Consider the following 224,663-nt stretch of genomic DNA (forward strand, 5'->3'; position numbering starts at 1 on the left):
GCTATGGCGATCAGCACGCCGACCCCGGTCAGCAGGTAGCCGCTGCGCAGGCCGATCGCGTCGGCGATCCGCCCGGCGAGCGTGGTGCCGGCCGCGGAGACGGCCAGCGAGAACAGCGACACCAGGCCGAGGCCGGCCAGCACGGCGACGTCCCAGGCCTTGCGCAGCACCGGGTTGCCGTCCTCCTGGGGCAGCTGCCAGAGGTCCCGGATCGAGGTGCGCATGGTGTCCACCCAGCCGAGGCCGGAGACCAGCAGCAGGGCGCCGCTGACCAGCCCGACGGTGCCCGCGTTGGCCACCAGCGACGGCAGGTTGAGCGCGTCCGACAGCCCCGGCAGCTGGTCCGAGATGTGGTGCTGGAGATCGTCCACCTGTTTGCTGTTCAGCGTCGCGGCGGCGACCGCCAGACCCACCGTGAGCAGCGGGAACAGCGCCAGGAAGCCGAAGAAGGTGACGGCGCCGGCCAGCCGGTTGCCACGGGCGGCGGAGAAGTACTCGTACACCCGGTACGGGCGGCTGCGCAGCACCCGGGCCACGAGTGGGCCGAGGACCGGAAGGCGGGTCAGGAAGTCCACCTGACCGGTTATACCGGCCCTTCCCCCGAACGGCCGTCAGGCGGCGCGTCGGCCGTTGACGAGTCGGCGGGCCTTCGCCAGGGCGCGGACGGTCTGGTACGCGGTGTAGCGGCCCTGGCCGAGCAGTTCGGTGCGCACGCCGTCCACGCCGGGCGGCGGGCGGTAGCCGGCCGGGCGCAGCCGGGCGCAGTGCGCGGCGGCGCGGCGGAAGTACTCGCGGCGGTCGCCGGCCGGGACCCGGCCGGGCTTGGCGACCACGGTGTTGAGGTGGTGGAGCATCCTGCCGTAGACGACCGGGCGCCAGTGGTCGAGGTCGGGGCGGCGGTCGAGGAAGGCGAAGACCAGGTCGTACTGGGCGAACACGTCGAAGTGCTTGCGGCTGGCGGTGGCCAGGATGTTGCCGCCCTCCTGGCGCTGCCGGTAGTGCACGCCGACCCGGTCGAGCAGGGTGATGCTGGCGGCGGCGAGCAGCGCCGGGTACGTCCAGGGGGTGTCCTCGTAGTAGCCGGCCGGGAACTCCAGCCGCTGCTCGGCGATGAACCCGCGGCGGTAGGCCTTGTTCCAGACGACCTGGAGCAGGTCGAGCAGGTCGGGGCGGGCGGCGAGGTCGAACACCTCCGGGGAGGCGGCGCCGAAGACGTGCCCGGCGGCGGCCCGGGTGATCCGGCCGTCGGCGTAGGTGCGGGCGTAGTCGTAGACCAGGACGTCCGGGTCGCCGGTGGCGGCGAGGCGGTCGTCGACGGCCTTCAGCAGGTCGGGGGTGAGGGTGTCGTCGCTGTCGAGGAAGACCACGTAGTCGCCGGTGGCGACCTCCAGGCCGGCGTTGCGGGCCCGGCCGAGGCCGACGTTCTCGGGCAGGTGGATCACCCGGATCCGGGGGTCGGCGGCCGCCGCCTCGTCCAGCAGGGCGCCGCAGCCGTCCGGCGAGCGGTCGTCCACCGCGATCAGTTCGAGCTCTGGTCCGCCCTGGCCGAGGACCGACGCGAGGCACTCGGCGAGGTAGTCCTGGACCTGGTACACGGGGACGATGACGCTGAAGCGGGGCACGGGGCCCAGCGTAGTGGGCCCCGGGGGGCCGGAGCCCCGGAAGGTAGGATCGGGGGCGCACGTACGCACCGATCCAAGTGCGGTCAGACCCCCAGCGGGCTGCCACGCTCCTCCCGAGAAAGGCCTGCGTAGCCGATGGCTCCCCGCCTCTCCATCGTCGTTCCGATCTACAACGTCGAGCGCTATCTCGTCGAATGCCTGGACTCGATCGCCGCCCAGACCTTCACGGACTTCGAGTGCGTCATGGTCGATGACGGTTCGAAGGACGACAGCGCGGCGCTCGCCGAGGCGTACGCGGCCAAGGACTCTCGGTTCCGGCTGGTCCGGCAGGTGAACAAGGGCCTCGGCGCGGCCCGCAACACCGGCATCCGGCACATCGACCCGGACGCCGAGTTCCTGTGCTTCGTGGACAGCGACGACTCGATGCCGCCGAGTGCGTACGAGCTGATGATCAACACGCTGGACGAGACCGGCTCGGACTTCTGCACCGGCAACGTGCTGCGCTTCCGCGCCGTGGGCTACTACCAGTCCGGCGGGCACGTGAAGCCGTTCAAGGAGACCAAGCTCAAGACCCACATCACCGAGATCCCGGCGCTGGTCACCGACCGCACCGCGTGGAACAAGGTGTACCGCCGGTCCTTCTTCGACGCCGCGGGCCTGCTCTACCCCGAGGGCATCCTGTACGAGGACGCGCCGGTCAGCGTGCCGCACCACTACCTCGCCAAGAGCGTGGACGTGCTCTCCGAGCCGATCTACCACTGGCGCGAGCGCGAGGTCGGCGAGATGTCGATCACCCAGATGCGCACCAACCCCAAGGGCCTGGTCGACCGGGTCACCTCGGTCGAGCTGGTCCGCGGCTGGCTGAAGAAGCAGACCGAGCCGCGCTTCGCCGAGTACCTGCGCTCCTACGACGAGAACACCCTCGTCGAGGAGATCCCGATGTTCTTCTGGTCCGTCGTGGACGGTGACCAGGAGTACCGGGCCGCCTACGTCCAGAGCGTCAGCCGGCTGCTCCGGTCGATCGGCCAGGAGCAGGTCCGCAAGCTGCGCGCGCCGCTGCGACTGAAGTACCACCTGACCCTGCAGAACCGGGTCGACGAGCTGGTCGAGCAGATCAAGTACGAGGGCGAGAGCGGCGGCGGCGTGCAGGCCCGCGGCCTGCTGCGGCCGTACGCGGACTACCCGTTCCTGCGCGGCGGGCGCAAGAGCGTGCCCGCCGGCGTGCTCAAGCTGGACAACTCGCTGGTCATCCGCAGTCGGCTGTACGAGAGCGCCTGGGTGGGCGGCAAGCTGGAGCTGACCGGCCACGCGTACCCGGAGCAGCTGGGCTCGGCGAACAAGCACGACATGGTCCGCACCCTGGTGCTGCGCGAGACCAAGGGCCGCCGGGTGATCGCGGTGCCGATGAAGACCCAGTACAGCCCCGAGGCCACCGCGAGCTGCAACCACGACCTGTACAGCTGCGACTGGTCCGGCTTCAACGTCGCCCTGGACCCGAAGAAGCTCAAGCACCGCGGTCAGTGGAAGGACGGCCACTGGCGCCTCCTGGTGGCCGGCGCGGGCAAGGGCGGGGTCTACAAGGGCCGGATCTCCGCGGGCTGGAGCGACACCGCCGAGTACGTCCCGGCGCACTGGGTCGAGCCGGACGTGCGGATAGTGCCGTGGGTCCGGGACAACTTCCTGTACCTGCACGTGGAGGTCGTCAAGGCCCGGGTGACCGGCCTGGCCGCGCACGGCGGCCGGGTGGAGGTCTCCGGTGCGGCCCGCTCCGGGGTGAGCTTCGCCGGGGCCCGGCTGCGGCTCACCCACATCGAGTCGGACCGCGAGCTGTCCTTCCCGGTCGAGCTGGGCACGCCGGTCGGCACCCTGCAGCCGTTCAGCGCGTCCTTCCCGGTGGCCGAGCTGACCGCCGTCCGCGAGTCCTGGGCGGAGCTGGACCCGGTGGCCGCCGAGCGCAGCCGCGACCGCTGGAACAGCGCGCTGGTGCTGGCCGACGGCAGCGTCGTCAAGCTGGTCTGGGACGACCGCAACGCGCCCGAGCAGCTGCACCTGCCGATCGACCGGCCGTCCGCGGACGCACCGCACCGGGCGCTCTACTCCAAGCCCTCCACCGGCGGCCACCTGCAGTTCTGCGACCAGCTGCTGCAGCCGCTGGTGGACGAGGTGTCCGCGCGCGGCGCCGACGGCTTCCAGATCGCCGGCACCTTCCCGCTGCCGGGCACCCACCGCTGGGAGCTGGTGGTCCGGCACAACTGGCGCGAGGAGGAGCACGTCTACCCGGTGGAGATCTCGGACGGCCGGTTCCGCGCCGCCCTGCCCACCGTGCCGACCGCCTCCTTCGCCGGGTCGGTGCCGCTCGTCGCCGGCACCTGGAGCGTCTTCTTCCGCCCGGTCGGGACCCCGGTGGGGGCCCTGCCGGACTCCACCGTGCTGGTCACCCCGGACTGCTTCGGCGCCCTGCCGTTGGAGGTGGAGTCCCGCGGCAAGCGGATCGTGCTGGAGCGCCGCCACCACGACGGGCTGTCGCTGGAGTCGCACTCGGCGCTGCTCCCCGAGGAGCGGTCCGGTTACCGCCAGCGCCTGCTGCGCACCGAGCGCTACCCGGCCGCCCGCCGCGAGCCGCTGCGCGACACGGTGCTCTACAACGCCGGGCAGGGCAGCGTGTACGCCGGCTCCCCGAAGGCGGTGCACGAGGAGCTGGTCCGCCGCGGCCTGCCGCTGGAGCACCTCTGGGGCAGCGACGACCTCCAGGCCGAGCTGCCGCGCACCGCGCGGGCGCTCCGGCTCTGGAGCCCGGAGTGGTTCGAGGCGCTGGCGACCGCCAAGTACGTCGTCACCAGCACCCACCTGCCCGACTTCTTCGTCCGCCGCCCCGGCCAGGTGGTCGTGCAGACCTGGCAGGGCAGCCCGCTGAAGCAGATCGGCTTCGACTTCGAGAAGGTCTGGTTCACCGACTCCAACTACCTCAAGAGCCTGGCCCGCGAGGTCCCGAACTGGAGCCTGCTGGTGGCCGGCAACAGCTGGTCGGCCCCGGTGCTGCGGCGCGCCTTCGACTACCAGGGCGAGATCCTGGAGAGCGGTTCGCCGCGCAACGACCTGCTGTTCGCGGCCGACCGGGAGAAGACCGCCGAGCAGGTCCGCGAGCGGCTCGGCCTGCCCGAGGGCAAGAAGGTCGTGCTCTACGCGCCGACCTGGCGCGAGGACCGGCGCCGTCCCAACGGCGGCTACCAGATGGACCTGCGGCTCGACCTCGCGGCGGCCAAGGAGGCGCTCGGCGACGACCAGGTGCTGCTGGTGCGCCGGCACACCCTGATGTGCGGCCAGATCCCGGGTGCCGGCAACGGCTACATCTGGGACGTCGGCAGCTACCCCGACATGGCGGAGCTGCTGCTGATCGCGGACGTGCTGGTCACCGACTACTCGTCGAGCATCTTCGACTTCGCCGGCACCGGGAAGCCGATGCTGTTCTTCACCCACGACCTGGAGCACTACCGCGACAACCTGCGCGGCTTCAGCCTGAACTTCGAGGCCGAGGCCCCGGGCCCGCTGCTGGCCACCTCCGGTGAACTGGTCGACGCGCTCGGCCGGGTGGACGAGGTGGCGGCCGAGTACGCGGACAAGGCGGCCGCCTTCCGCGAGGCGTACTGCGACCTGGACGACGGCAAGGCCGCCGGCCGGGTGGTCGACGCGATGCTCCGCAAGGAGTAGCCACCGGCCCGCACCGAGGCGCCCGACGCGATCCGCGTCGGGCGCCTCGGCGTTTTTCCGTGGCCCCCGGGTGGATCAGCGGTGCTCGAACCCGCGGTCGACTCACGAATTCCTGATGAATTTCCCACGGACAGCACAGGTGACATCTGGTGTCATTTCGGCACCGGACGCCCGGACGGCCCCGAGCCCGTCGTTATCGGTTCGGCGTCCTCCCCCGTCCACCGCGTCCACCGCCCCGGCCGGGATCCCGTCCCCGAAAGGGCCCCGCCTTGCCCGCGCTGACCCGGTTCGTCCTGCCGCACGCCACCCCCCGTACGGCCCCCGGCCGTCCCGTCGCCGACGAGGACGTGCGGTTCGGACTGCTGCGCGCCCGCTGGCAGCACCGCGGCCTGGAACTCACCGGCTTCGCCCGGCCGCTGGACCTGGACACCGGCCGCCCCGGCTCGGCCTGGACCTGGCTGACCCTGCGCCACCAGGACCCGGCCCGGCCGCCGCTGCACCTGCCCTCCCGCCCCCGCCGGACGCCCGAGGTCACCGACGACAGCGCCCAGTCCGCGTTCAACCACGACTGGTCCGGCTTCACCGCCCTGATCCGGCCCGCCCGGCTGCGCCGCCACGGCCGCTGGCTGCTCGGCGACTGGCGGATCGATGCCACCCTGTTCACCCTCCCCCGCCCCGGCCGCCCGCGCCGCCGGTACGGCGCCCTCGCCCCGCACTGGTGCGGCTCCGGCGAGTACCCGCCGGCCCGCTGGGTGGACCGCGACGTGCGCCTCCAGCCGTACTTCGCGGACGGCCGGCTGCACCTGCGGCTGGAACGCCCCGCCGTCCGGCTCGACCGCGCCGAACCCGCCGCCGACGGCATCCGGCTGGGCGGGATCGCCGACCATTGCCCCGCCGGCACCGTGCTGCGCCTGCGGCACCGGCAGAGCGACGCGGTGATCCGGCGGCCGCTCACCCGGAGCGGCAACACCTTCACCGTCGAGCTGCCGTACCGGCCGTTCACCGCCGAGGGCTGCGGCCGCGGCGAACTGGAGCACTGGGACGCCGAGTTGGTGCGCCCCGACGGCGGCGCCGAACCGCTCTGGCCGGACCGGCGCGGCGGCCCGGTGACCGGCCAGCACCCGCTGCCGGACGCCCCGGGCCGGGTGCTCTACCTCAAGCACCTCGCCGACGGGCGGCTGCAGCTCTGCGTCCAGCCCGCGGCCGGGCTGGTCGACCGGGTCCTCGTCCGGGCCGACGGCTTCGAGCTGTCCGGCCACTGCCCCGCCCCGGCCGTCGACCGGCTGGACCTGGTGCTGCGGCACGGCGGCACCGCCGATGCCGTCCGCACCCCGGTCGAGGCCGGGCCGGACGGCCGCTTCCGGGCCCGGGTGCCCGCCACCCGGACCGGCTCGGACGGCGTCCCGCTGCCGCTGCGCAAGGGCGTCTGGACGGCCGCCCTGGAGCCCGCCGACGGCACCGGCCCGGCCCGGCCGCTGATCGCCGCCCCCGCCGTCCTGCCCGACCTGCCGGCCGCCACCACGGCCGGCACCGCCCCCGGCGGCAAGCGGGTGCTGCTGGAGCGCCGCTGGCACGACACCCTGCTGGTGGACTCCACCCCGGTGCTGGACGCCGCCGAACGCAGCGCCTGGACCCAGGCCCGGCTGCGCGCCGAGCACTACCCGGCCGCCCGCCGCGAACCGCTGCGCGAGGCGGTGCTGTACGACGTGTTCGGCGGCCGCGGCTACGCCGACTCACCGCGCGCGGTGCACGCCGAACTCGCCCGCAGGGGAACGGAGTTGGAGCACCTCTGGGTGGTCGACGACGCCCAGGCCGCACTGCCGGCCGGGGTCCGCCCGGTGCGGGTCTGGAGCCCGGAGTGGTACCGCGCGCTGGCCACCTGTCGGTACCTGGTGGGCAACACCCACTTCCCGGACTTCCTGGAGCGCCGCCCCGGCCAGGTCGTCGTGCAGACCTGGCACGGCGCGCCGCTCAAGCGGATCGCCCACGACGTCGACAACCCCTGGCTGGCCGACCGCGGCTACCTGGCGGCGCTCGACCGGGAGACCCCGCAGTGGAGCCTGCTGCTCTCCCCCAGCCCGTTCGCCACCCCGATCCTGCGGCGCGCCTTCCGCTACCGCGGCGAGGTGCTGGAGTCCGGCTACCCGCGCGGCGACGCGCTGGCCCGACCCGACCCGCGGCTCGCCGCGGCCGTCCGCCGCCGGCTCGGCGTCCCCGCCGACAGACGGGTCGTACTGTACGCGCCGACCTGGCGCGAGGACCAGCAGCGCGGCGACGGCGAGGGCTTCCGGCTCGACCTGCGGCTGGACCTCGACCACGCCCGCCGGCTGCTCGGCCCCGACCACGTGCTGCTGGTCCGCCCGCACGCCCACGTCCGGGAGCCGCTACCGGGCGACGGCGACGGCTTCCTGTTCGACTGCGGGGACTACCCCGACCCGCAGGAACTGCTGCTGATCGCGGACGTCCTGGTGACCGACTACTCCTCGATCATGTTCGACTTCGCGATCACCGGCCGTCCGATGTACTTCTTCACCTACGACCTGGAGCACTACCGCGACACCCTGCGCGGCTTCTCCTTCGACTTCGAGTCGGACGCCCCCGGCCCGCTGCTGCCGGACCCGGCCGAGCTGCTCGACGCGCTGCGCGCACTCGCCGACAGCGGCGCGCAGTCTCCCCCCGGGTACGCTGGGCGCCTTCGCCGCTTCCGGGCCGAGCACTGCGTCCTGGACGACGGCGGCGCGGCCCGCCGGGTGGTCGACCGGATGCTCGAACTCGGCCTGCCCGCAGGCTAGTTCAGGAGCCGTGCCGATTCAGGAGCGGTGCCGGTTCAGGAGCTGTGCCGGTTCAGGAGCTGTGCCGGTTCAGGAGCTGTGTTGATTCAGGAGAAGTGGTAGGCCCGCCAGGGCCGCCAGACCTGGTCCGCGTCGAACCGGGAGAGCGAGAAGCCCGGCACCGGGAACTCCGCCCGGAATCCGCGCGCCTGCTCGTACGCCTGGTCCAGCACGTCCTCCGACAGGCCGTGGGCGACGGTGACGTGCGGGTGGTACGGGAAGGCCAGCTCGCGGGCCAGCGGGCCGGAGCGGACGTCCGCCTCCAGCAGCCGGCACTCCTGGGCGCCCTCCTCGACCCGGACGAACACCACCGGGGAGACCGGGCGGAAGGTGCCGCCGCCGCGCAGCACCATCCGGAACGGCCGGTGCGCGGCCGCCACCGCCGCCAGGTGCTCCTCGATCTTCGGCAGCGCCTCGGCGGGCACCTCGGTCGGCGGCAGCAGGGTCACGTGCGTCGGTATCGACCGGGCCTGCGGGTCGCCGTGGCCGGCCCGGGCGTCCTGGATCCGCGCGCCGTGCGGCTCCGGAACGCTCACGGACACGCCGATGGTGAGGAGGTCCGGGACCTCCTCACCATCGGGCAGGCGCGTGAGCGGATTCACCGCTTGGCGGCCGGGAGGAAGCCGATCCGGTCGTACACCGTCGCCAGCGTCTCGGAGGCGACCGCGCGGGCCTTCTCCGCGCCGATCGCCAGCACCCGGTCCAGCTCGGCCGGGTCGTCCAGGAAGCTGCTGGTGCGCTCCTGGAAGGGGGTCACCCACTCGGTGAACAGCTCGGCCAGCTCGGTCTTCAGGGCGCCGTACATCTTGCCCTCGAAGTGCTCGACCAGCTGCTCGACCGACTGGCCGCTGAGCGCGGAGTGGATCCGCAGCAGGTTGGAGACGCCCGGCTTCTGCTCCTCGTCGTAGGAGACCACGGTGCCGGTGTCGGTGACGGCGCTCTTGAACTTCTTGGCGCTGACCTTCGACTCGTCCAGCAGGCTGACCAGGCCCTTGGGCGAGGAGGCCGACTTGCTCATCTTGATGCCCGGGTCCTGGAGGTCCATGATCTTCGCCGTCTCCTTGAGGATGTACGGCTTGGGGATCGTGAAGACCGGCGCGTAGCGCGAGTTGAAGCGCTCGGCGATGTCCCGGGTGATCTCGACGTGCTGGCGCTGGTCCTCGCCGACCGGGACGGCGTCCGCCTGGTAGAGCAGGATGTCCGCGATCTGCAGGATCGGGTAGGTGAACAGGCCGACGGTGGTGCTGTCGGCGCCGTACCGGGACGACTTGTCCTTGAACTGGGTCATCCGGGAGGCCTCGCCGAAGCCGGTGAGGCAGTTCATCACCCAGGCGAGCTGCGCGTGCTCGGGCACGTGCGACTGGACGAACAGGGTGCAGTGCTCCGGGTCCAGGCCGGCCCCGAGCAGCTGGGCGGCGGAGACCCGGGTGTTCTGGCGCAGGATCACCGGGTCCTGCGGCACGGTGATCGCGTGCAGGTCGACGACCATGTAGAAGGCGTCGTTCTCCTTCTGCAGGTCGACCCACTGGCGCACCGCGCCCAGGTAGTTGCCGAGGTGGAACGAACCGGAGGTGGGCTGGATCCCGGAGAGCACCCGGGGACGGTCCTTGACCGGACCAGTGACCGCTGCGTTGACCATGCGGGTCATTCTTCCAGTTCCCCCGGTCGCTCAGGAAACCTCCGCCCCCGCAGCCCCGTCCGGTGTGACCGCACTCACCCTCACCCGGGCGATCCGCCGGCCCTCCACCTTGGCCACCGTCAGCAGCACCGTCGTGCCGCCCTCGACCGGGACCCGGGCGTGGTCGCCGTCCCGGGGCAGCCGGCCGAGCGCGGCGACCAGGCAGCCGGCCACCGTCTCGTACGGGCCCTCGGGCAGGGCGACGCCGGTCTCCTCCTCGAAGTCGCCGAGGTTGAGCAGGCCGTCCAGCTCGATCCCGCCGCCGGCCAGCCGGCGGGTCGGAGCGGACTCCGGGCGGTCGTACTCGTCCCGGATCTCGCCGATCACCTCCTCGACCAGGTCCTCCAGGGTGACGATGCCGGCGGTGCCGCCGTACTCGTCGATCACGATGGCCAGGTGGTGGCCCTCCCGCCGCATCTCGCCCATCGCCTCCAGCACCCGCTTGGTGCCGGGCAGCAGCTTGACCGGGCGGGCCAGGTCGCGGACCTTGGCGGCCTGCTCGCCGCGGGCGCCGTACAGGTCCCGGACGTGGACGAAGCCGACCACCGCGTCGGCGCTGCCCTCGACCACCGGGTAGCGCGAGTGCGGCGAGGTCTCCGCCTGGTGCCGGACGGCGGCCAGCGGCCGCTCCGCGTCCAGGAAGGTCACCTCGGTCCGCGGGACCATCACCTCGCGCAGCTGGCGCTCCCCGGCGGCGAACACGTCCGCGATCAACGCCCGCTCGTCGCTGCCCAGTTCGGTGTTGGAGGCGACCAGCCCGCGCAGCTCCTCGGAGCTCATCGAGCCGCGCCCGGCGGCCGGATCGCCGCCGAACAGCCGGACCATCAGGTTGGTGGAGTGGCCGAGCAGCCAGATCACCGGGCGCAGCGCCACCGACATCACGTCCACCACCGGGGCGGCCACCACCGCGATGGACTCGGCGCGCTGCAGGCCGATCCGCTTGGGGGTGAGCTCGCCGAGCACCAGCGAGACGTAGCTGATCACCAGGGTCAGGCCGACCAGGGCGCCGGCGTCCGCCACCCCCTGGGAGAGCCCGGCCCGGACGAACAGCGGGGCGACCTTGCCGGCCAGGGTGTCCGCGCCGAAGGCGGCGGACAGGAAGCCCATGCAGGTCACGCCGACCTGGACGGCGGCCAGGAAGCGGTTGGGGTCGGCGGCCAGGTGCGCCGCCCGGGCCGAACGCCGGGTGCCGCGCGCCTCCAGCGTCCGGATCTGGCCCTCGCGCAGCGAGATCAGCGAGATCTCGGCGACGTTGAACAGCCCGCCCAGCAGGATGAAGACGAGGACGAGCGCGGCGTCCCCGAGGGTTTCGTTCACAGCGGGCCAGTGTAGGCGCCGCGGACGAACCGCTCCGGGAACGGCGGCGGCCCGCCGCCTCCCGGAGGTGGGAGGGGCGGGCCGTCGGAAGGCCGTGCGGCGGGGCTCAGATGAGGCCCAGCTCCTGCACCGCGTCGCGCTCCTCGGTCAGCTCCTTGACCGAGGCGTCGATGCGGGCGCGGGAGAAGTCGGAGATCTCCAGGCCCTGGACGATCTCGAACTTGCCGTCCTTGGTGGTGACCGGGAAGGAGGAGATCAGGCCGGCCGGGACGCCGTAGGAGCCGTCGGAGACGACGCCCATGGAGGTCCAGTCGCCCTCGGCGGTGCCGTTGACCCAGGTGAAGACGTGGTCGATGGCGGCGTTGGCGGCCGAGGCGGCCGAGGAGGCGCCACGGGCCTCGATGATGGCCGCGCCGCGCTTGGCGACGGTCGGGATGAAGTCGTTCTCCAGCCAGGCCTGGTCGCTGCCGACGGCCTCGAAGGCCGGCTTGCCGGCGACCTCGGCCTGGAAGATGTCCGGGTACTGGGTCGCGGAGTGGTTGCCCCAGATGGTGACGCGCTTGATGTCGGAGACCAGGGCGCCGGTCTTGGCGGACAGCTGGCCGACGGCGCGGTTGTGGTCCAGGCGGGTCATCGCGGTGAAGCGCTCGGCCGGGACGTCCGGGGCGTTGCGCTGGGCGATCAGGGCGTTGGTGTTGGCCGGGTTGCCGACGACCAGGATCTTGACGTCGTCCGCGGCGTTGTCGTTGATGGCCTTGCCCTGCGGGCCGAAGATGCCGCCGTTGGCCTGCAGCAGGTCACCGCGCTCCATGCCCGCGGTGCGCGGACGGGCGCCGACCAGCAGGCCGACGTTGGTGCCGTCGAAGGCCTTGTTCGGGTCGTCGGTGATGGTGATGTCCCGCAGCAGCGGGAAGGCGCAGTCGACGAGCTCCATGGCGGTGCCCTCGGCGGCCTTGAGGCCCTGCGGGATCTCCAGGAGGCGCAGGTTCACCGGCACGTCGGCACCGAGCAGGTGGCCCGAGGCGATGCGGAAGAGCAGCGCGTAGCCGATCTGGCCGGCCGCTCCGGTGATGGTGACGTTGACGGGGGTGCGGGTCATTTCTACCTTCTCCAGCAAATCGCCAGGTGCCCCAGGCACACCGGCGCACTGGAGCCGAGGATGATCTCTCGACGTCGAGAGACCGGCGTCAGGTTATCGCAAAGGGAAGCGTACGCCGCGTGTGCGGGCGTGGCTGATGCGTCACAGACGCAGCGCGGCCCCGCCCGGGAATCCGGACGGGGCCGCGGTCGGCACGGTGCGGCGGCTCGGTGCTCGGGCCGACTCGGTGCTCGGGCCGGCTCAGTGCTTGGGCCGGCCGATCAGCTGGCCGATGTTGTCCAGCAGCGGGAACTCCAGCCAGGGGTTCGGCTGCGCGACCAGGGTCAGCAGCACGATCGAGGCCCCCAGGAAGGCCAGCACGATCACATCGGTGAACCGGCTGCGCACCGCCAGCATCCCGACCTCGGGCAGCACCAGTCGCAGCACCGCGCCGAGCAGCACCCCGCAGCCGAGGATCAGCAGCCCGTACTTGAAGCCGTCCTTGAAGTCGGCGAACCAGGTGACCGCGAGGCCGGCGCCGACCACCGACAGGACCAGCGTTATCGGCCACTGCCGGACCGGCAGGGCGTGGTCGCGCCCGAGGGCCGGGGAAGCCCCCTCGGGCGGCAGGGTGCCGGTGGTCTTGACCGGCCGTTGCCGGGACCGCGCCGGTCGCGGTTCAGTCATGCTCGCCGTCCCTCGGGGGTCAGACGCCGGCGCGGCGCTCGGCCGCCTCGACGATGTTGTTGAGCAGCATCGCGCGGGTCATCGGGCCCACCCCGCCGGGGTTCGGGGAGATCCAGCCGGCCACCTCGGCCACGCCCGGGTGCACGTCGCCGACGATCTTGCCCTCGCTGCGGCTGACACCGACGTCCAGCACCGCGGCGCCCGGCTTGACGTCCTCCGGCTTGACCAGGTGCGGCACGCCCGCGGCGGCCACGATGATGTCGGCCTTGCGCAGGTGCGCGCCGAGGTCCCGGGTGCCGGTGTGGCACAGGGTGACGGTGGCGTTCTCGCTGCGGCGGGTCAGCAGCAGGCCGATCGAGCGGCCGACGGTGATGCCGCGGCCGACCACGACCACCTCGGCGCCGTCGATCTCGACGTCGTGCCGGCGCAGCAGCTCGACGATGCCCAGCGGGGTGCACGGCAGCGGGCCGTCGATGCCCAGCGCGAGGCGGCCGAGCGAGGTCGGGTGCAGGCCGTCGGCGTCCTTGTCCGGGTCCATCAGCTCCAGGACCGGGTTCTGGTCCAGGCCCTTGGGCAGCGGCAGCTGGACGATGTAACCCGTGCAGGACGGGTCGGCGTTGAGCTCGCGGACGACGTTCTCGACGTCCTCCTGGGTGGCGGTCGCGGGCAGCTCGCGCTGGATCGAGGCGATGCCGACCTCGGCGCAGTCCTTGTGCTTCCCGTTGACGTACCAGCGGCTGCCCGGGTCGTCGCCGACCAGGACGGTGCCGAGGCCGGGCGTGACGCCCTTCGCCTTGAGGACCGCCACGCGGGCGGCGAGTTCGGACTTGATCGCGGCGGCGGTGGCCTTGCCATCGAGAATCTGGGCAGTCATGACCCCATTCTCCCGGATCGCGGCCGCCTCCCGTACCGGGCTCCCGTAGCGGGGTCCTCCCCATCGGCCGCGGCGCTCCTCGGCGCGACCGGACGGGTACGGAAGGTCCGCACCACGTTGCGGTTGCGCCACAGTCTTGACCAGGCGACCGGAACCGGCTGGACAGCGCGCCGCCGTCCGGTGACGATATGCGGGCATCCCCTGCCGCGACCAGGCCCGGTGACGGGCCGACGGATCCCGCGGCGGGGCGTACCCGGGGGAAAGAGCCAGTGATCCGACCACAGCACACCGAGCAGCCCGACCGTCTCGGCGCCGACCTCACCGCGCCGTGTCCGTCCCGGCGTCCGATCACCCGCTCGTCATCACAGTTCTGAGCCGGCCGCGGCCGTCACCGCCGCCGGGTTGTCACTGTGCTCCGATACCGTCCCGTTCCGTCGACGAACCGATGCGTCGACCGCAACCGGGTCCTCCGCCGTCCCGTCCCCGCGTCCCCGTAACTGCCCGGAGGCATCCATGAGTTACCCGCCCGACCCGAACAACCCGTACGGCCAGCAGCCGCCCGCCCCGGGCTACGGCTACCCGCAGCAGGCCCCGCCGCAGCCCGCCCCGGGCTACGGTTACCCGCCGCCGGCCGCGCCGGGCTACGGCTACGCGCCGGCCGTGCCGCAGACCATGCCGGGCCTGGTGACCACCGCCCGGGTGCTGCTGTTCATCGTGGGCGGCACCCAGGTGCTGCTCGCGCTCGGGTGCCTGATCGGGGCGGCGGCCACCAAGGACGCCGTCAACAAGAGCGGGGCGAGCGACAGCGACTTCATCTCCTCGATCGGCGACGCCGCCGCCGGCATCCTGGTCGTGGTCGGCATCGTGTTCGCGCTGGCCGCCGCGCTCTCCATCACGCTGGGCGCGAAGTACGGCAAGGGCGGCAACGCCACCCGGATCACCACCATCGTCTACGGCTCGATCGCCTCGCTGTTCGGCCTGCTCGACCTGGCCAGCGGGGCCTCCCAGGGCATCGCGGTGAGCATCATCCTCGGCGTGCTCTGGGTCGCGATCTGCGTCATCTGGATCACCGCGATGTGCACCCAGGGCGGTGTCAACTGGTTCAACCGGCCGCGCTACTGACCGCACGGCACGGACCACGACGAAGCGGCCCGGCTCCCTCCTCGGAGGGGCCGGGCCGCTTCGTGTCACCAGGGGTCAGTGGAAGAAGTGCCGCGCACCGGTGAAGTACATCGTGACGCCGGCCGCCAGGGCCGCCTCGACGACCTGCTCGTCGCGGATCGAACCGCCGGGCTGGACGATCGCCCGGACCCCGGCGGCGATCAGGATCTCCGGGCCGTCCGGGAACGGGAAGAAGGCGTCCGAGGCCGCGTACGAGCCCTTGGCCCGCTCGCCGGCCCGCTCGACCGCGAGCTTGCAGGAGTCGACCCGGTTGACCTGGCCCATGCCGACGCCGACCGAGGCACCGTCCTTGGCCAGCAGGATCGCGTTGGACTTGACGGCCCGGCAGGCCCGCCAGGCGAAGGCCAGCTCGGCCAGCTCGGCCGCGGGGAGCGCCTCACCGGTGGCCAGCGTCCAGTTCGCCGGGTCGTCGCCCTCGGCCTGCACCCGGTCGGCGTCCTGGAGCAGCACGCCGCCGGAGATCGGGCGGACCTCCTGGCGGTTGGCCGGGGCGCCGGGGGCGACCAGCACCCGCAGGTTCTTCTTGCGGGCCAGCACCTCGACCGCGCCGTCCTCGTAGCCGGGGGCCACCACGACCTCGGTGAAGATCGGGGCGATCTGCTCGGCCAGCTCGACGGTGACCGGGCGGTTGACCGCGATCACGCCGCCGTACGCGGAGACCGGGTCGCACTCGTGGGCCTTGCGGTGCGCCTCGACGACATCGGCGCCGGTCGCGATGCCGCACGGGTTGGCGTGCTTGATGATCGCGACGGCCGGCTCGGCGTGGTCGTACGCGGCGCGGCGGGCGGCGTCGGTGTCGACGTAGTTGTTGTACGACATCTCCTTGCCGTGCAGCTGCTCGGCGCCGGCCAGGCCGCCCGTGCCGTCGCTGTACAGCGCGGCGCCCTGGTGCGGGTTCTCGCCGTAGCGCAGCACGTTCTGCCGCTCCCAGGTGCCGCCGAGGAACTCGGGGAACCGCTCGTCGCTGGGGGCGTAGCCGGCCTCGAACCAGGAGGCGACGGCCACGTCGTAGGCGGCGGTGTGGGCGAACGCGGCACCGGCCAGGCGCTTGCGGGTGGCCAGGTCGAAGCCGCCCTCGCGGGCCGCCGTCAGCACGTCGGCGTAGCGGGCCGGGTCGACCACCACGGCCACCGAGGGGTGGTTCTTGGCGGCGGCGCGGACCATGCTCGGGCCGCCGATGTCGATCTGCTCGACGCACTCGTCCGGGGTGGCACCCGAGGCGACGGTGGCCTTGAACGGGTAGAGGTTCACCACGACCAGGTCGAAGGGCTCGACGCCGAGCTCGGCCAGCTGGGCGCGGTGCGACTCCAGCCGCAGGTCGGCGAGCACGCCGGCGTGCACCCGGGGGTGCAGCGTCTTCACGCGCCCGTCCAGGCACTCCGGGAAGCCGGTCAGCTCGGAGACCTCGGTCACCGGGACGCCGGCGGCGGCGATCCGGCCGGCGGTGGAGCCGGTGGAGACGATGGCGACCCCGGCGGCGTGCAGGCCCTGGGCCAGCTCCTCCAGACCGGTCTTGTCGTACACGCTGATCAGCGCGCGACGGATCGGACGGACGTTCTCCGAAACGGGCGTGGTGGTGGAGCTGGCACTCATGCCGGGATCCATACCTTTCGGTCCTCGATGCGGTGACCTTCGCGGGCCAGCCGGCCCACGACGTCGACGAGCAGCTTGCGCTCGACAGTCTTGATGCGCTCGTGCAGAGCTTCGCCGCCATCGGCGTGGTCGGCGTCGACGACCTCGACGACGCCCTGCGCGATGATCGGCCCGGTGTCCACGCCGGCGTCGACCAGGTGGACGGTGCAGCCGGTGACCCTCACCCCGTACGCGAGCGCGTCGGTGACGCCGTGGGCGCCGGGGAAGGACGGCAGCAGTGCGGGGTGGGTGTTGACGATCCGCCCCGCGAAGGCCGCGATGAACTCGGGGCCGAGGATCTTCATGAAGCCGGCCGTGACCACCAGGTCCGGCCGGTGGGCGGCGACGGAGGCGGTCAGCGCGCGGTCCCAGTCGGCCCGGTCCGGGAAGTCCTTCACCCGGTGGACGAAGCCCGGCAGGCCCGCCTTCTCCGCGCGCTCCAGGCCGGCGATCCCGTCCCGGTCCGCACCCACGGCGACGATCTCGGCGCCGAAGGCCGGGTCGGCGACGGCGTCGATCAGGGCCTGGAGGTTGGTGCCGGAGCCGGAGACCAGCACCACCAGGCGGGCCGGTCCGGGCGTACGGGGCGGGAAGAGCTGGGCGGGGGCGGCGGCCACTGCGCGATTCTCCGTAGGTCGGGCGCCGCCCGCTGGTACGTCCACCGGGCGGTGGGGCCACTACGAACGGCAGGTCGAGCGAAGGGGAACACCAGGGGAACCCACCACGACGCGGGCCCCGGGGAACCTATCTGAGCTGCTGACCGTCACCACGATAACGGCTGGTCGGAAGGCCTCCGCACCCTCCCCGCGGCGCTACGCGCGTAGTTGAGACGGGGATCTCCTCGGGCCCCCCGCACCGGAGTCGCCCGCGCGCCGCACGGCCGCGGGCAGGCCCCCGCCGGACCCTCGAACGCTTGCGGGATCATTGGGGGCGGAGGAGACCGCTCCCAGGCGCGACCTCCGGCACGAGCCCCGACCGAGAAGGAACGGCTGAACCCATGAGCAGCGGCGACGACACCGACGAGCGCAACCCCTTCGCGCCGCCGCCCACGGACGCCCCGGACCAGCCGTGGCGGCCGCGCAGCCCCTGGCCCGGCCAGGGCGCGGAGGGCGACGGCGGCCAGGGCGGTGGCGGCCAGAACGGCGACCGTCCGCCGTACCCGCCGCCGTGGGGACCGGGCCTCGGCGACGGCGGCCCCGGCCGACGTCCGCAGGCCCCGCCGCCGCCCCGGCTCGACCCGACCGACCCGACCCACCGCAAGGCCCGCAACGCCGCGCTGGCCGGACCGTTCGCGCTGGTCTGCCTGTTCCTGGGCTTCCAGTGGATCGCGCTGCTGGTCGGGGTGCTCGGCATCGCCTGGGGCATCGGCGCGCTGCGTGCCAAGCGGCCCGCCGCCGCGGCTCCCGCCCCCCTGGGCGGTCCGGCCGGGATCCCGGCGCCCAACCCGCTCACCCCGGCCGCGCTCGCCGGGATCCTCACCGGTGCGATGACCGTCGTGGTCGCCACCTCGGTGATCGGGCTCAGCGTCTACTACCAGGACTACATGACCTGCGTCCGGGACTCGCTGACCAACGTCGGCGCCGAGAACTGCGACCGGTACGCGCCGCAGTGGTACGTGGACTTCACCGGCAACTCGGAGTAGTCGCCGGGACGGCCGGGTCGGACGGGACGCCCGGGTCGGACCGCCGGGTCGGACGTGGCCGTCCGGCTCAGTCGAGGTCCGGGTCGGCCGGGCGCTGACCGGACAGCCGCAGCACCAGGGCGTACGTACCGGCGCGCAGCTCCAGTGCGCTCCGGCGCGCCCGGACCGCGAGCCGGGCGCGGGCGCCGGACCCGGCCGCCGGGGCCACCGGCACGGCGTCCGGCCCCTCCACCTCGTCCGCACTCCCGACCGGCGTCGGGCCGAGCACCCGGTGGCGGACCAGCAGGGCACCCGGCACCGCCACCACGGCCAGCCAGCCCGCCGCCGCCAGGCCCGTCCACCACGGCACCGGCCCCAGCCACGCCATCCGCCCGGCCGCCAGCGCCCCGCCCGCCGACCAGCCCAGCAGCGCCGCGCCGGCCCCCAGCAGCAGCGCCGCCGCCAGCGCCGCCACCACCGTCGCCGCGGGCGGCCAGGGCGCCGAGCCGCCCGGCTCCCCCCGACGGCCCGCCGCCGCCCGACCGAGCAGCACCGCCGGCACCAGCCCGGCCAGCAGCGGCAGCAGCAGCACGGCCAGCCGCCAGCCCCCCGGCCCGTCCTGCGGCAGCAGGGCGAACAGCGGGAACTCCGGCACCGGGCCGAGCCCCGTACCGCCCGGCGACACCAGCGCCCCGGCACCGACCTCGAACCCCGGGCCCAACGCGTACGCCGCACCCCACAGCACCGCGTTCGGCAGCAGCGCCACGGTGAGCAGCAGCAGCCCGACCAGCGCGGCCGGCCCGCCGCCGAGCAGCGCCATCCCGCGGCCGCCGCCGACCAGCGCGTCCAGCACCGCCGACCCCGCCACCAGCAGCGCGCCCACCGCGACCAGCCCCGCCCCCGCCGCCACGACCGCCCGGCCCACCGCGGGGCCGCCGCCGGTCGGCCGCCAGCCCGCCGGCAGCCGCTCCCACAGCCGCTCGGCACCGGCCCCGGCCGGCTCGACCGACCGGACGCCCGCGGCCGTCGACAGCCCCGCGAGCAGACCCACCACCAGCAGGTCCGGCAGCACCCGGCTGCGGAACAGCCCGGCCCCCGCGCTGTGCAGCGCCACCCCGGCCGCCACCGCGCAGTACCCCGCCCAGAGCGCCACCGGGCCGCCCCAGCGCGAGCGCAGCCCGCGCCGCGAGGCCACCCCGGCCCCCGCCCGGTAGAGCCGCACCACCACCAGCAGGCCGAGCAGCAGCGGACTGACCGTCACCGGGGCGTCCGCGGCACCGCGCAGCACCGGCGCGCCGTGCCCGAGCAACCAGAGCGAACCCGCCAACCGGGTGGCACCGGCCGCGTCGGAATCCGCGTACGGCGTCGCCACCCAGAGCCCCAGCACCGGCACTCCGACCGCCGCCAGACCGACCAGCGCCGTCCGCACGCCCGCCAACAGGTCGGCCAGTACGGGCCGTCCACCCAGTTCGTCCGGCACTTCCAGGATCGGACGACCCATCAGCTGCGTCATGCGCCTCATGGTGCCAAGGCGACTCGCCATGCTCCGTGAACCGGCAAACCGCCGCCGTGTCCCAGATTATTGGCTTATGCGCCTTTTCAGACCGTGCCCCCAAGCCGCCGCCGCCCCGGCCCGGAGCGTCTGATGACCACGCCGCCCACCCGTGCCACCGACCCGCTGCGGAAACTGACCCCCCGTGAGGCCGAGGCCCTCGCCCACCTCGCCGCCGGCCACGGCGTCGACCACACCGCCGCCGCACTCGGCGTCACCCCCACGACCGCCCGCAGTTATCTCCACCGGGCCATGCGGAAGCTCGGCTGCCCCACCGAGGCCGCCGCCATCGCCCTCCTCCGCACCGCACCCCCCACCGGCCCGGGCCGGCGCCGCCCGGCCGCCCCCACCGACGCCGACCGCACGCGCACGGCCCCCACCGCCCCGGGAGAACGCAGCGGCATGACACAGACCACCCCGACCCCCGGCGACCACCACCGCTCCCCCACCCCCGGCCGGCCCACGACCGGCGCCCCGGCCACCGACGGCGAGCAGCGGCCGACGGCACGGCACGACGGCCCCCCGGCCGCCCCCGACGGACGGCCGGCCCGGGCCCGGGGCCGGAACAAGGGCGGTCGCCCCGCGCCCCCCGTCGCCGCAGCCGGCACCGCGGCGGACCGGGCCAGGAACAGACCCGACGGACGGACGGCCCGGGGGCGGAACAAGGGCGGGCCCCTCGCACCGCCCGCCACCGACTCCGGTGCCGCGTCCGCCACCGACTCCGCCACCGGTGCAGCGTCCGGTCGGGCGAAGAGCGGCCCGGACGGACGACGGGCGGCCCGGGGCCGGGACGACGGCCACCGGCCCGCAGCGTCGTCCGCCGGTCCCGCCGCGGCCTCCGGCCGGACCGGGGGCGAGCGGGCCGTCCCGGAGTCCGCCGCCGGGCGGCCGGAACCGGGCGGAGCCGGCGCGCGGGAGCGGATCAGCCTGGCGCTCTCCGAGGCGGGCAGCGGGCGCGACCTGACGGAGAGCTTCGAGGAGCTGTACGAGGACGCCCACACCCGGCTGGTGCAGCAGGTGTTCCTGTTGACGGCCTGTCGGCACCGGGCGGTGCACTGCGTGCGGCGCGCGTTCGGAGAGGCCCGGCAGGACTGGGGCGGGGTGGTCGGGTCGGGTGACCCGGAGGGCTGGGTGCGGGTGCGGGCGTCCGAGCTGGCGCTGTCGCCATGGCGCCGGGGCGGGCCCCGGCAGGCGCACGCGTGGGCGCTGCCGCACCGGCGGATCCGGGTGCGGCCGGCCGACGAGGCGCAGTCCGTGCTGCCGGACCACGACCGGCTGACCGACCGGGACAAGGCCCTGCTGAAGGCACTGCGACGGCTGTCGCGGTCGCAGCGGCGGGCCCTGGTGCTGCACGACGGGCTGGGGCTGCCGGCGGCGGCGATCGCGGTGGAGGTGGAGTCGACCCGGCGGGCGGCCGAGGGGCGGGTGTGGGCGGCGCGGGAGGCGCTGGCGCAGTGGGTGCCGGAGCTGGTGGGGCCGGATCCGGCGGCCCCGGGGTTCGCCGACGGGCTGAGCGCACTGCTGCACCGGGCGGCGGTACGGGGTTGTCCGGAGCCGCACCGGGCGCCGGTGCCGGTGCTGCGGGCCCGGCACCGGCTGTGGACGGCGAGCCGGACCGGCGCGGCCGCGCTGCTGACGGCGGCGGTGGCCGGGGCGGCGGTGGCGACGCTGGCGGGGCTGCGTCCGGCGGTGCTGTTCCACGAGCCCGATCCGCCGGTCCCCGCGCTCTGCGTGCCGGCCCCGACCGCTGAGGTGGCGGAGCCGGGGGTGCCGCTGCGGCCGGACGGTGCGCCGAACGGCATCACCAGTCTGTGGTGCAGTCCGACTCCGGGACTGGAGGCGGTGGTGGCGGATCCGCAGGCGCGGGCGGTGGCGCGCTGGGAGCTACCGGTGGCGGCCCGGGGCGCGGCCCCGCCGCCGCCGCAGGATCCGGCGGCCTGTCCGGCCTGGTCCCCGCTGCCCTGCGGCACGGGGCCGGGCACCGAGAAGGCGCCGGCCCCGGACGCCGGGACCGGGCACTGAACCGGCGAAACACCGAGTCGGCGGGCCCTGGGAGCCCGGTGCCGGAAACGGCGAGCGCCCCCGCCCGGGAAGGGCGGGGGCGCTCACCACGCGGGTGACCGGGGTCAGCCGGCGATGATCTCGCGGGCCAGGCGGGCGGTCTCGGACGGCGTCTTGCCGACCTTGACACCGGCGGCCTCAAGGGCCTCCTTCTTCGCCTGGGCGGTGCCCGAGGAGCCGGAGACGATGGCGCCGGCGTGGCCCATGGTCTTGCCCTCGGGGGCGGTGAAGCCCGCGACGTAGCCGACGACCGGCTTGGTGACGTGCTCGGCGATGTAGGCCGCGGCACGCTCCTCGGCGTCGCCACCGATCTCACCGATCATGACGATGATCTCGGTCTCCGGGTCCTCCTGGAAGGCCTTGAGGGCGTCGATGTGGGTGGTCCCGATGATCGGGTCACCGCCGATGCCCACGGCCGAGGAGAAGCCGATGTCGCGCAGCTCGTACATGAGCTGGTAGGTCAGGGTGCCGGACTTCGACACCAGACCGATCTTGCCCGAGGTGGTGATGTCGGCCGGGATGATGCCCGCGTTCGACTGGCCGGGGCTGATCAGGCCGGGGCAGTTCGGGCCGATGATCCGGGTCTTGTTGCCCTTGGAACCGGCGTACGCCCAGAAGGCGGCGGTGTCGTGCACCGGGACGCCCTCGGTGATGACGATGGCCAGCGGGATCTCGGCGTCGATGGCCTCGATGACGGCGGCCTTGGTGAAGGCCGGCGGCACGAAGAGGACGGAGACGTCCGCGCCGGTCTTCTCCATGGCCTCGGCGACGGAGCCGAAGACCGGGATCTCGGTGCCGTCGACGTCGACCGTGGTACCGGCCTTGCGCGGGTTGACACCGCCGACGATCTCGGTGCCGGAGGCGAGCATGCGGCGGGTGTGCTTCATGCCCTCGGCGCCGGTCATGCCCTGGACGATGACCTTGCTGTCCTTGGTAAGGAAGATAGCCATGGTGTTAAGTCCCCTTCCTTACTTGTTGGCCAGCTCGGCGGCGCGGTCGGCCGCACCGTCCATGGTGTCCACGCGCTGGACCAGCGGGTGGTTGGCGTCGTCCAGGATCTTGCGACCCAGCTCCGCGTTGTTGCCGTCCAGGCGGACGACCAGCGGCTTGGAGACGTTCTCGCCCTTGCTCTCGAGGAGCGCCAGGGCCTGCACGATGCCGTTGGCGACCGCGTCACAGGCGGTGATGCCGCCGAAGACGTTGACGAACACCGACTTGACGTCGGGGTCGCCGAGGATGATCTCCAGGCCGTTCGCCATGACCTCGGCGGACGCGCCGCCGCCGATGTCCAGGAAGTTGGCGGGCTTGACGCCGCCATGGTTCTCACCGGCGTAGGCGACCACGTCGAGGGTGCTCATGACGAGGCCCGCGCCGTTGCCGATGATGCCGACCTGGCCGTCGAGCTTGACGTAGTTCAGGCCCTTGGCCTTGGCGGCGGCCTCCAGCGGGTTGGCCGCGGCCTTGTCCTCCAGGGCCTCGTGCTCCGGCTGACGGAACTCGGCGTTCTCGTCCAGGGAGACCTTGCCGTCGAGCGCGATGATCTTGCCGTCACCGGACTTGATCAGCGGGTTGACCTCGACGAGGAGGGCGTCCTCCTTGATGAAGACGGTCCACAGCTTCTGCAGGACCTCGGCGACCTGGTCGGCGACCTCGGCCGGGAACTTCGCCGCGGCGACGATCTCGGCGGCCTTCTCCGGGGTGCAGCCCTCGTTGGCGTCGACCGGGATCTTGGCGAGCGCGTCGGGGTTCTCCTCGGCGACGACCTCGATCTCCACGCCGCCCTCGACGCTGGCCATGGCCAGGAAGGTGCGGTTGGTGCGGTCCAGCAGGAACGAGACGTAGTACTCGTCCTTGATGTCCGCGGTCTGGGCCAGCATCACCTTGTGAACGGTGTGGCCCTTGATGTCCATACCGAGGATCGCCTCGGCCTTGGCGACGGCGTCGGCCGGGTCGGCGGCGAGCTTGACGCCACCGGCCTTGCCACGGCCGCCGACCTTCACCTGAGCCTTGACGACGGCGCGTCCGCCGAAGCGCTCGGCGATGGCGCGAGCGGCTTCGGGGGTCTCGATGACATCACCGTCAAGCACGGGCACACCGTGCTTGGCGAAGAGGTCCCTCGCCTGGTACTCGAACAGGTCCACGTGTGTTCGTCCTTGTTCGTGGTCGCGGATTGTGTCTCTACGAGCGTGCCACGGCAGGATCTTCGCTGCGGGTCGTCGGGGCGGTGCGGGTACGCAGAGGTACGGCCTTGCGGCCCACACAGCCACGGGCGCACACGTCAATCAACACGCGCGTCACGTCCGTCTGGCAGGTTATCCCCGTGGGACGGGCCTGTTCCGCCCGGGGCCCTGTCCGGCTTGGGTGAGAACCGTCACAGATCGGCCCGGACGCGCCGCCCGCGGATCGGGCGGGTTCACCCGCCCGGGTGATGTCGTCACTCCCCCCGGTCGGCCCCCTCCCCGGTGCCGCCCGCCGTCAGGTGCCGGGGGATCGGACGCTTCTCGATCGCCGCCGCCATGATCTCCGGGAAGGCGTCCGGGGTGCAGGCGAAGGCCGGGACGCCGAGTGCGGCCAGGGCGGCGGCGTGGGCGTGGTCGTACGCCGGGGCGCCCTCGTCGGAGAGCGCGAGCAGCGCGATGAACTGGACGCCGGCCGCCTTCATCGCGGCGACCCGCCGCAGCATGCCGTCCCGGATGCCGCCCTCGTACAGGTCGCTGATCAGCACCACGACGGTCTCGGAGGGCCGGGTGATCCTCGACTGGCAGTAGGCGAGCGCCCGGTTGATGTCGGTGCCGCCGCCGAGCTGGGTGGCGAACAGGACGTCCACCGGGTCGGTGAGCTGTTCGGTGAGGTCGACCACCGAGGTGTCGAAGACGACCAGCCGGGTGTCCAGGCTGCGCATCGAGGAGAGCACCGCGCCGAACACCGCCGAGTGGACGACCGAGGGCGCCATCGAACCGGACTGGTCGACGCAGAGGATGACGTCCTTGCGCACCGCGCGCTGGGCGCGGGCGTGGCCGACCAGCCGCTCGGGCACCACGGTGCCGTGCTCGGGCAGGTAGTTCCTCAGGTTGGCCCGGATCGTCCGGTCCCAGTCGATGTCCCGGTGGCGCGGCCGGTTCACCCGGGCACTGCGGTCCAGGGCGCCGCCCACGGTGGCCCTGGTCCGGTCGGCCAGCCGGCGCTCCAGGTCGGCGACCACCTTGCCGACCACGGCCCGGGCGGACTCCCGGGTGGTCTCGGGCAGCGCGTGCTTGAGCGACAGCAGGGTGCCGACCAGGTGCACGTCCGGCTCGACGGCCTCCAGCATCTCCGGCTCCAGCAGCAGCCGCTCCAGGCCGAGCCGGGTGATCGCGTCCTGCTGCATCAGCTGGACGACGGTGGACGGGAAGTACCTGCGGATGTCGCCCAGCCAGCGGGCCACCTGCGGGGCCGAGCCGCCCAGCCCGGCGCTGCGGCGGCCGCCGCGGGCCGGGCGGGCGCCCTCCTCGGGGGCGCCCCGGTAGAGCGCGGCGAGCGCGCCGTCCATCGCGGCGTCGCGGCCGCGCAGGGTGCAGCCGGTGCCGTCGGCCTCGCCGCCGAGCACCAGTCGCCAGCGGCGCAGCCGTTCGTCGGCCGGGGTCGCCGCCATCGGGTTCGCCGCCATCGGGGTCGCTGCCATCGGGATCCTCCTCGTACGACGGGTCAGGTGTTGCGGCCGGTGGGCTGGCGGGGGATCGTCGGGCGGACGCCGAGCAGCAGCGCCAGCACCGGGGTCGCGGCGTCGGCGCGCGCCCGGTCGAGCTCGCCGACCGCCTCGGGGGCCGCCGGGCCGGCACCGAGCGGGCCGGCCGCGACCCGGCCGCCGATGGTGCTGCGCACGCCCGCCTCCAGTCCGGCGAAGGTGCGCCGCAGCAGCGGCAGGACATCGGTGAACACCTCGGCGCCCACCCCGCAGAGCCACTCGTCCAGCAGGGCCAGCAGCCGGGGGTCGTGCAGCAGCAGGGCGCCGCCGCCGGTGAGGAAGCCCTCGACCCAACCGGCCGCGTCCGCCGGGGCGTTGGCCACGGACAGCACCAGGCGCAGCCGTCGGCCGGCCTCCTCGGAGTCCAGCCGGCCGTCGTCCAGCAGCAGCCGGACGGCGCGGCCGCGGAGCAGCCCTGGGACGCCGGTGGCCGGTCCGCCGGCGGGTTCGCGGCGGGAGAGCGAGTGGAGGGCGGCGGCCCAGCGGGCGGGCAGGCCGTCCGGATCCGCCGCCTCCCCGGGGCCGAGCAGGGCGATCGCGCCGTGCACCTCGTCGATCCGGGCCCGCATCGCGGCCGCGCCCGCGTCGTCCAACCCGACGCAGGCGGGCGGCAGTCCGACGCAGACCCGCTCGGCCAGGCCGGCCGCGGCCCCGGCGAGCGCGCCGTGGTCGGTACCGCGCACGTCGCCGTAGCGCAGCGCGCGGACCAGCGCGGGCAGCGCGCCCGCCAGGTGTGCGACGTCGGTGTCCAGGGCCGCGCAGTCGGCGAGCACCCGCATCACCGCGGGCAGCGCACCGGACAGCCCGGCCAGCAGGCAGGTCTCCACCAGGCCGGTCAGCTCGGCGAGTTCGACGGCGGCCCGGGCGGTGCCGACCGCCTTGTTGACGGCGGCCTCCTCGACCGTGGTGCCCCACTGGGCGGCCTCGGCGATCCGGACCGCGAACTCGGGTTGCCAGCACACCCGCCAGCTCTCCCGGAAGGTACCGGTGGAGTTGACCGTCGACCGGGCCGGCACGCCCCAGTCGACGCCCAGCAGCCGCAGCCGGTGCAGCAGTCGGGAGCGGGCCGCGTCGGTGGACTTGCGCAGGTCGAGGTCGACCTCCCGGGGCGCGGCCTCGGGCTTGAGCCGCAGCGAGCGCTGCAGCCGGGCGAGGTCGCGCTGCAGCGGTACGGCCGGGGCGGCGTCCGGCACCTCGCCGAGCGCGTCGCCGACCACCAGGCGGTCCCGGACGAGTTCCAGGGCGACGTCCGAGCCCTCGCAGAGCACCGCGCGGACGGCGTCCAGGGTCTCGGTCAGCCCGGCCAGCGGGCGCCCGCGCAGCACGGCCAGGGTCTCGGCCAACCGGACCGCCTCGATGACGTGGGCGGAGGAGACCGGGTGGTCCTCGGCGCGCAGCAGCTCGGCGGCCCGGGTGAGCCAGCGCGGCACCGGGTCGCCCTCGGCGGTGAACAGGTGGTGGTACCAGCCGGGCGACTGGACGCCCGCGCCGTAGCCGGCCGCCTGGGAGAGCCGGCGGTGCGTCCACGGGATCCAGGTGATGTCCGTGCGCACCTTCTTCGGCAGTCCGGCGAGCAGCGCCCGGTCGTGGGCGACGGTCGGCATCACGGCCAGCGCGGGCACGTGGAAGGCACCGCAGACCACGGCGATCCGGTCGTGACCGGCGCGCCGGGCGGCCCGGATCCGCTGGCGCATGTGAGCCTCGCGCAGCTGGTCCCGGCGGGACTCGCCGAGGCCCTCGGCGCGCAGCGCGGCCATCGCCTCGGCGACGGCGGCGAACGGCGCCAGCGCGTCCGCGCCGGGGGCGCGGTGCTCGACCACGTCCTCCCACCAGCGTTCCGGGTCGTCGTGGCCGGCGGCCTCGGCGAGCAGCGCCAGCGGGTCGGCGGGCAGGTCATCGCCGGCCCCCTCGGCGTCCGGCGCCTCCTCCTGCTCCCCTTCCCCGGGCGCGGGCGCGAAGCCGTGTGCGGCGGGCAGGTCGATGAAGCGGACCGGCAGGTCGTGGTCCACGGCGTACCGGATGGCCACCCACTCCGGGGAGAACTCGGCGTACGGCCAGAACGCGGCCCGCGCCGGGTCGTCCACCGCGTGGGCGAGCAGGGCGACCGGCGGCACCAGGTTCTTCTCGGCGGCCAGGTGGACGATGTCGTCGGCCTCCGGCGGGCCCTCGATCAGCACCGCGTCCGGCTGCCACTGCGCCAGCGCGGCGGCCACCGCCCGGGCCGAGCCGGGCCCGTGGTGCCGGATGCCCAGCAGGGCGACCTCCGAGGTCACGCCGTCACCTCGCGGGCCGCGCGGTAGAAGTCCTTCCAGCCGTCGCGCTCGCGCACCACCCCTTCGACGTACTCGCGCCACACCGCCCGGTCCGCCACCGGGTCGCGGACGACCGCGCCGAGGATGCCGGCCGTGACGTCCCCGGCGCGCAGCACGCCGTCGCCGAAGTGGACGGCCAGGGCGAGGCCGTTGGTCACCACCGAGATCGCCTCGGCGGTGGAGAGGGTGCCGCTCGGGGTCTTGACCTTCGTCCGGCCGTCCACGGTGAGGCCGGCCCGCAGCTCGCGGAAGACCGTCACCACCCGCCGGATCTCCTCGGCACCGCCGGGCAGTTCGGGCAGGTCGAGGGAGCGGCCGAGTTGGTTGACCCGACGGGTGACGATGTCGACCTCCTCGTCCAGCGAGCCGGGCAGCGGCAGCACCACGGTGTTGAAGCGGCGGCGCAGCGCACTGGACAGCTCGTTGACGCCGCGGTCGCGGTCGTTGGCGGTGGCGATCACGTTGAAGCCGCGCACGGCCTGGGTATCGCCGCCCAACTCCGGGATCGGCAGGGTCTTCTCGGACAGGATGGTGATCAGACTGTCCTGCACGTCGGCCGGGATACGGGTGAGCTCCTCGATCCGGGCGAGCTTGCCGTCCGCCATCGCCCGCATCAGCGGCGAGGGCACCAGGGCGTCCCGGCTGGGCCCGTGGGTGAGCAGTTGGGCGTAGTTCCAGCCGTACCGGACGGCCTCCTCGGGGGTGCCGGCGGTGCCCTGCACCAGCAGCGTGGAGTCGCCGCTGATCGCGGCGGCCAGGTGCTCGGACACCCAGGTCTTCGCGGTGCCGGGCACACCGAGCAGCAGCAGCGCCCGGTCCGTCGCCAGGGTGGTGACGGCGACCTCGACGATCCGGCGCGGGCCGATGTACTTGGGGGTGATCCGGGTGCCGTCGGGCAGCTCGCCGCCGAGCAGGTACGTCGCCACGGCCCACGGCGAGAGCTTCCAGCGCTCGGGGCGCGGACGGTCGTCCTGCGCGGCCAGCGCGGCCAGTTCACCGGCGAAGGCGTCCTCGGCGTGCTGCCGCAGAACGTCGGTCATCGGGGCTCCTTCGGGTCGGCCGCCCGGACACACGGGTGCCCCGGGCGGAAGGGTGAGCGGGGAGTCAGGACCTGTGGAACCCACCCTGCACTGCGGCACTGACAACCCCCGGACGGACGGTCAGCCGCTGTCAGTGCCGCCGCCTACGGTCGGTCGCATGGAGGAACGCTGGAGCACCGAACACGTCCTGTCCCTGGCGCCTGACGCCGCGTCGCGGAAGTCCGCGGGCAAGCTGTCCTCGCCCGCGCCGTGGTCCGGGACGGGCACCGACGGCGCCGCGCTCTGGGGCGAGTGCCAGGGCAGCGGCCGCACCCCGTACCGCACCGTGATCGAACTCGCCACGCCCGCCTACCAGTGCAGCTGCCCCAGCCGGAAGTTCCCGTGCAAGCACGCGCTCGGGCTGCTCCTGCTGTGGAGCGGCGCCCCGGAGGCGGTGCCGGCCGCCGAGCCCGCCGACTGGGCCGCCGACTGGCTCAAGGCCCGGCAGGAGCGGGCCGAGAAGCGCGCGGCGCCCCCGGCCGACCCGGAGGCCGCCCGCCGCCGGGCCGAGAAGCGCGGCGCCCGGGTCGCGGCCGGCGCGGCCGAACTGCGGCTGCGGCTGGCCGACCGGATCCGGCACGGCCTCGCCGACCAGTCCACGGCCGGCCCCTGGGAGGAGGTCGCGGCCCGGATGGTCGACGCCCAGGCCGGCGGACTGGCCACCCGGGTAAGGGAGTTGGACACCCTGCCGGAGGAACGGCTGCTGGCGGAGTACGCGATGCTGCACCTGCTCGCCACCGCCGCCACCCGGCTCGACGAGCTGCCGCCCGACCTGGCCGCCACCGTCCGCGCCCGGGTCGGCTACACCGTGGACGCCGCCGAGGTGCTCGCCGGGCCGACGGTCCGGGACCGCTGGCTGGTCCTCGGCAGCAAGGACACTTCGGACGACCGGCTCACCACCCGGCGGGTCTGGCTGCGCGGCGCCAAGACCGGCCGCCCGGCCCTGCTGCTCGCCTTCGGCCGGCCCGGCCAGGCCCCCGACCTCGCCCTGCCCACCGGCCACCTGCTGGAGGCCGACCTCGGCTACCACCCCGGCGCCCGGCCGCTGCGCGCCGCGCTCGGCACCCGCTACGGCGCCCCCGAGCCCGGCCCGGCCGCCCCGCCCGCCGGGCTCACCGTCGCCGAGGCGGTCGCCGGGTACGGCACCGCGGTGGCCGACGACCCGTGGCTGGACAGCTGGCCGACCGTGCTCACCGGGGTCGTCCCGGTCCGCACCCCGGACGGCTGGTATCTGACGGACGGCCACCACACCGTCCCAGTCCGCCCCTCGGCCGTCCCGGAGGCGGCCCTGTGGCGGCTGACCGCGGTGTCCACCGGCCGCCCGCTGACGGTCTTCGGCGAGTACGGCCACCAGGGCTTCGCCCCGGTCACCGCCTGGACCGCCGAACACCGCCCGGTCGGCCTCACTTCCGCTTAGGAGAACCGACGATGACGATCACCCAGGACCCGTGGGAGACCCTGCGGACCAGCGCCCTGCTCGGCACCGACCGGCGCCCGCTGCCCGCCACCGTGCTGCCGCTCGCCGACACCGTGGACCGGTCCGACCCGGCCACCGCCCTGCTGGAGCTGGCCGCGCTGGCCACCGTCCGCCGCCGGGCCGGCGCCCTGCCCGTCCCGGCCACCGAACCACCCGGGCCGCCCGCACCCGAGGACCGGCGCCCGGAGCTGCCCGAGGCCGCCGCCCGCCGACTGGCCGTCCTGCTCGCCGGGCGCACCGGCGGCAGCGGGGCCGGCGGCACCCTGGCCAACCTGGCCGAGCTGCTGCCGCAGTGGCTCGCCACCGCCCGGGCCGAGGGCCTGCGGCCGCCCGCCGCACTGATCCCCGGGCTGCTCGACGCGGCCCGGGCCCGCAGCGAACTGCGCTCGGACGCCGTCGCGTTGGCCGGTCCGCCGGGCCGCTGGCTGGCCGCGCAGAACCCCGACTGGCGGTTCGTACTGCGCACCACCGACACCGAACCGGCCCGGCAGCCGGACACCCCGGACGACCACCGGCTGTGGCACGAGGGCCTGTTCGCCGAACGGGTCACCCATCTCACCCTGCTGCGCCGCCGCGACCCGGCCGCCGGGCTGGAGTTGCTGCGCGGCACCTGGTCCACCGAGCGCGCCGAGGACCGGCTGCTCTTCCTGGACGCCCTCCAGGACGGCCTCTCCCCCGCCGACGAACCCTTCCTGGAGGCCGCCCTCGGCGACCGCAGCAAGAACGTCCGGGCCACCGCCGCCGAACTGCTCTCCACCCTGCCCGGCTCGGCGCTGGCCGGGCGGATGGCCGAGCGGGCCCGGGCCGCCGTGACGCTCGCCGGCAGCGGCACCCATCTGCTGGTCACCCCGCCCGCCGAGTGCGACGAGCGGATGCAGCGCGACGGCATCGCCCCCAAGTCCCCCACCGGGCGCGGCGAACGGGCCTGGTGGTTCGGCGAGGTGGTGGCGGCCGCGCCGCTGGCGGTCTGGTCGGAGAGCACCGGGCTCACGCCCGAGCGGCTGCTCGCCCTGCGGGTCGGCGACAGCGTGGACGAGACCAGCAGCAGCTGGGCCGACGACCTGCGCGAGGCCTGGGCGCGCGCCGCCGTGCGCCAGCACGACGCCGACTGGGCCAGGGCGCTGCTCGGTCCGGCCCCCGCCCCGCCGGGACGCGGCGCCGGACGGGCCCGCGGCGCGCGCGCCACCGGCGCCCCGGCCAAACTGCTGGCCGTCCTCCCGCCGGAGGAGCGGGCCGCCTGGACGGCCGCCTTCATCGAGGTGCACGGCCTGGGCGAGGCCTTCCAGCTGCTCGGCGCCTGCGCCACCCCGTGGACCCCGCCGCTGTCCACCGCCGTGGTGGCGGCGCTGGCCCGGGCGGCCGCCTCCGGCGCGTACCCGTGGAGCCACAGCGGGGTGCTCGGGATGACGGAACGGGCGCTCGCCCCCGGTGCGGCCGCCGCGGTGGAGGAGCTGGCCGCCGGGGCCGCCCCGGACTCGGCCTGGTCGGAGACCTTCGCCCGGCTGGCCGGGACGCTGCGGTTCCGGGCCGCGATGCTGAACGAGCTGACGGTGCCGCCGCGTTGAGCGCACCGGCGCCCTGAGGACGCCCCGGTGTCGAGCCCGCCGGGGCGGCTCGGTCCGTGCGGCGGACCGAGCCGCCCCGCGGGCCCGGGCTCAGCCCGCCGTGCGCAGGTTGGCCTCGACCCAGGCCACCACGTCCCGGGTGGGCGTGCCCGGGGTGAAGATGTCCGCGACGCCCATCGCCTTGAGCTCGGCGATGTCCTCGTCCGGGATGATCCCGCCGCAGAAGACCTTGATGTCCTCCGCGTCACGCTCCTTCAGCAGCTCCAGCACCCGCGCGCACAGCGTCATGTGGGCACCGGAGAGGATCGACAGCCCGATGCCGTCCGCGTCCTCCTGGATCGCGGTGTCGACCACCTGCTCGGGGGTCTGGTGCAGCCCGGTGTAGATGACCTCCATGCCGGCGTCGCGCAGGGCCCGCGCGATCACCTTGGCGCCCCGGTCGTGACCGTCGAGCCCCGGCTTGGCGACCACCACACGGATCGGCCCCGACACACTCATCACTGCCTCCTGGACCTCGTCGTCCATCATCCGCCCGGACCTTGTGGGTCCACGGGTGCGGTCAACACGGTTAACGCTCGATAACCAACCAACCTGAGGGGAGATTAGCGCCACCCGCCCCGGTTGGCCGAGCCGCCTCCCAAGAGGAGGGCAAAGTCACAGCCCCGGGGCCCGCTACCAGTGAGTACGCCGGTGGCGGGCCCTCCGTACCGGCACGGCGCGGCCCCCCGTGCGCCCCCTTGACAACCGGCGGTTTTTCCGGGGCGTCGACCGTGGGACTACAGTCTCGGCTGTTTACCCTCGCCCGACGACGCGCCCGAGGCCCACCGAGGAGGCAGCCCCCGATGGCTCCCGAAGCAGCCGCCCGCCCGACCCGTGCGGAGCTGCGCCTCGCCGCCCGCGAGCAGTCCCGTGAGCAGTCCCGCGCCCAGCGGCGCGGCGCCGCCAGGGCGACCCGGGCGGCGCTGTTCCGGGTCGCGGTGCCGTCGGTGGCCGCGCTCGGAGTGGCCGGTGCGGCGGGTGCGGTGGTGGCCCAGGAGCAGCCCGACCGGGTGCCGGCGCAGGCCTCGGCGGCCGACGCCCCGGCCACCGCGGCCGCGCACCAGGCCGTCACACCGGCGGCCGCGCACACCGACCAGGCCCAGGCCTCGCGCGGCGACGCCCGCCAGCCGCTGTCCGGCGCCCTGCCCGGTGACGGCCAGCCCACCGCGACCGCCACGCCGACCGCCGAGCCGGCCCCGGAGCCGGTCAAGCCCAAGGTGGTCATGCCGGTCGCCAGGCACGGCCTGGGCGAACTGTTCGGCGAGGCCGGCACCCACTGGGCCAACCGGCACACCGGCATCGACTTCCCGGTGGACGGCGGCTCGGAGGTGTACGCCGTCCAGGACGGCACGATCCGGACCCAGTGGAACCCGTTCTACGGCTACATGTCGATACTGAAGATGTCCGACGGCACCGAGGCCTGGATGTGCCACCTGCGGGCGTACAAGATCCGCAAGGGCCCGGTGAAGCAGGGCGACGTGATCGCCTTCGTCGGCAGCAGCGGCAACAGCACCGGGCCGCACCTGCACTTCGAGATCAGGCCGGCGGGCAGCGGGCCGGTCGACCCGCTGCCCTGGTTCCTCGCGAACGGGCTGGACCCGCGCTAGGACCCGTCGGCTACAGCTTCTCCACCGGCGCGTACCGCAGCACCAGCCGCTTGCGGCCGCTGGCGCCGAAGTCCACCTCGGCCTGGGCGTTGTCGCCCAGGCCCGTCACGCCCACCACCGTGCCCAGCCCGAAGGTGTCGTGGGTGACCCGGTCGCCGACCGCGAGCGAGACCACCTCGCGCTCCACGACCTTGCCGCCGCGCCGCACCGACTGCCCCCAGCCCGCCTTCGGCGAGGCCGCCCCGGCGGACGACGAGGAGCGTGAACTCCCGCCCCCGGACGAGGACTTGCCCCAGGACGAGCCCGACGAGCCCGAGGAGAAGCCGCGCTGGACCGGCGCCTGCGCCGCCCCCTTCCGCTTCCAGTCGACCAGGGTGTCCGGGATCTCCTCCAGGAACCGCGAGGCCGGGTTGTAGGACGGCTGCCCCCAGGCGCTGCGCAGCACCGAGCGGGTCAGGTAGAGCCGCTCGCGGGCCCGGGTCAGCCCCACGTACGCGAGCCGGCGCTCCTCCTCCAGCTCCTTGACCTGGTTGAGCGCCCGCATGTGCGGGAAGATCCCGTCCTCCATGCCGGTCAGGAAGACCACCGGGAACTCCAGGCCCTTGGCGGTGTGCAGGGTCATCATCGTGATGACGCCCTGGCCCTCCTCGTCGTCGTCCGGGATCTGGTCGGAGTCGGCGACCAGCGCGACCCGCTCCAGGAAGTCGGCCAGCGAGCCGACCGGCGGCGCGCCGTCCTCCCCGGCGTCCGGCCGCTCGCCCGGGTCCTGCTCGTACTCCAGCGCCACCGAGGCGAGTTCCTGGAGGTTCTCCACCCGGGTCTCGTCCTGCGGGTCGGTGGAGGCCTGGAGTTCGGCCAGGTAGCCGGTCTCCTCCAGGACGGCCTCCAGCACCGCCGCCGGGCCCGCGCCCGACTCGACGACCTGGCGCAGCCCGGCCATCAGGGTGTTGAACTTCCTGACCGCGTTGGCCGAGCGCGCGGCCATCCCGTACGCCTCGTCCACCCGAACCAGCGCCTGGGCGAAGGAGATCCGCTCCCGCGCGGCCAGCGCGTCGACCATCGCCTCGGCCCGGTCGCCGATGCCGCGCTTGGGCACGTTGAGGATCCGGCGCAGCGGCACGGTGTCCTCCGGGTTGGAGAGCACCCGCAGGTACGCCAGGACGTCCCGGACCTCCTTGCGCTCGTAGAAGCGCACCCCGCCGACCACCTTGTACGGCAGGCCGACCCGGATGAACACCTCCTCGAAGACCCGGGACTGGGCGTTGGTGCGGTAGAAGATCGCGACGTCGCCGGGCTTGGCCTCGCTCCGGTCGGTGAGCCGGTCGATCTCGTCGGCGATGAACTGGGCCTCGCCGTGCTCGTCGTCCGCGACGTAGCCGACGACCTTCTCGCCGTGCTCGCCGGCCGTCCAGAGCTTCTTCTCGCGCCGGTTGGCGTTGCGCTCGATGACGGCGTTGGCGGCGCTCAGGATCGTCTGGGTGGAGCGGTAGTTCTGCTCCAGCAGGATCGTGGTCGCGTTCGGGTAGTCCTCCTCGAACTGGAGGATGTTGCGGATGGTCGCGCCGCGGAAGGCGTAGATCGACTGGTCCGCGTCACCGACCACGCACAGCTCGGCGGGCGGCACCTCGGCCAGCCGCCCGGCCGCCGGATTCACCAACTCGCCGTCCACGGTGCGCTTCGGGGCGTCGGCCGCGGAGCCGCCGGACAGCTCGCGGACCAGGGTGTACTGGGCGTGGTTGGTGTCCTGGTACTCGTCGACCAGGATGTGCCGGAACCGGCGGCGGTAGTGCTCGGCGACGTCCGGGAAGGCCTGCAGCAGGTTCACCGTCGTCATGATGATGTCGTCGAAGTCGAGGGCGTTGGCCTCGCGCAGCCGCCGCTGGTAGAGCGCGTACGCCTCGGCGAGCTTCTTCTCCATCGGGTTGGCGGCCTGGTCGGCGAAGGTCTCCTCGTCGATCAGCTCGTTCTTGAGGTTGCTGACCTTCGCGGTGAAGGACTTCGGCGGGAACTGCTTCGGGTCCAGGTCGAGGTCGCGGCAGACCAGCGACATCAGCCGCTGGGAGTCCGCCGAGTCGTAGATCGAGAAGCTGGAGGTGAAGCCCAGCTGCTTGGACTCCCGGCGCAGGATCCGCACGCAGGCGCTGTGGAAGGTGGACACCCACATCGCCCGGGCGCGCGGGCCGACCAGCGCCTCGACGCGCTCGCGCATCTCGCCGGCCGCCTTGTTGGTGAAGGTGATCGCCAGGATCTCGCCCGGCTGCACCCCGCGGGCGCCCAGCAGGTAGGCGATCCGGTGGGTCAGCACCCGGGTCTTGCCGGAGCCGGCGCCGGCCACGATCAGCAGCGGCGAGCCGGCGTGCAGCACCGCCTCGCGCTGCGGGTCGTTCATCCCCTCCAGCAGCTGCGCCGGGTCGACCACCGTCCGGGCGGCGCCGTTGCGGTGCCAGGCGTCCCGCGCGCTCTCGGCGGCGTGGTCGGTCTGGAACAGCCCGTCCGGGATCGCCTCCTCGTACGCGTCGTACGGCTGGTCGTCCTCGTACGGCGGGGGCTCCTCGTCGATCGCGTCGACGGGCGCGGCGGGCTGCTTCGACCCGGCGGCGGGTGCCTCGAAACCGGGGAGCGGGAGGTCGTCAAAGAGGCTACTCATGGCACATCGAGTCTATGGCCACCCACCGACAAGCCCGCCCGGTCCGCAGGATCCGGACCGGGCGGGCTCGATCGACCCGCGGCCTCAGACCAGCCGGCGGGCGGTGGCCCAGCGGGTGAGCTCGTGCCGGTTGCTGAGCTGGAGCTTGCGCAGCACGGCGGAGACGTGGCTCTCCACGGTCTTCACCGAGATGAACAGCTGCTTGGCGATCTCCTTGTAGGCGTAGCCGCGGGCGATCAGCCGCAGCACCTCGCGCTCGCGCTGGGTGAGCCGGTCCAGGTCCTCGTCCACCGGCGGGGTGTCGGTGGCGGCGAAGGCGTCCAGCACGAAGCCGGCCAGCCGCGGCGAGAAGACCGCGTCACCGTCGCCGATCCGGAAGATCGCGTCGACCAGGTCGGTGCCGGTGATGGTCTTGGTGACGTAGCCGCGGGCACCGCCGCGGATCACGCCGATGACGTCCTCGGCGGCGTCCGAGACGGACAGCGCCAGGAACTTCACTCCCCCCTGCTCACCCATCACGCCGGCCGAGCGGCGCAGCACCTCGACGCCGCCGCCGCCGGGCAGGTGGACGTCGAGCAGCACCACGTCGGGCCGGGTCTCGGCGACCACGCGGACCGCCGAGTCCACGTCGTCGGCCTCCCCCACCACGTCGATGCCGGTCACGTCGGTGCGGCCGATCTCGGCCCGGACCCCGGTCCGGAACATCCGGTGGTCGTCCACCAGGACGACCCTGGCCGTGCGCTGCGGCGCTGCCTCAGTCATTCGTTCTCTCCATCTCCAGCTCGACCTCGGTCCCGCCGCCCGCCGCCGGCCGCACCCGAGCGGTGCCGCCGTTGCGCTTCATCCGGCCGATGATCGACTCCCGTACGCCCATCCGGTCCTCGGGCACCGTGTCGGGGTCGAAGCCGGGTCCGTGGTCGCGGACGAACACCGACACCGTCCTCCCCTCCACCTCGGCGTAGACCTGGACCGGTCCCCCGCCACCGTACTTGGCCGCGTTGACGGTCGCCTCCCTCGCGGCCTGCATCTGTGCCGCGATCTTGTCGTCCATCGGGCAGTCGCCGACGATCACCAGCTCGACCGGGACCCCGTGCCGGTCCTCGACCTCGGCGACGGCGGCCCGCAGGGTCTCCGCCATGGTGTCCGGCGCGGCCTCGGCGGCGGCCTCCGGGCGGTACAGCCACAGCCGCAGCTCGCGCTCCTGGGAGCGGGCCAGCCGCAGCACCTCCTTGGGGTCCTCGGCCCGGCGCTGGATCAGGGTCAGGGTGTGCAGCACCGAGTCGTGGATGTGCGCGGCGATCTCGGCCCGCTCCTGGGCCCGGATGCGGGCGGTGCGCTCGGCGCCGAGGTCCTGCCACAGCCGCAGGCCGTACGGACCGAGCAGCACCAGCACCCCGGCCAGCACCGCGAGCGAGGCCTCGACCACCGAGCCGAGGGTGGAACCGCTGCCCTGCATGGCGAGCAGCGCGATGGTGCCGGCCACCGCGAGCAGCACGCCCGCGCCGACCCGGGTGTAGGCGCCGCGCCGCTTCTCGCCCTCCTCGATGCCGAACCAGCGCTGCCAGCGCGAGTCGTCCGCCTGCCGCCAGACCAGCGCCACGCCGACGCCGATCGCCAGCAGCGGCCAGGTGTACGGCTTGGCGGTCTGCCAGCCGAGCACGTTCAGCAGGGCGATCAGCCCGATCACGACCATGACCAGGGCGGCGAGCTGGCCGATACCGCCCTGCCCGACCTTGCCGCCGGACCGGGTGCCGGCCTCGCCCTCGCCCTCGGCGGCGGCGGGCGCGGTGACCGGCTCGCCCTGCAGCGTGTGCTGGAGCAGTTCGCGCAGCCGGCCGACCCAGCCACCGCCGCCGGACTTGGTCACCGGCGTGCCCGGCCGCAGCCAGGGCGAGGTCGGCACGTAGACGCCGTTGACGTTCACCCAGTGCGCGCCGCCGCGCTGCGAGGGCTCGCCGATCCCGATCGGCACCACGAACCAGAACGCCGCGTACAGCAGCGCGCCGATCCCCTGCGCGAAGAACAGCAGCACGAAGGCCAGCCGCACCCAGCGGACCGGCAGCCCGAGGTGCACCGCCAGACCGTGCGCGACGCCGCCCAGCATCCGCCCCTGCGGGCTGCGGTACAGCCGCCGGTAGGGCGGCCGCCCGTCGGCGGGCGCGGTCGGGTCGGCGCCGGCCGACGCCGCGGCGTCGGGGGCGAGGGGTCGGGGATCGGTACCGGGTGCTGCCACGCCACCGATGGTTCCACGCGGGCGTGTCCGCGCGCATCAGGGTGGGGCCCCCACGCTTATCAGGGACAAGTCAGGGTACGGGCAGGGCCGTACCCGGTTGGGCCGGCCCGCCCCCTGCCGGAAGGATGGTGCCCATGACCGAGGACCACCGCATCCAGGAGGCCGGGCCCACCGCCCCGCCGGAACCGGAACGCCCCCCGCTGACCAGGGCCGAGCACCACCGCGTGGTGGCCGGCGTCTGCGGCGGCCTGGGGCGGCACCTGGACATCGACCCGGTGGTCTTCCGGGTGGTCACCGTGGTGCTCTGCCTCTCCGGCGGCCTCGGGCTCTTCCTGTACGGCCTGGCCTGGCTGATCGTCCCGACCGAGGACTCCGCCGACGGCCGCCGCGGCGGGCGCACCGAACTCCAGCGGGTGCTGACCGGCCGGGTCGACGGCCAGTCGATCGGCGCGGTCCTGCTGACCGTGATCGGCACCGGGGTGTTCTTCTCCTCGATGGGCGACGGCGACCAGCTGTTCCCGCTGCTGCTGCTCGGCGGCCTGGTCTTCCTCGCGGTGCGCTACGACCCGGAGCGACGCCGCGGCGGCCGGGTCCGCGGCCGTCGGCGCGGCGGCCCGTACGACCGCCACTTCCCCGAGCCGGACGGCTACGGCTGGCCGCAGGACGAGGAGGCCGCCCGGGCCCGGCACGCCGCCGGCCAGGCCGCCGGGACCGTGCCCGCCGACGCCCCCGCACCCGGCCCGAGCGGCTACCTGTGGGACCCCCGCCACCCCGAGCGCAACCCGTACGACGCCACCGACCCGGGCACCACCACGCCCGCCTACGGCACCAAGCTGCCGCCGCCCGGCGGCCCGACCCAGGCCTGGTGGCAGCGCACCGACCTCCCGGAGGGCGACCCGCTGCGCAAGGAGCGCCCGGAGCGCCCGGAGCGCCTGGAGCTCCGCCGCGAGCCGGCCGCCGTCCGGCACCCCAGGGAGCGCTCGCCGCTCGGCTTCTTCGGCTTCCTGCTGGCGATCGGTGCGGCCACCGCGGTCTGGTCCGCCTCGGTCGGCCACACCGACGTCACCCGGCTGAGCACCGTCGTGCTGGCCACCGGACTGCTGGTGATCGGTCTCACCCTGCTGCTGGCCGCGAAGTTCGGCAAGGCCCGCAAGCTCGCCGTGCTGGGCCTGCTGACCACCCTGGCGCTGGCCTTCGCCGGCCACTCGCCGCACACCGTGCAGGACGCCATCGGCGACCGCACCTGGACGGTCGCCACGCCCGCCGAACTGAAGGACCGCTACAACCTCGGCGCCGGCGACGCCCGGCTGGACCTCTCCCGGCTCGACCCGGCCGGGGCCACCCTCACCACCAAGGCCGACCTCGGCGCCGGCGAGCTGGTCGTCATGCTGCCGCCGGACGTCGACGTGAACCTGGTGGCCCGGGTCGGCCTGGGCAGCGTCAACGTCCCCGGCGACCGCAACGACGGCACCGGCCGGCACGTCTACCAGCTCGGCCCGGTGGGCGGTCAGCCGTCCAAGGGCACCATCGATCTCCAACTCGGCCTCGGCATCGGCGACATCAAGGTGGTCCAGTAGTGAGGAAGCACCGGCTCGACCTGTTCTCGCTGATCGCGGGCGCGCTGTTCACCGTGCTCGCGGTGCTCTACCTGGTCGCGGCGCTCAACGACCGGTCGGTGAACGGACGGATCGTCGTCCCGGTCACCTTCATCGTGCTCGGCGTCGGCGGCCTGGCCGGCGCGGTCGCCGCGGTGGCCCGCCGGGGCCGGGCCGACCGCGACGAATGACCACGGCGCATAACCGCGGTGAATGACCGCGACGCATGACCGCGGCGTCCGCTGCGGAGAACCTCGACGGACGGGAACGACGGACGAGCGCGGACGTCAGCTCTGCAGCGGGCCCAGGGTCAGCTGGTCGCCGTCCTTGGTGACGCCGTACCTGGGCAGCGGCTTCACCGCCGGCCCGTTGACCACCGCGCCGGTCGCGGCGTCGAACCGGGAGCCGTGGCAGGGGCAGTACAGCTGGCCGTTCCTGGGCGCGTCCACCGCGCAGCCGGAGTGGGTGCACACCGAGGAGAAGGCGCAGTACTGGCCGGCCTTGGGCTGCACGATGTAGACGGCGTCCCCGGTGGCCGGGTCCTTGACCTGGGCCGAGCCGCCGACCGGCACGCTCGCCGCGGCCACCGCGGGGGCGGGCGCGGCGACGGGGTCCGGGGCCGCGGACTGCTTGGGCGCCGCCGTCCGGTTCCGGCCGAAGGTGCGGGTGAGTGAGCCGCTCAGCAGCCCGGCGCCGCCGATCGCGACCGCCGCGATCCCGCCGTCCATCAGCGTCCGGCGCCGGACGTGGTCCTCGGTCAGCCCGCGCTCGCGGTCCCGCCCGGCCCGGCGGGCCAGGTAGCCGTCCACCGACAGGTACGGCGTGCCGGCCAGCAGCAGCGGGGTCCAGGCCATCAGGTAGCCGAGGTCGTTGCCGAGGTAGTACGGCGAGACGTTCCAGCTGACGGTCAGCCACAGGCTCAGGTTGATCAGCGCGCCGCCGAGCGCCGCGACCCGGCCCCACAGGCCGAGCAGGGTGCCGAGGCCGACGGCCAGCTCACCGAAGGCGATGGCCAGCGCGAACAGCGTGGGCGCGTCCAGGGCGGGACCGAGCAGGAAGGCGATCGGGCTGCCGCCGGCCTTGGCGGCCTGGGTCTGCGAGACGAAGGAGGCCGGATCGCCCGCACCGGCCAGGTAGTGGGCGTCGGAGAGCTTGTCCAGGGCGGCGTAGACGAAGGTGACGCCGAGGAACAGCCGCAGCGGCAGCAGGGCGTACCGGGATGCCAGGGCCCGGCGCTGCGCCGCCCGCTCGGCCCGGCCGGCCGCTCCCCCGTCGCCCGCCTCGGAGTTGCTGACCTCCGGCATCCGTCTCACCTTCCCTCACGGCCCGCCACTCCCTGACAGGTCCGGTCCGCATTCTGCCCGCTCCTGCCCGCTTTCGGTGGGACGTGCCGGTGCGGGGGCCGGGAACGGCCGCGCCGCCGTTCCCTGCACTACGGGAACGACGGCGCGGCTGTTCAGGCTTCGCGGGGAGTGCTCACTCCCACTCGATGGTGCCCGGCGGCTTGCTGGTGACGTCGACGACGACGCGGTTGACGTCGCGGACCTCGTTGGTGATCCGGGTGGAGATCTTCGCCAGCACGTCGTACGGCAGGCGCGACCAGTCGGCGGTCATGGCGTCCTCGGAGGAGACCGGACGCAGCACGATCGGGTGACCGTAGGTGCGGCCGTCGCCCTGCACGCCCACGCTGCGCACGTCGGCGAGCAGCACGACCGGGCACTGCCAGATCTCGCGGTCCAGACCGGCCGCGGTGAGCTCCTCGCGGGCGATCGCGTCGGCGTCGCGGAGCAGGTTCAGGCGCTCCTCGGTGACCTCGCCGACGATCCGGATGCCCAGGCCCGGGCCCGGGAACGGCTGGCGCTGGACGATCTCCTCCGGGAGGCCCAGCTCCTGGCCGACCATCCGGACCTCGTCCTTGAACAGCTTGCGCAGCGGCTCGACCAGCTGGAACTGGAGGTCCTCGGGCAGGCCGCCGACGTTGTGGTGGGACTTGATGTTGGCGGTACCGGTACCGCCGCCGGACTCCACCACGTCCGGGTACAGGGTGCCCTGGACCAGGAAGTCGACCGACTCGCCGTGCGCGCCGGCCTCGGCCACGATCTCGGCCTGGGCCTGCTCGAAGACCCGGATGAACTCCCGGCCGATGATCTTGCGCTTCTCCTCGGGGTCGGTGACCCCCTTCAGCGCGTTCAGGAAGCGCTCGGAGGCGTCGACGACCTTCAGCTGGACGCCGGTGGCGGCCACGAAGTCCTTCTCGACCTGCTCGGTCTCGCCCTTGCGCATCAGACCGTGGTCGACGTACACGCAGGTCAGCCGGTCGCCGATGGCCTTGTTGACCAGGGCGGCGGCGACTGCGGAGTCCACGCCGCCGGACAGGCCGCAGATGGCGCGCTTGGTGCCGACCTGCTCGCGGATCAGGGCGATCTGCTCCTCGACCACGCTGCCGGTGGTCCAGGTGGGGGCGATGCCGGCGCCGCGGTAGAGGAAGTGCTCCAGGATCTGCTGGCCGTGGTCGGAGTGCAGCACCTCGGGGTGGTACTGGACGCCGTACAGCCGGGCCTCGTCGTTCTCGAAGGCCGCGACCGGGACCAGGTCGGTGGAGGCGGTGACGGTGAAGCCCGCCGGGGCGGCGGAGCAGGCGTCGCCGTGCGACATCCACACCGAGTGCTCCGCCGGGACGCCCTCGAACAGGGTGGAGCCGGTGCGGGAGACGACCAGCGGGGTGCGGCCGTACTCGCGGGCGCCGTTGTTGTCGACGGTGCCGCCCAGCGTCTTGGCCATCAGCTGGAAGCCGTAGCACATGCCGAAAACCGGGACACCGGCCTCGAAGATCGCACGGTCGAGCTGCGGTGCGCCCTCTTCGTAGACCGACGACGGACCGCCGGAGAGGATGATCGCCTTGGGGTTCTTGGCGAGCATCTCGGCGACCGGCATGCTGCTCGGCACGATCTCGCTGTAGACCCGCGCCTCACGCACCCGACGGGCGATGAGCTGGGCGTACTGGGCACCGAAGTCGACCACCAGGACGGTGTCGTTGTCCGGCGCGGACTGGACGGGAATTGCAGAGGACACAGACGGCCTTCCGGCAGCGGTATCGAGGTGTCGCGCTGAACCGCCTCCCCGGCGGGGGCAGCGGCGGCGGACGGGTGTGGGGTGTCTGGACACCGATTCTACCGGGCTGTCCGGTTTCACTCGTCTGCACGTCCAAAGGACCGTGACCGGGCGGGGCCGCGGTTCGTTGCTTCTGACGACCGGACGGCCGGCCGCGTCCGCCAGACGCGCCGCCGCCGCCCCCGACCGGGGGCACCGCCGTACCGGCTGCAGGACCACGCGTGGAGCTTCACCCCAGTCCACCGGCGCATGTGGCGCCGCCGCCCCGGCCCGCCGGGGCACGCGGCTCCGTGGGACCGTGCGCGGGTGCCGCGGCCGGCCAGCAGGGGACAGCGACCCCGGCCGCGACTGGGCCGAGAGGTGGGACGGCCGGCTTCCCGGGGACGCCCGGAGCCGGCCGTCGCACCGCCCTGCGATCCGGGGCACGCCCCGGGCGCACACACCCCGCCGTCCCGCGCCGCTACGCGCGTCCCCGTGCGCCGCAACCGGCCGAACCACTACGCACCGTGATCATTCGACGCAGTACTCTCGGCAAACGGACTGTACTGAACTGCGCCGAACCGGTTGCAGAGAAACCCCTCCGTCCACCACCATGCTCGGTGTGAACGGTTCTCCCGGCCGCCGCAAGGCGCACCGCGGGGGTCCGGACCGCTGTCTCCACGGCCGCCGCGCGACCGGGCGACAGCGGTTGTCACCTCACGCTCCGTGAGCGCGGGACCGGCGCAGACCTGCCCGCCGACCCGCCGCCGCACGGAGCCGCGCGCCCGCTCCGCCGGCCACCCACGCCGGCCCGGACAGGCGCGTCCACGAGCCGACCGACCCGACGGCGCTCCTCCCCCGGCGCCGTCACCCCCAGCACCGGCGCAGCCCTGACGCCGCGTGCTGAGCGACAAAGGGCCCCGTTCCCCCGCGGGGCCCTTTGCCCTTTCCGCCCCTTTCCGCCCCTTCCCGACCTTCCCGAACGGTCTTGGAGGTTCCTACGGGTGGTCCCGCCAGACCGTCGGGTCGACCGGCTCCTCCGGCGGCCGCGGCGGGACCGGCGGCCGCGGCGTCCCGGCGGCGGGGGTCGGCGGAGCCCCGTGCGACTCGATCACCTCGCTCAGCCCGACTCCGGGCGCCCCGGGCGTCACGTCCTGCGGCGGGACGTACGGCCCGGCCTGCGGCGGAACACCGTACGGGGGCACACCGTACGGGGGCACGCCCTGGCCCGGAACGCCGTACGGGGGCACACCCTGCGGCGGCCCGGCCTGCGGCGGCACCGCGCCGTACCCGCCGTACGGGGCGGTGCCGTACCCGGCCCCGGCCCCCCGGCCGCCGAGCGCGGCCAGCAGCGCGGGCACCAGCACCGCGCCGACCACCGCCCAGACCGCGCTCGCCACCAGCACGCCGGGGAACACCAGGCCCGCCGAGACCTCCTGGGTGGTGGCCGAGGGTCCCACGCCGCCCCAGCTCCCCGAGCCCGGCACCCGGAAGGTCATCGCGGTGCTGCTCAGCAGGCCGGAGGCGGCCGTCAGCCCGGTGAGCAGCGCGGTGTACACCACGGCCAGCCGCAGCCGGTCGGCCCCGTCCAGCCGCCGCCGGTAGGCGCTCCAGCCGAGCAGGCCCGCTGCGGCGAGCGCCAGCAGCCCGGCCCAGCGCCAGTCGGCCGTCTGGTCGCGCAGGTCGAAGAAGGAGAACTCCGTGTGCGTGTCGCGGTACTCGCTCCAGCCCCCGACCCCGCCCATCTCCCGCCCGGTGCGGAAGGTCGCGCCCGACCCCAGGCCGAGCAGCATCAGGCCGAGGTTGGGCAGGAAGGCCACCGAGAGCGCGGTCCGCCAGCCCTGGTCGCTGGTGGCCGCGACCAGCACGAAGGCCGTCAGCGAGGCCAGGCCCAGGGTCAGCGCCAGCGCCTGGCCCGCGGTCAGCGCGGCCACCGCCCAGCCGCGCACCGCACGGCTGCGCCAGGCGGCCCAGCGCAGTGCGTCGGTGCCGTGGACGGTGAAGGCCAGCAGCCCGGCCAGCAGCACGGTCCAGCCGACCGCCCACAGCCAGCCGGAGTCCGTACTGAAGGAGGGCGCCCCGAGGGCCGGGCGGGAGCCGTAGTCGTAGTCGCCGTCGCCCACGGCGCCGCTCGGCCGCCAGTCGCTGCCGGCCACCAGCCCGAGCAGCACCGTCACCAGTCCGAGCACCACCGCCGTGCGCAGCGCCTCGCCGGCCGCCTGGCCCCGGGTCAGCTGGGAACCGTCGGCCTTGCGCCGCCGCCGGCCGGCCCGCAGGCCGAGCCAGAGGGCCACGCCCCACAGGACGGTGACCGTCATCGGCACCAGCCAGAAGGTGTTGTCCAGGCCCTCGGAGCGGGTCCCGGTGATCGTGCTGCGGAAGCCGAGCCGGAACGGCGCGCCGAGCGCGTTCAGCGCCATCGCCAGGGTGGAGAGGAAGCGGTCGCCGAACTCGGGGGTCCGGAAGGCCCGGTCGTAGGTGTAGTCGCTCGGGATCGCCGCGATCAGCGCCGCCAGCAGCAGCACCGCGGTCGGCGCGACGGCCGCCCGCAGCGCCGGACGCCAGTCGGCCCCGGCCAGCAGGCGCCGGGCGGGCGAGGAGGGCTGGTACGGCCGGCCGGCGCCCCAGTGGCCCAGCGCGGGCGGGCCGCCCACCGGCGGGTACCCGGGCAGCGGGTAGCCGGGGCCTGGCGGCGGAGGGTAGCCGGGGCCCGGCGGCGGGTAGCCAGGGCCAGGCGGCGGGTAGCCGGGACCGGGCGGCAGCGGGTGGTACCCGGCCGGCCCGGCGGGCGGCGGCGGGTACCCGGGGCCCGGCGGCGGAACGGCGGGCAGGCCGACGGCCGTCGGGGGCGGGGGTGCCGTCGGCCGCCCGCACGAACCGCAGGCGGGCACCCCCTCCACCCGCGTCGCGCCGCACGATGCGCAGTTGGCCATGACCCGCATTCCCCCCGCTCGACGAGTTCCTGGTCCCCCAGGGAGCCCGTTTATCCCATCGGACCCGAACGGATGTCAACCGGGAAGCGGACCGGGCGAGTTGGCCCTCGGGGTCGGGCTCAGCCGCGCTTCTTCGGGACCTCCGGGACGGGCAGCAGCGGCAGTCGCAGTGCGCCGAACGCGTCCTCCGGCACGGCCGGCCGCACCGGCGCGACCGGGTCGACCCGCCGGTAGTCGTCGCCCTGGGCCGGACGCCGGTCCGCCTCGCCCTTGTTGGGCCACAGCGACATCGCCCGCTCGGCCTGCGCGGTGATGGTGAGCGAGGGGTTCACGCCGAGGTTGGCGGAGACCGCCGAGCCGTCCACCACACTGATCCCGGGGTACCCGTACAGCCGGTGGTACGGGTCGACCACACCGGTCTCGGGGGTGTCCCCGATCGGGCAGCCGCCGAGGAAGTGCGCGGTCATCGGGATGTCGAAGATCTCGCCGACGGAGCTGCCCGCGAAGCCGTTGATCTCGTCGGCCAGCGCCTGGGCGCCCTTCTCGGCGGCCGGGATCCAGGTCGGGTTGGGCTCGCCGTGGCCCTGGCGTGAGGTGAGCCGGGGCTTGCCGAGCGGGCCCTTCCTGAGCGAGACGGTGATCGAGTTGTCCAGCGACTGCATCACCAGGCCGATGATCGTCTTCTCGGACCAGCCACGCTGGTTCATCGAGCGGCCGAAGGTCACCGGGTGGAGCACCGAGTTGCCCAGGTAGCGCAGCCAGCGCGGGGCCTTCCCGCCCCCCTTGACCTGCGCTATCGACAGCGCGCCCATCGCGTTGGAGCCCTTGCCGTAGCGGACCGGCTCGATGTGGGTGTTCGCGTCCGGGTGGATCGAGGAGGTGATCGCCACGCCCTTGGTGAAGTCCGCCTTGCTGCCGTAGCGCCGGTCGGTGGTCTGGGCGCCCACCAGTGCCTCGGAGTTGGTGCGGGTCAGCTCGCCCAGCCGCTCGGAGATCCGGGGCAGGTGGCCGGCGTCGCGCATCCGGTGCAGCAGCGACTGGGTGCCGTAGGTGCCGGCCGCGACCACCACCCGGGCGGCGGTGACGGTCCGGGCACCCGCCTTGACCCGGTCGGTCCTGGAGCGGGAGTCGGTGCGCCGCACGTCCACCGCGTAGCCGCTGGTCCCGTCGGCACCGGTGTGCTCCCGGATCCGGGCCACCGTGGTGAGCGGGTGGATCTCCGCGCCGCCCCGCTCGGCCAGGTACAGGTAGTTCTCGGTGAGCATGTTCTTGGCGCCGTGCCGGCAGCCGGTCATGCACTCGCCGCACTCCACGCAGGCCTTGCGGGCCGGGCCGGCGCCACCGAAGTACGGGTCGGCGACCTCATCGCCGGGCGCCGCCTTGGTGGTGCCGTCGGTGTCCTTGCCGTCCCCGAAGAAGACCCCGACCGGCGCCATGTGGAAGGTGTCCGCGACGCCCATCCGCTCGGCCGCCGCCTTGAGGTGGACGTCGGACGGCGTGACGGTCGGGTTCAGCCGGACCCCGAGCATCCGCTGCGCCTGGTCGTAGAACGGCGCCAACTCCTGCTGCCAGTCGGTGATGTGGCCCCACTGGCGGTCCTCGAAGAAGGCCTTCGGCGGCACGTAGAGGGTGTTGGCGTAGTTCAGCGAGCCGCCGCCGACCCCGGCGCCGGCCAGGATCAGCACATTGGCCAGCAGATGGATCCGCTGGATGCCGTACAGCCCGAGCTGCGGCGCCCACAGGTAGTTCGGCAGGTCCCAGGAGGTGCGGGGCAGCTCGTCCCGCTCGAACCGCCGCCCGGCCTCCAGGACGGCGACCCGGTAGCCCTTCTCGGTCAGCCGCAGCGCCGCGACCGAACCGCCGAAGCCGGAGCCGACCACGACCACGTCGTAGTCGAACTCCGCCGCACCACCGGACTCCACCATCTGCCTCTGCTCCTCGGGGGTCGAACCTGACGGGGGGAAAACGGGGGAAAAGCGGGTTACTTGAAGCGGAGCGCCTTGAGCATCCGCAGCCCGCCGGTCATCACCGCGGCGAACTGCTTGTCGTCCAGCCCGAACGAGGGCGCGATCGGCATCATCCGCTGGGTCGCGACGGTCTGCGCCTCGGTGAACCGCAGGATGCCCTCGGCGCCGTGCCGCCGGCCCAGCCCGGAGTCGCCCATGCCGCCCATCGGCGCGGCGACCGAGCCGTACGCGGCCGCGTAGGCCTCGTTGACGTTGACCGTGCCGGTGCGCAGCCGGGCCGCGACCGCCCGGCCGCGCCGCAGGTCCCTGGTCCAGACGCTGGAGTTCAGGCCGTACGGCGTGGAGTTGGCGGCGGCCACCGCCTCCTCCTCGGTGTCGAAGCGGTAGACCGAGACGACCGGGCCGAAGGTCTCCTCGCCGCAGACCGCCATCTCCGGGGTGACCCCGTCCAGCACGGTCGGCTCGTAGAAGTACGGGCCAAGGTCGGGCCGGGCCCGCCCGCCGGTCAGCACGGTGGCGCCGGCCTTGACCGCCTCGTCCACATGCCGGGTGGTGGTGTCCAGCTGCCGGACGGAGACCAGCGAGCCCATGTCGGCGCCGTACGCCAGGCCGCCGCCCAGGCGCAGCGCCCGGGTGCGGGCGACGAAGAGCTCCAGGAAGCGGTCGGCCACCGAGCGGTGCACCAGCAGTCGCTCGATCGAGATGCACAGCTGCCCGGCGGAGGAGAAGCAGGCCCGGACGGCGCCCGCGGCGGCGGCCTCCAGGTCGGCGTCGGAGAGCACCAACATGGCGTTCTTGCCGCCGAGTTCGAGCGAGGCGCCGACCAGCCGGGCGGCGGCGCGCTGGGCGACCTCGCGGCCGGTGCGGGTGGAGCCGGTGAAGGAGACGTAGTCGGCGTGCTCGACCACGGCGGGGCCGATCACCGGTCCGTCGCCGATCACCACCTGCCACAGGTCGGCCGGCAGCCCGGCCTCGATCAGCAGCTCGCGGGCCCACAGCCCGGTCAGCGCGGTCTGGGTGTCGGGCTTGTTGACCACCGCGTTGCCGGCCACGAAGGCGGGCAGCAGGTCGCCGACGCACAGCTCCAGCGGGTAGTTCCACGGCGAGATGTGGCCGATCACGCCCTTGGGGCGGCGGGCCTCCACGGCGTGGGTGAGCACCGGCAGCGCACCGCCGCGGCGGCGGTCCTTCAGGTAGCCCTGGGCGGCGCGCCCGTAGTGCCGGGCGGCCATCGCGACGGCCAGCACCTCCTCGAAGGCGTGCAGCCGGGCCTTGCCGGTCTCGGCCTGGACCAGGTCCAGCACCTCGTCCTGCCGCTTGAGCAGCAGGTCGTGGAAGCGCAGCAGCACCCCCGCCCGGCGGCGCACCGGCAGCGCGGCCCAGGCCGCCTGGGCGCGGCGGGCCAGCTGGAAGGCGACCTCGACGTCGGCCGGGGTGGACTGCGGCAGGGCGGCCAGCCGCTCGCCGGTCAGCGGGGCGACGGTCTCCACCACGCTGGGCACGCCGGTGGCGGTGATCCCGGCGGCCAGCCGGTCGACCAGGGAGCGGGGGACGGCGGTCCCGACGGTCCGCCCGCCGCCGGGGGCGGCCGGGTTGCCGTCCGCGGGGGCGGCGCCGGGGTGTTCGGTGGCCGCTGCGTCTGCTGAGAGGTCCGACATACGGCGCAGCCTAGGCCTTCGGTGCCCGGCGCGGTACCCGTCGGTAACAAGAATCTGCCGGAGTCGGGCGATAGCGGGGCGCTCCGCCCGCACCGGCCGCCGAACCCGCCGAACCCGCGAGATGAGCGGGATCAGCGGGATCAGCGGGATCAGCGGGATCAGCGGGTCGGCGTGAAGTGGTTGAGCACCGTGGTGAACCGCTGCTCGGTCTGCTGCCAGTCGTCGCCCTTGTCCGGGCTGGACGCGTAGATCGCGTAGGAGGTGCCGTCCTCGTCGAGGAACTCGGTCTCGATCGCCCGCCGGCGACCGCCCTCCTTGGCCGCGTAGCTGAACTCCCAGGTGGCCGCCTCGTGGCCGTTCACCACGGCGCCGGCCATCCGGAGCTGCTTGTAGTCCTTGAGCGACTTGGAGACGTTGGTCTCCATCTGCCGCATGTGCTCCAACGGCTTGACCGACTGTCCGACGGTGACCGCGAACTGCAGGTAGTGCACCCGGTTGTCGGGGCTGTAGAAGATCTGGTTGGCGTCCGTCCCGGTGCTGCGCTGCCAGGCCGGGGTCGCGACCGGCATCGGGAAGCGGAAGCCGGCCGGGTCGTCGGCCCAGCGGTAGCCGGCGGGCGCGGGCGCCCCCGGGGCGGGGGTGCCGGTCTGGTCCGTTCCGGTGGACTCGGCCGTGTCCGGCTGCCCGGTCGGGCCGGGGCCGGCGTCCGAGCCGCCGGTCACGTGCCGGGTGGCGAAGAAGGTCGCCGCGGCCGCCAGCACGCCGACGGCCACCACGACGGCGACCAGCTTGACCCGGTTGCGGCGCTTGGCCGGACCGCGTGCGGGCGCACTGGAGTGCGCGACCGGCGCGCCGGCGGAGGTACGCGCCTGCCCGGCCGCGGCCCCGCCCCCGGCGGTGTCGGCGACGACCGCGCCGACCGGGACCACCGGCACGACCGGAACCGGCTGGGAGGAGCGCACGGCCGTCACCGCCGTCGAGGCCGTCCCGGCCGGACGCGGATCCGTCGGGTCCTCCGATCCCTCGGCACTCTCCGGTGCGGAGGCCACGGTCCCGTCCTGCCCCACGCTGCGGTCCACCACCGGCACCGACTGGGTGGGCGTGCGCACCGGCGCGGCCGACGGCCCGACCGACTTCAGCCCCATGGTGTGCCCGGAGTGCACCTCGGCCAGCATCCGGGCCGCCTCGTCCGCGCTCGGCCGGTCGGCCGGGTCCTTGGCCATCAGCGCGGCCAGCACCGGCCCGAGCGGCCCGGCCCGGCGCGACTCCGGCAGCGGCTCGTCGACCACCGCGGCCAGCGTGCTGATCGGCGAGTCCCGGCGGAACGGCGACTGCCCCTCGACCGCCGCGTACAGCGTCGCCCCGAGGCCCCACAGGTCGGAGGCCGGTCCGGGCCGCTCGCCCTGGGCCCGCTCGGGGGCCAGGTAGTCCGGCGAGCCGACCAGGTCGCCGGGCCGGGTCAGCTCGGTCGAGCCCTCGTACTTCGCGATGCCGAAGTCCAGCAGCACCACCCGCCCGGTGCCGCGCTCCAGCAGCACGTTGGCCGGCTTGACGTCCCGGTGCAGCACCCCGAGCTGGTGGCCGCGGTGCAGCGCGGCGAGCACCTGGCTGCCGACCTCTGCGGCGGCGCGCGGCGGCAGGGTGCCGTCCTGGCTGATCACGTCGGCCAGCGAACGGCCGTCGACCAGCTCCATCACGATCCAGGGCCGGCCGTCCTGCTCCAGCACGTCGTGCACGGTGATCACACCGGGGTGCTTGATCCGGGCGGCGGCGCTGGCCTCGCGCTTCATCCGGGTGTGCAGGATCTGCAGATCCTCCTCCGGCAGGTGGTTGACGGTCAGCTCCTTGACCGCGACCTCGCGGTCCAGCATCCGGTCCCAGGCACGCCAGACCGTCCCCATCCCGCCCCGGCCGAGCCGCTCACCGAGCTCGTACCGCCCGGCCAGCAACCGCTCCGCCTCGGCCGCCTCCGGCCGGTCCTGCACGCCCATCGGCGACCGCTCCCCCTCTCGATTCCACCTGCCGTCACCGCGACCGAAAGCCCGCTGCGGACCGCTGTTCGAACTAATCCCACGGACACCCTAGGCGCACCGTGCCACGCTCGGTAATCTCGCCCACCCACCGGACCCGCGGGACGGCGGACTTCGGGGCCGTCAGCCTGCGAACAGCACCACGGCGACCATTCCCACCACCAGCAGCGCGAACACCCCGCCCACCAGCAACGGGCCCAGCAGGGCCGGGGGTATCCGCGAGGTCCTCCCCCCGTCCGCGCCACCCTCCGGCACCACCCGCGCCGCGCCACCCTCCGGCACCACCCGCGCCGCGCCACCGCCCCGCCCACGCCGTCGCGGCCGCAACGGCACCAGCGGCGCCTCCGGCTTCAGCTCCAGCTCCCGCGCCGCCCGCTCCCCGTCCGCCGGTTCCGGGGCGCCCGCCAGCAGCGCCGCCAGCTCAGCCCACACCGCCTGCGCGGTGGGCCGCAGGCCCGGGTCGGGCTGCAGCAGGCGCTCGGCCAGCGGCGCCAAGGGCCCGCAGAGCGCCGCCGGTTCGCGCCGCCCGTCCCGTACGGCCGTCACCAGCTCCGGCACCCCGCCCTCCGGGAACGGCGCGCGGCCGGTGACCATCCGCTGCAGCAGCACCCCGAGCGCCCAGCAGTCCCCCGCCGGGCCGCCGTCCAGCGGCCAGCGCTCGGCCACCGCGCCGACCAGGGTGGCCCGCACCTCGTACCGGCGCCGTCCGCCCGGCCCGCCGAGGTCCTCGGCCAGCGCCTCCTGCGCCACCCCGTCGAGCAGCCCGCCGAGCATCGCCGCACCGTCCTCGCAGACCAGCACCGACTCGGCGGTCAGATTGCCGTGCGAGAGCCCGGCCTCGTGCAGCGCCCGCAGCGCACCGGCCAGGTCCGCCGCCAACTCGGCCGCCCGGTACGGCGGGAGCGGCCCGCCGGCGAGCTGGTCGGCCAGCGTCCAGCCGGCCGGCCGCTCCTCCACCGTCCACAGCAGCTCGCCCTCGACGAAGGCGCCGACCCCGCGCAGCAGCCGGGGGTGCCAGGCGGGCGCGGCCGAGCCGACCGTCGCCACCCGCCGCACCAGCCGGTCCCCGTGCCCGGGGTTGGGCTCGTCCGGATCCTGACCCGCGGTCAGCAGCGCGGGCAGTTCGACGGCGCGCAGCTGCACGGCCTCGCCGGTCCGCTCGTCCACCGCGAGGGCACGCAGCAGCTCGGGACGGTCCGTCAGCCGGTACCGACCCGCCAACACCTGGCCGGGGCCGCCTCGCATGGCAGTTCCTCTCGCTCGCCGAGCAGCCTACTGAGCGGCTCCTTTACGCTCGGTCCCATGGAATGGACCGACCTGATCGACACCGCCTTCAAGGTGGCGGGCAACAGTAACCAAGCCAATCGGGCCGAGGCCGTCCGCACGGTCGAAGCGGCCGTCATCGACGGCGAGGAGCCCGTCGCCTCCACGGCCGGACGCCATCCCGACCACTTCCGCAAGGGCGTGCTCGTGCTCACCACCCACCGGCTGCTCTTCCTGAAGGACGGAAAGCCTCCGGTACCGGTTCCGCTCACCGCCGTCACCGACGCCACCGTGGCCCGTACCAAGTTCAACGGCGAGGTGCTGACGGTCGTCGCACTGACCGGCTCGCACCGCTTCGAGGAGGTGGTCAAGGCCGAGGTCTTCGCCGAACGGATCCGCGAGGCGGCCCGAACCGCACGCAGCGCCACCCCGCCGCCGGTCCCGGCCCCCGTCGACGCCACCCCCACCGAGCCCTCGGCCGGCGAGCAACTCCTCGGCCAGCTGGAGCGGTTGGCCGCCCTGCGGACCGCCGGCGCCCTCACCGACGAGGAGTTCACCCGGGCCAAGCAGCTCCTGCTCGGCTGACCTCCCACCGAGCCGGCGCCCCGGGGCGTGCCGGACACGCCCTACGGGGCCGGCTGGAAGCTGTTGAACACGACGTCCCGGGCCTGGGCCTGCGCGCCCCACTGCGCGTCCGGGACGATCCAGTAGATCGAGTAGCCGTACTTGGCCGGACTGCCGGTCACGAAGCCCCGGTTGAGCGAGTGGGTCTTGGGCGTGCCGTTGGTCCACTCCCAGTCCGCCGCGTTCGTCCACTGCCGGTAGGTGATCGCCGCCAGGTTGACCCGCTGGTAATTGGTCACCTGGCCACGGACGTTGGGCTCCGAGTCCTGCCAGTCGGCGACGGCGCTGGCCCCCGGCGAGGTGGTCCACTCGATCCGCAGCTGGCTGCCGTCGGCGGAGTTCTTGAAGATCCGCCGGTTGCCGTCGGACCCGGCCGGCTGCAGCCAGTCCGGCAGGACGACGGAGAAGCCGCTCGGGTCCTGGTACGCGTGGAACCCGGCCGGCACCGGAGCGCCGGACGGAGTCGGCGAGGGGGTCTGGGCCGGCGCCTGGGCCGGCGGTGGGGCGGCCGCCGAGGACGCGGGCGTGGCCGGCGGCTCGTCGGGCGTCCCGGCGGGCGCCCCGGCCGCGGCCGGCGACTCGTCGGGCGTCGCGGTCGGGGCCGACTCACCGGCCGGCGCCGACGCGTCCCGACCGGGCGCGGTCGCCGCGACCGGCGCACTGGCACCGGGGCTGTGGGCGCCCGCCCCGTTGGTGGAGCCGTCCCCGCTGCCCACGGCCTGGAGCAGCGCGACGATCCCGGCGATCAGCAGCAGCACGACCACCACGGTCGCGATGGCCAGCCTCCGCCGCCCCTTGCGCGGGTCGGCCCCGGCCGCCTGGGTCGCGCCCATCGTCCACTCGCTGGTGACCGGCCGGATCGACTCGGTGGCCGGCGCCGGCTCGGCGGGCTTCCCGCCCTCGGCCTCGACGGCGGGTTCCCCGTCCCGGGCCCGGCTCCCCACCCGGACCGTCCCCAGCAGCCCGCCGACGGTCCGCTTCGGCTTCTCCTCGGCCTTCGGCTTCGGGTCCGCGTCCGCCTCGGCCTTCGTCCCGGCCTTCTCCGAAGCCTTCTCCGAGGCCTTCTCCCCGGCCTCCCCGGCCTGCTCGCCCGCCGCCGCGGCCACCGACTCCACCGGCATCGCGTGCTCGGTGGTCGACTCAGCCTTCACGGTCGCCTCCGCGACCACCCGCTTGAGCATCGACCGGGTCTGCGCCGCGTCCAGCCGCTTCGCCGGGTCCTTCTCCAGCAGCCCCTCGATCACCGTCAGCAGCGGCCCGGCGTTCGTCGGCGCGGTCAGCTCCTCGGTCATCACCGCGGTCAGGGTGGCCAGCGCCGAACCGCGGTCGTACGGCGGCCGCCCCTCGACCATCGCGTACAGCGTGCCGCCCAGCGACCACAGGTCGGCCGGCGGTCCGGGCTTCTGCCCGCGGGCCCGCTCCGGGGATATGTACGAGGGCGCGCCGACCAGCATGCCGGTGGAGGTGACCGAGGCGTCGCCCTCGACGCTCGCGATTCCGAAGTCGGTGAGCACGACCCGGCCGTCATCGCCGATCAGCACGTTGGACGGCTTGACGTCCCGGTGCAGGATGCCCAGCGCGTGCGCCGCGCTCAGCACGCCCAGCACGTCAAGCGCGATCTCCGCCGCCCGACCGGGGGCCAGCGGCCCGTCCTCCCGGACGACGTCGGCCAGCGAGCGGGACTCCACCAGCTCCATCACGATCCACGGCCGGTCGTCCTCGTCGACCACGTCGAAGACGGTCACCGCCGAGCTGTGCCGGATCCGCGCGGTCGCCTTGGCCTCGCGCAGCGTCCGGACGATCAGCCGGTGCTTCTCCTCCTCGTCGACGCTGGCGTTCATCCGCAGTTCCTTGACCGCGACGGTCCGGCCCAGCATCTCGTCCTCGGCGCGCCAGACGGTACCCATGCCACCGCGTCCGAGCACGCCGTTCAGCCGGTAGCGGCCGGCCAGGAGGCGGCCGGTGGAACCCTGCGCCTGGGTCATTCGGAACGTTCCCCCATGTGCTGCTGGCGGTCGTGGTGACGGCGCGTCGGCCCGGCCGGGCCCGAACGGCCAAGCCTCCATCATCTCCTGTCCGCGGGGGCGACGACCACCCGCCCCCCGGCCCAAGACGGGACGAACCGGAACGGGTGCGACGCTCTGTGCCCGATCTGTGATCGAAAACTCGCCAAGATCTGCCCGAGGCGCTGCTACCGTTCGGCAGCTCATCGTCTTTTCCCGAGGGGACTCGACGCCCATGACCGCACCCGCACCGGGCGCTGACGGCCCATCGCTCCGCTCCCGCACCGCCCAGCACTACTCGGTCGCCCCCGTGCTGGACACCCCCGAGGGCTACGTCGCCCCCGGCATGCCCGGCGTCCCCGTCACCGGCTACGCACCCCACGCCCCCGCCGCCCACCGGCGCCCGCGCCGCCGCCGCACCGCCCTGGCCGTCGCCCTCGCCCTGCTCGCCGCCCTGCTCGGCGGCCTCGCCTACGGCTGCGCCCCGCTGCGCGCCGCCGACAGCCTCGGCTGGCTCACCATCGCCCAGGCCGGCCTGGTCGCCCTCCCGCTCGGCCGCCTCGGCGGCCGGAGCCGCTTACTCCCCGCACTGGCCGCCCTGCTCGCCGCCGGTGCCCTGTTCCTGGGCCAGCTCACCCAGCACCTGCGCCGGCTGCACGCCGCCGGCCCCGCCCCGCACGGCCTGCTGCACGACACCCTCACCACCTGGCGCGCCGAGCTGCGCCCCCTGGACCTGGCCTTCTACGCCATCGCCCTGGTCGGCGGCTTCCTCCTCACCCGCCGCACCGCGAACCGCGGCTGACCGCCCCGCCGGCGCGGCCCCGCCCGAAAGCCCCCACCGGCGCGACCCCGCCCGGAAAACCCGGAGGCCTCCGTCCGGTGGAACCGGACGGAGGCCTCCGTCAGCGCGTCAGCGAACCCCTCAGCGGTGGTCGAGCGCCGGGTTCACCGTCACCTCGACCCGCTGGAACTCCTTCAGCTCCGTGTAGCCCGTGGTGGCCATCGCCCGGCGCAGCGCCCCGAAGAGGTTCATGGTCCCGTCCGGCGTGTGCGAGGGCCCGGTCAGGATCTCCTCGGTGGTGCCGACGGTCCCGAGGTCCACCCGCTTGCCGCGCGGCAGCTCCTCGTGGACGGCCTCCATGCCCCAGTGGAAGCCCTTGCCCGGGGCGTCCGTGGCCCGCGCCAGCGCCGCACCGATCATCACCGCGTCGGCGCCGCAGGCGACCGCCTTCGGGATGTCGCCGCTGTAGCCGACGCCGCCGTCCGCGATCACGTGGACGTACCGGCCGCCCGACTCGTCCATGTAGTCACGGCGGGCCGCCGCCACGTCCGCGACCGCGGTCGCCATCGGCACCTGGATGCCCAGCACGTTGCGGGTGGTGTGGGCCGCGCCCCCACCGAACCCGACCAGCACGCCGGCCGCGCCGGTCCGCATCAGGTGCAGCGCCGCGGTGTAGGTGGCGCAGCCGCCGACGATCACCGGGACGTCGAGCTCGTAGATGAACTGCTTGAGGTTGAGCGGCTCGGCGGCGCTGGAGACGTGCTCGGCCGAGACGGTGGTGCCGCGGATGACGAAGACGTCGACCCCGGCGTCCACCACGGCCTTGGAGAACTCGGCGGTGCGCTGCGGCGAGAGCGCGGCGGCGGTGACCACACCGGAGTCGCGGACCTCCTGGATCCGCTGCTTGATCAGCTCGGCCCGGATCGGCGCGGCGTAGATCTCCTGCAGACGGCGGGTCGCGGCGGACTCGTCGGTGATCGTGGCGATCTCGTCCAGCAGCGGCTGCGGGTCCTCGTAGCGGGTCCACAGGCCTTCGAGGTTCAGGACGCCCAGACCGCCCAGGCGGCCGATCGCGATGGCCTGCGCCGGCGAGACCACGCTGTCCATCGGGGCGGCCAGGAACGGCAGCTCGAAGCGGTAGGCGTCGATCTGCCAGGCGATCGAGACCTCCTTCGGGTCACGCGTACGCCGGCTGGGGACGACGGCGATGTCGTCGAAGGCGTACGCCCGGCGGCCGCGCTTGCCTCGCCCGATCTCGATCTCAGTCACTTCGAGCCCTTCTGGTTTGTTGCTCCATGCCCGCCGGGTCACCCCGGCCGCCCCCAGTATCCCGTACTACCGCTGGTCCCGCCCCGACGGCCCGGCTCCCCGCGCACCCCGAGGGGCCCGCGGCCGCAGTGCGGCCACGAGCCCCTCGGTGGTCGGATCCGGTCCCGTGCGTCAGCGCGACGAGTAGTTCGGCGCCTCGACGGTCATCTGGATGTCGTGCGGGTGGCTCTCCTTGAGGCCCGCCGAGGTGATCCGGACGAACCGGCCCTTGCTCTCCATCTCGGCGACGGTGGCGGCGCCCACGTAGCCCATGGTCTGCCGCAGGCCGCCGATCAGCTGGTACAGCACCGCGGACAGCGGGCCGCGGTACGGCACCTGGCCCTCGATGCCCTCGGCGATCAGCTTCTCGTCGGAGGTGACCTCGCCCTGGAAGTAGCGGTCCTTGGAGAAGGACTTCGCCTGGCCGCGGGACTGCATGGCGCCCAGCGAGCCCATGCCGCGGTAGGACTTGAACTGCTTGCCGTTGATGAACATCAGCTCGCCCGGCGACTCCTCGCAGCCGGCCAGCAGCGAGCCCAGCATCACGGTGTCGGCACCGGCGGCGAGCGCCTTGCCGATGTCGCCCGAGTACTGCAGGCCGCCGTCGCCGATGACCGGCACGCCGGCCGCCTGGCAGGCCGTGGCGGCCTCGTAGATGGCGGTGATCTGCGGCACGCCGATGCCGGCGACGACGCGGGTGGTGCAGATGGAACCGGGGCCGACGCCGACCTTGACGCCGTCCACGCCGGCGTCGATCAGCGCCTGGGCGCCGTCCCGGGTGGCGACGTTGCCGCCGACCACGTCGATCCCGACGGCCGACTTGATCTTCGCGATCCAGGCCAGCGCGTTGTGGCTGTGGCCGTGCGAGGTGTCGACGACCAGGAAGTCCGCGCCCGCCTCGACCAGGGCCTGGGCCCGGTCGAAGGCCTCGGCGCTGGCGCCGACCGCGGCACCGACCAGCAGCCGGCCCTCGGCGTCCTTGGCGGCGTTCGGGTACTGCTCGGCCTTGACGAAGTCCTTGACGGTGATCAGGCCCTTGATCCGGCCCTCGTCGTCGACCAGCGGGAGCTTCTCGATCTTGTGGCGGCGCAGCAGCGCCATCGCGTCCACGCCGGAGATGCCGACCTTGCCGGTGATCAGCGGCATCGGGGTCATGATCTCGCGGACCTGGCGGCTGCGGTCCGACTCGAAGGCCATGTCACGGTTGGTGACGATGCCGAGCAGCTTGCCGGACTCGTCGGCGATCGGCACGCCGGAGATCCGGAACTTGGCGCACAGCGCGTCGGCCTCGGCCAGCGTGGTGTCCGGGCCGACCGTGATCGGGTCGGTGACCATGCCGGACTCGGAGCGCTTCACCAGGTCGACCTGGTTGGCCTGGTCCTCGACCGACAGGTTGCGGTGCAGCACGCCGACGCCGCCCTGGCGGGCCATCGCGATGGCCATCCGCGCCTCGGTGACCTTGTCCATCGCCGCGGACAGCAGCGGGATGTTGACGCGGACGTTCCGGGAGACCCGCGAGGAGGTGTCGACCTGGTTCGGCAGCACCGCGGAGGCCCCGGGCAGCAGCAGGACGTCGTCGAACGTGAGCCCGAGCATGGCGAACTTCTCGGGTACGCCTGCGGCGTTGTAAGACATTTGGGGGTACCTTCCGTGGCCGGCCTTATCCGCTCGCGCCCAGAGGGAAGGGGCGCGTTGATCGCTCACTCGCGCAGACCGCCGAAAGCCGGGTGGGCCGGACTTGGACGAACCTCCAAGGAAACCCCGTGCGCACCCGCGAAACTTTGGCAACCTGCCCAGGCGCCGATACCCCATGGTACTGGCACCGCGAATGTGCCCTCGTGTGCCCTTGACAACAAGCACCCCGGGCGGCTCATTCCGCCCCGCGGAACGCCCCGCCCCCGCCCCTCCGGATCAGGAGGACTCCTCCGCGAGCGCCCGCAGCCGGCTGAGCGCCCGGTGCTGGGCCACCCGGACGGCCCCCGGCGACATCCCGAGCACCTCGCCGGTCTCCTCCGCCGACAATCCGGCGGCCACCCGCAGCAGCACCAGTTCGCGCTGACGGGCCGGCAGGTTGGAGAGCAGCTCCTTGGCCCAGGCCGCGTCGCTGCTCAGCAGTGCCTGCTCCTCCGGGCCGAGCGCCTCGTCCGGCACCTCCGGCAGGTCGTCCTGCGGCACCACGGTCGAACCGGGCCCGCGCATCGCGGCCCGCTGCAGATCGGCGATCTTGTGGGCGGCGATGCCGTAGACGAAGGCCTCGAACGGCCGCCCCTGGTCCTTGTACCGGGGCAGCGCGCACAGCACCGCGACGCAGACCTCCTGGGCCACGTCGTCCACGTGGTGCCGGGCCCCGCCGGGCAGCCGGACCAGCTTGGCGCGGCAGTACCGCAGCGCCAGCGGGTGGACGTAGGCGAGCAGCGCGTCGATGGCCGGGCCCTCACCGCGCACGGCGGCCGCGACCAGTTCGCCCACCAGGGGCGAGCCGCCCGAACCGAGCACCGGCGGGCGCCCCGGACCGGACTCCGTCCCGGAGGAACCGGACGGGCCGGCATCGCCGGGCTCGCCGGGGTCCGCGTACGACGGATCGTGACCCGGGCCGGAGGGCTGGGCCTCACCCGGGTCCGCCTGGCCGGCCGCACCGGCGACATCGTCGCGCATCGGTCCATGGTGCCTGGTCGACCGGGAAAACGCGGCACCGCGTCCGGAGTTGTGCACCGGAACGTTATGCGCTGCGGCACCGTGCGGCGTACCGCGCACCACCGGCCCCTCCTGCACCGTGCCGCCTTCCGCCCCGCCGCCGTGGGTGGTCCCGTCCGTCGCGCCGTCCGCCGAGTGTCCCGCGGCCGTGTGGTTCGCCGCAGTGCCTGTCCGCTGGTCCCCGAGGTGCTCCACTCCTCCATGGTGCAACCTCGGGACCGTAACGTCACACGCCCGTGCGGCACCCGCTCCGGAATTCGACGGCGCCGCACCGCAGCCGGCGGCGCCGCCGACGGTCAGCGGACCAGGCCCCAGCGGAAACCCAGCGCCACCGCGTGTGCGCGGTCGGAGGCCCCGAGCTTCTTGAACAGCCGCCGGGCGTGGGTCTTGACGGTGTCCTCGGAGAGGAACAGCTCGCGCCCGATCTCGGCGTTGCTGCGCCCGTGGCTCATGCCCTCCAGGACCTGGATCTCACGCGCCGTCAAGGTCGGTGCCGCGCCCATGTCGGGGCTGCGCAGCCGACGCGGGGCGAGCCGCCAGGTCGGGTCGGCGAGGGCCTGGGTCACGGTGGCCCGCAGCTCGGCGCGCGAGGCGTCCTTGTGCAGGTACCCGCGGGCGCCCGCGGCCACCGCGAGCGCGACCCCGTCGAGGTCCTCGGCGACGGTGAGCATGATGATCCGGGCGCCCGGGTCGGCGGACAGCAGCCGCCGAACCGTCTCGACCCCGCCGAGGCCGGGCATCCGGACGTCCATCAGGACGAGATCGGAGCGGTCGGCCACCCAGCGGCGGAGGACCTCCTCCCCGTTCGTCGCGGTGGTGACCCGGTCCACACCGGGTACGGTCGCGACGGCGCGGCGAAGCGCCTCGCGGGCGAGCGGGGAATCGTCGCAAACGAGAACGGAAGTCATGACCGTCGTCCTCCGCAGCTGATCCGCGTCACGTTGAGCCTCCTGGCTGGTACGAACCTCTCCGACACGGCCGATCGGCGACGGACTTCGTCCTGATCGCCCCGACTTGCCCGCGATCGTTCCCGACGTCCGGCGCCCGCTAACCGCCTCCGCACTTCCAACGACCGTCACTCGAATGAGTTACGGCCTTCAGGCCATCTCCACCACTGTACGTGGCCAACCCATTACCGATCAGCCGCATCGCGGTGCACACGCCGCTCTTTTGCGCAGCTCGCGCGCGGTGGGCGCACCACCCGCACACCGGTGCGGTGTGTCGCGCGCCCCTCGGCCACCCGATTGCCACGTCCACGCCCGGCAAACCCCTTGCCCACTTTGCCCGTTTTTATAGCTTTCGTATGGTCATTGACTGTTGTGCCAGTGTGTGGGTGACTTGTCCATGGAGTTGCCTTAAGTCATATTTCCAGGTGTCCACACCAGCGCGGGACGCCCCGCCGGGCACCGTTCGGCAGCAGCCCGCCGAAACGCCCGGCCGCCGCCGACCGCCTCTGAAGGGAATGAGCCATGGCAGATTTCTCCCGCCTCCCCGGTCCCAACGCGGACCTCTGGGACTGGCAGCTCTCGGCGGCCTGCCGCGGCGTGGACAGCTCGCTCTTCTTCCACCCGGAGGGGGAGCGCGGAGCCGCCCGCAGTTCGCGCGAGACCAGCGCCAAGGAGGTCTGCATGCGCTGCCCGGTGATCGCCGAGTGCGCGGCGCACGCCCTGGCGGTCCGGGAGCCGTACGGGGTCTGGGGCGGAATGACCGAGGACGAGCGCGAGGAGATGCTGGGCCGCTCGCGGCACCGCCTGGTGGAGGTCCCGCTGACCCCGCCGGCGGTCGCGCAGCGTTAGACCCGCCTCCCCGACGCGCCGTGGAGAAACGTTTCTTCGCGGCGCCCAGGGCCCAGGCGCACCCCATGCAGGGGAGACGTCGGTCAGCGACCGGCCGCCGCGCCCACCAATCGCTCCTGCATCAGCGCCACGGCCGGCACCTCGGCCAGGTCCGGCAGGGTCAGCGCCACCACCTGGCGCACCGCCGGCGCCCCGGAGGCGGTCCGCACCGGCACCGTCGACACACCGTCAGGACGCACCGACTGCAGGGCCAGCCGGGGCAGCACCGCCACCCCGAGTCCGGCCGCCACCAGGCCGACCACCGCCGGGTAGTCGTCGGTGGCGAAGTCGATCCGCGGCTCGAAGCCCGCCCCCGCGCACAGCTCCACCAGGTGCCCCCGGCACTGCGGACAGCCGGCGATCCACTGCTCCCCCGCCAGCTCGGCCAGCTCCACCGGGCCGCCCCGACCGGCCAGCGGGTGGGCGGCGGGCAACAGGCCCACCAGCGGGTCGTCCAGCAGCGGGGTGACCACCAGGTCGGACCAGTCGGTGCCGGCCGACAGCTGCTGGGCCTCCAGGTTCGCCTCGGCCCGCGCCTCGCGCGGCGAGCCGTGCGCCGGCGCCGACACCACGGCCGCGCCGTCGGACTGCGGGTAGCGGAAGGCCAGCGCGAGCTCGCACTCGCCGCCGCGCAGCATCGCCAGCGACTCCGGCGGCTCGGCCTCGACCAGCGACACGCGCACCCCCGGATGGCTGTCCCGCAGCCGGGCGACCGCGGGCGGCACCAGGGTGGAACTCGCGGTCGGGAAGGACACCAGCCGCACCCGCCCGGCCCGCAGCCCGGCGATCGCGGCCACCTCCTCCTCGGCGGCGGAGAGCCCGGCCAGGATTCCGGTGGCATGCTTGAGCAGGACCCGCCCGGCCTCGCTGAGCTGCATCCCGCGGCCCGAGCGGACCACCAGCGGGGTGTCCACCGACTTCTCCAGCGCCTTCATCTGCTGGCTGATGGCAGGCTGCGTACACCCCAGCTCACGGGCGGCGGCGGAGAAGGAGCCGGTGCGGGCGACGGCACGCAGGACGCGCAGATGGCGGGCCTCGATCATGCCTCAGTTATAAGGCAATCTTTGCATTCTGCAAAATTCTACTGATAGTTGAAGCCTGGAACACCGCAGCACCAAGCCCCCGCCCCGCCCCGAGCCGAAGGGGCGCGCCGGTGCCGAAAGGGAGAAGCGAGGGAGCGACGGAGGAGCGAGGGAGCGCCGACCGTGGGCACCGGATCAGAGCGCCCCGGAGGCGAGCGGGCGACAACACAGAGGCCCGGTCCGCACCCCCTCGCGGGGGCGTGGACCGGGCCTCCGGTCAACCGCTGTGGCTATCGGCCTCAGTGCGAGTGGCCGTGACCGCCGTGCGAGTGGCCGGCGTCGGCCTCCTCTTCCTTCTTCTCCACCACGAGGGTCTCGGTGGTGAGCAGCAGGGAGGCGATCGAGGCGGCGTTCTCCAGGGCGGAGCGGGTGACCTTGACCGGGTCGATGACGCCGGCCTTCACCAGGTCGCCGTACTCGCCGGTGGCGGCGTTGTAGCCCTGGCCGGCCTCCAGCTCGGAGACCTTGGAGGTGATGACGTAGCCCTCCAGGCCGGCGTTCTGGGCGATCCAGCGCAGCGGCTCGTGCAGCGCCTTGCGGACCACGGCGACACCGGTGGCCTCGTCACCCGACAGGCCCAGGCCGCCGTCCAGCACCTTGGCGGCGTGGACCAGGGAGGCGCCACCGCCGGCGACGATGCCCTCCTCGACCGCGGCGCGGGTCGCCGAGATGGCGTCCTCCAGGCGGTGCTTGCGCTCCTTCAGCTCCACCTCGGTGGCGGCGCCGACCTTGATGACGCAGACGCCGCCGGCCAGCTTGGCCAGGCGCTCCTGCAGCTTCTCGCGGTCCCAGTCGGAGTCGGTCGCGGCGATCTCGCCCTTGATCTGGGCGACGCGGCCGGCCACGGCCTCGCTGTCACCGGCACCGTCGACGATGGTGGTCTCGTCCTTGGTGATGGTCACGCGGCGGGCGGTGCCCAGCACGTCCAGACCGGCCTGGTCGAGCTTGAGGCCGACCTCCTCGGAGATGACCGTGCCGCCGGTCAGGACGGCCAGGTCGCCGAGGATCGCCTTGCGGCGGTCGCCGAAGCCCGGGGCCTTGACGGCGACGGCGTTGAAGGTGCCACGGATCTTGTTGACGACCAGGGTCGACAGCGCCTCGCCGTCGACGTCCTCGGCGATGATCAGCAGCGGCTTGGAGGCGCCGGACTGCAGGATCTTCTCCAGCAGCGGCAGCAGCTCCTGGATGGAGGAGATCTTGCCCTGGTTGATCAGGATGTACGGGTCCTCGAGGACCGCCTCCTGACGCTCCGCGTCGGTGACGAAGTACGGCGACAGGTAGCCCTTGTCGAACTGCATGCCCTCGGTGAAGTCCAGCTCCACGCCGAAGGTGTTCGACTCCTCGACGGTGATGACACCGTCCTTGCCGACCTTGTCGATCGCCTCGGCGATCAGCTCGCCGACCTGGGTGTCCTGCGCGGAGAGGGACGCGACGGCGGCGACGTCGTCCTTGCCCTCGATCTCGCGGGCGATGGACAGCAGGTGCTCGGAGACGGCGGCGACGGCCTTGTCGATGCCCTTCTTCAGGGCGGCCGGGCCGGCACCGGCGGCGACGTTGCGCAGACCCTCGTTGACCAGGGCCTGGGCCAGCACGGTGGCGGTGGTGGTGCCGTCACCCGCGACGTCGTTGGTCTTGGTGGCGACCTCCTTGACGAGCTGCGCGCCAAGGTTCTCGTACGGGTCGTCCAGCTCGACCTCACGGGCGATGGTGACACCGTCGTTGGTGATGGTCGGGGCGCCGAACTTCTTGTCGATGACGACGTTGCGGCCCTTGGGGCCGATGGTCACCTTGACGGTGTCGGCCAGCTTGTTGACACCGCGCTCCAGCGAGCGGCGCGCGTCCTCGTCGAACTGCAGGATCTTCGCCATGTTCCCTATTCCCTCGGGGCTGCGGCCGGCCGACCGGCCGCCGAACTACGTGAACCAACAACCACGCCCCGGGCCCCTGTCACTAGGGACACGGATCCGGGGCGGGTCGGAACGACTTGCTTCTCGGTACTGCGATTACTTCTCGATGATGGCGAGAACGTCGCGGGCCGAGAGGACGAGGTACTCCTCGCCCCGGTACTTCACCTCGGTGCCGCCGTACTTCGAGTACAGGACGATGTCACCGACGGCGACGTCGAGCGGCAGACGCTGGCCGTCCTCGAAGCGACCCGGGCCGACGGCCAGGACGACGCCCTCCTGGGGCTTCTCCTTGGCGGTGTCCGGGATAACCAGGCCGGAGGCCGTGGTGGTCTCGGCGTCGAGCGGCTGGACCACGATGCGGTCCTCGAGCGGCTTGATGGCAACCTTGCTGCTGGTGGTCACGTCCGAGCTCCCCTTCGGAGATTACGGGGTTTTCTAACGGGTAGGTGGCGAACCTGCGGGCCTGCCGTCGCGGGGGTCAGACACGCGTCTTCGCGTTAGCACTCCCCAGTGGGGAGTGCCAAGGACGACCATAGGCCGCCGCTAGCACTCAGTCAACCAGAGTGCCAACGGCGCGCCAATGGAGCCCGCTCCGCGGTTGAGTAGCCGTACTCATGTGCGACCGCTGCGCCCACGGCCAGACTCGTGCCATGACCGACACCCCGGCCCGCATCGGCCCGTCCCGGTTGAAGGACGCTTCCCTCTCCCTGCTGTCGCTGCCCCTGCTGGGGGCCGTACTCCCGTTGGCCGTCTTCTCCCTCGTCTGCGCCCTCGGCTCCGGCCCCGGCCACGGGGACGACGGCGACGGCCTCATGTGGGCCTTCCTGGGGTACGGGATGATCGCCGGCCCGCTCGTCGCCCTGGTGGTGGACGTCGTGGTCGCCGTGCGCAGCCACCGGACGGGCTACCGGTACCTCCCCGTCGCCGCCGCGCTCTCCCCGTTCGTCGCCCCGGCCCTGCTCTCCACGGGCGCCCTCTGGTGAGCACGCCGCCGCCCCGGTACCCGCGACCCGCGAGAATGGGCCCGTGGACACCGAGAACCTCCAGCCCCTGCTGACCCCCGAGGGTCAGGCCCTGCTCGCCGAACTGCGCGAGTTCGCCCCCGAGGAGGAGCTGGCGCTGGCCACCCGGCTGCGGCGGGAGCACCCGGCGGAGCTGGTGTCGGCGGCGTTCGGGCAGGCGCGGCTGCGGCAGCGGGCGCGGGCGAAGTTCGGGGCGGACGCCGACCTGATGTACTTCACGCCCAACGGGGTCGAGCAGTCCACCCGGCGCAGCGTGGCCGAGTGGCGGGCCCGGCGCTTCGCCGAGTTGGGCGTACGGCGGCTCGCCGACCTGTGCTGCGGCATCGGCGGGGACGTGCTGGCGCTGGCCCGGGCCGGGATCCGGGTGCTGGCCGTCGACAAGGACCCGGCGGCCTGCGCCGCCACCGCCGCCAACGCCGCCGCGCTGGGCCTCGCCGAGCTGGTCGAGGTGCGCTGCGCGGACGTCGCCGAGGTGGACGTCACCGGCTACGACGCGGTGTTCACCGACCCGGCCCGGCGCACCTCGCGCGGCCGGGTGTTCGACCCGGAGGCGTACGCCCCGCCGCTCTCCTGGGCGATCGAGGCCGGGCGGCGGACCCCGATCGGCGCCCTGAAGGTGGCCCCGGGCATCCCGCACGAGGCCGTCCCGGCGGACGCCGAGGCCGAGTGGGTCTCCGACCACGGGGACGTCAAGGAGGCGGTGCTCTGGTTCGGCACCGGGGCGGCCCGTCCGCACCGCGCCACCCTGCTGCCGCACGGCGCGAGCCTGACCGGCGGCGACCTGCCCGACCCGCCGGCCGGCCCGGTCGGGCGCTACCTGTACGAGCCGGACGGCGCGGTGATCCGGGCCCATCTGGTGGCCGAGGTGGCCGAGCAGGTCGGCGGCCGGCTGATCGACCCGAAGATCGCCTACGTGACCTCGGACCGGCTGGTCGCCACCCCGTACGCCCACGCCTTCGAGCTGACCGACGTGCTGCCGTACCACGTCAAGAAGCTGAAGGCGCTGCTGCGCGAGCGCGGCGTCGGCACGGTGGTGATCAAGAAGCGCGGGATGGCGATCACCCCGGAGGAGCTGCGCCGGCAGCTCAAGCCCTCCGGGCCGAACAGCGTCACGGTGATCCTCAGCCGCACCGACAACGGGCCGCTGATGATGCTGGGGCAGCCGGTGACGGGCCTCCAGGGCGCGCCCTAGGAGGCCGGCGCCTGGATGTAGTCCTCCAGCCGGGCCACCGAGAAGCCCTGCTCCTGGATCCGGGCCAGCAGGTCCCCGAACATCTGGGTCATGGTGGCGCCCTTGAGCTCCTTGGGGCCGCGGAAGTGCGCCAGGATGATGTCGCCGGGCTTCAGCTTCTTGTCCGCCGCCTGGTACTGCATGTCGTGGATCTGCATCGACTCGCGCCAGAGCACGATCGCCCGCGGCCCGCACTGCTGCACCGAGGTGTTGAGCATCGGGGTGTTGGCGCCGTCGCCGAACGGCGGGCGGAACAGCAGCGGGGCGGTGCCGTACTGCTGGGTGAGCGCGGCCTGGTCCTCGCAGATCTCGGACTTCTGCTTGTCCGCCGACAGCTTGCTCATCACCGGGTGGGTGACGGTGTGGTTCTGGATGTGGTTGCCCAGCGCCTGGAGCGGCTTGAAGTAGCCGTAGTCGTTCTTGACGATGTCCTTGGTCAGGAACATCGAGATCGGCACCTTGAGGTCGGTCAGCATCTCGACGAACTTCGGGTCCTTCTCGGCGCCGTCGTCGATGGTGACGAAGACGACCTTGTCGCTCGTCTTCACATCGCTGAACACCGGTACGGTGCCGGTGCGTTCGAGCTTGATGGGCTTGTCGGCGGGCGGCGCGGGGGCCGGGGCGAGCGGCTTGAGGTTCCACTTCGCCCAGGCCGCGGCGTCGCCCTGGGCCGGGGCCGCGCCGGGCGTGGTGGCGGCGGCGGTCGGCGTCCCGCCGGCGGCGGACGCCGGCCCGGACGCCGCCGTGGTCGCCGTGTTCCCGGCCGGGGCGGCGCTGCCGCCGCCCCCGTTGTCGCCGCACGCGGTGGCGAAGGCCAGCAGCGCCAGCGCCCCCGCCGCGTACGTCCTGGTCCTGCTCAGCCCGTCCCTGTTCACCGCAGCGCGCTCCCGGTCCCGTCCAGCCATCTCTCAGCTAGCACGGTAGCGGCCGCGGCGGCGGTTCCCCGCCGCGGCCTACTCGACGTGCTCGCTGGTGAAGGACCAGCGGTGCACCGGCCGGCCGAGCAGCTCGGCCGGCGGGTCGGCCACCGGCACCGGCTCGCCGCTCCACCAGGTGATCAGCAGCACCCGTTCGCCCGCCGCGGCGAGCAGCTCGGCCCGCTCCAGCCCGGCCGCACCGCGCACTGCGGGCAGCGCCGACTCCCGTACCCAGGCGGCGAGTTCGGCCCCGCGGCCGTCCGCCGCCCGGGCCTCCCACATGGCGGCGACGGTCACGCCGCACCGCCGCCGAGGGCGTCGTAGGCCTGGCCGTGGAGGTCGCCGTGGCCGATCGCCGTGGCCGGGACGTGGGTGTCGGTCACCGGCAGCGAGGAGTCGGCGGACAGGTCGAAGGCGGAGGGGGTGCGGCCGCGCCACACCATCTCGGAGCCCAGCGCCGCCACCATCGCGCCGTTGTCGGTGCACAGGCCCGGCCGGGGCACCCGCAGCCGGATCCCGGCCCGGTCGCAGCGCTGCTGGGCCATCTCACGCAGCCGGGAGTTGGCCGCGACGCCGCCGCCGATCATCAGGTGGTCGACGCCGTTGTCCTTGCACGCCTTGACGGCCTTGCGGGTGAGCACGTCGGTGACCGCCTCCTGGAAGGAGGCCGCGACGTCGGCGATCGGCACCTCCTCGCCGGCCCGGCGCTTGGCCTCCACCCAGCGGGCGACGGCGGTCTTCAGGCCGGAGAAGGAGAAGTCGTACGCGGGGTCGTTCCGGCCCGACAGGCCGCGCGGGAAGTTGATCGCCTTGGGGTCGCCCTCGCGGGCCGCCCGGTCGACGATCGGGCCGCCCGGGAAGCCCAGGCCGAGCACCCGGGCGACCTTGTCGAAGGCCTCGCCGGCCGCGTCGTCGATGGTCGCGCCGAGCGGGCGGACGTCGGTGGTGATGTCCTCGCTGAGCAGCAGCGAGGAGTGCCCGCCGGAGACCAGCAGGGCCATCGTCGGCGAGGGCAGCCGGCCGTGCTCCAGCTGGTCGACGCAGATGTGCGAGGCGAGGTGGTTGACGCCGTACAGCGGCTTGTCCAGCGCCCAGGCGTACGCCTTCGCCGCGCTGACGCCGACCAGCAGCGCGCCGGCCAGGCCGGGGCCGGCGGTGACGGCGATGCCGTCCAGGTCGCTGGCCTTGATCCCGGCGGTGTCCAGGGCGCGCTGGATGGTCGGGACCATCGCCTCCAGGTGGGCGCGGCTGGCGATCTCCGGGACGACGCCGCCGAAGCGGGCGTGGTCGTTGACGCTGGAGGCGACCGCGTCGGCCAGCAGGGTGGTGCCGCGCACGATGCCGACGCCGGTCTCGTCGCAGGAGGTCTCGATGCCGAGGACGAGCGGTTCGTCAGCCATGGGGGGTGTCCTTAGGGTCCTTCGGGTCAGTGCTCGGGTGTTCGAGGCGCATCACCAGCGCGTCGATGTCGGCGGGCTGGTAGTAGCCGCGCCGGATGCCCACCGGTTCGAAGCCGTGCCGCTCGTACAGCCGCTGGGCGCGCCGGTTGTCCACCCGCACCTCCAGCAGCAGATCGGCGCAGCCGCGCCGGGCGGCCTCGTGGATCAGGTCGGTGAGCAGGGCGGTGCCGAGGCCGGCGCCCTGGTGGCGCTCGTCGACGGCGATGGTCTGGACGTCGCCCTCGTCGGCCACGGTCATCAGACCGGCGTAGCCGACGATCGTGCCGTCCGCGGCGGTGGCGACCGAGTAGTGGCGGGTGCCGCCGGGGTGGGCCTCGGCGAGCTCGGACCAGAACATCCCGTGGGACCAGGCGTCCTCGGGGAACAGCCGGAGCTCCAGGTCCATCACCGGATCGATGTCCCACCAGCGCATCGGGCGCAGGGTGGTGCCGTCCTTCACGCCGGGAGCACCGCCTTGTAGCCCGCCGGGACCTGGGCGTCCGGGCGGCGCAGGTACAGCGGGACGTTCGGCAGCAGCTCGCGCCCGGCGGCCAGCTCGGCGGCGGCGAAGCCGGCCAGGGCGCCGGCCGAGACGTGCTCGGGACCGTGCCCGCCCGGGAAGGCGTCCGGGTAGAGCAGCGCCCCGGCGCCCACCGAGCGGGGCGCGGGGGTCAGCTCGGCCGGGCGGTCCACGCCGGGGCCCTCGGTGCGGTTGCCCTCGGCGTCGTACGAGGCCCAGTAGACCTCCTTGCGGCGCGCGTCGGTGGCGACCGTGAACGGCTGCCCGGCCAGGCCCTCGGCGCGGGCCTGGAAGGCGATCGCGTCCAGGGTGCACACGCCGTGCACCGGCAGGCCGAGCGCGTGGCCGAGCGCGGCGGCGGTCACCAGGCCGACCCGCAGGCCGGTGTACGGGCCCGGGCCGACGCCGACCGCGATGCCGGTGAGCCGGTGCTTGTCCACCCCGGCGGCCCGCAGGACCTGGTCGATCGCGGGAAGCAGCAGTTCGCCGTGGCGCCTGGCGTCGACCTGGTGGGTCTCGGCGAGGACGGCCGTGCCGTCGTGGACGGCGGCGGTGACGGCGGGGGTAGCGGTGTCGAACGCGAGCAGCAGCACGGGTCAAGGTTAGACCGCCGTTGGGCCGACCGGTCGATCGAGCTGGTGTCCCCATTCGGAACACACGTACTGGGCGCTGCCGACCCGCCCGGGGGACCTGGCACGATAAGGGCGGTACGAACAGCGGACGGCGGCGGGAGCGGGCACGTGGCGAAGATGGGTCCTGGAGTGGTGGTCACGGGGTTGACCCTGGGGGCCCTGGCGGTGGTGAGCCTGCTGGCCTTCCAGGCCAACGGTGCGCAGGACCGCGCCGGCGGAACCCGCCCGACCGTCGCATCGACGACCACCGGCCCGGCCGCCTCGGCCACGCCGAGCGCCTCCGCCACCCCGACCGTGCCGCCGCTGCCGGCCACCTCGGGCAGCGGCACCAGGGTGGTGTACTCGGCCGGCAGCCACTTCGTCTGGCTGGTCGACCCGAAGAAGAACCCGCAGGTCGCGGCCGCCTTCCCGGTCACCCCGGGCTCGATCGAGCCCACCCCGGGCAGCTACTCGGTGTACAGCCGCACCCAGACCGCCACCGGGACGGACGGCAAGCAGATCGAACACGTGGTGCGGTTCGCCCAGCAGAACGGCGTGGTGTTCGGCTTCAGCGCGGCACTGGACGGCGCCACCCCGACCGCCGACCCGAAGACCAAGACCGGCGGCATCCGCAGCGGTCGCGCCGACGGGCAGCTGCTCTGGGACTTCGCGCCGAACGGCACCAAGGTGGTCGTGGTCGCCTGAGCCGGGCGCTACGCGGCCCGGGGCGTCCCCGCCTCGGGCTCCTCGGCCTGCCGGGGTGCCGGTTCGGGCGGGGTGGACACCGCCTCGGCGGCCGCGCAGGCGGCCAGCAGCGCCCGCATCGGCTCCCCCGGAGCGCGGCGGACGGACTCTCCGGCCCCGGCGGTGCGCGTGGCACGCTCCGGGGCGGGGGTGGGGCTCGACATGGCGCCTCCCTAGTTAGGCAGACCTAACCGCAGCACCCATCCCACCACGCCCGGCACCCCGCCCGCAACACCTTGCCGACAGCCTGTCGGCAAAACGGTGGAACCCGATCGACTACTCGCCCGCTCGCTTCCGGGGCGCTCGGACCCGATGCCGACGGTCGGCGCTCCGGCGCTCGTGCCTCGCCAGTCGTTTCTCCCTTTCGGCAGCGGCGCGCCCCTTCGGCTCGGGGCGATTGGTGCGGGGGTGCGGCTCAGGCCAGCTCCGCCAGTTCCACGCCCGACCAGCGCTCGCCGATGCCGACCAGCACCACCCGGCGCGGGTCGTGGTCCTCCCCGGCGGTGTCGCCGATCGCCCGCTCGATCCGCACCTCCAGCCGGTCCTCGGACAGCCGCTCGACCTTGCCCTCGCCCCACTCGACCACGACCACCGACTCCGGCAGCGAGACGTCCAGGTCGAGGTCCTCCATCTCGTCCAGGTCCCCGCCCAGCCGGTACGCGTCCACGTGCACCAGGGCCGGCCCGCCGACCAGCGAGGGGTGCACCCGGGCGATCACGAAGGTCGGCGAGGTCACCGCGCCGCGGACCTGCAGCCCCTCCCCCAGGCCGCGGGTCAGCGTGGTCTTCCCCGCCCCCAGCTCGCCGGAGAGCAGCACCAGGTCACCCGGCCGCAGCAGCGCGGCCAGCTCCCGGCCGAGCCGGCCCATCCGGTCCGGAGTGGGGACGGTCAGAGTGGCGTGCGAGCCCATGCGCGTGTCTTGCCCTTCGGTCCGGAGCGGCGCGCCGACCACCGGCCGCCACCGCTACGGTGCCACATCGCCGCACCCCGCCGCCGCGCCCGGGGGCTCGGGCGGGCCGCGGGCCGGGTCTCAGGACCGGGCCGCGGACGCGGCCTCAGGCCGGATCGACGGCCGTGGCACCGGACGGCTGCCCGGACGGCTCCCCGGACGGGTCCGCAGCCGGCGGTTCGTCGGCGAGTTCCAGGACGGCGGGCGGCAGCGGCGCGGCGCCCGCGAAGTCGGCGGCCCGGCGCAGCAGCAGCGCCAGCTCGTGGTCGACCAGCTCCGGGCGCTCCAGCAGCACCAGGTGCCCGGCGCCCTCGACCAGGACCAGTTCGGCGCCCGGCAGCCGCTCCGCCATCGCCTCGCTGTGCGCGGAGGGCGTCAGCAGGTCCTTCGTCCCCGCCAGCACCAGGGCCGGCAGGCCGCGCAGGGCGGCCAGCGCCCCGTACTTCTCGTGCGCGCCGAACACCGGGTAGAACTCGGCGACCACGTCGATCGGGGTGGCGTCCAGCAGCTGTTCGGCGAAGCGCACCACGCCGGGGTCGACGTCCCGGCTCCCGAAGGAGAACCTCCGGTAGAAGACCGCGGCCACCTCCGAGCCGAGCCGCCGGCTCGCCTCCACCAGCTCGACCTGACGGCCGAGCAGCTTCACCACCCCGGGCGCGACCTTCTTGAACAGCTTGGCCCCGGCCTTCGGCAGACCGAGGCTCACCTCGTTCCAGTCCCCCGCCAGAGTGCCGATCAGCGCGACCCCGGCGACCCTCCCCCGGAACAGCTCCGGATACTGGTCCGCCAGCGCCATCACCGTCATGCCGCCCATCGAATGGCCCACCAGCACCAGCGGCCCGGTCGGCGCGACCGCGTCGATCACCGCCTTGAGGTCGCCGCCCAGCTGGTCGATGCCGGCCGGCTCGCCCGCCAGGTACGAGCGGGAGCGCTCGGAGCGGCCGTGGCTGCGCTGGTCCCAGAAGACCAGTCGCAGGCCCTCGCGCAGCGCCGCCCGCTGGAAGTGCCAACTGTCCTGGTTGAGGCAGTAGCCGTGGCTGAACACGACGGTCAGCGGCTCCGCGGAGCCGGTGGCCCGCTCGGTGTCCTCCCAGCCGGTGCCGTCCAGCTCGACGTACAGCTCGGTGCCGTCCGGCGCGGCCACCGTCCGCGGGCGCCCGCGCAGCGAGCCGTACGGCGCGGCCGCGTCCAGCTCGGCCCGGGCCCGGCGGCGCATCGCCCGGCCGACGGTCAGCCGTTCGATCGCGACGCCCGCGGCCGCACCGGCCGCCAGTACGCCGACCGAGATCCCGATCACGCCGGCCCGGCTCACCCCGGAGGCCGCGTCGGCCGCCTTGGCCACCGCCGCGACCGGGTTGCCGCCGCCCGGCGTGTCGGTCATGCCGTGCGACCCCCGTCGTGGCCGCCGCCCAGGTAGCGGCGGGGCACCCGGGCGCCGATCCGGGTGATGATCTCGTACGAGATGGTGCCGCAGGCCCGGGCCCAGTCCTCGGCGGTCGGCTCGCCCTGCTCGCCGTTGCCGAACAGCAGCACCTCGTCGCCGACCTCGGGGGTGTCACCGCCCAGGTCCACCACGAACTGGTCCATCGCCACCCGGCCGGCCACCGTGCGCCACTTGCCGCCGATCTGCACCGGGCCGGTGCCGCTGGCGTGCCGCGGGACGCCGTCGCCGTAGCCGAGCGGGACCAGGCCCAGCGTGGTCGGGCCGGGCGTCACGTAGTGGTGGCCGTAGCTGACCCCGTGCCCGCCGGGGACGTGCTTGACCAGCGCCAGCCGGGCGGACAGCGACATCACCGGGCGCAGCCCGAAGTCGGCCGGGGAACCCACCTCGGGCACCGGCGACAGCCCGTACGCGGCCAGGCCGGTGCGGACCAGGTCGAAGTGCGACTCGGGCAGCAGCAGGGTCGCCGGGGAGTTCGCGAGGTGCCGCACCTCCGGGCGCACCCCGGCGGCCTCGGCCTGCGCCAACGCAACGCGGTAGGAGTCCAGCTGGGCCCGGATCGACGGGTGGCCGGGCTCGTCGGCGGCGGCGAAGTGCGACCAGATCCCGACGACCTCCAGCAGCCCCCCGACCTCGGCGCGCCGCGCCTCGGCCAGCAGCTCCGGCCAGTCGTGCGGCTGGCAGCCGTTGCGGCCGAGGCCGGTGTCGGCCTTCAGGTGCACCCGGGCCGGCACGCCGGTCTCCCGAACGGCCGTCAGCAGCTCCTCCAGCGCCCACCGGCCGCTGATCGAGATGTCCAGGTCCGCTCGCAGCGCCTCGCGCCACGGCCCGCCGGGCGTCCACAGCCAGCACAGGATCCGGGCCTGCTCCGGGCGGATGCCCCCGGCGCGCAGCGCCAGCGCCTCCTCGGGCGTCGCGCAACCGAGCCAGCCGACCCCGTTCGCGACCGCCTCGCGGGCGCACGCGACCGCGCCGTGGCCATAGGCGTCCGCCTTGACCGCGAGCATCACCGCCGAGCTCCCGACGCGCTCGCGCAGGGCAGCGAGGTTGCCGCGCAGGGCGGCGAGATCGATGGTCGCCTCGGCCCGTACGCCGTCGGTGAGGGTGGCCGTGCCGGTCGTGTTCGCAGTTGTCATCAGGGTCAGTCTCCCAGACGTCCCGGAGTCCTCGCCGAACGGCCCGGCTGCGCGGCGGTCCGCGCCACGGCCTCCCGCACCCCGCCGACCTGCGGTGGACGGCCCGTTCGCCCTGGGGAGGACGCGGCGAACGGACGTTCCGGTTCCGCCCGCCCGGCGCGCCCTACAACCGTCGGACCGCCCTGGGGCCGTCGGACACGCCCTACGACCGTCGGACCGCCCGCCAGACCCCCGGCAGCGCCTCCGCCACCGCGAGCGCCGTCACCGGCGCGCCCGGGTCGCCGGCCGCCTCCCGGCCCGCCAGCCCGTGCAGGTAGGCGGCCACCGAGGCGGCGTCCAGCGAGGACAGGCCGGCCGCCAGCAGGGAGCCGGCCAGACCGGCCAGCACGTCCCCGCTGCCCGCGGTGGCGAGCCAGGAGGTGCCGGTGGGGTTCACCCGGACGGCCCCGCCCGGGTCGGCGACCACGGTGGTGGAGCCCTTCAGCAGCACGGTGGCCCGGTACCCGGCGGCCAGTCGGCGGGCGGTGGCCAGCCGGGCCGCGGCCAGGTCGTCGGCGGCCGGCGGCGGGGTGCCCTCGGCGCCGGCCAGCAGCCGGGCCGCCTCCCCGGTGTGCGGGGTGAGCAGGGTGGGCGCGGTCCGGCCGGCCAGTGCGGACGGGCCGAGCCGGCCCAGTTCGGTCAGCCCGTCCGCGTCCACCAGCACCGGGACGTCGCTCGCCAGCGCCTCGGTCAGCGCCTGCCGCGCCCCCTCGCCGCCGCCCGGCCCGACCACCCAGGCCTGCACCCGGCCGGCCCCGGCCGGGCCGCCCTCGGTGACCAGCGTCTCCGGGAAGCGCCGCACCACCTCCTCGGCCGCCGTGCCGACGTACCGGACGGCGCCCGCACCCCCGCGCAGCGCCCCGGCGACCGCCAGCACCGCCGCACCCGGGTACCGCGCCGAACCGGCCGCCACCCCGACCACGCCGCGCCGGTACTTGTCGCTCTCCGCGCCCGGCAGCGGCAGCAGCCCCGCCACGTCCGCGTGCTGCAGGGCCGTCACCTCCGGCTCCGGCGGCTCCAGCCCGATGCCCACCAGCTGCACGGCGCCCGCGTACTCGGCGCCCGGATCGATCAGCAGCCCGGGCTTGTGGGTGCCGAAGCAGACCGTGACGTCCGCGCGCAGCGCCTCGCCGGGCACCTCGCCGCTGTCCGCCTCGACCCCGCTGGGCAGGTCCACCGCGACCACCACCCCGCGCCGCCCGGCCCGGGCGTACGGCACCGCCTCCGGACGCAGCCCGCCCCGGCCGCCGATCCCGACGATCCCGTCCAGCACCAGGTCCGCGCGCGAGAAGTCGGCCAGGCCGACCTCCTGTTCCGCCGTCACCCGTCCGCCCGCCGCCCGCAACGCCGCCAGCCCACCCGGATGCGCCTTCCCGGGCGCCAGCAGCACCGCCGTCACCCGCGCCCCGCGCCGCGCCAGCGCCGCACCCGCGTACAGGGCGTCACCCCCGTTGTCCCCGCTGCCCGCCAGCACCGTCACCCGGCTGCCGTACACCCGCCCCCGACGCCGGATCAGCAACCGCGCACAGGTCGCCGCCAACCCGGCGGCCGCCCGCTGCATCAGCGTGCCCTCCGGCAACCGCGCCATCAGCTCGGCCTCGGCGGCCCGGACGACGTCCACAGGGTGTGCATGACGCATGGGGAGAACTCCTTCAGCAGTCGGCGCTACCGCCGACGCTAGCCCGCGCCACCGCCCCACGGGGGCCGGGCCTGCGGCACACTTTCGAGTGACACCCACGTCGATTCCCCGCCGGTGTCGGTCCGTACGCCTACCTTGTGGCTCGGCACGGACCCACAGGAGGGAGAAGGGCCATGGTCGCCATGCCGGCAGTCGAGTACCCGCTGGGCGAGGACAGCCTCCTCCAGGCGTTCCTGGAGCTGCACACCCCGCTGGGAAGCAAGGCCGAATTCATCGAAGGGGAGATCGTCGTGACGCCGCCACCGGACGGAGAGCACGAAACCGTCTACTCCCTGCTGAACCGGCAGTTCATGCGCAAGGTCGACACCGAGCTGGACCTCTCCGGCAACAAGGGGCTGATCACACCCAAGGGACGGTTCATCCCCGACGGCACCCTGAGCCCGGTCGGCCATTTCGCGCATGCCGATTCGTGGGCCTCTGCGGAAGGGGTGCTGCTGGTGTTCGAAGTGACGTCGACCAATCCGTACAAGGACCGCGAGCCGAAGCGAAAGGGCTATGCCGCCGCGGGTATCCCCTGCTACCTGCTGATCGACCGCAGCGAAGGCGTGGTCTCCCTGTTCACCGACCCCGTGGGCGAGGACTACATGACCCGGACCAAGGTCCCCTTCGGCGAGCCCGTCAAGCTCCCCGCCCCGTTCTCCTTCACGCTCGACACGGCGCCCCTGCGGTAGGGCACAGCCACCGCAGGGGCGCCACGAAGGGCGGTCGACTACTCGACGGTGACCGACTTCGCCAGGTTGCGCGGCTGGTCGACCTCGTGGCCCTTGGCCGTGGCCAGCTCGCAGGCGAAGACCTGGAGCGGGACGGTGGAGACCAGCGGCTGGAGCAGGGTCGGGGTGGCCGGGATGCGGATCAGGTGGTCCGCGTACGGCACGACCGCCTCGTCGCCCTCCTCGGCGATCACGATGGTGCGGGCGCCGCGGGCCCGGATCTCCTGGATGTTGGAGACGATCTTGTCGTGCAGGATCGACCGCCCGCGCGGCGAGGGCACGACCACCACGACCGGCAGCCCCTCCTCGATCAGCGCGATCGGGCCGTGCTTGAGCTCGCCCGCCGCGAAGCCCTCGGCGTGCATGTAGGCGAGCTCCTTGAGCTTGAGCGCGCCCTCCAGGGCCACCGGGAAGCCGACGTGGCGGCCGAGGAACAGCACCGAGCGGGCGTCGGCCAGCGAACGGGCCAGCTCGCGCACCGGCTCCATGGTCTCCAGCACCTGCTCGACCTGCTTCGGCGCGTCGCCGAGCTCGCGGATGATGGTGAAGATCTCGTCGCCCCACTTGGTGCCGCGCACCTGGCCCAGGTAGAGGGCGACCAGGTAGCAGGCGACCAGCTGGGTCAGGAACGCCTTGGTGGACGCGACCGCGACCTCCGGCCCGGCGTGGGTGTACAGCACCGCGTCCGACTCGCGCGGGATGGTGGAGCCGTTGGTGTTGCAGATCGCCAGCACCTTGGCGCCCTGCTCCCGGGCGTGCCGCAGGGCCATCAGGGTGTCCATGGTCTCGCCGGACTGCGAGATGGCGATGACCAGCGTGCCGGGGCCCATGATCGGGTCGCGGTAGCGGAACTCCGAGGCGACCTCGACCTCGCAGGGGATGCGGGTCCAGTGCTCGATCGCGTACTTGGCGATCATGCCCGCGTGGAACGCGGTGCCGCAGGCGACGATGACGACCTTGTCGACCGACCGCAGGTCGGCGTCGGAGATGCGCAGCTCGTCGAGGGTGAGCCGACCGTCGGTGCCGATCCGGCCGAGCAGGGTGTCGGCGACGGCCTTCGGCTGCTCGGCGATCTCCTTGAGCATGAAGTAGTCGTAGCCGCCCTTCTCGGCGGCGGAGGCGTCCCAGTCGACGTGGTACTCGCGCACCTCGGCCGGGGTGCCGTCGAAGTTCGTGACGGTCACGCCCTCCCGGCGCAGCTCGACGACCTGGTCCTGGCCCAGCTCGATCGCCTCGCGGGTGTGCGCGATGAAGGCGGCGACGTCCGAGGCGAGGAAGTTCTCGCCCTCACCGCGGCCCACCACCAGCGGCGAGTTGCGGCGGGCGCCGATCACCACGTCGGGCGCGTCCGCGTGCACGGCGACCAGGGTGAAGGCGCCGTCCAGCCGGCGGCAGACCACCCGCATGGCCTCGGCCAGGTCGCCCTGGTACGCCTCGCCCAGCAGGTGGGCGACGACCTCGGTGTCGGTCTCGGACCGGAGGGTGTGGCCGCGCTCGGCGATCTCGGCCCGCAGCTGGGCGAAGTTCTCGATGATGCCGTTGTGGACGACGGCCACCCGGCGGTCGTCGTCCAGATGGGGGTGGGCGTTGGCGTCCGTCGGGCCGCCGTGGGTGGCCCAGCGGGTGTGGCCGATGCCGGTGGTGCCGCCGGGCAGAGGGGACTCGGCGAGCGACTTCTCCAGGTTGGCGAGCTTGCCCGCCCGCTTGTCCGTGACGAGACTCCACTGCCCTTGGGAGTCCTCCACCTGCACCGCGACACCGGCCGAGTCGTAGCCCCGGTACTCCAGTCGCTGCAGGCCAGCGATAACTACGTCGAGGGCGGACTGCGCGCCCACGTATCCAACAATTCCGCACATGCGTGCCAGCATAAGGGCGGTTCTGTGGCCGTATTCCCGGCTTTCCCGTCCCGCGCGAACGCTGCGTGACCGACACCACAGCCACCGTGAACACCACGACGGCTCACAATGGAGCATGTGCTGACCGAACTCTGTACACGGGGCGCTGCCACGCCCGGCCCGTCCCCGTCCCCCTACGTGGACCTCAGCCGGGCCGAGTGGAGCGCGCTGCGCGAGCGTACGCCGCTACCGCTGACCGCCGAGGAGGTGGAGCAGCTGCGCGGCCTCGGCACGGCCCTCGACCTGGACGAGGTCCGCGACGTCTACCTGCCGCTCTCCCGGCTGCTGAACCTGTACATCCACGCCACGCACGAACTGCGCGGCGCGCTGGGCACCTTCCTGGACACCCCGGACACCGAGCGCACCCGCACCCCGTTCATCATCGGCGTGGCCGGCTCGGTCGCCGTCGGCAAGTCCACCACCGCCCGCCTGCTCCAGGCCCTGCTGGCCCGCTGGCCCGAGCACCCCCGGGTCGAACTGGTCACCACCGACGGCTTCCTGCTCCCCAACGCCGAGCTGCGCCGCCGGGGCCTGATGGCCCGCAAGGGCTTCCCCGAGTCGTACGACCGCCGGGCGCTGATGCGCTTCGTCGCGGACGTGAAGGCGGGCAAGGAGCTGGTCACCGCGCCGGTGTACTCGCACCTGGTGTACGACATCGTGCCGGACCAGCGGCTGACCGTGGAGCGCCCGGACATCCTGATCGTCGAGGGGCTGAACGTGCTCCAGCCGGCCCTGCCCGGCACCGACGGCCGCACCCGGCTCGCGGTGGCCGACTACTTCGACTTCTCGATCTACGTCGACGCCCGCACCGACGACATCGAGCACTGGTACCTGGACCGCTTCCGCAAGCTGCGGCAGACCGCCTTCCAGGACCCGAACTCCTACTTCCGCCGCTTCACCGAGGTGCCGGAGGAGGAGGCGATGGAGTACGGCCGCCAGGTCTGGCGCACCATCAACAAGCCCAACCTGCTGGAGAACGTGCTGCCCACCCGCGGCCGGGCCACCCTCGTCCTGCAGAAGGGCGCGGACCACAAGGTCCGCCGGGCGCTGCTGCGCAAGCTCTGACCGCCGGGCACGCGCGAGAGGCCCCCGCCGTGGCGGGGGCCTCTCGCGCGTGCCGGGGGCTCAGCCCAGGTGGGTGCGCACCGCCTCGGCCAGGCGCTGCCCGACCGTCTCGGCCTGCGCCGGGTCGGCGGCCTCGACCATGACCCGGACCAGCGGCTCGGTGCCGGAGGGGCGCAGCAGCACCCGGCCGGTGGAGCCCAGCTCGGTCTCGGCGGCGGCGACCGCGGCGGCCAGCTCGGTGCTGGTCCGCACCCGGCTCTTGTCGACGCCCTTGACGTTGATCAGCACCTGCGGCAGCCGGGTCATCACGGCGGCCAGGTCGGCCAGCGGCTGCTTGGTGGCGGCCAGTCGGGCGCCCAGCATCAGGCCGGTGAGGGTGCCGTCGCCGGTGGTGGCGTGGTCCAGCAGGATGACGTGGCCGGACTGCTCGCCGCCCAGCGCGAAGCCGTGCTCCTTCATGGCCTCCAGCACGTAGCGGTCGCCGACGGCGGTCTCCACCAGGTCGATGCCCTCGCGCTCCATCGCCAGCTTGAAGCCGAGGTTGGACATCACGGTGGCGACCGCGGTGTTGCGGCGCAGGGTGCCGGACTCCTTCATGGCGACCGCGAGGATGGCGATGATCTGGTCGCCGTCCACCTCGTCGCCCTCGGCGTCGGCGGCCAGGCAGCGGTCGGCGTCCCCGTCCAGGGCGATGCCGAGGTCGGCCCGGTACTCCTTCATCGCGTCGCGCAGCCGGTCGAGGTGGGTGGAGCCGACGCCGTCGTTGATGTTGAGGCCGGTGGGCTCGGCACCCAGGGTGTGGACGACCTCGGCGCCGGCCCGGGCGAAGGCCTCGGGGGCGACGTACGCGGCCGCGCCGTGGGCGCCGTCGATGACGACCCGGATGCCGTCCAGGCGGTTGGGCAGCACGCCGATCAGGTGGGCGACGTACTTGTCGAAGCCCTCGGTGTACTCGCGGACCCGGCCGACGGCGGCGCCGGTCGGGCGGTTCCAGTCCTCACCGCCCACCGTGTGCTTGCGGTAGTGGGCCTCGATCGCGTCCTCGATCCGGTCGTCCAGCTTGTGGCCGCCGCGGGCGAGGAACTTGATGCCGTTGTCCGGCATGGCGTTGTGGCTGGCGGACAGCATCACGCCGAAGTCGGCGCCGAGCGCGCCGGTGAGGTAGGCCACGGCGGGGGTGGGCAGCACGCCGACCCGGAGCACGTCGACGCCGGAGCTCGCCAGGCCGGCGATGACCGCGGCCTCCAGGAACTCGCCCGAGGCACGGGGGTCACGGCCGACCACCGCGACCGGCCGGTGCCCGTCGAAGGCGCCGGCCTCGCCGAGCACGTGGGAGGCCGCGACCGACAGGCCGAGCGCCAGCTCCGCCGTCAGGCCCTCGTTGGCCACACCGCGTACGCCGTCCGTACCGAAGAGTCGTCCCACTGTCCCGTCCTCCATCACCATGCTCGGAACCCACCGTTGATCCCGGCCGCCGCACGTTAGCCGGGGAACACGTCGCCCCGGAGTACACGAGGTACTCCGGGGCGACGGTTGGCGCAACCAGGGGGTGCACCGCCAGGGCGGACCGCACCCCCCGGGGTGCGACTAGCGCTTGCTGTACTGCGGCGCCTTGCGGGCCTTCTTGAGACCGGCCTTCTTGCGCTCGACGGCGCGGGCGTCACGCATCAGGAAGCCGGCCTTCTTGAGGGCGGCGCGGTTGTTGTCCACGTCGGCCTCGTTCAGGGCGCGGGCCACGCCGAGGCGCAGCGCGTAGGCCTGACCGGAGACGCCGCCACCGCTGATGCGGGCGACGACGTCGTAACGGCCGTCCAGCTCCAGGAGCTTGAAGGGCTCGTTGACGGTCTGCTGGTGCACCTTGTTCGGGAAGTAACCCTCAAGGGTGCGACCGTTGATCTTCCACTGGCCCGTGCCGGGGACGATGCGCACGCGGGCGATCGCCTCCTTGCGACGGCCGAGGCCGGCGCCCGGGGTGGCCTCGCCGAAGCGGCCGGCCAGCGACTCGGAGGTGTAGCTCTCCTCGGAGGTGTACTCGCCCTCGACGGCCTCAACGGCCTCGTCGAAGTCGACCTCAAGGGTTTCAGTGGTCTCGGCCACGATGTTCCTCAGCTCTTTTCAGTGTTGGGGGGCTTGGTGGCCGAATTACTGCGCGACCTGGGTGATCTCGAACGGCACCGGCTGCTGGGCAGCGTGGGGGTGCTGGTCGCCCGAGTAGACCTTCAGCTTGGAGAGCATCTGGCGGCCCAGGCTGTTCTTGGGGATCATGCCCTTGATGGCCTTCTCGACGGCCTTCTCCGGGTTGTTCGCCAGCAGGTCGTCGTAGCGCACCGAGCGCAGACCGCCCGGGAAGCCCGAGTGGCGGTAGGCCAGCTTCTGGGTCTTCTTGTTACCGGACAGGTGCACCTTGTCGGCGTTGATGATGATGACGAAGTCACCAGTGTCAACGTGCGGCGCGTAGATCGCCTTGTGCTTACCCCGGAGGAGGTTGGCGGCCTGGGAGGCCAGGCGGCCGAGCACGACGTCGTTCGCGTCGATGACGTGCCACTGACGCTGGACGTCGCCGGGCTTGGGGCTGTACGTACGCACGGTCGTAGCCTTCGCTTTTCAGTGAGTGAGTCCTGACAGGAGCACCCGGACGGAAGAGCAGCCTGATCACCCTTGGACGCAATTCAAGGGTGACCGCTGGTCGTCGACCTGATGTCTCCGGCGTACCGACCTCTCACGTGAGATAGAGCGAGCCAATACGCACATCAAGCGTCCAGGTTACCGGGCGGGCGGGAAGCGGTCAAAAATCGCTCGGCTCCCACCCGCCCGTCACTCAGCGTTCGCGTTCCACCCGGGTGACGTCCCAGACCGGCTCGGCCGACTCGAAGACCCGGCCGTCCGCGCCGAACACCAGGAAGCGGTCGAAGGTCTTGGCGAACCAGCGGTCGTGGGTGACGCACAGCACCGTGCCGTCGAAGGCCTCCAGCCCGGACTGCAGCGCCTCGGCGCTCTCCAGGTCCAGGTTGTCGGTCGGCTCGTCGAGCAACAGGGCCGTCACGCCGGAGAGTTCGAGCTTGAGGATCATCAGTCGGGCCTGCTGCCCACCGGACAGCGACTCGAACTTCTGCTCCTCCTGGCGGTCCAGCTCGTACCGGCGCAGCGCGCCCATCGCGGCACCGCGGCTGAGCGCGTGCTCCTCCTCGATGATCGAGCGGACCGTCCGGCCGAACAGCTCCGGGTGGGCGTGGGTCTGCCGGAAGTGGCCGGGCACGACCCGGGCGCCGAGCTTCCAGTCGCCGGAGTGCGCGACCGTGGTGTCCCCCGCGAGCAGCCGCAGCAGGTGCGACTTGCCGGCCCCGTTGGCACCCAGCACCGCGACCCGCTCACCGTAGAAGACCTCCAGGTCGAAGGGCTGCATCAGGCCGGTGAGCTCCAGCCGCTCCATGGTGAAGGCGCGCACACCGGTGCGGCCGCCCTTGAGCCGCATGGTGATGCTCTGCTCGCGCGGCGGCGCCTCCGGCGGGCCGGCGTCCTCGAACTTCTTCAGCCTGGTCTGGGCGGCCGCGTAGCGGGAGGCCATCTCGTGGCTGACCGCCGCGGCCTGGCGCAGGGTGACGACCAGCTTCTTGAGCTTGGCGTGCTCCTCGTCCCAGCGGCGGCGCAGCTCCTCGAAGCGCTCGAAGCGGGCCTTGCGGGCCTCGTGGAAGGTGTCGAAGCCGCCGCCGTGCACCCAGACGCTGCTGCCGGTGCCGCCGGACTCGACACTGATGATCTTGTCGGCGGTGCGGGAGAGCAGCTCGCGGTCGTGCGAGATGAACAGGACGGTCTTCGAGGTGGCCTTGATGGCCTCCTCCAGCCAGCGCTTGGCCGGGACGTCCAGGTAGTTGTCCGGCTCGTCGAGCAGCAGCACCTCGTCCGGGCCGCGCAGCAGCGCCTCCAGCACCAGCCGCTTCTGCTCACCGCCGGAGAGGGTGTTCAGGCCGCGCCACTGGGCCTTGTCGAAGGGCATCCCGAGGGCCGCCGCGGTGCAGACGTCCCAGTCGGTCTCGTAGTCGTAGCCGCCGACGTCCGCCCAGTCGGAGAGCGCCTGGGCGTAGGCCATCTGCGTCTTCTCGTCGTCCTGGGCGATCATCGCCAGCTCGGCGGCGTCCACCGCCCGGGCCGCCTTGGCGATCCGCTCGGGCGCGACCGAGACCAGCAGGTCGCGCACCGAGGCGTCGGCCGGCAGGGCGCCCGGGGTGGCGCTCTGGTCCTCGCGGCCGGTGGTGCCGACGAACTGGCGCATCACGCCGAGCCCGCCGCTGATCGTGACCGTGCCGCCGTGCGGCTGGATGTCCCCCGCGATCATGCGCAGCAGCGTGGTCTTGCCGGCGCCGTTCGCGCCGACCAGGGCGACCGCGGCGCCCTCGCCGACCCGGAAGGACGCGTCGTCGAACAGCACCCGCCCGTCCGGCAGGTAGTACTCCAGGTGCGAAATCTCGACGTGTCCCATGGAAGGGATTGTCCCAAGCGGACGCCCCCGGCCAAAACGGATTACCCGGCGGCGGGCTGCCCGGGCAGCGTGCGCAGGCGCCGGGCCTGCCGGTTCCGCTCGGCGAGCTGGTCGTCCGGCGGGTAGCCAACCTCCTCCAGGGTGAGCCCGTACGGCCGGATCACGTTGACGGCCGAGTTGCGGACCCCGCCGGCCAGCACCTCGCCGGGGAACTCCACCGGCCGGTGCCCGTCGCCGACCAGCAGCATCGCGCCGACCAGCGCCCGGACCATGTTGTGGCAGAAGGCGTCGGCCCGGACGGTGGCGACCGCCAGGGTGCCCTCCTGGCTCGCGTAGCCGTCCACCGGGACGCGGTCCCAGTGCAGCTCCAGCAGGGTGCGGATGGTGGTGGCACCCTCGCGCTTCTTGCAGTACGCGGCGAAGTCGTGCTCGCCGAGCAGCAGCTTCGCGGCCTCGTTCATCCGGTCCACGTCCAGCGGCCGGTCGTGCCAGAGCACGTGCCCGCGCAGCAGCGGGTCGACCCCGCCGGGGTGGTCGGCGACCCGGTAGGCGTACCGGCGCCAGATCGCCGAGAAGCGGGCGTCGAACCCGGCCGGCGCCTCGCCGACCCGGTAGATCCGGACGTCCCCGGGCAGCCGCCCGGCGAGCCGGCGCAGCAGCTTCTCCCGGTGCTCCTCCCACAGCTCGGCCGGCAGGTCGGCGTGGGCGACCTGGCCGCGGGCGTGGACGCCGGCGTCGGTGCGGCCGGCCACGGTCAGCGGGAAGAGCTGCTGGCTGCGGGTGACGACCTGCAGCGCGGTCTCGATCTCCTCCTGGACCGTCCGGCGGCCGCCCTTCTGCCGGGCCCAGCCGGAGAACTCGGCGCCCTGGTAGGCGAGGTCCAACCGGACCCGGACACAGCCGTCCGCCGGTCCGTCCTTCACCGGCGGCTGCTCCGCGCAATCGTTGACCACTTGCTCCCGCTCCTACGAATAAGGAACGGGCCCGCTCCCCCATCGCTGGGAGAGCGGGCCCGCATCACACCTGGAGGTGTCAGGCCTGCTCGGCGGCCTCGACCTCGGTGGCCTCGACCTTGGCGTCGGCCTCCTTGACGGCACGCTTGGTGGCGGCCTCGGCCTCACCCACGGCGGTCTGCGCGACGGTCAGCGCCTCGACCAGCTCGATCACGGCCATCGGGGCGTTGTCGCCACGACGGGGACCGATCTTGGTGATACGGGTGTAACCACCCGGGCGGTTCTCGTAGCGCGGCGCGATCTCGGTGAAGAGGGTGTGCAGCACCGAGATGTCGGTGATGGTCTTGCGCACCAGGCGACGGTTGTGGATGTCGCCCTTCTTCGCCTTGGTGATCAGCTTCTCCGCCAGCGGGCGCATCCGACGGGCCTTGGCCTCGGTCGTGGTGATGCGGCCGTACTGGAACAGCTCCCGGCACAGACCGGCGAGCAGCAGCGGCTCGTGGTGCGGGCCGCCGCCGAGGCGGGCACCCTTGGTGGGACGCGGCATGGTGACTCCTTGAATCTCCGACTACGGCCGTATCAGGTACCGCAGCGGGCGTACCGGCACTGTTGCCGGTACGACTTTCCATGACGACGGGGGCGGCTCCGTGGAACCGCCCCCGCGGCCAAATCTCTTAGTACTGCTCGGTCTCGGCGTAACCCGCGTCGTCCAGGTCGTCGGCGCCGAAGGCGTCGGCGGCGGCGGTCGGGTCGAACCCGGGCGGGCTGTCCTTGAGGGCCAGGCCCATGCCGGCCAGCTTCGCCTTGACCTCGTCGATCGACTTCGCACCGAAGTTGCGGATGTCGAGCAGGTCGGCCTCGGAGCGGGCGACGAGCTCACCCACGGTGTGGATGCCCTCGCGCTTGAGGCAGTTGTAGGAGCGGACCGTGAGCTCCAGCTCCTCGATCGGCAGCGCCAGGTCGGCGGCCAGGGCGGCGTCCGTCGGGGACGGGCCCATGTCGATGCCCTCGGCGTCGATGTTCAGCTCGCGGGCGAGACCGAACAGCTCCACCAGGGTCTTGCCGGCCGAGGCCATGGCGTCGCGCGGACGCATGGCGGGCTTGGTCTCGACGTCGACGATCAGCTTGTCGAAGTCGGTCCGCTGCTCGACACGGGTGGCCTCGACCTTGTAGGTGACCTTCAGCACGGGGCTGTAGATCGAGTCGACCGGGATGCGGCCGATCTCCTGGCCGGAGGCCTTGTTCTGGACGGCGGAGACGTAGCCGCGACCGCGCTCGACGGTCAGCTCCATCTCCAGCTTGCCCTTGCCGTTCAGCGTGGCGAGGACCAGCTCGGGGTTGTGCACCTCGACACCCGCCGGCGGGGCGATGTCGGCGGCGGTGACGACACCCGGGCCCTGCTTGCGCAGGTACATCACGACCGGCTCGTCGTGCTCCGAGGAGACGACCAGCTGCTTGATGTTGAGGATGAGGTCGGTCACGTCCTCCTTGACGCCCGGCACGGTGGTGAACTCGTGCAGGACGCCGTCGATGCGGATGCTGGTGACAGCGGCACCCGGGATCGACGACAGGAGCGTGCGGCGCAGGGAGTTGCCGAGGGTGTAGCCGAAGCCCGGCTCCAGCGGCTCGATCACGAACCGCGAGCGGAACTCGTCGACGACCTCTTCGGTCAGCGAGGGGCGCTGAGCGATAAGCATGGGGGGTGTTCCTCCAGTTGTCTTCGGCACCCACTATTTGATGCCGACAGGACCAAGCGTACGGGCTCCCGCAGGAAGCGACGAATCACTACGTGGGAGCCCGTACGAGGTTTCAAGCAGTACTACCGAGTGCCCGAAGGCGCTGCGTCAGACGCGGCGGCGCTTCGGCGGACGGCAGCCGTTGTGCGGGGTGGGGGTGACGTCCTGGATCGAGCCGACCTCCAGGCCGGTGGCCTGGAGCGAACGGATCGCGGTCTCGCGGCCGGAGCCCGGACCCTTCACGAAGACGTCAACCTTGCGCATGCCGTGCTCCTGCGCGCGACGGGCAGCGGCCTCGGCGGCCATCTGCGCGGCGAACGGGGTGGACTTGCGCGAGCCCTTGAAGCCGACGTGGCCGGCAGAGGCCCAGGAGATCACGTTGCCCGCGGGGTCGGTGATCGAAACGATGGTGTTGTTGAACGTGCTCTTGATGTGCGCGTGGCCGTGAGCGACGTTCTTCTTTTCCTTGCGGCGGATCTTCTTCGCGCCGGCAGCCTGACGACCCTTGGGGGGCATAAGTCTGTTCTCCTACTGAGGTGGTCGGTCCGCTGACCCGCGGGCCGGAGGGATGTCCGGTTACGGGACGGACTACTTCTTGCCCGGCTTCTTCTTACCGGCGATCGCGCGACGCGGGCCCTTGCGGGTACGCGCGTTGGTGTGGGTGCGCTGGCCGCGGACCGGCAGGCCACGGCGGTGACGCAGACCCTCGTAGCAGCCGATCTCGACCTTGCGGCGGATGTCGGCGGCCACCTCACGGCGGAGGTCACCCTCGACCGTGTAGTTGGCGTCGATGTACTGGCCGAGCTTGACCAGGTCGTCCTCGGTGATGTCGCGAACGCGGACATCCGGGTTGACGCCGGTCTCGGCGAGGGTCTGCTGGGCGCGGGTACGGCCGATGCCGTACACGTACGTAAGGGCGATCTCGATCCGCTTCTCACGGGGGAGATCAACGCCGGCGAGGCGTGCCATTCAAGGCTCCTGTGGTTCTTCAGAGGTCTTGCGTGCTACCTACTCCGACACCTCACGGTGAGGGAGCCCCGGCCTCTGACCGGGGGAGGCATTCCGTCCGCGAACGGGACGGATCGGGTAGCCCGCGTATGACGTTTTTCGCGTCGCGCGAAGTACTACGAGAAATGCTGGGGAGAGATCAGCCCTGGCGCTGCTTGTGGCGCAGGTTGTCGCAGATCACCATGACCCGGCCGTGACGGCGGATCACCTTGCACTTGTCGCAGATCTTCTTGACGCTCGGCTTGACCTTCATGTTTCAGGTTCTCCGGGTCTAGATCTGACGTTCTTACTTGTAGCGGTAGACGATCCGGCCGCGCGTGAGGTCGTAGGGGCTGAGCTCCACGACGACCCGGTCGTCCGGCAGGATGCGGATGTAGTGCATGCGCATCTTGCCACTGATGTGCGCGAGGACCTTGTGACCGTTCTGCAGCTCGACCTTGAACATCGCGTTCGGAAGAGACTCGATCACGGTGCCCTCGATCTCAATGGCGCCTTGCTTCTTAGCCATGAACTGCGAGATCCACCTTCCGGGACCGGCTACCGTATGCGGAACGCTCGTGCGAACCTGGGTTCACCCCTTCCACAGGGGAAAGAGGGCGCGCTGAAGCACGCTACGAGTGAGCCGACGGTCCATCCTACGCCAGCGCGTCCCACGGGCCAAAACGGGGCCCCGGAAGGAGGCCGTCGTCACACCCGGCGGCTCAGACCCCGGCGGGGACGGTCAGCGGATCGACGTGCGCGGTGCAGGCCGAGCAGCGGCGGGCCGCCTCCGGGATCTCGGTCAGGCACTCGGGGCAGGGGCGCATCGGGGTCTTCGGCTTCTTCGGCAGGTACTTCGCGGTCGCCTTGGTGATCGGCAGCACCACGCAGAAGTACAGCACCGCGGCCGTCATGAAGAACGCGATCAGCACGTTCAGGAACTGCCCGTACGGGAACTTCACCCCGAGGACCGTCGCGGTGTACGAGCTGAAGTCGCCGGCCGCGCCGACCACCACGCCCACCAGCGGGGTGAGGAAGGCGGAGACGAAGCCGGTCACCACCGCGGTGAACGCGGCGCCGATGACCACACCGACCGCCATGTCGATGACGTTGCCGCGCATCATGAAGTCGCGGAATCCCTTGAGCACGTGCTCTCTCCTGCTCGCTCGTAAGCCAACTGCCACTGCCAGCCGTTAAAAATAGGACAAAAGCCCTGGAGGTCCAAACCTCCAGGGCTCTGATCCCTTGTCAGCGGCGGCAGTTGGCCACCCCGGCGACTAGCCGAGCGGGTCCGGAGCCGCGGTGATGCCCAGCTTGGCGAGCTCGGCCTTGCCGCCGTCGAAGGCGGTCAGCACCAGCGGGCCCTGCTCGGTGACGGCCACCGAGTGCTCCCAGTGCGAGGCCCAGGTGCCGTCGTTGGTGACGACCGTCCAGTCGTCCTCCAGCACGGTGGTGTGCGGGGTGCCCAGCGAGACCATCGGCTCGATCGCCAGCACGGTGCCGGGGACCAGCTTGGGGCCCTTGCCGCGGCCGCGCTCGACGTAGTTCAGCACGTGCGGCTCCATGTGCATCGCGGTGCCGATGCCGTGGCCGCCGTAGCCCTCGGTGATGCCCCACTTGCCCTTGGGGGGCAGCGGCTGGCGGCGGATGAAGCCCTCGATCGCCTTGGAGACGTCCACCAGGCGGTTGTTCTTCTTCATCTGGGCGATGCCGGCCCACATCGAGCCCTCGGTCACCCGGCTGAGCATCTCGACCTCGGGGCGGACCTCGCCGACCGCGACGGTGATCGCCGAGTCGCCGTGCCAGCCGTCCAGGATGGCGCCGCAGTCGATGGAGATGATGTCGCCCTCCTGCAGCACCCGCTCCCCCGGGATGCCGTGCACGACCTCGTTGTTCACCGAGGCGCAGATCACCCCCGGGAACCACAGGCCGCCGTGGTGGGCGCGGAAGTTCGAGGTGGCGCCGTGGTCGGTGATGACCTTGTCGGCGATGTCGTTGAGCTCCTGGGTGGTCACCCCGGGAGCGACCGCCTCGCGGCAGGCCTTGAGGGCCTCCGCGACGATCAGCCCGGCCGCCCGCATCTTCGCGATCTGCTCGGGGGTCTTGATCTCCACCATCAGGGTCACGCCTTCCAAGTCCGGATTACCACTGCCTACCACCGTACGACGACGGAAACGGCCGGGCCGCCCGCTCCACGGGCGACCCGGCCGTTCCACGCGTACCTCGCCGAGCGAACTCAGCCGTTCTTCTTCAGCGCCTCGATCGCGCGCTGGGTGACCTCGTCCACCTTGCCGAGGGCCGAGATCGTGGCCACCAGGCCCTGCTGGGCGTAGTAGTCGATGATCGGCTCGGTCTCCGTGTGGTAGACCTCCAGGCGCGTGCGCACCTTCTCCTCGGTGTCGTCCGAGCGCTGGTACAGCTCGCCGCCGCACTCGTCGCAGACGCCCTCGACCTTCGGCGGGTTGTAGTCCACGTGGAACACGTGGCCCCCGTCGTTGCGGCACAGGCGGCGGCCGGCGATCCGGCGCACGACCTCGTCCTCGGGGACCTCCAGGTCCAGGACGCCGTCCAGCTCGATGCCCTGCTCGGCGAGGAACTCGTCGAGCGCCTTGGCCTGGCCGAGGTTGCGGGGGAAGCCGTCGAGCAGGAAGCCGTTGCCGGCGTCCTCCTGGAGCATCCGGTCCTTGGCCATCCCGATGGTGACCTCATCCGGCACCAGGCGACCCGCGTCCATGTAGCTCTTGGCCTCGAGCCCCAGCGGGGTGCCCTGGCCGATGTTCGCGCGGAACAGGTCGCCGGTGGAGATGTGGGGGATGGACAGGGTCTTGGCGAGCAGGTGCGCCTGAGTACCCTTCCCGGCCCCGGGAGGACCAACGAGGACGATACGCATCAGCGGAGGAACCCTTCGTAATTGCGCTGCTGGAGCTGGCTCTCGATCTGCTTCACAGTTTCGAGTCCGACGCCGACGACGATGAGCACGCTGGTGCCGCCGAACGGGAAGTTGGTCTGCTGTCCGAAGGCGACGAGGGCGATCATCGGGATCAACGCGATCATGCCCAGGTAGAGCGAACCCGGCCACGTGATGCGGGTGAGCACGTAGTTCAGGTACTCGGCCGTGGGCCGGCCGGCCCGGATGCCCGGGATGAAGCCACCATACTTCTTCATATTGTCGGCAACTTCTTCGGGGTTGAAGGAGATGGCGACGTAGAAGAAGGCGAAGAACACGATCAGCAGGAAGTAGGTGGCCATGTAGATCGGGTGGTCACCCTTGATGAAGTTCCGACTGATCCAGAGCGCCCAGCCCGCCTGGCTGTTGGTCAGCTGGACCACCAGGGCGGGGATGTACAGCAGCGACGAGGCGAAGATGACCGGGATGACACCGGCCTGGTTCACCTTGAGCGGGATGTAGGTCGAGGTACCGCCGAACGCCCGGCGGCCGATCATGCGCTTCGCGTACTGGACCGGGATCCGGCGTTGGGCCTGCTCGACGAAGATGACCAGCATCACAACGATGACGCCGACCGCGACCACGGAGAGGAACTCGACCCAGCCGCCGCCGATGGTGCCCGACTGCTTGATGGCCCACATCGAGGACGGGAACTGGGCGGCGATCGAGGTGAAGATCAGCAGCGACATGCCGTTGCCGATACCGCGGTCGGTGATCAGCTCACCCAGCCACATGATGACCGTGGTGCCGGCCGTCATCGTGATGACCATGACGGCGATCCGGAACACCCCGGTGTCCGGGACGACCTGATTCGCCACCGGGCAGCCGGAGAACAGCGCGCCGCTGGAGGCCGTGGCCACGATGCCGGTGCCCTGGAGCACCGCGAGCGCGATGGTCAGGTACCGGGTGTACTGGGTGATCTTCGTCTGGCCGGCCTGCCCCTCCTTCTTCAGCGACTCCAGTCGCGGGATCACGACCGTGAGGAGCTGGAGGATGATGCTCGCCGTGATGTACGGCATGATGCCGAGCGCGAAGATCGTCAGCTGAAGGAGCGCGCCACCACTGAACAGGTTGACGAGCCCGAACAGGCCGTTCTTCTTGTTGGCACTCACACAGGCGTTGACCGCCTCGAAGTTCACGCCCGGAATCGGGATGTGCGAGCCCAGCCGGAACAGCACCATGATGCCCAGCGTGAACAGCAGCTTCTTGCGCAGGTCGGGCGTCTGGAACGCCCGCGCGAACGCACTGAGCACGGTGCCTCCTGCGCCTCCCGCGCGTCGTCGGCGGGAGGGTCGGTCCTGAATGGGGAGTTTGGCGGTACGGGCTCCCGTACAGACGGCACAGGCGAGCCTACGCGCAGCCTACAAGGGAACTCCACGGACTCTAACAGTGCGCGGCCACTCGAAAGAAGCGCGTACCGTCCCTCCCCCACTCACGGGGGTACGGGATGCCCGGGTTTGCCACACAAAAGAACGACGGCCCGGGCGCCTGATTCCGGCCGTCGGACAAAAGGCGCGGTAAAAGCACGAGCCCCGCACCTCCCGAAGGAGGTGCGGGGCTCGAAGCCGGTTTTCGGCGGGTTCAGCGGGCTCAGACGAGCTCGGTGACCGTACCGCCGGCGGCCTTGATCTTCTCGGCGGCGGAGCCGGAGACGGCGTCGACCGTCACCTGCAGCGCAACCGAGACCTCGCCGGTGCCGAGCACCTTGACGAGGGAGTTCTTGCGAACCGCGCCCTTGGCGACCAGGTCCTCGACCGTGACCGCGCCACCCTGCGGGTAGAGCTCGGCCAGCTTGTCGAGGTTGACGACCTGGAACGTGATCTTGAACGGGTTCTTGAAGCCCTTCAGCTTCGGCAGACGCATGTGGAGCGGCATCTGGCCACCCTCGAAGCGCTGCGGAACCTGGTAGCGGGCCTTGGTGCCCTTGGTACCACGACCGGCAGTCTTACCCTTGGAGGCCTCACCACGACCCACACGGATCTTGTCGGTCTTGGCACCCGGGGCGGGACGCAGGTTGTGGATCTTGATCGGGTTCTCGCCCATGATCAGTCCACCTCCTCAACCGTCACCAGGTGACGGACCGTCTGGGCCATCCCGCGGATCTCGGGACGGTCCTCCTTCACCACGACGTCGTGCATGCGCTTGAGACCAAGCGAACGCAGGGTGTCACGGTGGTTCTGCTTGCTGCCGATGTACGACTTGGTCTGCGTGATCTTGAGGCGAGCCATCAGGCGCTCACCCCAGCAGCACGCGCCCGCAGCAGAGCGGCGGGGGCCACGTCCTCCAGCGGCAGACCACGACGGGCGGCGATCTCCTCGGGGCGCACGAGGCCCTTCAGAGCGGCCACCGTGGCGTGCACGATGTTGATCGCGTTGTCCGAGCCGAGCGACTTCGACAGGATGTCGTGAATGCCGGCGCACTCCAGGACGGCGCGCACCGGACCACCGGCGATAACACCGGTACCGGGGGCGGCGGGCTTCAGCAGCACGACGCCGGCGGCCTTCTCACCCTGGATCGGGTGCGGGATGGTGCCCTGGATACGGGGGACCTTGAAGAAGTTCTTCTTGGCCTCCTCAACACCCTTGGCGATGGCGGCCGGAACCTCCTTCGCCTTCCCGTAACCGACACCCACGGTGCCGTCACCATCGCCCACCACGACCAGCGCGGTGAAGGAGAAGCGACGACCACCCTTGACAACCTTGGCGACACGGTTGATCGCGACAACGCGCTCGACGTAAGCGGTCTTCTCGACGGCGGGGGCGTTGCCCCGGTCGTCACGCTTACGGTCGCGCCGCTCGCCACCGGTGCCGCCGCCGGCGCCGCTACCGCGGCGCTGGGGTCCAGCCATTGGAATTACCTCTCTCGATTACGTCCGCCGACAGAGTCGACGAGCGGCTTAGAAGTCGAGCCCGGCCTCGCGGGCCGCGTCCGCCAGGGCGGCGATGCGGCCGGCGTACCGGTTGCCCGCGCGGTCGAAGACGACCGACTCGATGCCGGCGGCCTTGGCGCGCTCGGCGACCAGGCTCCCGACCTTCTTGGCCAGCTCGGTCTTGTCGCCCTCGGCGCCCTTGATGGACACGTCGAGGGTGGACGCCGACGCCAGGGTGTGACCCTTGGCGTCGTCGATGACCTGGGCGACCATGTGGCGGTTCGAGCGCGTCACAACGAGGCGCGGACGCACCTCGGTGCCGACGACGCGCTTGCGAACGCGAATCGCGCGACGCTTGCGAGCGGCGGCCTTGTAGGCGTTGCCCTTGCCGATCTTGACAGAGACACTCATCGCTTACTTACCACTCTTTCCGACCTTGCGGCGGATGACCTCGCCCGCGTACTTGACACCCTTGGCCTTGTACGGGTCGGGCTTGCGCAGCTTGCGGATCTTCGCGGCGACCTCGCCGACCTTCTGCTTGTCGATGCCGTCCACGTGGAACTTGGTGGGCGACTCGACGACGAAGGAGATGCCCTCCGGCGCAGTGATCAGGATCGGGTGGCTGTAACCGAGCGCGAACTCCATGTCGGAGCCCTTCGCGGTCACACGGTAACCAACACCGCTGATCTCCAGCGACTTGCGGTAGCCCGCGGTCACGCCGGTGATCATGTTCGCCACCAGCGTGCGGGTCAGGCCGTGCAGGGCCTTCGACTGACGCTCGTCGTTGGGGCGGGTGACAGCCAGAGTGCCGTCCTCGCCCTTGCCGATCTCGATCGGCGCGGCGACAACGTGGGTGAGGGAGCCCTTCGGGCCCTTCACCGAGACCGCCTGGCCATCGATGGTGACGTCCACGCCGGCGGGAACCGAGATGGGCAGCCGTCCAATGCGAGACATTGCTGTACCTCCGTTTCCCGAATTACCAGACGTAGGCGAGAACTTCTCCGCCTACGCCCTTCTTGGCAGCCTGCTTGTCGGTGAGGAGACCGGAGGACGTGGAGATGATCGCCACGCCCAGGCCGCCGAGCACCTTCGGCAGGTTGGTGGACTTTGCGTAGACCCGCAGGCCCGGCTTGCTGATCCGCTTGATGCCAGCGATCGAGCGCTCACGGTTGGGGCCGAACTTGAGCTCGATGGTCAGCTTCTTGCCGACCTCGCCCTCAACCGGCTCCTCAACCTTGTAGGAGGAGATGTACCCCTCCTGCTGCAGGATCTGGGCGACGTGCGCCTTGATCTTGCTGGCCGGCATCGCCACGGTGTCGTGGTACGCCGAGTTCGCGTTACGCAGACGCGTGAGCATGTCTGCGATGGGGTCGGTCATGGTCATGATGGCCTCAGGCCTCTCTCGCCGTGGTTTCTCCGCGCCAGGTCCCCCCGGGGCACTCCGAGGAGTGCGTCGGGGGCACAGACGCAGGGGACCTGCGGCGTCGTAAGACTGGGTGCGAGCCCTCCGAAGAGGGTCGACGACGGCTATGGAGCCGTCGCGACAGGGGGCCCGACCCCACTACCCTACGGGATTCCGTACGCAGCCCCAAAAAAGGGGCACCGTGGGATCGGGCACACCTGCTTCGCTATGGCGTTACCGCGAGGTCCTGGACTACCAGGAGCTCTTGGTCACGCCCGGCAGCTCGCCGCGGTGCGCCATCTCACGGAGGCACACACGGCACAGGCCGAACTTGCGGTACACCGAGTGCGGACGGCCGCAGCGCTGGCACCGGGTGTAGGCCCGGACGCCGAACTTCGGCTTCCGCTCGGCCTTCGCGATGAGGGACTTCTTCGCCATTGGCTCACGCCTCCTTGAACGGGAAGCCCAGAGCGCGCAGGAGCGCCCGGCCCTCGTCGTCGGTCTGAGCGGTGGTCACGACGGTGATGTCCATACCGCGCTGACGGTCGACCTTGTCCTGGTCGATCTCGTGGAACATAACCTGCTCGGTCAGACCGAAGGTGTAGTTGCCACGGCCGTCGAACTGCTTCGGGGAGAGACCACGGAAGTCACGGATACGCGGCAGGGCCAGCGACACCAGACGGTCCAGGAACTCCCACATGCGGTCACCACGGAGGGTGACGTGGGTGCCGATCGGCTGGCCCTCGCGCAGCTTGAACTGCGCGATGGACTTGCGGGCCTTGGTCACGGCCGGCTTCTGACCGGTGATCGCGGTCAGGTCGCGGATCGCGCCCTCGATCAGCTTGCTGTCACGGGCGGCCTCGCCGACACCCATGTTGACGACGACCTTGACCAGGCCGGGCGTCAGCATGACGTTCTCGTACGAGAACTGCTCCTGCAGCTGACCCTTGATCTCGGAGTTGTAACGCTCCTTGAGGCGGGGGGTCACCTTCTCAACAGACGTCTCAGACATCAGATGTCCTCACCGGTTCGCTTGGCAACGCGGATCTTGTTGCCCTCGTCGTCGAAGCGGTAACCAACGCGGGTGACGACCTTCTTGCCGTCCTTCTCCACGACCAGCTGGACGTTGGAGACGTGGACGGGAGCCTCGACGGTGACAATGCCACCCTGGGTGCCCGGACCCGGCTTGGTGTGCTTCTTGACCCGGTTCACACCCTCGACCAGGACCTTGTTCTCAGCCGGCATGGCCTGAATGACCTTGCCCTGCTTGCCCTTGTCCTTGCCGGTGATGACCTGAACCAGGTCACCCTTCTTGATCTTCATGCTGTTCGCCATGAGTTAGAGCACCTCCGGCGCAAGCGAGATGATCTTCATGAACTTCTTGTCACGCAGCTCGCGGCCCACCGGGCCGAAGATGCGGGTGCCACGGGGGTCACCATCGGTGTTCTTCAGAACGACCGCGGCGTTCTCGTCGAAGCGGATGTACGAGCCATCCGGACGACGACGCGACTTCACGGTACGGACGACGACGCACTTGACGACGTCACCCTTCTTCACCGAACCGCCGGGGATCGCGTCCTTGACGGTCGCGACGATGACGTCCCCGATACCGGCGTAGCGGCGACCGGAACCACCGAGAACGCGGATGCAAAGGATTTCCTTCGCGCCCGTGTTGTCGGCGACACGCAGTCGCGACTCCTGCTGGATCACAGCTTTCTCCTGATCGTCAACGAGAGCTGACGGGCCGGCCGCTGCTCACACCGGCGCCCGCAAGGGACCCGGTGCACATACGGCCGTACCGCATCAACTTCGTTACTTGGCCTTCTCGAGGATCTCGACGACGCGCCAGCGCTTCGTCGCGGACAGCGGGCGGGTCTCCGCGAGGAGGACCCGGTCGCCGATGCCGCAGGCGTTCGCCTCGTCGTGCGCCTTCAGCTTGTTCGTACGGCGGATGACCTTGCCGTACAGAGCGTGCTTGACGCGGTCCTCGACGGCGACGACGACGGTCTTGTCCATCTTGTCGCTGACGACGAGACCCTCACGGGTCTTGCGGAAACCGCGCGTCTCGTTGGTGTTCTCAGTCATCAGGCGTTCTCCACCGTCTCGATGCCCAGCTCGCGCTCGCGCATCAGGGTGTAGATCCGCGCGATGTCCTTACGGACGAGCTTGAGCCGTCCGTGGTTGTCGAGCTGCCCGGTCGCCGCCTGGAAGCGGAGGTTGAACAGCTCCTCCTTGGCCTCACGGAGCTTGGCAACGAGACCCTCGTTGTCCAGCTCGCGGAGGTCAGCAGCCTTGGTGCCGGCCGACATCAGCTCTCACCTGCCTCGCGCCGGATGATCCGGCACTTCATCGGGAGCTTGTGAGCTGCGCGGGTCAGCGCCTCACGAGCCACCTTCTCGTTGGGGTACGACAGCTCGAACATGACCCGACCCGGGTGCACGTTCGCGATCCACCACTCGGGCGAACCCTTACCGGAACCCATGCGGGTCTCGGCCGGCTTCTTGGTGAGCGGACGGTCCGGGTAGATGTTGATCCAGACCTTGCCGCCACGCTTGATGTGACGGGTGACGGCGATACGAGCGGACTCGATCTGCCGGTTCGTCACGTAGGCCGGGGTGACGGCCTGGATGCCGTACTCGCCGAACGCGAGCTCGGTGCCACCCTTGGCAGCGCCACGGCGCTTCGGGTGGTGCTGCTTGCGGTGCTTGACCCTACGGGGGATCAGCATTGGGTCAGGCCTCCGTTCCGGTGTTCTCGGCAGCCGGAGCCTCGACGGCCGCGGCCGCGGGGGCCTCGGCAGCGGCGGGACGACGGCCGCGGCCACCGCGCTCGCCACCACGGCGCTCGCCACCGCGGGCGGGACGACCACCCTCGGGACGGGCCGGGCGGTTGCCCGAGCGGGCAGCGGCGTTCTCAGCGCGGACCTCGGCGATGTTCTTGACGTCGCCCTTGTAGATCCAGACCTTCACGCCGATGCGGCCGAAGGTGGTCTTGGCCTCGAAGAAGCCGTAGTCGACGTTCGCGCGCAGGGTGTGCAGCGGCACACGGCCCTCGCGGTAGAACTCCGAACGGCTCATCTCGGCGCCGCCGAGACGACCGGAGCACTGGACCTTGATGCCCTTGGCGCCGGACTTCATGGTGCCCTGCATCGACTTGCGCATGGCACGACGGAAGGAGACGCGGGAGGACAGCTGCTCCGCGACGCCCTGAGCCACGAGCTGGGCGTCCAGCTCGGGGTTCTTGACCTCGAGGATGTTCAGCTGGACCTGCTTGCCGGTCAGCTTCTCGAGGTCGCCGCGGATGCGGTCGGCCTCGGTGCCACGACGCCCGATGACGATGCCGGGACGGGCGGTGTGGATGTCGACGCGGACGCGGTCGCGGGTGCGCTCGATCTCGACCTTGGAGATGCCGGCGCGCTCCATGCCCTTCGTCATCATGCGACGAATGGCAACGTCTTCCTTGACGTAGTCCTTGTACAGCTTGTCGGCGTACCAGCGGGACTTGAAGTCCGTGCTGATGCCGAGGCGGAACCCGTGCGGGTTAACCTTCTGGCCCATTACCGGGTCCCTTCCTTGCTGCTGACGACCACGGTGATGTGGCTGGTCCGCTTGCGGATCCGGTAGGCACGACCCTGCGCACGCGGACGGAACCGCTTCAGGGTCGGACCCTCGTCAACGTACGCCTCGCTGATGACGAGGTCGTCCACGTTGGAGTGGTTGTAGTTGTGCGCGGCGTTGGCAATGGCGCTGTCGAGCACCTTGCCGACCGGCACGGTGGCGGCCTGCGGAGCGAAACGCAGGACGGCCTGGGCCTCCGTGGCCGGAAGGCCACGGATGAGGTCCACCACGCGGCGGGCCTTCATGGGCGTGACGCGGATGTACCGCGCCTGGGCCCTGGCTTCCATGGTTGTCCCCTTGCTGGTGTAAGTCATTGAGTCGGTAATCTCGCTGGCGACTAGCGACGCTTCGACTTGCGGTCGTCCTTGACGTGACCGCGGAAGGTACGCGTCGGCGCGAACTCGCCGAGCTTGTGGCCGACCATCGACTCGGTGACGAACACCGGGACGTGCTTACGGCCATCGTGCACCGCGATCGTGTGGCCGAGCATGGCCGGGAAGATCACGGAGCGACGGGACCAGGTCTTGATGACGTTCTGGGTACCCGCCTCGTTCTGCGCGTCCACCTTCTTGAGAAGGTGGCCGTCGATGAAGGGGCCCTTCTTGAGACTGCGCGGCATCTGACCTGCTCCTAGCGCTTCTTGTTGGTCTTGCGGCGGCGCACGATGAGAGCGTCCGACGCCTTCTTCGGGCGACGGGTACGACCCTCCTTCTGGCCCCACGGCGAGACCGGGTGGCGGCCACCAGAGGTCTTACCCTCACCACCACCGTGCGGGTGGTCGATCGGGTTCATGGCGACACCACGCACGGTCGGGCGAACGCCCTTCCAGCGCATACGGCCGGCCTTGCCCCAGTTGATGTTCGACTGCTCGGCGTTGCCGACCTCGCCGACGGTGGCGCGGCAACGCGCGTCCACCAGGCGGATCTCGCCGGAGGGCATGCGCAGGTGCGCCATCTTGCCCTCACGCGCCAGCAGCTGGATGCCGGAACCGGCGGAGCGGGCCATCTTGGCACCGCCACCGGGACGCAGCTCCACCGCGTGGATGGTGGTACCGACCGGGATGTTGCGGAGCGGCAGGTTGTTGCCCGGCTTGATGTCGGCGCCAGGGCCGTTCTCAATCCGGTCACCCTGCGTGATGCCACGCGGGGCGATGATGTAGCGCTTCTCGCCGTCCGCGTAGTGCAGGAGCGCGATGCGCGCGGTGCGGTTCGGGTCGTACTCGATGTGCGCGACCTTGGCCGGCACGCCGTCCTTGTCGTGACGACGGAAGTCGATCACGCGGTAGGCGCGCTTGTGACCGCCACCCTGGTGGCGAACGGTGATCCGACCGGCGTTGTTACGGCCGCCCTTGCTGTGCAGGGGGCGAACCAGCGACTTCTCCGGGGTGGACCGCGTGATCTCTACGAAGTCGGCCACGCTGGAGCCGCGACGGCCCGGCGTAGTCGGCTTGTACTTGCGGATGCCCATTTGGCTCTCTCGTCCTCGTCCTTATCGACGATCACGATCTCCGTTAGGAGACCGGACCACCGAAGATGTCGATGCGGTTGCCCTCGGCCAGCGTCACGATGGCGCGCTTGGTGTCCTTGCGCTTGCCAAAGCCCGTCTTGGAGCGCTTGCGCTTGCCCTGACGGTTGATCGTGTTGACAGCCTCGACCTTGACCGAGAAGACCGCCTCGACGGCCTGCTTGATCTGGGTCTTGTTGGCGCCCGGCGACACGATGAACGTGTACTTGTTCTCGTCGAGAAGGCTGTAGCTCTTCTCGGAGATGACCGGCTTCACCAGGACGTCACGGGGGTCCGTGAACGTCTTGCTCGTGATCTCTGCAGCCATCAGGCGGCGCTCCCTTCGAGCTCGCCCTCAGCAGCCACGGCCTTGGCGGACGCGGCCGGACCGGCCACGAAACGCTCGAAGGCGGCCTGGGTGAAGACCACATCGTCGGAGACGAGCACGTCGTAGGTGTTCAGCTGACCGGCGTCCAGGATGTGCACGTTCGGCAGGTTGCGAGCGGACTTGAGGCCCAGCTCGTCCGAGCGCTCGACGACCAGGAGGACGTTCTTGCGGTCGGTGATCTTGCCGAACAGCCCCTTGGCGGCCTTGGTCGACGGCGCCTCGGTCGCGGTCACGTCGGTGATGACGTGAATGCGGTTGTGGCGGGCCCGGTCGGTGAGCGCACCGCGCAGGGCGGCGGCGATCATCTTCTTCGGGGTCCGCTGCGAGTAGTCGCGCGGCACGGGACCGTGCACGACGCCACCGCCGGCGAACTGCGGCGCACGGGTCGAGCCCTGACGGGCGCGGCCGGTGCCCTTCTGGCGGTACGGCTTCTTGCCGCCACCGCGGACCTCGGCGCGAGTCTTGGTCTTGTGGGTGCCCTGACGGGCCGCAGCGAGCTGCGCCACGACGACCTGGTGCATCAGCGGAACGCTGACCTTCGCGTCGAAGATCTCGGCCGGCAGCTCGAGGCTGCCGGTCTTGTCACCCGAGGGCGACAGGATGTCAATGGTGCTCATATCCTCACAGCCCCTTCGCCGCGGTGCGGACGAGGATGAGGCCGCCGTTCGGGCCCGGGATTGCGCCCTTGATCAGGAGCAGCCCCTTCTCCGCGTCAACGGCATGGATGGTCAGGTTCTGGGTGGTCACACGCTCGTGGCCCATCCGGCCGGCCATCTTCATGCCCTTGAACACGCGACCCGGGGTGGCGCAGCCACCGATCGAGCCGGGCGAGCGGTGCTTGCGCTGCACACCGTGACCGGCGCCGAGGCCCCGGAAGTTGTGGCGCTTCATGACACCGGCGAAGCCCTTGCCCTTGGAGGTGCCGGTCACGTCGACCTTGACACCCGCCTCGAACAGCTCGGCGGTGATCTCCTGGCCCAGGGTGTACTCGGACGCGTCCGAGGTCCGGAGCTCGACCAGGTGGCGACGCGGGGTGACACCGGCCTTGGCGAAGTGACCCGCGAGGGGCCTGTTCACCTTGCGGGGGTCGATCTCGCCGAAGCCGATCTGGACGGCGTCGTAGCCGGCCGGGCTGTCAGCGGTGTGGACCTGGGTCACGACATTGGGCCCAGCCTTGACGACGGTCACCGGGACGACCCGGTTGTTCTCGTCCCAGACCTGGGTCATGCCGAGCTTCTCGCCCAGGATGCCCTTAATCTGCTTTGCCATCTTCGGTGCGCCTCTCAGAGCTTGATCTCGATGTCGACGCCCGCCGGCAGGTCGAGACGCATGAGCGAGTCAACCGTCTTCGGCGTGGGGTCGAGGATGTCGATCAGACGCTTGTGAGTACGCATCTCGAAGTGCTCGCGCGAGTCCTTGTACTTGTGCGGCGAGCGGATGACGCAGTACACGTTCTTCTCAGTGGGCAGCGGCACCGGGCCCGCGACCTGCGCACCAGTACGGATCACCGTCTCGACGATCTTCTTCGCCGAGGAGTCGATGACCTCGTGGTCGTAGGCCTTGAGCCGGATGCGGATCTTCTGTCCCGCCATGGCTACTCAGTAGTCCTTCTGTCAAGTTGCCGCGCGACCCCCCTCCGACCCCCGCGCTCGGGCGTGTCGCACTCGCGCTTGCAAAAAACCGGCGAAATACTTCGTCGGTTTCAAACTTTCGGGGTGGGGGTGGCCGGATCGAGGCCCCGCTCACGCTTCCCGGAAGATTCCCGTACTTTCGCCCCGCAGCTGCCGTGGCGTAGAACTCACGCTTGACGGCCATCACGGGAACGACGAGTACATGGGACTCGCTTCCGGTCCTCCCGGCGGGAGGCGCGCAGCATCGGCACTCAACCGAGCAACTTGGACATACTGCCACATGGAGCAGCCGAAATGCCAATCGGGGCCGGTGAGGCGTACCTCACCGACCCCGATCGGGTGACCGTGCTCAGCCCTTGCGCCAGAGCACCCAGCCGCGGTCCATGTTGTACTTCGCGACGTGCCAGCCCGGCAGCGGCTTCTGCCAACTGGACTCCGGCGTGGCGCCCTTGTCCTTGGAGACCGTCAGCAGCATCGCGTTGGCCTGCTCCGGCGGGGTGTTGCCGTACTTCACGTTGTCGGTCCAGACCCGGCCCCAGTAGACCTCGAAGGCCAGCGACATCCGGGTGCCCCAGTCGAGGTCCCAGTCCAGGATCACGTTGTCGCCCTTGCCCAGGCCGGCCTCCTTGGCCAGGCCGACGGACTCGTACTGGCGGAACTTGGAGTGCGACTCGGCGATGTTGTTGGTGACGGTGACCGTCGCGTAGGCGGCGAAGACCGCCAGGCAGCCCACCACGGCCGCGACGATCCGGCGACCGCCGGCCACCCGCAGCAGCAGACAGGCCGCGAGCACCGCCAGCGCACCGAAGGTCGTACGGCCCATGTGCAGGCCGTCGTAGGTCGACGAGAGGAACTGCGCGTCCGGCACGGTCCACGGTATGACCCAGGCGTTGAGCTTGGAGCCCGCGTACTCGGTGACCGACAGTCCGGTGATCCCGACGACCACCACGCCGGCCAGGGCCAGCCGCAGCAGCGAGCGCCGGCCGGCCCGGAACAGCGGGGCCAGGCCGACCACCATGAACACCGGCACCAGCACGGCGCAGTACCGGGCGTACACCCAGTTGTCGATGCGCTCGTTGTCCGCGAGGCCCGCGGCGGAGGCCAGCGCGGTGCCGCACAGCATGGCGACCATGCAGAAGGCCACCACCCGCTCGGCCACCGAGAACCGGCGGTGGAACACGGCCACCGTGCACAGCACGAAGGCGACCGCCCCCAGGCCGTAGGAGGAGGTGAAGAAGTACCACAGCTCGCCGAGGCTGCGGACGATGATCGTGCCGGTGTACTTGCCGTCCTCCAGGTTCTCGAAGACCTTGTTGCCGACACCGGCCCCGGGCACGTCCTTGAACTGGCTGGTGACGAAGCCGTCCAGCAGCTTGGCACCCAGGTAGGACACCCCGAGCGCGCCGATCCCGGCCAGCGAGGTGAGCCGCGGCGCCCAGCCGAAGACCAGCACCACGACCAGGACCAGCGCCGTCAGCGCCACGACCACGCCACCGCGGTCATGGGTGGCCATCGAGTAGCCGGCGGCCAGGCTCATCGCCACCGCCTGGAGCGCGCGGCGGCGCGGCGAGCCGGGCGAGAGCCAGCCGTGCATCCCGATCACCCAGATCAGCAGGAGCACCGGGAGGACGGTGTCCGTCATGACGAACTGGGAGTAGAAGATCACCGGCGGCACCAGCGCGACCGCGGTGCCCGCCACGAACGCGTGCGGCCGGGACAGGCCCAGCCGGCGCGCCGCCACGAAGGCCAGCGGGAAGACCAGCGCGTTGAGCACCGCGTTGATCACCATGATCAGGTGGTACGCGGTGGCCGGGTTGTCGGCTATCCGCAGGGCCGGCGAGATCAGCAGCGAGTAGCCGCCGGGGATGATCACGCCGGTCGGCATCTCGGTGGTCGGCCGGCCCGCCAGCACCCGCGCGATCGCGAGGTAGCCGTCCTCGTCCGCGTGCACCGAGGGGTAGTAGTTGTGGATCGACAGCACCAGCCGGAACGCCGTCTGCCCGAGGTAGCCGAGCAGCAGGGCGACCGGCCAGAACCAGCGGTGGGTGGCGAGGGCCCCCAGCCGGACCGCGAGGGCCGAGGGCGTCGTCCCCTCGGCGGCCCCGGTCGCGTTCCCCTCGCCACCCTCCCGTGGCGCCCGCTCGTCGGCCTCGTGGGCGGAATCGATCAACGGCTGCACCGGGGCACTTCCCTTGTTGTTGGAACCAGCACTTGTCATGTCCTGCTTGCGGATGCGCCGTGCGTCACCCGCACGCACCCCCACTCCTTGGATCGCTCACGAAGTCTGCCACGCGGTCGGATTGTGGAGCCAGTGTGATCGTTCGGTGCACGACGCGCGGCCGCGGCCCCGTTCCGGGCCGGGTCAGCTGCTGCGGACGGCGCGGCCCACCATGGCGCCGGCATGGGTGAAGTCGCCCGCGCCGAGGCGTCCGGCGGCGACCATCAGGGCGTGCAGCCGGGACGAGAGGTGCAGGTCCGCCGAGCGGGCCGCGGCGTTCCAGCCCTTGGCCCGCAGCTCCTTGGCGATCAGCCCGTAGTACTTCAGCTCCTCGTCGAAGCGCTTGCCGTCCTTGACCCGGTTCGAGGAGTCGCTGGCCTGGTGACGGCGGTAGCGGAACACCTCGCGCTCGTCGACCAGCAGGTTGCCGCCCTCCATCAGCATGTCGACCATGAACGCCAGGTCGTGGACGGCGTCGATGTCCGGACGGTACGGGATCTTCGAGAGCGCGGACTGGCGGTAGAGCAGCGACGGGGTGTACAGCCAGTTACCGGACAGCAGGCTCTTCACCGCGTCCTCGCCGCTGATCAGGCCGGCCTTGCGGGCCGGGGCGGCGATCCGGCGCTTGACCTTGTCGCCGATGCCGAGCCCCGGCACCAGGACGCCGTCGCTGTCCATCACCTTCACACCCGGCTGGACCGCGATCGCGTTCGGGTCGGCCTTCATCCGCTCCAGGACGACGTCCAGGTAGTCCGGCTCCAGCAGGTCGTCGGCACCCATCATCGAGACGAACTCGCGCTCGGCCAGGGTGGACGCCTTGTAGGTGTTGCCGTTGGGGCCGAGCCGCTCCTCGTTGCGGACGTAGCGGATCCGGTCGTCGCCCAGGCCCTCGATGTACTCCAGCGCCCGGTTGCCCGGGTACTGGTCGTCCACCACGGTCAGCCGCCAGTCCTGCTGGTGCTGGGCCCGGATGCTGTCGATGGTGGCGAACAGGTACTCCGGGTCGCCGTAGTACGGAATGACGAAATCGACGCTCATGACGGCGCCGCACCTCCTGGTCCTGGGTCACGCTTCGGTGCCGCCCGGCCGCGGCCGCCGGGCGAGCCAAGTCAACCAGCTTTTCCGGACGACCGTGTCGGCCGGGGTCGGCTGTGGTCGAGGGCCGGCACCCGCCCGGGGTGCCGGCCCTCGACCGGTGGTACCGCGCCGTCGTGGCCGCTCTCGATCAGTGCTCGGAGCCGACCGGGGCGTTGAGGCGGTCGCTGTTGTGCCGGACACCCTCGGTGATGGCCACGGTGCGGGCCAGGTCGGTGATCTTCTTCTCCAGCGAGCGGAAGCGCAGGTAGGTGTTGAGGGTCAGGAAGCCCATGGCGATGACCATCAGGTAGAGCACCAGGTCGGTGCCGCGGCCGACGCCCAGCGCGGTGGCCAGCTTGGTCACGCCGCTCGGCCACAGGATCGCGACCACGTTGACGATCACGAAGAGCGTGAAGGCGATGCGCTTCCACGCCCGGGTGTTCGCCTTGTCCCAGCGCCAGACGAAGACGAGCGCCATGGCCACCGCGGCCACGACCAGGATGAGCTGGATCCAGAGGTGGTTCATCGGCCGTTACGCTCCCGCAGCGAGATGTCAAAGAGGATGTTCACGCCGTTGATCAGGGACTGGCCCTTGGCGCGCGAGTAGTCGGTGTAGAGGATGTCCACCGGCAGCTCGGCGACCCGCAGGTCCGAGCCGGCGAGGAAGGAGACGATCTCCGACGCGTGCGCCATGCCGTTCATGGTGATCTTGATCCGGCTGGCGGCCTCGCGGTTCATCACCCGCAGACCGTTGTGCGCGTCCGTGAGCTTGAGCTTGCGGGCGGTCGGGCTGACCGCGGCGGCGGTGCGGAGCACCACCCGCTTGATCCACGGCACCTGGCCGGTCTGCTCGATGAAGCGGGAGCCGAGCACGATGTCGGCCTCGCCCCCGCGCAGCAGCGCCACCATCTTCTCGACGTCCGCGGTCTGGTGCTGGCCGTCCGCGTCGAAGGTCGCGAAGTACTCGGCGCCCTCCTGGGCGAGCGCGTACTTGAGACCGGTCTGGAGCGCGGCGCCCTGCCCCAGGTTGACCGGGTGCCGCACCAGGTGGGCGCCGGTCGTCATGACGTGCTCGGCCGTGTCGTCGGTGCAGCCGTCGTCGATCACCACGATGTTCGGGAAGGTCTTGCGTGCCCCCTCCACGACGTCGGCGATCACCTGGCCTTCGTTGTAGGCCGGGATCACCAGCCAGACGTTGTCATACTCGGACACAGGTGCTCCATGCTTGGCGAACGGCACGGCGGCCCGTGCCTCGGGTCTGTCTATGGGTGATGGTCATGGCGTCGGCCCCGCACCTCAGGACGTCCGCAGCGGCTCTGCTGCGGGCCGGTCGGTCGGGACGGCGGGGCGGGACGGGAACGCGCGGTAGAGCGACCACAGCATCAGGACCGCGCTGACCAGCGAGCCGGCCAGGTAGGCGAGCTCCGCGCGGAGGCCGATGTCACCCGGAGCGAGCGCGACAGCCACCAATGCTACGGAACCCGCGGTCCAACCGACCAGCTGGCGGCGGTGCTGGGCACTGGACATCAGCGCCTGACCGAAGACCGTCGCGAGGACGTAGCAGAGCGTTCCGAACACCAGCCAGAGGAAGTCCAGCGGCCCGAGCACGTCCTTGGCGTTGAAGAGCAGCGGGTTGAGCTTGGCACCGAGCACGATGACCGGCAGGCCACCGCCGATGCACATCGCGGCGACGATCGCCGTGGTGCGGGTCAGCACCTTGCGGAACTCGGCGTGGTTCCCGGCCGCGGCGGCGCCGGAGAGCGCGGAGACCATCGAGGCCTGCAGGGCGCTGTAGGCGAACAGCGGCGCCCGGGCCATCACGACGGCCTGGCCGATCGCGAAGACCAGCGCGTCGGAGGCCTCGGAGTGCTTCGGCGCGAGCAGGCGCACGCAGACCACGGTCGCGTTGACCACCAGCTGGCTGAGCATCACCGAGGCGATCAGCAGGCCGAGGCCGCTGGTCAGCTGCTTCCAGGACACCTCCGGCCCCGGGGTGCGGTCGGCCAGGGTGTCACGCAGGCCGATCAGCGAGGCGGCCAGCGGGGAGACGAAGAGGATCAGACCGAAGACCACCGCCGAGTGCAGGCCGCACGCCGCCGCCAGCGCGGCCAGCCCGATCCGCAGCCCGCCGTCGACGGCCAGCTGGGTACCGTACGGGCCGAACAGCCCGAGGCCGGCCAGCGCGCCGCGGGCCACCGAGCTCACCGCGAGGCCCGCCAGACCGCCGGCCAGTGCGATCACCAGGTTGCGGTCACCGCTGAACAGCTGGTCGGCGATCGGCCGGGAGGCGACCGCCAGCAGCGCGCAGACCGCGACCAGGAGCCCCATGGCGAGCAGCAGCATCCGCCGCACCGCGGGCAACGCGCCGTGTCCGGCCACCTTGCGGGCGGCCACCAGCCGGGTCAGCTCCAGCTCGACCGGCTGGAAGAGTCCCCACCCCACGGACATCACGATGGTCCAGAGCATCGTCACCCTGGCCGCGCCGACGGTGCTCAGGCTGTAGCCCACGAGCGCCATGTAGACGTACGCCGAGGCCCCGAGCACGACCGTGCCACCGACCACGAGCCGCGCCCCCGGGGGAAGCACCCCAAGCAGCTTGGCGATCGGGTTCTTCATCACATGACCACCGAATTCACCGGCCGGCCGTGCCAGGCACCTCCGCACGAGGCCGGCCATGCCGTGCGATTGCTGTGAATAGTAGCGGGTAGGGGTGAATGCTCCGTGCGCACTCCCGTTCCCCCGGACGTCATCTCAGACGGTCCCGGGGAAGGTACGGCCCCACGGCTGGGTCCACAGGATCCCCGGATCGCTCAGCACGTTGACCGTCAGGCCGTGCTCGGCCAGATCCCGCTTGATCCGGTCCCCCACGGAACGGTCCGCGGTCAGGATGGTCGGCGTCGGGTGCGGCGCGGGGAGCTTCTCGATGGCCCCCTTCAGCCGGCCGAAGGAGCGCTGGTAGTCCTCCTCCTTCACCTGCGGACCGCCGATGTCCACCCAGTGGATGTCGTAGAGCGCCTTCATGTCGCCGCCGCGCCGGTTCATCAGCGAGGCGAGCCAGGTGGCCTTGAGGTTCTTGACGTCGTCGTTGGAGACCAGCGCGATCACCGGTCCGTCGCTGCGCAGGACCTTCAGCCCGTCCATGCCCTTGGGGCCCATGTCGGTCTCGAACCCGCCGCGGCCCCAGGCCACCAGCGGGTTGGCGGACCAGGCGGACGGGCTGTCCTTGGTGGCCAGGAAGCCCCACTGCACGTTGGCGAAGAGGCTCAGCGCGGTGGCGACGGTCAGCCCGGAGAGCACCAGCTCGCCCACGCGCCGGGTCCACGCGTTGCCGGAGCCCCGGTGGGACGTCTGCAGGACCGACCCGACCGCGCCGATCGATATCAGTGCGACCACGACGCCCACGGCCGTCATCTTGTGGAAGTAGTACGAGTACTTGCCGATGGTGTGCAGCTGGTAGACCGCGAAGGCGCTGAGCAGACCGCCGGTGCCGAGCAGCACCGCCAGGTGCGCCTGGCCGGTGGCGGTGCGGCGGTTGCGCGGCATGGCCGCCGCCAGCAGCCCGAGCAGCCCGCCGCCGATCAGGATCGCGCGGTCCGCGCTGACGCTCGGGCCGCTCATGTTCGAGGCGCTGGCCACGTCCAGGTCGCCCATCACCGAGAGGACGCTCGGCAGTGCGGCCACAGCCAGCGCGCACGCCAGCGCACCGAGGGTCCACCACCAGCGCCCGGCGAACCTGCGCCGGTGCACGACCAGCGCTCCCAGCAGCGCCACGCCGATGAACGCGCCGTAGATGTTGTACGTGTAGGTGACGGCGATCAGCCCGGCGGAGGCGGCCAGCAGGAACTCGACGCGGCCCATCGCCGGCCGGATCAGCACCGCGAGCGCGAGCGCGATCAACAGCAGACCGATGAAGGTCGAGTCGAAGCCGTGGGCCAGCAGGTCCAGGTAGTTGCTGGCGAACATGATCGAGCCGACGGTCGCGCAGACCGCCGCCGCCCGCCAGCCGCGCAGCCGCGGCCCGCCGATCCAGCGGGCCGCCCAGACCAGCGCGGTGCAGAACAGCGCGTACGCCACCAGCAGGTACAGGAAGTACCGGTTCATGGTCTGGACCATGTCGCCGGGGTCGGCGCCGGTGTGGAAGAACCTGTCGACCCAGGCCAGCAGGAAGTGCGAGCCCTGCGGGTAGGTCACCTCGGAGGGCGGTATCAGATAGGCCCTGGCGGCGTCCTGGTGGAGGAAGTTGTAGCCTCCGACGCTCTGGATGCCGGAGAAGAACGAGAAGTGCGAGAGCCGGTCCTCCGCGGTGGCGAAGTAGGCGACCCGCTCGGCCGCCGACGATCCGGCGACGGGGTGGAAGAGGTAGTGCCAGAACCCGGCGAAGGTGCCCAGCACCAGCAGGTCGGACCAGCGGAAGCGCAGCGGCAGCCGCGGCGCCCGCCGGGCGGCCCAGGCGGCCACCGTCAGCACGCTGGACAGCACCCCGGTGGTGGCCACCGGCGAGAGGCCCCAGGGCCAGAGCGAGAAGGCCAGGCCGAAGGTGAGCACCGCGCCGAAGAGGATCAGCGCGGCGACGAAGAGCCGGTCCAGCAGCACGCCGCCGACCCGGATCACGGCGGCCGTCGCGATCAGCAGCAGCGGCAGCAGCACGACGCCCAGGTGGAGCGCGACCAGGACGGCCGGCACCAGCCAGGACAGCGCGAGTCCGCCGGCCAGCACGAGCGGGTTGCGGCCCGTCCACCGGCCGCCGCCCGGGGCCCGACGCTCTTCCGGCGGCGCGGTCGCTTGCTGGATCCCGATGTCGGGCGAGCTGTGTACGGTCGACACGGTGCCGTGCCCCTCCGGTTCAGTCCCTGCCGCCCGTCTCCCCCTACCGGGTCCGGACCTCATCCACCATCTGCGGGCAGGCTACGGGGGCCAAGCATACCGAGGCCCCGATTACCCCCAGTGACCCAGGGGCGGGGAAGGGCGGTCCACGAACGACCGACCCCGGGGGCCGTCCCGATCCGTTCGGGGGCAAGAAGGGACAAGAGGGGGCAGGAGGGGTCAGGAGCCGGCGGGCCCGGCGGCACCCCCGCGGAAGACCCAGACCTTCAGCAGCACGAACCGCGCCACCGTGGCCAGCCCGTTGGCGACCACCAGCCCGGCCACCTCCACCGGCCGGGCGGCGTGCGGCACCAGCCGGTCCAGCAGGGCGAGCACCCCCGAACTGAGGCCGAGGCCGATCAGGAAGGCCACCGCGCCCTGCAGCTGGTGGCGGACCATCCCCTGCGAGCCGACCACCCCGAAGGTGAAGCGGCGGTTGGCCGCCGTGTTGGCGACCGCGCTGACGGCCAGCGCTATCAGGTTGGCCACCTGCGGGTCGGTGAACAACCGGGCGAGGACGAACAGCCCCAGGTAGAAGACCGTGCTCAGGACGCCGATGACCAGGAAGGACGGCAGCTGGCGACGGGCCCCGGGGGCGGGCTCGACGGGCTCGCCCGGGGTGGGCCCGACGGGCTCCTCGATCAGCGTCACCGGCCCCGGCCCCGTTCGTCGTCCTCGGCCGAGTCGTAGCCGACGAAGTAGGTCGGACGGTTCTGCACCGCCGAGTAGATCCGGCCCACGTACTCCCCCAGCAGGCCGACGCAGATCAGCTGCACGCCGCCGAGGAACAGCATCCCGATGAACAGCGAGGACCAGCCGGGCACCGTCGAGCCGAGCGCGTAGGAGACGGTGGCGTGGACCGCGAGCGCGATGCAGACCACGAAGCTGATCAGGCCGAGGTAGGTGGCCAGTCGCAGCGGGGCGGCGGAGAAGTTGGTGATGCTGTCCAGCGCGAGCCGGAGCATCTTGGACAGCGGGTAGTGGGTGGCGCCGGCCACCCGCTCCTCGCGGACGTACACCACCTCGCCGCTGGGGAAGCCCAGCCAGGGCACCAGCAGCCGGTAGACCGGCTGGTGCTCGGGCAGCCGCTTCAGGGCGTCCACGGCGGCCCGGCTGAGCAGCCGGAAGTCGCCGGCCTGGTTGGGCATCCGCTTGCCGACCAGCCGGCGCATCAGCCAGTAGTAGGCGCCGGCCGTGCGCCGCTTGAAGGCGGTGTCGGTGCCGCGGTCCCCACGCACGCCGTAGACCACGTCGAGGCTCTGCTCGCGGGCCAGCGAGAGCATCTCCGGGATCTTCTCCGGCGGGTCCTGGAGGTCGGCGTCGATGCTGACCACGTAGTCGCCGAGGGCCCGGTGGATGCCCGCGGTGAGCGCGGCCTGGTGCCCGGAGTTGCGGGCGAAACGGACGATGCGGAACTCGGGCCAGTCCTGCCGGATCTTCTGCATGAGCACGGGCGTGGCGTCCCGGCTCCCGTCGTCGACGCCGACGACCTCGTAGGCGACCCCCAGCGCGTCCAGGATCGGACGCAGCCGCTCGACCGTCAGCGGGAGCGCCTCCTGCTCGTTGTAGATCGGCATCACGACCGACAACAGCGGTGCCGTAGACATGCGTTGGATCCCACTTTCCGCGACGGCGGGGCTGGATGGTGAGCCGACCATAACAGTCCGCGATGAGCACCCCGTGAGAGGAAGTGCGCGCAGGTGAGCGCCGGGTTAGACGCCGAAGGGCCCCACGCACCGAGGTGCGTGGGGCCCTTCGGACGAGCCTGACGGGGCAGGCAGGTCAGAGCATCAATTACTTGATGATCTTGGTGACCTGGCCGGCGCCGACGGTGCGGCCACCCTCACGGATGGCGAACTTCAGGCCCTCCTCCATGGCGATCGGCTGGATCAGCGCGACGGTCATGGCGGTGTTGTCGCCCGGCATGACCATCTCGGTGCCCTCGGGGAGGGTCACGACGCCGGTCACGTCCGTGGTACGGAAGTAGAACTGCGGGCGGTAGTTGTTGAAGAACGGGGTGTGACGGCCACCCTCGTCCTTCGACAGGATGTAGGACTGGGCCTCGAAGTCGGTGTGCGGCGTGACCGAACCCGGCTTGATGATGACCTGGCCGCGCTCGACGTCCTCGCGCTTGATGCCACGGAGGAGCAGACCGACGTTCTCACCGGCCTGGCCCTCGTCGAGCAGCTTGCGGAACATCTCGATGCCGGTGACCGTGGTGGTGGTCTTGGTCTCCTTGATGCCGATGATGTCGACAGTCTCGTTGACCTTGAGGATGCCACGCTCGATGCGGCCGGTGACGACGGTGCCACGACCGGTGATCGTGAAGACGTCCTCGATCGGCATCAGGAACGGCTGGTCCACGGCGCGGGCCGGGGTCGGGATGCTCTCGTCGACCGCGTGCATGAGGCCGAGGAGCTTCTCGCCCCACTCCTTGTCGCCCTCCAGCGCCTTCAGCGCGGAGACGCGGACGACCGGCAGGTCGTCGCCCGGGAACTCGTACTCGGAGAGGAGCTCGCGGACCTCGAGCTCGACGAGCTCCAGGATCTCCTCGTCGTCCACCATGTCGGCCTTGTTCAGGGCGACGACGATGTAGGGGACGCCGACCTGGCGGGCCAGGAGGACGTGCTCCTTGGTCTGCGGCATCGGGCCGTCGGTGGCGGCGACGACGAGGATCGCACCGTCCATCTGGGCCGCACCGGTGATCATGTTCTTGATGTAGTCAGCGTGACCGGGGCAGTCGACGTGGGCGTAGTGACGCGCCTCGGTCTGGTACTCGACGTGCGCGATCGAGATGGTGATACCGCGCTGACGCTCCTCCGGCGCCTTGTCGATCTGGTCGAACGGCGTGAAGGGGTTGATCTCCGGGTACGCGTCGTGCAGCACCTTGGTGATGGCCGCGGTCAGCGTGGTCTTGCCGTGGTCGATGTGACCGATGGTGCCGATGTTGACGTGGGGCTTCGTCCGCTCGAACTTCGCCTTGGCCACTGAGTCCTCCTGAGGACAGTTCCTGTACGCCGTGCTGACGTCAGTTGGTCTTTGATACGGGCCCGACCCGGGTGCCCGAAGCACCTCGCGCCGCCCCGTGGGTGGGGGGCCGGAGGGCCCGGGAGGATCCGGACGGATCCTCCCGGGTCGCCTCTCGACAGCCTAAGGGGTGTGAATCATCCCGAATGTCGGGATGTCACTCGCCCTTGGACTTGGCGATGATCTCCTCGGCCACGGCCTTGGGGACCTCGGCGTACGAGTCGAACTGCATCGAGTAGTTGGCGCGACCAGAGGTCTTGCTGCGCAGGTCACCGACGTAGCCGAACATCTCGGAGAGGGGCACCAGCGCCGTGACGACGCGGGCGCCGAAACGCTCGTCCATGGACCGGATCTGGCCACGGCGAGAGTTGATGTCACCGATCACGTCGCCCATGTAGTCCTCGGGCGTGGTGACCTCGACGGCCATCATCGGCTCAAGGAGGACCGGCTTGGCCTTCCGCGCGCCTTCCTTGAAGGCCATCGAACCGGCGATCTTGAACGCGAGCTCGGAGGAGTCGACGTCGTGCGAGGCACCGTCGAGCAGCGTGACGCGGACACCCTGGAGCGGGTAGCCGGCGAGCACACCGAACTCCATGGCCTCCTGGCAACCGGCGTCGACCGAAGGGATGTACTCCTTCGGCACGCGGCCACCGGTGACCTTGTTCACGAACTCGTAGCCCTCGGCCTGCTCAAGCGGCTCGATCGCGATCTGGATCTTCGCGAACTGACCGGAACCACCGGTCTGCTTCTTGTGCGTGTAGTCGATGCGCTCGACGGCCTGACGGATCGTCTCGCGGTACGCGACCTGCGGCTTGCCGACGTTGGCCTCGACCTTGAACTCACGGCGCATACGGTCGACGAGCACCTCGAGGTGCAGCTCGCCCATACCCGCGATGATGGTCTGGCCGGTCTCCTCGTCCGTGTTGACCTGGAAGGACGGGTCCTCCTCGGCGAGACGCTGGATGGCGACACCCAGCTTCTCCTGGTCACCCTTGGACTTGGGCTCGATGGCGACGCGGATGACCGGGGCCGGGAAGTCCATGGACTCCAGGATGACCGGGTGCTTCTCGTCGGCCAGCGTCTCACCGGTGGTGGTCTGCTTGAGGCCCATGACGGCGACGATGTCGCCGGCGCCCACCGACTCGATCTCCTCACGCTTGTTCGCGTGCATGCGGTAGATCTTGCCGATGCGCTCCTTCTTGCCCTTGACGGCGTTCAGCACCGAGGTGCCGGACTCCAGGCGACCGGAGTAGATCCGGACGAAGGTGAGCTTGCCCAGGTGCGGGTCGGACATGATCTTGAACGCGAGGGCGGCGAGGGGCTCCTCGTCCGACGCCTTGCGCGAGATCTTGGTGTCCGGGTCGTTCGGCTTGGTGCCCTCGACGGACTCGATGTCCAGCGGCGACGGCAGGTACTTGACGACCGCGTCGAGCAGGGGCTGAACGCCCTTGTTCTTGAAGGCGGTACCACAGAAGATCGGGGTGAAGTCCGAGTTCAGGGTGCCCTTGCGGATCGCGTCCTGCAGCAGCTCGACCGGGATCTCGGCCTCTTCGAGGGCGAGCTCCATGATCTCGTCGCTGACGTTCGAGACCGTGTCGATCAGCTGGGTGCGGTACTCCTCGGCCTGCTCCTGCAGGTCGGCCGGGATGTCGACGATGTCGTACATCTCGCCCTTGGCGGCCTCGGCGGACCAGACCAGCGCCTTCATGCGGACCAGGTCGACAACGCCCTGGAAGTCCGCCTCGGCACCGATCGGCAGCTGCATCACCAGCGGGGTGGCGCCGAGGCGCTCCACGATGGTGTCGACGCAGAAGAAGAAGTTCGCGCCCGTGCGGTCCAGCTTGTTGATGAAGCAGATGCGCGGGACGCCGTAGCGGTCAGCCTGCCGCCACACGGTCTCGGACTGGGGCTCGACACCGGCGACACCGTCGAACACCGTCACGGCACCGTCGAGGACGCGCAGCGAACGCTCCACCTCGACGGTGAAGTCGACGTGACCCGGGGTGTCGATGATGTTGATGGTGTTGTCGACGCCGTCGACCGTCCAGTGGCAGGTCGTCGCGGCCGACGTGATCGTGATGCCGCGCTCCTGCTCCTGCTCCATCCAGTCCATGGTGGCAGCGCCATCGTGGACCTCACCGATCTTGTACGAGACACCGGTGTAGAACAGGATCCGCTCGGTGGTGGTGGTCTTGCCCGCGTCGATGTGCGCCATGATCCCGATGTTGCGGACCCTGGCGAGGTCAAGGGAGGTTGCAGCCATGGTGGCTCGTTCTCTCTCTGTCTAGTGACGGGGTACGGACTACCAGCGGTAGTGCGCGAAGGCCTTGTTGGACTCGGCCATCTTGTGGGTGTCCTCGCGACGCTTCACGGAAGCGCCCAGACCGTTGCTGGCGTCGAGGATCTCGTTCATCAGGCGCTCGGTCATGGTCTTCTCGCGACGGGCGCGGGAGTAACCGACCATCCAGCGCAGCGCCAGGGTGCTGGCGCGGCCCGGACGGACCTCGACCGGAACCTGGTAGGTCGCGCCACCGACACGGCGGGACTTGACCTCGAGGGCCGGCTTGACGTTCTCCAGCGCACGCTTCAGCGTGACGACCGGGTCCGAGCCGGTCTTCTCACGGACGCCCTCGAGGGCGCCGTAAACGATCCGCTCGGCGGTGGAGCGCTTGCCGTGCAGCAGGATCTTGTTGACCAGCTGGGTGACGACCGGGGAGCCGTAGACCGGGTCGATGATGACCGGGCGCTTCGGGGCGGGGCCCTTACGAGGCATTCTTACTTCTCCTTCTTGGCGCCGTAGCGGCTGCGAGCCTGCTTGCGGTTCTTGACACCCTGGGTGTCGAGCGAACCGCGGATGATCTTGTAGCGGACACCAGGAAGGTCCTTCACACGACCACCGCGCACCAGCACGATGGAGTGCTCCTGCAGGTTGTGGCCCTCGCCCGGGATGTAAGCGGTGACCTCGATCCCGCTGGTGAGGCGCACACGGGCGACCTTACGAAGCGCCGAGTTCGGCTTCTTCGGGGTGGTCGTGTACACACGCGTGCAGACCCCACGGCGCTGCGGGGAGCCCTTCAGCGCGGGAGTCTTGTTCTTCTCGACCTTGTCCTGCCGGCCCTTTCGGACCAGCTGCTGGATCGTAGGCACCGTTTCTCCGTTTTCTGTGTGCCAAGGCTTGGTGGAACTAACCTGTGGTGTCTCCCTCGCACCAGACCCCGTGGTCGACCCACGCGGTCGGGTGTGTTGGGCGTTTTCCGACACGGAATCCCATGGCTGATGTACAGCGACGGCGCTCTACGCGCGGCGCGCTGGGAAGCGCTCCGGCTCGGCGCGGCGACCGGTGTGCATGCACGCACAAGGACCCGGGGACACCCCAGGCACAAGGTCAGAGCGTACCTAGCGCATGGGGCGCGGTCAAAACAAATGCAACGCCGCAGGTCGCGGCCTTCGGCCGGGTGTCGCCCCGGTGTCCCGTGCGCGACCGGCCGGTGTCGGGCCGCCCTCCACCCGCTCTACCACAGTCCGCGGGGCCCCGCCAGCGGAGCGGAACCGCCCCGGGCCACGCCTAGGCGACGCCCAGCAGGAAGATCAGCAGCCAGAAGGCGCTGCCCAGGTAGCCGAGCACCAGGCCCAGGACGGCCGCCCAGTCGCCGTCCAGGTTGCGCTCGCGGATCTGCGCGCGGGCGAGGTGGCCGGTGATCACCGCGGGCAGGGCCGGCAGCGCCAGGAAGCCGGTCAGGCCGCACACCAGGGAGACCACCGCCAGCACGCTGGTGGGCCGGGCCTGCGGCACCGGCGGCGGCACCAGGAAGGTCGCCGGGACCGGCTGCGCGGCCTGCAGCGGCGTCATCGGCCCGGTCGGCAGGTCGGCCACCAGCACGGCCAGCTCGCCGTAGGTGAGCGCCCGGGCCGCGGCCTCGTGGCGCTGCTCGTACTCCTCGGCGGACAGCCGGCCCTCGGCGAACCCGGCCTTCAGCACGTCCACCGTCCGGTCCCGGTCCGCGTGGCTCGCCCGCATCGCGGCCTGCGGGGACGACTGGGACGACGACGGAGCCGGCCAGCCGCCGGGCGCCGGCCGTCGGCCGGGCCGATCGGCGGGGCCGGGCTCGCCCCACGGTTGAACGGACATCCGCCACCTCCCGGCAACACGGCACCCCCGTGTGCTCACTGGTCCTCATAGTGCAGGACGAACAAGGGAACTGAGTAGTTGCCGGATCGGATCGCCGACCGATCCACGCCAACCGGAACCCGGCCGTCGGGAACGGCCGCCGCACGGCGCGCCTCACCCGTTCGGCGGACAGGCTCAGGGGATCCTCAAAGCGGGCGACAGCCTGTTCGGGCGGTGACAGGCTGGGCCCGCAGCAGCCCCGCCCGACCAGCCGCCCGACCGCCCATGACCACCCGCCCGACCACCCACGACCACAGACAGAAGGCCGCCATGCAGGCGTCAGCACCGTCGCCCGACGAACCGACCCCCGCCGGTCCCGCCGGACCTGCCGGACCCTCCGGACCGGGCACCCCCTCCGCCGTCAGCATCCAAGGACTGTGGAAGCACTTCGGCACCCAGGCCGCGGTGGCCGGGCTCAGCCTGGAGCTGCCCGCCGGTGCGTTCATCGGCCTGGTCGGGCCGAACGGCGCGGGCAAGACCACCACCCTGTCCATGGTCACCGGCCTGCTCCGGCCCGACCAGGGCACCGTGCTGGTGCACGGCACCGACGTGTGGGCCGACCCGGTCACCGTCAAGGCCCGGATCGGCATCCTGCCCGAGGGCCTGCGGATGTTCGAACGGCTCAGCGGGCGCGAGCTGCTCCAGTACACCGGCCGGCTGCGCGGCCTGCCCGCCGCCGAGGTGGACCGCCGCGCCGAGGAGCTGCTGGCCGTCCTGGACCTCGGCCGGGACGCCGACAAGCTGGTCGCCGACTACTCCACCGGCATGCGCAAGAAGATCGGCCTGGCCGCCGCCCTGCTGCACAACCCCGACGTGCTGTTCCTGGACGAGCCCTTCGAGGGCGTCGACCCGGTCTCCGCCCAGACGATCCGCGGCGTGCTCAAGCGGTACGCGGCGGCCGGCTCCACGGTGGTCTTCTCCAGCCATGTGATGGAACTGGTCGAGCAACTCTGCGACTGGGTCGCCGTGGTCAACGCCGGCCGGGTGATCGCCCAGGGGTCGCTGGACACCGTCCGGGGCGGGCGCAGCCTGCACGAGGCCTTCCTGGAGCTGATCGGCGTCCGCGAGGACGACGGCCAGGCCCTCGGCTGGCTCGGCGGGAGCGCCCAGTGACCTCCCCGACCGTGCCCGACGGGCGAACGGTGGTCCGCGGCATGGTCGCGCTCAAGCTGCGGCTGCTGCGCAACGGGCTGCGCCGCAGCCCCGGCCGGACCGCCGTGTACGTCATCGGCGGTGTGCTCGGCCTGCTCCTCGCGGGCCTGACGGCCCTCGGCATGGCGATGCTGAACGGGCGCTACGCCGGCTCCGGGGACACCGGGGTGATGCTGCTCGGCGTGCTCACCCTGGGCTGGGCCGCGCTGCCGCTGTTCCTCTTCTCCAGCGACGAGAGCGCCGACCCGACCAGGCTCACCATGCTGCCGCTGCGACCCGGCCCGCTGCTGCGCGGCTCGCTGCTGGCCGCGCTGATCGGGCCCGGTCCGCTGATCAGCCTGGTGCTGGTGACCGGTGCGGTGCTGTCCGGCGCGGACGGGGGCGCCTCGGCCGCGGTCGCGGTGGTCGCGGTGCCACTGGCGCTGCTCTGCCTGATCACGCTGTCCCGGGCGGTCGCGGCCGGGAACGCCCGGATGCTCTCCAGCCGGCGTGGCAAGGACTTCGCGATCTTCGGCGGGCTGGCCTTCGCCCTTCTCGTCCAGGCCGCCAACGTCGGCTCGCAGAGCATCTTCGGCCGCCAGCACGGCCAGGACCTCGACCTCAGCCCGCTCAAGCCGATCGCCGGGGTGCTGCGCTGGATCCCGCCGATCAGCGCGGTCGACGCCCCGCGCAGCGTCGGCGCGGGCGAGTACCCCCAGGCGGTGCTGCAGCTGGCCGCGGCCGCCGCACTGCTCGTCCTGCTGCTGCGCTGGTGGCGGGGCAGCCTCCAGGAGCTGATGGTCACCGCCGACTCGTCCACCCTGGAGGTGGCCCGCGGGGTGGAGAACAGCCGCGGCTGGCGGTTCCTGCCCGAGGGCCGCACCGGCGCGGTGATGCAGCGCCACCTGCGGTACGCCTGGCGCGAACCGCGGGCCAAGGCCGCGCTGTTCACCAGCATCGGGATGACGCTGGTGATCTGCGTGCTGTCGGTGGTCCAGGGCTGGTCGAGCGTCTACCTGCTGGCCATGACCGGGACCTTCCTCGGGCTGCAGATGCTCAACCTGTTCGGCATGGACGGCTCGGCGTTCTGGATGGTCGCCGCCACCCTGCGCACCCCCGCCGACGCCCGGGACGAGCTGCGCGGCCGGGCGTACGCGGTGCTGTCGTACGCCGTCCCGGTCACGCTGGTGCTCGGGCTGGTGCTGGCCGCCGCCACCGGCGACTGGGCCGGGCTGCCGTCCGCGATCGGCCTGGCCCTGGCGGTGCTCGGCTGCGGCATCGCGCTCGGCTCGGTGTTCAGCGTGATCGCGCCGTACACCATGCCCGCCGACAGCAACCCGATGCGCAACGCCGCCCCCGGGCAGGGCGGGCTGATCCTGCTCAACCAGTTCGGCTCGATGCTCGGCGTCGCGGTGCTCGCCCTGCCGGTCGGCGGCTACCTGCTCTGGGCGCTGACCTCGGACGGTCCGACCTGGCCGCTGCTGCTGCTCGGCCCGCTCTACGGCGCCCTGGTCGCCACCCTGGGCATCCGGCTGGCCGCCGCCAAGCTGCTGGACCGGGTGCCGGAGATCATGGCCAAGGCCATCGAGCGGTAGCCCCGGGGCGCATCCCGTCCCCTCGGCCCCTCCGGCATCATGGCCGGAGGGGCCGAAACCGTCGAGGAGAGCAGGGACACACCGTGGGCAAGCGCGCGCAGCAGGGCGACGGGAACGCCGGGCCGCTGCTGGAGCAGGCGGTGCGCGCGGTGCTCACCGCGCCGGAGGAGGGGCTGGACCTCGCGCTGGACACCGGGGCCTCGCTGCTGGCCGCCTCGGCCGGGCAGTGGTCGGCGGTCAGCCGGGCGCTGCTGGGGTACGCGGACACCGCGGTGGGCCGCTGCTGGTCGGCCGGGTGGCGCCCGGCGGACCTGGTGCGGGTGGTGCGGCGCGGACTGAAGCCCGTCCACCTGGCGCTCGCGGTGGACCTGATCGCCGCCGAGGGCCGCCGGCACCCCGCCGCCGCACTGGACCGGCGCTGGCAGGAGCAGCTGCGCGAGCTGGAGACCGAGGTCTGGTGGCCGGCCGACGAGCAGTACCTCGGGGCCTTCGCCCACCGGCACCGGCTGGACCGCTTCGCGCTCGCCACCGCCGTCCTGGAGCTGCTGCGCAGCTGGGGCCGGCTGCCCCCGATCGCGCCGGTCGGCCCGGCCCCCGGCCAGGCCGTACGGGCGGAGCGCCCCGCCGTCCCGGTGACCGGCGAGCCGCGGATGCTGGCCCGGATCCGGGCGCTGCTGGCCAAGGCCGAGTCCACCGAGTACCCGGAGGAGGCCGAGGCGCTGACCGCCAAGGCCCAGCAGCTGATGGCCCAGCACAGCATCGACGAGGCGCTGCTGGCCGCCGCCACCGCCGGCCGGGACACCCCGGCGGCGCTGCGGATCGGCGTGGACAACCCGTACGAGGGCCCCAAGACGATGCTGCTGGACGCGGTGGCGGCGGCCAACCGGTGCCGGGTGGTGTGGGCCAAGGAGTTCGGCTTCTGCACCGTGATCGGCTTCGACGGGGACCTGGACGGCGTCGAGCTGCTCTACACCTCGCTGCTGGTGCAGGCCACCCACGCGCTCAACAAGGCGGGCTCCGGCAAGGACTCCCGCAGCAAGGCGTTCCGGCAGTCCTTCCTGGTCGCCTACGCGGCGCGGATCCGCGAGCGGCTGACCGCCGCCACCGAGCGGGCCACCAGCGACGCCGCGGTCGGCCGCCACCTGCGCGAGGACGGCACCGAGGAGCAGCTGCTGCCGGACGAGCGGCTGCTGCCCGCGCTGGCCGCCCGCTCGGCGGCGGTGGACGACGAGGTGGGCCGGCTGTTCCCGAAGCTGGTCTCGCAGCGGGTGCGGGTCAGCGACGGCGAGGGCTGGGCGGCCGGGCGGGCCGCGGCCGACCGGGCGGCGCTGCACGGGCGGGGCGAGATCCACAACCGACGTCCCGCCTGATAGAAACGACCCCGCCACGAACGAAGGGGGATTCGACGTGACCGAGTCGGCGGCGGAGTCGGGATACCGGGACCGGGTGCGCGGTGCGCTGCTCGGCGGCGCGATCGGTGACGCGCTGGGCTGGCCGGTGGAGTTCCAGCAGCTCCACCAGATCCAGGACCGGTTCGGACCGCAGGGCGTGACCACACTGCCGTCCGGGGGTACCGGATCGGTGGAGGTCACCGACGACACCCAGATGACGCTGTTCACCGCCGAGGGCCTGATCCGCGGCTTCGTCCGGGGTTGGACGGGCGGCGGCGGCTCGGTGCCGGAGGCCGTGCACGGCGCGTACCGGCGCTGGCTGCGCACCCAGTTCCAGCCCGCGCCGGACACCGAGCCGCAGCCCCGCCCGTACGACGGCTGGCTGCTGGGCCGGCCGTTCCTGTACGCCCGGCGGGCGCCGGGCAACGCCTGCCTGAGCGGGGCCTCCGAGCACCCGGTGTTCGAGGCGCCGGCCCCGATCGGGCTGCCGGGGCCGATCAACCCCGGCTCCAAGGGCTGCGGCACGGTGATGCGCTCGGCGCCGTTCGGGCTGGCCCGGCTGGGCGTCGAGCAGTCCTTCGGGCTGGCCGTGCAGTGCGCCCAGCTCACCCACGGGCACCCGACCGGCTACCTGGCGGCGGGCGCCTTCGCGGCACTGGTCGAGCGGCTGGCGGCCGGGACGGAGCCGTGGGCGGCGGTCGGCGAGACGGTGGAGCAGATCCGCGAGCTGCCGCGCTCCAAGGAGACCGTGCAGGCGCTGGCCCGGGCGGTACGGCTGGCCCAGGAGGCCGAGCCCTCGGCGGACACCGTGGAACGGGTCGGACTGGGCTGGATCGCCGAGGAGTGCCTGGCCATCGCGGTGTACTCGCTGCTGGCGGCCACCCTCGACCCCGACCCGGTGCGCACCGCGCTGCTGCTGTCGGTCAACCACTCCGGGGACAGCGACTCGACCGGCGCGGTCTGCGGCAACCTGGTCGGGGCCGCGTACGGCGCCTCGGCGCTGCCCGACGGCTGGACCCGGGCGATCGAGGGGCGGACCGAGCTGCTGACGGTCGCGGACGACCTGCTGGTGCTGTTCGGCAGCCGCGACCCGGGCCACCCGGCGCTCGGCGGGCGCTACCCGGCCTGGTGAACCCCCGCTCCCCTGTTTGAGGCCGGTGGCCTGGCCTGCGGGTCGGTTACCCGGCCTGCGGGTCGGTGACCTGGCCGAGGAACAGCGGCCGCCCGGTGGCGGTGTCCCTGATCAGGAACAGGAACGGCCGGTCGATGTGGAGTTCGGCGGGCTGCCGCGCGGCCGGCACCGCCCCGGCGACCACCGCGCCGCTGCCGGCCGCCGCGACCGTACCGCCCTCGTCGACCTGGACGGTGGCCTTCTGCAGCACCGCGGTGAGGCCGAGCGGTTCCGCGGCGATGCCGCCGAAGTCGGGCTGCGCGAAGGCCGCGTGGACGCCGAGCGAGCGCAGCGCGGAGCTCAGCTCGTTCGAGGTGTCGAAGTGGAAGCGCGGCAGCTGGAGGTCGACGGGCTGTTCGGCGAGGGCGCCGAGGATCCGGTCCAGCTGGGGCTGGTCCAGGCCCTTGCGGAAGGCCGCGAAGCCGCCCTGCGCCGGGACGATCAGGTCCATCGCCAAGGTGCCGTCCGCGTAAGGGAGTTCGACGGCCTGCCAGGGTTCCCCGGCGATCCCGCCGGAGCCGTCGGCGTACTTGAGGTCGCCGTCCCGGCTCATGCTGGGGACGTTCGGGGCGGAGCCGTCGAGCCGGCGGAAGGGGCGGTCGGCGGTGTTCGCGGGCTTGAACTCGGTGGCCCACCGGGCCTTCAGGTAGAGCGCGTCGGTGAGGACCAGCCGGGTGTCGGTGGTGACCGCGCCCGGCGGGAGGAGGTCCTTGATCCGGTCGTCGGTGGTCCTGGCCACGGCCGCGTTGATCGCCGTGCGGGCGTCCTCCGGGTTCTTCGCGAAGTCGGCGGTGTGCACCCCGGCGTCGAAGGCGGTGGCGAGGGTGGCCAGGTAGCCGGGTGAGACCGCCAGCCCCTGCTTCGTCCAGACCTCGTCGGCCTCGCGCAGGGTGAGCTTGTCGGTGGCCGCGGCCGGCCGGTTCAGCGCGCCGACGGCGAGGGCGTACTGCTCGGGGGCGAGGTCGGTGTGTAGGGCCTTGGCGAGTTCGTCGGCGGTCGCGCCGCGCGCGCCGGGGAGCAGCATGGCGAGCACGGTGGCCAGGCCCGACGGCGAGACCACGGTGTTGCGCCCGGCGGCGTCCGGCTGCGCGGTGAGCGCGTGCAGGAGGTCCAGCCCGAAGGCGTCGGTGGCCTGGGCGGTGGCCGCGACCCGGGCCTGGTCCACGGCGGGGCGGGAGGCCGGGGCGGCGGCCCGCAGTTCCCCGGTGGCGGCGGTTCCGGTGCCGCCGCAGCCGCTGAGCAGCGGTGCGGCGAGGGCGGCGGCGAGGAGCAGCGCCGCCGGGCGACGGCGGTGGTTTCCGAGCGTGCTGCGGTTCGTCATGGCCCTTCGACGCGCCGCCCCGGGAACGGGTTCCGGGCGTGTCCGGCGGGTTTCAGTCCCAGAGCGCGCCGAGCTCCAGCAGCTCGTCCCGGTACTCGATCCGCTCGACCCACTCCTGCGGCCAGACCGCCTCGCCGTGGTGGGCGCCGGCGAAGGCGCCGGCCAGGCAGGCGAGCGAGTCGGAGTCGCCGCTGGAGTAGGCGGCCCGGCGGACGGCGGCCACCGGGTCGTCGGGCAGCAGCAGGAAGCAGAGCAGGCCGGTGCCGAAGGCCTCCTCGGCGATCCAGCCCTCGCCGGTGGCCAGGCAGGGGTCGGCGTCGAGGTCGGGCGCGGCGAGCGCGGCGTCCAACCGGTCGAGCACGGTGAGGCAGTCGTCCCAGCCACGGGCGATGACGGCCTGCGGGGAGGCGCCGTACCAGCGGTCGGCGAGGTCGCCGAGCCAGAACTCGTCGTACCGCTCGCGGCTCGCCGACGCGTACGCCCGCAGCACCGCGGGCAGGTCGGCGGGTGGAAGGCCGTCGGCGAGCTGGCGCACGGCGTACGCGGTGAGGTCGCTGGCGGCGAGCGCGGTCGGGTGGCCGTGGGTGAGCGCGGACTGCAGCTGGGCGGCGCCGGCGAGCTGCCGGGCGTCCAGGTCGCGGACCAGCCCGATCGGGGCGACCCGCATGTTGGCGCCGCAGCCCTTGGAGCCGACGTCACTGGCCTGCTGCCAGCGGTACTCGTCGCGGCTGAGCCGCTCGCAGGCGCGCAGGCAGGTCATGCCGGGGGCGCGGTTGTTCTCCGGGGAGCGCCACCAGTCGACGAACTCCTCGCGGACCGGCCGGGTCAGCCGCAGCGGGGTGAGCGGCCCGCGCGCCAGGGCGGTGCGCAGGCCGCGGCCGAGGGCGAGCGTCATCTGGGTGTCGTCGGTCACCAACGCCCTCGCAGGCAGCGGGAGTTGCCGCCAGTCCGGGTGCTCGGCGGCGATCCGCTCGACGTCCTGGAACTCGGTCGGCCGGCCCATCGCGTCGCCGATCGCCAGCCCCAGCAGTGCCCCCGTCGCCTTGCCCACGGCCCTCTCCCCCTCGGTTCTCGGACGTCCCGCTTCTCAGACGTCCCGGTTCTCAGACCTCGACCAGCAGTTCCTTGAGCCCGCGGATCACATAACCCGGGTTCCACTCGGGCTCGCGAACCAGCCGCAGGCCCGGGGCCCGGCGCAGCAGCGTGCCGTAGGACTCGGTGAGCTCCAGTCTGGCGAGCGGAGCGCCCAGACAGAAGTGAATTCCGGCGCCGAAGGTGATGTGCGGGTTGTCGGTGCGGCCGAGGTCCAGGCGGTCGGGGTCGGCGAAGCGCTCCGGGTCGCGGTTGGCGGAGCCGAAGAGCAGGGCGATCTCGGCGCCGCGCGGGACGGTGACGCCGCGGACCTCGATGTCCTCCAGCACCCAGCGCTCGAACATCTGCAGCGGGGTGTCCCAGCGCATCAGTTCCTCGACGGCGGTGGGCAGCAGTTCGTCCACCGCGCCGCGCAGCCGGGCGAGTTCGCCGGGGTTGCGGAACAGCGCCCACCAGCCGTTGCCGGTGGTGTTGACGGTCGCCTCGTGGCCGGCGTTGAGCAGCAGCACGCAGGTGGAGACCATCTCCTGCTCGCTGAGCGCGTCGGAGCCCTCCTGGGCCTGGATCAGCGCGCTGATCAGGTCCTCGCCCGGGGCGGCCCGGCGCTCGCGGATGAGTGCGCGCAGGTAGTCGGAGAACTCGGTGCTCGCGGTGACGGCCCGGCGGGCGGTCTCCTCGCTCGGGTTGAGCTCGAACATGCCGGTGATGTCGGCGGACCAGGGGCGCAGCAGGTGGCGGTCGGACTCCGGCACGCCCAGCATCTCGGCGATCACGGCGACCGGCAGCGGCTCGGCGACGGAGGCGATCAGGTCGCCGCCGCCGGCCGCGAGCAGCCCGTCGACCAGGTCCCCGGCCAGTCGCCGGACGGTCGGCCGCAGCCCCTCGACCATGCGCGGGGTGAAGGCCTTGGAGACCAGCCGGCGGATCCGGGTGTGGTCGGGCGCCTCCAGGTCGAGCAGCCCGTGGTCGTTGAGGGTGTGGAAGGGCTCGTGCGCCGGGTCGGGTTCGGGGCGGCCGAACTCCTGGTGGCTGAACCGGTGGGTGTAGGTGCGGCCGAGCCGCCGGTCCCGCAGCAGGGCGCTGACGTCCTCGTGGCGGGAGACCAGCCACTGGTTCGTCGGTTCGTGGTACGCCACCGGCGCGTGCTCGCGCAGTTCGGCGTACGCGTCGTACGGGTGGGCCACGAACGCCGCCGACCAGGGGTCGAACTTCGCCGTCGTCGTCATTGCTCGATCACTCCAGGCCGTGAGGGGAAGCCGGGAAGATCATCGTACGCACGCGGTGCGTCCGTAGACAGACCCTCCCGTCCTCCCGTCCTCAGGCCCGCTCCCGCACCAGCCGTCGCACCAGCTCCGGCAGCGCCTCCGAGATCGGCTCCCGGATCACCTCGGTCGCGGCCGCGTCGTACGGCGTCCCCTCGGCGTTCACGATGATCAGCTTCGCCCCCGACTTCACCGCGTTGTACGGCAGTCCGGCCACCGGGAACACCTGGAGACTGGTGCCGATCGCGATGAACAGGTCGCAGGCGCGGGCGATCGTGTCGGCCTGGCCGAGCACCTCCTGGTCCAGGTTCTCGCCGAACATCACGATCCGCGGCTTCAGGATCCCGCCGCACTCCCGGCAGTCCGGGTCCGGCTCCCCCGCCTCGACCCGGGCCAGCGCCTCCGCCATCGACCCGACCACCCGACAGCGCAGGCACTGGGTCTCCCGGACGTTGCCGTGCAGTTCGAGCACCTTGCGGTCGGTCAGGCCGGCCCGCTGGTGCAGCCCGTCGATGTTCTGGGTGAGCACCCGCAGCGGCAGCCCGGACCGCTCCAGCTCGACCAGCGCGCGGTGCCCGGCGTTGGGCTCGGCAGCCAGCTCGGACGTCTCCAGCCGCATCCGCCAGGCCCGCTCGCGCACCTGCCGGTCCCGCCGGTACGGGCCGATGGTGACCAGCTCCTCGGCCGACGGGTCCTTGCGCCAGAGCCCCTGCGGGCCGCGGTAGTCGGGGATGCCGGAGTCGGTCGAGATGCCCGCGCCGGTGAGCACGGCGATCAAGGGGCGCTTCGCGTTCATACCCGGGACGGTACGGGCCCCGGGCTGCCGCGGCCACCGAGAATCCGAGCGCCGGACGGGCGCTACACCGGCTCCGGACGGGAGGCAGGACGGGCCCCGGGAGGGGCGGCGGACGGGCCCGGGCCGGGCAGCGGAAATCCGGATGCGCCCGGCCAACTCCCGCCGCACACTGGGCCGGTCACGCACCGTCGCCACGAAGGAGCCCCGTGCAGGGAGCAGTCAGCGTCTCGCCCGCCCAGATCCCCGAGCTGCTGCTCGGCCTGGCCACCGTCCGCCCGGTGTTCCTCTGGGGCGCCCCCGGGATCGGGAAGTCCTCCCTGGTCAGGGCGTTCGCCGAGTCGCTCGGACTGGAGTGCGTGAGCCTGGTCGGCACCCAGCTCGCCCCGGAGGACCTGATCGGCGTCCCCCAGCTCACCCCGGAGGGCCGCTCCCGGTTCTGCCCGCCCGAGCAGATCGCCCGCGACGAGCCGTACTGCCTGTTCCTGGACGAGCTCAACGCGGCCTCGCCGGACGTCCAGAAGGCCTTCTACTCGCTGATCCTGGACCGCCGGATCGGCTCCTACGAGCTGCCGCCCGGTTCGATCGTGATCGGCGCCGGGAACCGCGCCACCGACGGCGCGCTCGCCCGCCCGATGGCGTCCGCGCTGGTCAACCGCATGGTCCACGTCCATCTGCGGGCCAGCTCCGGGGACTGGCTGCAGTGGGCGGCCGGCGCCGGGATCCACCCGTGGATCCTCGACCACCTCACCGACCGGCCCGACCACCTGTGGTCCGCCCCGCCCAAGACCGAGGAGCCGTTCTCCACCCCGCGCGCCTGGCACATGCTCTCCGACGCGCTGCACTCCTTCGGCCCCACCCTGGACGAGGAGACCCTCAAGGTGATCGCCCACGGGCTGCTCACCCCCCAGCACGCGATCGCCTTCTGCGGCTACGCGAAGATCGTCCGCAACTCCTACGGCCTGGAGGCGATCCTCAAGGGCGACGCCCGCTGGCCGCACCGGCTGGAGGACCGCGACCTGCTCTACTACCTGGCCGACGCCTTCCGCGGCCGGCTGGTCAAGGAACTGCCCGCCAGCAAGGAACACGCCTCCGGGGCGCAGCGGCAGACCGCCTTCCGGGCCAAGTCGCTGCTGGTGCAGCTGGCCGAGATCTCGGTGGAGGTCGCCCAGACGGTGATCGCCGACGGCGCGGACGGCAACCCGGTGCTGCCCTCCTGGTTCCTGATCGAGGCCGCCCGGGACATGCCCCGGCTGGTCGAGGCCCGCCGGTGAAGCGCGCCGCCGCCGACCGGACGAAGCCCGACCCCGCCGGTGAGGCCTTCGCCGAGGGCGTCCGGCTGCTGCGCCTCAACCCGGCCCTCGCCGCCCTGCGCGCCGACATCTGCCGCACCGAGGACTGCACCACCGCCCCGCCCGACGGCTGGGCGGTGGTCGACTCCAACGGCACCCTGCACGTCGACCCGCACCGCCGGGCCGAACCCGCCGAGTGGGCCTGGGTGTTGGCGCACGGCCTGCTGCACCTGGGCTTCGGCCACCTGCCGGCCGCCCGCGGCACCCGGACCCAGCCCGACCCCTACCAGGCCGCCGCCCGCTGCGCCGTGGTCAACCGCTTCCTCGCCACCTTCCCGATCGGCCGCGCCCCGGTCACCCTCCCCCAGGAGTACCCGGGCGGCGACGAGGAGGAGCTGGCCGACCGCTGGCGCCGGGACGGCCTGCCCGCGGCCGGCGCCGCCGGGACGGCCGGCACCGCCGACCCCGACCAGCTGCTGGTCGAGTGGCGCGGCCACCACCAGGGCCCCGAGGACTGGCAGGCCGCCTTCGCGGCCGCGCTCACCCGCGCCATGTCCGCCGCGATGGACCGGGCCGGCGGCCGGATCGACGCCGAGACCGGCCGCCGCCTGCCCGAACGCCCGTGGACCAGGGCGCTCAACTGGTTCGTCTCCTCGTACCCGCTGCTCGGCGGCATCGCGGCCGGCCTCACCGTGGTGGCGGACGCCGAACTCGCCCGGGCGCACGACATCGCCGTCGCCGCCGTCAACGCCGAGGCCGCCGAGATCTACGTCAACCCGCTGCGCCAGTACTCCGACGAGGAGTGGCGGTTCATCCTCGGCCACGAGATCCTGCACGCCGCCCTGCGGCACGGCGAGCGCCGCGGCGGCCGCGACCCGTTCCTGTTCAACGTCGCCGCCGACTACGTCATCAACGGCTGGCTGCTGGAGATGGGCATCGGCGAGATGCCCGAAGGGCTGCTGCACGACCCGCAGTTGGCCGGCCTGTCGGCCGAGGAGGTGTACGACCGGATCGCCCGCGACCAGCGCCGGATCCGCCGCCTCGCCACACTGGCCGGGAAGAACCGCCCGGACGTCCTCGGCGCACCGCTGGGCCCGCCCCGGGACTACGTGGACCTGGACGACTTCTACCGGCGCGGCCTCCAGCAGGGCTTCGAACTGCACCGGCGCGAACGCGGGCTGCTCCCGGCCGGGTTGGTCGAGGAGATCCGCGCACTCGCCCATCCGCCGCTGCCCTGGGACGCCCGACTGGCGCGCTGGTTCGACGAGTTCGTGCCCCGGCCGGAGCCGCTGCGCAGCTACTCCCGCCCCGCCCGTCGGCAGTCCGCCACCCCGGACATCCCACGGGCCGGCCGGTACCGCCCCGAGGAGGAGGTGCCGCGCTGCACCTTCGGCGTCGTCCTGGACACCTCCGGCTCGATGGACCGGGCCCTGCTCGGCAAGGCGCTCGGCGCGATCGCCTCGTACGCCGCCGCCCGGGACGTCCCGGCCGCCCGGGTGGTGCACTGCGACGCCGCCCCGCACGACGCCGGGTACCTGCCGGTCGAGGAGATCGCCGGACGGCTGCGGGTGCACGGGCGCGGCGGCACCGTCCTCCAGCCGGGCATCGACCTGCTGGAACGGGCCGAGGACTTCCCGCCGGGGGCGCCGGTGCTGGTGATCACCGACGGCGAGTGCGACGTGCTGCGGCTGCGCCGCGAGCACGCCTTCCTCGTCCCGCGCGGCGCCGCGCTGCCGTTCACCCCGCGCGGGCCGGTGTTCCGGATGACCTGAGCCGGCTTCCTCAGACCAGCGCCGCACGGGGCGCCGCGTCGAGCCGGACCAGCGGGGAGAGCGCCACCAGGTAGCAGGCGGCGGCAAGCGGGATGAACGCCAGGTCCGCCCCGGACGCGACGGTGCCGACCAGCATCAGCACCGGGCTCCACCAGCGCAGCGCCCGGCCGGCCCCCACCGAGGCCGCGACCAGCATCGCCAGCAGGCCGACGTAGAACAGCAGCGGGCCGATCTGGTAGACGGCCGGCAGCACCCCCGGCACGTCCTGCACCCGCTGGAACAGCCGCACCTGCTCGGCCTTGTCCGCCGCGGCCAGGCCGACGCACAGGTCGATCCCGATCTGCACCAGCGAGGCCGCCAGGCCCGCGAACGCCGTCCCCAGCGCGGCGTTCGCGGCCAGCCGTCCGGCGGTGGTGCCGCGCGGGGCGAGCAGCCGGCGCACTGCCAGCAGCACCGGGGCGAACAGCAGCAGGCCGACGAACATCGCGGTGTGCCCGGTGGTCCAGCCGGGGCCGGGCTCACGGGAGCCGGGCACCAGGCGGATGCCGCCGTAGAGGGCCATCAGGGCGGGGGCGCCGACGACGGCGTAGGCGGTGCGGCTGGCGCGGCCGCCGTGGTTGGCGTTCATCTGACGATCTCCCGTGGTGTCCGGGGCCCCGACTCGGTGGCCCGTCCGTTCCGACACCCCAGAGCCTTCCGGCCGGACCCCTCGTCGCGGATCGCCCGCACCGGCGAACCCGGCCCCTCCCCCGCACGGGGGAGTCCCTCAGGAGTCCCCCGCCACCACCGCTCCGGCCTCGTACGCGAACACCACCGCGTGCACCCGGTCGCGCAGCCCGAGCTTGCTCAGCACATTGCTGACGTGGGTCTTCACCGTGTGCTCGCTGACCACCAGTTCGGCCGCGATCTCCGCGTTGGACAGCCCGCGCGCGATCAGCCGCAGCGTCTCCTGCTCCCGCACGGTCAGCTGCTCCAGCAGCCTGGACGGCGGCCGCACCGCCCGCTCCCGGCCGCCCGGGCGGCGGGCCGCGAACTCGCCGATCAGCCGCCTGGTCACCGAGGGGGCGAGCAGCGCCTCCCCGGAGGCCACCATCCGCACCCCGTGCGCCAGGTCGTCCCGTCGGACGTCCTTCAGCAGGAAGCCGCTGGCGCCCGCGTACAGCGCGTCGAAGACGTAGTCGTCGATGTCGAAGGTGGTCAGCATGATCACCTTGGTGGCCGGGAACTCCGCGCACACCCGGCGGGCCGCCTCCAGGCCGTCCATCACCGGCATCCGGACGTCCAGCAGCAGCACGTCCGGGGTGTGCGCCCGCACCGCCTCGACGGCCTCGGCACCGTCGCGGGCCTCGGCCACCACCTCGATGTCCGGCTGGGCGTCCAGGATCATCCCGAACCCGGCCCGCACCAGCTCCTGGTCGTCCGCGACCACCACCCGTATCGGCGTCATCCGCCCACCCTCTCCACCACGCCCGTCGGCCCCAGCGGCAGCCGGACACTCACCAGGAAACCCCTGCCCTCCGGGCCCGGACCGGCCTCCGCCCGGCCACCGCAGGCCGCCGCGCGCTCACGGATGCCGACCAGCCCGCGCCCGCCGGACCAGCCGGCCACCGTACGGTCGGCGGTCAGCGGCACCCCGCGGCCGTTGTCGGAGACCAGCACCTCCAGCACCTCGCCGGCCCGCCGCACCCGGATCGCGACCCGGTCGGCCCCGGAGTGCTTGACGGTGTTGGTCAGCGCCTCCTGCACGATCCGGTACCCGGTCGCCTCCACGTCGGCCGGCAACCCGGCCAGCCCGTCGGCGAGTTCGAGATCCACCCGGAGGCCCGCCGTACGCACCCGCTCGGCCACCTCGACGAGTTCCGCCAGCCGGGGCTGCGGCGCCAGCTCCCGCCCCGCCTCCGGGTCCTTCAACACCCCGAGCACCCGCCGCAGTTGGACCATCGCGTCGCGGCCCGAGTCGGCGATGGTGTCGAAGGCGCGGATCGCCCGGTCCGGGTTGTCGCGCACCACCAGCGGCCCGGCCTCGGCCTGGATCACCATCAGCGAGACGGCGTGCGCCAGGATGTCGTGCATCTCCCGGGCGATCCGGGCCCGCTCCTCGGCGACCGCCCGGGCCGCGTCACTGGCCGCCCGCACCCCGGCCTCCCGGGCCCGCTCCGCCTGCATCCGGGCCAGCTCCCGCTGGGTGCGCACCAGGGCCCCGAAGACGAAGGAGCCGCCCGAGGTCAGCACGCTGAACAGCGCGCCGTTCGGCGAGTGGGTGCCGAGCACGTTGGCGACCACCACCACCGCCAGCACCGACCAGCGCTGCCGGTCCGGGAAGCGCTCCGCCACCGTGTACATCCCGATCACCGCGTACAGCGGGACCTGCGGGTTCGCCGAGTGCGCCACCACCGACAGCACCAGCGAGGGCACGCTGCCGACCAGCAGCCAGCGCATCGTGGCACGACGGCGCCACGGCAGGAACGACGCGGTGGACACCGCCAGCAGGTACACCCACCACGGCCAGTGGGTGTCGTCGTTGTAGACCGCCCAGACCGACACCCCCGCCGAGCAGGCCGCCAGGAAGGTGTCCAGCACGTACGGGCTCAGCCCGGCCGTCCGGCTCCGCCACCACGCAGCGCGCTCCACCCGCGTACCTCCCCCGTACCCGGGGGCCCCGCCCCCGCGGAGAAGATCATGCCCTACCGGCAGAACCTCCGGCAGCGCCCGGTCAGACACCGCTGACCGTCACGCCGCCGGTCTCCGCCCGCGCGGTGATGGTGTGCGCCGCGCCCGGCCGCGACGGGACGCCCACGTCCGCCCTGCCCGACCCCGCCTGCGCGTCCACCGCGTACGCCTCCCCGGAGGGCACCCGCAGCCGCACCCCGCCGTTGCCCACCCGGGCGTCCAGCGTCGCCGGCGCCGCCGCGAAGTCGGCCCGCACCCCGCCGTTGGTCGCGCTCAGGTGCACCGTCGGGGAGGTCAGCCCGATGGCCTCCACCCCGCCGTTCTCCACCGCGGCGTCCACCTGGGCGGCCAGCCCGGTCAGGTGCACCCCGCCGTTCTCCGCCTTGATCCGCACCTTGGTGCCGGCCGGCACCCGCACCCGGTACCCGACCCCGCAGGAACCGCAGCTGTACGCCAGCCGCAGCACGCCGTCCTTCACCTCGTGGGTGGTCCTCGGCTCCGCACCCCGGTAGGTCTGGTGCTCGACCACCTGGACCGAGTCGCCCCCGCCGGTCACCTCCACCCCGCCGTCCTCCCCGTCGACCACCAGCTCCCGGACCGGCTCGGCCACCCCGTAACCCACGGTCCGGTGCTCGTCCGACCCGAACGACGGCAGGCACCCCTGCATCCCCAGCACCACCACCGCCGTGATCGCCACCGCGCCCAGCACCCGCTTCATGTCCGGCCCCCTTCACGAGCCCCGTCATCCCGACACCGGCAACCCTCCCCCGGCCGTCCCCGCCGCCGCCTCCCCCGCCGGAGCGGTTCAGCCGGCTCCCCCACCAGGGGGAGGACGGGCAATTCCCGGAATCCCCGGCGGCGGCGCCGCTCCGCCGGTAGCTTGTTTGCCCGCGCTCAACCTCCCAACCTCCCGGCGGAAGACCACAAGGGCTGATCAGGCATGGCCAACACGCCGTCCGGCGGACCAGGTCCCGCAACCGGTCACGGCCTCGACGACCGCGTCCCCTTCCTGGCCCGGCTCGACCACGCCGACCGCACCGCCCTGCTCGCCCTCGGCCGCCGGCTCGACTACCCCGCACGCTCCACCGCACTGCGCGAGGGCGAGCCCTCCGACCACGTCCTGCTCGTGCTGCACGGCTGGCTGAAGGTCACCGCCGCCGCCGAGAACGGCTACGAGGCGCTGCTCGCCCTGCGCGGGCCGGGCGACATCGTCGGCGAGTCCGCCGCCCTCAGCGGCCGCCCCCGGGCCGCCACCGTCACCGCCCTGGAAGACGTCCAGGCCGCCGCCGTCGACCGCGCCGCCTTCACCGGATACCTCCGGAGCACCCCCGCCGCCTCGATGCAGCTGCTGGCCCTCGCCACCGACCGGCTGCGCGCGGCCGACCACCACCGGCTGAAGTTCGCCTCGCTCACCGTCAGCGAACGGCTCGCCGACCTGCTGCTGGAACTCGCCCGCACCCACGGCCGCCGCACCCCCGAAGGCATCCTCGTCTCCGTCCCGCTCAGCCAGCAGGAACTGGCCGGCTCGGTCGGCGCCTCCCGGGAAGCCGTCGCCCGACTGCTCAAGTCCCTGCGCGACCGCGGCATCGTCGTCACCAGCCGCCGCTCGCTGGTCGTCGCACGCCCCGACCTGCTCCGGAGGCCCGGTCAACTCCGTTGATCCGCACCGAGGTTCTGTGCACACCGTCACAGAGCGAGTACCTCAACGACGCTCACACCCGGACGCCCGCACCGGGCAGGCTGAGCCGCGACGACCGACCGAGAGGCGACCATGACCGACCCGGTGAACCACACCATCCTGCTGCTGGACATCGAACAGTTCGGCCGGCGGGACGACGTCGAGCAGGCCTTCATGCGCCGGATGCTCTACTCCGTCCTGCACGAGACGCTGCGCAGCGCCGGAGTCGAACCCGCCGACCAGCGCCTGGAGGACCGCGGGGACGGCGTGATGGTCCTGATCAGCCCCACCGTGCCCAAACCCCGGCTGCTGAACGCCCTGATCAGCGAGACCCCCGTGCTGCTGCGCGCCAACAACCGCCTCGCGGCCGACAGCGCCCGGGTACGGCTGCGGATGGTGCTCGCCACCGGCGAGGTGGCCGTCCAGGAACTCGGCGGCGCCCTCGGCGGCGCGGTCGGCTGGGACCTCAACCAGGCCTACCGACTGCTCGACTCCCCCGGCCTGCGCGCCCTGCTGCAGCACCTCGACGAGCCCTGCGCCCTCGCCGTCTCCGACGCGCTCTACCAGGGCACCGTCCGCCACGGCCACGGCGGCCTGGCCCCGGAGGCGTTCCACCGGGTCACCGTCCCGGGCAAGGAGGGCGACTTCCCGGCCTGGCTGCACGGCGCCCCCGCACCGGCCACCACCCCGCCCCCGGCCCCCGTCGCCGCCCCGGCCGCCCAGGCCCCGCAGACCGCCGCCCCCGCCACCTTCCAGTTCCTCGGCGGCTCCCCGTCCTTCGGCGGCAACCTGATCGGCGGCGACCAGCACACCGTCTCCGGCGGCGTGGTCAACGGCGACGTCAACACCGGCAACACGATCGGCGGCGACCGATGACCACCGCGGCCGGACAGGAGTCCCCTCAACCACCTGCCGCGCCGCCGGGAGCCCAACAGCCCGGCGCCGACCAGAAGCCCAACGAGCCCACGGAGGAGGCCGCCGAACCCCAAGAGGCCCCACCCGAGCAACCCCAGAACGCTTGGGAAGCCGCTCAGGAGCTGCTGGAGCACGTCCCGGAGGCTTTCGCTAGCCAGGGCTACCTCTTCGCCGGCGGCAGCCCTCGTTTCGGCCGTGACCTAGTCGGCGGTGACCAGCACACGGTTTCGGGCGGCCAGGTCCACGGCGACGTGGTCACCGGCCACAAGACCACGATCCACGTCGACTACCAGATCGGCTCTGCCTTCGGCACCCCACTGCACAGCTCCGGCGAGATCCCCGACATCGAACTTGCCACCCTGGCGGAGGTCTTCCAGGACGGGCCCGTCTTCCAAGAGGCCCTCAACGTACTGCGCGAACACCGGGTGCTGATCCTCACCGGTCATGCCGACACCGGACGCCGGTCGGCCGGGCTGATGCTGCTGTACCGGCTGGGTGCCCGCCGGATTCGCAATCTCGACCCCGACATCTCGCCCGCCGCAATGCTCACCGGTGTCGAGCGGGCCGAAGGCTACCTGCTCGCCGACTACATGACGTCCCGCGCCCGGCCTCTCCGTCGGCCCGATCTCGACCGCCTCCGCGAAACCCTCACCAAGCAGGACGGTTACCTGGTCATCACCGCCGTCCGCTCCGGTACCTTTCGTGATCTGCCAGTCGTCGACTGGCAGCCTCCAGGCCCCCGCGACGTACTCACCGGCCACCTGACCATCCTGCTGTCAGGACAACCAGCCGCCCGAGTCCACGATTTGCTCGCGCTGGAGCCGGTCGAGGGCTTCCTCGACAGGACTCGACCGATCCGGGAGCTAGCCGAGTTCGCGGTCCCGCTGTCCGGCTGCTCGCCCTTGGCAACCGAACACCCGGCGCTCTCCGACTTCGGCCAGGGCGTCGTCCAGGAGCAGGTCGGACGTTGGTTCGGCGATCCGGAGCTCCCGCTCCGGGAAAAGGCGTTCCTGCTCTCGCTCGCCGTCTTCGACCATGCTCCGTACGCCCTCACCGCCGAACTCTCCGACCAGCTCTTCCGCCGCCTGGAGACGATCGCCACGCCCTACCTGAAAGAGGGGATTCCCCCGTTCGGGAATTCGATCGAAGGACGACTGGCCCTGGCCCGGGCGGAGCTCACCGAGGAGAACGAGCAGACCCCGTGGGGGCCGGTGCCACAGCGCATGGCCTCCTTCAGCGATCCCCGAACCTCGCACACGCTGCTCCGAGAAACCTGGACCAGCCATCCCTCTGCCCGACCTGCGATCCTCGCCTGGCTCAACGCCCTGGCGACCGATCCTCGCGCGCTGGTCCGCACCCGGGTGGCATCCACCGTGGCACTGCTCGCGTCCGTCGACCTCACATCGGCGATGAGCCGACTGCTCAGCCCGTGGTCCGAGTCCAAGGACTTTCGTCTCTGTCTTCAGGCGGCCAACAGCCTCGTCCTCGCCTACTACGCCGGCACCGCGGCCGTCCCCCGCATCCTGCGTGACTGGTGCGAGGACGACAACGATCGCCGCCGCTGGACCGCCATCCGGGGATACGCCCTGCTCGGCCATCTACTTCCGGTCCAAGCTCTGGAAGCCATCACCATGGCTGCCGACCGACTCGCCGGAGACGGGTTCGAGGACCTCCTCGCTGATGTCCACCCTGATGACCAGGCTGATGACGACGAGCATTCCGACCGCTACCAAGTGCTCGGCCTGGTTGAGGCCACCGAGCTGCTGCTGCTCTCCACCGAGGGACCACAGGTGCTGGCCGCCATGGTCAGCTGGCTCTCCGAGTCCACGCAACTGCGGCACCTCGCTCTGACCACCTTCCTCACCGCCGCACAACGGACCGAGGACACCGCCGTCACGACCGGCCGCCCTCTGCTTCTGGGCTGGTACACCGAGAGCCCGCACCCAGCCCCCGGCGGCCCCGTAACGATCACCGTGCTGCCGACACCGGAGAGGCCCCCGTATGTCCGAGGCCTGCTGATCACCATGTGGCGCAACGCGCTGGCGGACCCCGACCATCGCAGTTCGGCTCTGCGTGTCATGCGTGACTGGCTGCTCAGTTCCGTAGAACAACCTGAGACCGAGGCCGAACTCACCGAGCTGTTCGACGACCTGGCCGTCACCACCCGCGACCGCGAGCGGCTCGACCACCTCATCCGTACCGTCCACGACGGCAGGCACCCACAAACCTCGCCCGGCAGCTGACAACCCGTCCCGATCCTGGAGCACCCGCGCATGTCGGCACGACACCGCCCCGACCTCCCCGCCGGCGACCTCGTCGACCCGGTCCTGACGGTCCACCCGCTCGGCCGCACGCTCGGCCTGCCCAAGCGGCCGGCCGCCCGCGCCGACACCGCCCTGGTCCTCACCACCCCGTCCGGCGACCACCAGGTCTACCTCCCGCCGCACCGCCCGGGCTTCAGCGACCTGGTCGGCCGCGCCTACCAGGCCGCGTTCGAGGTCGATCTCGGCCTGCACCACCTGCGGATGGAGGAGCGGCTGCCCGGCCGGGACGACGTCGGCGCCTTCGAGGCCGTGGTGGAGGTCGACTGGCAGGTCTCGGCCGCGGAGCTGGTCGTCGCCGCCCAGGTCCGCAACGTCCCGGCCGTGCTGGTCCCGCGGCTCCGGCAGCGGATGCGGGCGGTCGCCCGCCACCTCTCCACCGACCAGAGCGGCGAGGCCGAGAGCGCCGTCCAGCAGGCGCTGGACGATTTCCCGGTGGCCGAGGCCGAGGGCCTGCGGGTGCGCTGCGCCGTCCAGTTGGACCTCGACCAGGCCGCCCGGGAGCAGAAGGAGCGGTTGCGCGGCTACCACTTCGACACCCAGGCCCACCCGCACGCCCTGCGGCAGGTGCAGGAGGCGAACGAGGTCCTCGCCGCGAAGGCGAAGTTCTACCAGTACCACCTGGAGCAGGGCGGGGTGACCGCCTGGGCCCTCCAGGTGGCCGCGCACCCCGAGGACCTGCCGCGGGCGCTCGGCTACCTGGACGACGAGCAGCAGCAGCTGGTCCAGGGCCAGCTCCAGGTGATCCAACGGCTGCTCGACCAGAACGCCCTGGAGGACTTCGAGCTGGAGGGCCCGCGCCAGGACGCGAGGGCCGCGCTGGAAGCGATCCTGCGCCACCGGCCCGCCGGCCCCGGTGCGCCCCGGCTCGACAAGGGCCCGAATCCGCCGCTCGCGCCGTGACCCCGAGGAGTTCCGCCGTGTCCGACCCTCCCACCCCGATACCGTCCCCGCCCGGCGCCGCCCTGCTCGCCGAATTGCGCGCCGAGATCGCCCGCGCGGACAGCAAGGCCGCCGTCCTGGTGGCCGCCCTCGGCGTGATCGTCGGGGTGCTCGGCGGCCTGCTCACCAGCACCGGCTGGGCTCCGCAGCGGCTCTCCGGCGCCGCCAAGGCGTTGCTGGCCCTCGGCGGCCTGGGCATCGCCGTCTCGCTGGTCTCGCTGCTGTTCGCGGTGCTGCCCCGGTTCCGGCACAGCACCTGGCGGCCGGGCCGCCCGCTCGGCTACTTCGGGGACATCCGGCTGGCCGCCGAGCAGGGGCTGCTCGCCGACGCCCTGGCCGACACCGAACGGCTGGCCGCCGAGGCGGTCCGCACCGCGCTCGCGGAGAACAGCCTGATCGTCTCGCGGAAGCACTCCTGGGTCCGGATCGGCATCCTCACCTTCGGCGCCGGCCTGTTCCCGCTGGTCACCGCCCTGTTCCTGGGCTGACCCGTCCCGCACACCCGTCCACCGCCGTACGGACGCCGCTGTCGCGCGCGTCCCGTCCCAAGGACTCGTCATGACCGAACCGACCTACCCGGACGCCCCGCCGCCGCAGTACCCCGGCACCGCACCCGGGTACCCGACCGTCCCGCCCCAGCACCCGCAGGCCGCTCCCCAATACCCGGGCACCGCCCCGCAGTACCCCACCACCGCCCCACCCCAGTACCCGACCGCCACTCCGCCCGAGTACCCGACCGTCCCGCCCCAGCACACCCCGCCTCAGCACCCCCAACACCCGCCCCGCGTCCCCGCCCAGGGCCCCACCCCGCCGCCCGCACCGCCGCTCACCCCTCCCCCGACCCCACCGCTCGCCCCACCCCCGACCCCACCGCAGCCCCCCACCCTCGACCCCACCGTCCACATCACCCCGCACACCGGCCGGGTCCACCTGGCCGCCCGCCAACGCGGCGCCGACGTCACCACGATCGGCCAACTGGCCTTCCAGATTCCGCACTTCGTCTGCAGCCTGGTGGTCGTCACGATGGTCTCGCTGCTCCTCCCCGAGCCGCTCGGCTACGTGCTGATCGGCCTCTGGATCGCCTCCGGCGCCCTGGTCTTCCACCGCCCGACCGAGAAGGTCCTCGCCCGCTACCTGTTCCGGATGCGCCCGGCCCTGCACTCCGAGCTGACCCGCCTGGAGCCGATCTGGTACCAGGTGACGGCCAAGGCCGGGGTGAGCCCGCAGGCGTACGACCTGTGGATCGAGGACCACCAGGCCATCAACGCGACCGCCGCCGCCGGGCACATCGTCGGCGTCACCCGGTACGCGCTGGAGACCCTCCCCGACGCCCAGCTGGCCGCCGTGCTCGCCCATGAGCTCGGCCACCACCGCGGCGGCCACGCCTGGGCGACCCTGCTCGGCTACTGGTACTCGCTGCCGGCCCGGACCGCCTGGGCGCTGTTCCGCCTCGCGGCGGTCCTGGCGTTCCGGATCGCCTCGGTGTTCTCGCTGCTCGGTGCGCTCGTGGTCGGGCTGGTCGCCCTGGTCGTGGTGGTGGCCGTGGCCCTGTCGTTCCCGCCGCTGCTGCTGGTCCTGGTGACGCCCTACCTGCTGGCCGCGGTCGGCCGCCGCTCCGAGCTGCGGGCGGACGTCCACGCGGCCGAGCTCGGTTTCGCCGACGCCATGATCGAGGTCTTCCACGGCTTCCTGCGGGACGAGGAGCAGGCCCAGGCGATCGCCGCGCGGGAGAACGGCGGCCGGGCGGTCGCCCCCGGCCTGGCCGCCCGGCTGCTCTCCAGCCACCCGGACACCCACACCCGGATCCGCCGCCTGGAGGACTGGCGCGCCGCGGCCGCCACCGCGGCCCAGCGCTGAGAAACGCCGCAGGGCGGCCACCCCGTGAGGGGTGACCGCCCTGCGATCAGCGGCCGTCGCCGGCCGAGGAGCTGACTCAGCCGGTGTACGGGCCGTAGTCGTAGTCGTCCAGCGGAACCGCCTGGCCGGAGCCGGCGCCGAAGGGCGACAGGTCGTAGTCGTCGTAGCCGACGGCCGAGTACATGGCGGCCTTGGCCTCCTCGGTCGGCTCGACCCGGATGTTGCGGTAGCGGGGCAGACCCGTACCGGCCGGGATGAGCTTACCGAGGATGACGTTCTCCTTGAGGCCCAGCAGCGGGTCCGACTTGGCGTGGATCGCCGCGTCGGTGAGGACCCGGGTCGTCTCCTGGAAGGAGGCGGCCGACAGCCAGGACTCGGTGGCCAGCGAGGCCTTGGTGATACCCATCAGCTGCGGACGGCCGGAGGCGGGGTGACCGCCCTCGGCGACCACGCGACGGTTCTCGGTCTCGAAGCGGCCGCGCTCGACGAGCTCGCCCGGGAGCAGCTCGGCGTCGCCCGACTCGATGATCGTCACGCGGCGGAGCATCTGCCGGATGATGATCTCGATGTGCTTGTCGTGGATCGACACGCCCTGCGAGTTGTAGACCTTCTGGACCTCGGCGACCAGGTGGATCTGGACGGCACGCTGGCCCATGATCCGCAGGACGTCGTGCGGGTTGGTGGCACCCATGGTCAGCTTCTGGCCGACCTCGACCGCCTCGCCCTCGCTGACCAGCAGCTTCACACGCTTGGAGACCGGGTAGGCGATCTCCTCGCTGCCGTCGTCCGGGGTGATGACGATCTTGCGGGTCTTCTCGGTGTCCTCGATCCGCGCGCGGCCGGTGGCCTCGGAGATCGGGGCCACACCCTTGGGGGTACGGGCCTCGAAGAGCTCGACGACACGCGGCAGACCCTGGGTGATGTCGTCACCGGCCACACCACCGGTGTGGAAGGTACGCATGGTCAGCTGGGTACCGGGCTCACCGATGGACTGGGCGGCGATGATGCCGACCGCCTCACCGATGTCGACCAGCTTGCCGGTGGCCAGCGAGCGCCCGTAGCAGAAGGCACAGGTGCCGACGGCCGACTCACAGGTCAGGATCGAGCGGGTCTTGACCTCGCCGATGCCGTGGCGGATCAGCTCGTCGATCAGCACGTCACCGAGGTCGGTGTTGGCGGTGGCCAGCAGCTTGCCGTCGACGGTGATGTCCTCGGCGAGCATGCGGGCGTACACGCTGGTCTCGACGTCGTCGGCCTTGCGCAGCACGCCGTCGGCGCCCACGGAGCCGATCGCCAGCTTCAGGCCGCGCTCGGTGCCGCAGTCCTCCTCGCGAATGATGACGTCCTGGGAGACGTCGACCAGACGACGGGTGAGGTAGCCGGAGTCGGCGGTACGGAGGGCGGTGTCGGCCAGACCCTTACGGGCACCGTGGGTGGAGATGAAGTACTCCAGCACGGTGAGACCCTCACGGAACGACGCCTTGATGGGTCGCGGGATGGTCTCGTTCTTGGCGTTCGACACCAGACCACGCATACCGGCGATCTGGCGCATCTGCATCATGTTTCCACGAGCACCCGAGTCGACCATCATGAAGATGGGGTTCGTCTTCGGGAAGTTCTCGTTCATGGCCTCGGCGACCTCGTTGGTCGCCTGGGTCCAGATGCCGATGAGCTCCTGCTTGCGCTCGTCGTTGGTGATCAGGCCGCGCTCGTACTGACGCTGGACCTTCTCCGCCTTCGCCTCGTAGCCCTCAAGGATCTGGGGCTTGTTCGGCGGGACGACGACGTCGGAGATCGAGACGGTGACACCCGAGCGGGTCGACCAGTGGAAGCCGGACGCCTTCAGGTTGTCCAGGGTCGCCGCGACGACGACCTTGGGGTAGCGCTCCGCCAGGTCGTTGACGATCGCGGAGAGCTGCTTCTTGCCCACCTCGTAGTCGACGAACGGGTAGTCCTCGGGCAGCAGCTCGTTGAAGAGCGCGCGACCCAGGGTGGTCTTCAGGCGGAACGGCTCGCCGTCGAACCAGTTCGACTGGCCCTCCTCGTCCACCGGCGGGGTCCAGCCGCGGGGCGGGACGGTGCCGGCGCCGAGGCGCAGCTCGATCGGGGCCTGGACGTCCAGCTCGCGGGCGTCGAAGGCCATGATCGCCTCGGCGGTCGACGAGAAGGTGCGGCCGGCGCCCTTCACGTTCTCGCGGTCCGAGGTCAGGAAGAACAGACCGAGCACCATGTCCTGGGTCGGCATGGTGACGGGGCGACCGTCGGCCGGCTTCAGGATGTTGTTCGAGGACAGCATCAGGATGCGGGCCTCGGCCTGCGCCTCCGCGGAGAGCGGCAGGTGGACGGCCATCTGGTCACCGTCGAAGTCCGCGTTGAACGCGGTGCAGACGAGCGGGTGGATCTGGATGGCCTTGCCCTCGACCAGCTGCGGCTCGAAGGCCTGGATGCCGAGGCGGTGCAGGGTGGGCGCACGGTTCAGCAGGACCGGGTGCTCGGCGATGACCTCTTCGAGCACGTCCCACACGACCGGGCGGGCGCGCTCGACCATGCGCTTGGCCGACTTGATGTTCTGCGCGTGGTTCAGGTCGACCAGGCGCTTCATCACGAACGGCTTGAAGAGCTCCAGCGCCATGGCCTTGGGCAGACCGCACTGGTGCAGCTTGAGCTGCGGGCCGACGACGATGACCGAACGGGCCGAGTAGTCGACTCGCTTGCCGAGCAGGTTCTGACGGAAACGACCCTGCTTGCCCTTCAGCATGTCGCTGAGGGACTTCAGGGGCCGGTTGCCCGGGCCGGTGACCGGACGACCGCGGCGGCCGTTGTCGAACAGCGCGTCGACGGCCTCCTGGAGCATGCGCTTCTCGTTGTTCACGATGATCTCGGGGGCACCGAGGTCGAGCAGGCGCTTCAGGCGGTTGTTGCGGTTGATCACGCGGCGGTACAGGTCGTTCAGGTCGGAGGTCGCGAAGCGGCCACCGTCCAGCTGCACCATCGGACGCAGGTCCGGCGGGATGACCGGGACGCAGTCCAGGACCATGCCGTTCGGCTTGTTGCTGGTCTGCAGGAACGCGGAGACGACCTTGAGGCGCTTGAGCGCACGGGTCTTCTTCTGGCCCTTGCCGGTGCGGATGATCTCGCGGAGGCGCTCGGCCTCCTCCGCCAGGTCGAAGGTCTCCAGGCGGTCCTTGAGGGCCGCGGCGCCCATCGAGCCGGAGAAGTAGGTGCCGAAGCGGTCGCGCAGCTCGCGGTAGAGCAGCTCGTCGCCCTCCAGGTCCTGGACCTTGAGGTTCTTGAAGCGGGCCCACACCTCGTCGAGGCGGTCGAGCTCGCGCTGCGCGCGGTCGCGCAGCTGCTTCATCTCGCGCTCGGCGCCCTCGCGCACCTTGCGGCGCACGTCGGCCTTGGCGCCCTCGGCCTCCAGCTCGGCCAGGTCGGTCTCGGCCTTCTTGGCGCGGCCTTCGAGGTCGGAGTCGCGGCGGTTCTCGATCTGCTGGCGCTCGACCGAGACGTGCGCCTCCAGGGACGGCAGGTCGCGCTGGCGGCGCTCGTCGTCGACCCAGGTGATCATGTAGGCGGCGAAGTAGATGACCTTCTCGAGGTCCTTCGGCGCCAGGTCGAGCAGGTAGCCGAGGCGGGACGGCACACCCTTGAAGTACCAGATGTGGGTGACCGGGGCGGCCAGCTCGATGTGGCCCATCCGCTCACGACGCACCTTGGCGCGGGTCACCTCGACGCCGCAGCGCTCACAGATGATGCCCTTGAAGCGGACGCGCTTGTACTTACCGCAGTAGCACTCCCAGTCCCGGGTCGGACCGAAGATCTTCTCGCAGAAGAGTCCGTCCTTTTCGGGCTTCAGGGTGCGGTAGTTGATGGTCTCCGGCTTCTTGACCTCGCCGTGCGACCACTGGCGGATGTCGTCGGCGGTGGCCAGGCCGATGCGGAGCTCGTCGAAGAAGTTGACGTCAAGCACTGGTCGTCAAGCCCTCTTTCGTGATTCGAGAGTTTGTCTGTGGTCTGAGGGGGGCCTGGGGGCGGGCCGGCTGCACGCTGCTTGATTCAGAAGCGCGAGCCGGCCCGACCTCCGTCAGACCTCTTCGACGCTGCTCGGCTCGCGCCGGGACAGGTCGATGCCGAGCTCTTCGGCGGCGCGGAAGACGTCCTCGTCGGAGTCCCGCATCTCGATGGACTGGCCGTCCGAGGACAGCACCTCCACGTTGAGGCAGAGCGACTGCATTTCCTTGATGAGCACCTTGAAGGACTCGGGAATGCCGGGCTCGGGGATGTTCTCGCCCTTGACGATGGCCTCGTAGACCTTCACGCGGCCGAGGACGTCGTCGGACTTGATGGTGAGCAGCTCCTGCAGGGCGTACGCGGCGCCGTACGCCTCGAGGGCCCACACCTCCATCTCACCGAAGCGCTGACCACCGAACTGCGCCTTACCACCGAGCGGCTGCTGGGTGATCATCGAGTACGGACCGGTCGAACGGGCGTGCAGCTTGTCGTCGACCAGGTGGTGCAGCTTGAGGATGTACATGTAGCCGACCGAGACCGGCATCGGGAACGGCTCGCCGGAGCGGCCGTCGAACAGCCGGGCCTTGCCGGTGGAGTTCACCAGGCGCTCACCGTCACGGGTGAGGATGGTGTTGTCCAGCAGGCCGGTGATCTCGTCCTCGCGGGCGCCGTCGAAGACCGGGGTGGCGAGGTTGGTGCCACCCTCGACCTGGTCCGCGCCGATCGCCTGGAGGCGCTGGGCCCACTCGTCGGCGAGGCCGGAGACGTCCCAGCCCTGCTTGGCGAGCCACCCGAGGTGGATCTCCAGGACCTGTCCCGGGTTCATTCGGGACGGGACACCCAGCGGGTTGAGGATGATGTCGACCGGGGTGCCGTCCTCGAGGAAGGGCATGTCCTCGACCGGAAGGATCTTGGAGATGACACCCTTGTTGCCGTGACGGCCGGCGAGCTTGTCACCGTTGGTGATCTTGCGCTTCTGGGCCACGTAGACGCGGACCAGCTGGTTCACGCCCGGCGGGAGCTCGTCGCCCTCTTCGCGGTCGAAGACGCGGACGCCGATGACCTTGCCGGACTCACCGTGCGGGACCTTCAGCGAGGTGTCGCGGACCTCACGGGCCTTCTCACCGAAGATCGCGCGGAGCAGGCGCTCCTCGGGGGTCAGCTCGGTCTCACCCTTCGGGGTGACCTTGCCGACGAGGATGTCACCGGTGACGACGTCGGCGCCGATCCGGATGATGCCGCGCTCGTCGAGGTCGGCGAGGACCTCCTCTGAGACGTTCGGGATGTCCCGGGTGATCTCCTCGGGGCCGAGCTTGGTGTCACGGGCGTCGACCTCGTGCTCCTCGATGTGGATCGAGGAGAGGACGTCGTCCTGCACGAGGCGCTGCGACAGGATGATCGCGTCCTCGTAGTTGTGACCCTCCCACGACATGAACGCCACGAGCAGGTTCTTGCCGAGGGCCATCTCGCCCTCGTCGGTGCACGGGCCGTCGGCCAGCACCTGGTTGACCTCGACCCGGGCGCCCTCGTCCACGAGCACCTTCTGGTTGAAGGCGGTGCCCTGGTTGGAGCGGGTGAACTTGGCGGCGCGGTACGTGGTGTACGTGCCGTCGTCGTTGGCCACGGTGACGTAGTCGGCCGAGACCTCCTGCACCACACCGGACTTCTCGGCGGTGATGACGTCCGCGGCGTCGACGGCGCAGCGGTACTCCATGCCGGTGCCGACCAGCGGGGCCTCGCTCTTCAGCAGCGGCACCGCCTGGCGCATCATGTTGGAGCCCATGAGCGCGCGGTTGGCGTCGTCGTGCTCGAGGAACGGGATCATGGCGGTCGCGACCGACACCATCTGGCGCGGCGAGACGTCCATGTAGTCGATCTCGGAGCCCGGGATGTAGTCGATCTCGCCACCACGGCGGCGGACCAGGACACGCGGCTCGGCGAAGTGCAGGTCCGCGGTCAGCGGGGCGTTCGCCTGGGCGATGACGTAGCGGTCCTCCTCGTCGGCGGTGAGGTAGTCCACCTTCTCGGTGACCACACCGTCGACGACCTTGCGGTACGGGGTCTCGATGAAGCCGAAGGCGTTGACCCGGCCGTACGAGGCCAGCGACCCGATCAGACCGATGTTCGGGCCTTCCGGGGTCTCGATCGGACACATGCGGCCGTAGTGCGAGGGGTGCACGTCACGGACCTCGAAGCCGGCGCGCTCACGGGAGAGACCACCGGGACCGAGGGCGGACAGACGACGCTTGTGGGTCAGGCCCGACAGCGGGTTCGTCTGGTCCATGAACTGCGACAGCTGGCTGGTGCCGAAGAACTCCTTGATGGAGGCGACGACCGGCCGGATGTTGATCAGGGTCTGCGGCGTGATCGCCTCGACGTCCTGGGTGGTCATGCGCTCGCGCACGACGCGCTCCATACGGGCGAGACCCGTACGGACCTGGTTCTGGATGAGCTCGCCGACGTTGCGCAGGCGGCGGTTGCCGAAGTGGTCGATGTCGTCGACCTCGACCACGATGTCGCGGCCGGTCTCGTCACGCCACTCGGTCTCGCCCGCGTGCAGCTTCACCAGGTACTTGATCGCACCGATGATGTCGGGCTCGGTGAGCACGCCGGAGTCCAGCGACTCGGCGTTGCCCAGCTTGCGGTTGAGCTTGTACCGGCCGACCTTGGCCAGGTCGTAGCGCTTCGGGTTGAAGTACAGGTTCTCCAGAAGCGTCTGCGCGGCCTCGCGCGTCGGCGGCTCGCCGGGACGCAGCTTGCGGTAGATGTCCAGCAGCGCGTCGTCCTGGCCCTGGGTGTGGTCCTTCTCCAGGGTGTTGCGCATCGACTCGTACTCGCCGAACTCCTCGAGAATCATCTCGTTGGTCCAGCCGAGAGCCTTCAGCAGCACGGTGACGGACTGCTTGCGCTTGCGGTCGATGCGGACACCGACCATGTCGCGCTTGTCGATCTCCATCTCCAGCCAGGCACCACGCGAGGGGATGACCTTGCAGGAGTAGATGTCCTTGTCGGACACCTTGTCCAGGGTGGAGTCGAAGTACACACCCGGGGAGCGGACCAGCTGCGAGACGACGACACGCTCGGTGCCGTTGATCACGAACGTGCCCTTGTGGGTCATGAGCGGGAAATCGCCCATGAAGACCGTCTGAGACTTGATCTCACCGGTCTCGTTGTTGGTGAACTCGGCCGTGACGAAGAGCGGGGCCGCGTACGTGAAGTCGCGGTCCTTGCACTCGTCAATCGAGTTCTTCGGCGGCTCGAAACGGTGGTCGCGGAAGGTCAGCGACATCGACCCGCTGAAGTCCTCGATCGGGGAGATCTCCTCGAAGATCTCCTCCAGACCGGACTTGGTGGGGACGTCCTGACCGGACTCCAGCGCCTGCTCGACCCGGGACTTCCAGGCCGCGTTGCCGAGCAGCCAGTCAAAGCTCTCGGTCTGCAGGGCCAGGAGGTTCGGGACCTCGAGGGGCTCCTTGATCTTCGCGAACGAGACGCGGAGCGGGGCGGTGGATGCGGCGGAATTGTTCGAGGCGTTGCGCGGCGCGGCCAAGAGGGGGGTCCTTCCGAGGGCTCGGAGCTCACTACGCGCGTACCAGCCGGGCCTGCTTGGGCCTGGGTTCCGCCTCCCTCGCCACTGGCCTCCGCCGGGGTCGAAACCCCAGGTCAGAGCCGCTTTGCGGAGGCGGTGCCAGACCCCATCAGGGCAACGCAAACTCCGGGCGACGAGTCACGGAGAAGCTAACAGGCAGCGCAAAGGGACAGTGTAGCCAAAGGCGACACTGCTGTCCAGCTCTGATTCGGAAACCGAATCGGAGACTCCTCCCGGTAGCCGGCGGACGCGGACGCCCACCGGGTACTGCTCTAACTCACGTGGAGTCATTTCCCGCCGGAGCCGCTGGTTATGCATCCAGCCGCACACCAACCCGGGCGGACTCGCGCCTTGAGAATCGCGCGCCTCGCCGGGTTCGTCAAGGGCCCGCCGGCGGCGCGGACCTCGACCCGTCTATCGGCCCAGACCCCTCCGGCGTTACAGAAGCCGTGGTCGGGGCCACTCTCGATGACGGTGATCACCATACTCCTCGCCGCCGACAGTGCCGAGTGGGCGATCGGCCACACCGGTGGTTCCCCCGCCGCCCCGGCCGGGCCCCGGGAACGCAAAAGGCCGGGCCGATCACCCGCAAGGGTGATCGGCCCGGCCTCAGGCCCCCTCAGAGGGGGCGAGAAGTCACTTGACGGTGACCTTGGCGCCGGCACCCTCGAGGGCGGCCTTGGCCTTCTCGGCAACGTCCTTGGCAACCTTCTCCAGGACCTTGGCACCAGCGGTGTCAACGAGGTCCTTGGCCTCCTTCAGGCCGAGGGAGGTCAGGGTGCGCACCTCCTTGATGACCTGGATCTTCTTGTCGCCGGCACCGTCGAGGATGACGTCGAACTCGTCCTGCTCCTCGACGGCCTCAGCGGCGCCACCGGCGGCGCCACCAACGGCGGCAACGGCGACCGGGGCGGCAGCGGTGACGTCGAACTTCTCCTCGAAGGCCTTCACGAAGGCAGCGAGCTCGATGAGGGTGAGCTCCTCGAACTGCGCGAGCAGCTCGTCCTGGGACAGCTTCGCCATGATTGGCGTCCTTCCACTAAATCGGCAGGTGGTGCCGGATGTACGGGATGGCGGGCGTACGGGCCCGCAGCGAGGCGTGAGCCTGCCGAATTACTCGGCGGCCGCGTCCTCGGCGGCGGGAGCCGGCGTACCGGCACCGCCCTGCTCGACCTTGTCGCGCAGCGCGTCCACAGTGCGGACGAGCTTCGACGGCAGGGCCTGGAAGAGCGCGGCAGCCTGGGACTGCTTGGCCTTCAGGGCACCCGCCAGCTTGGCGAGCAGCACCTCGCGGGACTCGAGGTCCGCGAGCTTCTTGATCTCATCGGCGGACAGCGCCTTACCGTCAAGGACACCGCCCTTGATGATGAGAGCGGGGTTCTCCTTGGCGAAGTCACGCAGAGCCTTCGCCGACTCCACCGGGTCACCGGTGACGAAGGCAACAGCCGTCGGACCGTTGAACAGGTCGTCCAGCTCGGAGATCCCGGCCTCGTTGGCCGCGATCTTGGTCAGCGTGTTCTTCACCACGGCGTACTCGGCGTTGTCGCCGAGCGAGCGACGCAGGGTCTTGACCTGCTTCACCGAGAGACCGCGGTACTCGGTCAGCAGCGCCGCGGAGGAGCCACGGAACTTGTCCGTGATCTCGGCGACGGCGGCAGCCTTGTCGGGCCTGGCCATAGGCTTACGCCTCCTTCCGTGATGTCGAAGTCCGGCCGACCGCGAAGTCGACCATTCACACCTCGAACCGACCGGAACGGAAGGAAAGCCCCTGCAAAATGCAATGAGCCCCGATGCGCAGGCGCACGGGGCTCGAAACGACCTCTACGGGCAGTCGCGCGGACGCGGCACCCGGAAATCGAAGCTCCAGACACACCTGCGCGGGCTGCCTGCGACGAATCGCAGATCCTTCGGCCACCGGCTCCCTGACGGGGGCGCGGCGACAACCAGCGGTCTTTGGCTTCGGCAACAGTAACCGGACTCGTCCGGACGACGCAAATCGCCCTCGGACGGGTGAACCCGGCAGGGCGCGGTGGGGCTCAGCGGGCCAGTGGGGAGACCGTCCGGACGCCGGTGTCCACGGTGTCGGTCTCGGCCGGGGCCTGGGCCGAGAGCAGCGCGCCGGCCGGGTCGGAGTAGACCACCGAGTCGTCGGCCCGGCCGCTGTCCCCGGTGCCGGTGCGCTGGAGCCGGACCAGCTGGTCCTTGTCGTTCAGCCAGAGGTCCAGGGTGAGCGAGACCGAACCGCCGGGGGCCAGCGCGGCCCGCAGGCCGTCCCGGCGGGCCTGGGTCAGCTGGGACTGGGCGGCCGCGTACTTCTCCGCGGTGGTGGTCACCCGGTAGTGCTCGACGGTCGAGTCCTCGTACTTCTCCTCGCCGACGAAGCTCGGCTCCATCCCGTCGGCGTTGGCCGCGGCCAACGCCTCGACCGGGTTGAGCAGATCGATCAGCCCCGCGTACGGGACCTCCTTGTGCCCGTCCGGGTCGGGCTGGACGGTGAACCGCTCCCAGTGCTTGCCGCCGTTCTTCGCCGCGGTGGCCGCGTCGCCGCCCTGGTAGCCGACGGTGTCCACGACGATCAGCTGCTCGGCGTCGCCCGGGGTGGAACGCTTGATCTGCAGCGCCGTCTTGGGGGCCCAGAACAGCGGACCGGAGCCGGCGTCCGCACCCAGCCGGTAGCTGACCTTGGCCCGGCGGGCGGTCTGCATGGCCAGCTGGGCGGAGAGCAGCACCCCGTGCGGCGAGCGGTCGGTCGGCTTGGCCGGTCCGGTCGGGGTGGCGGTGGTGGCGGGGGCACTGCTGGTGCTGGCGCCGGCCGACGGCGTCGCGGGCGCCTCGCCGCCGCCGCAGCCGGTCAGCCCGCTCGCGAGCACGGCGACCACGGCCAGGGCCGCCAGCCGCCGCCGTACCGCCATCGTCCGTTCCTCTCTCACCGGGCCACCTTGCCATCCGGACCCGGCCCGGCCGGTGGCGGCCCCCTGGTCGGGCCGCCCCGGCGCCGGTCCGTCCACCGGGACGGACCAGTCGGGTGCCGGGATCAGCTGCCGGAGCCGGCCTTCTTGCCGAGCTTCGCCAGGTCGGCCATCTCGATCGTGTCGGCCTTGTCCGGCGCGGTCGTGGCGATCGGGGTGCCGTAGTCGGAGTAGGTGACGCCGAAGGTCATCCGGCCGGCCTTGGTGTCCGCCTGCCCGGTCTGCTTCAGCACCAGCTGGTCGGAGTCCACCCAGACGTCGATCGCCTCGGTGGTGATCCCCGCGGTAGCCAGCTTCTGCTTCATCTGGTCGACCTGCTCCGGGGTCATCTTGCTGCCGTTGGCCGCCACCAGGTCGGCGACCTTCAGCGTGCCGGCGTAGTGGGTGGCCTGCTTGCCGTCCACCGTCTCCTTCCCGATCTCGGTCACGCTGCCGGAGGCGATCAGGGTCTGCACCGCCTCGACCGGGTCGGCCTTCCGCATCTGGTCGGCGCTATTGGCGCCACCCTGCATCTTGGACATGTCGTCGAAGCCGATGTGCACCCAGTGCCGCCCGTCGGTCGACTGCAGGAGCTGGCCACCGAGCTTCATGTACATGCCGTCCTTGACGAACCGGTACGTGAACGCCGAACTGCCCATGCTGCTGGTCAGCTGCTCGGCACCGGGCAGGCTGGACATGTCCACGGTCAGGTCGCCCTGGAGGCCGTCGGCCCAGCCGATGGCCCCGTCGATCTTCATCGGGATGCCACCGACGGTGACCTCTTCGGTGATCTTGGCCGACTTCGCCTCGCTCGTCTTCTTGCTGACCTGCTCCAGGAAGACCGCCGGGCTCACCTTGGCCGGCGGGGTGGTCGGGGCGGCGGCGGTGGTCGCGGCCGCCGCGGCGGTGCCCGTCGCGGCCGGGGCGGCGTTCTTGCCGTCCGAGTCGTTGTTGTTGTTGCAGGCGGTCGCGGTCAGCGCCAGGGCGGCGAGGACGACGGCGACAGCGGTCTTGCGGGTTCCAGCCATGGTGTTCCCCCCTTGAGAACCCCCGGGCGCGCTACGCGCCCGGGGTGGTAGCCGGTGGTCGGTGCGGTCGGTTCCGGGCCTGCTCAGCCGAACAGCTTGAGCAGGTCGGCCTGGGAGCCGAGGTCGCCGGCGGCGGGCGCCTCGACCTTGCCGCCCTTGCCGAGGTCGGAGTACTTCACGGTGACGGCCTTGGAGGCGCCGTTGGAGTCGCCGTACTCCTGGTACTTGACGAGCTCCTGCTTGTCGTTCAGCCAGAAGTCGACGGTGAGGGTCTTGCCGTCCTCCTCCAGCGTCTTCTGGACGGACTGGCGCTGCTCCTGGGTGAGCGAGGTCATCCCGGCGACCAGGGTGGCGGTGTCCTCGACGGCCCGCAGGTGGGTGGTCTGGACGCCGTCCACGCTCTCCTGGCCGACCTTGCTCGGCTTGCCGCTGGCGGCCGCGATGGTGAGCTGGGTGACCGGGTTCATCATCTGGCCCATCACCGCGAAGGCACCGCCCATCTCCTCCGAGTTGGGCACCTGGATCCAGTGCTTCCCCTGGAGGGCCGCGGCGTCGTCGCTGCCGATGTAGGCGTCCGCCCCGATCACCCGGATCTTGAGCTTCTTGCCCTCCATGTCGCCGGTCACGTCCAGGGCGACCTTGGCCGGGTCCTTCCAGTCGGCGGTGCCGCTGCCGCCCGGGTTGGAGGCGTCCGGGGAGGTCATGGCGACCTTGCCGTTGCCCGCCTTCTGCATCGCCAGGGCGGCGGCCGCGAGGGCGGCCTTCGGGTCCGCGGGCGCTCCGGCCGCGGCGGCGGCCGCACCGGCGTCCTTGCCGTCGCCGGCCGAGGCCTTGTTGTCGCTCTTGCCGCTGCCGCAGGCGGTGAGCGCGGCCAGCAGGACGGCGGCGGTCGCGACGGTCGAGGCGAGACGGACAACGCGCATGGAGGTACCCCCGGTAAGTTCATCGGAAGAGCCGGTCATCGGCTTCTTCTCAGCGGACTCTAACGGATCGCCGGAACCGGACCGCACCGGATTTCCCGCTCCGGTCACCCGGTCGCGGCGGGCGTCGTCTCCCCCGACCCGGAGGGTGAGACATCGGTCGTGGTCACCGTGGTTCCGGCACTCCCCCGGGCCGTCTCACGCAGCCTCAACAGCCGCTGGCCGGGCCCGACCCAGACGTCGTAGCCGATCTCCGCGACCCCTCGCCGGCGGTACCAGTCGACCACCGAGGTGAGCTGACCCGGGCTCAACTCCCGGTCCGCGCCGAAGTAGTCGGCCACCGGGGCGGCCCCCTGGTAGTGCGCGACGGTGGTCCCGGCCAGCTGCTCGCCGCCGAGCGAGCGCAGCCGGTCGGTCTGGGCCATCCCGTACGCCCGGCTGCCCGGATTGGTGACCAGCGCGGTCATCCAGCCGCCCGCGTAGCCAGTCGGGTCGGGGGCGCCCGGGTCGGCGGCGGCCGCCGGGTCGAGCGACTCCGCGGTGGCGCGCTCCGCGTGCCTGGTCGCGCCGCCCTGGTACGCCAGGTCGAACGCGCCGTCCCGGAGGGTCAGCCGCCCGCTGCCCAGTTCGTCGGTGACGGTCAGCTCGGCCTCGTCCCGGTCACCCCAGACCAGCGTGCCGCTCGCGGTGCGCCGGCTGCCGTCCGGGCCCTCCCGGACCAGGTCGATCCGGGCCCCGCCGGTGTCGTCCAGCGCCTGGGCGGCGGTGAGCACCACCTGCTTGGGCGGGATCGGCGCCGGCTCACCGGGGACGCGGGTGCCCGGGACGGCCAGCACGCTGCATCCGGTGGTGGCGCCGAGCAGCAACAGGGCCGCCGCGAGCACGGCGGGGCGAAGGGTGGGCACGGCACGCTCCGACGGTCACGGGTTCTCCACATGATCTGACCGGCAGAGCGTACGACGACTCGGTCAGCCGTTCCCATCCGCCCTGGGAAAAGCCCCGGAGGAACGACGACGGCGGGCCCGCACCCCCGGTGAAGGGGGTACGGGCCCGCCGTGCGGACTGCTCTAGAGCGCTGAGGCTCAGACCGCGGCCGGGTCCTCCTCGACGAGGAGGTTGCGGGTGCGGTTCGAGTCCACCTGGATGCCGGGGCCCATGGTGGTCGAGAACGCGGTCTTCTTGATGTAGCGGCCCTTGGCGGCGGACGGCTTGGCGCGGAGCACCTCGTCCAGCGCGGCGGCGTAGTTCTCGACCAGCTGCTCGTCGGTGAAGGAGACCTTACCGATGATGAAGTGCAGGTTCGAGTGCTTGTCGACGCGGAACTCGATCTTGCCGCCCTTGATCTCGTTGACGGCCTTCGCGACGTCCGGGGTCACGGTGCCGGTCTTCGGGTTCGGCATCAGACCACGGGGACCGAGCACGCGGCCCAGGCGGCCGACCTTGCCCATGAGGTCCGGAGTGGCGACGACGGCGTCGAAGTCGAGGCGGCCCTTGGCGACCTCGTCGATGAGCTCGTCGGAACCGACGATGTCGGCGCCCGCAGCACGCGCGGCCTCGGCACGCTCGCCGGTCGCGAAGACCAGGACCCGAGCGGTCTTACCGGTGCCGTGCGGGAGGATCACGGTGCTGCGGACCATCTGGTCGGCCTTGCGCGGGTCGACGCCCAGACGCATGGCGACCTCGACGGTGCCGTCGAACTTGGTGGTGCTGGTCGCCTTGGCGAGGCGGACGGCCTCGAGGGGGGCGTAAAGGCGCTCGCGGTCGACCTGGGCGTCCGCGGCCTTCAGGGCCTTGCTGCGCTTCATGGCTGCTCCTGAATGGTGAATGGAGTTGTGGTGTCTCGGGCCTGCGCGGGCCCTACCACAGGGGACAAGGGGGCTTTTCAGCCCTCGACGGTGATGCCCATCGACCGGGCGGTGCCGGCGATGATCTTCTCCGCCGCGTCCAGGTCGTTGGCGTTCAGGTCGGGCATCTTGGTCGTGGCGATCTCACGGACCTGGGCGCTGGTGAGCTTGGCGACCTTGGTCTTGTGCGGCTCGCTGGAGCCCTTGTCGATACCGGCGGCCTTCAGGATGAGGCGCGCGGCCGGCGGCGTCTTCGTGATGAAGGTGAAGGAACGGTCGTCGTAGACCGTGATCTCCACCGGCACGATCATGCCGCGCTGCGACTCGGTCGCAGCGTTGTAGGCCTTGCAGAACTCCATGATGTTGACGCCGTGCTGACCCAGCGCGGGGCCGACCGGCGGCGCGGGGTTGGCCGCACCGGCGTTGATCTGGAGCTTGATAAGCCCCGTGACCTTCTTCTTCTTGGGAGGCATGTCTCTCCGGGTCCTTCCGAGAGGTGATTGCTGGTGCGTGCGAGACCGGGGCGACACCCGGTCGCCAGCACACACATCGAACCAGGCTAACGCGTCCGCGCCGCTGGACCAAAACGGATTCGGGGCGAGGCCCTCGGCCCCGCCCCGAATCCGAAGACCGTATGACTAGTTCTTCTGGATCTGGTCGAAGGAGAGCTCGACCGGGGTCTCCCGGCCGAAGATCTCGACCAGGCCCTTGACCTTCTTCGAGTCGGGGTTGATCTCGTTGATGGTCGCCTGGAGGGTCGCGAACGGGCCGTCGGTGACGGTGACCGAGTCGCCGACCTCGAAGTCCAGCACCTGGATCTCGCTCGGCTTGATCGGCGAGGGCTTGCCGGCCTCCTTGGCCGCCTGGCGCTCGACGTCGGGGGCGAGCATCTTGACGACCTCGTCCAGGGTCAGCGGGTACGGGTCGTAGGCGTTGCCGACGAAGCCGGTGACACCGGGGGTGTTGCGCACGACGCCCCAGGACTCCGGGGTGAGGTCCATGCGCACCAGGACGTAGCCGGGGAGCTTGTTCTGGCGGATGGTCTTGCGGTCGCCGTTCTTGATCTGGACGACCTCCTCCTGCGGCACCTCGGCCTGGAAGATGTACTCCTCGACGTTCAGCGAGACGGCGCGCTGCTCCAGGTTCTGCTTCACCCGGTTCTCGTAGCCGGCGTAGGTGTGGATCACGTACCACTCGCCCGCCGCGAAGCGCAGGTCCTCGCGGAACTTGGCGACCGGGTCGACCTCGACCTCGTCCTCGACGGTCTCCTCGGCGTCCTCGGCCTCCTCGACCGACTCCTCGGCGGCGAGCTCCTCGGTGTCCTCCACCGACAGCGCGGCCTCCTCGGCGGGCTCACCGGCCTCGACCTCGTCGTACGCCTCGACCTCGTCCTCGTCGCTGTCCGCGGCGTCCACGATCTGCTCGGCGGACTCGACGTCGTCAGCCAGCTCGGCCGCGTCCAGCTCGGCGGCGACATCCGCCTCGCGGACGGTCTCGTCGGCGTCGTACAGGGGGGACTCAGACACGGTGGCTGCTTCTTTCCTGGAGATGGTGAAGGTGGCGCGCTCCGGAACCGGCCCGGCGCGCGGCCGCTCGCGCGGGCGCCAGGAGAGGTCTCGGAGACTTCAACAGTACCGAGTCCACGGTACGCGCGCGTACGTCCGCCGCCGACAGCTCGACCCGGGCCGATGATTTCGGCCCGGGTCGGGGGTGGTTCTCGGGGTGGGGTTCGATCAGCCGAAGACGAAGAGGCTCAGCTTCGAGAAGCCGTAGTCCAGGCCGGAGACGATGCCCATCATGACCACGACGAAGGTGACCACGACGGCGGTGTAGCTGGTGAGCTCGCCCTTGGTGGGCCAGACGACCTTGCGCAGCTCGGCGATGATCTGGCGGTAGAACAGGCCCATCCGCGAGAACAGGCCCTTCTTGGCCCGCTTGCCGGACTTCTTCTGCTTGCCGGACTTCTTGTCGCCCTCGACAGCAGCGGTCTCGGCAGCGCCGTCGGTCCCCTCGGGGTTGCCGCTCTCAGGCGTTGCGGTGGAGCCCGTGGTCTCCGTCACTCGTCCTCACCTGAATCCGGGTCCGGCCGAACATCACCTGCGTACCCGTTTCAGGCACGAGCGGTCGGCTTAAGCGGTGCTGATCGGTGCCCTCTCCGCATCAAGCCCGCTCGCTCTGTCGAGCGAACGGGCTGAAAACGGTTCAAGCAGCAGGGCAAGAGGGACTCGAACCCCCAACCGCCGGTTTTGGAGACCGGTGCTCTACCAATTGAGCTATTGCCCTACGGAGCCTTGCGACTCCTGTGTGGCGACCAACCTACCGCATCTCCCCCCGCTGTCTGCACAGGCGGTGAAAGCTCCGGTCTTTTTCGGCGGGCCGTCGAGCAGCGAGTGTACGTGGTCGAGGGGTGTTTGGTCGAACCTCTTCTTCCGGGACGACCGGCCGCCCGGCAGATGTCCGGCCGGGGGCGGCGGCCACCGCCGGATCGACGGGGCCGCGATGTGGCCGGAGCCGTACGGATGTTGAAACCGCGATGCCCGGTCCGTCCCGGTTCTGGGACGATGCAGGCATGAGCGCTTCCACCCCGCAGCCCGACCAGTCCATCCGCCCCGCCGACCGCCGGGTCTCCGCCCGGATCGGCGCGATCGCCGAGTCCGCGACCCTCGCCGTGGACGCCAAGGCCAAGGCCCTCAAGGCCGCCGGTCGCCCGGTGATCGGCTTCGGTGCCGGCGAGCCCGACTTCCCGACGCCGGACTACATCGTCGAGGCGGCCGTCGAGGCCTGCCGCGACCCGAAGAACCACCGCTACACCCCGGCGGGTGGCCTGCCGGAGCTGAAGGCCGCGATCGCCGCCAAGACGCTGCGCGACTCCGGCTACGAGGTGGACGCCTCCCAGGTGCTGGTCACCAACGGCGGCAAGCAGGCGATCTACGAGGCCTTCGCCGCGATCCTGGACCCGGGCGACGAGGTCATCATCCCGGCACCGTACTGGACCACCTACCCGGAGTCGGTCCAGCTGGCCGGCGGCGTCCCGGTGGAGGTCGTCGCCGACGAGACCACCGGCTACAAGGTCTCGGTCGAGCAGCTGGAGGCCGCCCGCACCGAGAACACCAAGGTGGTGCTGTTCGTCTCGCCGTCCAACCCGACCGGCGCGGTGTACACCGAGGCCGAGGCCGAGGCGATCGGCCGCTGGGCGCTGGAGCACGGCCTGTGGGTGCTCACCGACGAGATCTACGAGCACCTGGTCTACGGCGACGCGACCTTCACCTCGCTGCCCGCCCTGCTGCCCGAGCTGGCCGAGAAGTGCATCGTGGTCAACGGCGTCGCCAAGACCTACGCGATGACCGGCTGGCGGGTGGGCTGGGTGATCGGCCCCAAGGACGTCATCAAGGCCGCGACCAACCTCCAGTCGCACGCCACCTCCAACGTCTCCAACGTCGCCCAGCGCGCCGCGCTGGCCGCCGTCGCGGGCGACCTGGACGCGGTGGCCGCGATGCGCGAGGCCTTCGACCGCCGCCGCAGGACCATCGTGCGGATGCTCAACGAGATCGAGGGCGTCCTGTGCCCCGAGCCCGAGGGCGCGTTCTACGCGTACCCGTCGGTCAAGGGCCTGCTGGGCAAGGAGATCCGCGGCAAGCGCCCGCAGACCTCCGCCGAGCTGGCCACCCTGATCCTGGACGAGGCCGAGGTCGCGGTCGTCCCGGGCGAGGCCTTCGGCACCCCCGGCTACCTGCGGCTCTCCTACGCGCTCGGTGACGCCGACCTGGTCGAGGGCGTCGGCCGGGTGCAGAAGCTGCTCGGCGAGGCCCGCGACTGACGGTTCGGGCCCGTTGCGGCACCGCCCTCTTTCACCCCTTCGGGGGACGGAAAGAGGGCGGTTCCCGTTTGGGGGCCGGATACGGCAGTATCGGTGAATGGAACGCCTGTTGAACCCGCGAGACGTCAGGGGCCTCCCGAAGGCCCACCTGCACCTGCACTTCACCGGCTCGATGCGGCCCGCCACCCTGCTGGAGCTGGCCGACAAGCACGGCGTCCGGCTGCCGGAGGCGCTCAGCTCCGGCGAGCCGCCCAAACTGCGGGCCACCGACGAGCGCGGCTGGTTCCGATTCCAGCGGCTGTACGACACCGCCCGCTCGGTGCTCCGGGACGAGTCGGACATCCGCCGGCTGGTGCTGGAGACCGCCGAGGACGAGCGGCGGGACGGCTCCCGCTGGCTGGAGATCCAGGTCGACCCGACCTCCTACGCCCCCCGGCTGGGCGGGCTGATCCCCGCGCTGGAACTGATCCTGGACGCGGTCGAGCAGGCCGCCGCGGCCACCGGGGTGGGCATCCGGGTGCTGGTCGCGGCGAACCGGATGAAGTCCCCGATGGATGCCCGGACGCTGGCCCGGCTCGCGGTCCGCTACACCGACCGCGGCGTGGTCGGCTTCGGCCTCTCCAACGACGAACGCCGGGGCCTGGCACGGGACTTCGACCGGGCCTTCGAGATCGCCCGGAAGGGCGGGCTGCTGGCCGCCCCGCACGGCGGCGAGTTGGCCGGGCCGGAGTCCGTCCGGGACTGCCTGGACGACCTGGGCGCCGGCCGGATCGGCCACGGCGTGCGGGCCGCCGAGGACCCGCGACTGATGGCCAGGCTGGCGGACCGTCAGATCACCTGCGAGGTCTGCCCGTCCTCCAACGTCTCGCTCGGCGTCTACGAGCACCCCGAGGAGGTGCCGCTGCGCAGGCTGTTCGACGCCGGGGTGCCGCTGGCGCTCGGCGCGGACGACCCGCTGCTGTTCGGCAGCCGACTGGCCGCCCAGTACGACCTGACCCGGGACGTCCTGGGCTTCAGCGACGCCGAACTGGCCGAGCTGGCACGGCAGTCGGTGCGCGGCTCGTGCGCGCCGGAGGCCGTCCGCAAGGAGCTGCTGGCGGACATCGACGGCTGGCTGGTGGACGCCCCCGTACCGGTCCCCGCGGCCGGTTAGGCCGGACAGGGCCTAGAGCTTGACGCCCACCATCACCGGCTCGTTCACCAGCTCCACCCCGAAGGCCTCGCGGACCCCGTCCCGGATCTCCCGGGCCAGGGCCAGCAGGTCCTCGGCGGTGGCCGCACCGCGGTTGGTGAGCGCCAGGGTGTGCTTGGTGGAGAGCGTCGCCGGGCCGTCGCCGTAGCCCTTGCCGAAGCCCGCCCGGTCGATCAGCCAGGCCGCCGAGGTCTTGGTGCAGCCCTCCGGGGCCGGGTAGGCGGGGGCGTCCTCGGCGCCCGGGCGGGTGCGGAAGGACTCGTACTGCGCCGCCGTGAGCACCGGGTTGGTGAAGAAGGAGCCGGCCGACCAGGTGTCGTGGTCCGCCGGGTCCAGCACCATGCCCTTGCCGGAGCGCAGCCCCAGCACCGCTTCGTACGCCTCGGCCAGCGGCACCCGCGCGCCCTGCTCGACGCCGAAGTGCCGGGCCACCTCGGCGTACTTGACCGGGGTGGAGAGGCCGTCGGCGTCCTGGAGCGCGAAGCGCACCCGGAGCACCACGTAGCGGTCCGGCTCGGCCTTGAAGCGGCTGTGGCGGTAGGAGAACGCGCACTCGGCGTTCGTCAGGGTGACCACCCGGTCGTCGGCGCGGTCGTACGCGACCACCTCGGTGACCGTCTGGGCCACCTCCTGGCCGTACGCGCCGACGTTCTGCACCGGGGTCGCCCCGGCCGAGCCGGGGATGCCGGCCAGGAACTCGATCCCGGCCAGGCCGTGCTCGCGCACCGTGCGGGCGACCGCCTCCGACCACACCTCGCCGGCCGCCAGCTCCAGCACGCTGCCGTCCAGCGCGAAGCCGGTGGTGGCGATCCGCAGCACCGTGCCGGGGAAGCCGCCGTCGCCGATCACCAGGTTGGAGCCGCCGCCGACCACCAGCAGCGGCTCACCGGCCGCGTCGGCCTCACGGACGGCCGCGATCACCTCGTCGTCGGTGTGGGCGGTCACCAGCCGGCGGGCCGGGCCGCCGAGCCGGAGCGTGGTGAGCGGGGCGAGGGGGGCGTCGTTTTCTACCAGCACGCCCACCAGCGTACGGGGGCGGGGGCGACCGGTCGGCCGCCCCCGTGACCCGGACGGGTCGCTCAGGCCTTCGAGGCCTCGGCCGGGACGGGCTGCCCGTCCTCGGGCGCGGTGGCCGCCTCGTCCCGCTCGGCCCCCTCCGCCCGCTCGGCGGGCTCGATCACCGCGGCCCGCTCCGCCGACTCGGCCGCCGCCGCGGCCCGCTTCGCCCGGCCCGGCAGCAGCAGCGCGCAGGCCCCGGCCGCCAGCAGCACCGCTGCCCCGACGTACAGCGCGGGCGCCATCGCGTGGACGAAGGTCCCCGCCATGCCGTCGCCGCCCTGCTCCGAGAAGACCGCCGCCAGCACGGCCACCCCGAGCGCGCCGCCGACCTCGCGCAGCGCGTTGTTGGCACCGGAGGCGATGCCCTGCTCCTCCGGCCGGACGCTGTCCATCACCATGGCGGCGGTCGGCGCGAAGTACATCGACATGCCCATCCCGCACATCACCACGGCGGGCACCACCGGACCGTACGCGTAGTGCCCGAGCCCGACGTTGACCGCCGCGTACAGCGCCAGTCCGACGCCCTGCAGCACCAGCCCGCCGATCACGATCGAGCGGCCGCCGAAGCGGTCGGCCAGCAGGCCCGCCACCGGCGCGACGACCAGTCCCACCCCGGTCCACGGGAGCATCCGGACGCCGGCCTCCTGCGGGGTGTAGCCGCCCACGGTCTGCAGGTGCTGGCTGATCAGGAAGATCGAGCCGAAGATCCCCAGCGACATCAGCAGCCCGGAGGCGTTGACGGCGGTGAAGGTCCGGTTGCGGAACAGCCGCATCGGCAGCATCGGGTGCTCGGCGCCGCGCTGCTCGTACCGGACGAAGGCGATCAGCAGCAGCACGCCGCCGCCCAGCGCGCCCAGCACCAGCGGGCTGGTCCAGCCGTCCGGGTTGCCGCGGATCAGGCCGAGCACGACGCCGAACAGGCCGAGGCTGACCAGCACCGTGCCGACCACGTCCAGCGCCGGGCTTGCACCCCTGCTCTCGCGCAGCTTCAGGGCGGCCAGCGGCACCAGGAGGACGCCGACCGGGACGTTCACCCAGAAGATCCACTGCCAGGAGAACTGCTCGGTCAGGGTGCCGCCGATCAGCGGCCCGGTGGCGACGGCGAGGCCGTTGACGCCCGCCCAGATGCCGAAGGCCACCCCGCGCCTGGCCGCCGGGATGGCGGCGGTCAGCAGGGTGAGGGTGAGCGGCATCGACACCGCGGCGCCGACGCCCTGGACGGCGCGGGCGGCGATCAGCTCGCCGATGCCGGGCGAGAGCGCGGCCGCGGCCGAGCCCGCGGTGAAGAGCGTGAGGCCGATCACGAACATCCGGCGGCGGCCGAAGCGGTCGCCGAGCGCCGCGCCGAACATCAGCAGCACGGCGAAGGACAGGGTGTAGGCGCTGACCGTCCACTCCAGGTCGGAGAGCCCGCCGCCGAGCTCCTCCCGGATGGACGGCAGGGCGGTGGTGACGACCAGGTTGTCCAGGGCGGCCATGAAGCCCGCGAGGGCGGTGATCACCAGGGTCCAGACGCCGGTGCGGCCCAGGGCCGGTTTCTCGACCGTGCTCCCCGGGGCGCTCCCGGCCGTGTTGTCCGTCATGACTTCCCCCACAGTTTCCTGGATAGTTATTGATCACTAACTTTCGAGGGTCGGAAAAGGGCCGCACGGACCCCGCCGTGCGACCCGCTATTCGGCCGCCTCGCCGCTCGCAGCCGCCTCGTCGCTCGCAGCCGCCCCATTGCTCGCAGCCGCCTCGTCGCCCTCGGCCCCGTTGTCACCGAAGCCGTCCCAGATCCGGTGCCCCTGGGGAAAGCCCAGCGCCACCAGGGTGTTGATCAGCATCCCGTAGGCGAAGAACTCCGTCGTCCCCTGCACGTCCCCGCCGACCCGCTCCCGGACCCGCTCGAACAGCTCCCCCCACAGCCGCCGGGCGGTCTCGCCGATCTCGTCCTCGCCGGCCATCCGGGAGGCGAACACCGAGACGTAGAGCTGCATCTGCATCATCAGCTGCTCGCTGTCCTCGACCAGGCCCATGTACGCCTCGGACATCGCCGCGGCGGCCTCCTCGCCGGTCAGCCCGGTCGACGCCTCGTCGAAGACCCTCCAGGTCTCCTCGATGCAGCGCTCGGCGGCGGCCGTGAAGATCGCCTGCTTGCCCGGGAACAGCCGGAACAGGTACGGCTGCGAGACGCCCACCCGGCGGGCGATCGCCTCGGTGGAAGTGCCGCGGTAGCCGTTCCTGGCGAACTCGATCACCGCGGCACGGACGACGCTCTCGCGCCGCTCCTCCGCACTCATCCGCATGCTCGTCTTCGCCATGAGAGCTAAGTTAGTGACCAATCACTATCTTCGCAAGACCCTGGACCGCCCGGAGAATCCGGCCCCCGGGAACGCGGACCGCCCGGGAACGCGGACCGCCCGGGAACGCGGACCGCCCCGGCGACCCGTGGAACGGGCGGCCGGGGCGGCGCTCAGCGGAGGGCGGGCGCCTCAGGCCAGTCGGACGACCGCCCGGGACATCCCCAGCACCTTCTGCCCGCCCGAGGTGGCCAGCAGGTCGATCTGCACCTTGCGGTCGTCCAGCTTCTTGGCGACCTTGGCCGAGACCTCGATCACCGCGCCGACCCCGTCGTTCGGCACCGGCACCGGCCGGGTGAAGCGGACGCCGTACTCGACCACCGCGGCCGGGTCGCCGACCCAGTCGGTGACCACCCGGATCGCCTCGGCCATGGTGAACATGCCGTGCGCGATGACGTCCGGCAGGCCGACCTCCAGCGCGAACTTCTCGTTCCAGTGGATCGGGTTGAAGTCACCCGAGGCGCCCGCGTACTGCACCAGGGTGGCGCGGGTCACCGAGAAGGACTGCGCCGGCAGCTGGGTGCCGACCTCGACCTCGTCGTAGCTGATCGCCATCGCGCTCACTCCCCCGCCTCGTCGGCGGCCCGGGCCACCAGCGTTATGACCGCCGTCACCACGTGCTCGCCGGTCTCGTCCGCCACGTCACCACGGACGGTGAGCACGTCGTTGCCCGCCAGCGACTTGATGTTGTCGATGGTGACCGCGACCGTCAGCCGGTCGCCGGCCCGCACCGGGCGGCTGTACTGGAACTTCTGGTCGCCGTGCACCACCCGGGTGTAGTCCAGGCCCAGCTCGGGATCCTCGACGACCTGGCCGGCCGCCCGGAAGGCGATCGCGAACGGGAAGGTCGGCGGAGCGATCACGTCCTGGTGGCCCAGCGCCTTCGCGGCCTCCGCGTCGGTGTACGCCGGATTGGCGTCACCGATCGCGAGCGCGAACTCGCGGATCTTCTCCCGGCCGACCTCGTACGGCTCGGTGGGCGGGTAACTACGCCCGATGAAGGACGGGTCGAGCGCCATGGCAGCTCCTCGGAACGCGGACGGAAACGCGGACGGATACGGAAAAGACTCCGGGCCGCACCCCCTGTTGAGGGATACGGCCCGGAGTCGAAGACCTGAATTCACACAGGCCCGGCGCCCTGCGACAGGGTCAGCGGGTCTCGCGGTGCGCGGTGTGCGAGTTGCAGCGGGGGCAGTGCTTCTTCATCTCAAGACGGTCCGGGTCGTTACGCCGGTTCTTCTTGGTGATGTAGTTCCGCTCCTTGCACTCCACGCAGGCCAGCGTGATCTTCGGGCGGACGTCGGTGGCAGCCACGGGAGTGCCTTCCTTGGACAACGAATAAGAACACAACAAGAGTAGCCGACCGGGAGTGCGATCTCCCGACCGACTACGCGGGGTAGCGGTGACCGGACTTGAACCGGTGACACAGCGATTATGAGCCGCTTGCTCTACCAACTGAGCTACACCGCCACAGTGATCAGCGGACCAGCCGAAGCTGACCGCCTTTCACCAGAGCCCCCATGCGGAATCGAACCGCAGACCTTCTCCTTACCATGGAGACGCTCTACCGACTGAGCTATAGGGGCGAACGAGGAAGAGATTACACGTTCCGCGCCCAGAGGTGAAATCCGTATCCCGAGGCGAAGACCGCAGGTCGGCGAGGTGCACGCGCGGACGATCCAAGGCCGGGCGTTCGATCGACCCGGAAGCCGTGCGCCCCGAGCCGATACGACTATTGCCCGCCTCCCGGAACCCCGCCCCCGTGCGCCATAGGCTCGGCCCTCATTGACCGGGGCACCGGCCGATCCCCCTCGGGGCCCCCTCCCCACGGGCCCCACGGGCCCCACTGGCCAGCGCGAGAAGGAGCCGGCGATGGACAGCGCAGCCGCCGACGGGCCGCACTCCGGGCCCAGCCCGGCGGCCAACCCGCTCGGACACGGCCCGGTCCTGCTGCTCGCCGGAGCCCGACTGGCCGACGGACGGGTGGTGGACGTCAGGATCAGCGGCGACCGGATCCAGGCGGTCGGCACCGCCGGCAGCCTCGGCCCGCTGCCCGCCCTGCCCGGCACCCCCACCGTCACCACCGGCGCCCGGATCGACCTCCGGGGCTACCTGCTCCTCCCGGCCCCCGCCGAGGCGCACGCCCACTACGACTCCGCCTTCTCCGCCGCCCTGCCCGCCCCGCCGCCGGACACCCCCGCCGACCTCACCCGCCGGGTCACCGAGGCCGCGCTCACCTCGCTCGGCTACGGCGCCACCGCCCAGCGCACCCACGTACGGATCGGCGACGTGCACGGGCTGCGCCGGCTGGAGGCGGTGCTCACCGCCCGCCAGGCGCTGCGCGGCCTGGCCGAGCTCCAGGCGGTGGCGATGCCCCGGCTGCTCACCGGCCGGGCCGGCGCAGACGGGCGGGCCCAGCTGCGCGAGGCCCTCAAGCTGGGCGCCACCGCGGCCGGCGGCTGCCCGGAGCTGGACCCGGACCCGAGCGGGTACGTGCAGCTGCTGCTGGAGGCCGCCCGGGAGGCGGACTGCCCGGTGGACCTGCACACCACCGCCGCCGACGCGGCCCAACTCGCCCGGCTGGCAGGTGCCTTGGCGCCGCTGCGGCCCCGGGTGGTGCTCGGCCCGTGCGGGGCGCTGGCGCGCGGCGCGTCCACCGTGCTGGCTTCCAGCGGGGTGCGGGTGGTCTGGCTGCCGCAGAACGGCGGCTGCACCGGGCTGGAGGGCCGGCCGAGTGGCCAGCGGCCGGGTCTGGTACGGGAGTTGGTCGCGTCCAGGGTGCCGGTGGCGGTGGGCAGCGGGGCGCTGCGGGACCAGTCCAACCCGGTCGGCCGGGCCGACCCGCTGGAGTCCGCCTATCTGCTCGCGGCCGCCGGGGAGTTGGCCCCGGAGGCGGCGTACGACGCGGTGGCGAACCAGGCCCGGGCGGCGCTCGGACTGCCGCCGGTCCGGGTGGACGCCGGGTTCCCGGCGGAGCTGCTGGCGGTGCGCGGGGACAGCCTGGCCGGGGCGCTCGCGGGCGGGCACAGCCGGCTGGTGGTGCACAGCGGCCGGGTGGTCAGCCGGACCAGCGCGGTGCGGGAGTTCGCGGACACCGTGGCGCTGGCGCTGCCCCGGCAGTCCGGCGGCGCGGACTGCTGAGGCGGTGCGGACTGCCGAGGCGGCGCGGACGACCGCGCCGGAAAGCCAAGGGGCGCGCGACCTGAGTCGCACGCCCCTCCCCCACTACTGGCCGTCCATGGACGGCGGACGAAACGGGCCCCAGGCTTCCCCCACGGAGCGGGGCCCGCTCGCTTCACCACCGACACTACGACCACGGAACACCGCCCCCGACCGGCCTTGACGCTCCCCTGTCGCCCACCGACCGGCTCTTGACGGACCGTTGACGGCCCGCCCGCGACGCCGGGTCCCGCCCCGGCGCTACGGCACGTACCGGTAGCCGATCCCCGGCTCGGTGATCAGGTGCCGCGGCCGGGCCGGGTCGCGCTCCAGCTTGCGGCGCAGCCCGGCGAGGTAGACCCGCAGGTAGTTGCCGCGCGCCTCCTGCGCGGGCCCCCACACCTCGCGCAGGATCTGCCGCCCGGGCACCAGCCGGCCCGGGTTGGCGAGCAGCAGGCTGAGGATCCGCCACTCGGTCGGGGTGAGCCGCACCGGGCCGCCCGGGCCGAGCACCGTGGTGGCCGCGAGGTCCACGGTGTGGTCGCCGATCACCGGCCGGCCCGACGGGACGGCGCCCACCGGCCGGCGCAGCACCGCCCGCAGCCGGGCCAGCAGTTCGTCCATCAGGAAGGGCTTGGTGAGGTAGTCGTCGGCGCCCGCGTCCAGGGCGCCGATCTTGTCGGAGGCGTCGGAGCGGCCGGAGAGCACGATGATCGGCACCGCGCTGTGGGTGCGCAGTCCGCGCAGCACGTCCATGCCGTCGAGGTCGGGCAGGCCGAGGTCAAGCAGGACGGCGTCCGGGGCGGAGTGCGCGGCCCGGTCGAGCGCCTCGCCGCCGCTGGCGGCGGTGCGCACCGCGTAGTGCCGGGCGCTGAGGTTGATCCGCAGGGTACGCAGCAGCGCCGGTTCGTCGTCGACGACGAGGATCTCGGAGTTCTCGCCGGTTCGCCCACCTCGTTCGCTTCGGTCACTCATGGCGCGGTGGTTCCTCCCCGGTGGCGACGTTCTCGGTGGCGACGTTCTCGGTCTCGAAGGTGTCGGGCTCGAAGGGCTCGTTCCCGAAAGGCTCGTTCCCGAAAGGCTCGTTCCCGAAAGGCTCGTCCTCGAAGGGATCGGCCTCGGAGCCCCCGGGGGCCGCGGGCAGGGTGAGCAGCATGGTGGTGCCGCCCCCCGGGGTGTCCTCCACCTCCAGGCTGCCGCCCATGGCCTCGGCGAGGCCGCGGGAGAGGGCCAGGCCGAGGCCGACCCCGGTGGTGTTGTCGGTGTCCCCGAGCCGCTGGAAGGGCAGGAAGACCCGGTCCCGGTCCTCGGGGGCGATGCCGGGGCCGCGGTCGATCACGCGGATCTCGACCAGGTCGGCGTGGTGGCTGGCGGTGACCAGCACCGGCGCGCCGGGGGCGTTGTACCGCAGCGCGTTGGTGATCACGTTGGCGAGCACCCGCTCCAGCAGCGGCGGGTCGGCGAGCACCGGCGGAGCGGTGTCCAGGTCGAGCGGCTGGATCGGCGCGTACGGGTCGGGGAGGCTGTCGAGCGCCCTGGGCAGGATCTCGTCCAGGTGGGTCTCGGTGAGGTGCAGGGTGAGCGCGCCGGCCTGGAGGCGGCTCATGTCGAGCAGGTTGTCCACCAGCCGGGTGAGCTTGACCAGCGATTCGTCGGCGGTGGAGAGGAGTTCGGTCTGGTCCTCGGGCGAGAACTCGACGTCGGGGCTGAGCAGCGAGCCGACCGAGGCGCGGGCGGCGGCGAGCGGGGTGCGCAGGTCGTGGCTGACGGCGGCGAGCAGTGCGGTGCGCATCCGGTCGGCGGCCTTTATCGGCTCGACCTCGGCGGCCACCACGGCCAGCCGGTCGCGCTCCAGGGCGGCGCCGACGTGGGCCGCGAAGGCGGTGAGCACCCGCTGGTCGGCGGCGGGCAGCCGGCGGCCGGTGAGGACCAGGACGGCGTCGGCGCCGACCGGGACCTCGGTGGTCTCGTGCTGCGACTCGTCCTCCTCCGGGTGCTCGGCCTGGCAGTGGGCGAGCACCTCGCCGCCGGAGCGGGAGAGCAGCGCGACGGTCTGCATCCCGAAGGCCGTCCGGGACTTCTCCAGCAGGGCGGGCAGCGCGTCGGCGCCGCGCAGCACGCTGCCGGCCAGGGTGGAGAGGGTCTCCGCCTCGGCGGTGGCGCGGGCGGCCCGGCTGGTGAGCCGGCTGGCGTGGTCGACGACGGTGGAGACGGCGAGCGCGATGGCGGCGAAGACCACCAGGGCGACGATGTTGTTGGTCTCGCCGATGGTCAGGCTGTGGACCGGTGGGATGAAGTAGTAGTTCAGCAGCACCGAGGCGATGAACGCGGCCACCAGGGCGGACATCGCGCCGCCGAGCAGGGCCACGATGACCACGCCGAGCTGGAAGATCAGCGCGTCGGTGGTGAGGTTGATGGTGGCGTGGGCCTGCGAGAGCACCGCGGTGAGCAGCCAGGGGATCACCAGGCCCGCGACGTAGCCGGCGATGGTGCGGCGCCGGGAGTGGCGGCGGCCCAGCGAGGGCAGCCGGCCGCGGCCGGTGAACTCGTGGGTGACCATGTGGACGTCGATGTCCTCGGAGGCGTCCACGGTGGTCTCGCCGATACCGGGTCCGGTGAGGAAACGATTGATCCGGCCGCGGCGGCTTGTGCCGAGCACCAGCTGGGTGGCGTCGTGGGCGCGGGCGAAGGCGAGCAGGGCGGTCGGGATGTCGTCACCGACCACCACGTGGTAGCTGCCGCCGAGGGTCTCGACCAGCTGTCGCTGCTGGGCGAGCGCGCCGGCGGAGGCGCCGGCCAGGCCGTCGCTGCGGGTGATGTGCACGGCCAGCAGGTCGCCGCCGGCGGTGCGGTCGGCGATCCGGGCGGCACGTCTGATCAGGGTCTCGCCCTCCGGGCCGCCGGTGAGGGCGACCACCACGCGCTCGCGGGTCTCCCAGACCCGGTCGATGTTGTGGCTGGCCCGGTAGTCGCGCAGCCCCTCGTCAACCCGCCCGGCCACCCAGAGCAGGGCGAGCTCGCGCAGGGCGGTGAGGTTGCCGACCCGGAAGTAGTTGGAGAGCGCGGCGTCCACCTTCTCCGCCTTGTAGACGTTGCCATGGGCCATGCGCCGGCGCAGCGCCTGGGGCGCCATGTCGACGAGTTCGAGCTGGTCGGCCCGGCGGACCACCTCGTCCGGGACGGTCTCGCGCTGCGGGATGCCGGTGATCTTCTGGACGACGTCGTTCAGCGATTCCAGGTGCTGGATGTTGACGGTGGTGATGACGTCGATCCCGGCGGCGAGCACTTCCTCGACGTCCTGCCAGCGCTTGGCGTGGCGGCCGCCGGGGATGTTGGTGTGCGCCAGTTCGTCGACCAGGACGACGGACGGGCGGCGGGCGAGCACCCCGTCGAGGTCCATCTCCTCGAACTCGGCGTCGCGGTAGGAGCGGTGGACGCGCGGCAGGACCTCCAGGCCCTCGGTCATGGCCTCGGTGTGACGGCGGCCGTGGCACTCGATGTACCCGACCACGACGTCGGCCCCGCGCTCCTGTCTGCGCCGGGCCTCGTCCAGCATCCGGTAGGTCTTGCCGACCCCCGGGGCGGAGCCGAGGTACACCCTCAGCCGGCCGGTGCGGATGCCGGAGCCGGGGGTGAGGTCGCGGGCCATGGGCACTGCTTCTTTCCATCGGGAGCTGACGGCTGGGCGGTACGCGTCTGCGGATACGGGCCGGCCGACCCGGGCGCGGGAGGCATCCTCCCGCGCCCGGGCCGGCCCGGTCACCCTGGTATCGGGTGTGGTGTCACTGGTGCGTCACTTCGCTTCGCTGACGGCCTTGTTGAGCAGCACGACGTTGACGCCCTCGTTGCCGAGGAAGCCGAGCGAGCGGCTCTCGGTGTACTTGTCGACCAGCTTGGCGACGACGTCCGTCGACAGGTTGCGCTCCTTGGCGACCCGGTTGACCTGCTCCTTGGCGTAGGCCACCGAGATGTGCGGGTCGAGGCCGGAGCCGGAGGCCTCCAGCGCGTCGGCCGGGACGCTCGCCGGGTCGACGCCGTCGAAGGCGGAGACGGCGGCACGGCGGTCGTTGACGGCCTTCAGCAGGTCGTCGCTGTTCGGGCCGAGGTTGCTGGCACCGGAGTTGTCGCCGGCGTAGTTGTTGGCGGAGGGCCGCGGCTGGAAGAACTTCGGGTCCGGGACCGGGTCCTCCTTCGGGTCGTCCGGGTTCTTCTTGGGCAGGTTGTAGTTCTGGCCGAGGAGGCTGGAACCGATCTGCTTGCCGTCCGCGGACACGAACGAACCGTTCGCCTTGTCGCTGAACGCGACCTGGCTGATGCCGGTGATCAGCAGGGGGTAGGCGATCCCCAGGATCACCGTGAGCACCAGCAGTGCGCGCAGCGCGGTGAAGTGGGTGCGGATGGTCGTCGGCAGGGGCTTGGACATGGTGTTTTCTCCTTCCCTGCGTCAGCTGAGGCCGGGGATGAACTGGATGATCAGGTCGATCAGCTTGATGCCGACGAACGGCACCACCAGGCCGCCGAACCCGTAGATCCCGATGTTGCGGCGCAGCAGCGAACTGGCGTCGGACGGGCGGTACTTCACGCCGCGCAGGGCGAGCGGGATCAGGCCGATGATGACCAGGGCGTTGAAGATGATCGCCGAGGTGATCGCGGACTGCGGGCTGTGCAGGCCCATGATGTTGAGGTGGTGCAGCCCCGGGTAGACCCCGGCGAACATCGCGGGGATGATCGCGAAGTACTTGGCCACGTCGTTGGCGATCGAGAAGGTGGTCAGCGCACCGCGGGTGATCAGCAGCTGCTTGCCGATCTCCACGATCTCGATCAGCTTGGTCGGGTTGGAGTCCAGGTCGACCATGTTGCCGGCCTCCTTGGCCGCCATGGTCCCGGTGTTCATCGCGACGCCGACGTCGGCCTGAGCGAGCGCGGGGGCGTCGTTGGTGCCGTCGCCGGTCATCGCGACCAGCTTGCCGCCCTCCTGCTCCTTCTTGATCAGGGCCATCTTGTCCTCGGGCGTGGCCTCGGCGAGGAAGTCGTCGACGCCGGCCTCCTCCGCGATCGCCTTGGCGGTCAGCGGGTTGTCGCCCGTGATCATGATGGTCTTGATGCCCATCCGGCGCAGCTCGTCGAAGCGCTCCCGCATGCCCTCCTTGACCACGTCCTTGAGGTGGATCACCCCGAGGACACGGGCGGGCTTGCTGCCGACCTTGGTGGCCACCACCAGCGGGGTGCCACCGGCGGCGGAGATGCCGTCGACCAGGGTCGCGACCTCGTCCCCGACCGAACCGCCGTTCTCCGTGACCCAGTTGGAGACGGAGCCGGCGGCGCCCTTGCGGACCTGGTGGACGCCCTCGGCCTCGTCCAGGTCCACACCCGACATCCGGGTCTGGGCGGTGAACGGCACCCAGGTGGCGTGCGTCAGCTCGCCCTGGACACGGGCCCGCAGGCCGTACTCGGTCTTGGCCAGGACCACGATCGAGCGGCCCTCGGGGGTCTCGTCCGCGAGGGAGGAGAGCTGGGCGGCGCTGGCCAGTTCGTCGGTCCCGACGCCCGGGGCGGGCAGGAACTCGGCGGCCTGGCGGTTGCCCAGGGTGATGGTGCCGGTCTTGTCGAGCAGCAGGGTGTTGACGTCGCCGGCGGCCTCGACGGCGCGGCCGGACATCGCCAGCACGTTGCGCTGGACCAGGCGGTCCATGCCCGCGATGCCGATCGCGGAGAGCAGCGCGCCGATGGTGGTCGGGATGAGCGCCACGATCAGGGCGACCAGGACGATCATCGACTGCGGGGCACCCGCGAAGGTGGCCATCGGCTGGAGCGTGACGACCGCGACCAGGAAGACGATGGTCAGCGAGGCCAGCAGGATGTTGAGCGCGATCTCGTTCGGCGTCTTCTGCCGGGCGGCGCCCTCCACCAGGGCGATCATCCGGTCGATGAAGGACTTGCCGGGCTCCGAGGCGATCTTCACCACGATCCGGTCGGACAGCACCTTGGTGCCACCGGTCACCGCGGAGCGGTCACCGCCGGACTCGCGGATGACCGGCGCGGACTCACCGGTGATCGCCGACTCGTCGACGCTCGCGACACCCGCGACGACGTCACCGTCGCCGGGGATGACCTGCCCGGCCTCGACCACCACGTGGTCGCCGAGCTGGAGCGCGGTGCCGGGCACCTCCTCCTCGGCCTGGGTGGCCGGCCAGTCGGTGAGCCGGCGGGCGACGCTCTCGGTCTTGGTCTTGCGCAGGGTGTCGGCCTGGGCCTTGCCGCGGCCCTCGGCGACGGCCTCGGCCAGGTTGGCGAAGACGGTGGTGAGCCAGAGCCAGACGGTGATCGACCAGGCGAACACCGACGGGTTGGCGATCGCGGAGACGGTGGTGACCACCGAGCCCACCTCGACCACGAACATCACCGGGTTCTTGATCATCACCCGGGGGTCGAGCTTCTTCACCGCGTCCGGCAGGGACGAGAGGATCAGCTTCGGGTCGAGCAGGCCGCTCTGGACTCTGTGCGGCGCGGCGGCCTCGGCCTTGTCGTCGGCCGGTGCGGGGTTGAGCGTAGGGGTGGACATCAGGAGAGACCTTCCGCAAGCGGCCCGAGGGCCAGGGCCGGGAAGTAGGTGAGGCCGACGACGATCAGGATCACGCCCGACAGCAGGCCCACGAACAGCGGCTTGTGGGTGGGCAGGGTGCCCGGAGTGGCCGGAACCGGCTGCTGCTGGGCGAGCGAGCCCGCCAGCGCCATGACGAAGACGATCGGCAGCAGTCGCCCGAAGATCATCGCCAGGCCGAGCGCGGTGTCGTACCAGTCGGTGTTGACGGTCAGACCGCCGAAGGCCGATCCGTTGTTGTTGGCGGCCGAGGTGAAGGCGTACAGCACCTCGGAGAAGCCGTGGGCACCCGAGTTGAGCATCCCGGCCCGCTCACCCGGCAGGGCCATCGCCACACCGGTGCCGACCAGCACGATGGTCGGGGTGGTGAGGATGTACAGCGAGGCGAACTTCATCTCGCGGCCGCCGAGCTTCTTGCCCAGGTACTCGGGGGTGCGGCCGACCATCAGGCCCGCCACGAACACCGCGACGATGGCCAGCACCAACATGCCGTAGAGGCCGGAACCGGTACCACCGGGCGCGATCTCACCGAGCATCATGTTGAAGACCGTCAGCCCGCCGCCGAACGGCGTGAACGAGTCGTGGAAGGAGTTCACCGCGCCGGTCGAGGTCAGCGTGGTCGAGGCGGCGAACAGGGTCGACCCGGCGATGCCGAAGCGCTGTTCCTTGCCCTCCATCGCGGCGCCCGCGGCCTGCAGGGCGGTGCCGTGGTGAGCGGCCTCGGACCAGGTCAGCAGGGCGGTCGAGGCGATCCAGAACAGACCCATCACGGCGACGATCGCGTAGCCCTGGCGGTTGTCGCCGACCATCTTGCCGAAGGTCCGGGGCAGGGCGAACGGGATCACCAGCAGCAGGAAGATCTCGACCAGGTTGGAGAAGCCGGTCGGGTTCTCGAACGGGTGCGCCGAGTTGGCGTTGTAGAAGCCGCCGCCGTTGGTGCCGAGCAGCTTGATGACCTCCTGGGAGGCCACCGGGCCGCCGGGGATCTTCTGCACCTCGCCGCTGAGGGTGGTCACGTCGGTGAAGCCGTGGAAGTTCTGGACCACACCGCTGGCGGCCAGGATCAGGGCGAACACGATCGAGATCGGCAGCAGCAGGCGCAGGTTGATCCGGGTGAGGTCCACCCAGAAGTTGCCGACGCGGTCCGTCCGGTTCCGGGTGAAGCCCCGGATCAGCGCGGCGACGACGGCGATGCCGACGGCCGCGGAGACGAAGTTCTGCACCGCCAGGCCGGCCATCTGCGCCACGTGGCCCATCGCGGACTCGCCGCTGTAGGACTGCCAGTTGGTGTTGGCGACGAAGGAGATCGCGGTGTTCCAGGCCTGGTGGCCCTCCATCTGCGGAACCCCGAGGCTCAGCATCAGGTAGCCCTGGAGGCGGATCAGGCCGTAGAGGAAGAGCACCGAGACGGCCGAGAAGGCCAGCACCGAGCGCAGGTACACCGGCCACCGCTGGTCGGCGTCACCGTCGACGCCGATCAGCTTGTAGATGCCGCGTTCGACTCTGAGGTGCTTGGAGGTGGTGAGGAGCTTGGCGATGTAGTCGCCGAGGGGGCGGTAGCACAGGGCCAGCGCGCCGACGAGGGCGAGGGCCTGCATCCAGCCCGCGAGAGTGGATCCCATGTCAGAACTTCTCCGGGAAGATCAGCGCCACGACGAGGTAGCCGACGAGAGCGACGGCCACGACCAGACCAGCGATGTTCTCGGCACTCACAGCTTCTCCACCCCCCGCGCGATCAGGGCGATGACGGCGAACACGGCGACCGTGACACCGACGTAGATGAGATCGGACATGGGCTCCACCAGCGTGGTTCGGGAGATGCCGCGTACGGCCCGGGGGCTTCCAGCGGCACCGGCGGACAACCGGCAGATGCAGCAAACCAGCCGTCTAAGGGGCGTTAGGGCTCCCTGACGCCCTCCATACGGGTGAATGCGGTGCGTTGACGCGACCTTGACGCCCGCTTCACCGGGCCGAGACCGCCGTGACCTGGCCGAGACCGGGGGTGTACCGGAGTGAGACCGGGCCGCAGCGGGCTGCGTGGGGCTGCACCGGGCCTCAGCGGGCTGCACCGGGCTCGGGTGCGGACGTGAACGGGCCCCGGCGCGGCCGAGGCCGCACCGGGGCCCGTGGGTTCACCCGTCAGTGTCCTGGGGCCTCTCCGGCCCCTCCGTTCACATCGTTCTGTTCATCCGCCCGTTCATCCGTCCGTTCATCCGTCCGTTCATCCGCCCGTCCGTCCGTTCACATCCGCATCCGCAGCCGGCAGACCACCGCGTCGGTGTGCCGGCGCAAGGCGCGGTCGATCACGGCGCCGCGGCGGTTCTGCAGCGCGCGCTGGTACCAGTGGGCGGGCTCGACCTCGGGGATCAGCACGGTGAGCCGGTCGTAGGCGTGCTCCTCGCCGAGCCGGTTGACGAAGTCGGCGATCGGCAGGCCGAGCCGCCGGCGGTCCTCCGGGACCTCCAGCAGGGGCACCCCGGGCTGCCACAGCTCCCAGTCCCGGCGCAGCGCCTCGGCGTCGGCCGGATCGTGCACCACGGTCACCGCGAACACCTCGTCGCCGAGCGACAGGGCCGCCGACAGGCCGTCCCGGGTGAGCCTGGTGATCGCCGTCACCGGGACGATCACCAGGCTGCGCTGGCGGGTCACCGCGCCCGGCACCCGGCCGAGCTCCAGCCGCTCGCCGATCCGCCCGTAGCTGCGGTGGATCGCCTCGAACAGCAGCACCAGCAGCGGCAGGGCCACCACGATGCCCCAGGCGCCCTCGGTGAACTTGGTGCCGGTCACCACCAGGGTCGCGACGCCGGTCAGCACCGCGCCGAAGCCGTTCAGCGCGGCCTTGCGCCCCCAGCCGGCCGGGCGGTGCAGGTACCAGTGCCGGACCATGCCGACCTGGCAGATCGTGAAGCCGACGAACACGCCGATCGAGAACAGCGGCACCAGGCTGTTGACGTCACCGCCGGAGCCGACCAGCAGCACGGCCGACACCGCGGCCAGGAACAGCACGCCGTAGCGGTACACCTGGCGGTCGGCGCGCAGCGCGAAGACGTGCGGGAGGTGGTTGTCCCGGGCCAGCAGGTCCATCAGCACCGGCAGGCCGCCGAAGGAGGTGTTGGCGGCGAGGCCGAGCAGCACCACGGTGGCGAACTGGACGACGAAGAAGCCGACACCGTGGCCGAGCGAGGCGTCGGCGAGCTGGGCGAGCACGGTGACGCCGTCGACCGGCTGGAGGTGGAAGCGGCCGATCAGCACGGCCAGGCCGATCAGCATCACGCCGAGCAGGACGCCGAGCATCACCTCGGTGTGCTGGGCCCGCTTCACCCGCGGGGCACGGTAAGAGGGGACGGCGTTGGCCACCGCCTCGACGCCGGTCAGCGCCGAACAGCCGGCCGCGAAGGCCTTGAGCAGCAGCAGCGCGCCGACCGCGGTGGCGTTCTCGGCGAGCACCGAGGCGTGCCCGGCGGCGGCCTCGGTGCTGGCCGGGGCGTCCCGGAACAGGCCGACCACGATGATCGCCAGGATGGAGAGGACGAAGACGGCCGTCGGCGCCATGAACCAGCGCGCCGACTCGGCGATGCCGCGCAGGTTGACGGCGGTCACCAGGGCCAGCACGCCCAGGCAGAGCCAGACCCGGTCGTCGTACAGGCTCGGGATGGCGGAGGTGAGCGCGGCCACGCCGGCGGTCACCGAGACCGCGACGTTCAGGATGTAGTCGATCACCAGCGAGGCGGCCGCGGTCAGCGCCGTCCGGCGGCCCAGGTGGGCCTTGGCCACCGCGTAGGAGCCGCCGCCGTCCGGGAACGCCGCGATCACCTGCCGGTAGGAGGCCACCAGCACCGCCAGCAGGACGGCGATCGCCACCGTGACCGGCAGGGTGAAGCCCAGCCCGTACGAGCCGGCCGCGGCCAGCACCAGCACGATCGACTCCGGGCCGTACGCCACCGAGGCCATCGCGTCCAGTGACAGCGCGGCCAGCCCGCCGAGCGCGCTGAGCCGGTGCCGGTCGTCGGCCGCCCCGGTATCCGGCGGTTCGTCGGCCGTCACGGCCGGGGTGGAGATGGCGCTGGACATCGGACGGGACCTCCGCAGTCGGTAGTTGCTCCGATCCTGCGGTCCGCGCCCCCGAGCGGCTCCTGCCCCCTACGCGTTCCTGACGCCGCCACCGGCGCCCTTGACGCGGCCTTGACGCGGCCGCCGGGCAGCACGGGAGGGAAGTTGGCGGGGGTGGGGTGAGCCGTGGTCCCGGCGGGCGCCGGTTGGGAAGACGATCAGCTCGGTCGAAGGACTCCCACCCCCGGCCACCACTCTGCTGCTTGGGGGAGGTAATTGCAAGCAATGCGCAATAAGTGCCACCCCTTCGAACAACCCCACCACCCCGACCCACCCGACCCGGCCGGCCCCGTCCAACCCCATCCGCACGCGTCCGGGCACACGAAACAGCCCCCGATCCGCGTTTCCGCAGATCGGGGGCTGAATCTCTATCCTGTGGCTGGTGCAGGGTTCGAACCTGCGTAGCTTGCGCGACAGATTTACAGGCCGCTGACCAGGGCCGCTCTGACCAGGCAACTCTTGATCGCGGACCCCGCCTGGTCCGCCCCTGGTCCGGATCATGCTCCCGACGGCCCCCTGACACCCCACCTTCGCGCGCACCCAGAGGGCCGCGTCGGGCAGCGATCTCCGCTGCCCGACGCGGCCCTTCTGTGTTTCAGCTGACGCCCCGCCGTCCGGATCGCCGACGCCAAGGTCGAGCCTGGCCTGCGCGTGGTACGCGTTGAGCAACTCGACCAGGCTGGGACCGTTCGGCACCGCAGTGTGCTCGCGGACGGCGATCTCGCTCTCCCACAGCACGGCGTTGACCGCCTTCGCCGCAGCCGGACTCGCGAGCAGAACGAGCGTCTCGAAGAGCGCCGACCGCTGGATCTCCGCGCGCTCCATCGTCGCCAGGAACTCCGCCCGCGCCGTCGACCCCGCCTCCGCCTGCCTGGCCCGCTTGGCGAGCGCGTCGATCTCCTTCACGCAGGTCGCGTACTGCACGTAGGTGTCGAGCTTCCACCCATCCCACCGCGCGGCCATCAACCGGCGGTGCTTGGTCCGCTCCGCTCACCCGGTGGCCACGAACGAGGTGAGCGCCCCCAGTAGGACGCCCACCAGCGTGACGATCTGAGTAATCACCGCCCAGAACCTACCGGCGCGACCCGCTCCACAGAAGCCCCTGGCGCATCGGTCGGCTCACTGCACTTCAAGGCGACTTGCATTCTGAAAGTCGTTTATAGGAGTCGCTAATTCCATGGTAACTGGCACCAAGGAACCTTGAAACCGACGCAAGAATCCATACCACATCAAACTTACAAAGGATTTTTGGCAAATTTTCCTTCGATCCTGCCGCCCTGAGAATCGAGATCGTTTGTCACCTCGGGGTGGAAGGTTGATACAGCCATCGAAATGGCGGATCGGGCGAGACAGCACCCCCAGGCGGATTCGTCCAGCACCCGGTCCTACATCTACTCTGAGGAGAGCACAAGACCCTTCTCCTGACGTATGCATGAGCATGCGTCAGCACCTCGACCACAAGGTGCGGCCGGAGTCACGGCGTCCGCCCAGGCGGACACCGCGACCCCGATCGCAAGGCGCGGTCGGGGAGCAGCAGGAAGGGGTGGAGCATGACCGCGCTCAATCAGCAGCAGCCGGCCGATGAGGACCCGGATGTAGAGCCGAAGAACGCGGGAAGGCTCCGCAGGGATGGGATGCGTCAACTGCTCGCCACCTGGCGGGCATTGAAGACGGCGTACGACATCTGGCAGCTGCTCCAGGATCTCCTGGGCTAGCTGCTTAGCACGATGGCCCAGCCGCGCCAGCGGCCGGGCCATCGCTAGTGCGACTGCAGAGCCACACGCTGTGCTTATAGGGTCCGTCTCGGAACCCCTGGTGTTGCCGCACCAGGCGAGGCGGGCCCTCTTTCGTGCAATCGATAGCGCTTTCGCGCCTCTATGCACTAAGTCCCCACCGACGATACCAGGGTTGGATGCACTAATTGTGGTACCCATCTGTCTGTCAGTGCGGGTGGCTTCCGGAAGGCATTGCTCGCCCCACCAAGCCCGATGACCAGCCAGAATGCCACGAGCGAACCGATGACCGGTCGTTGCTCGCCCGGCTCTCGAAGCTTCGCAGAGCGCGTCGCCGACTCCCAAATGTGGTGCCCGAGTCAGGCGAGGGCAGTGGCGATGAGCCCCATCGAGTCCACGATCACCACGGCGCCAGCAGCGGTCAGCTTGGCAGCCTTACCCGGCTTGTTGGCGTAGCCGATCGTCGGGACTCCAGCGGCCTCTCCAGCCTCGACGTCGCGGGCTGCGTCGCCGATGAAGATGCAGTGGTCCGGCCTGGTGCCCACGGCATCCATCGCTTCGAGCAGAAGGCGCGGGTTCGGCTTCATCGAGGAAGGGTCACCCGGAACGCGTCCGAATACGCCAGCCACGTAGTCGCTGAGGCCGTGCTCGGCGAGGTAAGCCGTGATGGCCGCGCCCGAGTTGTTGCTGACTACGGAGACCAGGCGGCCGGAACGGGCACAGGCGCGGAGAACCGATTCGCCGCCTGGGGTCGGTGGGGCAACCCGGACGGCTTCGATCTCCAGCGCGGCCAGTGCGGCGTCCGTGCTCTCGGTGAGATCGGGCCGGGCGTCCGAGACCAGCCGGAGCAAGGCGAGCGGGTCACTCTTCTCCGCTGCCCCGGCCGGGGCCTGCTCGCCCGCGACGAGCAGGCCCTCACGGAGTCGGCGCGCGACCTCCGGGGCGGGAAGGCCGGCGAAGACCGAGCACACAGGCCCGTCAAAGTCGAGGAACACGTGCTTCACCGGCCGCAACACGCCGGCGAGTTGCTGAGGCGTGGCGCTCATGGCTGCCACTCAGGGATGAGCCGACTGGTGAATCCCTCGCGGACAAGCCGCTCGTACGCCTCAGCCACCTCGGGTGGGACCACCTGGGTCTCCATGAACCCCTGCTTCGGATAGACAAGCAGCCGTTGCAGTGCCCCCACCAGCATGTCGATCACGAGGTTCGCGTCCCCGATCGACTCCACGTACTCCTCGAAGGTCAGCGGCGTGGAAGCGCTCACGATCTCGACCTCAGACCACAGCTTCCGCGCAGTGGCGTAGGCCCGCCGCTCCTCGTACGGCTTGCTGACCAGAAGCACAGACGAGATGGCCGCACCAGCCTGTTCGAGCACTTCCCGTGAGAACCGGATGTTCTCCCCGGTGTTTCGCGCCCGAGGCTCCACCAGCACCGCCGACTCCGGCACGCCCAGCTCTAGGGCTCGCTCACGGTAGTGCACAGCCTCACCGCGCGGCATCCGTTCCTCAGTGGTGCGGCTCGTTGCACCGGTAAACACGATCAGGGGAGCCAAGCCACGCCGGTAGAGGTCGACCGTCGTATCGGCGACTCCCATGTCATGACTGCCGAGCCCGATCGCGACCGAGCAGGGACGGAGATCGTGGTGCATCTGGTGGTACTGCCACACGACCCGAGCGTCCGTCCAGGACTGCTCTGAGACCATCAGTTGACCGCCTTCTCGCGAGTCGAGTCCGGGACCTCGAAGTCGTACTGCCAGGCGAAGCGCGAAGCGGCGTGCACGCCCACCGCGAACTCCACGACCGTGCCGTCTGCCGTGTAGACCGTTCGGTGGAGCTCGACCACAGGTTCACCGGCTGGCAACTGCAGGAGCCGTGCCTCCTCAGGCGTCGGCACTCGGGCGAACAACTCCTCGCGCATGTGATCGATCTCGTATCCGGCGTCGTAGAGCACTCGGAACCCGCCGCCGCGACCGGCAGGGCCAGGAGTTGGGTCGACCAATCTCGTCCCCTCGACATGTTCGGGCCGGTAGTAGCTGGTGAGGGTATGGGTCGGCTGCTCCCCCTCCTTCACTAGGCGAGCGCGCGCGTACACCGCAGCGCCTATGGGCAAGCCGTGAGCTTCCGCCACTGCTGCCGGCGCCTCGACCCGGCTGACCGTCTGGGTCTGCTCGTCCCGCCGGTAGGTCCGGCCAGAAGCGACGCGGTCGGCGATGAAAGCGACTTCGTCTCCGTCCCGCCACTTGGCCTTGTCGTAGCGGTCGGTGCCGAGCCGCTTGAGCGGGGTCTGGGGCCGCACGACGGTCCCATGGCCTCGCGAAGCCGTGACCAGCCCTTCGGCTTCAAGTGCCTTGTAGGCAGCGTGAACCGTGGCCTTTGAGCCTTCACCCGCTTCGACCAGCTCTCGAATATGCGGAAGCCGCTCGCCGGGTGCGTACTCCCCGGACCGGATTCGCTCGGCGAGTTTGTCCGCCAGCTCTCGCCACTTGGCCGCCATGACCACTCTCCTCTCGACGAGACAAGTCAAACACAGTCCTAGGACTGTTGACAGCTTCAGATCGATCGGGCATCGTCTTGCTCAGCACACCGCAGTCCTAGGACTGCGGAGAGGCGGGTCTCATTCTGTCCGCCCTGAGCTACACAAACGCGCCCGTGAATGGCCGGCTTTCGCCGCGCCCAGGGTGAAGGGGCCCGGGATAGATCGGGCCGAGGTAACCGGCGCCTTGGCAGTCCGGATGGCTAGAGACCGAAAGGTCAACGCCGCCCATGCCTGGGAGCACATCCCGAAAGGGCGGCACGACAGGCCCTGCTCTGCCAGGGCCTGATCTGCGAACGAGTGACTTTGGTCCGGCCCTCCCGCTCGCGGTTGGGCCGTGGCCATGGCTGCTCGTGCGCCACGAGTAGCCAGGCCCGCATGAACTGGGCTGGCGCGCGAACCTTGGCCGGGAGCGCGCCAGCCCCTCACGGGCCTACTCACCTACTGGAAGAGGTAGACCCGTGAGTTCGATTGTTGCAGGCCAGAGGGCCCTGAATGAAGACGAGTTCGCCGAGCTGGCGCTCGGTGTGGACTCGGAGTGGACCCGGCTGTTCGCCGGGATGCCTGGCGAGCACGAGGTCGAGCGCGAGGCCCGGATGGACGCTGCGGCCGACATCCTGGCGGACCTGCGCCGGGAGGACCGGATGCTGGCCGCCTATGCCGAGCGCCTGCTGAGCACCGCCCCGGTGCCGCTGCGGCGGCAGACGCGCAGCCGCCGCACCGCAAGCGTCACGCGAGTTGCCGCGTGACCACCGCAGCCGCCCTGAAGGGCGGTTCAACCACGGCTGGCGCCGCTTCAACGGCGCGCCCGACCGGTTCAACCACGCAGGTGGCAGCCCCGGAGAAGCTCCTGCTCGGGTTGACCGTCCTGGCTGCGGTCGGCGGTTCAGTGCTCGCCTTGATCGGCTTCAGCGGCTCCTACAACGCGCTGAAGGAGCTCGGCTTCAGACACAGCTTCGGGGACTTCAGCTACGCGTTCCCGGTCGGCGTCGACGCCGGGATCGTGGCCCTGCTGGCCATGGACCTGCACCTGATCCGCAAGGGCACCCCGTGGCCGATGCTCCGCCTGCTGGCCCACGGTTTCACCGCCGCGACGATCTACTTCAACGCCGCCTCCGCCGGCCCGCTGATGAAGAACCCGACCGGCACCGCGATGCACGCCGTCATTCCGATCATGTTCGTCGCGGTGGTCGAGGCCGGGCGGCGCCTGGTCATCCGGATCACCCGCATCGAGGCCGGCCACCAGCACGACGGCGTGCCACTGCACCGCTGGATCCTCGCTCCCTGGCCGTCCTTTCGGATGTACCGGCGGATGCGCCTGAACGGCATCGCCTCCTACGACCGGGCGGTCGAGCTGGAGCGCGAACGCCTTGTCTACCGGGTGATGTTGGAGCGCGAGCATGACGGTGACTGGCGCAAGGCTCCCGCTGACCAGCGCCTTCCCCTGACGATGGAGCGCTTCGGACTGAGCGTGGACGAGGCCCTGGCCCTGCCGATCGAGGCCGAGGAGCGCGCCCGGCTGCGGGACGAGCGCACGGCCGCTTTCGAGGCCGAGGTCACCGCCCGCTCCGAGGCCCGGACCGCCAACGCCCAGATCTCCAGCCTGCGCACGGCTGGCCGCATCGAGGCGGCCGGGTACGAGGTCGGTGCCGAGACCGCCGCCGCCCGGGCCCAGGCCCAAGCCCGCACGCTCGCCGCCGGCCGGGAGGCGGAGGCCGCCGAACGGCTTGATCAGGCGACGGAAGAACTGGCCGCCGCGGCTGCCGAGCAGGACGCCGCCGAGGCCCGCCGACGTGCCGCTGAAACCGACCGCACCGCCGCCGAAACGGAGCAGGCCGCCGCTGAAACGCGGCGCCGTGCCGCTGAAACGGACCGTGAGGCGGCGGCCGTCGAGCGGGCCCGAGCCGAGGACGAGGAGGCCACGCAGGCCGCTCGCCTGAGTGCGGCTGAAACGGCCAAGGCTGCCGCTGAAACGGAGGAGGCCGCTGCTGAAGCGGGCCGCCGCGCAGCCGAAGCCGAGCGCGACTCGGCCGCCGCCAAGCTCGTCCAGGCGGACGCCGAGGAGGCCACCGACGCAGCCCGGCTGCGTGCTGCTGAAGCCCGCCAGCGCGCCGCTGAAACCGAGCTGCGCACGGTTGAAGCCGAGGATGCGGCGAAGCTGACCCCCGCTGCCCGCGCCACCCGCCGCGTCGCCCGCATGATCCTCGCGGCCGGCGGCAACCCCGAGGCCGTCGAGCTCAAGACCATCGTCGAAGCCCTCGATGTCTCTCCGGCCACCGCCTCGACGCGCCGCACCGAGGCTGGCGAGCTGCTCGCCTCCGGCTACACCCCCACCGCGCTGACCGCCTGACCGGCACAGGAGCTGACCGCTCTACCGGTTCTCAGCAAGGAGATTCCTGTCATGGCCCTGACCATGATCGCGCCGCCCATTCCCCCGATCACCCCCGAGGACAAGGCCCGCGCCGCCGCCGGCGCCGACCGTGTGCTGACCGTCCAGGTCGGCAAGCCGGGCGGTGCCCGGTGAACACCACCCGCACCGTGCCCGGCCTGGGCATCGCCCGCCTCGACCACGGCGGTATCGCCTACCGCCTCGCCGAGCCGGTGACGATCGATGAGGTCGCCGGCCTGCCCCGCGAGGACTGGTGCCACCGCCTGACGGTCACCGACGCTTCCGTCGACGGCCGATACGCCGCCGAGTTCCACGCGATCTGCGAGCTGGACGGTGAGCCGTTCGTGCTGGTCGGACGGATCGGGGAGGGCGCCTGATGCTCGGCTTCGGCAAGAAGCAGCCCGCCCAGCCCGTCGGCCAGCCCCCGCAGTCCGGCCAGCAGCGCCGGGCAAAGGCCGTGCGCGCCGCCGACCGCGCGGGCCACGCCGCCATGGACTCCAAGAACCGCCGCACCACGGCGCTGGAGGCCAACCCCGTCCGCGCCTGGTGGCGCTCCTCCTGACACTCCCCCGGGCCCGGCCTCCCCGGCCGGGCCCCTACCTGGAGAACTGACCATGGACTGGCTCCTGAGCCTGCTCTACCCGATCCTCGCGGTCGGTGCCGGCATCGCCGTGTGGCTCCTCCGTCGGGAGGAGAACCGATGACGATCCCCCCGCCCCCGACCGCCCCGCCCACCGTCGGCATGCCCGACGCCGCGCCCGAGCCTGAGCCGGCTGTCGAGTGGTGGCGCAAGAGCGGGCCGTGGAACCCCCGGCGCCCTGCGGCCGAGCCCACGTCCGTCGACCTCCGCAAGACCGAACCTGCCGAACCCGCCAACGACTTCGAGGACCAGGCCGTCGAGGACGGCGGCCAGGACCATCCCGAGGCCGAGGCCGACCCGGAGCGGTACGACCTGCGGACCGTCGCCGAGAGCCTGCGCCTGCTGATCAGCCAGACGCCCGAGGAACAGGCCGAACGCGCCCGCAGGGACCGCGAGGAGGCCTACCGGCAGCGGGGGGAGACCCCCGACGAGCGCGAGGACCGCCACCGCGCCGAGCAGCTCGTCCAGGAGCGCCGGGCCTCCGTGCTGTGGCGTCAGCCCCAGTCCGAGCGTGCCCGCCGGTTCCGCCGCTGGTGCATCCTCACCACCACCTCCGCCGTGCTCGGCTACCAGATGGGCGCCGTCCAGCTGGCCGCTCACGTGCCCCTGTCGGTCGCCGCGCTCGCGGCGGGCGGCGCCTGGCTCATCGACCTGCGCATGCGCGGCTGGGGCCACGTCCGGGTCTCCGAGGTCCGCGGCTTCCCCGGCCTCACCATCTTGATCCTCCTGCGGGTGCCGTTCGCCTCCGCCCTGGTCGGCGCCCTCGGCCTGGCCCCGTTGATCACCCTCCTCTCCTCCTCCCACCACTGACCGCAGGAGATCGACACCATGGACACCCAGTTGCTCGGCTCGTTCGGCTCCGGCGGTCTCTGCCTGGCCATTGCCGTGTGGATCATCCTCGGCAGCCGCAAGGCCGAGAAGCAGGGGAAGCTGGCGAAGAAGCACAAGGACGAGCACACCGCCTGGCTGATGATCTGCTTCGGCATCTTCGCCGCCGGGGCCGGACAGGCGTTCAGCGCGCCGGGCCAGGTCGGCGAGGCCCTCACCCACGCCTTCACCTCCCAGAGCGCCGCGTTCGGCAACGTCGGCGCCGGCGCGGTGGCCGCGATCCTGACCCTGTTCCTGTTCGGCACCAAGCCCGCCCCCATCAAGGACTCGGTGCTCGGTGCGACCGTGCCGTCCGTCTATGCCGCCGCTGGCGGGATCTGGGCGCTCCCGCTCACCGTGATCGGCTCCGTCATCAAGGGCCTGGTGGGCGCCTGATGAAGCCCAGCCAGTACCTCGCAGGCGTGTCGGTCACCGCTCTCGGCCTGGGCAACCGCCTGATCATCCGTGCCCTCCGACCCCACGCCGCGAAGGTGAAGGTGACCAAGCAGCAGCTCGGGGGAGCAGTCGGACTTCTCGCGTTCCTCTCCCCCGTGCTGGCCCGGCCCGTCGCCCGGTACGCGCCGACCACGATCACAATCCTGCTCGTCCTCTGGGTGGTCGTGGCGGTCGTGGTCGGCAACACCGAGGCCGCCGCCGAGCTTGCGACGACCGACGCCGACAAGTCGAAGAAGGCGAAGGCCGGCGCCCAGCCCACGTCCGGCGAGCAGACCGATGCCGACCAGGACGACGAGCTCCAGGACGCCCCCGCCGCCGACGACCTGTACGCGCTGATCCGGTACGTCGCCCAGATGTCCGACCAGGGCACCGCCGCCCACCTCTCCCAGGTCCTGGAGGAGGGCCAGACAAGGGGCCTCTTCGACGGCTGGCAGGTGCCCGACCTGAGGGCCCACCTGGAGGGCCTGGGGGTGGCCCTCGTCGAGGGCAAGAAGCTCACCTTCAACGGCCGCCAGCGCAACCGCCTCGCGGTGGCCGTAGACGCCCTCCCCGAGACCGCCCCGGGCACCGTCCCCGCGGTCGTCCAGGACGCCGCCTGACCCCTCTCCCCCGCCCGCTTCCGCTGCCCCTCTCGGGCGGCGGTAGGGCGGTAGGAACCGCAGGTCAGCGCATGCCTACCGCCCTCCCTACCGGCCCCTACCTACCGCCCTACCCCCTCCGATCGACACCTCCTCAGCCCGACGATGCGGCCCCCCGAAACGGCCGTCCGACCGCGCTTCCCGATGAAAGGCATCACTGTGTACGACGACTACGACGAGCTCGACGCCGCTGACTGGGCGCCGGGCGAGTGCGACCACTGCACCGGCGGCGAGCCCGTCGAAACCCCGCTCGGACTCATCTACTGCGCCTGCCAGATCGGCCAGGGCGCCACCCCCGAGTACTGCCTCTGCGGCCCCGAAGACGACTGACCACCACAGCACGAAACCCCGCAGCAACCACCTGACCTTGCCGGGTGACATGCGGTTGCTGCGGGGCCGGTCCGATCCCCTCTCAGAGACCAGAGGACTCCAGCATGCCCGGAAACACCACCTCGCCGCAGCCCCGTTGCGAGGCCGCCCACCTCGAAGACGCCAGCCCCTGCGAGGGCCCGCGTGACGCCGTGACCGTCGTCGACCGCTATGGCGACGCGGCCAAGGCCTGTGTGCACCACGGCATTCGCCTGTACGCCAGCCTCGTCGGCCCCCGGGTCTACCCCGGCAGCGTCCCCGAGGCCGCCATCGAGGTCTACAACCGCGCCCAGACCACCTCCGCGTTCGCCTGGCTCGACCACCACCAGCTCCCCACGGAGGACGAGCGGTGACCGAGTACGCCCCGAATGTGATCCCGTTCCGGCCCGAGCCCGCCGAGGTCAAGGCGGCCGAGCAGGCCGTCATCGGCGCCGCCCTGCTCGACCCGGCCCAGATCCCGGCGCTCGCCGCCCAGCTGGGCGACCCGAGCGCGTTCTACCACCCGGCGCACGAGACGATCTGGCGCGCCGTCATCCGCATGGCCGACGGCGAGCGACCGGTCGACCCGGTGCTGCTGGCCGGCGTCCTGCGCGCCCAGGGCGACCTGGGCCGCGTCGGCGGGCCTGGCTACCTGCACACCTGCGTCGAGGCCACGCCCACCGCCGCGAACGGCGACTACTACGCCGAGATCGTGCGCATCGCCGCCGAGCGTCGCCGCATCGGCACCGCGACCAGCCGCCTAGCCCACATGGCCATGGCGGGCGAGGACCAGGAAGCCCTGGACGCCGTCCGCACCGCCGCCCTGTCCGTGCTCGCGGACCTCGCCTCCGGCGAGATCTGGCTCGACCCCGTCCCGCTCGGCTCGCACGGCGCTCTGCCGACCTTCCCCGTCCGCGCCCTGCCCGGGTGGGTCGGCGCGTACGTGGAGGCGGTGGCGGAGTTCACCCAGACCCCGGCCGACATGGCCGCCACCATGTCCCTGGCCGCCCTGGCCACCGCCGCTGGCGGGCGGGTGAACGTGGAGATCCGGCCCGGCTGGCGCGAGCAGTCGAACCTCTACCTGGTCTGCGCGATGCCGCCGGCCAGCCGGAAGTCCGACGTGTTCGCGCTGCTGACCGGCCCCGTCTACCGGGTCGAGGACGAGCTGCGGGCCGAGGCCCGGGCTCGGATCATCGAGGCCGAGACCGCCAAGGACGCCGCGCTGGCCGAGGTCGAGGCGCTCATGGCCAAGGCCCGCAAGAACCCCGACCTCGACCGCGCGCACCTGGTGGCCGAGATCTCCGCCGCCCGGATGCTCGCCGACGAGATCGTCGTCCCGCCGAGCCCGCGGCTGACCCTGTCCGGGGACATCACCCCCGAGACCGTCACCCACCAACTCGGCGTCCACCGCTGCCTCGCCGCGCTCTCGCCCGAGGGCGACCTGTTCGACAGCATCGTGGGCCGCTACAGCAGCAAGCCCAACCTCGGGGTCTTCCTCCAGGCCCACAAGGGCGAGCGGCTCCAGGCCGACCGGATCACCCGCGAGCAGCCCACCGTCGACAAGCCCGCGCTCACCATCGGTGTCACCCCGCAACCCGCCGTCCTCCAGGAGCTCGGCGCCGCCCCCGGTGCCCGGGACCGCGGCCTGCTCGCCCGCTTCCTGTACTCGCTCCCGCCGTCCAACCTCGGCTACCGCAAGATCCGCACCACGCCCATCCCGGAGCCGGTCGCCACCACCTACGACGTCCGCCTGTCAGCGCTGCTTCGCGCCCTCACCGCGCTGGACGAGCCGGTCACCGTGAAGCTGACCGAGGCCGCCGACCTCGCCGTCGAGAAGCTCCAGGAGAAGTTCGAGGTCCAGCTCCGCCCGGACGAGCCGCTCGCCCACATCAAGGACTGGGCTGGCAAGCTCGTCGGCCACATCGCCCGGATCGCGGTCCTCCTCCACCTCGCCGACCACGTCGCCGGGGACTGGCGGGCGCCCGTCGAGGCCAGCACCGTCGACCGCGCTGCCGAGATCGCCGAGTACTACACCGCCCACACCCTCGCGGTCTTCGACCTCATCGCCGCCGACCCCGCCACCGAGGACGCCCACGCCCTCCTCCAGTGGCTCCAGCGGCCGAAGAAGGACGGCACCCACCGCACCCACATCAAGGCCCACGACGCCGTCGCCAGCAGCCGCCGCTTCAAGAAGGTCGCCGACGTCGAGCCCGCCCTGAACCTGCTCGAACAGCATGGCTTCCTCCGCTCCGACCAGGTCGGCCCTACCGGCCAGCGAGGGCGACCGCAGGCCGTCACCTACCGTGTCCACCCCTCCATCGGAACCCCCGTGGACGGAGAGGAAGCCCGGTAACCGTCAGGGATGTCAGGACAAAGCCCTGACCAGCCCAAACGACCCCGGACACGGCGTCAGGGATTGTCAGGGATGCCAGGGAAATAGCGGCCTGCCCTGGCTTTCCCTGACATCCCTGACAATCCCTGACGCCTTGCCAGGAGCCAAATCCGCAGGTCAACGGTTTGCCCTGACTTCCCTGACACTTTCCGGCCCCAATCCCCGTCCATACACAGGGGCCATCACTCACCGCAACCACGATCCGTACCCGCAAACGGAGATGACTGCATGCCCAAGCCGGAGTACCTGAGGCTCCCTGCTGTACTCGAAGAGATCGACATGTCCCGTGCCGCGTTCTACCGGATGCGCGCCCGCGGCGAGGCCCCGAAGCTCATCAAGCTGCCGAACGGGCAGCTCCGGGTGAGCCGCGCCGACCTGGACGCCTGGTGGGCGGCGCGCGAGGTGGCCGCCTGATGGCCACCTCCTACAAGGTCAAGTTCTGGGAGCACCGCCACCGGCCCGACCGGCGAACGCCCTGGCAGGTGCGGTGGACCGTGAACGGCCTGGAGTTCTCCGAGTCCTACCTCACGAAGACCCAGGCCGACGGCCGGAAGGCCGTACTGCTCGTGGCGGCGGCCTCGCACGAGCCCTTCGACACGGAGACGGGCCTCCCCCTCTCGGAGCTGCGCAAGCTCCGGGAGGAGGAGAACGCCGTCACCTGGTACCAGCACGGCCGGAACTACGTCGAGGCCCGTTGGGACGGCGCCCCGGCGAAGACCCGGACGACGTGGGCCGACGCGCTGGCGAGCGTCACGTTCGAGCTGGTCGCGAGCAAGGCCGGGATGCCGGACAAGCGGGTCGTGAGGCGCGCGCTGTACGGCTGGGCCTTCAACGTGAACCAGTGGGACGAGGAGCCGCCGGCCGAGGTCGCCAAGGCGCTCTCGTGGATCGCGCGGAACTCCGTGAACGTCTCGGCCCTGGAGGAGCCGAAGATGGTCCGGCGCCTGCTCGCCGCCATCTCGGTGAAGCTGGACGGCACCCGGGCCGCCGCCTCGACGACGCTCCGGAAGCGCCGGATCCTGGGCCACGTCGTGGACCGGGCCGTCGAGGACGGCCTGCTGACCACCAACCCGCTGCCGTCCGTGCAGTGGCAGCCGCCCCGGGCCGAGGAGGAGCTCGACCCGGAGTACGTCATGAGCCCAGAGCAGGCCGCGGCGATGCTGGAGGCGGTTGGCCGGCAGGGGCGGCGCGGACCGCGGCTCGTGGCGTTCTTCGGGTGCATGTACTACGCGGGGATGCGCCCGGGCGAGGTGGTGCACCTCCGCAAGGACCGGTGCGTGCTACCGGCGGAGGGCTGGGGGAAGCTCAACCTCAACGGGAACAGCCCCCGCGTCGGGTCCTCCTGGACGGACAGCGGGGAGTCCCACGACCCGCGGGGCCTCAAGCACCGGGCCGAGACGGCCACCCGGCCGGTGCCGATCCCGCCCGAGCTGGTGAAGCTGCTGCGGGAGCACATCGAGCAGCACGGCACCGCACCGGACGGCCGGCTGTTCCGGACCTTCCGGGACGGCATGGTGCAGGAGAGCGGGTACGGCGTTGTCTGGGCCGCCGCGCGGGCCGAGGTGTTCAGCGAGGACGAGCGGGCCACCCCGCTCGCCAAGCGCCCGTACGACGCCCGGCACGCGGGCATCTCGCTCTGGCTGGCGTCCGGGGTGGCGCCGGCGGAGTGTGCCCGGCGTGCGGGGCACAGCATCGCCGTCCTGCTGCGGGTCTACGCGAAGTGCATCCACGGCGACGAGGACCACGCCAACCGGCTGATCGCCGAGCGCCTCCAGCGGCGGACCGAACGGCCGCCGGCGACCGAGGGTTCGTGATTCTGGTCCGCCCCTGGTCCGGAACCGCTGGTCAGGACTGGGATTCGGGCGAAACGAGGTGAGACAAACCACGCAAAACGACCATCCGGCGTGACCGGCGTTCGAATACAACGAAACAGCCCCTGATCTGCGTTTCCGCAGATCAGGGGCTGTTCTCTATCCTGTGGCTGGTGCAGGGTTCGAACCTGCGTAGCTTGCGCGACAGATTTACAGTCTGCTCCCTTTGGCCGCTCGGGCAACCAGCCAGGATTCGTGTTTCCCGAGGCTCGCGCCCCGTTCGACTTGGTAAACCATACCCGATCCCACGGGGTGCTCCGCCACTCGATAGATCACGTGACGACGGGGAAGCGCCGCGCGGCGGTCACGGGCGGGGCCGGGGTGACGCTGGATAGGCTTGGGCCGCGGGCGCTCCGGTGGGGCGGGCCGTGTCAGTGAAGCCAGAGCATCAAGGAGACCAACACCCATGGCCGACTCCAGTTTCGACATCGTCTCGAAGGTCGAGTGGCAGGAGGTCGACAACGCGATCAACCAGACCTCCCGCGAGATCGCCACCCGCTTCGACTTCAAGGGCGTGGGCGGCGAGATCAGCCGCTCCGGCGAGAAGATCGAGATGAAGGCCAACGGCGAAGAGCGCGTGCGGGCGATCCTGGACGTGCTGCAGACGAAGTTCGTCAAGCGCGGCCTCTCGCTGAAGGCGCTGACCCCCGGCGAGCCGCAGCTGTCCGGCAAGGAGTACAAGATCTTCGCGGACATCAAGGAGGGCATCACCACGGAGGATGCCAAGAAGGTCGCGAAGATCATCCGGGACGAGGGCCCGAAGGGCGTCAAGGCCCAGGTCCAGGGTGACGAGCTGCGGGTCAGCTCCAAGAGCCGCGACGACCTCCAGACCGTCCAGGCGCTGCTCAAGGGCAAGGACCTGGACTTCGCGATCCAGTACGTGAACTACCGCTAGTCGACCGCCGCCCCCGTTCCGCGGGGACAGGACGGCACGGCCCCGCTCCCGGGTTCGGGGGCGGGGCCGTTCGCGTCGGTGCGACCGGTGGACGTCCGGTCAGCCGGCGGCCGGGTGGGAGTGGGGGACGGAGGCCAGGGCCCGCGCCTGGTCGCGCAGGGTGTCGAGCTGCTCCTGGAGGTCCGCGGGTGCGGAGCCGGGGAGCTCGGGCGAGGCCGGGACGGCAGCCGCGCCCGGGACGGCGGGCAGCGGCGGCACGGTCGTCGGGAGCTGGCCGAGCAGGTTCTGCACGATGCCCTGCAGGGAGGAGACCAGCTGCTGGACGGCGCCGAGGTCGGGGACGGCGGAGGTCACCGACGAGACCAGGCCGGTGATCAGGTTGACGACGTCGCCGAGCGCCCCGAGGGCCGCGCTCGGGTCCGGCGTGGCCGGGACGGTGGGCAGGGTCGGCAGGGTGGGGAGCGTCGGGGCGCCGGGGACCGTGGGCAGCGCGGGCACGGCGGGGGCGCCGGGGACCGTGGGCAGCGCCGGGTCGTCGGCCGGGAGGACCGGGACGGCGGCGGCGACTGAGGCCGGGACGGTGGTACGGGGGGCCGCGCTTCCGTTGCCGGCGGCGGTGGCGGACGCCGTGGCGACCATGGTCAGCGCGAGGGCTGCGGTCAGCGCGGCGGCCATCCGGGTGGCACGCATGGGTACTGCTTCCTCTCGGTACGAGTCAGGCGAGATCGCCTGACTCACACCGTGCGGTCGCCACCCGGAGGCAGCCACCGCAGGTACGCCGAACGGCGGCGCGTCGTCACGCGGTGCTTCGTGGCACGGGAGTTCGTCACGCTGTGCACGGTCGGACCGCGGGCCGTACGCCGGCGGGCCGTACGCCGGCCTGCGGCAGCGGTTCAGCCCGCCGCCCAGTCGGCGGTGCTGCGGTGCGCACCCAGCCCGACCGAGGCGAACTCGTCCGTCCGCCCCGGTTCGACCAGTCCGCCGAGCCACCGCAGGGCCCGGGAGATCGGGGTGCCCTCGGCCGGTACCGGCTCGGACTCCGCGCTGCCCAGCGGGCCCAGGACGACCCGGCCGTCCGACCAGACGGCGGCGCGCTGGGTGCCGGTGCCGCCGAAGTACTCGGCCTCGACGCAGGCGATCGGACCGGCCTTGGACCAGGCGGCGAGCCGGAGTTCGAAGCCGTCCGGATGCCAGCCGAATCCCGCCCCGCCGCCGGGCTTGGGCACGGCGGCGTCGCCCTGGAGCGCGGACAGCACGGCGGAGGTGGCCGGGATCAGTGCCAGCCCCTGCGTCAGCGGCACCACCCGGGCCGCCGGCACTTCCGCCGCCGCCACCGTCAGCAGCTCCACCATGCCTATCAGCGCTCGGAGTTCATACGACATGCCCGACATGCTGTCCCACCGCACCGACAGTCGGCCCGGAATTTATCGTTCCGTGCCCGGTTCCGTGCCCGCGCGGAGACCGTAGAGCAGGGTGAAGAGGGTCACGTCCACGGCGTCGTCGGCCGTGCTCGGGCCTTCCGCGGTCAACTCGTCCAGCAGTTCCTTCAGTTGGGACTGCAGTCGGGCCAGTCGCGCCGGGGCGAGCCGCAGCGCGAAGTCCGCGAACAGGCCGGACGGGGCGCCCGCGCCCTCCGGGGAGCGGCCGAAGTCCAGCCGCCCGCCGACCGCGTGGCCGCGGAAGTCGCCGCGGACCCGGTCCATCGCGGCCAGCATGGCGCCGTACGCCTCGGAGCGGACCGGGGAGTCGGTGGTGAACATCTCCGGGGCGAGCCGGATCGAGTCCTGGGCGACCTGGTAGCGGCTCTCCACGATGCCGGAGACCAGCCGGGTGCCGGCGACCAGGATCAGCCCGGCCTTCTCCAGTTGCTTGATGTGCCGGTAGAGCTTGGTCTGCGGTTCGCCGAGCTCGACGGCGAGCTCCTTGGCGGTCCGCGGGCGGTCCTCGGAGGTCTTCAGAGCGCCGAGGATGGCGAGGCGCAGCGGGTCGGCCAGCGCCTTGAGCACCGCGACGTCGCCCACCTGGCGTTCCTTCACCCAGGTGGCGGGCTGCTCGTCCCCGTCGGCGGGTTCCCGTTCGTGCTCGGCCACGGGCCCACCCTGACAGATCGGTCACCGCGGACGCAATCATGCCCGGGTGAGCGCTCACTCTTGCGCCACCACTCACCCTTGCGCAAGCACTCACTTGTACGCCACCATTCACGACAGCGTGAACGATGACGGAGAGCGCGAACGATGGGGGCGGGATCATGACGGAGCACACCACCACGACGGTCGAGCAGGTACGGCCGGCCCCTGGGCCGACCCCCGAGCCGCCCCCCGGGCCGACCGACACCCCGCCACCGCCCGTACCGCTGCGGCGCAACCTGCGGTTCCAGGCCCTGTGGATCGGCCAGTCCTGCGCGACCCTCGGCATGCGGATCGGTGACACCGCCTTCCCGCTGCTGGTCCTCGCGCTCACCGGCTCCGCCACCGCCGCCGGCGCCTTCGGCGCGGTGGAGATGGCCACCACCCTGCTGCTCGGTGTCCACGGCGGCTCGCTCGCCGACCGGCGGGACCGCCGCCGGGTGCTGCTCGTCGCCGACACGGCCAGGCTGCTGGCCCTCGCCAGCGTCCCCGCCGCCCTCGCCTTCGGCCCGCCGTCCCTGGTCCACCTGCTGCTGGTCGCCGCCGTGATCGGCGCGACCGCCGCCTACACCGGCCCGATCCGGCTGCTGGCGCTGCGTTCGGTGGTCACGCCGGAGCAGCTGCCGCAGGCGCTCGCCCAGGACGAGGCACGGATGAGCGGCGCCTCGCTGGCCGGTCCGCCGCTGGCCGGGTTCCTGTTCGGGCTCGGCCGCTCGGTGCCCTTCCTCGGCGCCGCGGTCGCCTCGCTGGTCTCGCTGGTGTCCGCCCTGGTGGTGCGCTTCCCCAGCCCGGCCGCGCCGCAGAGGGGCGAGCGGGGCGGCGCGCTGGCCGGCTTCCGCGTCCTCGCCGCCTCCCCGCTGCTGCGCCCCGCGCTGGCCGTGCTGCTGGTGATCAACCTGACCGGGGCGGCCCTGCTGCTGCCCGTGATGGTGCTGCTGCGCGAACACGGCACCGGCAGCGGCGCGATCGGTCTGGCGCTGACCGGCGAGGCGGTCGGGGCGCTGGCCGGGGCGGCCCTGGTCTCCCGGCTGCACCGGCTGGCCGGCCCCGGCGTGCTGCTGCTGGTCGTCGCCTGGACCGCCGTGCCGGTGCCGCTGGCGCCGCTGCTGCCCGGTGGGGCGGTCACCGTCTTCGTCGCCCTGTTCGTGGTCGGCGCGGGCATCCCGGCCCTGCGGGTGATGCTCGACCTGCTGGTCTTCCGTCAGGTGCCGGACGCGCTGCGCGGCCGGGTGATCGCGGCGACCGTCACGCTGCTGACCGCCGGGATGCCGGCCGGGACCTTCGCCGCCGGTCTGCTGCTGGACCACCTCTCCCCCGCCGCCGCCCTGGCCTCGATCGCCGGTGTGCTCGCCGCCGCCCTGCTGCCCGCCACCGCGAGCCGCACCCTGCGCCGCGCGGTCTGGCCCGCCGCCACGCCGGCCTCCGCCGCCACGCCGACCTCCGCCTCCGCCCAGAGCTGAGCGCTCCTCACCCGCCCGGCCCGCCGCCACGCCGACGTCCGCCCAGGGCCGAGCACCGCTCACCCGCACGGCCGCACGCCGCATGCGGCCGACGCGGCAACCGGGTGAACTGACCGGGTACGGCCCGCCCCGGGGCCCTCCCGGCGACCCCCGCGCAGCCGACCGAGGCCGCACCGGGGTCGCACCGGAGCCGTACCGGAGGAGGACCGATGAGTTCCACCGGCGCGCCCCCACCCGGCCCCGGCGGCGAGGCCGCCCCCACCGCCCCCGCCACCCCCACCGCCCCGACCACCCCCGCCACCCGGGAGCGCACCGGCTCGGTCGCCAGCCGGCTGGCCGCCGCCCCGCGGATGTCCTGGATCACGCTCGCCCTGATGACCACCAGCTCGGTGGCCAGCCTGCGCTCCGCCCCGACCATGGCGGTCTACGGCCTGGCCTGCGTCTTCCTCTACCTCGTCCCGGCGGTGGTGTTCCTGCTGCCGACCGCGCTGGTCTCCGCCGAGCTGGCCTCCGGCTGGGACGGCGGCGTCTACCGCTGGGTCTCGGAGGGCCTGTCGAAGCCGCTCGGCTTCCTGGCCGTCTGGTGCCAGTTCGCGATGACGATCTTCTACTACCCGTCGCTGCTGGCGTACGTGGCCTCGACCATCGCGTACGTGGTGAACCCCCGGCTGGCCAGCAACGGTCCGTACACCGCGGTCGTGATCATGGTGCTGTACTGGACCGGCGTCTGGGTCTCCTCACGCGGGACGAAGGCGGTGGCCGGGCTGTCCTCGATGGGCCTGGTGATCGGCACCCTCGTCCCCGGCACCCTGCTGGTGGTGCTCGGCTTCGTCTTCCTCGGCGAGGGCAACTCCTCGGCCGCCCCGATGGACGCCGGCCACCTCTTCCCGCAGTGGACCGGCCTGGCCAGCCTGGTGCTGATCGTCAACAACTTCCTGGCGTACTCCGGGATGGAGATGAACGCGGTGCACGTCTCCTCGCTGCGCGACCCGGCCCGGGAGTTCCCGCGCTCGATGTTCACCGCGGCCGGCCTGGTGCTGGCGATCTTCATCCTGCCCGCGCTGGCGATCAGCTGGGTGGTGCCCTCCGCCGAACTGAGCCTGACCGCCGGGGTGATGCAGGCCTTCGACGCCTTCTTCCAGTACTTCGACATCGGCTGGCTCACCCCGGTCATCGCGGTGGCGCTGATCGCCGCCTCGCTCGGCGGCATGCTGACCTGGCTGGCCGGGCCGTCCAAGGGCCTGCTGATGATCTCCCGCCAGGAGGGCTACCTGCCGCCGTTCCTGCAGCGGCTCAACCGGGAGGGCGTCCAGCAGAACCTGCTGGTCTCCCAGGGCGTGGTGACCACCGCGATCGCCCTGCTGTACGCGCTGATCCCGAACGTCTCCAGCGCCTACTGGATCTTCTCGGTGATCACCACCCAGGTGTACCTGATCGTCTACCTGCTGATGTTCACCGCCGCGATCCGGCTGCGCCGCACCCAGCCGGACCACCCGCGCGGCTACCGGGCCCCGGCCCTGGTGCCGATCTGCGTGATCGGCCTGCTCGCCTCGGCCGCCGCGATGGGGATCGGCTTCGTGCCGTCCTCGCAGTTCGGCAGCGGCAGCGTCTGGTCGTACATCGGGATCGTCGGCGGCGGCCTGCTGGTCCTCGGACTGCTCGTCCCGTTCCTCTTCCTGCGGCTGCGCAAGCCGAGTTGGCGCTCCCCCGACGCGGCCGCCGAAGTGGCCGCCCAGGAGGCGGCCGAGCTGGGCGGTGCGGCATGAGCAGGAGCCTGATGGCCTCCCGGCACCGCTGGATCTACCTCGGCTCGATCGCCCTGCTGGTCGCGATGCTGATCACCGGCCTGCTGTCGTTCTCCCAGCTGCACGCCACCGACCTGGCCGCGCAGAAGGCCCGGCAGCTCTCCGACCGGCTGAGCGCGGCCGGCTACCCGGTACCCACCCAGGACCAGATCACCCACACCCTCGGCGAGGACGGCGGCGCGGTCTGCGCCGACCCGGCGGGCGCGCTCAACCAGGCGCAGTGGAAGGAGGGGATGTCCAACGGCGCCGGCGGGCCCGGCCAGCGCCCGGTGCTGTCCGACCGCGAGACGGTGCAGGCCGAGGCGATCGTGCTCTCGGTGTACTGCCCGGACCGGCTCGCCGCGATCCAGGACCGGATCGACGACCTCGACCTGCGCGACACCGTCCGCAAGTAGGCGACCGGAACCAGGAGTTGAAGATGACCGACGAACTCGCCCGCCGGATCGATGAGTTGATGCCCCGCGCGCAGGCCGACCTGGCCGAGCTGGTGGCCATCCCGTCCGTCGCCGACCCCCGTCAGTACCCGCCGGAGAAGTGCAGGGAGGCCGCCGAGTGGGTCGCCGCCGCCTTCGCCGAGGTCGGCCTGCGCGACGTCCACCTGGAGGAGACCCCGGACGGCAGCCACGCCGTGGTCGGCCACCGCCCGCCGCCGCCCGGCGCCCCGACCGTGCTGCTCTACAGCCACTACGACGTCCAACCCCTGCTCGACGAGGCGGCCTGGACCTCCCCGCCGTTCGAACTCACCGAGCGGGACGGCCGCTGGTACGGGCGCGGCGCCGCCGACTGCAAGGGCAACATCGTCATGCACCTCACCGCGCTGCGGGCGCTCGGCGAGTCCGTCCCGGTCGGCCTCAAGCTGGTGGTCGAGGGTTCCGAGGAACAGGGCACCGGCGGCCTGGAGCAGTACGTGCCGCAGCACGCCGGGGAGTTGCACGCCGACGCCCTGCTGATCTGCGACACCGGCAACGCCGCCGTCGGCGTCCCCACCGCCACCACCTCGCTGCGCGGGGTGGTCTACCTGGTGGTCGGGGTCGAGGCGCTCAAGGGCGAGGTGCACTCCGGCATGTTCGGCGGCCCCGCCCCGGACGCCCTCGCCGCGCTGATCCGGATGCTGGACTCGCTGCGCGACGCCGACGGCGGCACCCGGATCGACGGACTGGACTGCGACGGGACGTGGAGCGGGGTCGGGTACGACGAGACGCGGTTCCGGGCCGACGCCGGGGTGCTGGACGGCGTCCGGCTGACCGGCTCCGGCACCGTCGCCGACCGGCTCTGGGCCCGCCCGGCCGTCACCGTCCTCGGCATCGACTGCCCGCCCGTGGTCGGCTCCGCCGCGGCCGTCCCGGCCACCGCCCGCGCCCGGGTCAGCCTGCGGGTGCCGCCCGGCACCGACGCCCGGACCGCCCAGGACGCGCTGGTCGCCCACCTGGAGGCCGCCGCGCCGTGGGGCGTCCGGGTCGAGGTGGAGCGGGAGAGCGCCGGCGCGCCGTTCCGGGCCGACACCGGCGGGCCCGCCTACGCCGCGCTCGACAAGGCCGCGCAGGAGGTCTACGGCAAGCCGCTCTCCTTCCTCGGCCAGGGCGGCTCGATCCCGCTGTGCAACGTGCTGGCGACCACCTTCCCGGAGTCGGAGCTCGTGCTGATGGGCGTCGAGGAGCCGCGCTGCCTGATCCACGCGCCGAACGAGAGCGTGGACCCCGAGGAGATCCGGCGGATGGCGCACGTCGAGGCGCTGTTCCTCCAGAACTTCGCCAACCGGCCCTGAACGTGCTGGAGTTGGAGCACGCCATGCCGACGGACCCCGAGGAGGAAGAACCGTGCCCCGTCCGTTCACCACCGAGGACCACACCGCCCGGATGACCCGGGCCACCGCCGAGGCGACCGCCGCCGGACTGGCCGGCCTGGTGATCGCCCCCGGCCCCGACCTGACCTACCTGTGCGGCTACCAGCCCACCGCCGTCACCGAGCGGCTCACCGCCCTGGTCCTGACCGCCGGGCGCCGGCCCGCGCTGGTCGTCCCCAAGCTGGAGCGCCCGGACGCCGAGAAGGCGGTCGGCGCCCCCGCCGTCGACCTGCTCGACTGGACGGACGGCGAGGACCCGTACGCCACCGCCGGTCCGCTGTTCGAGCCGGCCGGCCGGTACGGCATCTCCGACAACGCCTGGGCGATGCACCTGCTCGGCCTCCAGTCCGCACTGCCCGGCACCGCCTTCACCTCGCTCACCGAGACCCTGCCGATGCTGCGCGCGGTCAAGGACGCCGAGGAGCTGGAGCGCCTGGCCGCGGCCGGCGGCGCCGCGGACGCCGCCTACCGGGGCATCCTGGAGGTCGACTTCGCCGGCCGCCGGGAGACCGACGTGGCCGCCGACCTCGGCGCGCTGCTCATCCAGTACGGGCACAGCCAGGTCGACTTCACGGTGGTCGGCTCCGGCCCCAACGGCGCCAACCCGCACCACGAGGCCGGGGACCGGGTCATCCGCACCGGCGACACCGTGGTGCTGGACTTCGGCGGCCTCAGGGACGGCTACGGCTCCGACACCACCCGCACCGTGCACGTCGGCCCGGACGTCCCGGCCGAGGTGCGGACGGTGCACGACCTGGTCCGGCTCGCCCAGCAGACCGCCTTCGAGGCGGTCCGCCCCGGGGTGAGCTGCCAGGAGATCGACCGGATCGCCCGCCGGGTGATCACCGAGGGCGGCTACGGCGAGTACTTCATCCACCGCACCGGCCACGGCATCGGCATCACCACCCACGAGCCGCCGTACCTGGTCGAGGGCGAGGAGCGGCCGCTGGTGCCGGGCATGTGCTTCTCGATCGAGCCCGGGGTCTACCTGCCCGGCCGGTTCGGGGTGCGGATCGAGGACATCGTCACGGTCACCTCGAACGGCGGGCGGCGTTTCAACAACACCCCGCACGAGCTCGGTACGGTGGCCTGACCGATCGTCCCCTGAAGTCGCATTCGGGACCTTCGTCCCGACAAGATTTGACCCAACCGTGTGATTTTCTTACGAGCCGGTCATAGTTCACCCAGCGTCCTTCAAGTTTGCGTTGCTAGTTTCGGTGAGCATGACGAAGCTGCTGAGCCCGGCCCCACCGTCCGCGGTGCGGGCCGGACGACTGCGTCCCGTGACCGACCGCGGCCGCCGAACCGGCCTGTCGAGACTGCGCCTGCTGGCCTGGCCGGCCTACCTGACCGCCTTCGTCTGGTTCCTGGCCACCCAGGGCATGGCCTTCGCCAACGACGTGGTGTTCCTCTGGCTGATCGGCGCCCTGCTCACCGCCGCGATCCACAGCGGCCACGGCCGACGCGGCTTCCTGCTGGTGCTGCGCGACTGGATCCCGGTGATGGCCGTGGTCTGGGCCTACTCACTGCTGCGCGGCTACGGCGCCCACACCCCCTGGGCCCCGCACTGGCTGCCCCAGCTGCGCGCCGACGAGGTGCTCGGCTTCGGCGAGACCTGGACGGTCCGGCTCCAGCACGCGCTCTACACCCCCGGCTCCCCGCACTGGTACGACTACCTCGCGACGGCCGTCTACCTCTCGCACTTCCTCGTGGTCTTCGTGCTGCTCGCCGTGCTCTGGCGGCGCGCCCACGACCGCTTCCGGCAGCTGCTCGCCTGCTACTTCACGCTGACCTTCGCCGGCTTCGCCACCTACCTGCTCTACCCGGCCGACCCGCCGTGGCTGGTCGGCCAGGAGGGCAACATGCCCGGGCTGCACCGGGTGGTCTGGGAGACCATCTCCGCCGTCGGCCTGCCGCAGGCCGACTCGCTGCTGGAGAACGGCAGCCAGTTCGCCAACGACGTCGCCGCGATGCCCTCGCTGCACTCCGCCTACCCCGCGATGCTGCTGTTCTTCTTCTGGCCCACCGCCAAGCCCTGGCTGCGCGCCGTGCTGGTCGCCTATCCGCTCGCGATGGCGTTCACCCTGGTCTACGGCGCCGAGCACTTCATCGTGGACATCCTGGCCGGCTGGACGTACGCGGCCGTGGTGGTCCTCGGCCTGCGGTGGCTGCGCAACCGCCGTACCGACCGGGTGGCGCTCGCGGCAGACTTGGCCCGGTGCGATCCCACTCCATGAGCGCGACCCCCGCGCCGAAGCCGACGCCCGAACAGCTCCGCGCCGCCCAGGACACCACCATCCCCGACATCACGGGGCCCGGGCTGCGGGTGCTGTTCTGCGGCATCAACCCCGGCCTGTGGTCCGGGGCCACCGGGCACCACTTCGCCCGACCGGGCAACCGCTTCTGGCCCGCCCTGCACCGCTCCGGCTTCACCGACCGCCAGTACCGCCCGGACGAGCAGGGCGAACTGCCCGCCCTCGGCCTCGGCATCACCAACGTCGCCCCGCGCACCACCGCCAAGGCGGACGAACTCACCGCCGAGGAGTTGCGCGCGGGCGGCGCGGCGCTGCGCGAACGGGTGCTGCGACTGCGGCCGCGGGTCCTCGCGGTGCTCGGCATCGGCGCCTACCGGACGGCCTTCGGCCAGCGGCGGGCCGCCATCGGCCGCCAGCCGGAGGGCATCGGCGGCACCGAGGTGTGGGTCCTGCCCAACCCGAGCGGCCTCAACGCCCACTACACCCTGGACGCGCTGGCCGCCGAGTTCCGCACCCTCCGGGAGAGCCTCGACGCGAGCGCCCGGGACTACTGAGCCGCCGCCAGACCGGCCGGCAGCGGCAGCGCGCGCAGCCCGCGGATCAGCGCCCGGACGGCGGGCGTCCCGGCCAGCTCGGGCGTGGTGACGTACCCGACGAAGCGGCTGGGCGGGCGCGGGCCCAGGTCGGTCACGGCCAGCCCGGGCGGGGCTCCGAGCAGTGCCGTCCGGGGCATCACCGCCATCCCGAGGCCCTGGGCGACCAGCGACAGCGCCACCGTGTCGTCCTCCACGTCGACGGTCGCAGGCGGCAGCCAGTCCTGCCGCCGCCACCAGTCCCGGGTGTGGGAGTCGCAGTTCTCCGCCCAGTCCACCAGCGGCAGCCGACGGGGATCCGGGTGGTTCCGGGGGTGCGCCAGCGCGTACGACTCCCGGTACAGCCGGACCGCGACCAGGCCCGGGACGGGTGGCGGACCCTCCGCGTCCAGGGTGGCCAGCCCGAGGTCGGCCCGGCCGTCGGCGACCTCCCCGGCGGTGCCCCGGCCGAGCTCCCGGACGATCCGCACGTGCGGGGCGAGCCCGGGGTGGTCGGCGGCCAGCCCGGCCAGTACCGGCGGCAGCAGGTGGGCGGCGGCGCTGCGGAAGGCGGCGATCCGCAGCGTGCCGGTCACCGGGCCCGCCACGGCGGCCCCCGCACCCCGCACCTCGGGGCCCATCACGGCCAGCAGCCGCAGGATCCGCCGGGCGTACCCGACCGCCCGCGCGCCGGCCTCGGTGGGGCGGGCGCCATGGCGCCCGCGTTCGAAGAGCACCACGCCGAGCTTCCGTTCGCAGGCACGCACGGCGTGCGAGACGGCGGACTGGGTGGTGTCCAGGCGCACGGCGGCCGCCGTGAAGCTCCGCTCCTCGTCCACGGCGACCAGGACGCGCAGCTCGTGCGGGGCGAGATCGGTCATGCCGGCGAACCTACCGGCATCCATCGACCCCGCTCATGGAAGCCCCCGTTCCATCGCCGCCGACCCCTGCCCGGCCGCTGCCCCGCTTCCTACGGTGGGCACGTCCCCGACCGCACCCGCCCGTACGGAGCACCGCCGATGTCCCGCCCCACCGCCCGCGCCGTCCACCTGGTCTCCCGCCCCACCGGCGCACCGAGGGCCGAGAACTTCGCCTTCGTCGACGTGTCCCTCCCGGTGCTCGCCGCCGGCCAGGCACTGGTCGAGAACCTCTACCAGTCCGTCGACCCGTACATGCGCGAGGAGATGGACGAAGGCGGCTGGGCGCTGCACGCCCCGCTGGAGGGCCGCACCCTGGGCCGGGTGGTGGAGTCCCGGGCCGACGCCCTGCCGGTCGGCACCCTGGTCTTCCACCGGCAGGCCTGGCGCACCCACTCGGTGGTCACCGCCGAGCTCGCCCAGCCGCTGCCCGACTTCGCCGGCGTCCCGCTCAGCGCCCACCTGTCGGTGCTCGGCGGCACCGGGCTGTCCGCCTGGGTCGCACTGACCAGGATCGCCCGGCTCCAGCCCGGCGAGACCCTGTTCGTCTCGGCCGCGGCCGGCGGCGTCGGCACCGCGGCCGGCCGGATCGCCCGACTGCTCGGCGCCGGACGGATCATCGGCAGCACCGGCTCCGCCGCCAAGGCCGCCCACCTCACCGGGCGGCTCGGCTTCGACGCCGCCTTCGACTACCACGACGGCCCGATCGCCGACCGGCTGCGCGAGGCCGCGCCGGACGGGCTGCACGTCTACCTCGACAACGTCGGCGGCGACCACCTGGAGGGCGCGATCAGCGCGCTGCGCGACCACGGCCGGATCGCCTGGTGCGGCGCCGTCGCCCAGTACGACCGCCCCCAGGACCCGCCGGCCGCACCGCGCAACCTCTACGAGGTGGTCGGCAGGAGCCTGCGGCTGGAGGGCTTCCTGGTCCGCGACCACCTGGACGCCCGCCCCGAGCTCTACGACTTCCTGGTCCCGCACCTGCGCTCCGGCGCGCTCGTCCCGGACGAGACCGTGGTGGACGGCTTCGACCACGTGGTGGACGCCTTCCTGGGCATGCTGCGCGGCGCCAACACCGGCAAGATGATCGTCCGGTTCTGAGCCCGCTACCAGGGGGTGACGGCCTTCAGCACCACCAGCAGGGCCACCGCCGCGTTCAGCGCGCACAGCGCCGAGGCCGCCGTGCCGACCGCCGCGACCATCGCCGCCAGACCCGCCGGGGTCTTGGCCGGCGGCCAGTTGCGGGCCGTCGGCACCGGGCCGAGCAGCGCGGCCACCCGGCGCGGCACCGGGCCGGGCTGGGCGGCGGCCGGGGCGGCGAAGGCCGCGAAGCCGGGCGCCGGGGCGGCGTGCGAGACCAGCGCGGCCCGGGCCACCGCCCGGGCCGTGATCCGCCGGTCGCCCACCGCCTGGGCCGACTCCTCGTCCGCCCAGCGCTCCGCGCTGAACGCCACCGCGTCCTGCAGTGGCCGCAGGAAGGGGTTGACGCAGGCGGCGAGCTGGGTGGTCAGCAGGTAGCGGTGGTGCCGGTACCGCAGGTGCGCCCGCTCGTGCGCCAGCAGCGCCTCGCGCTCGTCCTCGGCCAGCCCGGCCAGCATCCCGGTGGAGACCACCACCCGACCGGGCGAGCCGGGCAGCGCGTAGGCGTACGGGCTGGCGTCCGGCAGCACCGCGAGGTCGCCGGCCTCGGCCGGCCCCGCCGGCAGCCCGGCCAGCGCCCGCCGGGCCCGGGCGCGGATCCGCAGGTGCCGCACGACCGTCCGGCAGCAGGCGAAGCCGACCAGCACCAGCAGCCACATCGCGGCCGTGCCGACCGTCTCGTGGTACGGCAGCGCGTGCCGCACCACCGGGTCGGACCAGCTGTCCGGCAGCGGGTTGCCGGGGATCTGAGCGGTGCCCACCACGCCGATCAGTCCGAGGCAGAGCACGCTGCACACCGCCATCACGGCGCTGATCACGGTCATCAGCCGGGCCGCACCGCGCGGATGGAGGTGCTGCTCGGTCAGCCGGGCGATCGGCACCGCGGTCAGCGGCAGGATGAGCGGGAGGAAGACGAAGAAGCCCACGGGTCAGCTCTCACGGTCGGCCGCTGCCGGATCCGCGGACGCGGCGTCCAGCAGCGCCCGCAGCAGTTCCTCGTCGTGCGGCAGCAGCGCACTGACGAAGCTGGCGAGCACGGCGTCCCGGTCCGCCTCGCCGTCGAGCATCCGGCGCATCCGCAGCGCGGCCAGCCCGGCGGCGTCGGCGGAGGCCAGCCACAGGTACGAGCGGCCGGAGCGGCTCCGGGAGACGGCGTTCTTGGCGTGCAGCCGGGACAGGATGGTCATCACCGTGGTGTACGCCAGATCGCCCTCCAGGCGTTCCTGGACCCACCCCGCGCTGGCCGGGCCGGGCGCCCGCTGGAGCACCTCCAGCACCTGCGCCTCCAGCTCGCCCTGACCGCGCCGTCGGGCCGGCGCGTCCTCGGACGCCGGGGCGTGCCTCTCGTCTGCCATGACGGCCCACTCCCTCCGGGTGCCGCGCCCAGGACCGACGCGGGGCGCGGGGTCATCCTAACGAGCGGGGACCGCCCCGGACGGCCCAACCCGAGGGTTCGGGGACGCACGACGTGGCCCGTGGGGCCGCCGGGAGCCCGGCGGGACCACCGGACCCCAGGGCCAGCCCGGCGGATCCCGCCGGGCGCGCGACGCCGGACATCCCGCCGGGCAGGCCCTAGCCGCGGCTCCGCTGGGTGACGGCGATGCAGACCAGCACCACCCCCGCCGTCACCGGCGCGGCCACCGGCAGGTCCTCCCCCAGCAGCAGCACCGACCAGACCAGCGTCAGCAGCGGCTGCGCCAGCTGCAGCTGACTGGCCCTCGGCACGCCGATCGCCGCCATCCCCCGGTACCAGGGCACGAACCCGCCGAGCTGGGAGACCACCGCGATGTACGCCAGCCCGATCAGCGCCTTCGGGCCGGGGTGCACCGGCTCGACGGCCAGCCCGTACCCGGCGGTCAGCGCCATCACGGGCAGCGCGGCCACCACCCCCCAGGCGATCACCCGGGCGCCCGGGATCTCCCGGGACAACCGCCCGCCCTCCGCGTACCCGAACGCGCAGACCAGCAGGCCGACGAAGAGGAAGAGGTCCGCGAGGGTCGGCCGACCGTGGCTCTGCAGCAGGGTGAAGACCAGCACCGCCACCGCCCCGGCCACTGCCGCCGCCCAGAACGCCCGGGACGGCCGACGGCCGGTGCGCAGCGCCGAGACCACCGCCGTGGCCAGCGGCAGGAGGCCGATCACCACCGCCGAGTGGGCGGTCGAGGAGGTCCGCAGGGCGAGCGTGGTGAGCAGCGGGAAGCCCACCACGCAGCCGGCCGAGACCACCAGCAGGCCGGGCCAGTCCCGGCGCTTCGGCAGCGGGGCGTCGGAGGCCATCAGGTAGAGCCCGGCCAGCACCCCGGCCAGGACGCCGCGCAGCCCGGCCGAGCTCCACGGGCCGAAGCCGGTCAGCGACCACGCGGTGGCCGGGAAGCTGAGCGAGAAGGAGGCCACCCCGAGGGCGGCGAGGGCGGTACCAGTGGCGGGGCCGTCGTGCTGCGGTGCTATCGCCACCGGACGGATAGCGCTATCTTGTGCCTTCATGAACGAGCGTAGCAGTGTGGCAGAACTCGCCGACAGCCTGCGACGCGAGGTCGAGCGCTACCCGGAGGGACGGAAGCTCCCCTCCAGCCGGGCGCTGATGGAACGCCACCAGGTCAGCCCGGTGACGGTCTCCCGCGCCATCGCCGTCCTGGTCGCCGAGGGGCTGGTGGTCTCCCGGCCCGGCGCCGGGGTGTTCCGGGCGGCCGCCTTCGCCGCGGCCCCGGACCGCCCCGCCGCACCGGCCACCCGCCCCGGCGACCTCTCCTGGCAGGAGGTCGCGCTCAGCGCCGACTCCGGCCCGCGCGACCTGCTGGCCGCCCCGGTGTTCGCCACCCTCCGGGTGCCCCCGCCGGACGTCATCGACCTCAACAGCGGCTACCCGCACGCCTCCCTGCTGCCCGAACGGCTGCTCTCCGCCGCCCTCGCCCGGGCCGGCCGCCGCCCCGGCGCCTGGGACCGCCCGCCCACCGACGGCCTCACCGAACTGCGCGGCTGGTTCGCCCGCGACATCGGCGGCCACGCCGGGCCGATCAGCGCCGGGGACGTCCTGATCACCTCCGGCGGGCAGGGCGGGCTCACCGTCGCGATGCGCTCGCTGGCCGCGCCCGGCTCACCGGTGCTGGTCGAGTCGCCGACGTACTCCGGCATCCTCGCGGTCGTCCGGGCGGCCGGACTGCGGCCGGTGCCCGTCCCGATCGACGCCGACGGCGTCCGCACCGACCTGCTGGCCGACGCCTTCGCGGCCACCCGGGCCCGGGTTTTCGTCTGCCAGCCGCTGTTCCAGAACCCCACCGGCGCGGTGCTCTCGCCCGCCCGGCGGGAGGAGGTGCTGCGGATCGCCCGGGCGGCCGGCGCCTTCGTGGTCGAGGACGACTTCGCCCGGCTGCTGGTCCACGCGGACGCCCCGGCGCTGCCGCGCCCGCTCGCCGCCGACGACCGGGACGGGGTGGTGGTGCACCTGCGCTCGCTCACCAAGGCCGCCTCCCCCAACCTGCGGGTCGGCGCCCTCACCGCCCGCGGCCCGGCGCTCGCCCGGCTGCGGGCCACCCAGGTGGTGGACAGCTTCTTCGTGCCCCGGCCGCTCCAGGAGGCCACCCTGGAGCTGGTCTCCGACCCCGGCTGGGCCCGCCACCTGCGCACCCTCGGCGCCGAACTGCGCGACCGCCGCACCGCCGCGGTGGCCGCCCTGCACCGCGAACTGCCCGGCGTGCTCGACACCCACCGGCCGGGCGGCTACCACCTGTGGCTGCGCTTCCCGGACGGCACCGACGACACCGCCCTCGCCGCCGCCGCCCTGCGGGCCGGCGTGCAGGTCACCCCCGGCCGCCCGTACCACGCCGCCGAACCGCCGGCCCCGCACCTCCGGCTCAGCTACGCCGCCGCCGACAGCCCCGCCGCCGTCGTCGAGGGCATCCACCGATTGAGGACGGCCCACGACCGGAGCACGGCCTGACCGCGCCCCCGACCCGGCCGACGGACGACACCGCCGGTGGCCGCTACCACCGACGGCCGCTACCGCTGGTGGCCGCTACCGCCGGTGGCCGGCCATCCGCTCCAGGCGGGCGATCCGCTCCGCCATCGGCGGGTGGGTGGAGAACAGCCGGGCACCCGTCTCGCCCGGGCGGAAGGGGCTGGCGATCATCATGTGGCTCGCCGTCTGCAGCTGGGGCTCCGGCGGGAGCGGCAGCTGGCGGGTACCGGCGTCGAGCTTGCGCAGGGCGCTGGCGAGGGCGAGCGGGTCACCGGTGATCCGGGCGCCGTCGGCGTCGGCCTGGTACTCGCGGGAACGGCTGACCGCCATCTGGATCAGCCCGGCCGCGATCGGCCCGAGGATCATGATGGCGAGCATCCCGAACAGCCCGGGGCCGTCGTCGTCCTCGTCCCGGCCGAACGGGACCAGCCAGGCGAAGTTCACCAGGAACATCACCACCGAGGCCAGCGCCCCGGCGACCGAGGAGATCAGGATGTCCCGGTTGTAGACGTGGCTCAGCTCGTGCCCGAGCACGCCCCGCAGCTCGCGTTCGTCCAGGATCTGCAGGATCCCCTCGGTGCAGCAGACCGCCGCGTTGCGCGGGTTTCGGCCGGTGGCGAAGGCGTTCGGGGCCGGGGTCGGGGAGATGTAGAGGCGGGGCATCGGCTGCCGGGCCGAGGTGGAGAGCTCGCGCACGATCCGGTACAGCCCGGGCGCCTCGAACTCGCTGACCGGCCGGGCCCGCATGGCCCGCAGCGCGATCCGGTCGCTGTTCCAGTAGGCGTACGCGTTGGTCCCGAGGGCCACCAGCAGAGCGATCACGAAGCCGGTCCGGCCGAAGAAACTGCCGATCACCAGGATCAGCGCCGAGAGGCCACCGAGCAGGACGGCGGTCCTCAGTCCGTTGTGCCGGCTGTGCACGTCAGGCCCTCCAGTGGTGCGGTGGGGAAGCCCTTTCTGCCTCGTCCCTCTTGCCCGTTCAACGGGCGGGGCCCGGGACCTTGTTCCCTTGTGACCGACGCGACACCCGGTCGGCGGCCCGGCCCGTGCCCCGGGCGCCGCTCAGAACAGCGAGCCGCCGGCCACTTGGAGGACCAGCTGCGGGGCGACCGAGAGCACCACGGCCGCCGAGGCGGTGAGCCCCAGCGTGGCGGTCAGGCCGAGCGGCAGCCGTCGCCCGTCCGGCTCCACGGCACCCTCCGCGACGCCCTCCGCCGGGGCGAACAGCCGGGTCGTCCACAGCAGGTAGTAGTACAGGGCGACGACCACGTTGACGGCCATCACCACGGCCAGCCACCCCAGCCCGGCGTCCACGGCCGCGCGGAACACCACGACCTTGCCGAACAGGCCGATCACGCCCGGCGGCAGCCCGGCCAGGCAGAGCAGGAAGAAGGCCAGCGCGAGCGCCGTCCAGCGGTTGCGGGCGAACAGGCCGCGGAAGTCGTCCACCCTGGTCCCGGCCCGGCGCCCGACCGCGGCGACCACCCCGAAGGCGCCGAGGTTCACCACGCCGTAGATCAGCGCGTAGGCGGCGGTCGCGCCGAGCGGGTCGGCGCCGGTGGGCGCGTAACCGGCCGCGGCGAGCGGCACCAGCAGGTACCCGGCCTGGCCGACCGAGGACCAGGCCAGCAGCCGCACCGCGCTGTACCGGGTGTCGAAGCGCTGCCGCAGCGCGCCGACGTTGCCGACCGTCATGGTGACGGCGGCCAGCACCGCGAGCACCAGGCCCCAGGTGTGGGCGTACGGGCGGAACGCGATGGTGGTGGCCAGGGCGAGACCGGACAGGCCGGCCGCCTTGCCGACCACGGAGAGGTAACCGGCCACCGGCAGCGGGGCACCGGTGTAGGTGTCGGGCACCCAGAAGTGGAACGGGACGGCGGCGACCTTGAAGGCGAAGCCGACCAGGGTCAGCACCGCGCCCGCCTCGGCCAGCGGCTTGAGCTGTCCGGGCGCGTGCTCCAGGCCCTCGGCGACGGCGCCGAGGTGCAGGCTGCCGCTGGCCGCGTAGACGAAGCCGACGCCGAGCAGCATCACGGCGGTCGCGGTGACCGAGGAGACGAAGAACTTGAGCGCGGCCTCCGCGCCCCGCCCGTCCCGGCGCAGCGCGACCAGGGCGAAGGCGGGCAGCGAGGCGACCTCCAGGGCGATCACCATGGTGGCGAGGTCGCGGGAGGCGGGCAGCAGGGCGGCGCCGGTGGCGCTGGAGAGCAGCAGGAACCAGTACTCGCCGCGCGGGAGCTTCTCGTCCTCGACGGTGTGCATCGACAGCAGGGCCGCGATCAGCGCACCGCCGAGCGCGAGCAGCTGGAACACCAGGGCGAAGTGGTCGGCGACGTACGAGCAGCCGCCGGCCGCCGGATTGTCGGTGCCCCCTGTTACGTTCCGGAGGCAGAAGGTCGCTCGGGGTGAGCCGCCGGTGAGGGGAAGGAGCGCGATGAGGGCGAGGGCGAGTCCGGCCGCGGTGAGGCGGCCGAGCCACTTCTTGTGCCGCTCGGGCAGGAACAGGTCGGTGACCAGCACGGCGAGGGCGGCCACGGCGGCGATCAGCGGGGGCGCGATCGCCACCCAGTCCACGGACTGGATCAGGCTGCCCGGGTTGGCTACGGCGAGGGAGGTCACAGTGTGCTGCCCCGTGGAGTGAGGTCCGAGTGCGGCGGTGTGGGCTGCGAGCACGGTCAGCCACCCCCGAGGAGGTGCTTGACGGCGGGGTCGGAGAGCCCGAGCAGGAGGGCGGGCCAGAGCCCGGCCAGCAGCGTGAGCGCCGCCAGCGGCGTCCAGCTGACGGCCTCGTACGGGCGCAGGTCGGCCACCTCGGCCACCGGTGCGGGCTGCTCGGGATCGCCCATGCAGACGCGCTTGACCACGATCAGCAGGTAGCCGGCGGTGAGGAGGGTGCCGAGGCCGGCCAGGACCATGTAGGTGACGAAGGCGGGGCGGGAGAGCCCGGCGGCCGGGTCGAAGGCGCCGAACATGGCGAGCAGCTCGCCCCAGAAGCCGGCCAGCCCGGGCAGGCCGAGGCTGGCCACGGCGGCGAAGGCGAGCAGCGCGCCGATCCGGGGTGCCCGGCCGTACAGCGCGGCGCCGGTCGCTCCGGCGAGGGTGTCGAGGTCCGCCGTGCCGTAGCGGTCCTTGACGGCTCCGACCAGGAAGAACAGCAGACCGGTGATCAGACCGTGGGCGATGTTGGCGAACAGCGCCCCGTTCACGCCCACCGGGGTGAGGGAGGCGATGCCGAGCAGCACGAAGCCCATGTGGCCGACGGAGGAGTACGCGATCAGGCGCTTGAGGTCGCCCTTGGCCCCGGGGCGGGCCAGCGCCAGACAGGCCAGCGAGCCGTAGACGATGCCGACGGCGGCGAAGGCGCCCAGGTAGGGGGCGAGCGTCGCGGTGCCGTCCGGCACGATCGGGAGGAGGACCCGGACCAGTCCGTAGGTGCCCATCTTCAGCAGCACGCCGGCCAGCAGCACCGAGCCCACCGTCGGGGCGGCGGTGTGGGCGTCGGGGAGCCAGCTGTGCAGCGGCCAGGCGGGGGCCTTGACCGCGAGCCCGACCATGATCGCCAGCGCGGCGGTCACCTGGGTGGTGTGGCTCAGGCCGTGGCCGTGCCCGGCGGCCAGTGCCTGCATGTCGAAGGTGCCGGCCTTGCTGCCGATCAGCAGGAAGCCGAGCAGCATCACGGCCGAGCCGAGCAGCGTGTAGAGGATGAACCGGTTGGCGGCCGGGGTCTTCGCCCCGCTCCCCCAGCGGGCGATCAGGAAGTACATCGGGATCAGCACGATCTCGAAGGCCAGGAAGAAGAGCAGCAGGTCCAGCACCGCGAAGGTGGCCAGCATGCCGACTTCGAGCAGCAGGAACAGCCCGACGAAGGCCTGCGCCGAGGGGGCGTTCCCCCCGTCCGGCAGCCGCTTCTCCGAGTACAGCGCGCAGAGGAAGGTGAGCAGTGCGGTCAGCACGACCAGCGGCAGCGAGACGCCGTCCACGCCGAGGTGGAAGCGCACGTGCAGGGCCGGGATCCACTCGACGTCGGTGGTGGCCTGCATCCGGGCCGGCGCGTCGTGGTCGAAGCCGACCGCGAGGGCGACCGCGAGCAGCAGCACCGCGCCGGTGACCACGGAGTTCAGCCGCAGCGCCCGCCGGTCGGCGACGGCCCGGTCCGGTCCGAACACCGGCGCCAGGGTGAGCGCGGCGCCGAGCAGTGGCAGCACCAGGAGGGCGATGAGGACCGCGTTCATCGGAGGCTCCCAGCGACAGCGGCGGACGGGACGGGGATGGGGGACGACAGCACCGGCTACACCGCCACCAGGACGGCCAGCAGGACGACCCCGGCGAGCAGCGCGCTGAGGTAGGTCTGCGCGTTGCCGGTCTGGGCGAGCCGGACGGCCCGGCCCAACAGGTTGGCGCCGATCCCGCTGCCCTGCACATAGCCCTCGACGACCTCGCGGTCGAGGAAGCGGACCAGCCTGGCCGCAGCACCCACCGGGCGGACGAACAGCGCGTGGTACAGCCGGTCGACACCGAAGCCGTGCCGGGCCGGACCGAACAGCGGACCGAGCAGGGTGCGCCCGGGGTCGGCCACGACCACCTCGGCGGCCGGGGCTCCGGCCTGCTCGGGCACCCTCCCCCAGCCTTCGGCCGGGGGGACCCCCATGGCGGCGGCCGGGGCGGGGCGGCCGGTGGTCAGCCGCGCGGTGGCCGAGCGCCAGGCGCCGTACGCCGCGAGCACACCGACCACGGCGAGCCCGGTACCGGTCACGGCGGTGACGCCGGAGGGGCGCAGCGAGCCGCCGTCCAGCAGGGCGGGCAGCCAGTCCGAACGGAGCCCGGCGACGCCGAAGCCCATGGTCGGGACGGCCAGCACCCAGAGCGGCCAGCGCATCGCGGGCGGCTCGGCGGTGACCGGGTCGGCCTCGTCCGGCTCGGGCGAGTACGGCGCGTCGGCCTCGTGGTCGGCCGGGCCGGCCACCGGGGCGAGCGGAGCGGCCGCCCCCGCCGGGCTGTGGAAGGCGACCAGGAACAGCCGGGCCGCGTAGGCGCCGGTGAGCAGCGCGGTGAGCGCGGCCGAGATCAGCACGATCCACCCGGCCGCCTGGGGCACCCCCGAGGCCGGGCCGAGCCCATTGGTCAGCGCGTCGCCGTTGGCGGCGTGCTCGGCGGCGGTCAGCACCGCCTCCTTGCTGAAGAAGCCGGAGAACGGCGGCAGCCCGGCCAGCGCGACCAGGGCGATGCCCATCGTCCAGTAGGCGTCCGGCACCCGCTTGCGCAGCCCGGGGATCCGGGACATCGCGGAGATCGAGTTGGTGTGCGCGGCGTGGATCACCACGCCGGCGGCCAGGAACAGCAGCGCCTTGAACGCGCCATGGCTGACCAGGTGGAACACCGAGGCCTCCCGGTCGCCGCTGGCCAGCGCGCCGGCCATGTAGCCGAGCTGGCCGACGGTGGAGTAGGCCAGCACCCGTTTGAGGTCGTCCTGGGCCAGCGCGCAGAGCGCCGAGCCGATCATCGTCACGGCGGCCATCACCGCGAGCACGACCAGCGCCGCGCCCGACAGCAGGAACACCGGCATCAGCCGGGCCACCAGGTAGATGCCGGCCGCCACCATGGTGGCGGCGTGGATCAGCGCGGACACCGGCGTCGGACCGGCCATCGCGTCCGGGAGCCAGGTGTGCAGCGGGAACTGGGCGCTCTTGCCGGCCACACCGGCCAGCAGCAGCAGCGCGATCAGCGTGGGGTGGCCGAGCCTGCCGTCCCCGGCGGCGGCCAGCACGTCCGGGATCCGGAAGCTGCCGGCGTCCGCGCCGAGCAGGAAGATCCCGAACAGGAACGGCACGTCGCCGAGCTTGGTGACCAGGAAGGCCTTGAGCGAGGCCGAACGGGCGTCGGCAGTCTCCCAGTGGTGGCCGATCAGGAAGTACGAGCAGACGCCCATGACCTCCCAGCCGACCAGCAGCACGATGAGGTCGCCCGAGTAGACCACCAGGAACATCGCCGCGGTGAACAGCGAGACCAGCGCCGCGTAGGAGGGGTAGCGCCGGTCCTCCTTCAGGTACGCGGTCGAGTAGACCTGGACGCAGGTCGCGACCAGGCCGACCAGCACGGAGATCAGCGAGCTGAAGCCGTCCAGGTGGACGGCCAGCGCGATGTCCGGACCACCGGTCGGGGTGAGTCGGGTGGCCGCGTCCAGGCTCTGGCCGGTGCCGAGCTGGAGGGCGACCACCAGGGCGAGCACGGCCGAGACGGCGACCGGGACGATCGCCAGCGGACGGGCCAGCCCGGGCGCCTTCCGGCCGGTGGCCAGGGTCGCGGCGGCACCGAGCGCGGGCAGCGCGGGGACGAGGGCGGGCAGGGCGAGGTTCATGCGGTGGCCCGGCCCTTCAGTGCCTCGGCTGCGGCCGGCTCCTCCTCGGCGGGGGTGTGCGGCTCGGCCGGGTCGCCGAGCGCGGTGGCCCGGTCGATGTCCGCGGTGCCCCGGGCCCGGAACAGCAGCAGGACGATGGCGAGCCCCAGCCCGACCTCGGCGGCGGCGACGGTGATGGTGAACAGGGTGAGCGCCTGCCCGGCGTGCAGCGCGTCGCGCAGCCAGGCGTCGAAGGCGACCAGGTTGAGGTTGACGGCGTTGAGCATCAGCTCGACGGACATCAGCACCAGGACGGCGTTGCGCCGGGCGAGCACGCCGTACACGCCGACGCTGAACAGCAGCGCGGAGAGGACGACGGGGTAGGCGAGGTGCATCAGCTCTCCTCCGTCACGGGCGGGGCGGCGGCCTCCGGCGCGGTCACGGAGGGCTTGGGCGCCGTCGCGGCCACGGTCCCGTTCGACCCGACCGGCCGACCGGCCCGCAGCCGGCCCGCCCGCGGCGCCGGCACCCGGCGCCCGGCGCCGCGCGACAGCACGATCGCGCCGACCAGCGCCGCCAGCAGCAGCACGGACAGCGCCTCGAAGGGCAGCACCCAGTGCCGGAACAGGCTGGCCCCGGTGACGGAGGCCGAGCCGCCGCCCGCCCCGAGGTCGATCCAGGAGGTCCGGAAGGCGTCGACCACCAGGGTCACCAGCGTCCCGGCCGAGGCCAGCGCCACCACCAGGGCGACCCAGCGGTTCTTGGAGTCGGCGTCCGGTGAACGCCCGATCGGCGCCTTGGTGAGCATCAGCCCGAACAGCACCAGGACGACCACCGAGCCCAGGTAGATCAGCACCTGCACCCAGGCGATGAACTCCGCCGTGAGCAGCAGGAACTCCACCGCCAGCCCGCCGAGCGCGACCACCAGCCAGAGCGCGGCGTGCACCAGCTGCTTGGTGGTCACCGAGACGACCGCCGAGCCGAGCACCGCGATGCCGACCAGCAGGAAGACGATCTCCTGGCCGGTCGGGGACAGGAACGAACGGGCGGCCGGCTCCAACGAGCCGGTCGCCGCGAGGAGCACGGCGCCACCGATCACGCGTCGTCACCCTTCTCCTCGGCGGCGGCCGCAGCGGCGGCCGCCAGCTTGTCCGCCGCCTTCCGCGCGGTGGTGATCTCCTTGGGCTCCTCGGCGGCCGGGTCCAGGGCCGGCGGCGCCGGAACCGTCCACATCCACTCGCGGAGCTTCTCCCGCTCATGGGTCAGCTCGTGGATGTCGGTCTCCGCGTACTCGAACTCCGGTGACCAGAACAGCGCGTCGAAGGGGCACACCTCGATGCAGATCCCGCAGTACATGCAGAGCGAGAAGTCGATGGCGAACCGGTCCAGCACGTTGCGGGTGCGGGCCCGGGCGTTCGGCTCGGCGGCCGGCAGCGTCTCCTTGTGGGAGTCGATGTAGATGCACCAGTCCGGGCACTCGCGCGCGCAGAGCATGCACACCGTGCAGTTCTCCTCCAGCAGCGCGATGACGCCGCGCGAACGCGGCGGCAGCACCGGCTGCACGTCGGGGTACTGCGCGGTGACGCTCTTCCTGGTCATCGTCCGCAGCGTCACGGCCAGCCCCTTGGCCAGGCCGACACCGGGAAAACTCATGCGATCGCCACCTTGAGGATGCCGGTGAGGGCCAGCTGGACGAGGGCGAGCGGGATCAGCACGATCCACGCGAAGCGCATCAGCTGGTCCTCGCGCAGACGCGGGTAGGTGACCCGCAGCCAGATGACCACGAAGGCCAGCGCGAAGGTCTTGAGGAGCATCCAGAGCCAGCCGAGCTGGTCGGACATCGGCCCGTGCCAGCCGCCGAGGAACAGCACCGCCGTCAGCGCCGACACCACCAGGATGCCCACGTACTCGGACAGCAGGAACAGCGCGAAGCGCAGTCCGGTGTACTCGGTGTACGCGCCGAAGATGATCTCCGAGTCGGCGACCGGCATGTCGAACGGCGGCCGCTGGAGCTCGGCCAGACCGGCCGTGAAGAAGACGAAGGCGCCGATGATCTGCCAGGGCAGCCAGTACCACTGCCAGGCGTCCAGGATCCCGGGCAGCGACAGGGTGCCGGCGGCCATCGCCACCGAGGCCGCCGCGAGCACCATCGGCAGCTCGTACGACATCAGCTGCGCGGCCGTGCGCAGGCCGCCGAGCAGCGAGAACTTGTTCGCCGAGGCCCAACCGGCCATCAGCTTGCCGATCACCCCGACGCCCATCACGGCCAGCACGAAGAACAGCCCGGCGTCGATCGCCTGGCCGACGAAGCCGTCCGGGCCGACCGGGATCGCCAGCAGCACGAACAGGTACGGCAGCAGCGAGACGGCGGGGGCCAGCTGGAAGATCCGGCGGTCCGCCCCGGCCGGGACGATGTCCTCCTTCTGCGCGAACTTCACGCCGTCCGCGACGAGCTGCGCCCAGCCGTGGAAGCCGCCCGCGTACATCGGGCCGAGCCGGCCCTGCATGTGCGCCATGACCTTGTGCTCGGTCTGGCCGATGACCAGCGGGAAGACCAGGAAGACGACGAGGGTGGCGACGCAGCGGAGCACCGTGTCGAGCAGGTTCACGCGCCGTCTCCGTCCTGGTCGGCCGTCCCGGCCGACGTCTCGTCCTTCTTCTCGCCCGGCTCGGCCGACCCGCCCGAGGGCTTCTCCTCGTGGGCCGGCACCGGGTTGTGCCAGGGCGCGTCGGAGGACCGGGGCCGGGCCGGAGCCGCGGGCTCGACCGGAGCCTGGGCAGCGGGCTCGGCAACGGCAGCGGGCTCGGCAGCGGCCTCGGCCGTCTGGCTGGCCGACCCGTCGGAGACCGACCGGGTCCGCCGCGGCCGGTCCGCCCGCACCGCCGGAGCACCCTCCACCGGAGCAGCAGGAGCAGGAGCAGCGGAAGCCTCCGGCTCAGCCGCCTGGCTCGCCGACCCCTCCGACACCGACCGGGTCCGCCGCGGCCGGTCCGCCCGCACCGCCGGAGCACCCTCCACCGGAGCAGCGGCAGCAGCAGCGCCGGCGCCCGCCCGGGGCGTGCGCGCCGCCGCACCCGCCGCCCGCGCACCGCGCGCGGGCCGCTCGGCGACCGGCGGCAGGGTGCCCTTGAGCGGCCCCCACTCGTTCGGGTCCGGCACGCCGGCCGGCTGCATCTTGCGCCGGGCCGGCCCGTCACCGTGGTCGGACTCGCCCGGCTCCTTGGCGCCCGGCCAGGCCTTGGCGACCCGTGCGGCGAGCACGAACTCCTTGCGCAGCGGGTGCCCCTCGAAGCCGTCCGGCAGCAGCAGGGTGGCCAGGTACGGGTGCCCGGGGAAGTCGATGCCGAACATCTCGTGGGTCTCGCGCTCGTGCCAGGCGGCCCCGGCGTACACCGCGACGGCGCTGGGCAGCGCGGCCTTCTCCCGCGGCACCCGGGTGCGCAGCGCGAGGTGCCGCACGCCCGGCGCCTCGACGGCGGCCAGGTGGGCGACCACGGAGAAGCCCTCGGCGAGCTCGTCGACGGCGCTCAGCCAGTCGAAGTAGCCCAGTCCCAGCACGTCCCGGGCGGCGGTGAGCGCCTCGGTCCAGCGCTCGGCGGGCACGTCGACGGTGATCAGCCCGTACGCCTCGGCGCCGGTCGCCCACTCCCCGACCGACGCCGCGTACTGCTCGGCCGTGATCACGACTCTCCTCCATCGCCGGACGGTCCCGCCACCAGCGGGCGGCGCAGCGCCGCGGCGGGTGTGGTGTAGCGGCCGGGCAGGGACTCGGCGGCGATCTTCTCCTGCAGCTTGAGGATGCCCTGGAGCAGCGCCTCCGGACGGGGCGGGCAGCCGGGCACGTAGACGTCGACCGGGATGATCTGGTCCACGCCCTTGGTGACGGAGTACGAGTCCCAGTACGGGCCGCCGGAGTTGGAGCAGGCACCGAAGGAGATGACGTACTTCGGCTCGGGCATCTGCTCGTAGAGGCGCTTGACGGCGGGCGCCATCTTGTCGGTGACCGTCCCGGAGACGATCATCAGGTCCGCCTGACGGGGTCCGGGCGCGAACGGGATGACGCCCATCCGGATGAAGTCGTGTTTGGCCATGGACGCGGCGATGAACTCGATCGCGCAGCAGGCCAGGCCGAAGTTGAAGCACCAGAGGCTGTAGCGCCGGCCCCAGTTGAGCACGACCTTGACCGGGTCGGGCGCGAGCCGGGCCAGCGGGCCGATGCTCCGGCGCTCGACCGCGCCGGGGCGGGCCGGGTCGGGCAGGCCGAGCGGGACGGGACCGCCCTGGGCACCGTGCGGGTGGGTGTGGGTCACGTCCATTCCAGAACGCCCTTCCTCCAGGCGTAGAGCAGTCCGACCGCGAGGAAGCCGATGAAGAGGAACATCTCCACCAGCGTTCCGGCGCCGTACCCGGCGGCCGCGAAGACGGTCGCCCACGGGAACAGGTAGATCGCGTCGACCGCGAAGATCACGTACAGGAAGGCGTACACGTAGTAGCGGATCTGGGTGTGCGCCCAGTCCTCGCCCACCGGGTCCACCCCGCACTCGTAGGCGAGGAGCTTCTCGGGCGAGTGCACCACCGGCCGCAGCAGGCGGTTGGCGGTGAACGCCACGGTCACGAAGAGCACCCCGACGACGGCCAGCAGGCCCATCGCGGCATACGCGTCGAAGTAGCCGCTGCCGACCGCGGGGTCGGCCGCGACGGCAGCCGCCTGCTGCCCCTCCATGCCCTTCGCCTCCACCTCGGCCGTGAACCCGCCCTCAAGACAGTTCTACGACTTTTCTCCGCACCATCTGCACCATCGGCACCACGGTCCCAACCGTGGCCAATGCGTGAGTCTAAGGGGAGGCCTCGGCTCCTCCCGAAACCTGCCCGCTCAGCAAGACGTCCGGTGGACACCCGGATGAACGTCCGGGGGTGGGGATAACCCCCGTACGGGAAGATGTATCACCCCCATGGCACATCCCCGGCCCGGTTCGGGAAGCTGGGACCCGCTGGCTCGAATGAGGGGACGATGATCCGATGAAGCGAGCGCACCGCCGCGCCGTGGACGCCATCAAGGAGCAGGACGCCCGGATGGAGCGTCCGCCGCTGTACGGCGCGCGGATGTGGCGCCAGGTCGGACAGCTGATGCTCAACTTCCCGCTGGGCGTCGCCGGCTTCGTGCTGTCGATCACCGCACTCTCGGCCGGCCTGGGCCTGGCGGTCACGGTGATCGGCCTGCCGGTGCTGGCCCTCGGGCTGGCCGGCTGCCGCGCCCTGGGCGCCCTGGGCCGCAGCCGGGCCCGCTCGGCGTACGGCTCCGCGATCGACGAGCCGGAGCCGGTGCGCCCGCGCCGTCCCGGCCTGGTCGGCTACACCATCGCCCACCTCACCGACCTGCTGAACTGGCGCTCGGCGCTCTACAACGTGCTGTTGCTGCCCTGGGGCATCCTGAGCTTCACCCTGGCCCTGGTCTCGGTGGTCACGCTGTGGCCGGTGCTGCCCTTCATGGTGCGCGGGATGGCCGCGGTCGACCGGATCCTGATCGAGTCGCTGCTCTTCCCCGGCGCCCTGGCCGAGCGGGTGCGCGAGCTGGAGGACGACCGCGGCACCGTGGTCGACACCGCCGCCGCCGACCTGCGCCGGATCGAGCGGGACCTGCACGACGGCGCCCAGGCCCGGCTGGTCGCGCTGGCGATGGACCTCGGGATGGCCAAGGAGCGGCTGCGCGAGGTGGAGAGCCAGGAGGACATGGCGGCCGCCGCCAGGATGGTCGACAGCGCGCACGGCGAGGTGAAGCTCGCCCTCCAGGAGCTGCGCGACCTGGCCCGCGGCATCCACCCGGCAGTGCTCACCGACCGCGGTCTGGACGCGGCGCTGTCCGCGGTCGCGGCCCGCTGCACCGTCCCGGGCGGGGTGAAGGTGAACGTCGACCTGGCCGGGCCGGACGGCGAGCCCGAGCGCCCGGACTCGGCGGTCGAGGGCATCGCCTACTTCACCGTCAGCGAGTTGCTGACCAACGTCTCCAAGCACGCCGGGGCCCGCAGCGCCTCGGTCGACGTCTGGCGCTCGGACAGCCAGCTGATGGTGCTGGTCCAGGACGACGGCCGGGGCGGGGCCGCCCCCTACCCGGGCAGCGGGCTGGCGGGGCTGGCCGAGCGGATCCGGGCGGTGGACGGGGTGTTCCTGGTGGAGAGCCCGGAGGGCGGCCCGACCACCGTCACCGTCGAGCTGCCCTGGCGCACCCGCACCGCCCGGCGCTGAACCGCCGCGGGACGTGAAAGGGCGCCGGGCTCCCGTCGAGGCAGTGGACGGGGGCCCGGCGCCGGTCCGGTGCGTCGGCCGGCCCGCGGAACCCTTGCACGGTGGGCGGGCCGGCCGGCGCACCGGGGCTGAGCGGATCTAGGAGCTGCTCTCCAGGGTGCCGAGGGTGACGTCCGCCGTCCTGCTGTTGCCGTCCCTGGTGTAGGTGACGGTCACCTTGCTGCCCGGGGTGAGCGAGGCGAGCGCGGTGGTGAGCGCGTTCAGCGAGTCGACCTGGGTGTCGCCGATCTTGGTGATCACGTCGCCGGGCTGGAGCCCCGCCGCGGCGGCCGCACCGCCCTGGCTGACCGCCACGATGACCGCGCCGGCCGGCTGGAACTGCTGGTTGAAGCTGGTCCGGGCGGTGATGCCGAGCGCGGCCCGGCCGGAGTTGGTGACCTTGCCCTGCTTGATCAGCTGGTCGGTGATGTTGGTGATGGTGGCCGCCGGGATGGCGAAGCCGATGCCGGGGGCGGCCGCGCCGTTGGTCTGCGGCTCGGTGGCGGCCAGGGTGTTGATGCCGATCACCTGGCTGTCCAGGTTGACCAGCGCGCCGCCGCTGTTGCCCGGGTTGATCGCGGCCGAGGTCTGCACCATGTTGCCGATGGTGGCGCCCGGCGAGCCGCCGCCGCGGGGCTCCGAGACGGTCCGCCCGGTGGCCGAGACGATGCCCTGGGTGACGCTGCTGGAGAGGCCGAGCGGGCTGCCCATGGCGAGGGTGATCTGGCCGAGCTGGACCTTGCCGGAGTCGCCGAAGACGGCCGGCTTGAGGCCGCCGGGCGGGCTGCTGAGCTTGATCACCGCTAGGTCGGAGTCGGGGTAGCTGGCGACCAGGGTGGCGTCCAGCGACTTGCTGGAGTTGGCCAGCGTGACGGTGAAGGTGCTCGCGGTGCCGACCACGTGGGCGTTGGTGACGATGTCGCCCTTGTCGTCGTAGACGATCCCGGAGCCGAGGCTGTCGCCGGTGGTGATCTGGACCACCGAGGGCAGCACGTCGGCGATCACCTTCTGGTAGGCGTCCTGCAGCTGGTTGGCGCCGCCCGGCTGGCCGGTGGGGGCGGAGGAGGCCTGCTTGGCGCCGGAGGCCGAGGGCGAGGAGGCCGCGGAGGAAGAGGAGGAGGACGAGCTGCTGCAGCCGGCCAGCGCCAGCGCGGTCACGACCGCGACCGCGACCGGGGCGAGCAGCCGTCCGTGCGCCTTGGGGCCGGTCGGCCGGGGGCCGGCCGGCAGCGGGCGGTTGTGTTCCTTCGTTCGGCTCACCTGGCTGCCTCCGATTCGTCACCACGCCTGGGGCGCGGGCATGAGAGCACGGAAATCTTTGTCAGCATTTCACCGATTTGTCCGTTTTGCCGACTCGACTCGCCCGGGGCCGTCCGCCGAAACCGAACGCCTAGGATTGCCGCATGACTTGGTTGATCACCGGCGGTGCCGGATACATCGGTGGGCACGTCGTCCGCCAGCTGCTCGACGCCGGCGAGCGCGTCGCCGTCCTGGACGACCTGAGCACCGGCGACGCCTCCCGGGTTCCGGCCGGTGTGCCGCTGATCGAGGGCTCCACCCTGGACCGGGCCGTCCTGGACGCCGCGATCCGCGAGCACGGGATCGAGGGCATCCTGCACTTCGCCGCCAAGAAGCAGGTCGGCGAGTCGGTCGAGCAGCCGTTCCTGTACTACCGCGAGAACATGATCGGCCTGCAGACGGTGCTGGAGGCCGCGGCCGAGGGCGGCGTCAAGCGCTTCCTGTTCTCCTCCTCCGCCGCCGTCTACGGCATGCCGGACGTCGACCTGGTCACCGAGTCCACCCCGTGCGCCCCGATGAGCCCGTACGGCGAGACCAAGCTGGCCGGCGAGTGGCTGGTCGCCGCGGCCGGCCAGGCCCACGGGATCTCCACCGTCGCCCTGCGCTACTTCAACGTGGCCGGCGCCGCCTCCCCCGAGCTCTCCGACGCCGGGGTCTTCAACCTGATCCCGATGGTCTTCGAGCGGCTGACGGCCGGCGACGCCCCGCGGGTCTTCGGCGACGACTACGCGACCCCGGACGGCAGCTGCGTCCGCGACTTCATCCACGTCTCCGACATCGCCTCGGCCCACGTGGCGGCCGCCAAGCGGCTGGCCGCCGACCCGGCCGGCGAGACCGCGCTGGTGCTCAACATCGGCCGCGGCGAGGGCGTCAGCGTCAAGGAGATGATCGAGGTCATCGGCAAGGTCACCGGCTACGACACCACCGCCGACGTGACCCCGCGCCGCCCCGGCGACCCGGCCCGGGTGGTGGCCGCCGCCGACCTGATCCACCGCGAGCTGGGCTGGACCGCGCGCCACGACGTGACCGACATGGTCTCCTCCGCGTGGGAGGGCTGGTGCAGCCGCCACCCCGAGGCCCGCAAGGCCTGACCCGGCACGGCCCGACGGCGGTGTCCGCCCGCACTCAGCGGGCGGGCACCGCCGTGCCGTAGTAGGCGTCCAGCGCGTAGACGCAGCGGTCCTTGGAGCCGACGAAGACCCGCCCGCCGACCGCCACCGGGGAGCCGGTGAGCTCGCCCTTGGTGCCGAGCTCCCAGCGCAGCTGACCGGTCGCCAGGTCCAGGGTGTGCAGCGAGTGGTCCCGGCTGCCCAGGTGCACCAGGCCGTCGGCCAGCGCCGGGGAGCCGACGATCTCGCCGCGCGCGGTGTAGCGCCAGCGCTCCCGGCCGGTCGCCGCCTCGAAGGCGTACAGCACCTCGCCGCTGCCGACCAGCACCATGCCCTCGCCGACCACCACCGGCTCGGCGCCCTGACGGCTGCCGGTGACCCCGCGCCAGCGGTCCAGGCCGGTG

General features: G+C 72.3%; 211 protein-coding genes, 4 tRNA genes and 1 pseudogene (2 of these 216 only partly in view). 60 read left to right on the plus strand and 156 right to left on the minus strand.

Annotated elements, in window-relative coordinates:
• Both ABTZ03_RS03855 and ABTZ03_RS03860 read right to left on the minus strand, forming a co-directional pair.
• A protein-coding gene (locus ABTZ03_RS03855; protein WP_350511251.1) for a YihY/virulence factor BrkB family protein crosses the window boundary here: on the minus strand, positions 1 to 575 show its 5' portion. It extends 358 nt beyond the left edge of the window; 575 of the gene's 933 nt are visible here — the first part of the coding sequence; its start codon is at positions 573 to 575; its stop codon lies beyond the left edge, outside the window.
• Positions 576 to 611: 36 nt separating this feature from the next.
• Entirely contained in the window at positions 612 to 1,622 is a 1,011-nt protein-coding gene (locus ABTZ03_RS03860; RefSeq protein ID WP_400916925.1) for a glycosyltransferase family 2 protein, read from the minus strand.
• A gap of 135 nt (positions 1,623 to 1,757) precedes the next feature.
• Between ABTZ03_RS03860 and ABTZ03_RS03865 the strand changes: the two genes are divergently transcribed.
• Together ABTZ03_RS03865 and ABTZ03_RS03870 are read left to right on the plus strand one after the other, a co-directional pair.
• Positions 1,758 to 5,330: a bifunctional glycosyltransferase/CDP-glycerol:glycerophosphate glycerophosphotransferase gene (locus ABTZ03_RS03865; RefSeq protein WP_350511252.1), complete on the plus strand. Its 3,573-nt coding sequence runs from the start codon at positions 1,758 to 1,760 to the stop codon at positions 5,328 to 5,330.
• 269 nt (positions 5,331 to 5,599) lie between these two features.
• On the plus strand, positions 5,600 to 8,122 hold the full coding sequence (locus ABTZ03_RS03870; RefSeq protein ID WP_350511253.1) for a CDP-glycerol glycerophosphotransferase family protein: 2,523 nt from the start codon (positions 5,600 to 5,602) through the stop codon (positions 8,120 to 8,122).
• Positions 8,123 to 8,208: 86 nt separating this feature from the next.
• Here ABTZ03_RS03870 and ABTZ03_RS03875 read toward each other — a convergent pair whose 3' ends face one another.
• The 6 genes from ABTZ03_RS03875 to ABTZ03_RS03900 form a co-directional block, all read right to left on the minus strand.
• A complete protein-coding gene (locus ABTZ03_RS03875; RefSeq protein ID WP_350511254.1) occupies positions 8,209 to 8,697 on the minus strand; it encodes a 2'-5' RNA ligase family protein in 489 nt (162 codons plus the stop codon).
• A 62-nt stretch (positions 8,698 to 8,759) separates the two neighbouring features.
• Entirely contained in the window at positions 8,760 to 9,755 is a 996-nt protein-coding gene (trpS, locus tag ABTZ03_RS03880; RefSeq protein ID WP_350511507.1) for a tryptophan--tRNA ligase, read from the minus strand.
• A 75-nt stretch (positions 9,756 to 9,830) separates the two neighbouring features.
• Positions 9,831 to 11,156 (minus strand): hemolysin family protein, encoded by a 1,326-nt coding sequence (locus ABTZ03_RS03885; RefSeq protein WP_350511255.1) that lies wholly within the window; start codon positions 11,154 to 11,156, stop codon positions 9,831 to 9,833.
• Between the two features lie 106 nt (positions 11,157 to 11,262).
• On the minus strand, positions 11,263 to 12,255 hold the full coding sequence (locus ABTZ03_RS03890) for a malate dehydrogenase (protein WP_350511256.1): 993 nt from the start codon (positions 12,253 to 12,255) through the stop codon (positions 11,263 to 11,265).
• 240 nt (positions 12,256 to 12,495) lie between these two features.
• Complete coding sequence (locus tag ABTZ03_RS03895; RefSeq protein ID WP_350511257.1) at positions 12,496 to 12,921, minus strand: DUF3017 domain-containing protein; 426 nt, start codon at positions 12,919 to 12,921, stop codon at positions 12,496 to 12,498.
• Positions 12,922 to 12,940: 19 nt separating this feature from the next.
• Entirely contained in the window at positions 12,941 to 13,795 is an 855-nt protein-coding gene (locus ABTZ03_RS03900) for a bifunctional methylenetetrahydrofolate dehydrogenase/methenyltetrahydrofolate cyclohydrolase (protein ID WP_350511258.1), read from the minus strand.
• A 513-nt stretch (positions 13,796 to 14,308) separates the two neighbouring features.
• On the opposite strand from ABTZ03_RS03900, the gene ABTZ03_RS03905 reads away from it, so the two are divergent.
• Positions 14,309 to 14,917 carry a hypothetical protein gene (locus tag ABTZ03_RS03905; RefSeq protein WP_350511259.1) on the plus strand — a complete coding sequence of 203 codons (609 nt, stop codon included), beginning with the start codon at positions 14,309 to 14,311 and terminating at the stop codon, positions 14,915 to 14,917.
• 75 nt (positions 14,918 to 14,992) lie between these two features.
• On the opposite strand, the gene purH is transcribed toward ABTZ03_RS03905, so the two are convergent.
• Complete coding sequence (purH, locus tag ABTZ03_RS03910) at positions 14,993 to 16,570, minus strand: bifunctional phosphoribosylaminoimidazolecarboxamide formyltransferase/IMP cyclohydrolase (RefSeq protein WP_350511260.1); 1,578 nt, start codon at positions 16,568 to 16,570, stop codon at positions 14,993 to 14,995.
• Positions 16,567 to 17,226, minus strand: a complete 660-nt coding sequence (purN, locus tag ABTZ03_RS03915; RefSeq protein ID WP_350511261.1) for a phosphoribosylglycinamide formyltransferase — start codon at positions 17,224 to 17,226, stop codon at positions 16,567 to 16,569. The genes purH and purN overlap by 4 nt, the downstream gene beginning before the upstream one ends.
• 380 nt (positions 17,227 to 17,606) lie before the next feature.
• On the opposite strand from purN, the gene ABTZ03_RS03920 reads away from it, so the two are divergent.
• A complete protein-coding gene (locus ABTZ03_RS03920) occupies positions 17,607 to 18,251 on the plus strand; it encodes a hypothetical protein (RefSeq protein ID WP_350511262.1) in 645 nt (214 codons plus the stop codon).
• Between the two features lie 67 nt (positions 18,252 to 18,318).
• Here the strand turns inward: ABTZ03_RS03920 and ABTZ03_RS03925 are convergent, their stop codons facing one another.
• Complete coding sequence (locus ABTZ03_RS03925; RefSeq protein WP_350511263.1) at positions 18,319 to 19,743, minus strand: cell division protein PerM; 1,425 nt, start codon at positions 19,741 to 19,743, stop codon at positions 18,319 to 18,321.
• A 132-nt stretch (positions 19,744 to 19,875) separates the two neighbouring features.
• Between ABTZ03_RS03925 and ABTZ03_RS03930 the strand changes: the two genes are divergently transcribed.
• Entirely contained in the window at positions 19,876 to 21,804 is a 1,929-nt protein-coding gene (locus ABTZ03_RS03930) for a LuxR C-terminal-related transcriptional regulator (protein ID WP_350511264.1), read from the plus strand.
• 104 nt (positions 21,805 to 21,908) lie between these two features.
• On the opposite strand, the gene sucD is transcribed toward ABTZ03_RS03930, so the two are convergent.
• The 5 genes from sucD to ABTZ03_RS03955 all read right to left on the minus strand — a co-directional run bounded on the left by sucD (position 21,909) and on the right by ABTZ03_RS03955 (position 28,919).
• On the minus strand, positions 21,909 to 22,793 hold the full coding sequence (gene sucD / locus ABTZ03_RS03935; RefSeq protein ID WP_350511265.1) for a succinate--CoA ligase subunit alpha: 885 nt from the start codon (positions 22,791 to 22,793) through the stop codon (positions 21,909 to 21,911).
• Positions 22,794 to 22,811: 18 nt separating this feature from the next.
• Complete coding sequence (sucC, locus tag ABTZ03_RS03940) at positions 22,812 to 23,984, minus strand: ADP-forming succinate--CoA ligase subunit beta (RefSeq protein WP_350511266.1); 1,173 nt, start codon at positions 23,982 to 23,984, stop codon at positions 22,812 to 22,814.
• 293 nt (positions 23,985 to 24,277) lie between these two features.
• Positions 24,278 to 25,504, minus strand: a complete 1,227-nt coding sequence (locus ABTZ03_RS03945; protein WP_350511267.1) for a VWA domain-containing protein — start codon at positions 25,502 to 25,504, stop codon at positions 24,278 to 24,280.
• Between the two features lie 23 nt (positions 25,505 to 25,527).
• The gene (locus ABTZ03_RS03950; protein ID WP_502894388.1) at positions 25,528 to 27,879 is read right to left on the minus strand and encodes a DUF5682 family protein; all 2,352 of its coding nucleotides are present in this window, start codon (positions 27,877 to 27,879) and stop codon (positions 25,528 to 25,530) included.
• Positions 27,837 to 28,919, minus strand: a complete 1,083-nt coding sequence (locus tag ABTZ03_RS03955; protein ID WP_350511269.1) for an ATP-binding protein — start codon at positions 28,917 to 28,919, stop codon at positions 27,837 to 27,839. The genes ABTZ03_RS03950 and ABTZ03_RS03955 overlap by 43 nt, the downstream gene beginning before the upstream one ends.
• A 157-nt stretch (positions 28,920 to 29,076) precedes the next feature.
• Between ABTZ03_RS03955 and ABTZ03_RS03960 the strand changes: the two genes are divergently transcribed.
• Positions 29,077 to 30,375, plus strand: coding sequence for an SWIM zinc finger family protein (locus tag ABTZ03_RS03960; protein WP_350511270.1), 1,299 nt, complete (start codon positions 29,077 to 29,079; stop codon positions 30,373 to 30,375).
• 11 nt (positions 30,376 to 30,386) lie between these two features.
• Complete coding sequence (locus ABTZ03_RS03965; RefSeq protein ID WP_350511271.1) at positions 30,387 to 32,000, plus strand: DUF5691 domain-containing protein; 1,614 nt, start codon at positions 30,387 to 30,389, stop codon at positions 31,998 to 32,000.
• A gap of 90 nt (positions 32,001 to 32,090) precedes the next feature.
• Here the strand turns inward: ABTZ03_RS03965 and icmB are convergent, their stop codons facing one another.
• Entirely contained in the window at positions 32,091 to 32,498 is a 408-nt protein-coding gene (gene icmB, locus ABTZ03_RS03970; RefSeq protein WP_350511272.1) for a coenzyme B12-dependent isobutyryl CoA mutase small subunit, read from the minus strand.
• Between the two features lie 344 nt (positions 32,499 to 32,842).
• Here icmB and ABTZ03_RS03975 point away from each other — a divergent pair, with 344 nt between their 5' ends.
• Positions 32,843 to 33,646 carry a M23 family metallopeptidase gene (locus ABTZ03_RS03975; protein WP_350511273.1) on the plus strand — a complete coding sequence of 268 codons (804 nt, stop codon included), beginning with the start codon at positions 32,843 to 32,845 and terminating at the stop codon, positions 33,644 to 33,646.
• A 10-nt stretch (positions 33,647 to 33,656) separates the two neighbouring features.
• Here ABTZ03_RS03975 and pcrA read toward each other — a convergent pair whose 3' ends face one another.
• From pcrA to ABTZ03_RS03990, 3 genes are all read right to left on the minus strand, one after another.
• The gene (pcrA, locus tag ABTZ03_RS03980) at positions 33,657 to 36,293 is read right to left on the minus strand and encodes a DNA helicase PcrA (RefSeq protein WP_350511274.1); all 2,637 of its coding nucleotides are present in this window, start codon (positions 36,291 to 36,293) and stop codon (positions 33,657 to 33,659) included.
• Between the two features lie 84 nt (positions 36,294 to 36,377).
• Positions 36,378 to 37,055, minus strand: coding sequence for a LuxR C-terminal-related transcriptional regulator (locus ABTZ03_RS03985; protein WP_350511275.1), 678 nt, complete (start codon positions 37,053 to 37,055; stop codon positions 36,378 to 36,380).
• Positions 37,048 to 38,397, minus strand: a complete 1,350-nt coding sequence (locus ABTZ03_RS03990; protein ID WP_400917153.1) for an ATP-binding protein — start codon at positions 38,395 to 38,397, stop codon at positions 37,048 to 37,050. The genes ABTZ03_RS03985 and ABTZ03_RS03990 overlap by 8 nt, the downstream gene beginning before the upstream one ends.
• A gap of 263 nt (positions 38,398 to 38,660) precedes the next feature.
• Between ABTZ03_RS03990 and ABTZ03_RS03995 the strand changes: the two genes are divergently transcribed.
• Both ABTZ03_RS03995 and ABTZ03_RS04000 read left to right on the plus strand, forming a co-directional pair.
• On the plus strand, positions 38,661 to 40,103 hold the full coding sequence (locus ABTZ03_RS03995; RefSeq protein ID WP_350511276.1) for a PspC domain-containing protein: 1,443 nt from the start codon (positions 38,661 to 38,663) through the stop codon (positions 40,101 to 40,103).
• Positions 40,103 to 40,312, plus strand: a complete 210-nt coding sequence (locus tag ABTZ03_RS04000) for a hypothetical protein (protein WP_350511277.1) — start codon at positions 40,103 to 40,105, stop codon at positions 40,310 to 40,312. The genes ABTZ03_RS03995 and ABTZ03_RS04000 overlap by 1 nt, the downstream gene beginning before the upstream one ends.
• A 96-nt stretch (positions 40,313 to 40,408) precedes the next feature.
• Here the strand turns inward: ABTZ03_RS04000 and ABTZ03_RS44215 are convergent, their stop codons facing one another.
• The 8 genes and pseudogenes from ABTZ03_RS44215 to ABTZ03_RS04035 all read right to left on the minus strand — a co-directional run bounded on the left by ABTZ03_RS44215 (position 40,409) and on the right by ABTZ03_RS04035 (position 53,044).
• Positions 40,409 to 40,849, minus strand: a complete 441-nt coding sequence (locus tag ABTZ03_RS44215; RefSeq protein WP_400917151.1) for a Rieske (2Fe-2S) protein — start codon at positions 40,847 to 40,849, stop codon at positions 40,409 to 40,411.
• A gap of 42 nt (positions 40,850 to 40,891) precedes the next feature.
• A pseudogene (locus tag ABTZ03_RS44220) lies at positions 40,892 to 41,425 on the minus strand (DoxX family membrane protein); the annotation flags it as partial.
• A gap of 172 nt (positions 41,426 to 41,597) precedes the next feature.
• The gene (gene guaA, locus ABTZ03_RS04010; protein WP_350511279.1) at positions 41,598 to 43,193 is read right to left on the minus strand and encodes a glutamine-hydrolyzing GMP synthase; all 1,596 of its coding nucleotides are present in this window, start codon (positions 43,191 to 43,193) and stop codon (positions 41,598 to 41,600) included.
• A 1,016-nt stretch (positions 43,194 to 44,209) separates the two neighbouring features.
• Positions 44,210 to 45,865 carry a proline-rich domain-containing protein gene (locus tag ABTZ03_RS04015; RefSeq protein ID WP_350511280.1) on the minus strand — a complete coding sequence of 552 codons (1,656 nt, stop codon included), beginning with the start codon at positions 45,863 to 45,865 and terminating at the stop codon, positions 44,210 to 44,212.
• A gap of 398 nt (positions 45,866 to 46,263) precedes the next feature.
• The gene (locus tag ABTZ03_RS04020) at positions 46,264 to 48,069 is read right to left on the minus strand and encodes a GMC oxidoreductase (RefSeq protein WP_350511281.1); all 1,806 of its coding nucleotides are present in this window, start codon (positions 48,067 to 48,069) and stop codon (positions 46,264 to 46,266) included.
• 56 nt (positions 48,070 to 48,125) lie between these two features.
• Complete coding sequence (locus ABTZ03_RS04025; RefSeq protein ID WP_350511282.1) at positions 48,126 to 49,769, minus strand: succinic semialdehyde dehydrogenase; 1,644 nt, start codon at positions 49,767 to 49,769, stop codon at positions 48,126 to 48,128.
• Between the two features lie 158 nt (positions 49,770 to 49,927).
• A complete protein-coding gene (locus ABTZ03_RS04030) occupies positions 49,928 to 51,760 on the minus strand; it encodes a serine/threonine-protein kinase (RefSeq protein ID WP_350511283.1) in 1,833 nt (610 codons plus the stop codon).
• A gap of 162 nt (positions 51,761 to 51,922) precedes the next feature.
• Positions 51,923 to 53,044: a protein kinase gene (locus ABTZ03_RS04035; RefSeq protein WP_350511284.1), complete on the minus strand. Its 1,122-nt coding sequence runs from the start codon at positions 53,042 to 53,044 to the stop codon at positions 51,923 to 51,925.
• Positions 53,045 to 53,101: 57 nt separating this feature from the next.
• On the opposite strand from ABTZ03_RS04035, the gene ABTZ03_RS04040 reads away from it, so the two are divergent.
• A complete protein-coding gene (locus tag ABTZ03_RS04040) occupies positions 53,102 to 53,647 on the plus strand; it encodes an SHOCT domain-containing protein (RefSeq protein ID WP_350511285.1) in 546 nt (181 codons plus the stop codon).
• Between the two features lie 41 nt (positions 53,648 to 53,688).
• Here ABTZ03_RS04040 and ABTZ03_RS04045 read toward each other — a convergent pair whose 3' ends face one another.
• Complete coding sequence (locus tag ABTZ03_RS04045) at positions 53,689 to 55,671, minus strand: serine/threonine-protein kinase (protein WP_350511286.1); 1,983 nt, start codon at positions 55,669 to 55,671, stop codon at positions 53,689 to 53,691.
• Between the two features lie 253 nt (positions 55,672 to 55,924).
• On the opposite strand from ABTZ03_RS04045, the gene ABTZ03_RS04050 reads away from it, so the two are divergent.
• Positions 55,925 to 56,491 carry a hypothetical protein gene (locus tag ABTZ03_RS04050; protein ID WP_350511287.1) on the plus strand — a complete coding sequence of 189 codons (567 nt, stop codon included), beginning with the start codon at positions 55,925 to 55,927 and terminating at the stop codon, positions 56,489 to 56,491.
• Positions 56,492 to 56,611: 120 nt separating this feature from the next.
• On the opposite strand, the gene ABTZ03_RS04055 is transcribed toward ABTZ03_RS04050, so the two are convergent.
• From ABTZ03_RS04055 to ABTZ03_RS04070, 4 genes are all read right to left on the minus strand, one after another.
• Positions 56,612 to 57,739: a GuaB3 family IMP dehydrogenase-related protein gene (locus tag ABTZ03_RS04055; protein ID WP_350511288.1), complete on the minus strand. Its 1,128-nt coding sequence runs from the start codon at positions 57,737 to 57,739 to the stop codon at positions 56,612 to 56,614.
• Between the two features lie 171 nt (positions 57,740 to 57,910).
• The gene (guaB, locus tag ABTZ03_RS04060; RefSeq protein ID WP_350511289.1) at positions 57,911 to 59,413 is read right to left on the minus strand and encodes an IMP dehydrogenase; all 1,503 of its coding nucleotides are present in this window, start codon (positions 59,411 to 59,413) and stop codon (positions 57,911 to 57,913) included.
• 276 nt (positions 59,414 to 59,689) lie between these two features.
• Positions 59,690 to 60,274: an RNA polymerase sigma factor ShbA gene (shbA, locus tag ABTZ03_RS04065; protein ID WP_400917149.1), complete on the minus strand. Its 585-nt coding sequence runs from the start codon at positions 60,272 to 60,274 to the stop codon at positions 59,690 to 59,692.
• Between the two features lie 494 nt (positions 60,275 to 60,768).
• Positions 60,769 to 61,380 (minus strand): response regulator transcription factor, encoded by a 612-nt coding sequence (locus tag ABTZ03_RS04070; protein ID WP_014136228.1) that lies wholly within the window; start codon positions 61,378 to 61,380, stop codon positions 60,769 to 60,771.
• 561 nt (positions 61,381 to 61,941) lie between these two features.
• On the opposite strand from ABTZ03_RS04070, the gene ABTZ03_RS04075 reads away from it, so the two are divergent.
• Positions 61,942 to 62,268 (plus strand): WhiB family transcriptional regulator, encoded by a 327-nt coding sequence (locus ABTZ03_RS04075; RefSeq protein WP_350503538.1) that lies wholly within the window; start codon positions 61,942 to 61,944, stop codon positions 62,266 to 62,268.
• An 83-nt stretch (positions 62,269 to 62,351) separates the two neighbouring features.
• On the opposite strand, the gene ABTZ03_RS04080 is transcribed toward ABTZ03_RS04075, so the two are convergent.
• From ABTZ03_RS04080 to groES, 3 genes are all read right to left on the minus strand, one after another.
• On the minus strand, positions 62,352 to 63,350 hold the full coding sequence (locus tag ABTZ03_RS04080) for a LysR family transcriptional regulator (protein ID WP_350511290.1): 999 nt from the start codon (positions 63,348 to 63,350) through the stop codon (positions 62,352 to 62,354).
• Positions 63,351 to 63,628: 278 nt separating this feature from the next.
• Positions 63,629 to 65,257 (minus strand): chaperonin GroEL, encoded by a 1,629-nt coding sequence (gene groL, locus ABTZ03_RS04085; protein ID WP_350511291.1) that lies wholly within the window; start codon positions 65,255 to 65,257, stop codon positions 63,629 to 63,631.
• Positions 65,258 to 65,392: 135 nt separating this feature from the next.
• Complete coding sequence (gene groES / locus ABTZ03_RS04090; protein WP_350511292.1) at positions 65,393 to 65,698, minus strand: co-chaperone GroES; 306 nt, start codon at positions 65,696 to 65,698, stop codon at positions 65,393 to 65,395.
• Positions 65,699 to 65,946: 248 nt separating this feature from the next.
• Here groES and ABTZ03_RS04095 point away from each other — a divergent pair, with 248 nt between their 5' ends.
• Together ABTZ03_RS04095 and ABTZ03_RS04100 are read left to right on the plus strand one after the other, a co-directional pair.
• Positions 65,947 to 66,279 carry a hypothetical protein gene (locus tag ABTZ03_RS04095; RefSeq protein ID WP_350511293.1) on the plus strand — a complete coding sequence of 111 codons (333 nt, stop codon included), beginning with the start codon at positions 65,947 to 65,949 and terminating at the stop codon, positions 66,277 to 66,279.
• A 43-nt stretch (positions 66,280 to 66,322) separates the two neighbouring features.
• On the plus strand, positions 66,323 to 67,510 hold the full coding sequence (locus ABTZ03_RS04100; protein ID WP_350511294.1) for a THUMP-like domain-containing protein: 1,188 nt from the start codon (positions 66,323 to 66,325) through the stop codon (positions 67,508 to 67,510).
• On the opposite strand, the gene ABTZ03_RS04105 is transcribed toward ABTZ03_RS04100, so the two are convergent.
• The 5 genes from ABTZ03_RS04105 to tsaB all read right to left on the minus strand — a co-directional run bounded on the left by ABTZ03_RS04105 (position 67,507) and on the right by tsaB (position 71,018).
• Complete coding sequence (locus tag ABTZ03_RS04105) at positions 67,507 to 68,424, minus strand: polysaccharide deacetylase family protein (protein ID WP_350511295.1); 918 nt, start codon at positions 68,422 to 68,424, stop codon at positions 67,507 to 67,509. The genes ABTZ03_RS04100 and ABTZ03_RS04105 overlap by 4 nt on opposite strands.
• A 78-nt stretch (positions 68,425 to 68,502) precedes the next feature.
• On the minus strand, positions 68,503 to 68,763 hold the full coding sequence (locus ABTZ03_RS04110; RefSeq protein ID WP_350511296.1) for a hypothetical protein: 261 nt from the start codon (positions 68,761 to 68,763) through the stop codon (positions 68,503 to 68,505).
• Positions 68,760 to 69,866, minus strand: a complete 1,107-nt coding sequence (gene tsaD, locus ABTZ03_RS04115) for a tRNA (adenosine(37)-N6)-threonylcarbamoyltransferase complex transferase subunit TsaD (protein ID WP_350511297.1) — start codon at positions 69,864 to 69,866, stop codon at positions 68,760 to 68,762. Before tsaD ends, ABTZ03_RS04110 begins: the two co-directional genes overlap by 4 nt.
• Positions 69,859 to 70,338: a ribosomal protein S18-alanine N-acetyltransferase gene (gene rimI, locus ABTZ03_RS04120; protein WP_350511510.1), complete on the minus strand. Its 480-nt coding sequence runs from the start codon at positions 70,336 to 70,338 to the stop codon at positions 69,859 to 69,861. Before rimI ends, tsaD begins: the two co-directional genes overlap by 8 nt.
• Before the next feature lie 23 nt (positions 70,339 to 70,361).
• Positions 70,362 to 71,018, minus strand: coding sequence for a tRNA (adenosine(37)-N6)-threonylcarbamoyltransferase complex dimerization subunit type 1 TsaB (gene tsaB / locus ABTZ03_RS04125; RefSeq protein WP_350511298.1), 657 nt, complete (start codon positions 71,016 to 71,018; stop codon positions 70,362 to 70,364).
• 156 nt (positions 71,019 to 71,174) lie between these two features.
• Here tsaB and ABTZ03_RS04130 point away from each other — a divergent pair, with 156 nt between their 5' ends.
• Positions 71,175 to 71,741 (plus strand): hypothetical protein, encoded by a 567-nt coding sequence (locus tag ABTZ03_RS04130; RefSeq protein ID WP_350511511.1) that lies wholly within the window; start codon positions 71,175 to 71,177, stop codon positions 71,739 to 71,741.
• Positions 71,742 to 71,749: 8 nt separating this feature from the next.
• Here the strand turns inward: ABTZ03_RS04130 and ABTZ03_RS04135 are convergent, their stop codons facing one another.
• From ABTZ03_RS04135 to ABTZ03_RS04155, 5 genes are all read right to left on the minus strand, one after another.
• Positions 71,750 to 71,944 (minus strand): hypothetical protein, encoded by a 195-nt coding sequence (locus ABTZ03_RS04135; protein WP_350511299.1) that lies wholly within the window; start codon positions 71,942 to 71,944, stop codon positions 71,750 to 71,752.
• Positions 71,945 to 72,195: 251 nt separating this feature from the next.
• Complete coding sequence (gene tsaE / locus ABTZ03_RS04140; RefSeq protein ID WP_350511300.1) at positions 72,196 to 72,690, minus strand: tRNA (adenosine(37)-N6)-threonylcarbamoyltransferase complex ATPase subunit type 1 TsaE; 495 nt, start codon at positions 72,688 to 72,690, stop codon at positions 72,196 to 72,198.
• Positions 72,691 to 72,835: 145 nt separating this feature from the next.
• Positions 72,836 to 74,110 carry an alpha/beta fold hydrolase gene (locus ABTZ03_RS04145; RefSeq protein ID WP_350511301.1) on the minus strand — a complete coding sequence of 425 codons (1,275 nt, stop codon included), beginning with the start codon at positions 74,108 to 74,110 and terminating at the stop codon, positions 72,836 to 72,838.
• Positions 74,107 to 75,306 carry an alanine racemase gene (alr, locus tag ABTZ03_RS04150; protein ID WP_350511302.1) on the minus strand — a complete coding sequence of 400 codons (1,200 nt, stop codon included), beginning with the start codon at positions 75,304 to 75,306 and terminating at the stop codon, positions 74,107 to 74,109. Before alr ends, ABTZ03_RS04145 begins: the two co-directional genes overlap by 4 nt.
• A gap of 202 nt (positions 75,307 to 75,508) precedes the next feature.
• A complete protein-coding gene (locus tag ABTZ03_RS04155) occupies positions 75,509 to 76,984 on the minus strand; it encodes an NAD(P)H-hydrate dehydratase (RefSeq protein WP_350511303.1) in 1,476 nt (491 codons plus the stop codon).
• Positions 76,985 to 77,157: 173 nt separating this feature from the next.
• On the opposite strand from ABTZ03_RS04155, the gene ABTZ03_RS04160 reads away from it, so the two are divergent.
• Positions 77,158 to 77,715, plus strand: coding sequence for a Uma2 family endonuclease (locus ABTZ03_RS04160; protein WP_350511304.1), 558 nt, complete (start codon positions 77,158 to 77,160; stop codon positions 77,713 to 77,715).
• Between the two features lie 38 nt (positions 77,716 to 77,753).
• Here the strand turns inward: ABTZ03_RS04160 and glmS are convergent, their stop codons facing one another.
• Positions 77,754 to 79,610, minus strand: coding sequence for a glutamine--fructose-6-phosphate transaminase (isomerizing) (gene glmS / locus ABTZ03_RS04165; protein ID WP_350511305.1), 1,857 nt, complete (start codon positions 79,608 to 79,610; stop codon positions 77,754 to 77,756).
• 108 nt (positions 79,611 to 79,718) lie between these two features.
• On the opposite strand from glmS, the gene coaA reads away from it, so the two are divergent.
• Positions 79,719 to 80,714 (plus strand): type I pantothenate kinase, encoded by a 996-nt coding sequence (coaA, locus tag ABTZ03_RS04170; protein WP_350511306.1) that lies wholly within the window; start codon positions 79,719 to 79,721, stop codon positions 80,712 to 80,714.
• Positions 80,715 to 80,774: 60 nt separating this feature from the next.
• Here the strand turns inward: coaA and glmM are convergent, their stop codons facing one another.
• From glmM to ABTZ03_RS04415, 49 genes are all read right to left on the minus strand, one after another.
• On the minus strand, positions 80,775 to 82,139 hold the full coding sequence (gene glmM, locus ABTZ03_RS04175; RefSeq protein WP_350511307.1) for a phosphoglucosamine mutase: 1,365 nt from the start codon (positions 82,137 to 82,139) through the stop codon (positions 80,775 to 80,777).
• A 162-nt stretch (positions 82,140 to 82,301) separates the two neighbouring features.
• Positions 82,302 to 82,811 carry a 30S ribosomal protein S9 gene (gene rpsI / locus ABTZ03_RS04180; protein WP_350503556.1) on the minus strand — a complete coding sequence of 170 codons (510 nt, stop codon included), beginning with the start codon at positions 82,809 to 82,811 and terminating at the stop codon, positions 82,302 to 82,304.
• A gap of 45 nt (positions 82,812 to 82,856) precedes the next feature.
• Entirely contained in the window at positions 82,857 to 83,300 is a 444-nt protein-coding gene (gene rplM, locus ABTZ03_RS04185; protein ID WP_063348980.1) for a 50S ribosomal protein L13, read from the minus strand.
• Between the two features lie 232 nt (positions 83,301 to 83,532).
• A complete protein-coding gene (locus ABTZ03_RS04190) occupies positions 83,533 to 85,191 on the minus strand; it encodes an ABC-F family ATP-binding cassette domain-containing protein (protein ID WP_350511308.1) in 1,659 nt (552 codons plus the stop codon).
• Between the two features lie 41 nt (positions 85,192 to 85,232).
• On the minus strand, positions 85,233 to 86,144 hold the full coding sequence (gene truA / locus ABTZ03_RS04195) for a tRNA pseudouridine(38-40) synthase TruA (protein ID WP_350511309.1): 912 nt from the start codon (positions 86,142 to 86,144) through the stop codon (positions 85,233 to 85,235).
• A 79-nt stretch (positions 86,145 to 86,223) separates the two neighbouring features.
• The gene (gene rplQ / locus ABTZ03_RS04200; protein WP_350511310.1) at positions 86,224 to 86,691 is read right to left on the minus strand and encodes a 50S ribosomal protein L17; all 468 of its coding nucleotides are present in this window, start codon (positions 86,689 to 86,691) and stop codon (positions 86,224 to 86,226) included.
• A 127-nt stretch (positions 86,692 to 86,818) separates the two neighbouring features.
• On the minus strand, positions 86,819 to 87,841 hold the full coding sequence (locus ABTZ03_RS04205; protein WP_030055844.1) for a DNA-directed RNA polymerase subunit alpha: 1,023 nt from the start codon (positions 87,839 to 87,841) through the stop codon (positions 86,819 to 86,821).
• A gap of 147 nt (positions 87,842 to 87,988) precedes the next feature.
• The gene (gene rpsK / locus ABTZ03_RS04210) at positions 87,989 to 88,396 is read right to left on the minus strand and encodes a 30S ribosomal protein S11 (protein ID WP_030232513.1); all 408 of its coding nucleotides are present in this window, start codon (positions 88,394 to 88,396) and stop codon (positions 87,989 to 87,991) included.
• Between the two features lie 72 nt (positions 88,397 to 88,468).
• Positions 88,469 to 88,849: a 30S ribosomal protein S13 gene (gene rpsM, locus ABTZ03_RS04215; RefSeq protein ID WP_350511311.1), complete on the minus strand. Its 381-nt coding sequence runs from the start codon at positions 88,847 to 88,849 to the stop codon at positions 88,469 to 88,471.
• Between the two features lie 178 nt (positions 88,850 to 89,027).
• A complete protein-coding gene (gene rpmJ / locus ABTZ03_RS04220; protein ID WP_003956441.1) occupies positions 89,028 to 89,141 on the minus strand; it encodes a 50S ribosomal protein L36 in 114 nt (37 codons plus the stop codon).
• A 33-nt stretch (positions 89,142 to 89,174) separates the two neighbouring features.
• Positions 89,175 to 89,396, minus strand: coding sequence for a translation initiation factor IF-1 (infA, locus tag ABTZ03_RS04225; protein ID WP_003956442.1), 222 nt, complete (start codon positions 89,394 to 89,396; stop codon positions 89,175 to 89,177).
• Positions 89,397 to 89,589: 193 nt separating this feature from the next.
• Positions 89,590 to 90,015 (minus strand): large conductance mechanosensitive channel protein MscL, encoded by a 426-nt coding sequence (mscL, locus tag ABTZ03_RS04230; protein ID WP_350511312.1) that lies wholly within the window; start codon positions 90,013 to 90,015, stop codon positions 89,590 to 89,592.
• 129 nt (positions 90,016 to 90,144) lie between these two features.
• Positions 90,145 to 90,984 carry a type I methionyl aminopeptidase gene (gene map / locus ABTZ03_RS04235; protein WP_350511512.1) on the minus strand — a complete coding sequence of 280 codons (840 nt, stop codon included), beginning with the start codon at positions 90,982 to 90,984 and terminating at the stop codon, positions 90,145 to 90,147.
• A 119-nt stretch (positions 90,985 to 91,103) separates the two neighbouring features.
• Positions 91,104 to 91,757 carry an adenylate kinase gene (locus tag ABTZ03_RS04240; RefSeq protein ID WP_350511313.1) on the minus strand — a complete coding sequence of 218 codons (654 nt, stop codon included), beginning with the start codon at positions 91,755 to 91,757 and terminating at the stop codon, positions 91,104 to 91,106.
• The gene (gene secY / locus ABTZ03_RS04245; protein ID WP_350511314.1) at positions 91,757 to 93,067 is read right to left on the minus strand and encodes a preprotein translocase subunit SecY; all 1,311 of its coding nucleotides are present in this window, start codon (positions 93,065 to 93,067) and stop codon (positions 91,757 to 91,759) included. The genes ABTZ03_RS04240 and secY overlap by 1 nt, the downstream gene beginning before the upstream one ends.
• 337 nt (positions 93,068 to 93,404) lie before the next feature.
• Positions 93,405 to 93,857: a 50S ribosomal protein L15 gene (gene rplO, locus ABTZ03_RS04250; RefSeq protein ID WP_188301631.1), complete on the minus strand. Its 453-nt coding sequence runs from the start codon at positions 93,855 to 93,857 to the stop codon at positions 93,405 to 93,407.
• A 2-nt stretch (positions 93,858 to 93,859) separates the two neighbouring features.
• A complete protein-coding gene (rpmD, locus tag ABTZ03_RS04255; protein ID WP_030251557.1) occupies positions 93,860 to 94,042 on the minus strand; it encodes a 50S ribosomal protein L30 in 183 nt (60 codons plus the stop codon).
• Entirely contained in the window at positions 94,042 to 94,662 is a 621-nt protein-coding gene (gene rpsE, locus ABTZ03_RS04260) for a 30S ribosomal protein S5 (protein WP_030393306.1), read from the minus strand. The genes rpmD and rpsE overlap by 1 nt, the downstream gene beginning before the upstream one ends.
• 48 nt (positions 94,663 to 94,710) lie before the next feature.
• Positions 94,711 to 95,094, minus strand: coding sequence for a 50S ribosomal protein L18 (gene rplR, locus ABTZ03_RS04265; protein ID WP_218198393.1), 384 nt, complete (start codon positions 95,092 to 95,094; stop codon positions 94,711 to 94,713).
• A 3-nt stretch (positions 95,095 to 95,097) separates the two neighbouring features.
• Positions 95,098 to 95,637 (minus strand): 50S ribosomal protein L6, encoded by a 540-nt coding sequence (rplF, locus tag ABTZ03_RS04270; protein ID WP_350511315.1) that lies wholly within the window; start codon positions 95,635 to 95,637, stop codon positions 95,098 to 95,100.
• Positions 95,638 to 95,659: 22 nt separating this feature from the next.
• Positions 95,660 to 96,067 (minus strand): 30S ribosomal protein S8, encoded by a 408-nt coding sequence (rpsH, locus tag ABTZ03_RS04275; RefSeq protein ID WP_030232489.1) that lies wholly within the window; start codon positions 96,065 to 96,067, stop codon positions 95,660 to 95,662.
• Between the two features lie 270 nt (positions 96,068 to 96,337).
• Positions 96,338 to 96,523 (minus strand): type Z 30S ribosomal protein S14, encoded by a 186-nt coding sequence (locus ABTZ03_RS04280; protein WP_030393303.1) that lies wholly within the window; start codon positions 96,521 to 96,523, stop codon positions 96,338 to 96,340.
• A gap of 4 nt (positions 96,524 to 96,527) precedes the next feature.
• Positions 96,528 to 97,097 (minus strand): 50S ribosomal protein L5, encoded by a 570-nt coding sequence (gene rplE / locus ABTZ03_RS04285; RefSeq protein ID WP_030300393.1) that lies wholly within the window; start codon positions 97,095 to 97,097, stop codon positions 96,528 to 96,530.
• Positions 97,097 to 97,408, minus strand: a complete 312-nt coding sequence (rplX, locus tag ABTZ03_RS04290) for a 50S ribosomal protein L24 (protein ID WP_030232484.1) — start codon at positions 97,406 to 97,408, stop codon at positions 97,097 to 97,099. The genes rplE and rplX overlap by 1 nt, the downstream gene beginning before the upstream one ends.
• A gap of 15 nt (positions 97,409 to 97,423) precedes the next feature.
• Positions 97,424 to 97,795, minus strand: coding sequence for a 50S ribosomal protein L14 (gene rplN, locus ABTZ03_RS04295; protein WP_030393301.1), 372 nt, complete (start codon positions 97,793 to 97,795; stop codon positions 97,424 to 97,426).
• A 102-nt stretch (positions 97,796 to 97,897) separates the two neighbouring features.
• Positions 97,898 to 98,170 (minus strand): 30S ribosomal protein S17, encoded by a 273-nt coding sequence (gene rpsQ, locus ABTZ03_RS04300; protein ID WP_030055826.1) that lies wholly within the window; start codon positions 98,168 to 98,170, stop codon positions 97,898 to 97,900.
• Positions 98,170 to 98,394, minus strand: coding sequence for a 50S ribosomal protein L29 (rpmC, locus tag ABTZ03_RS04305; protein WP_063348970.1), 225 nt, complete (start codon positions 98,392 to 98,394; stop codon positions 98,170 to 98,172). The genes rpsQ and rpmC overlap by 1 nt, the downstream gene beginning before the upstream one ends.
• Positions 98,394 to 98,813: a 50S ribosomal protein L16 gene (gene rplP, locus ABTZ03_RS04310; protein WP_030055824.1), complete on the minus strand. Its 420-nt coding sequence runs from the start codon at positions 98,811 to 98,813 to the stop codon at positions 98,394 to 98,396. The genes rpmC and rplP overlap by 1 nt, the downstream gene beginning before the upstream one ends.
• Before the next feature lie 4 nt (positions 98,814 to 98,817).
• The gene (gene rpsC / locus ABTZ03_RS04315) at positions 98,818 to 99,642 is read right to left on the minus strand and encodes a 30S ribosomal protein S3 (protein ID WP_030280775.1); all 825 of its coding nucleotides are present in this window, start codon (positions 99,640 to 99,642) and stop codon (positions 98,818 to 98,820) included.
• Complete coding sequence (gene rplV, locus ABTZ03_RS04320; protein ID WP_030055822.1) at positions 99,642 to 99,989, minus strand: 50S ribosomal protein L22; 348 nt, start codon at positions 99,987 to 99,989, stop codon at positions 99,642 to 99,644. Before rplV ends, rpsC begins: the two co-directional genes overlap by 1 nt.
• A gap of 50 nt (positions 99,990 to 100,039) precedes the next feature.
• On the minus strand, positions 100,040 to 100,321 hold the full coding sequence (gene rpsS / locus ABTZ03_RS04325) for a 30S ribosomal protein S19 (protein ID WP_030055821.1): 282 nt from the start codon (positions 100,319 to 100,321) through the stop codon (positions 100,040 to 100,042).
• 11 nt (positions 100,322 to 100,332) lie between these two features.
• A complete protein-coding gene (gene rplB, locus ABTZ03_RS04330) occupies positions 100,333 to 101,169 on the minus strand; it encodes a 50S ribosomal protein L2 (RefSeq protein ID WP_031063050.1) in 837 nt (278 codons plus the stop codon).
• A 43-nt stretch (positions 101,170 to 101,212) separates the two neighbouring features.
• Entirely contained in the window at positions 101,213 to 101,533 is a 321-nt protein-coding gene (gene rplW / locus ABTZ03_RS04335) for a 50S ribosomal protein L23 (protein ID WP_030055819.1), read from the minus strand.
• Positions 101,533 to 102,210: a 50S ribosomal protein L4 gene (gene rplD / locus ABTZ03_RS04340; protein WP_350511316.1), complete on the minus strand. Its 678-nt coding sequence runs from the start codon at positions 102,208 to 102,210 to the stop codon at positions 101,533 to 101,535. Before rplD ends, rplW begins: the two co-directional genes overlap by 1 nt.
• 4 nt (positions 102,211 to 102,214) lie before the next feature.
• Entirely contained in the window at positions 102,215 to 102,862 is a 648-nt protein-coding gene (rplC, locus tag ABTZ03_RS04345) for a 50S ribosomal protein L3 (RefSeq protein WP_350511317.1), read from the minus strand.
• Between the two features lie 14 nt (positions 102,863 to 102,876).
• Positions 102,877 to 103,185: a 30S ribosomal protein S10 gene (gene rpsJ / locus ABTZ03_RS04350; protein WP_012785157.1), complete on the minus strand. Its 309-nt coding sequence runs from the start codon at positions 103,183 to 103,185 to the stop codon at positions 102,877 to 102,879.
• A 388-nt stretch (positions 103,186 to 103,573) separates the two neighbouring features.
• Complete coding sequence (locus ABTZ03_RS04355; protein WP_350511318.1) at positions 103,574 to 105,403, minus strand: hypothetical protein; 1,830 nt, start codon at positions 105,401 to 105,403, stop codon at positions 103,574 to 103,576.
• A 183-nt stretch (positions 105,404 to 105,586) separates the two neighbouring features.
• Complete coding sequence (locus tag ABTZ03_RS04360) at positions 105,587 to 106,480, minus strand: glycosyltransferase family 2 protein (protein ID WP_350511319.1); 894 nt, start codon at positions 106,478 to 106,480, stop codon at positions 105,587 to 105,589.
• 187 nt (positions 106,481 to 106,667) lie between these two features.
• A complete protein-coding gene (locus ABTZ03_RS04365; RefSeq protein ID WP_350511320.1) occupies positions 106,668 to 107,045 on the minus strand; it encodes a DUF2304 domain-containing protein in 378 nt (125 codons plus the stop codon).
• Entirely contained in the window at positions 107,042 to 107,731 is a 690-nt protein-coding gene (locus tag ABTZ03_RS04370) for a glycosyltransferase family 2 protein (RefSeq protein WP_350511321.1), read from the minus strand. The genes ABTZ03_RS04365 and ABTZ03_RS04370 overlap by 4 nt, the downstream gene beginning before the upstream one ends.
• Before the next feature lie 84 nt (positions 107,732 to 107,815).
• Complete coding sequence (locus ABTZ03_RS04375) at positions 107,816 to 109,135, minus strand: hypothetical protein (protein WP_350511322.1); 1,320 nt, start codon at positions 109,133 to 109,135, stop codon at positions 107,816 to 107,818.
• A gap of 135 nt (positions 109,136 to 109,270) precedes the next feature.
• Entirely contained in the window at positions 109,271 to 111,343 is a 2,073-nt protein-coding gene (locus tag ABTZ03_RS04380; protein WP_350511323.1) for a hypothetical protein, read from the minus strand.
• Between the two features lie 219 nt (positions 111,344 to 111,562).
• On the minus strand, positions 111,563 to 112,033 hold the full coding sequence (locus tag ABTZ03_RS04385; RefSeq protein ID WP_350511324.1) for a GtrA family protein: 471 nt from the start codon (positions 112,031 to 112,033) through the stop codon (positions 111,563 to 111,565).
• Entirely contained in the window at positions 112,030 to 112,989 is a 960-nt protein-coding gene (locus ABTZ03_RS04390) for a glycosyltransferase family 2 protein (RefSeq protein WP_350511325.1), read from the minus strand. The genes ABTZ03_RS04385 and ABTZ03_RS04390 overlap by 4 nt, the downstream gene beginning before the upstream one ends.
• A gap of 187 nt (positions 112,990 to 113,176) precedes the next feature.
• Positions 113,177 to 114,370: an elongation factor Tu gene (tuf, locus tag ABTZ03_RS04395; protein ID WP_031063092.1), complete on the minus strand. Its 1,194-nt coding sequence runs from the start codon at positions 114,368 to 114,370 to the stop codon at positions 113,177 to 113,179.
• A gap of 196 nt (positions 114,371 to 114,566) precedes the next feature.
• Positions 114,567 to 116,672 carry an elongation factor G gene (gene fusA, locus ABTZ03_RS04400; RefSeq protein WP_350511326.1) on the minus strand — a complete coding sequence of 702 codons (2,106 nt, stop codon included), beginning with the start codon at positions 116,670 to 116,672 and terminating at the stop codon, positions 114,567 to 114,569.
• A gap of 39 nt (positions 116,673 to 116,711) precedes the next feature.
• Positions 116,712 to 117,182: a 30S ribosomal protein S7 gene (rpsG, locus tag ABTZ03_RS04405; RefSeq protein ID WP_030055803.1), complete on the minus strand. Its 471-nt coding sequence runs from the start codon at positions 117,180 to 117,182 to the stop codon at positions 116,712 to 116,714.
• Positions 117,183 to 117,184: 2 nt separating this feature from the next.
• On the minus strand, positions 117,185 to 117,556 hold the full coding sequence (gene rpsL, locus ABTZ03_RS04410; protein ID WP_014144289.1) for a 30S ribosomal protein S12: 372 nt from the start codon (positions 117,554 to 117,556) through the stop codon (positions 117,185 to 117,187).
• A gap of 418 nt (positions 117,557 to 117,974) precedes the next feature.
• Positions 117,975 to 118,538 carry a DUF1707 and DUF4190 domain-containing protein gene (locus ABTZ03_RS04415; protein WP_350511327.1) on the minus strand — a complete coding sequence of 188 codons (564 nt, stop codon included), beginning with the start codon at positions 118,536 to 118,538 and terminating at the stop codon, positions 117,975 to 117,977.
• A gap of 309 nt (positions 118,539 to 118,847) precedes the next feature.
• Here ABTZ03_RS04415 and ABTZ03_RS04420 point away from each other — a divergent pair, with 309 nt between their 5' ends.
• The 4 genes from ABTZ03_RS04420 (at position 118,848) to ABTZ03_RS04435 (ending at position 123,826) form a co-directional block, all read left to right on the plus strand.
• Positions 118,848 to 119,690, plus strand: a complete 843-nt coding sequence (locus tag ABTZ03_RS04420; protein WP_502894389.1) for an ABC transporter ATP-binding protein — start codon at positions 118,848 to 118,850, stop codon at positions 119,688 to 119,690.
• On the plus strand, positions 119,687 to 121,303 hold the full coding sequence (locus ABTZ03_RS04425) for a transporter (RefSeq protein ID WP_350511329.1): 1,617 nt from the start codon (positions 119,687 to 119,689) through the stop codon (positions 121,301 to 121,303). Before ABTZ03_RS04420 ends, ABTZ03_RS04425 begins: the two co-directional genes overlap by 4 nt.
• 83 nt (positions 121,304 to 121,386) lie before the next feature.
• A complete protein-coding gene (locus tag ABTZ03_RS04430) occupies positions 121,387 to 122,673 on the plus strand; it encodes a DUF2786 domain-containing protein (RefSeq protein WP_350511330.1) in 1,287 nt (428 codons plus the stop codon).
• A 37-nt stretch (positions 122,674 to 122,710) separates the two neighbouring features.
• Positions 122,711 to 123,826, plus strand: coding sequence for an ADP-ribosylglycohydrolase family protein (locus ABTZ03_RS04435; RefSeq protein ID WP_350511331.1), 1,116 nt, complete (start codon positions 122,711 to 122,713; stop codon positions 123,824 to 123,826).
• 46 nt (positions 123,827 to 123,872) lie between these two features.
• On the opposite strand, the gene ABTZ03_RS04440 is transcribed toward ABTZ03_RS04435, so the two are convergent.
• The 4 genes from ABTZ03_RS04440 to ABTZ03_RS04455 form a co-directional block, all read right to left on the minus strand.
• Entirely contained in the window at positions 123,873 to 125,186 is a 1,314-nt protein-coding gene (locus tag ABTZ03_RS04440; protein ID WP_350511332.1) for a serpin family protein, read from the minus strand.
• A gap of 52 nt (positions 125,187 to 125,238) precedes the next feature.
• Positions 125,239 to 126,189: an ADP-ribosylglycohydrolase family protein gene (locus ABTZ03_RS04445; protein WP_502894390.1), complete on the minus strand. Its 951-nt coding sequence runs from the start codon at positions 126,187 to 126,189 to the stop codon at positions 125,239 to 125,241.
• 100 nt (positions 126,190 to 126,289) lie between these two features.
• On the minus strand, positions 126,290 to 127,504 hold the full coding sequence (locus ABTZ03_RS04450; RefSeq protein ID WP_350511334.1) for a cytochrome P450: 1,215 nt from the start codon (positions 127,502 to 127,504) through the stop codon (positions 126,290 to 126,292).
• 91 nt (positions 127,505 to 127,595) lie between these two features.
• Positions 127,596 to 128,336 carry an SIR2 family NAD-dependent protein deacylase gene (locus tag ABTZ03_RS04455; protein ID WP_350511335.1) on the minus strand — a complete coding sequence of 247 codons (741 nt, stop codon included), beginning with the start codon at positions 128,334 to 128,336 and terminating at the stop codon, positions 127,596 to 127,598.
• 206 nt (positions 128,337 to 128,542) lie between these two features.
• On the opposite strand from ABTZ03_RS04455, the gene ABTZ03_RS04460 reads away from it, so the two are divergent.
• Both ABTZ03_RS04460 and ABTZ03_RS04465 read left to right on the plus strand, forming a co-directional pair.
• Positions 128,543 to 129,607: an ATP-binding protein gene (locus tag ABTZ03_RS04460; RefSeq protein WP_350511336.1), complete on the plus strand. Its 1,065-nt coding sequence runs from the start codon at positions 128,543 to 128,545 to the stop codon at positions 129,605 to 129,607.
• Positions 129,604 to 131,397, plus strand: a complete 1,794-nt coding sequence (locus tag ABTZ03_RS04465) for a vWA domain-containing protein (protein ID WP_350511337.1) — start codon at positions 129,604 to 129,606, stop codon at positions 131,395 to 131,397. Before ABTZ03_RS04460 ends, ABTZ03_RS04465 begins: the two co-directional genes overlap by 4 nt.
• Before the next feature lie 10 nt (positions 131,398 to 131,407).
• On the opposite strand, the gene ABTZ03_RS04470 is transcribed toward ABTZ03_RS04465, so the two are convergent.
• From ABTZ03_RS04470 to ABTZ03_RS04485, 4 genes are all read right to left on the minus strand, one after another.
• Positions 131,408 to 132,025, minus strand: coding sequence for a hypothetical protein (locus tag ABTZ03_RS04470; RefSeq protein ID WP_350511338.1), 618 nt, complete (start codon positions 132,023 to 132,025; stop codon positions 131,408 to 131,410).
• Between the two features lie 138 nt (positions 132,026 to 132,163).
• Positions 132,164 to 132,844 carry a response regulator gene (locus tag ABTZ03_RS04475; RefSeq protein ID WP_350511339.1) on the minus strand — a complete coding sequence of 227 codons (681 nt, stop codon included), beginning with the start codon at positions 132,842 to 132,844 and terminating at the stop codon, positions 132,164 to 132,166.
• Entirely contained in the window at positions 132,841 to 134,028 is a 1,188-nt protein-coding gene (locus ABTZ03_RS04480) for a sensor histidine kinase (protein ID WP_350511340.1), read from the minus strand. Before ABTZ03_RS04480 ends, ABTZ03_RS04475 begins: the two co-directional genes overlap by 4 nt.
• 82 nt (positions 134,029 to 134,110) lie before the next feature.
• A complete protein-coding gene (locus ABTZ03_RS04485) occupies positions 134,111 to 134,785 on the minus strand; it encodes a DUF4097 family beta strand repeat-containing protein (protein ID WP_350511341.1) in 675 nt (224 codons plus the stop codon).
• A 222-nt stretch (positions 134,786 to 135,007) separates the two neighbouring features.
• Between ABTZ03_RS04485 and ABTZ03_RS04490 the strand changes: the two genes are divergently transcribed.
• The 6 genes from ABTZ03_RS04490 (at position 135,008) to ABTZ03_RS04515 (ending at position 141,780) form a co-directional block, all read left to right on the plus strand.
• A complete protein-coding gene (locus ABTZ03_RS04490) occupies positions 135,008 to 135,727 on the plus strand; it encodes a Crp/Fnr family transcriptional regulator (protein WP_350511342.1) in 720 nt (239 codons plus the stop codon).
• A 111-nt stretch (positions 135,728 to 135,838) separates the two neighbouring features.
• On the plus strand, positions 135,839 to 136,621 hold the full coding sequence (locus tag ABTZ03_RS04495; protein ID WP_350511343.1) for a hypothetical protein: 783 nt from the start codon (positions 135,839 to 135,841) through the stop codon (positions 136,619 to 136,621).
• Positions 136,618 to 138,903 carry a hypothetical protein gene (locus ABTZ03_RS04500; RefSeq protein ID WP_350511344.1) on the plus strand — a complete coding sequence of 762 codons (2,286 nt, stop codon included), beginning with the start codon at positions 136,618 to 136,620 and terminating at the stop codon, positions 138,901 to 138,903. Before ABTZ03_RS04495 ends, ABTZ03_RS04500 begins: the two co-directional genes overlap by 4 nt.
• A gap of 30 nt (positions 138,904 to 138,933) precedes the next feature.
• Positions 138,934 to 139,884, plus strand: a complete 951-nt coding sequence (locus tag ABTZ03_RS04505; protein WP_350511345.1) for a hypothetical protein — start codon at positions 138,934 to 138,936, stop codon at positions 139,882 to 139,884.
• A gap of 17 nt (positions 139,885 to 139,901) precedes the next feature.
• Entirely contained in the window at positions 139,902 to 140,411 is a 510-nt protein-coding gene (locus ABTZ03_RS04510; RefSeq protein WP_350511346.1) for a Pycsar system effector family protein, read from the plus strand.
• Positions 140,412 to 140,481: 70 nt separating this feature from the next.
• Positions 140,482 to 141,780 carry a M48 family metalloprotease gene (locus ABTZ03_RS04515; RefSeq protein WP_350511347.1) on the plus strand — a complete coding sequence of 433 codons (1,299 nt, stop codon included), beginning with the start codon at positions 140,482 to 140,484 and terminating at the stop codon, positions 141,778 to 141,780.
• Positions 141,781 to 141,856: 76 nt separating this feature from the next.
• On the opposite strand, the gene ABTZ03_RS04520 is transcribed toward ABTZ03_RS04515, so the two are convergent.
• The 13 genes from ABTZ03_RS04520 to ABTZ03_RS04580 all read right to left on the minus strand — a co-directional run bounded on the left by ABTZ03_RS04520 (position 141,857) and on the right by ABTZ03_RS04580 (position 158,403).
• Positions 141,857 to 145,750: a DNA-directed RNA polymerase subunit beta' gene (locus tag ABTZ03_RS04520; protein WP_350511348.1), complete on the minus strand. Its 3,894-nt coding sequence runs from the start codon at positions 145,748 to 145,750 to the stop codon at positions 141,857 to 141,859.
• A gap of 114 nt (positions 145,751 to 145,864) precedes the next feature.
• Positions 145,865 to 149,341: a DNA-directed RNA polymerase subunit beta gene (gene rpoB, locus ABTZ03_RS04525; protein ID WP_350511349.1), complete on the minus strand. Its 3,477-nt coding sequence runs from the start codon at positions 149,339 to 149,341 to the stop codon at positions 145,865 to 145,867.
• A gap of 675 nt (positions 149,342 to 150,016) precedes the next feature.
• Complete coding sequence (gene rplL / locus ABTZ03_RS04530; RefSeq protein WP_350511350.1) at positions 150,017 to 150,403, minus strand: 50S ribosomal protein L7/L12; 387 nt, start codon at positions 150,401 to 150,403, stop codon at positions 150,017 to 150,019.
• A gap of 90 nt (positions 150,404 to 150,493) precedes the next feature.
• The gene (gene rplJ, locus ABTZ03_RS04535; protein WP_350503606.1) at positions 150,494 to 151,057 is read right to left on the minus strand and encodes a 50S ribosomal protein L10; all 564 of its coding nucleotides are present in this window, start codon (positions 151,055 to 151,057) and stop codon (positions 150,494 to 150,496) included.
• 359 nt (positions 151,058 to 151,416) lie between these two features.
• Positions 151,417 to 152,310, minus strand: a complete 894-nt coding sequence (locus ABTZ03_RS04540; protein ID WP_350511351.1) for an SCO4651 family lipoprotein — start codon at positions 152,308 to 152,310, stop codon at positions 151,417 to 151,419.
• A 104-nt stretch (positions 152,311 to 152,414) separates the two neighbouring features.
• A complete protein-coding gene (locus tag ABTZ03_RS04545; protein ID WP_350511352.1) occupies positions 152,415 to 153,356 on the minus strand; it encodes an SCO4651 family lipoprotein in 942 nt (313 codons plus the stop codon).
• Positions 153,357 to 153,439: 83 nt separating this feature from the next.
• Positions 153,440 to 154,279 (minus strand): SCO4651 family lipoprotein, encoded by an 840-nt coding sequence (locus tag ABTZ03_RS04550; RefSeq protein ID WP_350511353.1) that lies wholly within the window; start codon positions 154,277 to 154,279, stop codon positions 153,440 to 153,442.
• A 104-nt stretch (positions 154,280 to 154,383) separates the two neighbouring features.
• Complete coding sequence (locus tag ABTZ03_RS04555) at positions 154,384 to 155,181, minus strand: hypothetical protein (protein ID WP_350511354.1); 798 nt, start codon at positions 155,179 to 155,181, stop codon at positions 154,384 to 154,386.
• Positions 155,182 to 155,358: 177 nt separating this feature from the next.
• Positions 155,359 to 156,081, minus strand: coding sequence for a 50S ribosomal protein L1 (rplA, locus tag ABTZ03_RS04560; protein ID WP_350511355.1), 723 nt, complete (start codon positions 156,079 to 156,081; stop codon positions 155,359 to 155,361).
• Between the two features lie 77 nt (positions 156,082 to 156,158).
• Complete coding sequence (rplK, locus tag ABTZ03_RS04565) at positions 156,159 to 156,593, minus strand: 50S ribosomal protein L11 (protein ID WP_350511356.1); 435 nt, start codon at positions 156,591 to 156,593, stop codon at positions 156,159 to 156,161.
• A gap of 165 nt (positions 156,594 to 156,758) precedes the next feature.
• Positions 156,759 to 157,646, minus strand: coding sequence for a transcription termination/antitermination protein NusG (gene nusG, locus ABTZ03_RS04570; RefSeq protein ID WP_350511357.1), 888 nt, complete (start codon positions 157,644 to 157,646; stop codon positions 156,759 to 156,761).
• A gap of 207 nt (positions 157,647 to 157,853) precedes the next feature.
• Complete coding sequence (gene secE / locus ABTZ03_RS04575) at positions 157,854 to 158,180, minus strand: preprotein translocase subunit SecE (protein WP_350511358.1); 327 nt, start codon at positions 158,178 to 158,180, stop codon at positions 157,854 to 157,856.
• Positions 158,181 to 158,330: 150 nt separating this feature from the next.
• Positions 158,331 to 158,403: transfer RNA gene (locus ABTZ03_RS04580), tRNA-Trp, on the minus strand.
• A gap of 286 nt (positions 158,404 to 158,689) precedes the next feature.
• On the opposite strand from ABTZ03_RS04580, the gene ABTZ03_RS04585 reads away from it, so the two are divergent.
• Both ABTZ03_RS04585 and ABTZ03_RS04590 read left to right on the plus strand, forming a co-directional pair.
• Positions 158,690 to 159,937 carry a pyridoxal phosphate-dependent aminotransferase gene (locus ABTZ03_RS04585; protein ID WP_350511359.1) on the plus strand — a complete coding sequence of 416 codons (1,248 nt, stop codon included), beginning with the start codon at positions 158,690 to 158,692 and terminating at the stop codon, positions 159,935 to 159,937.
• Between the two features lie 97 nt (positions 159,938 to 160,034).
• Complete coding sequence (locus tag ABTZ03_RS04590) at positions 160,035 to 161,090, plus strand: adenosine deaminase (protein ID WP_350511360.1); 1,056 nt, start codon at positions 160,035 to 160,037, stop codon at positions 161,088 to 161,090.
• A 12-nt stretch (positions 161,091 to 161,102) separates the two neighbouring features.
• Here ABTZ03_RS04590 and ABTZ03_RS04595 read toward each other — a convergent pair whose 3' ends face one another.
• The 8 genes from ABTZ03_RS04595 to ABTZ03_RS04630 form a co-directional block, all read right to left on the minus strand.
• Positions 161,103 to 162,146, minus strand: a complete 1,044-nt coding sequence (locus tag ABTZ03_RS04595) for a UDP-N-acetylmuramate dehydrogenase (protein WP_350511361.1) — start codon at positions 162,144 to 162,146, stop codon at positions 161,103 to 161,105.
• Positions 162,147 to 162,208: 62 nt separating this feature from the next.
• Entirely contained in the window at positions 162,209 to 163,771 is a 1,563-nt protein-coding gene (locus ABTZ03_RS04600) for an MFS transporter (RefSeq protein WP_350511362.1), read from the minus strand.
• An 87-nt stretch (positions 163,772 to 163,858) separates the two neighbouring features.
• Positions 163,859 to 164,491 (minus strand): TetR/AcrR family transcriptional regulator, encoded by a 633-nt coding sequence (locus tag ABTZ03_RS04605; RefSeq protein ID WP_502894383.1) that lies wholly within the window; start codon positions 164,489 to 164,491, stop codon positions 163,859 to 163,861.
• Positions 164,492 to 164,662: 171 nt separating this feature from the next.
• Positions 164,663 to 165,085 (minus strand): MaoC family dehydratase, encoded by a 423-nt coding sequence (locus tag ABTZ03_RS04610; protein WP_350511363.1) that lies wholly within the window; start codon positions 165,083 to 165,085, stop codon positions 164,663 to 164,665.
• Positions 165,086 to 165,090: 5 nt separating this feature from the next.
• Complete coding sequence (locus ABTZ03_RS04615) at positions 165,091 to 165,549, minus strand: FAS1-like dehydratase domain-containing protein (protein WP_350511364.1); 459 nt, start codon at positions 165,547 to 165,549, stop codon at positions 165,091 to 165,093.
• Between the two features lie 130 nt (positions 165,550 to 165,679).
• Entirely contained in the window at positions 165,680 to 165,844 is a 165-nt protein-coding gene (gene rpmG / locus ABTZ03_RS04620) for a 50S ribosomal protein L33 (protein WP_006604855.1), read from the minus strand.
• 83 nt (positions 165,845 to 165,927) lie between these two features.
• A tRNA-Met gene (locus ABTZ03_RS04625) sits at positions 165,928 to 166,000 on the minus strand.
• Positions 166,001 to 166,043: 43 nt separating this feature from the next.
• Positions 166,044 to 166,116 (minus strand) — tRNA-Thr (locus tag ABTZ03_RS04630).
• A 286-nt stretch (positions 166,117 to 166,402) separates the two neighbouring features.
• Here ABTZ03_RS04630 and ABTZ03_RS04635 point away from each other — a divergent pair.
• Entirely contained in the window at positions 166,403 to 167,671 is a 1,269-nt protein-coding gene (locus tag ABTZ03_RS04635; RefSeq protein WP_350511365.1) for an amidohydrolase family protein, read from the plus strand.
• Between the two features lie 279 nt (positions 167,672 to 167,950).
• Here the strand turns inward: ABTZ03_RS04635 and ABTZ03_RS04640 are convergent, their stop codons facing one another.
• The 7 genes from ABTZ03_RS04640 to ABTZ03_RS04670 form a co-directional block, all read right to left on the minus strand.
• Entirely contained in the window at positions 167,951 to 168,664 is a 714-nt protein-coding gene (locus ABTZ03_RS04640) for a response regulator (protein WP_350511366.1), read from the minus strand.
• Positions 168,657 to 171,338, minus strand: coding sequence for an ATP-binding protein (locus tag ABTZ03_RS04645; protein ID WP_350511367.1), 2,682 nt, complete (start codon positions 171,336 to 171,338; stop codon positions 168,657 to 168,659). The genes ABTZ03_RS04640 and ABTZ03_RS04645 overlap by 8 nt, the downstream gene beginning before the upstream one ends.
• Positions 171,339 to 171,482: 144 nt before the next feature.
• Positions 171,483 to 172,112 carry a K(+)-transporting ATPase subunit C gene (gene kdpC, locus ABTZ03_RS04650; RefSeq protein WP_350511368.1) on the minus strand — a complete coding sequence of 210 codons (630 nt, stop codon included), beginning with the start codon at positions 172,110 to 172,112 and terminating at the stop codon, positions 171,483 to 171,485.
• A gap of 21 nt (positions 172,113 to 172,133) precedes the next feature.
• Positions 172,134 to 174,251, minus strand: a complete 2,118-nt coding sequence (kdpB, locus tag ABTZ03_RS04655) for a potassium-transporting ATPase subunit KdpB (RefSeq protein ID WP_350511369.1) — start codon at positions 174,249 to 174,251, stop codon at positions 172,134 to 172,136.
• A complete protein-coding gene (gene kdpA, locus ABTZ03_RS04660; RefSeq protein ID WP_350511370.1) occupies positions 174,251 to 175,912 on the minus strand; it encodes a potassium-transporting ATPase subunit KdpA in 1,662 nt (553 codons plus the stop codon). Before kdpA ends, kdpB begins: the two co-directional genes overlap by 1 nt.
• Before the next feature lies 1 nt (position 175,913).
• Positions 175,914 to 176,003, minus strand: a complete 90-nt coding sequence (gene kdpF, locus ABTZ03_RS04665) for a K(+)-transporting ATPase subunit F (RefSeq protein ID WP_045693083.1) — start codon at positions 176,001 to 176,003, stop codon at positions 175,914 to 175,916.
• A 528-nt stretch (positions 176,004 to 176,531) separates the two neighbouring features.
• Positions 176,532 to 178,361: an APC family permease gene (locus ABTZ03_RS04670; protein WP_350511371.1), complete on the minus strand. Its 1,830-nt coding sequence runs from the start codon at positions 178,359 to 178,361 to the stop codon at positions 176,532 to 176,534.
• A gap of 700 nt (positions 178,362 to 179,061) precedes the next feature.
• On the opposite strand from ABTZ03_RS04670, the gene ABTZ03_RS04675 reads away from it, so the two are divergent.
• The gene (locus ABTZ03_RS04675; RefSeq protein ID WP_350511372.1) at positions 179,062 to 179,328 is read left to right on the plus strand and encodes a hypothetical protein; all 267 of its coding nucleotides are present in this window, start codon (positions 179,062 to 179,064) and stop codon (positions 179,326 to 179,328) included.
• Positions 179,329 to 179,950: 622 nt separating this feature from the next.
• Positions 179,951 to 180,115, plus strand: a complete 165-nt coding sequence (locus ABTZ03_RS04680) for a hypothetical protein (RefSeq protein ID WP_350511373.1) — start codon at positions 179,951 to 179,953, stop codon at positions 180,113 to 180,115.
• 377 nt (positions 180,116 to 180,492) lie between these two features.
• Here the strand turns inward: ABTZ03_RS04680 and ABTZ03_RS04685 are convergent, their stop codons facing one another.
• Genes ABTZ03_RS04685 through ABTZ03_RS04695 form a run of 3 tightly spaced genes read right to left on the minus strand, consistent with a single transcriptional unit; the run spans position 180,493 to position 182,626 of the window.
• Positions 180,493 to 181,179, minus strand: a complete 687-nt coding sequence (locus tag ABTZ03_RS04685; protein ID WP_350511374.1) for an HAD family hydrolase — start codon at positions 181,177 to 181,179, stop codon at positions 180,493 to 180,495.
• Entirely contained in the window at positions 181,176 to 181,835 is a 660-nt protein-coding gene (locus ABTZ03_RS04690) for a YdcF family protein (RefSeq protein ID WP_350511375.1), read from the minus strand. The genes ABTZ03_RS04685 and ABTZ03_RS04690 overlap by 4 nt, the downstream gene beginning before the upstream one ends.
• Complete coding sequence (locus ABTZ03_RS04695; protein WP_350511376.1) at positions 181,835 to 182,626, minus strand: GntR family transcriptional regulator; 792 nt, start codon at positions 182,624 to 182,626, stop codon at positions 181,835 to 181,837. Before ABTZ03_RS04695 ends, ABTZ03_RS04690 begins: the two co-directional genes overlap by 1 nt.
• Positions 182,627 to 183,126: 500 nt before the next feature.
• Here ABTZ03_RS04695 and ABTZ03_RS04700 point away from each other — a divergent pair, with 500 nt between their 5' ends.
• The 13 genes from ABTZ03_RS04700 (at position 183,127) to ABTZ03_RS04760 (ending at position 192,209) form a co-directional block, all read left to right on the plus strand.
• Positions 183,127 to 183,414 carry a hypothetical protein gene (locus ABTZ03_RS04700; protein WP_350511377.1) on the plus strand — a complete coding sequence of 96 codons (288 nt, stop codon included), beginning with the start codon at positions 183,127 to 183,129 and terminating at the stop codon, positions 183,412 to 183,414.
• A complete protein-coding gene (locus ABTZ03_RS04705) occupies positions 183,411 to 185,015 on the plus strand; it encodes a DUF2637 domain-containing protein (protein ID WP_350511378.1) in 1,605 nt (534 codons plus the stop codon). Before ABTZ03_RS04700 ends, ABTZ03_RS04705 begins: the two co-directional genes overlap by 4 nt.
• A 51-nt stretch (positions 185,016 to 185,066) precedes the next feature.
• The gene (locus tag ABTZ03_RS04710; protein WP_350511379.1) at positions 185,067 to 185,189 is read left to right on the plus strand and encodes a hypothetical protein; all 123 of its coding nucleotides are present in this window, start codon (positions 185,067 to 185,069) and stop codon (positions 185,187 to 185,189) included.
• Entirely contained in the window at positions 185,186 to 185,431 is a 246-nt protein-coding gene (locus tag ABTZ03_RS04715) for a hypothetical protein (protein ID WP_350511380.1), read from the plus strand. The genes ABTZ03_RS04710 and ABTZ03_RS04715 overlap by 4 nt, the downstream gene beginning before the upstream one ends.
• Positions 185,431 to 185,616, plus strand: a complete 186-nt coding sequence (locus ABTZ03_RS04720; RefSeq protein WP_350511381.1) for a hypothetical protein — start codon at positions 185,431 to 185,433, stop codon at positions 185,614 to 185,616. The genes ABTZ03_RS04715 and ABTZ03_RS04720 overlap by 1 nt, the downstream gene beginning before the upstream one ends.
• 138 nt (positions 185,617 to 185,754) lie before the next feature.
• Positions 185,755 to 186,504 (plus strand): hypothetical protein, encoded by a 750-nt coding sequence (locus tag ABTZ03_RS04725; RefSeq protein ID WP_350511382.1) that lies wholly within the window; start codon positions 185,755 to 185,757, stop codon positions 186,502 to 186,504.
• Between the two features lie 18 nt (positions 186,505 to 186,522).
• Positions 186,523 to 186,957 carry a hypothetical protein gene (locus ABTZ03_RS04730; RefSeq protein WP_350511383.1) on the plus strand — a complete coding sequence of 145 codons (435 nt, stop codon included), beginning with the start codon at positions 186,523 to 186,525 and terminating at the stop codon, positions 186,955 to 186,957.
• Positions 186,957 to 187,616, plus strand: a complete 660-nt coding sequence (locus tag ABTZ03_RS04735) for a hypothetical protein (protein WP_350511384.1) — start codon at positions 186,957 to 186,959, stop codon at positions 187,614 to 187,616. The genes ABTZ03_RS04730 and ABTZ03_RS04735 overlap by 1 nt, the downstream gene beginning before the upstream one ends.
• A gap of 183 nt (positions 187,617 to 187,799) precedes the next feature.
• Entirely contained in the window at positions 187,800 to 187,985 is a 186-nt protein-coding gene (locus ABTZ03_RS04740) for a hypothetical protein (protein WP_350511385.1), read from the plus strand.
• Positions 187,986 to 188,089: 104 nt separating this feature from the next.
• Complete coding sequence (locus ABTZ03_RS04745) at positions 188,090 to 188,377, plus strand: hypothetical protein (protein ID WP_350511386.1); 288 nt, start codon at positions 188,090 to 188,092, stop codon at positions 188,375 to 188,377.
• A complete protein-coding gene (locus tag ABTZ03_RS04750) occupies positions 188,374 to 190,356 on the plus strand; it encodes a DUF3987 domain-containing protein (protein WP_350511387.1) in 1,983 nt (660 codons plus the stop codon). Before ABTZ03_RS04745 ends, ABTZ03_RS04750 begins: the two co-directional genes overlap by 4 nt.
• A gap of 267 nt (positions 190,357 to 190,623) precedes the next feature.
• A complete protein-coding gene (locus ABTZ03_RS04755; protein ID WP_350511388.1) occupies positions 190,624 to 190,809 on the plus strand; it encodes a helix-turn-helix transcriptional regulator in 186 nt (61 codons plus the stop codon).
• A complete protein-coding gene (locus ABTZ03_RS04760) occupies positions 190,809 to 192,209 on the plus strand; it encodes a tyrosine-type recombinase/integrase (RefSeq protein ID WP_350511389.1) in 1,401 nt (466 codons plus the stop codon). Before ABTZ03_RS04755 ends, ABTZ03_RS04760 begins: the two co-directional genes overlap by 1 nt.
• A gap of 164 nt (positions 192,210 to 192,373) precedes the next feature.
• Here ABTZ03_RS04760 and ABTZ03_RS04765 read toward each other — a convergent pair.
• A tRNA-Tyr gene (locus ABTZ03_RS04765) sits at positions 192,374 to 192,454 on the minus strand.
• A 218-nt stretch (positions 192,455 to 192,672) separates the two neighbouring features.
• Between ABTZ03_RS04765 and ABTZ03_RS04770 the strand changes: the two genes are divergently transcribed.
• The gene (locus ABTZ03_RS04770; RefSeq protein WP_350511390.1) at positions 192,673 to 193,161 is read left to right on the plus strand and encodes a YajQ family cyclic di-GMP-binding protein; all 489 of its coding nucleotides are present in this window, start codon (positions 192,673 to 192,675) and stop codon (positions 193,159 to 193,161) included.
• A gap of 99 nt (positions 193,162 to 193,260) precedes the next feature.
• On the opposite strand, the gene ABTZ03_RS04775 is transcribed toward ABTZ03_RS04770, so the two are convergent.
• The 3 genes from ABTZ03_RS04775 to ABTZ03_RS04785 form a co-directional block, all read right to left on the minus strand.
• On the minus strand, positions 193,261 to 193,851 hold the full coding sequence (locus ABTZ03_RS04775; RefSeq protein WP_350511391.1) for a hypothetical protein: 591 nt from the start codon (positions 193,849 to 193,851) through the stop codon (positions 193,261 to 193,263).
• A gap of 203 nt (positions 193,852 to 194,054) precedes the next feature.
• A complete protein-coding gene (locus ABTZ03_RS04780) occupies positions 194,055 to 194,543 on the minus strand; it encodes a hypothetical protein (RefSeq protein WP_350511392.1) in 489 nt (162 codons plus the stop codon).
• 42 nt (positions 194,544 to 194,585) lie between these two features.
• Positions 194,586 to 195,251: an ArsR/SmtB family transcription factor gene (locus ABTZ03_RS04785; protein ID WP_350511393.1), complete on the minus strand. Its 666-nt coding sequence runs from the start codon at positions 195,249 to 195,251 to the stop codon at positions 194,586 to 194,588.
• A gap of 158 nt (positions 195,252 to 195,409) precedes the next feature.
• Between ABTZ03_RS04785 and ABTZ03_RS04790 the strand changes: the two genes are divergently transcribed.
• The 7 genes from ABTZ03_RS04790 (at position 195,410) to mug (ending at position 203,204) form a co-directional block, all read left to right on the plus strand.
• Entirely contained in the window at positions 195,410 to 196,747 is a 1,338-nt protein-coding gene (locus tag ABTZ03_RS04790; protein ID WP_350511394.1) for an MFS transporter, read from the plus strand.
• A 209-nt stretch (positions 196,748 to 196,956) separates the two neighbouring features.
• The gene (gadC, locus tag ABTZ03_RS04795) at positions 196,957 to 198,513 is read left to right on the plus strand and encodes a glutamate/gamma-aminobutyrate antiporter GadC (protein WP_502894384.1); all 1,557 of its coding nucleotides are present in this window, start codon (positions 196,957 to 196,959) and stop codon (positions 198,511 to 198,513) included.
• The gene (locus tag ABTZ03_RS04800; RefSeq protein ID WP_350511395.1) at positions 198,510 to 198,947 is read left to right on the plus strand and encodes a hypothetical protein; all 438 of its coding nucleotides are present in this window, start codon (positions 198,510 to 198,512) and stop codon (positions 198,945 to 198,947) included. Before gadC ends, ABTZ03_RS04800 begins: the two co-directional genes overlap by 4 nt.
• A gap of 23 nt (positions 198,948 to 198,970) precedes the next feature.
• Entirely contained in the window at positions 198,971 to 200,317 is a 1,347-nt protein-coding gene (locus ABTZ03_RS04805; protein ID WP_350511396.1) for a dipeptidase, read from the plus strand.
• A 91-nt stretch (positions 200,318 to 200,408) separates the two neighbouring features.
• Complete coding sequence (locus ABTZ03_RS04810) at positions 200,409 to 201,488, plus strand: aminopeptidase P family protein (RefSeq protein WP_350511515.1); 1,080 nt, start codon at positions 200,409 to 200,411, stop codon at positions 201,486 to 201,488.
• A gap of 130 nt (positions 201,489 to 201,618) precedes the next feature.
• On the plus strand, positions 201,619 to 202,632 hold the full coding sequence (locus tag ABTZ03_RS04815) for a phosphatase PAP2 family protein (protein WP_350511397.1): 1,014 nt from the start codon (positions 201,619 to 201,621) through the stop codon (positions 202,630 to 202,632).
• Positions 202,629 to 203,204 carry a G/U mismatch-specific DNA glycosylase gene (gene mug, locus ABTZ03_RS04820; protein WP_350511398.1) on the plus strand — a complete coding sequence of 192 codons (576 nt, stop codon included), beginning with the start codon at positions 202,629 to 202,631 and terminating at the stop codon, positions 203,202 to 203,204. The genes ABTZ03_RS04815 and mug overlap by 4 nt, the downstream gene beginning before the upstream one ends.
• Here mug and ABTZ03_RS04825 read toward each other — a convergent pair.
• Positions 203,198 to 204,103 carry a LysR family transcriptional regulator gene (locus tag ABTZ03_RS04825; protein WP_350511399.1) on the minus strand — a complete coding sequence of 302 codons (906 nt, stop codon included), beginning with the start codon at positions 204,101 to 204,103 and terminating at the stop codon, positions 203,198 to 203,200. The two genes, mug and ABTZ03_RS04825, sit on opposite strands and share 7 nt — an antisense overlap.
• 138 nt (positions 204,104 to 204,241) lie before the next feature.
• On the opposite strand from ABTZ03_RS04825, the gene ABTZ03_RS04830 reads away from it, so the two are divergent.
• Positions 204,242 to 205,240 (plus strand): NADP-dependent oxidoreductase, encoded by a 999-nt coding sequence (locus ABTZ03_RS04830; RefSeq protein ID WP_350511400.1) that lies wholly within the window; start codon positions 204,242 to 204,244, stop codon positions 205,238 to 205,240.
• A 5-nt stretch (positions 205,241 to 205,245) separates the two neighbouring features.
• Here ABTZ03_RS04830 and ABTZ03_RS04835 read toward each other — a convergent pair whose 3' ends face one another.
• The 3 genes from ABTZ03_RS04835 to ABTZ03_RS04845 all read right to left on the minus strand — a co-directional run bounded on the left by ABTZ03_RS04835 (position 205,246) and on the right by ABTZ03_RS04845 (position 207,763).
• The gene (locus ABTZ03_RS04835; protein WP_350511401.1) at positions 205,246 to 206,205 is read right to left on the minus strand and encodes a M56 family metallopeptidase; all 960 of its coding nucleotides are present in this window, start codon (positions 206,203 to 206,205) and stop codon (positions 205,246 to 205,248) included.
• A gap of 3 nt (positions 206,206 to 206,208) precedes the next feature.
• Complete coding sequence (locus ABTZ03_RS04840) at positions 206,209 to 206,634, minus strand: BlaI/MecI/CopY family transcriptional regulator (RefSeq protein WP_350511402.1); 426 nt, start codon at positions 206,632 to 206,634, stop codon at positions 206,209 to 206,211.
• 217 nt (positions 206,635 to 206,851) lie between these two features.
• On the minus strand, positions 206,852 to 207,763 hold the full coding sequence (locus ABTZ03_RS04845; RefSeq protein ID WP_350511403.1) for a DMT family transporter: 912 nt from the start codon (positions 207,761 to 207,763) through the stop codon (positions 206,852 to 206,854).
• On the opposite strand from ABTZ03_RS04845, the gene ABTZ03_RS04850 reads away from it, so the two are divergent.
• Positions 207,762 to 209,216, plus strand: coding sequence for an aminotransferase-like domain-containing protein (locus ABTZ03_RS04850; protein WP_350511404.1), 1,455 nt, complete (start codon positions 207,762 to 207,764; stop codon positions 209,214 to 209,216). The two genes, ABTZ03_RS04845 and ABTZ03_RS04850, sit on opposite strands and share 2 nt — an antisense overlap.
• A 75-nt stretch (positions 209,217 to 209,291) precedes the next feature.
• On the opposite strand, the gene htpX is transcribed toward ABTZ03_RS04850, so the two are convergent.
• From htpX to ABTZ03_RS04905, 11 genes are all read right to left on the minus strand, one after another.
• Complete coding sequence (gene htpX / locus ABTZ03_RS04855; protein WP_350511405.1) at positions 209,292 to 210,155, minus strand: zinc metalloprotease HtpX; 864 nt, start codon at positions 210,153 to 210,155, stop codon at positions 209,292 to 209,294.
• Positions 210,156 to 210,296: 141 nt separating this feature from the next.
• Positions 210,297 to 211,853, minus strand: a complete 1,557-nt coding sequence (locus ABTZ03_RS04860; RefSeq protein WP_350511406.1) for an NADH-quinone oxidoreductase subunit N — start codon at positions 211,851 to 211,853, stop codon at positions 210,297 to 210,299.
• 56 nt (positions 211,854 to 211,909) lie between these two features.
• Entirely contained in the window at positions 211,910 to 213,466 is a 1,557-nt protein-coding gene (locus tag ABTZ03_RS04865; protein WP_350511407.1) for a complex I subunit 4 family protein, read from the minus strand.
• A 56-nt stretch (positions 213,467 to 213,522) separates the two neighbouring features.
• The gene (locus ABTZ03_RS04870; RefSeq protein ID WP_350511408.1) at positions 213,523 to 215,589 is read right to left on the minus strand and encodes an NADH-quinone oxidoreductase subunit 5 family protein; all 2,067 of its coding nucleotides are present in this window, start codon (positions 215,587 to 215,589) and stop codon (positions 213,523 to 213,525) included.
• Complete coding sequence (nuoK, locus tag ABTZ03_RS04875) at positions 215,586 to 215,963, minus strand: NADH-quinone oxidoreductase subunit NuoK (protein WP_350511409.1); 378 nt, start codon at positions 215,961 to 215,963, stop codon at positions 215,586 to 215,588. Before nuoK ends, ABTZ03_RS04870 begins: the two co-directional genes overlap by 4 nt.
• On the minus strand, positions 215,963 to 216,667 hold the full coding sequence (locus ABTZ03_RS04880; RefSeq protein WP_350511410.1) for an NADH-quinone oxidoreductase subunit J family protein: 705 nt from the start codon (positions 216,665 to 216,667) through the stop codon (positions 215,963 to 215,965). Before ABTZ03_RS04880 ends, nuoK begins: the two co-directional genes overlap by 1 nt.
• Positions 216,664 to 217,221 (minus strand): NuoI/complex I 23 kDa subunit family protein, encoded by a 558-nt coding sequence (locus ABTZ03_RS04885; RefSeq protein ID WP_350511411.1) that lies wholly within the window; start codon positions 217,219 to 217,221, stop codon positions 216,664 to 216,666. The genes ABTZ03_RS04880 and ABTZ03_RS04885 overlap by 4 nt, the downstream gene beginning before the upstream one ends.
• On the minus strand, positions 217,218 to 218,177 hold the full coding sequence (gene nuoH, locus ABTZ03_RS04890; RefSeq protein WP_502894385.1) for an NADH-quinone oxidoreductase subunit NuoH: 960 nt from the start codon (positions 218,175 to 218,177) through the stop codon (positions 217,218 to 217,220). The genes ABTZ03_RS04885 and nuoH overlap by 4 nt, the downstream gene beginning before the upstream one ends.
• Positions 218,174 to 219,253, minus strand: a complete 1,080-nt coding sequence (locus tag ABTZ03_RS04895; protein ID WP_350511412.1) for an NADH-quinone oxidoreductase subunit C — start codon at positions 219,251 to 219,253, stop codon at positions 218,174 to 218,176. Before ABTZ03_RS04895 ends, nuoH begins: the two co-directional genes overlap by 4 nt.
• The gene (locus ABTZ03_RS04900; protein ID WP_350511413.1) at positions 219,250 to 219,885 is read right to left on the minus strand and encodes an NADH-quinone oxidoreductase subunit B; all 636 of its coding nucleotides are present in this window, start codon (positions 219,883 to 219,885) and stop codon (positions 219,250 to 219,252) included. The genes ABTZ03_RS04895 and ABTZ03_RS04900 overlap by 4 nt, the downstream gene beginning before the upstream one ends.
• Positions 219,876 to 220,292 carry an NADH-quinone oxidoreductase subunit A gene (locus ABTZ03_RS04905; protein WP_350511414.1) on the minus strand — a complete coding sequence of 139 codons (417 nt, stop codon included), beginning with the start codon at positions 220,290 to 220,292 and terminating at the stop codon, positions 219,876 to 219,878. Before ABTZ03_RS04905 ends, ABTZ03_RS04900 begins: the two co-directional genes overlap by 10 nt.
• Positions 220,293 to 220,588: 296 nt before the next feature.
• On the opposite strand from ABTZ03_RS04905, the gene ABTZ03_RS04910 reads away from it, so the two are divergent.
• Positions 220,589 to 221,812, plus strand: coding sequence for a sensor histidine kinase (locus tag ABTZ03_RS04910; protein ID WP_502894386.1), 1,224 nt, complete (start codon positions 220,589 to 220,591; stop codon positions 221,810 to 221,812).
• A gap of 138 nt (positions 221,813 to 221,950) precedes the next feature.
• Here the strand turns inward: ABTZ03_RS04910 and ABTZ03_RS04915 are convergent, their stop codons facing one another.
• Entirely contained in the window at positions 221,951 to 223,081 is a 1,131-nt protein-coding gene (locus ABTZ03_RS04915) for a S1C family serine protease (RefSeq protein ID WP_400917141.1), read from the minus strand.
• A 173-nt stretch (positions 223,082 to 223,254) separates the two neighbouring features.
• Here ABTZ03_RS04915 and galE point away from each other — a divergent pair, with 173 nt between their 5' ends.
• Positions 223,255 to 224,241: a UDP-glucose 4-epimerase GalE gene (gene galE / locus ABTZ03_RS04920; protein ID WP_350511415.1), complete on the plus strand. Its 987-nt coding sequence runs from the start codon at positions 223,255 to 223,257 to the stop codon at positions 224,239 to 224,241.
• 34 nt (positions 224,242 to 224,275) lie between these two features.
• Here the strand turns inward: galE and ABTZ03_RS04925 are convergent, their stop codons facing one another.
• Positions 224,276 to 224,663, minus strand: the final stretch of a protein-coding gene (locus tag ABTZ03_RS04925; RefSeq protein ID WP_350511416.1) for an outer membrane protein assembly factor BamB family protein. 2,006 nt of this gene lie beyond the right edge of the window; the window shows 388 of its 2,394 coding nt (coding positions 2,007-2,394); its start codon lies beyond the right edge, outside the window; its stop codon occupies positions 224,276 to 224,278.

Source organism: Kitasatospora sp. NPDC096077 (assembly GCF_040303245.1).
Classification (GTDB): Bacteria; Actinomycetota; Actinomycetes; order Streptomycetales; family Streptomycetaceae; genus Kitasatospora.

Bases quoted from the DNA above. Each gene is read 5' to 3' on its own strand.
- alr (WP_350511302.1), bottom strand. From the start codon at position 75,306: ATGACAACTGCGAACACGACCGGCACGGCCACCCTCACCGACGGCGTA.
- ABTZ03_RS04830 (WP_350511400.1), top strand. From the start codon at position 204,242: ATGTCCCGCCCCACCGCCCGCGCCGTCCACCTGGTCTCCCGCCCCACC.
- ABTZ03_RS04870 (WP_350511408.1), bottom strand. From the start codon at position 215,589: ATGAACCTCGCCCTGCCCGCCCTCGTCCCCGCGCTGCCCGCGCTCGGT.
- ABTZ03_RS04475 (WP_350511339.1), bottom strand. From the start codon at position 132,844: ATGACGCCGATACGGGTGGTGGTCGCGGACGACCAGGAGCTGGTGCGG.
- rpmD (WP_030251557.1), bottom strand. From the start codon at position 94,042: ATGGCTCGCCTCAAGATCACGCAGACCAAGTCGTACATCGGCAGCAAG.
- rpmJ (WP_003956441.1), bottom strand. From the start codon at position 89,141: ATGAAGGTCAAGCCGAGCGTCAAGAAGATCTGCGACAAGTGCAAGGTG.
- ABTZ03_RS04205 (WP_030055844.1), bottom strand. From the start codon at position 87,841: ATGCTTATCGCTCAGCGCCCCTCGCTGACCGAAGAGGTCGTCGACGAG.
- ABTZ03_RS04635 (WP_350511365.1), top strand. From the start codon at position 166,403: ATGGACAGCGCAGCCGCCGACGGGCCGCACTCCGGGCCCAGCCCGGCG.
- ABTZ03_RS04670 (WP_350511371.1), bottom strand. From the start codon at position 178,361: ATGTCCAGCGCCATCTCCACCCCGGCCGTGACGGCCGACGAACCGCCG.
- ABTZ03_RS04865 (WP_350511407.1), bottom strand. From the start codon at position 213,466: ATGAACGCGGTCCTCATCGCCCTCCTGGTGCTGCCACTGCTCGGCGCC.
- ABTZ03_RS04455 (WP_350511335.1), bottom strand. From the start codon at position 128,336: ATGAACGCGAAGCGCCCCTTGATCGCCGTGCTCACCGGCGCGGGCATC.
- rplL (WP_350511350.1), bottom strand. From the start codon at position 150,403: ATGGCGAAGCTGTCCCAGGACGAGCTGCTCGCGCAGTTCGAGGAGCTC.
- ABTZ03_RS03930 (WP_350511264.1), top strand. From the start codon at position 19,876: ATGACCACGCCGCCCACCCGTGCCACCGACCCGCTGCGGAAACTGACC.
- rpsE (WP_030393306.1), bottom strand. From the start codon at position 94,662: ATGGCTGGACCCCAGCGCCGCGGTAGCGGCGCCGGCGGCGGCACCGGT.
- ABTZ03_RS04155 (WP_350511303.1), bottom strand. From the start codon at position 76,984: ATGCGTCATGCACACCCTGTGGACGTCGTCCGGGCCGCCGAGGCCGAG.
- rplQ (WP_350511310.1), bottom strand. From the start codon at position 86,691: ATGCCGCGTCCCACCAAGGGTGCCCGCCTCGGCGGCGGCCCGCACCAC.
- mug (WP_350511398.1), top strand. From the start codon at position 202,629: ATGAGCGCGACCCCCGCGCCGAAGCCGACGCCCGAACAGCTCCGCGCC.
- ABTZ03_RS04740 (WP_350511385.1), top strand. From the start codon at position 187,800: ATGAAAGGCATCACTGTGTACGACGACTACGACGAGCTCGACGCCGCT.
- ABTZ03_RS04020 (WP_350511281.1), bottom strand. From the start codon at position 48,069: ATGGTGGAGTCCGGTGGTGCGGCGGAGTTCGACTACGACGTGGTCGTG.
- tsaE (WP_350511300.1), bottom strand. From the start codon at position 72,690: ATGGGCTCGCACGCCACTCTGACCGTCCCCACTCCGGACCGGATGGGC.
- ABTZ03_RS04775 (WP_350511391.1), bottom strand. From the start codon at position 193,851: ATGCGTGCCACCCGGATGGCCGCCGCGCTGACCGCAGCCCTCGCGCTG.
- ABTZ03_RS04690 (WP_350511375.1), bottom strand. From the start codon at position 181,835: ATGGTCTCAGAGCAGTCCTGGACGGACGCTCGGGTCGTGTGGCAGTAC.
- ABTZ03_RS04035 (WP_350511284.1), bottom strand. From the start codon at position 53,044: ATGCGAGGCGGCCCCGGCCAGGTGTTGGCGGGTCGGTACCGGCTGACG.
- ABTZ03_RS04725 (WP_350511382.1), top strand. From the start codon at position 185,755: ATGACGATCCCCCCGCCCCCGACCGCCCCGCCCACCGTCGGCATGCCC.
- kdpC (WP_350511368.1), bottom strand. From the start codon at position 172,112: ATGTCCAAGCCCCTGCCGACGACCATCCGCACCCACTTCACCGCGCTG.
- glmS (WP_350511305.1), bottom strand. From the start codon at position 79,610: ATGTGCGGAATTGTTGGATACGTGGGCGCGCAGTCCGCCCTCGACGTA.
- infA (WP_003956442.1), bottom strand. From the start codon at position 89,396: ATGGCTAAGAAGCAAGGCGCCATTGAGATCGAGGGCACCGTGATCGAG.
- fusA (WP_350511326.1), bottom strand. From the start codon at position 116,672: ATGGCTGCAACCTCCCTTGACCTCGCCAGGGTCCGCAACATCGGGATC.
- kdpA (WP_350511370.1), bottom strand. From the start codon at position 175,912: ATGGGATCCACTCTCGCGGGCTGGATGCAGGCCCTCGCCCTCGTCGGC.
- rpsG (WP_030055803.1), bottom strand. From the start codon at position 117,182: ATGCCTCGTAAGGGCCCCGCCCCGAAGCGCCCGGTCATCATCGACCCG.
- rplF (WP_350511315.1), bottom strand. From the start codon at position 95,637: ATGTCTCGCATTGGACGGCTGCCCATCTCGGTTCCCGCCGGCGTGGAC.
- ABTZ03_RS04145 (WP_350511301.1), bottom strand. From the start codon at position 74,110: ATGACCGACACGCCGGGCGGCGGCAACCCGGTCGCGGCGGTGGCCAAG.
- ABTZ03_RS04050 (WP_350511287.1), top strand. From the start codon at position 55,925: ATGACCGCACCCGCACCGGGCGCTGACGGCCCATCGCTCCGCTCCCGC.
- ABTZ03_RS04640 (WP_350511366.1), bottom strand. From the start codon at position 168,664: ATGAGTGACCGAAGCGAACGAGGTGGGCGAACCGGCGAGAACTCCGAG.
- ABTZ03_RS04500 (WP_350511344.1), top strand. From the start codon at position 136,618: ATGACCACCGCGGCCGGACAGGAGTCCCCTCAACCACCTGCCGCGCCG.
- map (WP_350511512.1), bottom strand. From the start codon at position 90,984: ATGGTGGAGATCAAGACCCCCGAGCAGATCGCGAAGATGCGGGCGGCC.
- rplJ (WP_350503606.1), bottom strand. From the start codon at position 151,057: ATGGCCAGGCCCGACAAGGCTGCCGCCGTCGCCGAGATCACGGACAAG.
- ABTZ03_RS04545 (WP_350511352.1), bottom strand. From the start codon at position 153,356: ATGGCTGGAACCCGCAAGACCGCTGTCGCCGTCGTCCTCGCCGCCCTG.
- ABTZ03_RS03905 (WP_350511259.1), top strand. From the start codon at position 14,309: ATGAGTTACCCGCCCGACCCGAACAACCCGTACGGCCAGCAGCCGCCC.
- ABTZ03_RS04745 (WP_350511386.1), top strand. From the start codon at position 188,090: ATGCCCGGAAACACCACCTCGCCGCAGCCCCGTTGCGAGGCCGCCCAC.
- ABTZ03_RS03865 (WP_350511252.1), top strand. From the start codon at position 1,758: ATGGCTCCCCGCCTCTCCATCGTCGTTCCGATCTACAACGTCGAGCGC.
- ABTZ03_RS03995 (WP_350511276.1), top strand. From the start codon at position 38,661: ATGACCGAGGACCACCGCATCCAGGAGGCCGGGCCCACCGCCCCGCCG.
- kdpB (WP_350511369.1), bottom strand. From the start codon at position 174,251: ATGTCCACCCCTACGCTCAACCCCGCACCGGCCGACGACAAGGCCGAG.
- rpsC (WP_030280775.1), bottom strand. From the start codon at position 99,642: ATGGGCCAGAAGGTTAACCCGCACGGGTTCCGCCTCGGCATCAGCACG.
- rplV (WP_030055822.1), bottom strand. From the start codon at position 99,989: ATGGAAGCCAGGGCCCAGGCGCGGTACATCCGCGTCACGCCCATGAAG.
- rpsH (WP_030232489.1), bottom strand. From the start codon at position 96,067: ATGACCATGACCGACCCCATCGCAGACATGCTCACGCGTCTGCGTAAC.
- groL (WP_350511291.1), bottom strand. From the start codon at position 65,257: ATGGCGAAGATCCTGCAGTTCGACGAGGACGCGCGCCGCTCGCTGGAG.
- ABTZ03_RS04075 (WP_350503538.1), top strand. From the start codon at position 61,942: ATGGCAGATTTCTCCCGCCTCCCCGGTCCCAACGCGGACCTCTGGGAC.
- ABTZ03_RS04070 (WP_014136228.1), bottom strand. From the start codon at position 61,380: ATGACTTCCGTTCTCGTTTGCGACGATTCCCCGCTCGCCCGCGAGGCG.
- ABTZ03_RS03945 (WP_350511267.1), bottom strand. From the start codon at position 25,504: ATGGCAGCGACCCCGATGGCGGCGAACCCGATGGCGGCGACCCCGGCC.
- ABTZ03_RS04910 (WP_502894386.1), top strand. From the start codon at position 220,589: ATGAAGCGAGCGCACCGCCGCGCCGTGGACGCCATCAAGGAGCAGGAC.
- ABTZ03_RS03895 (WP_350511257.1), bottom strand. From the start codon at position 12,921: ATGACTGAACCGCGACCGGCGCGGTCCCGGCAACGGCCGGTCAAGACC.
- ABTZ03_RS04470 (WP_350511338.1), bottom strand. From the start codon at position 132,025: ATGAACGCCAACCACGGCGGCCGCGCCAGCCGCACCGCCTACGCCGTC.
- ABTZ03_RS04450 (WP_350511334.1), bottom strand. From the start codon at position 127,504: ATGACGACGACGGCGAAGTTCGACCCCTGGTCGGCGGCGTTCGTGGCC.
- ABTZ03_RS04130 (WP_350511511.1), top strand. From the start codon at position 71,175: ATGGGTCCTGGAGTGGTGGTCACGGGGTTGACCCTGGGGGCCCTGGCG.
- ABTZ03_RS04505 (WP_350511345.1), top strand. From the start codon at position 138,934: ATGTCGGCACGACACCGCCCCGACCTCCCCGCCGGCGACCTCGTCGAC.
- rplP (WP_030055824.1), bottom strand. From the start codon at position 98,813: ATGCTGATCCCCCGTAGGGTCAAGCACCGCAAGCAGCACCACCCGAAG.
- ABTZ03_RS04415 (WP_350511327.1), bottom strand. From the start codon at position 118,538: ATGTCCGTTCAACCGTGGGGCGAGCCCGGCCCCGCCGATCGGCCCGGC.
- ABTZ03_RS04720 (WP_350511381.1), top strand. From the start codon at position 185,431: ATGCTCGGCTTCGGCAAGAAGCAGCCCGCCCAGCCCGTCGGCCAGCCC.
- ABTZ03_RS03890 (WP_350511256.1), bottom strand. From the start codon at position 12,255: ATGACCCGCACCCCCGTCAACGTCACCATCACCGGAGCGGCCGGCCAG.
- guaB (WP_350511289.1), bottom strand. From the start codon at position 59,413: ATGTCTTACAACGCCGCAGGCGTACCCGAGAAGTTCGCCATGCTCGGG.
- ABTZ03_RS04485 (WP_350511341.1), bottom strand. From the start codon at position 134,785: ATGAAGCGGGTGCTGGGCGCGGTGGCGATCACGGCGGTGGTGGTGCTG.
- ABTZ03_RS03990 (WP_400917153.1), bottom strand. From the start codon at position 38,397: ATGCTGGGCGGCGTCGCGCACGGTCTGGCGGTGCACCTCGGGCTGCCG.
- ABTZ03_RS04900 (WP_350511413.1), bottom strand. From the start codon at position 219,885: ATGGACGTGACCCACACCCACCCGCACGGTGCCCAGGGCGGTCCCGTC.
- ABTZ03_RS04375 (WP_350511322.1), bottom strand. From the start codon at position 109,135: ATGAAGAACCCGATCGCCAAGCTGCTTGGGGTGCTTCCCCCGGGGGCG.
- rplB (WP_031063050.1), bottom strand. From the start codon at position 101,169: ATGGGCATCCGCAAGTACAAGCCGACTACGCCGGGCCGTCGCGGCTCC.
- rplW (WP_030055819.1), bottom strand. From the start codon at position 101,533: ATGGCTGCAGAGATCACGAGCAAGACGTTCACGGACCCCCGTGACGTC.
- ABTZ03_RS04760 (WP_350511389.1), top strand. From the start codon at position 190,809: ATGGCCACCTCCTACAAGGTCAAGTTCTGGGAGCACCGCCACCGGCCC.
- rpsM (WP_350511311.1), bottom strand. From the start codon at position 88,849: ATGGCACGCCTCGCCGGCGTTGATCTCCCCCGTGAGAAGCGGATCGAG.
- ABTZ03_RS04845 (WP_350511403.1), bottom strand. From the start codon at position 207,763: ATGAAGGCACAAGATAGCGCTATCCGTCCGGTGGCGATAGCACCGCAG.
- galE (WP_350511415.1), top strand. From the start codon at position 223,255: ATGACTTGGTTGATCACCGGCGGTGCCGGATACATCGGTGGGCACGTC.
- ABTZ03_RS04515 (WP_350511347.1), top strand. From the start codon at position 140,482: ATGACCGAACCGACCTACCCGGACGCCCCGCCGCCGCAGTACCCCGGC.
- ABTZ03_RS04770 (WP_350511390.1), top strand. From the start codon at position 192,673: ATGGCCGACTCCAGTTTCGACATCGTCTCGAAGGTCGAGTGGCAGGAG.
- ABTZ03_RS03985 (WP_350511275.1), bottom strand. From the start codon at position 37,055: ATGACTGAGGCAGCGCCGCAGCGCACGGCCAGGGTCGTCCTGGTGGAC.
- ABTZ03_RS04420 (WP_502894389.1), top strand. From the start codon at position 118,848: ATGCAGGCGTCAGCACCGTCGCCCGACGAACCGACCCCCGCCGGTCCC.
- ABTZ03_RS04135 (WP_350511299.1), bottom strand. From the start codon at position 71,944: ATGTCGAGCCCCACCCCCGCCCCGGAGCGTGCCACGCGCACCGCCGGG.
- gadC (WP_502894384.1), top strand. From the start codon at position 196,957: ATGAGTTCCACCGGCGCGCCCCCACCCGGCCCCGGCGGCGAGGCCGCC.
- ABTZ03_RS44215 (WP_400917151.1), bottom strand. From the start codon at position 40,849: ATGGACGGCGGGATCGCGGCGGTCGCGATCGGCGGCGCCGGGCTGCTG.
- ABTZ03_RS04710 (WP_350511379.1), top strand. From the start codon at position 185,067: ATGGCCCTGACCATGATCGCGCCGCCCATTCCCCCGATCACCCCCGAG.
- ABTZ03_RS04755 (WP_350511388.1), top strand. From the start codon at position 190,624: ATGCCCAAGCCGGAGTACCTGAGGCTCCCTGCTGTACTCGAAGAGATC.
- rimI (WP_350511510.1), bottom strand. From the start codon at position 70,338: ATGCGCTGGTGGGACATCGATCCGGTGATGGACCTGGAGCTCCGGCTG.
- ABTZ03_RS04585 (WP_350511359.1), top strand. From the start codon at position 158,690: ATGAGCGCTTCCACCCCGCAGCCCGACCAGTCCATCCGCCCCGCCGAC.
- ABTZ03_RS04615 (WP_350511364.1), bottom strand. From the start codon at position 165,549: ATGGCGCTCGACCCGTCCTTCATCGGGCGTAGTTACCCGCCCACCGAG.
- ABTZ03_RS04780 (WP_350511392.1), bottom strand. From the start codon at position 194,543: ATGTCGTATGAACTCCGAGCGCTGATAGGCATGGTGGAGCTGCTGACG.
- ABTZ03_RS04850 (WP_350511404.1), top strand. From the start codon at position 207,762: ATGAACGAGCGTAGCAGTGTGGCAGAACTCGCCGACAGCCTGCGACGC.
- ABTZ03_RS04735 (WP_350511384.1), top strand. From the start codon at position 186,957: ATGAAGCCCAGCCAGTACCTCGCAGGCGTGTCGGTCACCGCTCTCGGC.
- purH (WP_350511260.1), bottom strand. From the start codon at position 16,570: ATGAGTGCCAGCTCCACCACCACGCCCGTTTCGGAGAACGTCCGTCCG.
- ABTZ03_RS04040 (WP_350511285.1), top strand. From the start codon at position 53,102: ATGGAATGGACCGACCTGATCGACACCGCCTTCAAGGTGGCGGGCAAC.
- ABTZ03_RS04030 (WP_350511283.1), bottom strand. From the start codon at position 51,760: ATGGGCGTGCAGGACCGGCCGGAGGCGGCCGAGGCGGAGCGGTTGCTG.
- ABTZ03_RS04680 (WP_350511373.1), top strand. From the start codon at position 179,951: ATGACCGCGCTCAATCAGCAGCAGCCGGCCGATGAGGACCCGGATGTA.
- ABTZ03_RS03920 (WP_350511262.1), top strand. From the start codon at position 17,607: ATGAGCAGCGGCGACGACACCGACGAGCGCAACCCCTTCGCGCCGCCG.
- ABTZ03_RS04080 (WP_350511290.1), bottom strand. From the start codon at position 63,350: ATGATCGAGGCCCGCCATCTGCGCGTCCTGCGTGCCGTCGCCCGCACC.
- ABTZ03_RS04790 (WP_350511394.1), top strand. From the start codon at position 195,410: ATGACGGAGCACACCACCACGACGGTCGAGCAGGTACGGCCGGCCCCT.
- ABTZ03_RS04390 (WP_350511325.1), bottom strand. From the start codon at position 112,989: ATGTCTACGGCACCGCTGTTGTCGGTCGTGATGCCGATCTACAACGAG.
- ABTZ03_RS04590 (WP_350511360.1), top strand. From the start codon at position 160,035: ATGGAACGCCTGTTGAACCCGCGAGACGTCAGGGGCCTCCCGAAGGCC.
- rplO (WP_188301631.1), bottom strand. From the start codon at position 93,857: ATGGGCGAGAACCCGATCAAGATCCACAACCTGCGTCCCGCCCCGGGT.
- ABTZ03_RS04240 (WP_350511313.1), bottom strand. From the start codon at position 91,757: ATGCGTATCGTCCTCGTTGGTCCTCCCGGGGCCGGGAAGGGTACTCAG.
- ABTZ03_RS03965 (WP_350511271.1), top strand. From the start codon at position 30,387: ATGACGATCACCCAGGACCCGTGGGAGACCCTGCGGACCAGCGCCCTG.
- sucD (WP_350511265.1), bottom strand. From the start codon at position 22,793: ATGGCTATCTTCCTTACCAAGGACAGCAAGGTCATCGTCCAGGGCATG.
- ABTZ03_RS03925 (WP_350511263.1), bottom strand. From the start codon at position 19,743: ATGACGCAGCTGATGGGTCGTCCGATCCTGGAAGTGCCGGACGAACTG.
- tsaD (WP_350511297.1), bottom strand. From the start codon at position 69,866: ATGGCTGACGAACCGCTCGTCCTCGGCATCGAGACCTCCTGCGACGAG.
- rplC (WP_350511317.1), bottom strand. From the start codon at position 102,862: ATGGCAAAGCAGATTAAGGGCATCCTGGGCGAGAAGCTCGGCATGACC.
- rplD (WP_350511316.1), bottom strand. From the start codon at position 102,210: ATGAGCACCATTGACATCCTGTCGCCCTCGGGTGACAAGACCGGCAGC.
- ABTZ03_RS04025 (WP_350511282.1), bottom strand. From the start codon at position 49,769: ATGTCGGACCTCTCAGCAGACGCAGCGGCCACCGAACACCCCGGCGCC.
- ABTZ03_RS04645 (WP_350511367.1), bottom strand. From the start codon at position 171,338: ATGGCCCGCGACCTCACCCCCGGCTCCGGCATCCGCACCGGCCGGCTG.
- ABTZ03_RS04190 (WP_350511308.1), bottom strand. From the start codon at position 85,191: ATGGGACACGTCGAGATTTCGCACCTGGAGTACTACCTGCCGGACGGG.
- ABTZ03_RS04815 (WP_350511397.1), top strand. From the start codon at position 201,619: ATGACGAAGCTGCTGAGCCCGGCCCCACCGTCCGCGGTGCGGGCCGGA.
- ABTZ03_RS04095 (WP_350511293.1), top strand. From the start codon at position 65,947: ATGACCGACACCCCGGCCCGCATCGGCCCGTCCCGGTTGAAGGACGCT.
- rpsK (WP_030232513.1), bottom strand. From the start codon at position 88,396: ATGCCCCCCAAGGGTCGTCAGGCTGCCGGCGCGAAGAAGATCCGCCGC.
- ABTZ03_RS04360 (WP_350511319.1), bottom strand. From the start codon at position 106,480: ATGAGCGTCGATTTCGTCATTCCGTACTACGGCGACCCGGAGTACCTG.
- ABTZ03_RS04730 (WP_350511383.1), top strand. From the start codon at position 186,523: ATGGACACCCAGTTGCTCGGCTCGTTCGGCTCCGGCGGTCTCTGCCTG.
- ABTZ03_RS04160 (WP_350511304.1), top strand. From the start codon at position 77,158: ATGGTCGCCATGCCGGCAGTCGAGTACCCGCTGGGCGAGGACAGCCTC.
- rplX (WP_030232484.1), bottom strand. From the start codon at position 97,408: ATGAAGATCAAGAAGGGTGACCTGGTTCAGGTCATCACCGGCAAGGAC.
- rpmC (WP_063348970.1), bottom strand. From the start codon at position 98,394: ATGTCGGCCGGCACCAAGGCTGCTGACCTCCGCGAGCTGGACAACGAG.
- coaA (WP_350511306.1), top strand. From the start codon at position 79,719: ATGGAGCATGTGCTGACCGAACTCTGTACACGGGGCGCTGCCACGCCC.
- pcrA (WP_350511274.1), bottom strand. From the start codon at position 36,293: ATGAGTAGCCTCTTTGACGACCTCCCGCTCCCCGGTTTCGAGGCACCC.
- rpsQ (WP_030055826.1), bottom strand. From the start codon at position 98,170: ATGACTGAGAACACCAACGAGACGCGCGGTTTCCGCAAGACCCGTGAG.
- rplK (WP_350511356.1), bottom strand. From the start codon at position 156,593: ATGCCTCCCAAGAAGAAGAAGGTCACGGGGCTTATCAAGCTCCAGATC.
- ABTZ03_RS04840 (WP_350511402.1), bottom strand. From the start codon at position 206,634: ATGGCAGACGAGAGGCACGCCCCGGCGTCCGAGGACGCGCCGGCCCGA.
- ABTZ03_RS04490 (WP_350511342.1), top strand. From the start codon at position 135,008: ATGGCCAACACGCCGTCCGGCGGACCAGGTCCCGCAACCGGTCACGGC.
- rplR (WP_218198393.1), bottom strand. From the start codon at position 95,094: ATGAGTGTCTCTGTCAAGATCGGCAAGGGCAACGCCTACAAGGCCGCC.
- rplE (WP_030300393.1), bottom strand. From the start codon at position 97,097: ATGTCTGAGACGTCTGTTGAGAAGGTGACCCCCCGCCTCAAGGAGCGT.
- ABTZ03_RS04825 (WP_350511399.1), bottom strand. From the start codon at position 204,103: ATGACCGATCTCGCCCCGCACGAGCTGCGCGTCCTGGTCGCCGTGGAC.
- ABTZ03_RS04800 (WP_350511395.1), top strand. From the start codon at position 198,510: ATGAGCAGGAGCCTGATGGCCTCCCGGCACCGCTGGATCTACCTCGGC.
- ABTZ03_RS04045 (WP_350511286.1), bottom strand. From the start codon at position 55,671: ATGACCCAGGCGCAGGGTTCCACCGGCCGCCTCCTGGCCGGCCGCTAC.
- ABTZ03_RS04885 (WP_350511411.1), bottom strand. From the start codon at position 217,221: ATGAGTTTTCCCGGTGTCGGCCTGGCCAAGGGGCTGGCCGTGACGCTG.
- ABTZ03_RS04600 (WP_350511362.1), bottom strand. From the start codon at position 163,771: ATGACGGACAACACGGCCGGGAGCGCCCCGGGGAGCACGGTCGAGAAA.
- ABTZ03_RS04280 (WP_030393303.1), bottom strand. From the start codon at position 96,523: ATGGCGAAGAAGTCCCTCATCGCGAAGGCCGAGCGGAAGCCGAAGTTC.
- rpsS (WP_030055821.1), bottom strand. From the start codon at position 100,321: ATGCCGCGCAGTCTCAAGAAGGGCCCCTTCATCGACGGCCACCTTCTC.
- ABTZ03_RS04685 (WP_350511374.1), bottom strand. From the start codon at position 181,179: ATGAGCGCCACGCCTCAGCAACTCGCCGGCGTGTTGCGGCCGGTGAAG.
- ABTZ03_RS04805 (WP_350511396.1), top strand. From the start codon at position 198,971: ATGACCGACGAACTCGCCCGCCGGATCGATGAGTTGATGCCCCGCGCG.
- ABTZ03_RS04605 (WP_502894383.1), bottom strand. From the start codon at position 164,491: ATGGCGAAGACGAGCATGCGGATGAGTGCGGAGGAGCGGCGCGAGAGC.
- ABTZ03_RS04550 (WP_350511353.1), bottom strand. From the start codon at position 154,279: ATGCGCGTTGTCCGTCTCGCCTCGACCGTCGCGACCGCCGCCGTCCTG.
- ABTZ03_RS03955 (WP_350511269.1), bottom strand. From the start codon at position 28,919: ATGACCGACGTTCTGCGGCAGCACGCCGAGGACGCCTTCGCCGGTGAA.
- ABTZ03_RS03900 (WP_350511258.1), bottom strand. From the start codon at position 13,795: ATGACTGCCCAGATTCTCGATGGCAAGGCCACCGCCGCCGCGATCAAG.
- ABTZ03_RS04610 (WP_350511363.1), bottom strand. From the start codon at position 165,085: ATGGCGATCAGCTACGACGAGGTCGAGGTCGGCACCCAGCTGCCGGCG.
- ABTZ03_RS04695 (WP_350511376.1), bottom strand. From the start codon at position 182,626: ATGGCGGCCAAGTGGCGAGAGCTGGCGGACAAACTCGCCGAGCGAATC.
- ABTZ03_RS03960 (WP_350511270.1), top strand. From the start codon at position 29,077: ATGGAGGAACGCTGGAGCACCGAACACGTCCTGTCCCTGGCGCCTGAC.
- ABTZ03_RS04495 (WP_350511343.1), top strand. From the start codon at position 135,839: ATGACCGACCCGGTGAACCACACCATCCTGCTGCTGGACATCGAACAG.
- ABTZ03_RS04365 (WP_350511320.1), bottom strand. From the start codon at position 107,045: ATGAACCACCTCTGGATCCAGCTCATCCTGGTCGTGGCCGCGGTGGCC.
- ABTZ03_RS04905 (WP_350511414.1), bottom strand. From the start codon at position 220,292: ATGGAGGGGCAGCAGGCGGCTGCCGTCGCGGCCGACCCCGCGGTCGGC.
- rpsJ (WP_012785157.1), bottom strand. From the start codon at position 103,185: ATGGCGGGACAGAAGATCCGCATCCGGCTCAAGGCCTACGACCACGAG.
- ABTZ03_RS04440 (WP_350511332.1), bottom strand. From the start codon at position 125,186: ATGACGAACCGCAGCACGCTCGGAAACCACCGCCGTCGCCCGGCGGCG.
- ABTZ03_RS03975 (WP_350511273.1), top strand. From the start codon at position 32,843: ATGGCTCCCGAAGCAGCCGCCCGCCCGACCCGTGCGGAGCTGCGCCTC.
- rplA (WP_350511355.1), bottom strand. From the start codon at position 156,081: ATGAAGCGCAGCAAGGCCCTGAAGGCCGCGGACGCCCAGGTCGACCGC.
- nuoK (WP_350511409.1), bottom strand. From the start codon at position 215,963: ATGCACCTCGCCTACCCCGTCGTCCTCTCCGCGCTGCTGTTCAGCGTC.
- icmB (WP_350511272.1), bottom strand. From the start codon at position 32,498: ATGAGTGTGTCGGGGCCGATCCGTGTGGTGGTCGCCAAGCCGGGGCTC.
- ABTZ03_RS04810 (WP_350511515.1), top strand. From the start codon at position 200,409: ATGACCCGGGCCACCGCCGAGGCGACCGCCGCCGGACTGGCCGGCCTG.
- ABTZ03_RS04445 (WP_502894390.1), bottom strand. From the start codon at position 126,189: ATGGGCCGGCCGACCGAGTTCCAGGACGTCGAGCGGATCGCCGCCGAG.